Source organism: Natrinema sp. DC36, from assembly GCF_020405225.1.
Lineage (GTDB): Archaea > Halobacteriota > Halobacteria > Halobacteriales > Natrialbaceae > Natrinema.
This window is the reverse complement of record NZ_CP084474.1, coordinates 114,825-334,334: the sequence shown is the minus strand read 5'-3', so window position 1 is coordinate 334,334 and position 219,510 is coordinate 114,825. Positions and strand designations below refer to the sequence as shown.

The window sequence follows — 219,510 nt, the reverse complement described above, 5'->3', positions numbered from 1 at the left end:
GAGTCCTCTATTCAATGATTCAGGTACTCACTGATTCAGTGACTCAATGATTCTATGAGTTGATGAATCGACTCTCTCCACGGTGGCAAATGACACTATGGATCATGGATTCTTTGACTCATAACTTCCAGAAGTCAATACTTCATTGAATCTGTGACTCTGTGACTCATTGATTTAACCACCACCGAAGACAGACATCTAGAATGGCTTGACAGATGGGTTGATGTTACGTTCTCTCTCTGAAGGCTGCGTTAAGTTGGTCTCGCATGAACTCTCGTCGAGTTCGACGAGAACGCGAGTCAGACAGGTAATTTTGCATCACTACCTGAGGATCGCTACTGCCTTGCTCTGCAGCGATTTCGTCGACACCTTCGAGAACGCCCTCGAGGACTGCTGTATAGGTATCGTACCAGAATCGACGACAGAGCTGTGGACTTGGTCGTTCACCCTCGATCCGCTCGGGGAGATCTGCTTCCAAGGCAAGATTTTGGAACCAATTCCGGATTGTATCTCGGGTCACGTACGGCGTTTCTCCCTGAGAGGAGGGGAACAGGTATCCAGTCCACGTATCGTCTTCCGCTAGCTCGTCGATTCGGGAGTCGAGCACGTCCATTCCGTACAGGAGAGACACCTCACCGGGCCCGTTCTTGCGGCTCTCGAACGTGATGAAGGGGATGTCGTCTTCGGGAACGTCACGGTGGAACTGCGATACATGGAGTGCGGCGACCTCACTCGCACGAAGTCCCCAGCCAGCCAACGCCACCACGAGCAGCTGTTCTCGCGTTGTCTCCGACGCCTGCATCAGTTTCCGAATCTGATTCGCTGAAAGCGAAGGAGTGGGTGAATCTTTGACTTCCCACTTGAATTCGTCGTAGAGGCCGCTCGCAGGGTTCATCGAGGCGACCCGTCGACCGACCAGATGCTGATACCAGGCGTCGACGACGCGCCGTACACGCTGGAGAGTCTGGGCGCTGTATTCGCGTTTAGTTCCCTCATTCAACCAGTCGAATGCTGCATAGCACGCGTCAACGGCTACGTAGTCTGGATTCTCTTGATCTCGTTGAATCGGTGTAAGGAGGTCATCTGTCCCGTTTGCCTCTTGATAAGCACGGACGTAGAGATTCAGTCGCGTTCGGAGCGTGTCGACGGACGACGTCGCAAGGCTATATCGTGATTTCCGCCGGTTGAGGAACTGTTCAAGAGCGTCGATTGTTGCATCATCCGTTGTTGCCCATGTGTAGCCCTCTTCATCATCACCGAGCTCGAGGTCCTCGTTCCAGAACTCCCCGAATGGGCGGTCGTGATGCCGACGGAGAGCCGCGAGGAATGACCGCGCATCGTGATCCCGAAACCACTGGTGGGTCGGCTTCTCGTCTCTCGGATCAATACCCTCTGCTTCGAGACAGGGGGCAATCTCGTCCCAGTACAGGTCCATGAAGTCCTCGAGCGAGCACGAGGTCCATCGGACACCATCGAATGATGGCACCCGCTCAGCGTCGGTCTTGCCCTCCTGCTCGGCATCCGTTCGACTCATTGTAGCGATCTCTGGGGGACTTGATCGTCTGAAATTGGATTGGTGCAGAATTCGGTTAGAAGCCTAGTCACGGCCCAGTATGGCGATTCTAAGAGTGGCATATTCGAGTCGTTCAGCGTTTCAATCGGATTCCTTATCAGTTTGTGGGTTTAGCAGACTGAATTGGTCTGCTAAACCCATGGTAAGCATAACAGAAATATGCGCCAATGTAATGAACCGTATAGTGCTATATTATTTTCAAATCCCCGTCGAGCAAGTGATCTCTGAAATTGCGTGTTTTCATGTTTGTGTGCGAGTATTTGCCTGAGGCATGGGGAAGATATATTATTAAAACCCAAAACGACTCTCTAATGCCAGATTTTTGGATGTGAGTTGGCTACTTGAGAAACATGAACTTATTAGAGATATACCCAGCACCTCTTCTAAGTGTAGTCCAACGATACATATTTACAATTCACGTGAGCCCGGTAGACCGTGTCAATTACACGAGCGAAGTCTATCGAGTCTCTCTACGAAGAATGCAAGGATTTCGACCTTAGTGGAACAAGCGACGTGAGCTGGAACGTCTGACGCTCTTGCGTCCAAATTATGCAGACGCGGTGGGGAGTGACGAGGAGTCGTCTCAAACATCTCCGAGGAATTTATGCGGACGTGGTAGGGGGTGAGGGTCCTCTTCTTTCGATATCCGGCAACTGTTCTTCGGGAGATTATGCGGACACAGGGGGGTATCCCCCCTGCACGTTTCCTTCGTGCGCTTCTCTGACGAGATACGACGCATCGTTGTAGTGCATTCCAGCTTCGCCTGAACCTCAAGAGGATTTTCTCAACGTTTCGATTCGTCGTTCGCGTAGTGATGGATATTGTGTGGAAATGACCTCCTCAAGATGGTTGATTACTTAGTCTCGACAGCAGTGAACTCCGTCAGATCCAGTTCTCGGGTTTTGGCGAGTTTCCGACGACCTGCTTACGGGCGTAATCCCACTGGGGCAGGCGATGAAAGCGACCGGCGGGGCTGGTGTTATCGTCAAGGGACTCGTTTTAGCTGAGGTGGTTCTCTCACCGGTCGGCGTGCTGTTGCTCACGTCGCTGCTGACGGGCTCATTGCGAACGTCATCACGCCGGTGGTGACGATCGTTTTGATGATTCCGGTGGCTGTTTACGCTGCGCAATAACTCGGGGCCAACCAGTTCTCGTTTTGCTGGTCGTGATGTTCGCCTCGGGACCGTCGTTCATGATCCCCATCGGCTACCAGACGAACTTGGTGGTATACGGCCCTGGTGGCTACCGGTTCAGCGACTTCCTGAAGGTCGGCGCACCTCTGTAGATCCTGCTCGCGGTCGTCACGACGGTTGGTGTGACGGCTCTATGTGGCTGTAGCCCGATTCGAAATCGGTCGATTTACAGCAGGACGACGACAGCGAGTACGAACCTATTTTCCCGGCGAATCCAAACGGATACACGGAATGGCAGATGGCCCGTCTGCGAAGGATCTCGCCAACACCTCAGAGGACGAGGAACAGGCGACGCCATCTACTGTCGAGGATCTCTTTTCGGACTTGAGTGACCTGACGGCGGACATTTCAGACGCCGAAACACGCGACGAAGTGCGAGACATCCAGCAGTTATTGGTGGAAGCCCACGAGCGAGGGCTTATCGATTCAGGAGTACGGGACCTCGATGTGCGTGACGCCGCGGAAGCGTTCGTCGGGAGCGTTATCTTTGCGTCGCCGCTCCTCGTCGAGGATGGAATCTTCGATATTGCCGACTACCTCTTCGAGTTCACCAGCCACGGGGTTCCAGTGTTTCTGATAGCGAATACGCTGTTTGTCGTATTTATGACCTATGCGCTGCTCGAATGGACTGGCCGAAACAAAGAGGAGACACGGACGCTCTTTGGGGTCGTCCCGATACGCGTGTTCATGACCCTGGCCGTCTCGTTTTTCGTTGCTGTACTCCTGATGACGGTTTGGGGGCGCGTCGATGGGTGGGCATCACCGATCGAGGCGATTGCCCGAATCAACGTTATCTGGACCGTCGGATCGCTCGGAGCAGCACTCGGTGATATTCTTGCGGATAGTGATCCTGCACCTGTTGTCGTTGCTCAAAGTGAGACTACACAGGATGAGACCCGACAGGAAGATGTACGTACCATCGGTCTCGCTCCTGCTGAACAGCAGGACACGGTTCAGAACTTGAGTGATGGTGGCCTCGTAGAGGCACTTCACGAACAGTTCGACGACCTCGAAGCAGTCGTTGATGACTCCGCGGACCGAATCGAAATAAATCGAATCAGGGAGGAGACGATTAAGGCGACGCTCAATGACGTGGTCAGTGATAGAATTCAAAAGTATACCACGCGGGACATCGCTGAGGGGTTCGTGGGTAGTATCTTCTTCTCGATTCCGTTCTTGGTCGAGGACGGCGTCTTCGACATCGCGGACTTTTTCCTCTCCTTTCAGGTCGGCCTATTCCCAATCTACTTCCTCATCAACGCTATGTTCGTCCTGCTAATGATTTTGGCGCTCGTATACTGGGCAGGACCGCAGGACGTGCAGATGTCACGACCTATCTTCGGCTTCATCCCCCGACGACTGGTCGGGACTGCACTCGTGTCGTTTCTGACTGCAGCGGCGCTCATGACGATGTGGGGACGCGTCGACAACTGGGAAGATCCTGTCGTGGCGCTGGCTCGGATCAGCGTCGTCTGGACCGTCGCGTCCTTCGGGGCCGCGCTCGGTGACATCCTCCCCGGAGAGAGTTCCGGGGCCGACATCAACGACGACCTGGCGGCCCTCAGTGACTTCACCAGCGATGATGACGCTGAATCCTAATTGCTACCGCAGTAGCCAGCCGGTTACCCGCGAAGTGGGGACTGTCGAGGCACAGCTACATTACGGTTTTTACAAATTTGGCGAGCCTGCGTTCGAACCGCTGCAGGGGTCGGTAGCTTTTTGCGCTCCTTTGTCGTCTCGACCATCCACTGTTTGAACTCGTCGAACACGGGATCACCCGTGAGATCAGCGATTTCTTCGAGAATTATCTCGCACTCAGGTCGATACTGATCGAAGTTCTCGGTCGTTTGTGCATCCAATCGTTGCCGAGTTCGTCGTACTTGCCGGATCGCCACGCTGAGATTTGCTGTAATTCTGTTTGTTGTTCGCCCTCGAAAGCAGTTCGGTCTCAGAGCACGGACTGGGCCAGTCCGAGGAAGATGAAGAACCCGAGGACGTCAGTCGCAGTCGTGATAAATATCGTCGCCGATGTCGCCGGATCCTTGTCAATATGGTCCAGCACAAGTGGGATAATCGTCCCGAAGAACCCGGCGATGACGAGATTCAGCACCATCGAGACGCCGAGAACGAGGCCCAATAGTGGACTCTGATTGAACACCGTGGCGATGACTGCGACGAGCACACCAGTAATTGCCCCGTTCACGCCACCAGCGATAATCTCGTTGATCACGGCCCGACCCCCAGTCGACAGCGAAATCTGGCCGAACGCGAGCCCGCGTACGGTTACGGCCATCGATTGCGTGCCGGCGTTGCCTCCCATCCCGGCGACGACCGGCATGTAGACTGCCAGCAGCGTGAACGTTGCAATGGTGTCCTCGAAGAATCCGACTGCACCGGCGGCGAGAAAGGCTGTCCCAAGGTTGATGATGAGCCACTTGTACCGATAGCGCACCTTCGAGAACGGCCCGTCCAAGATACTCTCTTCCTCTCGGACGCCCGTGAACTCGTAGAGCGTCTCGCCGGCCTCTTCTTCGATCAGGCGAAGCAGGTCCTCGGCGTAAATGACGCCGAAGATATTCTTATCGTCATCGAGCACAGCAACTGTGCTCTCGGGATTCTCTCGGAACACCTCGATAACATCGGTATCAGGACTGTCAACTGCCACCGCCGGCGTTTCATGAATGTGTTCCCGGAGATCGACCGAATCCGGACCAGTCATCGCCAGCGTTTGCCCCGGTAACTCACCGACTAACCCCTCCTCGTCGTTCGTGACGAAGATGGTCGGGAACCGCCCGGTCCGTTCTTCGTGTCGCTGGACGCGATGCGCAATATCCTCGAGGCTCCGATCGATGTCGACAGTGACGTAATCGAGGTGCATCAACCCGCCGGCGCTTTCGGGGCTGAACTCGAGCAGAAACGCGGCTTTTTCCCGACGATCCTTGTCAAGTTGCCGGAGGATATCCTCTCGACTTTCTCTGTCGGTTAATCCGAGGACGTCTGCGACCTCGTCGGGATCGAGTCGGCGGACGAATTGTTGTACCTGCTCTCGACTCATGTCCTCGACGAGAGTCTGCTGGAGTGTCTCGGGAAGCTGAAAGAATACATCCCGTTGCCGACTGCGTGAAAGCTGCTGGAACTCCGATGCCGGCGTCGGCGAATTCGCAATCGTCTGTTGGAGGTCTATCAATGATTCGTCCATATCTATCACGAATCTGTCGACCTGAAAGGGGTTTCGTCACTCTCGAGACAGTCACTCCGCTTCTTCGCCATCACCTATCTATCGGAGGCCGAGCATCTGATAGCCGTCAAACTCTCCTCGTCGATTTCCGCTTCGATCTCTGCGTACGTCTCCGAGTTGATGCGTGCAATGTGTATCACCGTCAAGTGGCCTTTTTCGAAGTATGAACCTCGAAGAGACGGCTGACTACCTCGCTGAGGAATTAGATATTGAGCGGAGTGAACACATCCGCAATGTCGGTCAGGCAGTCGCGAGACTCCGCGACTGAGCGGATATCAAGCTGGTGTTCAGAATATATCTCGTCAGTACCTGGTTGAAATTCTGCGTGAGAAACTCGAACCTTTATATGGTGGACAAGAGAACTCCGCGATGGAATGTCTGACCTAATCGTCAAAGCAGCTGTGAAGGATGCACTCTCGGACCACAACGTCTCGGCCGATTTCTACGATGCCCTCAACGTGGAGGTCACCGAACTCCTCGACGACGCCGCCGAGCGTGCCGAATCAAACGATCGAAAGACGGTCCAGCCTCGCGACCTGTAGTCTTCCTCAAAATCCCTCCGACTTCTCTCGAGTTCCCAATAGGTCCTGTACAATCCCATGACTGAGAGTCACTAGTCAAAATTGGATGATGAAAACCGTAATATATGGGAGTCATCGGATGTAACGGGCGATATTTATGAGTAACCCTACGACAAATAAGCATGCCTACTATCGAGTCGTTGGATATCGATTATCAGTCCCATGAACGTGTAAAGAAGCTGGTTGACATCCTTAAGTTCTGCATCGAGGATATTAGTTTAGCTTTCGAGTCTTGGGGGGAACCGTATGTCACTGGCCCTGGGCTCTACTTTGCCATCGTCTCTGGTCACACGGTGCGAAACCACGCTGATCCAATGGGCGCGAATCGATGGCCAGTCTCTACTTCCCGTGATGTTCTTGATGATGTCGATCGTTTCTATGAAGCAACGACTGAGGTCGCTCGCACTCGTGATGGAGCTGTAGTTATCAGTGTGGACGGGATCATCCAGGAGCAGATGGTCCGATTCCATGATTATTCATCTGATCCAAATCAGTCAGATGAATCTCGCATTCAGTATGCCGATTGGATGGGGTCACGGCATATGAGTGCAGCTGACACGTCTGCACGGCCGGACGTTGTTACCACAATCACCCTTAGCGCTGAAACAGGGCGCGTAACGGTATTTGACGATGGGAAGTACTCAATGACACCTCGTGACGAAATCTTTCAAGAATGGCAGTGATCGAAACTCTCCGCCTACAATGGATGTCAAGGCGGGATGATACATACTTCTCCTTGAAAATAGTAGGAGTAGAAATTCAGCGGGGACTATGGGCCGGAAGAGGGTTTAACTTCGAGGATATCCGGATCGGCAGTCATCGAGCAGGCACAACTTTGACACAGATATGTGATAATTTTCGCCACACTCTGGAACTGGACGTCCATACATGCCTCTTCGTCTGATTCACAGCGGTTACACTTCATATGGGGAGAAAATTGACCGATATTAATAAGTTCGAAGAACCCCGTGGACGAACGTTGAGGACGAAGTTTTACTTAGTTGCTTGATTCATCTGTGGGTGGTTTTGTCCCCTCCTCATCGTATACTCGTTCCACCGGTTGTTGCGGAGGGGCTTCTTGTTCCGAATCGAGGAAGCTGATTTCCCGTTGCGGGAAGGGGATAACGATATCTGCGTCGTCGAATTCGTCATAGACTAGTCGATTAATCTGGTCAATCGCTCGCTGTTCGCTAAATGGATGGGCAACAAAGGCCCAGAGTTCGAAGACGAGCGCAGAATCGCCAAATTCGCGGAACATCACCCGCGGAGAGGGTGAGTCAAGGATAAGTTGTATTTCGTCGCAGACCCCAAGGAGAATCTCTTCGACATCTCGGTAGTCCGTTCCATATGCGGCTGTGATTGGAACACGGATTCGCTTTCGTCGTTGTGGTGCTGACTCGTTAACGACCGATGCGGAGTTCAACACCGCGTTCGGGACTGTAACCAGAATATTGTCGCGTGTGAGGACCGTCGTACTTCGGATACCGATGTCAGTGACTGTCCCTCGCTGGCCGTTCTCCAAGATGATTACATCTCCGGTTTTATAGGTATCGTCGAAATATAACGAAACGCCGCCGATCAAATTACCGATAGCTTCCTGTGCAGCCAACCCGAGGATAATCCCGATGATCCCTGCCGAAGCGAGAAACGGGGTAATATCAATCTCCCAAATAACGAGAAGGCTGATTCCAATTCCGAGTATGATGAGGATCGTCCAGAAGTTCTTGAAGATTGGCGAAAATTCATAGTCACTCTCAGTCGCATTCACGGTCTCGATCCACTGTCCCCCGAAGCGTTTTGCTGCTCGCATCCACAGCACGACGAGTACCGATAGGATGGTGCCGACGAGAAAGTAACTCGATTCGACGACCCCGAGAATGCTTAGACTAAGATAAATTCCACCGAGAGCCACCGAAATGTACAGGGGCATGTGTATCTCCTGGAAAAAAGCGCGGTTGATCGAGTTGTCGGGCCAGTGGTCAGATTGGTCTAGGAATTTCTGCCCGCTCCACTCGATAAGCCGTGAGAGAAGGTACGAGATGACGAGGATAGCGATGACGAGTAACCACGGCCGATCGCTGAGAGGGATATCGCTAGCGGTTTGGAGTAGAAATTCTGGGCTGTGGGAAATGTCGACCATTGTCAATGTACTGTCCATAGTTGATTCCGAATATAAGTGTGTAGTGAGTGGCTCTCGAACTCATTTCGGGCTTCCGATTTCCGCCAACGTTAGAAACGAAGTATTTCGCGTCGGAGGCGTGAGGTGAGCCGTACCAGGCGGGAGGGGAGATTTCGGTGCTCTTTAACCATCAGCACCGAGCTAGCTGATTGTCGCCCCACCTGTTCTGGAAGTGATCCGATAACAGAACGACCGAAGAGGTCTTCAGAAGTCGCCCCGAGAACAACGAGATCTACGTCCTCAGATTGATTGACTATTGTATCACCAACAGAGTCGCTCTCCACAATTTCCTGAGTAATCACTGGAACACCAGTGAATCCGGCGATAACACGCGCTAACATCGTTTGTTTCTTATCACGTGCTGTTGCTGTCTCGTTGGGTGAATTGACGACGATGACATGGACCTCCGCATCGTGAACGCGAGCGAGGGAGCCTGCTACGGTTGCTGCCAATTCGGTGTTCGGACCTCCAGCGACGGGAAGTAGAATTCGCTGTAGCTCCTCGTCGCCGTCCATTCGTTTAACGAGTACGTCACACGGTGCTTTTCGGAGCACTTGATCGAGATGGGATCCTAAGATGATGTCCCGTCGACGTGGACGCCCTCGCCATCCCATAAGAATTGTTTCAATGTCTTCTTCCTCTGCTATGCTGAGGATTCCGCTCGCTATCGAGCGAGCAAATCGAATGCGGCTCGTTACCTCGATAGCCTGATCGTTGACGATATCAGCAGCATAGTCGAGAACCTCACGCTCATCGTCGACGAGTCGCTCACCTTCAGAAAGCGGTACCTGTTCGGGAACTCTGATCACCGTCAGTAGTTCGAGTGGACGCCCGGTATCAGTCGCGATATCTGCAGCTGTCGAGATGAGTTGGTCAGCCGTCTCTGGATTCGCTATCGGGACGAGAATCGAGCCCCGCGTGGTCTGATTAGTCATTATGTATTGAATGTTCCACACCGGATTTAGGAGTTCGGCCCGAACGATATGTAATCGGAGTGAACGAGTTTACAGTGGTGTCGGATTGATTCGACTTCAATGTACGGCCCATCACTATCGAAATTCTAGGTCCTCGTGTAAGCGGCGTTTGTTCCGTGATCGCAACTCTTCGAGCGACGCGTCTTCGGTGAGTACCATTCGGATCTTTTCCAGGAGCTGTTCTGAGGCAAGGAAGTCGGGAACGATAACGTAATCTGCACCAGCTTCCAGCATTTCTCCTGCTTCATCGACGCGGTCCGATCGAAGGATCACATCCGCCTCCGTCTTTAACCCGAGAATTTGGCTAGAGACCTGTCGGTCGGATACTGTCGAGAGAATCAATTGCGCTTCATCGGCGTTCGCTCGCTCCCAAGTTTCGCTGCTAACTGCATCGCCGAAGATGTGATTCTCGTGGGTTGTAGCCAATTCGTGCCGGTCCGGATCGTGTTCGACCACGATAACGGGTTGATCTTCATCTTCACACGTCTGCGCAGCAAGCGTTCCGAGTCGGCCGTATCCGACGATAATGACGTGGTCTTTCAGGGATGAGTCGACGGAACTTCGACTATTCAGCTTGGAGTGTGTCGATTCAAGCGGGAGAACCCGCATCAGCACTCGGTATAGTGGCTCGCTGTACTGGCGAGTCGCGGTTGACGTGATCATCGTGAGTGCTGCAACGAGGATGATCGCCTCGAAGACGTCTGGTTGAATCCGCTCTAGGATCAACGCCTGGATCGCGATGATGAGTGCGAACTCGCTCACTTGGTCGAGCCCGAAGCTCGTCAATGATGCTGTTCTGGTTTCGTATCCCTGATAGAGAAGCGCGTAGATCGTCACCAGAGGCTTGAGTACGACGATTACGAACAATAGAACCCCCGCGAACAACAGTGCACGCGGTGTGGGAACCGTGATCAGACTGCCGACGGTGACAAAGAAGACGGCAGCGAAGAAATCATCGAACGACTCAAGGCCGGCTTCGAACGCCAATTTGTCCGGGAACTCCCGTGTGATCGCCAACCCGGCGGCGAATGCCCCGACGACGATCGAGATGCCGGTTAGCTCCGCGAGGCTGATGAATCCGAGGAGGAGAGCGACTCCGGTCAAAATGATGAGCTCGTCGGATTCTCCCGATAGTGAGACAAGAATATCGAAGAGGTACACTCGAACGAGCGCCGCAACGAGGAGAATGACAACGCCGTAACCAAGTTTGAGCGCGATACCATCAGGAGTGAAGAGGTCCGCGCTCAAAACGAGGATGAGCACGACTGCGAACAGGTCCTGTGCGAAATGAATCGACGAGATGAGGCGTCCCTGAATGAGATTTCGACGAATGTCATGTACGGCGAGTTCTCGTCCGACGAGTGAGGAACTGAGTGCAGCTGCACTCGCGAAGTAGATTGCGTTCAGCGTGTCGAGTTCGAATACGAGTCCTAGACCGAATACGAGACTTCCGATCAGCAGGACTTGTAGGGCAGCGACGTGCTCGCTGTCCCGTGCAACGGCCCGGAACCGCCCTGGTTCGACTTCAACACCGAAGGTAAACACGAGGAATGCGACTCCCCATTGTGCGAGCTCAAGGGTGGTCCCTTGCGGGATAAACGGCGCCAGTATCACTCCGACGATGATGTAGATTGGCACTGCGGGAATCCCCAGTCGCGTTGCAAACACGAGGAAAATGGCAGCGACAATGAAGATCGCGGCGAGGGGCGTCAGGAGCTCAACCATCGTACTCACCTCGGATCCAGTGGAGGTGGCCAATGTCGCTGTCTACCACCGACCAGAACTCCTCCGGTTCGTTGAAATACCGACGCAGGTGGTCGACCAGCTTTTCGCTCGTGAGGGCGGTACTGAGGATGACGTATTGGGCACCGCGGTCGTACAGGTCAGCTGCGTCTTCTGTTGACTCGGCCTCGGCGAAGACGACCGTCTCGTCCCCAACCTCATTGAGGAGGATTCGATTGATATCCGGTTCGACTGTTGAACTCAACACGAACGCGGCTCGCTTGAGTCCGGCACCGCTGCGGATTTCACCGTGTTTGAAATCGCCGTATATATACTCGTAATCAGCGGACTGATGGATCTCTGCATGGGTTGGATTCCGATCGACGACGACGACATCCCTGAAGTTCTCCTGGAGTAACGGTAACGCGGCACGAATAATCTCGTCGTACCCGACGACGACGGCGTGATCTCGATAGACATGGAGATCGACGTCTCGCTTTTTCTCACTTTCGAACCGAGCGAGGTAGGGTTTAACGCGGTCGTATATCTCGTAGTTGTAGTTGATGAGGTAAGTAGAGAGACTCATGGTCACGATTGCCATCAGACTGAGGTAGCCCAAAATTGATTCGTCGATGAATCCTCGTGTAACGGCGAGTGCACCGACGACGAGCGAGAACTCGCTGACCTGCGCCATATTGAGGCTGCCGATGAACGAGGTTTCTGGAGTGAATTGCTCCCGGTCGATTAAATAAAAGATAATCAGAAAGTTTCCGACCATCAGGCTAGCCGACGCGATCAGCGCCTCAACCCAGTAGGCAAGGAGGTTGTCCGCGGCCAGCTGGAGGCCGATACTCGTGAAGAACACGACCATGAAAAAATCGGTGATCGGCCGGATACGCTCGGTGAGTTCGCTCGTATATGGTACCTGTGCGAGGCTCAAACCGGCCAGAAAAGCACCGACTTCGAGTGAAAGGTTCAGTTGCTCGGTTCCAATGATGAAGACGAACGCCCATGCGATACCGACGATGAAAAATGCTCGCCGGTCATCGGCTACGGCTCGGAAGAGCGTCGGGAGCAAGTACCGAGCGGAAAGATAGGATACGATACCGATCCCCGTCATTAGTATGAGTATTGTTCCGATACTGACGGCGATTTCCTGTGGATTTGAGAGCGATTCGGCGCTCAGCACCGCCAAGAGAATGACGAGATATATGTCCTGAATGATGAGGACGCCGACGTCAATCTTGCCGGGGAGCGTCGCCAGTTCATCTTTATCTGACAGTAATTTTACAATGATTGGGGTCGCCCCGAAGACAGTCGCAAGAGCGATGATTGTGGTCTCTAGGAGTGTGAATCCGAGCACGTATGCGACGACGAAGGCGAGTGCTGTCTGGAGGACTGTCTGCCAGATAGCAATATTGACAATCGGACGTAAAATCTCGCGGATGTCGTCGATCCGCATTTTCATCCCGATGAGAAAAAGCAAGAACCCGAGACCGAGCTCACTCATTAGTACAACAAGTTCTGATTGTGTAACGACATCGAGGAAGACTGGACCGAGGACTAGGCCGGTAAAAATGTAGGCGACGATTGTCGGTTGACCGGTTAACCGAGCCAGATAGCTCAGAAGGACCGCGGTGATGATAATTATCGCAAAGTCCGTCGCAAACGGCAGGGAGCTTGTCTGGAGGAGTCCAATCACACACCGTAGGTTCTTCGCGAACTCCATGAGCATACTGATTTTGACGAAGGAATCACCTGCTTGCTGTTCCGTGTGTACTCTTATTGTTATCGTGGAGAAGAGATGCTACCTATGGGAAGACCACCGCGGTACTGGGCCATTCGTCTTGGACTCATCGGCCTTTGTGGGTTCTTGGCAGAACTGAGCGTCTGGATTTCTGTAGGACAAATCATATTTTCAGGTGTCGGTGTGATCGTTGTCCTTCTCCTGTTTGGTGTTTGGGGAATAGTTCAGCTTGAAAATATATAGTGTATGGAGTCACCAAGGTTTTCATTCCATTCCTTATCCTATTTATTAATGATCTCCCCTGCTTTCGTCTTCTACCTCAAGCAGTTGGGAAGTTGACCACATCATCCAGCTAAAGATGATCACCGAGGAAATAGCCAACACGAATCTGCTGACCGTGCTATCAGAGATTTCCGTGAGTATTCCGACAAAGAGAACATAGGCGAGAAGTACCGGGAAGATATCCGCAAATCCTGCCGGTTGCCGAAGCCGAGGCCGTTTCAATACCATACATCGGTGTACGGTGCTCAGCGGTAAAAGGTAGCCCCAATACCAACTCTAACATACTATCAACAAGACGTAAACTCGTCTCAGGCGAGATAATAAGAACATCATTGTCACGTGGCAGGTCTTGTCGATAGGGTATGAGAAGGCGCTGATCGTGTTCTCAGTCCCGCTGTCCTCGGTGCGAAGTTCCTTGCGCGTTCCGCGGTTGGTGGGTTCCGTTTGACTGACTATATTGGGGTAATAGATCAAATCAGTACCGGCGGTGGACGGTTGGGCGAAAATAATTGATTCGCCTGCAATAGATATGATTCCAACTCTCATGCTGCTCTGGGATCTCCTTATGATGTGCCATCTCACATCCTTAAGATAAAATAAAAACATAGTAGATATATAAATATTCTATTCGTTTGATCGTGTTAGGTTCATAGAGGACGTTATCCCGGTCGGAAGCGTGCAATTGACATGGACGAACCATCCGATCGTTTTGATACTCAAGATGAAGAAGTTGCGGCCGAAGCTGGCACTGATCCGGAGGAGTTCCTTTCGCTCCTCCCACACTTTTATCGAGGCAGTGTGAGTCAGTCGGTAAGCGCACAGGATCGGCTGGACCGAACAACCGACTGGGCAATTACCCTGATCGCCGCCTTGCTCTCGGTAGTGTTCGCAAGCGAGGATATGCCGGCATACCTCCTGCTGATCGGGTTGGTACTGCTGGGTATGTTCCTTCTTTTCGAAGTCCGGCGCTATCGGTTCTACGACGTGTGGCGATCTCGAGTCCGGTTCGTCCAGGAGAACATCTTCGCGAACGCCTTTGATCCCGCAGGCGTTGAACATCATCCGAACTGGAGAGAAGAGATCGGCGACGATCTTCGTCAGCCGACATTCAAGGTCTCGTACCTTGAAGCCTTGTCTCGTCGAGTCCGTCGGGTGTACGCGTTGCTCTTTGTCGTCATCGGGCTCGCTTGGGTCTCTAAGATCACCCTCTTTACCCCCGAAGCACAGTGGACCGAGGCTGCAGAACTCCCAGGGATCCCAGGCCTGATTGTCGCAACAGCGCTGGCGTTGTTCTATCTCACAGTCCTTTTAATTGCGTTCTGGCCGGGTAAACGCGAGGCGAAAGGAGAAATCCACGGCGTTAAGTCCGGTCATTGGAAGGACTGACGATGACCGTCACTAATCCATTCAGATCACGAACGCCGTAGAGAATGGTAGGCGCGTATCCCACTAATTATTGTAATTAAGTGATCCCGAATCAATCCGCACCGACTGGAGGTCTATGCCTGCGGGATCAACACGATGGTCTACATTCTCGAAACTGCGGTGCGCCGACTCGGCGTTCCCACGCGCCACGTTCACTGCGAGGGATACGGGTGACCCGCCGAACTCGGATCTGAGATCGGAGACAAATCCCGGAGGTTCAGGCACCGGTCAACCCGACAGGCGTTCGACGATTCCCTCGCGGACAGAGCGGTGTCGCCCGCTTCCGCTGCGGACCATCGACACCGCAGCCATGTCCGAAACGGGAACGAGCGAACCACCAAGCTCCTCGTAGTGAACGACGCCGGTGCTAACGACCATGACGATCACGTAGAGAATCGTCACGAGTACGACCGACAGCACCATCGTCAACGGGATTGTCCGCCCGGGATTCTTGATCTCTTCGGCGACCGTGGCGATGATCTCGAACCCGAGAAATGTGACGAAGACGATTCCTGTTGTCGCGACGATACCGCTGGCCCCGGTCGGGGCGAACGGGTCGAGATTGGCGGTGTCGATGTAGAACACCCCAATTGCGAGGTAGACGAGAATGACCGCCGTCTCATTGCCGATCATTACGTTCTGAAAAGTGCTCGACTCCTCCGTCCCGTAGTAGTTGACACCGACGAGAAAGAGGAGGCCCAGGAGCCCGGTGGCGACCACGAGTGGTCGGCCGTCAGCCCGGTCCACATTCCCCACCCGACGATGAATCCGAAGAAGTCCCCGAGCGCCCGGTGGACATAGGTGTAGCTGCCGCCGGCGACCGGCATTCCCGTCGCGAGTTCCGCGATCGAAAGTGCAGCAAGCAGGGCGACGATGCCGGCAATCGCGAAAGAAATCGAACTCGCCGGCCCCGCGTTCTCGGCGGCGACCCCGGGGAGAATGAAGATCCCTGCGCCGATCATCGTCCCGCCACCGAGGGTCATCGCCTCGACAAAGCCCAGATTGCGGGCCAATTCTCTCCCGTCACCAGCCATTGTTCTTATATTGGATGGTAAGTCTATTCACGTAAAAGATGCCCTTCGATCTGAATACACTTGTGATAGTCAGATCCGCAAATCACGCCGCGAAACGCGAGGGAACCGGCTACTTGTCGAAGCCCGATTCGACCTATTCAAATATTGTACCAACCCCTTTTACAGCTGGCTTCTCACCAGAGTAGCTGGTAATCAGTAGACCGTTTAGCGGGATCGCTGACGCTCAACTGCGTCTCGTCGAATGGTTTGTGAACTACAGATCCTGGCTAAGTCATGCATATACCTTATAGGACTATCACTACAACCCTAACACAGATAACCCTTACACTCACACTCTCTCAAAGTACGTCCAACAGGTCGTCCTCTCCTACTAGATTTTCAATCAATTAGAATGAGTGAGTATGAGATTGCGCTTATTATCGTTGCGTTCGGTCTCTTAGGCGCAACTATCTTACCGTCGTTGCTATCTGAGAAGCCGCTTACGCTACCGATGTTCTACGTCGGCCTAGGCGTCGTACTTTTCACGATAGTGCCTGGTGCACCCACACTCGATCCTATCCAACATTCAGTGATCACCGAACACCTCACCGAGATTGTCGTAATCATCGCTCTCATGGGTGCGGGGTTAAAAATTGATCGCCCCTTCGACTGGTCGGCTTGGGCAGCTGCATGGCGATTGCTCGGAATTACGATGCCGCTGACTATCGCCATCGTTGCACTTCTAGGCTGGATGTTACTTGGACTCCATCCAGCGACGGCGATTCTTCTGGGAGCGGTCCTCGCTCCAACTGACCCTGTTCTCGCTTCCGATGTCGAAGCAGGAGCCCCCCTCACCGAAATCGAAGAAGAACAAGCGCTCATACATCAGTGGGGCACTGTTCGATTTTCATTGACCTCTGAAGCAGGGCTCAACGATGGATTAGCCTTTCCGTTCACGTATCTTGCAATCGCCGCTGCTGCAGCCGATAATGTGGCTGGCTGGATGTGGATTATTGATTGGATGGCAGTAGACGTACTATACCGGGTTGGGGTGGGTCTTGTTCTTGGGTATGGAGTTGGACAGTTGATGGCTAGACTTATTTTTTCCACTCCATCACTCTCTCACCAGTCTGACATCATGGCCGGCGCAGAGGCGATAGTGACGACACTACTCACATATGGTATTACAGAACTCTTAGGTGGCTATGGATTTATTGCAGTGTTCGTTGCAGCACTCGGGCTTCGACGATACGAATGGGAACACGAATATCATCGAGAACTGCACGACTTTGCTGCAGTTGTCGAACGATTATTGATGGCGACGGTTTTGGTTTTGTTCGGAGCTGCGATTGCAGGTGGATTGCTCGCACCACTCACGTGGACTGACGCCCTCGTCGGCCTGGTAACTGTTATTCTTGTTCGACCGCTCGCTGGCCTTCTCGGATTCGTCGGTTCTGAAGCTCCGTGGAGCGATCGCGCAGCAGTCTCGTTTTTTGGCATTCGAGGAATCGGTTCCTTTTATTATCTCTCGTTTGCCCTCGCACACGTATCCTTCGCAGAACTCGAACTGGTGATTGCAGCCGAGCGACTATGGGCAATTGTCGGCTTTGTCGTCCTTACATCGATTCTCTTGCATGGGATGATGGCAAGCCCAATAATGAGTTCGTTGGACAAACGCCGAGATCGGGTGCTCGAGTCCCATGAAGCCACTAGTAGCGCGAACAACTAACCCGACTCACGATCAACTCATACATCTCAAAATTGACGTGACTAGACAGGGTCGTAAGAGTCATAGAAAATGTTTGTCCTAAACTCACTGAGTAAACTGATTTGGACATCTGACAATCCTCTGTGTGGTGGAAAGAAACTTTTCCCAGACGGCGCCATCACATCTATGAAGCGTACGCGACAATATTGGGGGATTCGTATCGGTATTCTCATCTTGTGTGGTCTATTAGTAGAAGTGACTGTTTGGGTTAGTCTGGGACAGGTAATATTCTTGGGTGTCGGAGTGGTTGCTATGATATTATTGATTTTCATATGGGGTGTTGCCCAATTTGAAAACATCTAATTCAGGCATCTATTGAGTGACATATGTTGTATAAACTGCTGGTCAAACATGGAGTAGTGTTAGTTCAATTTTCACATACCACTGTGATTTTAGTTGTTCGATGAGTGGAGTGCCCTATGGAATCCGATAATTCTGAACCGGAGCCCTTCCGATACGATGCAGAGGTTGATCCTGGTGAGAAACGCCACATCCGATATGAAGTGGGGGAGAACTACCTCGGCGACTCGGTTGAGATCCCAGTCACGATAATCAACGGAACGCACGATGGACCGACCATTTTTATGACCGCAGCGATTCACGGCGACGAACTCAATGGAGTGAAAGTCGTTCAGGAAATCGCGGACCGGTATCGACCAAGCGAACTCCATGGAACAATCGTCTGTCTCCACGTGGTGAACGTACCTGCATACCAGGCACAGCAGCGTTATATCCCGATATACGACCAAGACCTCAACAGAGCGTTCCCAGGACGTGAACGGAGTAATACCGCTGAGCGAATGGCTCATCAGATCTATAGCAGGTTTATCAGTAATTGCGACCTCGGAATCGATTTCCATACGTCGACGCGCAACCGAACCACAATGTTCCACGTACGAGCAGACCTCGACAACGAAGACGTCGAACCGCTCGCTCGGTCTTTTGGAGCGAACGTGATCCTGTATGGGGCAGGCGAATCGAAGTCGTTGCGGTCGGTCGCAACGTCGAGTGGAATTCCAACCATCACTGTCGAGATGGGGCGCGCACAGCGGTTCCAACCGGCGTTGATCGAGAAGGCGATAGACGGCGTCGAGAGTGTCTTAGCGCAGTACAGAGTCCTCCCAGATGTCCCGGTCCATTGGCCCGGCTGGTACAAGGTCACAGCGGCCGACAGTGAGAAGCAGTGGCTTCGAGCCGACACAGGTGGTCTCGTTGATATGGAATGGGGCCCGTATCCGCTTGTACACGAAGGTGATACGATTTGCACGATTACGGATCATTTCAAAACCGAGGAACACGTCGTAACCGCGCCCTTCACGGGATTGATTGTTGGCGTACTCGAGAATCCGATCGCATTACCGGGACACCCGCTCTGTCATCTCGTTCGACTTGATACTGAGACGCGTGATGAAATCGAGCGCGAGATCCGACGTGGCGAATTCGATGGATATCGCAAGTACAATGGTGATTTCAGCGTCGACGCGTAAAGATTGAGTACGGAGAGCCTGCGTGAAGGCGTCGGCCTGTCTTGATGTCTGCCTCCTACTATCATATCAGGGTAAGCCCCAGAAGAACGCGACGGTGAGCTACCCTACTCGCTCACGGCTGACGCCGTTCGCTCCTTGAGGGTAGGGCTTCCTGTTCCCACGACGCGCTTTGCAGATACGGACGTATCCACAGGGAGCGCAGTCTCCACAGACGTTGATTCGGAGTATCGAATCTTCGTGTGAGTGATTTGTTGTCAAAGACTGGTCCCTCGTGATATTGGTCGCTATTCTGATCGTACTGGAAACAGTGAACGAACAGTATGTCTATACTGTTCCAGTTACTGTAAGCAATATATGGTTCTGGCACCAATAACTGAGGGTATCTTTGGAATTTATCTTGGATTACTAGCAGCTATTTTCCCAGCATTCATCGCGTTTTCTATCGGATTCATATTTAAGTATTTCACCACAGTCACTATCCCGGGACTCGGCGTCGTTGCCCTGGGTGGCACGCTTGCGGGGGTATCAGGCGGATTGATGGGTTTGATGGATCCGACGCTTTCCGAGAGCTGGACAGGTATCAGCGCTGTCTTAGTAATCCTGATGGCCTGTCTATGGGCGCATAGTCAAGGGGACAAACTTGCGGTTGCCACCCCTCGGAGACTGACGTTGAAATCAATTCGAGAAACGAAACTCTCTGTAGATCTCACTGAGCGCGTCGATTCCTACGGTCAGGTTCGTATCCGCCCTATCGGAGAAATCCACGACATTGAGGGGTATCCACAGTTATCCGAAGACCTGCGAGAACAACTCAGCAACAGCTCTTGGAAGTTTCCCGCCGACCTCTCGTTACCTGAACTCGAATCGCGTCTTGAGGAGCGTCTGTCGACTGACTACGAACTCGCCGAAGTGAACGCTACCATCGACAAACAGGGGCGGGCCCAGATTGCTGCGGCACCGACCGCCGCGGGACTGTCTCGGCGCATCCCATCGGGGAAGCGGGCTGTTACAATTCAAACCGTCCTTCCAACCGGTGTCGCACGTGGCGACCACGTGACGCTCCAGTTCCCTGACGGAAACGTTACGGGTCCCGTGGTGAGCGCACGGACGACAGGAGTCGAGGCGAAGAGCGACCCCATCCCAGCGGAGGAGATAGACGGTGAGGAAGGCAGTGTGAAACAGGTCGTCCCGAAGATGACAACGACTGGTGGAGAGGGCGCTGTTACCATCGCTGTCTCACTTGACGACGGGAAGCGAATCGTCCGCGATAATTTCGCACCGATGACGGTCAACTCACGAGGGAAACAGCGAGAGTACGAAACGATTGCCGTTCTCAAACAACACGGCAACCGGTTCCGAAAACTGGTTGTGAACGAACGTGGTCCACTCGCGGGCACCACCATCGGTGCTTCACAGGTGCGTGACGCCTACGGGGTAGCGATTCTGGCGGTTCGGCGTGCATCGGAGTTAATCATCGCACCGCGAGGGACTACCGAACTCCTTGCCGGTGACGAACTAATCGTCGTCGGAAAACCCTCCCAACTCCGTGCGTTCGAGGAGGCGACAGCATGAGTTTGGTTTCGACAGTTCTCACGAATCCGTTTGTCGAAGGATTGGTCAGGATACTTGGTCTCTCGTTATTGGCGTTTACAGTAACGACAGTCGTCACGTTCGTGTTCCGGGTTCGGGTTCGCCAACAATTCCCGGAAGGAGCGACACTCATCGTCGGGCTGGGTGTCGTTGCAATCTACCTCAACTCTCGTTCAGCGCTCATCCAATTCATCAGTAACACGGGTGATCCCGTCACTGCAGAGGAAGCGATTCTCAATGTGTCAGCATTCGTCGTAGCTGGGCTCGTGTCGTATGCAGGCCGATACGTGGGCGATAGAGCGGGGGCATCAGAGCGAGTTCGATGGCGGAACACCGCGCCGGATTTCAGCCCGTTGGTTCGAGCTACTGGTCGATTCATCACAGTTACTTTGCCGGAAACTGTCGAGGATATTGACGGCTACGACGCCGTCGATGCGGAAACGAAGAAGATCGTTTCCGGAAAGACAATGGATTTCCCCCGCGGGTTAACAATCGAAGAACTGGAGTCTCAGATTACAGCCCGGTTGAAGGAAGAACACGATATCGGCTACGTCGATGCCGACCTTGACGCAGATGGGGTCGTCCAGTACCTCGCTATCGGTCAACGTGCGGCGGGGCTCGGACAGACGCTCCCGCAGAAATCTGCGGCTGTAGCAGTTCGTGCAGATCCCCCGTATAGTGCGACTGCGGGAGACACAGTGCAGGTGTGGCAGACAAACGACGATGATGTCGAAACACGTCTCGGGGCGGCAGAACTTCGGGGGAGTGTTGGGACGTTTGCGACGCTTGCGATGGACGCGACGTCAGCTACTGAAATCGATCCGACAGAGGAATATCGGCTGATGACGCTGTCCGCTGATTCGAATCCTGAGCGAGAGTTCGCTGCGATGCTCAGACGTGAAGACGAGACGATGAGTACCGTCGAAATCACAGCCGATAGCCCGCTTATCGGGTGCTCCATCGGAGCATTAGACGTGACAGTCATCGCTGTTCGGAGCAACGACGGAGAGCTCGAAACCATTCCCCAACGAGAGCACACCATTCAGCCGGGAGATCTCCTCTTTTCAATCGGCCGTCCGGAAGCGCTCCGGAAGTTAGAGTCCGAGATAGGCGCACGTATCACTCCCGTCGAAGACGTCCTCAAAGACACCGATCAACTGGAGACTTCAACCGTCGATAACAAGCCGTCTTGATTCACCGTTTCAAGGCGGAAGTTCGCTCCCTCTGCGAGCGAGCGGATCTAAAGACCTCCAAATGAAGTAGGGCAGGGACGTTTCCTTTTGACTGTCATACGTCATCACATCCTATATACGGGTCGTTTACTGAGAACTGCGTATGATTCCGTTCTACATTGGTGAGGTGATGCGAAAGCGATCTGAGGAACTCGAAAAAGAGCGAAAGGCTGCCAGAGCTATCGAAAAACTCGAAGACCCAGAAGTAGACCTCGTAGTCGTTACTGATCGTGGTGACCCAGTTGGAGTCTTTACCGACGCTGAAGTGGTTACTCTAATTGCCGAGAAAAGAGACGTGGCTGAGACCACTCTCGCTGAGTGTCAACTCTCACCTGTAGTGACGATTGACGAATCGGAAGAGGTTGAAACCGCAGCGATATTGATGAATAAACATGGGCTGCGCTATCTTCTCGTTACGAAAGCAAGCCAGATTGTTGGATACTTGATGGATAAGGATGTGAGAGGAGCAGTTACAAAAGACCCAAAATAAACCTCACTTAGATAATTCATTATACGCATATCACATATTCTGAACAATAAACACGAGAAGCAAAAGCAAGAATGAGAGTGTTCCATACTATTGGGAACCTGTCCCCCCAGAAGAACACCGTGATGAGTGTGATTACAATTACAAGTGGATTGAGGTTATACCTGATAAGACTTTTTAGCGTATCTCTCTCCGGCAGGGTAGTCAGGGATGAGCTCTGAGTTGGGTGCTTGAATACTCTACTCCTTTGTAACGGCGATCACTCTGTTCTGTTTTCAATTTCGGTGTCAGAGTGACTTTCGGCCGGTTTGTGAGCGGGTTCATCTACTTCCTCGCCGCAATAGGGGCAGTACTTCGGTCCCTGACGTCGACGGTTCAGTTCCTCCGCGAAGCCGGAGGCAATGATATCGGCCGGCAGCGCGAATAGCGCGATACCCAATAATGCGATCGTCGCTCCGAGTGCCCGCCCAAGCGGCGTGATTGGTACAACGTCCCCGCGCCCAACTGTCGTAAAAGTTATAATTCCCTACCAGAGAGCAGCCGGAATACTGGTGAACACCCCTGGTTGGGCGCCCCGTTCGACGTAGTACATGAGAATAGAAACAAAGACGAGCCAAATACTCATCACGAGAACGGTAATCAGCAACTCTTCGGCTTTCCGGCGAAACACGTTCGTAATCACCGTCAGCGAGCTCGAGTACCGCACGATCTTCAGCAAGCGGAACAGGCGGAAAATCCGGAGCACCCGTTCTGCGCCACTCTGCGCTCCCAGCAGTATCGGGAGGTAGAACGGAAAGATTGCGATCAAATCGATGAGCGCGTAGGGGGAGAGCATAAACCGAATACGACCACGAATCGGGCTCGAGTACGATGGACAGTCAACCGGTCCTCGGGGCACGATCACGCTGACGGCCGCCGTGGCGTTGTTCTCAGTCATAACGAGTATTGCGAACATCGGGGCCCAGTCCGGCGTCGGACCGCTCTCAGACATAATCCCCGTCCAGGTTCAGCGCACGGCTGGCTTCACTGGCGTGTTTTCCGGGCTGCCATCCCTAAATAGGTCATCGGAAGATGATATTTCTGAAGTTGTCCATAAGGGTTCCAGCGATGGTTTGATATCCTCCCTAACCGATACTAGCACACTAGACCACCCGTTTTAGACCCGATGAACCAGAATCGCAACAAGATTGTCAGGATAGCTACATTAATTGAGACGTATCTGGCACACTCTGTTCGGGTCGGATCAATCGGCACGTTCCTTGTCGGAAGTTTGTTTCTCGTCTACGTAGCGGGCGCCGTCGTCGTCAAGTATTTCGGTTGGTTGAATCCGCCCTACCCGGTTCTGTCACTTGGGGCCGATCCGGTGTTCTTGACCGGGGCCACAGCAAGTGGGCTGTTGATCGTCCAAAGCACCGGCTCACTGCTCCTGTATCATTTCCTAGTCGAGGTTGAAGACGAGCGTTCCCAGTTCGTTGTCCTCTGGGGATTCATCGGCCTCGGATTCGGCGGTGCACTACTCAAAATCACGCTCCCGAACGTTGTTCGATTACTATTTTGATCGAAGAGTGAGGACGCTGCCCCTCTCCCTACCCTTTTCCCTGTCCTGGAGAGGTGTCGACACTGCAGACACTGTCACGTCGGCGTTCGGCTTCTGTGTATTCCTGACAGAGGTACACCGTCAGTGCGGAGCCATTCTGGAATTGAACCTCCCGCCGCTCTGCTCCGTCTTCTCCACATCGTTTGCATTCCATACCCAGAGTACGCTGTTTGAGCCCATAACTCACGTGAGAGATGAAACACAGGGATGAACAGACAGCGAAGTTCGATTCATCTCCACGATTGGGGCGCTCGCATTCCATAGCTCAGTGCGCTTCATCGACGGTGTAAATAGACTAACGTGTAAAGGAACATGGCCGAGGCGAGACCGACGACGAAACTCAACAAAGAGGGGTACGGCGTGTTCAGTCCCCGTATGGGCAGTTCCGTGTTGTCCCATAACTCGCTCAATCGATGGCCCACGGTGGCCAACGGTTCAATACCGACATCCATTGGTTGGCCGCTTGCCGCAGGCCCTCCCGGCGGCGAGCGTCGACGACGGATCGTCGAGACGCCCCGAGCGTGACGCCATAGATGTCGCGTGCGCTCGCCGACGGGCGGCGGGGAAATGGCTGGTGGTCACTCCTTGGTCCTCGTCTCGGCAGACCCGCCGCTTTCACTTGCCATCGAGTCGGGGGTGACGCCCTCCTCATCGCTCGACCGTTCGGGTGGCCCCGAGCCGAGGAGGCGCTCCCGGAGGCTGCGCTCATGCCGTTTCTCCGCGAGGAGCACCGAGCACTCGACGTCCTCCAAGACGTTCAGGACGAGCGACCCGCCGACGAGCCGGGAGATGAGCCCTTGACGGGTCGCGCCGATGACCAGCAGCGTCGCGTCCTCTGCGGCCTCGGCGATGCGCGTCTGGATGTCGCCGGTCTCGACCTGGAGGTCGGCGTCCGGGAGGCCGTGCTCCGTGGCCCACGACTCCAGGAACACCTCGCCGCTGGCCCTGTCCTCGGAGACGTGCAGCAGCGTCACGGCCGAGTCATACTGCGCCCGGAGGGTGCGGGCGACGGCGGCCGCCAGGTCGGAGTCCGGGCCCCCGGCGGTCGGCAGCAGGATCCGCGAGGGGTCGAACCCGCGGTCGCGGAAGACCAGGAAGTCGCAGGGCAGCGAGTGGGCGAGCTCGTCGATGGCGGACTCCGCGCGGCCGGGTGCCCAGTGGGTATCCGGGCCCCAGCCCATGACGGTGACATCGACGCCGTAGCGGTCCGCCGAGTCGAAGATCTCCTCGAACTGCCGGTGGGACAGCACGACGTGGGTCTCGACGTCCACGCCGAAGGTCTCGGTGTCGTCGTGGGCTTGCTGGAGGATCCGGTTGGCGTCCTCGTGTTCCTGTCCGCGGGCGGTCTCCAGGGACGTCTGGTCCGGGACCTGGACGATGTTGACGGCGACGACCGTCCCGTCGTGCTGGTCGGCGATGGCCGAGGCGAGCGTGATGAGGTTCTTCTCGTGGGCGGGGTTGGCCAGCGGCACCATCACGCGGTAGTCGGCCTTGTCCGGCTGGACCGAGGTGGTCGCCGAGACGGCGAAGTCCGGGAGTTCCTCGGAGCGGTTGAGGACCAGCCCCATTAGCACACCGGACTCCGTCACCTTCGAGCGAGCGTACACGGCGTACCAGAGGACGCCGACACCGACGAAGCCGATCGAGAGGAGGATCTCGCTTCGTTCCATGAACGCGATGAGTCCGAACGAGGTTATTGCCCCGAGGATTGGGACGATGGGGTACAGCGGCACCTCAAAGTCGGGGTCGTAGTGCGGTAGGTCGGCCTCCCGCATCACGATGAGCGAGAGGTTCAGCAGGCCGTAGACGATGAGGTGGAGGACGCTCCCCGCCTTCGCCAGCGTCGCGACGTCCCCAACGACGATGAACAGGAGGATGAGGCCACCGGTGACTGCGATCGAGCGATACGGCGTGGCGAACTGCGGGTGGACCTCGTTGAGCTTCTCGCTAACGAGCTTGTCCCGGCCCATCGCGAAGTTGATGCGCGAGGACGCGAGTATCGAGGCGTTCGCGGACGACGCCGTCGCGAGGAGTCCAGCGAGGGTCAGCAGTGCGACCCCGAACGCGCCGAGGCCGAACGCCCCGAACGCGATGTCCGCGACGTCCAGGACGGGCGTGGGGCTGTTGCCCAGTTCACGCCAGTTGATGACGCCCATCAGGACGATCATCATGATGGCGTACATTACGGTGACGATGACGACGCTCCCGATGACGGCCAGCGGGAGGTTCCGGCCGGGGTTCTTCAACTCCTCGGCGACGGTCGTGATCTTCGCGAACCCGAGGTAGGAGACGAAGATGAGTCCCGTCGCGGGGAGAACCGCACTCGCGCCCCCCGTCTCCGGCGGGAAGAACGGCCGGAGCGTGGCGAAGTCGCCCTGCAGGAATCCCAGTATCGAGAACAGCGTCAGGATGGCGACGAGCAGGATCACAATGACGTTCTGGATACTGCCGGTTTCCTTCGCCCCGACGTAGTTGACGCCGACGAAGAGAGTGGCCCCGATGAGCGCGGTTATCTGGAACTCGGAGAGCGTGACCACGCCGAGCGACAGTGTCGGGACGGTGAGGAACGTGGAGAGGTACTCTCCGAACCCTAGCATGTAGAACGCGGAGGCAAAGGCCAGTCCCATCCAATTGCCCCAGCCGGCGATAGACCCGAACAGCGGCCCGAGCGCGTGGTTGACGTAGTAGTAGGAGCCGCCGGCCTTCGGCATCGCGGTGCCGAGTTCGCTCGCCGACATCGCGGTAAAGATGGAGATGACACCGCCGATGACGAACGACAGCGCTACCGCAGGGCCCGCCGCCGCTGCTGCCGGCCCCGGCAAGACGAAGATGCCGGCGCCGATCATCGTCCCGACGCCGATGGTCAGCGCGGCGAGCGGCCCAAGGTCCTTGGCGAGTTCCTCGTCAGCACTCACGGCGTTTCACTTCCTCGTTGACTCGATTATTCTCCAGTCGTCCATACCCACAGGACCTTTCATACGAAGGACTCGAAATGGCCCATCTCGAACGTCGTTACTTCGATGCGTCCTGTGATGAGAAGACACACTGACTAATTCTTTCTATCGCAAAAAGAAAGTTGTGTAATACGGCCAGACCATCTTGGGACCTATTGGCGACGAAACAGCTATCTTTGACAATTCTTTGGCGTGATCAGCAGGAGATGGAGAAGGCGGCCACTAATTCTATCATTCGCAACTGTACTCAGCATCGCGGAGATCAAATCCCTGGATAGCTCCGTATCGGGAAACCAATCACATGAGCATGTGCGTGGTCTCGGGCTTGAGCGACGCGAAGTCCCAGAAGGTGTCGTGGGCGGCGGAGGCCTGGGACATCCCGTCGTCGGGCTCGGGCTTGATAGCGTGGACGAGGTCGGGGAACTCCATGACGTCCTGGATGAAGAACGGCGGTATGTTGTTCGCGACAAGGTCCCAGTTGCCCTCCTCGGTGTAGAACTTCGTGGCGAAGCCGCGGACGTCCCGCACCGTGTCGGGAGAGCCACGTGACCCGACGACCGTCGAGAACCGTGATGCGAAAGCGAGCTGAGGAACTCGAAAAGAGCGAAAGGCTGCCACAGCTATCGAAAAACTCGAAGACCCAGAAGTAGACCTCGTAGCCGTTACTGATCGTGGTGATCCAGTTAGAGTCTTTACCGACGCTGAAGTGGTTACCCTAATTGCCGAGAAAAAAGACATGGCTGAAACCACCCTTACTGAGTGGCAACTCTCCCCTGCCGTGACAATTGATAAATCTGAGGATGTTGAAACTGCAGCGACATTAATGAATGAACATGGGTTGCGCTATCTTCTCGTTACGAAAGCAAATCAGATCATCGGACATTTGATGGATAAGGATGTGAGAGGCGCGGTTGCAACAGATCCGAAATAAATATCACTCGAATAGTTTCTTATAAGCATACCATACATTCTGAATAGTAAATACGAGAAGTAAAAGAAGGAATGAAAATGTTGCGTACCAGTGGGAACTAGTACCCCAAAAGACCACTGTGATGAGCAAGATTAGAATCACAAGTGGATTGATGTTATACCTGATAAGATCTTTCATCGTATCTTTCTCCGGCAGGTTAGTCATGTATGAGTTCTGAATTGGGTGTTTGAATACTCTACTCCTTTGCAACGGCCATCACTCTGTTCCAGTTTCGGTTTCAGTATCAGTATGGTTCTCGGGCGATCTGTTAGTAAGTTCATCTACCTCCCCGCCGCAATGGGGACAGTATTGCGGTCCCTGACGTCGACGGTCCAGTTCCTCCGCGAAGCCGGAGGCAATGATACCGGCCGGCAACGCGAACAACGCGATACCCAGCAACGCGATCATCGCCCCGAGCGCCCGCCCAAGCGGTGTGATTGGTACAACATCCCCGTACCCAACAGTTGTCAAGGTAACAATTCCCCACCAGAGAGCGGCTGGAATACTGGAGAACACCTCTGGTTGGGCGCCCCGTTCGGCGTAGTACATGAGACTAGAAACAAAAATGAGCCAAATACTCATCACAAGGACGGTAATCAGCAACTCTTCCGCTTTCCGGCGAAATACGTTCGTGATCAGCGTCAGCGAACTCGAGTAGCGCGCAATCTTCAGCAGACGGAACAAGCGGAAAATCCGGAGCACCCGTTCTGCACCACTCTGCGCTCCCAGCAGTATCGGGAGGTAGAACGGAAAGATTGCGATCAAATCGATGAGCGCATAAGGTGAGAGCATGAACCGAATGCGACCACGAACGGGACTCGAATATCGTTCGTCGACGGTACACGACCAGACACGGAGCACGTACTCGACGGTGAACACACTGACACAGAATACGTCGAAGGTGGCGAAGAGCTGTCCATACTGTGTACCGATCCATGGCACCGTTCCCGCGATATACGTCGCGACGTTGAGAACGATGAGTGCCATAATGAAGAGGTTCGTCCCGAAGGAGATCCAACTCTCTCTGTGTGATCCGTCAAGAAGAAAGTAGATGCGTTCTTTGAGGGACCGAGACGAGTCCATCGCCATTTGATGTTTACTCAGTCGAACGACGATATAAGAGCCCTGTTATAAGGTTATGCTGGGACGGAACACAATAGCTTCGCTGTAAGAGCGACCGAACAGTAATGACCCTGCCCAGTCCATTACGACTATGAAGGTTTTCGAGACACAGCTACCGGGCGTCGGACGGCGATACCAAGTCTCGTTCCCCGCCGGAGGAACGTTCTCGATCGTCATTCACAACGACGGATCACGGCAGGTATTCTGGCGAGACGATCCGGACAGTGACAGCGAGGAACTGTTCACGACAACCGAACGCGATGCACAGAAACTCGCAGAGATCTTCGAGGGAGCGTTCTTCGAATCCGTGTCTGACGACCTCGACAATGCACTCTCCGAGGCCCGTGTCAAATGGGTGGCTATTCCGGACGAATCATCGGTTGTCGGACAGACAATTGGCGAAGTGGGTATCCGGACGCAGACGGGAATCTCGATCCTCGCCATCGAACGCGGTGACCAAACAATAGCAAATCCGCTGCCGGATACACAGTTACAGGCAGATGATATCCTCGTCGTCGTCGGTGAAGACGACGCACATCAGGCACTCGATACCCTGCTCTCTCAACCCTGAAAGTCTGCAAAAATGAACACTCGAATCGAGTAGTGAGTCGTCCGAAATCACCGGTATCGAGAACTAACGGGGCGGATTCACATTCTGGAAGTGAATACCACAGGACTATTCCGATGAGAGCCACAATTATTCCAATCACCTCATTACCGAAAGCGGCCTGCTGAGCGCCACCAAAGAGCAATCCGAAGCCGAGTAACCCCGCGACTACTTGTATAACGCTATTTACCAGAGTATCTACGACTCCCATGAAAAACATCACTACTTTCAGTTATTTGTATATATCGGGCCAGGGGATCGAAACCGGAGTAGTCAGCCGGCCGTGTTGCAGTTGTCAAGCGCCCTCACGTCCACCAAGTCGTCGTACTCGAGACGCGATAGTCGCTCGAGAGCGTGAACCGCGCAGTAGTATTCCTCGTTTAGCGACCTGGTCTCGCGAAAGTACACGAGCATCCGTTTCGCGGCCAGTTTATGGCAGTTGTCATCTCTGTGTTCGCAGTAAAGCATTCGTGAAAGTCATTCGATCGGGCTACACTATACCTCTGCCCGCTGTCTAAGCGCATCCTCAATTTCAAGCCCGTGACTCGCAGCGATCCCGTCGGCCAACACCCACGCTCGAGCCGCCCGTTCGGGTTGGACGTCCATTCGCTTGGAGTGGTATTCGACGAGCGCCTCGACGATGAGCAAGTCCTCCTGTGGGGTTTGCATCGACGACGTTGGGCTCGGCTTCCGATAAAAAGAGTCGGGGGACTACACAACTGAGATGCGAAACTGTGAGAGTGAATAGAGAGTGCTGTTAATCCGACGAACATGAGTGTAGTTGCGAATAGAAACAGCGAGTGGTATGTCCGTCCCCAGTACCCATACGCAACGACATTCGCGGCGAGAGTCAGTAATACTAGCAGTAGTGGGACGAACGCAGCACCCAACAAGATCGTAGAATACGGTAGATGGACCTGAGAATTGACGCTATTCGCATCAGTGCTCGAGTAGATGTATTGTGAGTTGACGAACGGTTCATCGGTGTGTTGGCTGTGAACGAACCGAATTGAGACAGACATTACAGAGGCCATTACTGTCAGAAATTATAGTAGCTAGATCGATAGTTTCGGTATGGCCGATCACTCGCCACCTTCGAGCCACTCGTCCAGCTCGCCGAGCGCACTGTCGGCGACGCCTAGGTGATCGTACTCGTCGGGCCGGGCCAGTGATGACGTCTCCTGTCGCAGTGTCACGTAGAAATGCGTCTCGGTCAGTGGGATGGTCTCGTCAGTGACGGCACAGACGGCCGACCCGTCGTGGTTGGTCGTTCGGCGGGCCACTGTCGATACCTGCCAGCCGCTACGATCGAGCGGCGAGCGACCGCGGAACTGGTGGGTTCGGGGCGTGGGCATAGGGAGAGTCGGGACTCGAAAGGCGTAGTTCCATCGACGAAAGGGAGAACACGCGAGTACGGTGGTCCCTCTGTTGTCCCTGTCGGCCGATCGCCACAGCCAGCCGTGTGAGACGTCTCTGTCGTATAGTGTATCGCTTCGGACGTGACTCAATGGGTGAGAACCACACTATCCTTGTTCCATAACTACTGCACCGAACAGTATCTGCATAAGGAACAAGTTGTTCGGAACGAACGCAAGTAGATCCCAGGGAGATACGTCTACTATGTCGCAGTATCCGATAGCGTCGAGTAACAGTAGTGCTCCAGCGAGCGATGCAATAAACACGACGGCATTCGTTCTAGATGATATAATGACTCGATCATGGACGTGGTATTAACTCTGAGCGCTCTCCCCTAACGTATTCCCCCACAAAACTCCCCGAATTACGTCGCTCGAATGCTCAAGTGTACCGCCTGTCGAGATAATACCCATCCGAATAATATTCACATCTAGGAGGTTGAATTTGGGGTGCTCACACACACACACGAGACGGCCGGAATCGGGAATGCTAGAATAATTTACACCCATGTCTCCAAGGAGAACACTGACTTCAGCAGTATTACGGTTGATGAGCGATAGTACGTATCTATCGTTGCCGAAGCCGCATTGGGAGGCCGTTCTTTGTCTGCGTAGTGATCTCTGGTTCGATCGTGATCGTCGGGTCTGCACCAGCCCATTCGAGGGTCCACTGTTGACCGATCGTCGCCAACACGAGCGTCGCCTCGAGGCGAGCAAATTCCCGACCGATACACGTCCGACGACCACCACCGAACGGGATGAACGCGTGGTCATCGAGTTCCTCTTCGAAATTTTCTGTCCACCGATCGGGCCGGAATGACAGGGGATCGTCGTAGAACCGCTCATCACGATGAGTCGAGATAATGGATAGATGAACTTCCTCGTTGGCCGGGATCTGGTAGCCATCGATCTGAACATCTCGAGTCGTCTGCCGGGGGATCGTATGGATGGGCGGATACAGTCGGAGGGTCTCGGTGACGATACGGTTTGTGAGGTCGAGGTTTGCAATGTCTTCCGGTGTCGGTGGTTCATCCCCCAGAACAGCGTCGAGTTCGTCGTGGAACGCCTGCCGAATCTCGGGATTCATCGCCAGCGAGTACCAGGCGAATCCGAGCGCCGCAGCGGTGGTCTCGTACCCAGCAAAGATCATCGTGAGCATCTGGTCTTCGACTTCCTCCGTGCTAAGATGGTCTGGTCCACTTGCCTCGCGTGCGTCGTGGAGCTTCGATAAGAGCGTTTCTTGTTGGAGGTCGTTTGGCTGTGAGCTGACCTCTTGTTCCGAATCTGCACTATACTCCGCAAGCAGCTGTCGAACTTCCGTTCGGAGACGCTCTACTGAATTGCCGAACTCTCGTCGTGATGGTGTTGGAATCCAGTTCGGTAAGAGCCAGGATGTCGGCGCGAACCATTTATTGAGTCCATCCGATGCTGCACGGAGCTCGTCACCTTCCCCCGGAGGTAATTCGCGCCCAAAGAGCGTCGCAAAGAGGATCTCTATTGTGAGATCCTGCATCTCCGATTCTATATTTCGAGTCTCTCCTGGCTTCCACGTAGCAAGTCGTCGTTGCGTAGCGTCGACCATATACTCGCCATATCCCCCGATTCGATCTCGATGAAATAATGGTTGGAGGATTCCTCGCTGGCGACTCCACTGCTCTCCCTCTGTCGAAAGCAACCCATTGCCAAACACCCGCTGAAAGTCCTCGGTCTTTCCGAATGCGTCGATGTCAGTCACCAGCGCTTGTTTGAAATACTCCGGATGGGCTAAGACGTAAACGTCGACGCTAGGAAGCTCCATGCGATAGAGGTCTCCACACTCGTTCGTCGCGCGGTCAACGAACTCAAACGGACTTCGAGCAAAATCGAGCGTATGCCCGATCACTGGGTGTCCTGAGGGCGCGGGAGGGAGACGAGCGTTCGGATTCATAGTAATTCATCCATACAGAACACAAATAAATCCACTGTAGATCCATGCTCAATTGGTAGTTATTTATGTGGTGAGGATCCCATATTGAGCTTGGTTATATCGAGAACCAATAAAATTGAATAACTATTAGATTAAAGAGATAGATTAGAAACCCAATATGGGGGATACAATTGTGACTGGAAATACACACCGAGCAAAGAACCCCCTCACAGGCGAAAAACTCGTTGTCCGGAGCGTTATCAATGAAACAGTCGACTCGGCGCGTCTCAAAGTTTTACAGGCTATGGGTGACCTCTCGAGTCCCGTGGCACAGACTGATATTGCCCAACAAGCCGACATCTCCCGGCAGGCTGCCTCTAATCATCTTGCAGTTCTCCGAGACCGTGGGTTCGTCAATAATCACAACGCAGGAATTGAGCTAACTGCTGGTGGCCTCTTGCTCCTGGATGTCATCGAGAGCTGTCTTCAGACGGTCTCAGTTGAGGGGCTATCATTCCTGACTCGCTCCGACCATTCGATTGGTGTATTAAGGACACTTGAGAGACGACCATATCGTCCGAGTGAGCTAGAATCAGCAGTGAGCAGTTCCCCGTCACGGCCCACAATTGGGCGTATCCTCAAGGCCTTCGCAGAGTATGGCTGGATCCAAGATGACGGGGGACAACAGCAGATCACACCTGCCGGAACACGAGTTCTAAATGCCTATGTTGATTTGGCGACGGCAGTTGAGCAACTCATAGAGAAAGCGCCATGGTTACAGCGCCTCCCGACAGAAGATGCGACCTTTCCAATTCCAGAACTGGCCGACGCTGAGTTAATCATTTCTAACCCTACTCATCCCTCTTCGGTACTATGGACAGCTCTCAAGCTTTATGACCGACAAACCAGCCGCTTTCGAGGGTTCTGCTCTATCTTTAATCCAGTTCTGTTCCACGCCTACCGAGGGTTACTCGAACTCGGCATTGAATCCGAGGCTATCCTTGATTTGCCAACCTACGTCGAAGCTGCCGAAAACTCTCAAACCCAGTATGTGGTCCACAGTTCGGCATACAACAACTACCAGCCCTTAGTCCTCGATCGAGCACATACGCTCGGTATCGGGATCTACGATACTCGTAAGGTTGCTATTGCAGCATACAACGAATCCGGTAGTGGACAGCACATTGCGATGATTGTCAGTTCTAACGAACGGCTCGTCGAATGGGGAATCGACTTGTACGAGTCCTATCGCGCACAAGCTCGACCTGCCTCTGAACTGGAACCAACAACGACATAGAATTCATCAAACGTCTGTCTATCGATTATCCATAGGTCAGAGAGTCATCTGATAATTAAATAATAGTACGAATTACATACATATTGACGGTGTAAACGCCAGTGAAAATATAGTTGTTCTCCGTGAGCTTTCGCTTGGTGAGAACCAGTGGCAAAACATCCAATGGAGATAATTCAGGACCGACTCGATCAAGAAGTACCCTCACTCCTCTCCACTTGGCTCGTTGACGGTAGCGATGAACTCCTCCAGTTCAGCGCTCGAGTCACACGGTTACTGATTCATCGAGACTCTGATCGAAACGGTAACTCTGCGGTCAGAACCCCGCAGGATGAGGGCCTTCTCTCGAGCTTCCGCAGTCAGCGAGTGATCTGTGAGTAAAAGAATGGTGAAACGAACTACCACTACGACTATTTCGGTTATGCCCGCCGACGCCCTGTTCCTCAGTTGGGCGACCGGTATCAACGCATCGGGGCTATTCCGCGAGGCACTCGCCGAGCAGATGGCATACCGTGACATCGAGAGAGATAGGCTCGTCGCACTTATCGAAGAAGCGCTCCGCGACGACGATCGTGACCTCGACGACCTGATCGACCAGACCTCGTGCCTTGAGGATCTCGAAAACATCCTCGACACACCAAGCGTCAACTCAGTTTCCCATGAGTAATCGTTCATCCCCCACAGCGACTGAATCGTCCAGTGAACACCCCACTACCAACGAGGAGTCCTCTACGTCTCGTAAAACGAGACTGCGAGTGCAGTCGCTTTTCACCTCTGTTCCACCACAGCTTGTCTCACTCGCGACTGGACTCCTCTTGTTAATTGTTGCAGTAGGTCCAGCTACGGCTCAAAGTAATGTTGGAGACGTTTATTGCGGCACGGGCGTCGAGACTGGTATCGGTATTGTTTTTGGTGCTGTTGCTGGTCTCGGGCTCCCTGCAACTGGTTTCTATGTCGGTCGAGCTGGCCTCTCGTATATGCGTGCTGGTGGGAACCCTGAAAAGAAGAACCAAGCCAAAGAGAAGCTCGTAATGTCGGGTATCGGATTCGGCATCATCGTCCTCGCCCTCATCTCACCGGAACTTATCGACAAAGTCGGCAGTCAGATGGGATTCGGCTTCTCTGACTGCGTGAAACCGTTCTAATACAGCAGACAAACCGTTTCACCGAAATCCAATGACCATGTCACGTGTGATCGTCATCGCCGTCGCGTTCCTCGCCGTAAGCGGAGGCGTTGCGAGTCTGACTGCATGTGTCGCTGCAGCTGACCCAAACTCGAGTACGGCGATTCCTGCTGACGGACCGGATTACGGTGTAAACGAAACGCGGTTCCCGCTGTTGTGGTCGGAAGACATAGATAAGGGGGACCGCTCGAGTGAGGAATTTACGGATACCGTTTCTTCCGATGTGGAATTTTCCGCTCGGCTCGCAGAGTCGACGGATGTCCCGTTCGAAGAACCGGTTGAAGCCGTCGAAACCTGGAACAGCGGTGATATCCAGGACTTCACCCCCGGGAATGAGACGACGTCAGTTCATCCCGAGGGAGCACAGCTCGAGGACGGACTCTATATCAGAGATGCGTACGCGAGCATCTTTGCAGTCCAGCCGTCGACGGTGTTGCATTCAGGAAACAGCTCGACACAGTACATCGCTCCAGATGGTGAGATCCTCGCGATAACCGATTACCGAGTCCGTGTTCCAGATGACGATACCACTGGCTCGGTCCGCAGCCGGTGGTCGACTGCTGAGACTGATATTGACAGTGTCGAACTACGGGCAGACGGTCGGGTACTCGACTCAGACAACAATCATCGCTCTACTCTTGAGTATAGTGGGCTGTCAGGGACGCAGAACCTCTCCGTGGACGTTGCGATCTCCGTTCGCCTTCGCCATGAAATACGAACATGCGATGATTACGACAGTGAGGCAGATTCCTGTGATGAGTCGTGGGAGACTGAAACCGAGAATGTGAGTGAGCGGGTAACAGCAACCGAATCCCGTCAGACGGTCGTTACTCGGATCGACAATAGTGACGGGAAGCGCGTGACGTTCGAAAGCGACGAGAATCGCACTGGTGTCGTCATGCATCCGGGCACTGTGTGGGCAGCAATCGATGTTGACAGTACCGCTCGTCTTCGTGGAAATTGGCGGTTCTACTCTGTCGGAGCAGACGGCTGGCACACGATGGTTTCTCGAACGGAAAGCGACGCTATCCGGAAGAACTCATCCGTCCGCCCAGCGCAAATCCACGCCGTACCGACGCAGAAACGGCCAGATATGCCAAGCGAGGCGACGGATACTGCTGAGCCGCCGTTAGTTATCGAAGAAGCCTGGGGAAGTGAACGAGACGGTCCCTCCCTCCCGAACGAGATCGATATTGCGACTGTCGATCGCTATGTGAACGCAACGTCAGTCGCCGTCCAATCGGAGACGCTTCCAGCAGCGACCTTTGACGAGGTGACCGTTCACGGCATCGTCCGTGGTCAGTCGCAACCCGTCTCGATCGACGACGACGGAACCGTTCGCGAAACGAACCTTGAGTTGACGGTCCTCGAGGCGAACTCGTCAGGAGCCCTCGTTCAGGCAACTGTCACAGAGAAGGCGACCGACGATCCGATTACAACCGGCCGGGTCGAAGTTGGGAATCAGTCCACCACCGTCAACGCTAGTGGAATGGCCGTTCTCGAACTCGAGAGCCGGCCATCTGTAGTCGTTGATGGGGAGTACATTCCAACTGAGTGGTGGCGCGCGAATCAACTGTACTCTGCAGCGGAGGACCGGGTGAAGATCCCACCGAAATATCCCGGTTTCCAGAAGATCGTTCAGTTGATTCTCGTAACACTGCTCTGGTTTCTGCCGGTCGCTCTGGCCGTCTACGGTTTCGACTACCTGTCCGGAGGCACGTTCCTCGGACTTACAGATCAACAATGACAGAAAATTCCAATACGGATGGCAGTCGTATCGCTCGCAGGTCAGTCCTTGCTACTCTCGGCGTTAGTACAGCCACTCTTGCTGGCTGTGCGTCAGGGTCAGACCCCTCAAACAATAGTACAGATGGGAATGGAATCAGTGCTGGAGAAAGTGATGTCTTCGCGTCCGTCGAGATAGCGAAGGAGAACCTCGAGATCGAAGTTGCCGATGAGACATCGGTTGAGTTCATCAACCTCGTTGATCCGAGTGGAGAGCTGTACGATCAACAGCGTCTCGAGAACGGCGAGACCGAGACATCGTTCGAAATTCTTGGCCGATATGAAGATGACTTCTCCACAGGAAAATACGAGCTAGTCGCCCTTGATGGAGACGATCAGGTCGATACAACAACGCTCACGCTCGAGGCTAACTGTACGATCACAGATGTCCTGTGGGCGGCAGAGAATCCCGACATGGAGTGGGACAAAAACTCGCCTAATTGGGAGACATATGCGGCAGTCGTTATTGAGAACACGGGGACGATTCCATCGTTGCTCACTGAACTCGAGTGGGCAGGTGCTCCAGTTGCTCGACTGCAATCGAAGGAATCGCAGTCATACTTTCACGAGACACGCTTACCGCCAGGGGAGACTACAGTTCAATCAAAACGTCCTGTCTACCGAACCGGAAACGCAGTTAGATCACTTGACTGTGGAGAACTCGGCACAGAACCGATGACGGTGACGGCTGTCGTACAGGTAGGTGGAGATCCATCCTATACTCAGCAACTCCGCTATGATGGTGATCAGTCGTGTGAGCTTTCTATTGTAGAAGGCAGTCCAAATGAGTCAATATCTAATGGGGGTGAGAATTGAATGGGATGGCTTCAAAACGAAGTTGAGAATGCAATCGAGAACGTCATCGAGGATTTTACCGATGCACTTCTCGGCCTTGTCAATGACATTTATGAAGCGATCTTAGGTCCAATCGTCGGAGTTCCGACCCCAAAATCGGATTCGGGGTATATGGTTGTTGGAACCCCGGACAATGCGCCATGGGAGAGTTTGTACCAAGACGTATACCTCTCATACATCATGCCGCTGGCGATCATGCTGTCGGTTATCGCCTTTGCGTTTGTTGGACTCCGGGCAGGTTCGATGAGTGAGTACCGACGAAAACAGCTCCTGCGACGACTTGGTCTCGTATTTATGGGGACTTTTGTTTGGTTTCCACTTGTATCGATTCCGTTGCAGTTCATCGACGCAGTAGGTATGACGATTGCCCCAGTCGACGAGATGTCAGCAGGACTCGGTGGCCTCATCCAATCCTCGCTTGGAGGCATGTTCACCATTCTTGCGATGGTCGTCATATCGAACTTCTTCTTAGTTATTGCAGGATTTGTCGTCGCTCTCCGGTGGATCGCACTCTGCGTCTTGACGCCGATCATGCCGCTACTGGGCGTTCTCTGGTCGATGGAAGTCTGGCCATTTAGTCCCGCGGCAAACATGGCACGTCAGGCTTCAGGGATCTATCCAGGCTTAGTGCTCGCTGGGATTCCGCCAGCCATCCTCTTCCGAATCGGCTGGGAGGTCGGTGGTCTCGAAACCTCTGTTGATGGACTTTTTTCGTTGTTCATCGGGTTGACGCTGATTCCTGCGGCGATTATCACGATGATCATGACGGTGTACTGGAGCAGCCCGGCAATACGAACCGTCGCACAGAAAGGCGTCTCGGCAACGAATCCTGCAGCAGCCGCATCTGGGGCTGCAAAGGCAAAACGCACCTCTGGAAAGGCTGTCCGGGGTGCCCGAAACGTCCATCGAGGATACGCGAACAATCAGGTTGGCGCAGTAACGAAGAGTGGCCAGACGACGCTCGGAGGTGGCAACTCGAAAGCCTATCAGCTCGGTGCATCAGCCCGCTCGACGAAGGCTCACGCCGGTCGGTACAACAATCTGCGGAAGTCGAAGACGGGCCGTATGCGAGACAAAGCCGCCGATGACGCTCGTAAGGCGACACAGAAGACATCGACTCGAGCAAAGCGCGGGCTCAAGAACACGAAACAGAAGGTCTCTCGGTGGTAATTTCGTATGAGTACGAATACAGCTGATAGCGAGTATAGTACGAGAAAGATCCATCAATCACTAGGCGGCACTACGGCGTTCTTCCGAGGGTACACGATCGGCGAACTCATGCTGTTTCTCGCGGTGGCGTTCGTCACTGTCGTTGCAGCGACGTTCGTCCCTGCTGCACTGACGATTCCGGTACTGGGATTCGGGATTATGCTCACGATCCTCCTGTTCTTGCTCCACAAGGTAAAGCCCAGATACCTCTGGCTCACTGAGTGGCTCGCTGCCCGCTTCGGCTGGGCGATCAAGAACAAGGAGTATACCCACGGTGGTGAGGACAACAGCGAGGTTCGGTATCTGACTCGCTTACAACGAGTGTACCCCCACGCTGTCGAACGAACGGATGGTGCACTCGTCGGAGCGATGCAAGTCGAGCCAGCGAACATGGCCCTCGAGGACGACGACGCATGGGCGAAGGCTGTAAAGTCGCTTTCTGAGTTCGTTAACTCGACTGTGGACTTCCCGGTGAAGATCTATATCACCAGCCGAGAGGTCGACGACGACGATGTTGTCCGTGCACACCAGGACCGACTCGGTGACGCTGATGTTCGGTCACGGCCGGTCTTGAAGCGGCTTCTCGAGGAATACGTCACCGCGAACACGACCGAAAGCGGAGATATCGACTCAGAGACGACAACGATCCGCGAGTACTACCTCATCACTGCAGTGAACGATGACGATGTCGAACAGTTCGACAAGACGGGTGACAGCGTCCTCGCCTATCTCGCAGAGATGCCCATGTTAGGTCGATTCTTCGACCGGTTCCAGACCGATGAGCTGACTGACCCTGAACGTGAGCGACTCAAAGAAGAGCAACTCGAGTCACGACTCACCCAGCTCCGACGCGGCGGCTCGTCGCTCTACCGGTGTTCAGTTAGCCCTGTCGACGCATACGACCTCGCTCGGATCACGAAGGAGTACTGGTCGTGTCAGCCTGAGGAGTACGCTGATATCACGGATGCACTCGGCACGTTCCCGGTCGTCTCTCACGGGATTAGCGATGGTGTTCCAGCAACGCCCGATCCCGATGATGTCCTCGATGCAATGGACGAACGGACCAGTACGCCGGAACCGGGTTCGGACGATCGTACTGAAGAGAATACCGACGAAGATCTCTCGATTTCCTCCGGCGAGCGGTTGCCAGATACGTCGACGATGCACCAGTCGGTTATCGCTCCAGCGACGGTCGATTGGGAGACGACCTACGCCGTGATCAACGACGAGACGTACGTCCGTACGTTCTGGATCGAACAGTTCCCTGAAGAACCGTCGGATGGCCTCCTCGAGCGTCTATTGCTCGAGACCGACCTTCAGACGGATATCAGTATCCACCTCTACCCGTTCGACAGCCAGTCGGCCCAAGACATGATGGCGGACTGGATCTCGGATTTGAAGATCAATCAGCACGACGCAAACAGCCTCAAATCCGAGGATCTCCAGGACGATATCGAGCAGGCGAAATACATGCGGTCGCTCGTTCGGGCGAACAAAGCGTCGTTCTACCGCGGTGGCGTGTTCATTCGCCTTGCCGCTGACAGCGAGCAAGCGCTCGACAATCAGACGACTCGCTTGCGGTCGATCGTCAAGGATGCCCCGGCGAACTGTACGCTCAAGGTTGCCAGCCGGTGGCAGGAACGTGGCCTCGCAACGGTGTCACCGCTCGGGACGAACGAACTCGGTCGCGATCGGATGTCCACACTGACGAATCAGGCGATCGGCGCGATGTTCCCGTTCTCGTCGAACTACCAGATGATGGACGACGGCATCGAATACGGCTATCACGGTCACAACGGCTCCCCCATCCGAATCAACCCGTGGGAACTCGAGACGGGGCACAGCGAACTCGTTGTCGGAATGCCGGGTGCTGGGAAGACGTTCGGCGACATCATGCGCCACCTTCGAATGATGAAGCGGCACAACGACACGATGCTCGTCCTCGTCGATCCAGTCGGCGGCTTCCGTGGTATCGCGGACGCTTTGAACGCGAAAACGATCACCGTCGGGGGCGACACGAAGCTAAATCCCCTCGAAATCAGAGAGACGCCACAGCACGTCCTCGAGTCCAGCGATGGGGTCTCTCCCCTCTCGGCGAAGAAAGACGAGATCTACGCCGTTCTCGAGAACTTCCTCGACGCGCGTGATATCGAACTCGGGGCTGAGACAGGTGTCCTCTCGTATGTGATCGACGAAGCCTATCGACAGGCAGGGGTTGTTGAGGACGACGTCTCGACGCACACGTCAGAGAACTCGCCGACGATGCAGGACGTCCACCGGATCCTCTGTGATATCGCCGAGAATCCGGACGAGCACAACATCGCTGCATCCGAATCCGCTCGCGAACGGGCCGCACAGTATGCCGACGAACTCGCGATTGCCTTCCAGCCCTTCCGCGAGGGTGGCTCCTACGAAAACCTCTCTCATCGCTCGGAGATCGATATTCTCGAGGGTGATAACAAAGTCGTCTATATCGATCTCGGCCAGATCGAGGGGAGTGCCTCGGGGATCGATCGGCAGACGTTCCTTATGCAATTGCTGCTGTCGACGGTCTACCAGCAGGCGAAGAACACCCAACGGAACGTCGAACTCGCGATCGACGAGGCACACTACCTCTTCGAGGATCAGGCCAATCTCGACTTCCTCGAGACGGCGTTCCGTCACCAACGCCATGCCGGTCTCCGAATGGTCTTACTTTCTCAGACCGCTCAAGAGTTCTACGAGACCGAGCAGGCCGAGAAGATCATCGGGATGTGTCCGATCAAAGTCTTCCACAAACTCCCCGAACTCGACGACCGGACGGCGGACAAAATCGGGTTGACAAAAGAACAGCGCCAGTACGTCAGAGGTGCCGACGCCGGGAAAGCGGACCTCGGATACAGTCAGGCACTCGTTCGCGTTGAGGAACACGGCACCTATCCCTTGCACGTGGTCGCAGACGAGTTTGAGAAGCGGGTTATCGACTACGAGTCAGCGGATCAGACCTTCATCCAGCAGGTGATGAACGACGAGTCAGCGGAACTACTCGCGTTCGAGGAATTCGTCGAGAGCGAGGCACAGCAAAACGCGCTTGCGACCCGTCTCGACATTACCGCTGAGACGGCGAGCAAGCTTCTCGAGGAGGATCTCACCAAGACGGAGATCCTCGATGCAGTCGTCGAACAGGCTCTTGAGGCAGAGACAGACACCGAAGAGGCATCGATCCAGACCGATGGCGGAGCGTCAGCTCCCGAACAGCGCACAACCGAACCCGAATGTGACAACTAAGACTATGACTCCGCTCAATCGTTTCACGAAACTGCTCGGTTCGTCGCCCCAGTACGAGGCGACGCAACTCGAGTTTGGAGAGAAGGGATCGTTCATCCAGCAGCAAGCAGATACGCCAGGGCTACTCCTTCGAATCCGCCCCTATAAGGAGAACAACGGCGTCGTGGATGGGGCCGGCGTTCTGCAATCAGTCCACGATGTGACGACGAACTTCCGCGGGAAGAATACGAGTGATCACCATTCGTTCGAGGTCTGGTTCGATGAGGGCAAAATTTCGTTCTATATGCACGCTGCGACCGAGGCAGCCGCAGACAAGTTCCGACGGCGGGTCGGGAACAACTACGCGAACAGTGAGATCTTCCCTGTCGAGGAAGGCCATGCGTTTCCGGTCATCGATTCTAACCAGTACGTCGCCGGCGCGTGGCTCGAGATGGAGAAAATTCCGTACTACCCGATTCGCCATCACAACAGCGAAGGCTTCGAGACGGATCCCTACGGCGAGATCACCAGCGAAATGCTGTCACTCGACGAGAGTACAGTCGTCACACAGGTTATTTTCCGGCCTGCAAAGCAGTCGTGGACTGACGGCGACCGCTTCAAGCACAATAGCGTCGACGAACTCGCTCATGCACTTCGCCAAGGGACATCCGTAGGATGGCTGAATCCCCGAACCCGACCGGCGAGCGCGAAGGACAAGCAGGCCGCAAAGACGATCGAACAGCAGCGTGGGCAACAGGCGTTCCACGTGAATATTCGCGTATTGGCGGCCTCGAGTGAACAGGCCGAGGCTGAGGCTCGAGCCCGCGGCGTTGCGGGGATGTTCAGGAAGTACTACAACGCGGTTACGGAGCAGGGACTCGACGATACTCCGGTCTGGCATCGTAAAGAGCGGAAACGAGCCAAACGACTTCGACAATTCCTTTCTCGAATGCGCGACCGCGAGTGGATCGATCGCCGTATGATCATGACCGTCGACGAACTCGCCGGCGTCGCACATATTCCCAATGCGGAAATTGAGACGCCGAAGATCGACTGGCGATACACGCAGCGTGGTGACCGGCTTCCATCGGATGGGTCTCGATACGATGCTGAGGAGCCGCCGACTGGTGGGCAGACATCCGGTGCCCCCGACGAGGCAGCAGTTCCCGTTGATGGCCCTACTCACGATCAGGAGGGGTACGATGGTATTTGATCGGTTCTTCGGACACGGTGGGAAGACTTCGAGTGGCGACCAAAGCAGTGAGGCCGAATCAGCAGACGATGAATCCACGAATGCTGGCACTGGGTCGTCCACTGACCAGCGATCAATGTCTGGCGAGGAATATCATATCGTCGACCAAGACACGACCCGTGTCGGTGGCAAGCCGATCCTCACGGAAACGGCCGACGAAGGGACGGTTGCAGGCCCATTCGTCCGAGAAATGTTTGAAGCTGGGATGTACGACGCACCGTCTCCACTCTGGGTCGGCTACACAGAGGATCCCCAGACTGGCTTTCGTGAGGCTCCGCTCCGATTTGACTCGCTCTTCCGGCACAACTGGATTGCAGGGACGACCGGCTACGGAAAGACGACTCAACTCTTGAATATGATGGTGCAGTGGGCTTATTCGGGCTACGGCTTCACATACTTCGATCCGAAGGGTCGTGATTCTCGAGAACTCCTTCGGATGCTCCCCAAACATCGTCTCGAGGACGTCGTCTGGATCGAGCCCGGGTCGACCACCCACGAGAATACAGTGGGAATGAATTTCCTCGAGGTGCCCGACTGCGAGACGACTGAGGAACTCGAGAACGAGATTGAAAACCGGGTCGAGAACCTGAAAGCAGTCTTCGATACCTCCGACTACTGGGGCATCAACATGGAAGCGATCACTGAGTCGATGGCTCGAGCCATGATGAAATCGGAGCAGCCGTTTTCGGTCATCGATATGTATTTCATCTTGCTGAATGCCGATCGACGGGAGGATTTCGCACTTGATGTCGAGGATCCCTATATCCGAGAATTCTGTCTCGAGATCGCGAATATGGAAGAGGAGACGGTCCGCCCGCTCTTGAAACGGATTAAGTCCTGGGTCGAGAACTCGGTAATTCGCCGGATTATCGCCCATCGTGAGAGTACGATCAACTTCCACGATATCATTGAGAACGATCGAATCGTCATCGTTCGTACGCCGGTCGAGAACACGGACATCAAAAAGATGGTGACGCTGGGTGTGATGCGGAATCTGTGGTCAGCCATCCAGCGGCGGTCGTACGAACTCGATATCGATCCAGATCCCTACTTCGTTCTCTGTGACGAGTTCGACGATATTGCGAGCGACAATCTCGATATCGAGTCGATGCTAGCCCGTGCTCGGTCGATGCGGTTGTCGGTGACTTTGGCTTCGCAGTATCCCTCTCAGTTCGACGAGGACACGCTGAAAGCGATGCAGAACAACTGTGATAACCTGCTCACGTTCTCGGTCAACGACAGCGACGATGCCGAGTTGTTGATGAAACGCTTCCGCGACTACACGGCAGAGGACCTCATCACGACCGATCAGTTCAAAGTCTGGACGCGGATCCCGCTCTCGGGCGGGCGTTACTCTGAACCCGTCTTGATCCGGACGTTTCCGCCATACCCGCCCCTTCGGGAACCAGATGCTGTTGATCGAATCATCGAACAGAGCCTCGAGAGGTATGGGACTGATCCGCTGGCGGACGCTGAGATCCTGCAGGATCTCATCTATAGTGATTCAAATGAAGCAGCGAACCCCACGCAGATTCTCGAGGAAACGATGGCGGAAGCCGTTCGTGCAGTTCAGATTCGAGAAAGCGTACGAGCGGAAAACGGCTGGGTCGATGTCACTATCGTCGACGAGGAACTCGCGGCCCGTCTCGAGAATACCGAGCCTGAGATCGACGTTTCCCCTAAAGACTTGCCTGACGTTCGTGAAGAATCCCGATTACTCGAGGTTACGCTACAGAACGACGATATCGTAGCTCGGCTCACTGATGACGGAGAAACAGTGGTCGAACCCGAGACGGGCACTGTCAGATCTGCCGGTGGCTCTACACACGATGCAGTCCTCCTCGAGACGGAGACAGCGCTTACAGAGCGTGGATTCAGTGTCGAAATTCTCGAGCAGGACGGAAGCGAGCAACCGGACGCCATCGCGACGCATCCAGATCACGACGTCGTGTTCAACATCGAGGCTGAGACAACGACGCCGGATCGTCCCGTGAAGGTCTTGCAGAATCTCAAGCGAGCCCACGAAGCGGATCGAATTCCGGTCTTCGTCGTTCGACCTGGTGACTCCGAGACAGAATGGGCGTCTCGAGTTGAGAATATTCTCTCGCCACCGCTGCAAGAACGAGCCGATGGCACTGAACAATTCTACAACTGCGACGAGGTCGTGACCTTCGGTGGTGGTGCGACCGCTCACGGTGGCGTCACTGCCGTTCGGCCCAAGACGTCTGAGACGAACCGAACTGTTTGGACACGAGGGGACGGTGATATCGTTCTTTCAGACGGTAAAACAGAGTTTGCTCGCGTTCCAGATGTGGGCACCCTCTCGAAAGACAGTGTGCCAGCCTACTATAGCTATGATCGAGAAACCGGCCAATATACTGTCTATGAAGCTGGGGAAACCCATGTCCATGACTCGAGAGACGGTTTTGAGGAGGAGTGGACACCGATCAAACGGCCGTTTGTTCCTGATATCGAGTTACATGAGGCAGACATTTCGCGTGATAGCTATATTGTATTGATTCTCTCAGAAGACGGCAGTCCGATACTTTTCCATCGTGGGGAGATACATTCATTGCCGAAGGACTCTGGTGATCTGGAGTTCTGGGCCGGTAATCCGACTAAGGATTCAGTTCATTCTGAAAGGTCAACTTCGAATCAAGAGGTGGAGGAGACCCTACCGGATGAATTAGAATCAGAGGTATCGATGGATATCGATCCGAATAGCGATGGTGTAGAAGCGTTCGCAGCGATGTATGTGAAGGAAGTTGATGGAGCGCAAGTGCCGAAGAACGAACTCTTTGGGGCGTACTCCAACTGGGCCGATTTCCATGACCTGGACGGAACAAATATGGTCTGGTTCGGTCGGAAACTCGCGAACGCTGTTGACTATGATAGTGATCGCGTCAGAGATGGCGACGATAAAGTGAATGTCTATATCGGGATCGATCTGACAGCCGAAGGGAATCGACTACTCGACTAATGATAGCTGACAGATATAGTATGGTTGTTGGTCCCGATGCTACGCGATTCGATTCTACTTGTGGATCGATCAGCAATTCGACCGTATATAGCTATCTCTACCACAAACTCCCCTTCTTCTCAGTTCTTGTCCGGGGTAATTGTTTGTCCGGGGTAAACCGATCTACGGGTGTCCGGGGTAAGAACCACCAGACGGGAGTATTGTCCAGGGTAAAATCCGGCCAAAAACCAACTAGTATAGAACGGGTTGTACCCGTTGGACAGGGTAGCGAGCAGTCGACCAGATCATGGCGTGTTTATCAGCATACAGATAGGTGGTATGCGACCAGATGGACGCGCAGTACGAGGCGGATCGGTGATGTCTAAACGTCCGATCTCGGTACTCCCCGAGCAGTTACGTGAGCGCGACCAGTGGGTGTGCTGGCGAGAAGAATCTCGAGACGGGAAGCCGACCAAGATCCCGGTGACACCAGGCAGTGGTGAGTTTGCGTCCTCGACGGATCCCGAAACATGGGTGTCGGTCGAAACCGCGCTCGAGTACGCCGATTCGGGGGATGCGGATGGCGTCGGATTCGTGTTTACTGACGATGATCCTATCGTTGGTGTGGATCTCGATGACTGCCGAGACCCAGAGACTGAGACCGTCGACGACGTAGCGGAGGATATTATCGAGCGGCTTGATTCCTATACGGAAATCTCTCCGTCGGGAACTGGGTTCCATGTACTCATCGAGGGTGAACTCCCGGACGGACGGAATCGACGTGGAAGCATTGAACTGTACGATACAGCACGGTTTTTTACTGTGACTGGTGACACCCTCGAGGAGATGCCCGGTCGCGTTGCTCGTCGACAGGATGCACTCGAGGTGATTCATCGTGAACATGTCCAAGATAGTGAAAGCGAGCAGAAATCCGAATCAGGCCAACATGAGGTGACTGACGAGCAGCCTTTGACGGGCACAGCAGTCGATATCGACGTTGACCTCGAGGACGAGGAGTTGCTCGAGAAGGCCCGAAACGCGTCAAACGGGTCAAAGTTCGAGCGCCTCTGGAACGGGAACACTGCTGGATACGACAGCCAGTCGGAAGCTGATATGGCTCTGTGTTGTCTGCTGGCGTTCTGGGCTGGCGGCGACCAGACACGAATAGATCAACTCTTCCGCCAGTCTGGTCTTCTCCGGGAGAAGTGGGATGAGGTTCACTACGCTGATGGGTCGACATATGGGGAGAAGACTATCGAACGAGCGGTTGCGCATACCTCGGAGTTCTACGATCCGGATTCAGGCGACGAGTCCACGCAATTCCACGCCAGTTCAGGCACGTCGACTACTGATGCCGGACGTGACAAATCGGGTCATAGTCATGCGTATCTAACCGAGAAAAATCGGCTGTTGACTGACCATGTGAACGAACTCGAGGCTGCGCTCGAGCGGAAAAACGAGCGTATCGACACACTCGAGGCAGAAATCGAGCGGCTTACGGCAGAACTTGCAAGCCATGACCAAGAGACAGACCGAGCCCACGAAACGCATGCCATAGATGATAGTGCGGACGATGACGAGTCCGAGACAACGTCTGTGTGGGGCCGGGCGAAACGACTGTTCGGGAAAGGCTCAAAGTAACATCGAGATCGCGACGTAGCGTTTTTTGTCCCTGATAGGGATGCACCCGTCGACGAACTCGATACATTCGCGGTGAAGGCCCGCCATCAGTTGCAGTGCGAGATACGACTAAAGTGATTTCTTAACCAACATCTACCCCTTGGAGCGCCGAATGTTGGTTAACAACTGAGTAGCGCTATTTCTCTTCCTCGGCACCGCTCCTACCGAGGACCGCTCTACGTGGGGTTTATCAGTGCTATACGGACTGAGAACCACAGGTAAGCGTCCCCAGAACTGAATTACCAATTGGGTCAGACAGATACGACGATGCGTCTACAAGCACGAAGGCTTCGAGAACGAACTGGTATCCCAAGACGGTACACGAGATTTCAATAAGCATCTCATTGCAAACTCCCAGTCCAGATAGATCGACCCAAAGAAATTTTACTGGTTCCCTGTAAACTGTAAATGTCTAATCGTCCATGTCACGAACATCAAACCGAGTTAACGGAGACGTCATCCGTGACTTCCTCTCGGTCGCAGACCTCCTCAAGGAGTCACAGCTCGCTCAGCTGTACGCGTATATCACCCGAAAGGAAGAAGCGACCGTCCAAGAACTAATGGACGGCCTCGACCTCGCACAGGGTACAGCCTACGCCTATGTCAACCGATTGGTCGACGCTGGCGTCCTCAAGGTCACCGACGATGAACAGCCCCGGCGGTACGCCGCCCGCGAGATCGACCTAACCGTGACGATGGCCGCCGGCGACCGCGAATACACGATCACGCCGGCCCTGATCGACGCGGTCGGCCGCCGCGAGACGAACGCCGACATCGACACCTACATCGACCGCCACGACGTCGCCGGGCTCGCGACAGCGCTTACCTACGCGGTCGCCCGCGAACGCGGCAAGGTGACCCATCGGTTGATGGCTGAGGATCTCGATATCTCACCGCTGGCCGCGGAGATGATCCTGCAGGCACTCCGTCCCGTCGTCCACGAGCATTACGAAATCAGTGAAGACGTAAGCCACGATACCGAAGAAGGGGTCAACGTATGAGCATCGAAACGGGTGACCGGACACAAGTGATGCAATACTCAGTTTATCGATGTTCCATGGAGGAAACTGATGGAACTTAGTGACGACACGCTCACGGTTTCACGGGAGCTTTCAGAGCTCGACAAAGATGTACTCGAGTTCACACAGATCCTCGACACCTGCAATGTTGACTACGTCATCGTCAGTGGGTATGTCGCGATCCTCACTGGGCGATCTCGATCGACAGAAGACATCGATGTCATTCTGGAGTCGCTATCCGAAACGGAGACTGAGCAGTTAGTTACTGAACTCAAAAATCAAGAGTACTGGGGAATGGCGATGCCGCTTGATGAGATGTATTCGATGTTGAATCAGGGCAGCCGAATCCGAATTGCCGAGGAAGGTGAGATGTACCCGAACTTCGAGACGTGGTTCGTCTCAAACAACGTGGAACGCGAGGCACTCTCGAACCCCCTCACGGTTACATTCGGTGAGGGACAAATCGAGATCAGTCCGCTTGAGCTTCAAATTGCGTATAAACTCCGGCTCGCGCAAGCTGCAGACACCCTTAGCGGGAAGGATTTCGAAGATGCACTCCACCTGTACCTAACCTTCGAGGAACGATTTAACACGGAGCAGCTCGAAACGTACGTCAAAGAGCTTGGAGTTGAAGACTACTATGCTGAACTCACAGGAATTTGAGGACGATCAACGCCGGAACACGGAGCAACGGCGTGCGATGATCAAGCGCTGGGCTGAGTACGTTCGGACGCACGATGATAGTGAGTGGTCACGCCAGCAGAATCGCCTTATTGACTCCCAGCTCCAGTCGGCGAATGAGATGGCTGCGGCTGGCGACACGGATCCTGTTCAGTTTGCGGCTGCTCGAGATCGTCTGCGTGACCGGTAACAGCTCGCAGACGCTCTTACTGGGACGCTGCGCAAGAGATGATATCAAATGCTCTGCCAGCTGTACGAGCGGTATCAGGCGGCCGAGAGCGACGCCGAACGTCGCAAGATCGCCCTTGAGATGGGGAAGCTTGACGGACGCCGCCATGCGGAGATCTACGCAGCGCTCGAAGACGAGTGAGTGTCCTTCTTCCAGGCACCGTGTGCGAAGTCGTTCAGGACTAGCAACTAGCTGGTTTTCGATCTATCGTTGTCGCTAGCTGGGTTCAGTCAGCCGCAAGATCCCAAGCATCGAGTTCGCCAGCGAGATACTGTTTTCCCTGACGAGTGATGTCGTAGATGCCGTTGCCGAGATGGACGAGAAGGTCGTCGGATGGGAACGTAGAAATACAGCTCACGGTGGAAGGAATTTGACTTGCTGTGACGTCGGAGAACGCCGACGTCCTAATTGCAGAAAAGTCCTGCTCAACGGACATGCAGTAGAATTGCGGTCGATATCCGAGACCCTTCCTGAAAGCCTTCGGCCGCTCGACATCCTGTGACCCACGCTGCGTACCTCGTTCATGTGGTGCTTACGGGGTCGGGGGCTAGCCGAGACAGCTTCACCCTTTCTAAGCCCACCAGGGTAGCGGGTGGGAAGCCGGTCGATGTAGCCGGTGGATGGGTGTGTCTCTACGGCCCGTCCCGCTCGCCGCTGCCGCCCTCCGTATCGCTCGCGACCGACCATTCCGGGCTGCCTGCCTGCAGTCGCGGGCGGGCTGCCGGGCTAAAATGCATGTGCCCTCGGCGCCAGCACCAAGCGCGCTTTCGGTTGCGTCTCTCTCGCTCCTGACGTCGCTCGCTCGACGGACGCGAAACCGGCTTGTGTGCTGGCCGCTTGCTCCGGGCGGACGGCGCGCGGTACTGGTTGGAACACCTCATTCAGGCGCGCTCTCGCTCGCGCCCAGTAGGGCGCTCACGAAGGCGCGAGCGAGAGCGCGCAGAGGGATCTGTCAGTCGGTGTCGTTGGAAAACCACGATGTAGTAGCATCGCGGTGGCAGGCGCTGAGCGCCTTCGGAACTAGGTTGTGTTCCAATGTCTAGTAACAACTCGAGTAGCAAGGTCGTTACGGTCGATGAACAGGCACTCAAACAGGCGGACGAGCAGGAAGTCGATGAAAACAGCTTCCCGGTCGTCGACGAGGCGCCGGCATTCGAGGCAACGGTCGAGCAAGAGGTCCAAGCAAAGGTGGATGCGAACCACCCGGATGGCATCGTCAATACAAACGATGACCGGATTCACGGTGCGACCCTCGAGCAGGAGGAGAAGATTCAAGCTCGAGAAGCAGAACTCGAGCGGATCAGTACACAGGCCGAGTTCGGACAACAGCAGGGACGAGCGAAACGAGCGCGAAACATCGCTTCACGACGGAGTGCGGAGCGGCGTGAACGGTTCCAGAAGCAAGCAGCGAGCGTGGAGCCAATGGCGGATCCAGAGCGGCCGGATCCGCGGACGGACCTCACACGATCCGAACTGGCGGCCGTGAACGAACAGTCGATGCGGTTGGCCGAAAAGCTCGATGGATGGTCTCGAGCAGCGATCAGTCGGCGACTGGCCGAGGTGGTCGTTGACGGGCAGGATCTCACGAGTGCGGTTGTCAGTGTATTCGAGGAGTTGCAGACAGCGCCCGGACAGATCGTGCCGATCGGGAAACTCGAAGATGTGAGCCGACATAAGGTGAGCATCGAGGGGCGTGTCGAGACACTCTGGGATCCATCGCATCCAAGCATCGCTCAAGTCGGGCTCATCGCAGACGACAGTGGCCAGACTCGAGTGACGATCTGGGAGAAATCAGGAGCGCCATGGATCGACGAAGGCGGACGAGTGCGCATTCATGGGGCTGCACGGAACTGGTACGAAGGACGAGTCTCCTTGGCCGTCACCGGATGGTCGACCCTACATTTCCCTGAACGCGGTCGATGGTGGGAGTAGCTGGCTAACGCGGCCTTCTTTTTTGCGACGTGCCAGACCGACCCAGACCCCTCCTCCCCACCCTCCGCTCCGTGCTCGGTCGGGAAGACTCACTACGTTCGTCTTTCCAGTTCTCGTTCGCTCCGCTCACGAGACCGTCGCTGCGCGCGCAGCCACAACCTCAGAGAGGTCAGGCAAATACTGTCCTAGCAGATCATTCCGTACCTTGCAGTGTAGAACTCCGGAAATAGCGGGGAAGTTGTCGTGGACTCGCCGGGCGGGCAACTGTAAACCTCGGTCATGGTCAATCGAAGTACGGAGGAGGGATCAGAGCATGACCCGGTACTGCCCGCATTGCGGTGGTCGGATGATCACCGAGACCTCGGCCGTAGGCCTCCCCCGTCGCGTTTGTGAGAACGGACCACACGATCTACTGGAGGTGTCACGCAGCCGAGGAGCGCTTTCCCAAAATCCACTGATGGGGAGACTGTAGATTTCCTTGAGGAACGTGACAGCGACACCGAGTCATGGACTCGAGCGAACCCATGCGAGGCGCTGATCGAGCCGTTCGGTTGGTTCGTCTACAAGATCACGCTCAGAGACGGCGAGGACGTACACTACTGCGCGCTCGGGATCGAGAACGGCGAGTATATCGGTCGGTGTGACTGCAAGGGCTGGGAGTACCACGACGGGCCGTGCGCTCACCTCTGCACGCTCCGGAAGGCCGACTGACTTCCTCGGGCGGACCAGCGTCGAGGCGACCGATGGCAGCCCTGACGATGAACACGAGATGCACCACGTGACCGGCGAGACGTTCGAGGGAGAGCCACACGACGCCGCGATCGAGCAGACTCGAGACTACGAGGGGAGATAGAGGGTCACGCATGACGCGCATGCACACCCGCTCGATAGCCATCTCCGTAACGGTCCCCACCCCCCCTTGCATAGGAACTGCACTTCCCGACGCCGTCTGTGTATTCACGGGATCGATAAACACCGGTCTTCTTGAGTCGATTTTGCTAGGATCCTAGTTCTAGCACCGCTAGTATAACCTGTCCCGTCCCCTAGGGGACGGGACACCTTGGACATCGGTATTGTTCCGTCTTATCTCCTACTCAGCCACTACTAAGCGGATTTAGTCATAGAGGGCGAGGTTGAGCTGGGAAGTTTTATCTATAGCAATCCCACAGGCACTCACAGTACCCATGACTCTTCAAGAAGCTGTTCACGATGTCAGTGAACAGTACGATGTCCCGGACAACGAGCGTCTCCGGGAGCTGGCGCGATCGAACGCGCACCTCCGCGACTAATCCTTATTCCGGTTCAGAACTGCTGTTTTCGGTACGCAAGAAGTCGATGAATCCCTCTTCGGATAGTGCCGGCTCCTGAACGAGATTTCCTTCCCCGCCTCGAGTGGCCAGTTCCTCCGCGAACTCGATACAGTGTGCCTCGTGCAGCTCGGCGTATTCCTCCCACGCCTCGTAGTAGTCTGATCGAACTCACACATGAAGGCCTCGCTACCGAGTACCGATCGTCACATTTCTGGGGCACCAAACGCACACAGTAGACCGCAGAGAATCCTCGAGGAGAAGTCTTCTCGAAGCATTGCTACGATGCTCGAGTGGGTTGGCATACCGAGACACTTGGTCGCGAAGAACTTCGAACAGAGCTCGTGAACAAGTTGGCACGATCTCGTCCAGAGACATCAGATCCGGATCTCGATGCAACGTGTCGACGTGACCGTTTCGTGCTCAAACCGATCAGAAAACTTCCTCAGCGATAGAATACGAAATAATTCGGAGATATGCCAAACTATTGGTCTAAGGCGACTCTACAGGGACCAATGAGCGATCAATCACGTTCGTGGCCAGCGGAGATGGACGCTGCTGACCGCGTCAGGCATGTTGCGTTGACTCGAACGACGCCACAAAATGCTGGCTGGATTGCCGAAGAGGCGGATGTCTCGAGAGATACGGCTGCCAAATATCTCGATCGCACGGCCGATCAGGGCGACCTCGAGGTCGTCGAAACAGCTGACGGTACGTGCTACAAGCCAGACGATATCACGCAATTCCTGCGCAAAGTCCGCACCCTCGCTGAAGAACAGTCTGTAGACGTACTCACCAACGAATTGCGTGAAATCGGTGACGAAATCGACTCGTGGAAAGCAGCGTACGACGTCGAGTCACTCGAAGAACTTCGCCGGAGTATTGGACGTGAGGATCTGTTGTCAAGCGATCGACATGGTCGTCTCGAGACTATCGAGGAATGGGAATACAACATCCAGGTACGGGAAGCGCTTCAGCTTGCCATCAGCCTCCAAAGCTCCGTTAGGAAGCTCGAGTTGATCTCGTGAGAAGAGTCGGCAGTAGTCTAAAGCCATGGACTTCGAAAGGACGAAGAGACGCTCGAGCCAGCACTGCCTGTTGGCCAAACCCATGATCCGTTCTTCGAGAATCTGTTTCCGGATGTCCACGATCAGATGGTCTTCCTTCTCTTGATGAATAGATGGAACCCCAGAAGAGTCAGATTCCCACGAGTAAGGATGTTGAACGAACTGTGAAGATTTACTCACCGGTAGTTAGTAGTACTTGGATCTTGTAGTACAACATAATATGTCGAGTAGTACTCGGGACCCAGAGGTCGTACGCGTCTCGCAGAAGGGACAGGCAACGATCCCGAAGACGCTCCGAGAGAAGTTCGGGATCGACACCCCAGGAGAGGTGTTCATTTACGAGGAAGACGAACGGATCATCGTCGAACCAATCCCGTCACTCGAAGAGTTAGGCGGGATTCACGCTGACACCGACCGCGAGCGTGGCGACGTGCTCGACCGGGTTCGCGAACTGAAACACGAGGAACGCCGGCGTGAAGAGACCCGTGCTGACCGACTCCGACCGGCTGACTCGGAGGATGAATGAGCGACCGGTACGTCTTTGACACCGAAGCGATCATCGCATACCTCTACGACGAGCCAGGTCGGAGCGTCGTCGAAGAGTATCTTCGGGACGTTCGTGACGGGACTGACGAAGGGCTGCTGGCAGAAACCAACGCTGGTGAAGTACTGTATCTCGTTGCACGCTTCGAAGGAATTGACGACAAACCCACGACAGACTCACTTCGGACTGCCGATCGCGATCTCCGTGCGCTCGAGCGGTGGGGTATTCAAATCGAACGAGCTGACTGGCGGCTTGCCGCCGCCGAGGTGAAGGCGGATGGTCACATCTCGTTCGCGGACGCTCATGGCGTTGCACTCGCCTACGAGACGGATTCGACACTCATCGCCGGTGCTGATGACGACTTCAAGACGCTTCCAATTGACGTCGACGTAGTTCGATTTCGCGAGAATGGTGTCTAGGCCAGTCAATTGGAGACCCCTTCGATGTGACCAGCTTTTCGACTACTCGTTGCGTGGATCTGTCTTTTCTCGAGCCATTGACTAATCCGATCGGAAGGACGAGTTCTCGATGCAGGGCCTCTCATCAAATCAACCGCTGATACATGGCTTAAGATGCGGCTCGACGATATCGGCTACTACGTTCGAATACGCTGTTGAGCATGCCAACTGATTTTGATCTCCGGCCGGCCATACACATGCAGGAAATTCCTGCTGAGCAAGAAAATACGTCGATAGTTCTGAACAGAGAACAACGTGACTCGCTGAATAGAACAGAAATAATTCAGCTTGCGGTAGATATATGGCCGATCATATTGTAGTTGGATGTAGGTGAGCACTGATGGACTTAACTGATACTCCCGATGACATTCGCGATTCAGCTGAGAGTCCGCCTGACTTTACCGAATGGGACTCACCTGAGGAGGTCTTGAAGGGAGGCCCAACGCGAGAACGATTGCTCAGTGTTATTTTACAGCTACGGACTCCGACGAAAGTGTCCAAAATCGCAGAGAAAGCAGACTGCGATACTGAGACTGCAAGGGACTATCTGGAATGGTTCAGTTCGATGGGAATGACACGTGAGATCTCGGGACGACCTGTGAGATACGAACGCAACGAATCGTATCTCCAGTGGCGCAGAGTTGAGCAAATCCGAGACGAATATTCTGAGGCAGAGATCGTCAAAGAGCTCAAAGAGACGATAAAACGAATTGGGGAGTATCGTGCCCAGTTCGATGCTGACAGTCCGGAAGATGTGTCTCTCATGGATAGTACTGAGGAAGCGTCGGTCGAAGAGGTGTGGGAAGCACTGAGTGAGTGGAAAACGCTCAAACAACGTGCAGAGCTGTTAGATATAGCGCGTCAGAACGGCCATCCCTCGAGTGGCGGTGCCAAAGTCGATGCCTAAACGCCGGCCAGCTGGCGACGATACTGCCCCAGAGGTCGGTGGCATCGATACCGACATTCTCGAACAAATCGGACAACGTCTTGAACGAACCAACCGCTTTGCAGAGACTGTCTTTCAGCCGGAGTACGCACCCAGTTCAGTCATCGCAGAATACGACATGGGGTACTTTCCAACTGCTATCGAGCGTGCGTATCTTCAGGTCCGATGGTATGAGACAGACGATTTCAACATCCACTACTCTGAACAATACGACACTGGAGACCACTGGGAATGTCGGTGGGACCGCCATCCAAACGATCACAATACCCGCTCACATTTTCATCCACCTCCAGATGCAGCGACACCTGGGAACGATGTCGAGTACGCGGAAGACTGGCGAGATATACTCTCGGATGTACTCGGCGACTTAGACAATCGAATCGAAGCGTTTTGGGAATGAAAATCGCGAAGACCACTGTCGAGGCACAATTCGCCGACTCAACGTTAGCGAGTTTGCTTCCGATCAACATCTCAGAACTTTTTACTAAGCTTTGAGCTCAAGCAAGCCGCTCTAACTTCGATGTGAGAGGGATCTATCTGATCGACTGGCGCTGTTTATCGCCCCAGTAGCGGTGAAGGGGCTGATCAGTTGTCCTCTTCGGAGTTACTGATGGCAACGAGAGACATCTACACGACGTTTGGCGAAGGAGTTCAGACGACTACAACTAACTGTCGAGACTGTGGCGGCAGCGTTCGAACGATTGACCACGAGACGGTCTGTGAGGACTGTGGACGTATCCTCGAGGACACCAAACTAGACCAAGGACCGGACTGGGGTCGACATGACGAGCAGGGATCCAAGAGACGGACCGGTGCCCCGCTGACACCGACACGCCACGACCGAGGCCTCTCCACCGAGATCGGGTACAAGCAAGACGGACATGGAAACGCCCTCTCGAACACGAAGCTCCGACAATTGAACCGGCTGCGTCGCGAACAGTCCCGTGCCCAGTGGCAGTCGAAAGCCGAACGGAACCTCGCCTATGGACTCGGTGAAATCCGGCGGATCGTCACAAGTCTCGGCCTCGCACAGAGTATCCGGGATCAGGCGTGTTCGCTGTTTCGAACTGCACAGTCTGCACAGCTCTGTCGCGGACGATCGCTCGAGGCGGTGGCTGCAGCCAGCGTCTACGCAACCACTCGGTGTAACGGACTTGGACGATCACGGGCCGAAGTCGCAGCCTGTGCATGTTGTGATCAGCAGAGACTCACCAACGCCTACACCGCGATGAACGTCGAACTCGAGTTACCGACACAGCCGATTGCAGCAACAGATCGGATTCCACGGCTTGCGACAGAACTCGAGGTCCCAGATCAGGTTCGTCGACAAGCACTCGAACTCGCACAGAAGGCACGCGAACGCAGACTGACGATCGGCTGCCGGCCGAGTGGCGTCGCAGCGGGCTGTCTCTATCTCGCTGTCCAGCGAGTCGGATTCTGTCTCTCGCAACAACGGATCGCCGATATCGCAGGAACATCACCGAACACGCTCCGCAGTCGGCGAGACGAGTTACTCGAGATGGAAGCCGAAACCTGATCGTCGCAACCCGGATGAGACACTTGTAACGGAGCCGCTCGAGCGGTCCCTCGAGTGTGTTTTTCTTCCCCCAAAGGGGTGAGGGGCGTTCCAGAACGGAGCGTCCATCGTCAAGAACGATGACTACGAGCGACTGTTCGCAGGTGTCCTTCGATGATTCGGACACCAGACGTGACGAGATGCACAGTACGATGGAAGTCTGGGTCGAAGACCTCGTCGACGAGGTTGACAAAGCAGTCTCGAGTGAGCAATTCCAGGAGTGGGTCGGTGTCCAGAGCCGCTTTCACGATTACTCCTACCGAAATACGCTGCTAATCACTCGGCAGTGTCCGCACGCAACTCACGTCGCTGGCTATCGAACGTGGCAAAACGAGTTCGACCGGCATGTGAAAGAAGGCGAGAGTGCAATCTGGATCTGGGCACCGATCATCGCGAAGCAGTGCCCCGAGTGTGAGAACTCGCCGTCGTACCACGATCAAGGTGACTGCGAATACGACGAGACGTCACCAGCAGAGTGGTCGGAAGGTCTCGTCGGCTTTCGGCCAGCACCAGTCTTCGATATTTCACAAACCGAAGGGGAGCCACTGACCGAACTCGAGACCGAGGCGACCGGAGAGGCCGACGGACTGGTGCCAGCGCTCCTCGAGGGAGCTTCGATGCTTGACGTGGAAGCCGAGGTCGTTTCTCCAGCGGAGTGGTCTCACGGTGATGCTAGCGGCGTGTGTCAGTACCGCTCTCCCGCGCAGCGACCACTGATCGAGGTCCGCGATCGTGAGAACAGCGCCGACCTCGCCGTAACGACTGTCCACGAGTACGCCCACGCACTCTTGCACGGTGCTGTCGACGACGAAACCGAACGCTCGAAACGCGAACTCGAGGCGGAAGCCGTCGGCTACATCGTCGGTCGGTATTTCGGGCTGGATACGAGTGGGTCGGCGTTCTACCTCGCTGCATGGGAGGGCGAAGAGTCGGAGGTCATCCTCGACCGACTCAAGCGAATCAGTTCGACCGCTGCGGAGATTATCGATGTCGTCGACGAGGTGATCGCAGATGAGTGATCGGCAGCTCCTCTTCGAAATCGTCGACGCGCTCGAAACGGAGGGACTCGGTCGTGACGAGTACCAATTGCAACGGGTGATCGACGTCGAAGCACTTGAGCAACTCGTGGACTCGGCGAACGATGACCTCGAGATTAGATTCTCGGTCGGAGAGTTTCGTGTCCTCGTCACGCAGTCCGATGTACGGATCCTCACCAATCCGTAGATTAGCTCTGTTCACATTCTTATCCTTTGATAGTCTTCACACTACCAATCGTTCAGCACAGGCCAAGCACATACCGCTCAGTACAGGCCATAGAGGTATCCCTTGTGGGAAGAAATTTGTAGAAGTTTGATAACAATGTAAAGTATGAGAAGACTGCCAGTAACGCGGCGGCATATCCTTGGAACAGCCGGTATTTCGTTGACTACCGGCTGTATTGATCTTCCTTTATCCGATTCTGGAAGCGGTGTTCGTATCGGGAGTATATTTGTCGGGAATCGGTACGAAGAGACCCCCACTGTCCACTTACAGCTTTACCGTAATGATGAGATTGTTTACGACGAGATCATAGAAATTGATGGGGATAGTCGTGAGGTCATTGATCCCTCCTGGGATACAGAGCCAGCTGAATTCACGCTGCTGTATGCTACTGAAACGGAGTTGGAAAAAGTTGAATTCACCACGGACTACTCCGGGAAAATAGATGCTGAGGGTTGTAACCACCCGGCACTTACTTTCCCTCCATTGGGTGATTCCAGTGGGTCTGAAGTGGGACTTTGGTCACAGGATGATCCTTCGTGGGGAAGCTGTTGATCCTGATCAGTTCGTATCTGTAGTTGCCGCTCGGTACAGACAAAGGACTTATGGTCCTCAACGAGCAGAATATTGATCAGTTCGCCGTTGCTGTGGTTGGCCATTAATATCAAACTATTTAATTCATACAAATGTCTTCCGCTTAATCAACTAGTTGATCGACAAACGGAACCGTGAAGAAGAACGTCGACCCTTCCCCGGGTTCTGACTCCACCCAGATATCGCCACCGTGTCGCTCGACGATCCTTTTACAGAGTGCCAGGCCGATCCCTGTTCCGGAGTATTCCTGAGTGGTGTGGAGCCGATTGAATACCTCGAAGATCTGACCCGTGTACACCGGATCCATCCCAATACCGTTGTCGACGATTTTGAACAGGCACATCCCGTCAGATCGTGTAGCACTTATCTCGATCCGCGGCTTCTCATCATTCTGATACTTGATGGCGTTTGAGATGAGGTTCTGAAACACTTGTTTGAGCTGGTTATCGTCAGCTTCCACTGTCGGTAGTTCTCCAACGATGACGTCGGTACCGGTCTCTTCGACTTGAAGTTGGGGTTATTGAGGACATCGTCGACAACTGCCTCGGCATCCGTGGGCTCAAGGGGTCTGGCATCAGTATCAAGCCGGGAGTACGCCAAGAGATCCTGAATCATCTCCCGCATCCGCTCCGAGCCATCGACGGCGTACTCGATGAACTCATGAGATTCATCGTCAAGTTCGTCGGTATAACGATTTTCGAGTAGGTTGAGATAACTTGTGATCATTCGGAGGGGTTCTTGGAGGTCGTGAGATGCGACGTAGGCGAACTGCTCAAGCCGCTTATTCGAGGACTGTAGCTGTTGCTCAAACGTTTTGCGGTCAGTTATGTCGTGCGCCACGCCGATCATCCGTGTCAACCCGCTGCCGTCAGTTACCGGTTGACCGGGAGCTTCGATCCACCGAATCTCACCATTCCGGACAATACGGGCCTCCTCGTGCTTTGGCTCGCCGGTTTCGAGAGACTCATCGATTGCTTGTTGGACTGCGTCTCTGTCATCTGGATGGATTACGGCGACGAAGTCCTCCCAATTTTCGATGGTGGTGCCGAACAAGGACTCTTCAGAAGGATAGTACGACGCCTGGTCGTTTTCGGTATCCCACTCCCACACCACGGCGTCGGTGTTAGTCAATGCGAACTCCATCCGTTCTTGAACGCGCTGAAGTTCGACCTCACGTTCCTCCAACTCAATGTGTGCCTCTTGGAGTTCCTGGTTACGCTGTTCGAGATCGAACGCTCTGGTTTTTGACTTCGCTGCGGAAACTCCACCAACGAACGCCGGGACGACGACAAACCCCGTAATGATGAGAATCGTTTGGACGGGGTTGTCAATACTGGTATTTGGAGAGAGATGATACACCGCGAGCAAGCCACTCAACAATCCGATCGCACTTAGACACCAAATGGTCACCGTTCGGTAGAACTCCGGGTTGATGGAAGTCCGTGGCAGCCAGTATCCACCGATGAGGAGGATTCCCCCTGGAGCAAAGACGAAAAACGCGAGAAAGAGGGCGTTCGAAATGGGTGTGCCGCTTGTCACTTCTGCATTGTATACTCCGATAGTTGAGCTGATGTAGAGCCCACCGAGGACTAGAATGGCGGGCCTTCCGCCGAAGGTGTTCACGAGCGACTTCCAGCTGCTCATTATCGGATTGATGGGACGCAGACTCTATAATGGTGATTATATACAGAAAGGGCTGGAAACACTGGATCGGCGTCTGCAAATTACCGGGTGGCATCGAGACGAATTTACACAGATAGCCTAGAGTGGGTGGTCAGCGCTACTATCGCATTACCTGAATGGTTGTGACCCGACTTTTGACGGTGAAGCTATCGCTCGGCATCTGATCGCCTCGAAAAGACCTCAAAAGGCCGCCCGGATGGGCGCAGGGGGGTGGCCGCCGGGCGGCATGGAAACAACATCGGGGTAGGGTTGGATGCTGATTGGATCGTGTCACGCGGTGGGACACGCGACAATGAATAGTACTAGTCCTGGCCCATATTAACTTCGCTCCGATTCCAAGCACGTTGGAATCGTCCTACTGACCCATTGAAATCTCACTCACGTTCTCCGTTCGGCTGCTGATACTCCTCCGCGGCTTCAGGATAACATCGCCGATCGTCTTGGTGCTAGATACCTTCTATAGAATGGGGAAGAAGATGATGAGAGAGAATGGAAATCTACGACGTTCTATATCCAAGGATTAGTCGACCAATAGAACTAATAACCATTGGATATTATATTGGGCCGGCGAAGGAAGAGGAGAATCGATAGCGACTGAATCCTCTTCGAGACATCACTGATCCTTCGCTATCGCTTGGCTACATAGGGATACAGGGCAACTGCCCTCCGGCCAGCGTTTCTCGGGATACAATCTACTGCGGAGGCGGTCCTATCCTCAATATTCTATACAGACGTCAGGTCGCCATACTATGTCGTCCCCTACAAGCTCACCACCTCTACGAGCGGCTCAGACCGGCAACGACGGAGACGGTGGTAACTACTCCAGTGAGTGTGACGAAAAGGTGATGGTCACCCCTCAATTGAATAGACATCTTGACCAGGACCTATGAAGCGATTGTAAATGAGATTCAATTACTGAACAACCGAAAGATAATCTTACTTACCGTCGAAGGGCCTGATCACCGCCTAAGCCGATTCATGGAATTAGCGTCAAATCAAAAAGTAAAACGACTGAACGACCTGGCCAAGTCGCAGTTTGACGACTCAAGTCTCAAGGTTGAACGAGTTCCAGTCCAATACGATAACGGCTGGAAGATTGCGTAGGACGAGGTTGAGGATTGATTCTGTTACTGTCTCGTTGAGTTTTGCGCTTGTTCGCAGTTGCACCTCATCTGATTCCGGATTTTTAGATTCTCTCCTCACATAGATAAATCGATACGACATTCATCGTCATATTATAGTCAAAGTAAATTGAAAGTCGTTCACGATAGCACAAGTGTCGTTAACAAATTGGTAATAATACATAAGATTTACTGACAATAACATGCAATGATAGATAGCCATCGGAAATTGCAATCGGATGATAGTGAAGGTGGGACAACGCGACGTTCGTACGTTCAACTACTTGGTGCCCTCGGGATTGGCAGCGCCACCACCGGTGCTGCGATGAGTTCTCAGAGTACCAATGTTGCTGCAGCACAAAATCAGGGGTCGGGCAACGGAATAACCGTCAGCGACTCAGGGACGACTATCGACGATAGTACAAACCACATAGACTTCGGGGCGTCACTCTCGGCAAGCGAATCCAGCGAGGATACCGTCGAAATCCAGGAAAAGACAAACCCATACACCGTCAATGTTCGAACCGATCTTGGAGTCCAGCCCGAGCAGGACGACCTGTGGGGCGCGATCAAGGACCACTACACCTCGCGTCCACCTACGGAACGGAACCACCGCTACGAGATTCCCGCCGGGACGTGGTACGTCGAGACCGATAACATCCACTTCGACGCCCACGAGTTTCTGAGCATCGTTGGCGATCCGTACGCGACGCTCAAGGTCACTGATCAAGACGTCGACCGGCTGATGACTGTCGGACGGATCGACGATTCGCTCCCCCATGCGCAGAGTACGGTGATGAAGAATCTCGAGGTCGACATCCGCGGCGACTACGACGCCGGCATCTGTCGCTGGTACACCTATACGTACGGGCTGATCCAGAACGTCTCCATGCGCGGTCGACGTGACAGGCGTAACCCCAACTTCGGCGGCGATCGACACACGATCATGGTCGACGGCCGGCGGGTCACAACGACGAACATCATCAGGGGCTGCCACCTCAACAACGGCGACACCCACTACGATCGGGATACCCACGTCGGGCACGCGATTCCGTTCAGTTCGGAGATCTACAACCGTGGTACAAACATCTGGGACGGCTGCCAGGTGAGTGGCTACGTCGACAACGGGTTCTATGTGTCAAACAACTCTGGTCGGAATATCCTTCGTGGTTGCCACGCCCGCGACTGCTCCGGTGCGGGGTTCCGTATCGGCGCTAACGATTACATCGAGGACTGCCGCATTACGATGACCGAGCAGCCAGGATACCCCTGGTCCGGTCTCTGGCTCCAGTCCGGCGGTGGCCAGATGGTCAAAGGGCTTACCATCCGAAACGAGGTCGAAAAGAACACCGAGATAATTCGCCTAACACAGGATGGGCCGGCACACCTGACGGACGTCCACATCACCGACAAAGGGGGTGACGGGCGCGCAATTCGCGTTGCCGATAACGATGAGGCACAGACGGTGTTCGAAGGCTGTACGATCACCGATCACTCGAGCCCGAGTATCTCCGATTACGCGGTCTACATTAGTTCGTCGAACGTCGTCTTCAGAGACTGTGAGTACGATCTCAACTCTCAGACGGAGCAGGACCGCCACGGCTTCTTCGTCAGCAGACGGGGCACTAATGTAGATCAGCTTCGCATGCATAACACGCAGATTGAACCGGATGGTGCAAGTCTCCGATTCGGCGAGAGTGGCCGGGCTCACAACATCGAGAGTTCGAACTTCGACGGACTCGTGATGAGCGACCCCGGGACCACGCTCGAGGACGTGCTGTGGGTCGGCAACCGCCACCGCGGGACGACGGCCTTCCGAGGCGAACGGTCACAGTGGCAGGGTGACTTCAACTTCGGGTTCGATATCTAGCTGTGCGCTGAACAGCGGTCGGCACGCCAGTATCGGTTGATAAAAGTGAGGCAACTGGCTGTCGACCACTTGGAATCGAGTAGCGACTCGTATGCGAGCTCCAATTTAACACGCTCCCGATCGCCCTGATAGCCAGCGAACGACAATCGCTAGCCCCGGATCGGGTGTGTACCGGACTCGAAACTGGCCACTGCTGGCGCGTTGATCGTCATGGTCTGGGAGCTCTCACTCGAGTCCTCGAAGACGTTCTTCCTGTCCGGTACAGACGCTTTGACGATCGCATCAGGGAAGCCTGCGGAGTCGAGAATCGTCGTCGCCTGAAGTTGTCGACGATGACCAGGAGAGTCACATTCTTCGACTTTCACTGAGATATCGAACCAGATACTATGACAACTTCAGGGTTACTCAGTTGATGTTCAATTACTCTTTAAGTGTTATTTCTGGCTTATCATCAAAATCGATGATGACCATATAGTCATTGTATGGAAACTCAACTCGTCCCGATCGTTCTGTTTCATCCATTTTCGGTCTAAAGAGCCTGTTAAGTACATCTGGGTTGATCACATCGTATAACGTTTGGAGTTCTTCTGGATCTGTTTGTTCTCTTTTTGCAACCGTTTCAATTATTCTAGTGCAAAGACCATTGCTTTTCATCCCATTCCGTGTCATCGGCTAGAATATGGCGCTGAAATAGATAAATTCTGGGGGAGAGTTTCTTATAGTTATTGTAATTGGATAAGGGCAACCGCCATGGTTATACTTGAAGAACACCATTAATTATCATGGTTTCCGTCGAAAAGGTGCTGGATTTGCTTCATAATACACGTCGTCGATACACGTTGTATTATCTGAAGGAGCAATCAGAGGCGGTTCACGTTGATGATGTAGCGAAGGCGGTCGCAGAAATGGAAGTGGATCCAGCCACAACTGAGGTGTCTGATAAGAAAATAGAGCAAATTGAGTTGTCGTTGTATCACAACCACCTGCAAAAAGTGGATTCGACTGAGTTCATCAGCTATAATGCAGATGAGGAAACGATACAGCTAACCGACTCACCAACCAAATTCGACAGTATCCTTACTGTCGCAAAGGTGTTGGAAAACTCGAAATAAGATGCTTTGCGTTATTTTATAGGATACTGTATAATCGCTGCGTCGCCGGTCTTGAGTGGCGATGAACCAGTCAACGAGCAACCGACCTTCGATTACTTTTATTGGCCGGTAACAGTGCTGTTACCCCTCTACGTGGCCAATAGAGTTAATCATAACAGACTCCAGACAGTGATGACGAGAGAGGATTCAGTTGACGACTCAACACTGAACCACTCCGAGACAAACCCTCGTCACAACTGAGATTGGATTGCGTTCCGACGTCAAGTCAATAGCCAAATTGACAGACCATCAATCTCAGACCCGCCCCCGGCGACAGATCACCTATAGGGGATGGGCTCAAATGTTGGTCACTGGTCAGCGTTTCTGCGACGCCTGAGTTTGTATACTGAGCCGCGGCCAACATCGGCGATGTCTCTCACCGATCGACAAGAAGACCTCCTGATCGCCGTCGCACTGACCGAGTTCTCAGTCCACTATGAACGCGCCGATCCCGAACTCTCACGAGAAGCCCGGCAGCTCGCAGCGAGCCGCCTCGTCGATCACGACGTCGAGCCTGCTAAGGCCGTCGATGCACTTGAGATAGAATAAGTGTCACTCGATTTTTGTGAATGGCCCTTTCGAGAAGCTTCAGGGAACCCGGAGATCCGAGGGAAACGGCCACCGCCGGGTGGCTAGGACAATGTCAAACGAACCCATGATGAATTACTCAAGGACGACTAACACGAATCGTCTGCCCATTGCTTTATTGCAGCCCCTCTCGAATTGAAAAGCGTCCGTGAGGGCAGTAGGTGGTGGCTTCGAAACCTCACGGACTGTTAAAAAGAGAGTAGCGGATGGTATAAACGTGACCAAACGGAGAAAACGTTTTCAGGCTATTCGCTAACAGGTCACACTATTTTGATACGAGTGATAGAGATGAGACAGCCAAAAGGCAGCGAACTTCCTTTGCAATCATTTGGTGGTAACATCGTTGTTACCAACTTATCTGGCCAATAGAGTTATTCGAAAACGGACTCGAGATGATGATGACGAGGGGGAATGGGTTCAATTGTTGCCAACAGAATCCGTCCGACACGAGACATACAGCCCTTCGTCTTCCGAGATCGAATCACGTTTCGACGTGAAGTCAATAGCCATATTGTCAAACCCGATTTCGGACCCAGCCAAGTCGATACCCATTGACATTGGATGGGGGCTCAACGCTGGCCTCTGGCCGGCGTTTCTGAAACACAATATGGTTTTATGCCTACTCGAACAGTGATCCTATATCATGTTCTCTAGTCAGCAGCGTGATAATCTCTTGATCGCCGTTGCATTAGCCGAGTTTTCATACCGCCATCAGAAGGAGAGTCCCCGACTAGCTGCGAGATCGTGGCAACTCGCGGTTAGCCGTCTTGCGAAGTACGATATTGATCCCTACGAAGCAGTCGATGCGCTTAGGGCTCACGACAGACGAAAGGTCACTGCCGACCCCGATATCGAGCTTCTGAGACGGTAGACACAACAATTTCCGGGTATATTCTGGCTTTTATCATGGAAGCCGCGGCCAACGGTAGTGATGCCTCTGGACGATCGTCGCAAAGACCTCCTGGTCGCCGTCGCACTGACCGAGTTCTCAGTCCACTACGAACGCGCCGATCCCGAGCACGCGTGGCAGCTGGCAGCCGATCGCCTCGTCGATCACGACGTCGAACCGCGAGAGGCTGTCGACGCACTCGAGATCGGATAACTATCGCTCGGCATTTGATTGCCTCGAGAAAACCTCAAAAGGCCGCCCGGATGGGCGCAGGGGGATGGCCGCCGGGCGGTATGGAAACAACATCGGGGTGGGGTTGGATGCTGATTGGATGTCCATGTCGCGTGGGGAACGCGACAGTGAATATGTTCGTCCCAGCCTATATCAAACCTCGCTCCAATTCCGAGCACGTTGGAATCGTCCTGCTGGCCCTTTGAAATTCCGGACCTCCAGTTCTAATTCTTCAATCGCCTGTTCAACTTCCGATTCCGAATATGAGTGTTGTCCTGTGTCAACCATAGATATCGTGTTCGTCAGTCTGCCAGCGCCGAGTGGCCCATCGAGTCCTCGAGCGTCATCTAGTCTGGTTTCTCTCCGAGTGTCACTACGTCGTGATCAAACCGTTGTACAGCATCCGGTTTGGGTTTCAGTAACGGCGCGAGAACGTTGAGCCAGTCGTCGATCCACGGTCCAACCGCTCCCATGAGTGCGACCCGGTCTAACGGCTGTCCGAACGCGCTGATCAACTCGGGGTCGCCGAGATCATAGCCGAGTTCCTCGAGTGCATCGAACAGGACGCCGTCGACGGTCGTTGTATTGATCGATACCGACTCGTTCTCGTAGCCCGGCTTCGTCGCATCGATTTCGGGAACGTACCAGGGAGCGATCGCGACCGTCCACTTGCGCCCATCGACGCGCTGGAGGATATCGAAGGCCGCCAGCCGGTCGATGTGCTTGCCGTAGGTTACACCGGAACAGCCGACACGCTCGAGAATATCTGAGCGACCAATCGGCTCGTCGGCGGCGAGCACCGCTTTCAGGATCTTGCCCGGCGTCGGTGCGGAGAGTGACGGGAGCAGACGGTCGCCCGGCAACGCTGCAAGCGCGTGTCCCACGTCGGCGATCGTTAACATCGCCCGGTCGTTTCGAACGCGTCAGCGCCGTCAGCGCGTCCACAACGTCAAACGGCGATCCGATGTAGGCTTCGAACAGTCGGACCGTCCGGCGCATGGCCTTGGACTCTCGGCCCGGGCAGAGGTTCTTTTTCTCGAAAACCGTCTCGACAGCGTGACGCATCGACGAGTAATCGGAGACGCCGGTCACCGGAACCTCGAGTTCCACGGGATCGTAGTCGGTGCGGTCGTCGAGTCGGTGTTTGACTGCATTATAGACGACCCGAATGATCGGAAAGCAATTCACGAAGTCATGGATATCTTGGTCAACCAGTCGGCCGACTGCAGCCGCATAAAATATCCGAGTAAGAACACCATCCGTAATCGGGGACTGTTCCTGCCCTTCGAGGATTTCACCCACAATCTCCTCTGTGAGGTCTTCGACCGTCACGAGTCCCTCCGTCGTCCCGAACTCGTCGATGATCACCGCCATTTGCGTTCGCGACGTCTGCATCTCCGAGAAGTTCGTCGACGGACTTACTCTCAGGGACATACTGGGGTGGGTCAAGAAGTTTGAGGTCGCCAACGAACGTCTCTCCGGGCGTGTCACGCTGTTGTGCCCGGGCGAGTTCGTGTATGTCTGCAGTTCCGACGATGTTGTCGAGCGTTTCTGCGTAGACGGGGAGTCGCCTGTGGCCGCTTTCGAGACACTTGGTGATCGCATCGTGGAGCGTCTCCATCTTCTCGATTCCAGTGATGTCCAACCGTGGAGTCATGACCTCTTTGGCGATCGTGTTTCAGAAGCGGAAGATACGCTGAAACGGCTTTGTTGAATCGCTATAAGGCGGTGGATTTCACTATTTGATGGCACATTCGGAACCAATCCCTGAGACACTCGCCCTGTTTCATCAGCGGTTAAAGCGGATTTCGTCTCGCCCGCCTATACTCGAGATACCGTCCTAAAGTGTCACTGACTGTCGTTACGATTCTAAGAGTTCGGTCGCAGTCACGACCTTGACATCCTGTCCGTCGATATATTTAAGAACGCGTTCGAATGCCTGTTCGTTCATCCCATCTTCACCGCCGATGTAATCGAACTGTAACACTGCAAGTTGACCGTACTGTGCGGCATAATCGATATACGTTCTCGTCTCATCCCCAGCACTTCCGGAGAAGAAGCCAATGTTATGTGGATCCGTGAGCGGTAACCCATTTGGATTCCCACCGAATCGGAAGGCCTGTTTGTGGCGTTTCTTGACAAGATCACGAGCAGTTGGACTGAGTATATTCTTTGGTGTGACGAAGTGTTGTGCACCGTCTTCGAAGCCACGGCTTTCGAGAAATGCCTTTGTCCGCTCGATCATTCCCTGTTGCTCTTCGGGAGAATACTCGTGGAGAAATTGCGCACCAGTTCGCGGTCTGGCTGCCATATCCCAACCTGCGTCATTCATCTCTGTAAGTCGATCTATCGTAAGTCTACCGTCTCGGCCGATGGCTTCAGGCATGACTGCTTCGACACCCGCATAGCCGTAGGATTTCATCTGCTTGAACGCGTGTGCATAGTGTTCGTTGAGGGTCCCATCGAACAAGAGCATAACTTTTCCCGTCTCCGGACGGTTGACAGTTCGGAGGTCGTCGACTTGGCAGTTGATCGAACCGGACATATTACCACGGCGGCGAGCGGTCACCCGAATCTGCCGGACGTCCTCTAAATCGGGTTGTGTTTCAATCCGATCGGTACCAAAGTCGACGCGTACCCACCGATCGGCCGGCCCGACGAGCGTCCGATGTAACACGTGCACGTTACGTGAGTTCGGTGCGAACAGTTCAATCGTGAGTCGGAGCTGCTGACGTCCGGTAAATTTCACTGCGAGAGAGAGGTTTTTCCCGCTCAGATCCTGTCCGTCAAATATTTTGTAGATCGCTGCATATTCCGTGTCCTCGTTCGCTGTGAGGTGTGCCGACTGCGAGCCGCCATACGGATCATCTGTCCCAGCCTTGAGCGTACCAGCGTTGATCATTGCGTTCCATTCGTCGAGAGTCTCAAAGTTCTCGATCGATTCCCCGGGAAGCTTCGATAGTCCGTCAGTGCTATCAGATTTAGTAGAGTCTTCGTTCGACGTATTACCGTTTCCCCGCCACTCTCGCAGTTGTGAGAGACAGCCAGAGAGGCTAAGTGTTCCAGCCGCTGCAACGGTCGTTACGAACGATCGTCGATTTTGATCTGTCATCAACTGCATTGATAACCTGTTGACTCTTCCTTATCAATCTGTTAATCGAGGTTGTTCATCTCGACCAGTCGTACCTTCCAGTAGCGAGAAGTTCGTTAGTTGCTGTTGATGAGGAGGAATAAGGCATTGCTAAATTCAGTAAGAACCGCAGGAAAGAGGCGAGATAGAGAGGGTACTGCTGGCGGTATCAATATGGATCACAGTATTGACACGCTGTAGGCCGGTCAGTTTTCGGAGACCTAGTTTGCCTTCACCGAATGGCTGGATGGATCCGAGCACGTCTGCGTGTATTGTGACTAACCGTTCCAATTTTCGACAACTTTTACTGATCGTTGGGAAGCACGTAGCTGGCATGGTTGAGGTTACGCGCGTCACCGCCGACCAATATGTTAAGCTTTAGAAGGTTGGTACACCGTTTTTGAAGATACGAGAATGAGTCCAATTGTAGCGATGTTAACGGTATTAATGATCATGGTAGCCGTTACCATGTGTTTCGTGATAGGATGGGTCATTTCGGGCGGGTATTTGCCCGACTGATGTCTTCGGATCGTTGACTATCCCCGTATTCGTCCAGAAAGATGATTGAGCGTTCAACATAGGTCATAGACTTACTGCTTAGTGTTGTGCAGATATATCCCCGCTGTTCTGGAATCGCAAGCGTCAACACAACAGTCGAATCATCGAACTGCTCGAATACCAAACGCGGAAACTGATACGCCGCCAATTACGACCGGCATCCAGTAGATTGCACCGGGAAGAGAACGTCCATCATACATAGTCCCATAACAGAACTCGAGAACACATCGCTAATGGCTTTGCATCCTTGCAGTAAGCGGAGGTGTCTTTCTGTCCTAACTCCGTAGTGAACTAACCCCACCCTACCGCTCGCCTTTCGGCTCGCGCTTGAGGGTGGGGCTTCCTGTTTCCACGACGTGCTTTGCAGATACAGACGTATCCACAGGGAGCACAGTCTCCACAGACGTTGATTCGGAGCGTCCCGCTCCTAACCGCTTTTTGACACTGCGAGAAAGAATATTCCACGCTGCGTTCGCGTCTCTATCTGCTTTGAACCCACACACCGGGCAGGAGTGTTCGCGGATCCACAACGGCTTCTCCGTCGAAACCCCGCAGGACGCACACTCCTTGGTCGTTCCACGCGGATTCACAGCGACGAAGTGCGTCCCTCTCGCTTGCATTTGTATTCGAGCATCCGAAGGAACGTTCCCCACGCTGCTCCAGCACGATTCCGAGAGTTGCTGTCGAGTTCGACCAGACCTTTCGTGTCAAGGTCTTCGACCGCCACAAGGTCGTACTCACGGGCGTAGTAGTTCGACAACTTGTGGAGGAAGTCACGACGCGTCTGCTTGAGGTCAGCGTGACGTTCGGCCACGACCTTCCGCTGTTCCTCCCAATTTGCAGACCCGTGTTCTTTCCGCGAGAGGTCGCGTTGGACGCGTTCCAACCGCTCGCGTTCGTCGGACAGGTCGAGCAATTCGACGGCAGTCCCATCGGTATCGTGAGTGTACTTGAGAATCCCTACGTCGATGCCGACGCACCGCTCGGGATTCTCGGGCTTCGTGGGTGGGCCGTCCTGGGTTTCGACGCCGAGGATGGCGTACTACTTCCCGGTGGGTTCGCGTTTGACTGTGATGGTCTTTATCTCGGCCTCGTCGGGGAGGTCACGGTGGAAGGTGATGGGGATTTCTCCGAGTTTCGAGAGCCACAGTCGGATTCGGCCACTCGTGTTCTTGAGCTGGAAGCCGGATTGACTGTAGGTGAAACTTCGGTACTCGTCCGGTGCTTTCCACTTGAGGTCCCACGCGGTAGCCGTTGTCTTTGCGACCCCGGAGCGTCGAGAGATTGTCGTACAACCGCTGAACGACTTTCTGAAGAACCCTCGAGTGAACGCTTTTCAGGCCGTTCCACCACTTCTTGAGACTCGGCAAGAGTTTCTGTTCGCTGTATGCCGAGGTGTTGTCGGTTCCGGCTGAGTCGATGAAGGAAGTGGTTGTAGACCTGCCTACAGGTATCGACGGTCCACGCTAACCGCTCTGCGAGGGCGTCGGACGGTCGGAGTCGATACCTATAGTTGTAGTTCACGAGCGTTCTTCGATGAGTTCGTCAAGTTTCTCTTGGACGAACGAGGACAGACTCAAGTGGTTCTCCTGAATCCACTCCTCTTGGTCGTCGCGGATAGAGATTGTCTTGCGCGTTGCCACTCCATAATTTATGCAAACTGCGTGCTAAACAGTTACGATTGGGTTGGCCTGTGGGCCGAGCGTCGAACGTGTTTGAGAATCGTGTGGGCGCTGTATCCCCTCGCTTCGCTCGTTCGTTGAGGAAGAGGCCTTAGCGCCCCAATTCAGGTAAATCGTTCGTGCTTACCGGCCGGACGACTTCAAACGTTACCGTCAGGCGACACTGAGTGTCATTATTGACAGAAATACGTGAAAGAGAAGAGCTCATTAGCCAGTAGTGTGAGTGTCAGAACATGGCATCGTGGAAACGGGATTTTGCAAGTGGGATCGTCGTCCTCGGTCCCATTATTATCACGCTCTACGTTATCTATTGGCTCTATGGAATGGTCGCCGGTCTGATACCGGGGCTAATTCTTAACGCCGACATACTCGAGCCGCTCATTTCGGGCTCAAGCGCGTCGGCTGAGCAAATACGCGAGCAAATGGCCCAATTTCTCCGCGTAATCACCGCACTGACTGTATTTGCCATCCTGACGTTTTCGGTCGGGTATCTTATGCGGACGACTATCGGTGGGCTGGTCGAACGACTCGTCGACAACCTGGCGAATCAAGTGCCTGTGATCCGACTCATATACAACGCCTCGAAGATGGCCGCTGAGACGGCCTTCGGCGAGCAGGAATCGCTCCAGAAGCCAGTCAAGATCGAGACCTGGGAAGGGTTACGGATGACGGCCTTCAAGACCGGCAAAGTGACTGACGACGGCCGCGAGATGCTCTTCTTGCCCACCTCGCCGAACATCACGACGGGCTACGTTGTCGAAATCAAACCCAGCGAGATCACCGAGCTTGATGAGAACGTCGAAAACGCGCTGACGCGCGTTCTCAGCGGTGGGTTTGGTGACGCAAACCATCGCAGTATAGATGCCGACATCTCCATCGACGAGACGAAGTCGAGCAGGACCGACGACTAACAGCAGAAGTACGCTTCTCTTGGATCAGAGCGCGATGTGCGCCATATTGATCATTGTTCCGCTCGCTTAACAGTCTCATAGCCGTCTCCGTATGATGTTCATGGGTGCGCCTACATACCTGTTGATCTGAAACCCGACACCTTCGACGTTTGAAAGCTCCCGTACACTCCAGTGAGGGAGAGGACTACGATAAGGGCCCCGGCAATACCGTTGATCCTGATGACCAGTTCTCGAGTAACGCCGAGGACATGCGGTGCTACCGCGATCCAAATTCCAAGTAGGGTAGTAAGCCCCGCGACGATGATGCTTGGGGACTGTCGTTCGCTGACTAGATAAGCCTGCAACGATGCAAGGAACGCAACCACTGCGCCGACAAGAACATTCTGGATTCCCATAAAATTGGTAATCGTGAAAATAGCCGTCGATACCATGATGAACGTGCCGAGCACTGCTGCCAGCCCGGTTGTCCGTTCAACGAGTACTAATGAATTGTCCGCAGATCGTGCCTGACTCATATGTGAATGTATGTGCACTTCGTATTTCATAGTGGCGGACAGATATCTCTTGAGTGATCATGTCGAGACATACGTTCATACTCCTGTCCCATCCAGAGTATCCGGGTAAGTTTGCCAACCCACTGACCTACGCTGCACAGCTCGATGATGCCGGCCACGATGCCGAAGTGTACTTCGATGGGGAAGCGACGTACTGGTTCGACGATCTCGAGGAGCGGCCCCAACCCGCGCTGGATGCCTACGCCCGTGCGAAAGAACGTGACCTCATCGCGGGGGTCTGCGATCACTGTGCTTCGTTTAAGGGCGTTGTAGAAGCCGTCGAGAGCGAGGGATTCGAGATCGAAGGTACCGACCACGCACCTGACGTGGCAGAGTTAGTCGACGAGGGGTACGAAATTCACACGGTGTAGTAGTACTCCCCATTGCGCTTCTGTTTTCGGTCGAGCTGACTACCCGGTTTGTTGACCCGAGGCCGGCCGGTTTGCTCGTCGCGGCGGAACGTCACGTCCAGCGAGGAGAGGAAATCGTTCATCCCTTCGCGCATGGGTTGTGGCGCGGTTGCCTCCCCGTACGTCCCGGACTCGCCGTCGAAAACGACCAGTCGATCCGACACGCGATTGATCAGGAAGAGGTCGTGGTCGATCACGAGCAGTGGCCGGTCGCGTTGGCGGGCGAACCGACGGAGCTGGTCGGCAACAGCTACGCGGCGGTCGACGTCGAGAAACGCCGACGGCTCGTCCAGAAGGTAGATGTCGGCCTCGCGGGCGAGACACAGTGCCACCGCGACCCGCTGGAGTTCGCCGCCGGAGAGCTCCGAAAGCGGGCGATCGAACAGCGTCTCGAGGTCGAACGGCTTTGCGATCCGCGTCTCGAACGCCTGCGAACTGACGTCGGTAACCCGCACGAACCGTTCTCGAACCGTCTCGTCGTCCGGAACGATGTACTGCGGTTTGTACGAGACGGTCGCGTGGTCGGGGACGGTCCCATCGTCGGGTTCGATGCCTCCCGCGAGTAGTTTCGCGAACGTCGTCTTTCCGAGGGCGTTCGCCCCGACGATCCCGATCGATTCGCCCTTGTGGACGGCGCCGGCCTCGACGGTCAGCGAGAACTCCTCGAAGCTGACCTCGAGGTCCGGATACTCGAGGACTGCCTTCGTCTCGGGGACCGACCGCTCCCGTGGCCCCGGGAATGTGATCGACTTATCTCTGATCCGGACGTTTTCCTGTCGAAGCTGTCCCTTGAGGAACTGGTTGATACCCTCGCGGGATCCGAGACGTTGGGCAACGACACCGAAATCTCCCGGTTCCCCGTAGGCGACGTGGATCCCGTCGGCGAGAAGGTCGAGGGTCGCCAGGTCGTGTTCGACGACTACCGCCGCGGCCCCTGCCTCAGTGATCCGGTCGCGGATCGTTTGGGCGACGCTCAGTCGTCGTTCGACGTCCAGGAACGACGAAGGTTCGTCGAACAGGTAAAGGTCAGCGTCGGTCGCCAGCGTGGTCGCGATCGCGAGGCGCTGGTGTTCACCGCCCGAGAGATCGCCAATCGCCCGGTCGAGAAGCGGCGTCAGGTCGAGTTCGTCTACGAGGTCGTTCACCCTGTCTCGGGAACTGTTCGCTCCGTTCGAGTACGCGGCCAGCCTTGTTCGGACCGTCTCGTCTGCAGTCGCCTCGTCTACGGGTGCCTCGACTCGCTGGTGTTTGGTCGCTGTCTTCACGTCTTCGCTGCGGAGTCGCTCGAGGTGTGTTTGAAGTGTCGTACCGCGAAACGTGTCGATCGCGCGGTCCCAGTCGGGGTCGTCCTCGCGCCCAAAGTTTGGGATCGTTTCTCCAGCAAGGATCCGTAACGCCGTACTCTTCCCGATCCCGTTGCGTCCGAGCAGGCCGATCACGGTTCCGTCCTCGGGCATCGGAAGTTCGTAGAGTCGGAACCCGTTATCGCCGTACTGGTGAACGAGCTGGCCGGTTTCGGCGGGGAGCGGCACGATCCGAATCGCGTCGTTGGGGATTTTCTTTTCGATGAGCTTGTGTTCGCGCATTACGACGTCATCGTCGATGTGTAACTCCCCGTCGTCGGTGACGTGAAACCCCTCGCGCCCCGAGCGATTGAGTGGGTCGTATTTGACCGCGATGTCTCTGATCTCGTCGGTCACTTCGTCCTGATCGATGACCGCGACGTACGCTTGCTCCTGGATGTCGGTCGGATTCGTCATGGTGTGGATGGAAATCTCGTCTCTGTGTGCTGGCGTATACTGGGTGGTGTTCCGTGCGACCGACGGGGCGAACCGTGGTGCCTTGCCATCGACCCATTTCGCCCGCTCGAAGGAGAGCTATGCCGACTCCTGTTGTGCCAGCACGATGAGTGCGGTACTCGGCTCGAGGGCGTGCGGTGCAATGTCTTGGTCGCCGTCAAAACGGGCGATGTCGCCTGCGGTAATGTCGTAGGTGTCGCCGGCGAGTTCCAGTTTGATCTCGCCCTCAAGTAGGTGGAAGACGATGTCGCGACCCGGGTGTGAGTGGGGTTTGACCGCCTCGTCTGGAGCGAGTTTCAGCCGGATCGTTTTCGGCTCCTCGGTGGGGAAGACGTTCGCGTGTGGTGTGGCCTCCAGTTCTGAGAGGGATCGAATTGTGGGCATACGTGACTTACCTCGTAGCCGAGTACGAGTGTCGTCCCGACGGGATCGTCAGTACAGGTCACCGTCTCGGCGTCCGAACACGAACGACTACGGGTTCGACTCTCAAAAGTGGGCTGTCGAACACGTTTGTTCCTTGAATTATGCTGATGTCGACGTATCGTTCGACGATCGACTCATCGCAGCGGTACCGAGACCGATCCGCCCTTGTGCGTTCGGCTGGACGGTGACATACCAGTATGTCCGAAAACGACTACGGATTCGAAACTCTCGTCACTCGATTCGACGAGGACGGTTCCGGCGCGGCGGAGACCGGGGACGTCGTCGCACCGATCCATCTCACAACCACGCACGAGATGGATCAGCCGGGGGGTCTCCGATCACGGGTACAAGTACACGCGATTTGGAAACCCGACTCGAGACGTCCTCGAGAGCCGACTTGCGAAACTTGCCGGCGCGGAGCATGCGACTGCCTGTGCGTCCGGAACCGCAGCGATAGCGACAACGTGTCTCGCAGTCCTCGAGCCCGGCGATCACGTCGTCGCGTTCGACGGCATATATGGTGGGACGCGGCTCCTCTTCGAGGATCTCGTCGTAGATTCAATCGGAGCGACCGTCGAGTACGTGGACGCGACGGATACTGAAGCGGTCGCCGACGCCATTGCCGACGACACTGCGCTCGTCTGGATGGAGTCGCCGACGAATCCGCTGCTGCGGCTCTGTGATCTCGCCGCGATCGGTGAACTTGCTGCAGCTGTGGACGCCTCCTTTGTCGTCGACAATACGTTTTCGACGCCGTACCTCCAGCGACCGCTCGAGTTCGGTGCCGATGTCGTCGTTCATAGCACGACGAAGTACATTAACGGCCACAGTGACTCGATGGGCGGCGTCGTCCTCACGAACGACGATGTGATCGAAAGCGAGATCGATCACGTCCGGGCGTACGATCTCGGCGGAACACTGTCGCCGTTTGACTGTTATCTCACGCTCCGTGGGCTACGGACGCTTCCGCTTCGGATGGACCGACACGAGGCGAACGCATACCACATCGCCGAGTTCCTGTCCGATCACCCGGCCGTCCGTCGCGTCCGCTATCCCGGACACGAGGCACATCCACAACACGCCCTCGCCGAGGCGCAGATGGACGGGTTCGGTGGGATCGTCTCGTTCGAACTCGACGCTTCGGGAGCCGAAACGCGAGCTGTCCTCGAGGAGCTCGAGGTGTTCACCCTCGCCGTGAGCCTCGGCGGCACCGAATCGCTCGTCGACCATCCGGCGACGATGTCGGCGTCGTATCTTTCCCAAGCGGAGCGCGAGGCGGCCGGGATTTCAGAGTCGTTGGTTCGCATTCCCGTTGGGATCGAAAGGAGTGACGATCTCGTTGCCAATCTGCTGTAGCGCCACGGGTCTTCGGTGCGACGAACGAAGCAGAGCTACGAGTCAGTGATCGCGATGCCGACCCAGTCGTCAATCCTGATAATCTTGAGTTCGTGGTCCGCCGGTTTCTCGCCGATCGTCACGTCGCGCACGGTGTCGCGGATCATCTTTCGACATGCTCGTTCGATCTCGGACGCTGTGATCGCGTGATCAGGTTCGCGAGCGATCCGTACTCGCAGTTCGATGCTCCCACTGTCGGGTAGTGATGTCACCGCGTTCGCACATAGACTTTCGATCGCCTTGAGTTCCTCTCCGCTGACATCCGATATACAATGCTTGACTCGGACGACGCGTTCAATGTCGTTGATCCGACGGATTGCATCCAACGGCAGTTCGTAGTTCGAATCGATCAGGATGGTCCCTAGCGTGCCGTCGGAAGCGGATGAGGGGACGATCGATACCTCAGTGAACAGGTCCCCGTAGTACTTCTCGAGCGTCGAATCGACGTACGACTCGGTTCCTGGCTTCGTTTCGATGAGGTACGTGTCGATATTCGGTGTGGAACTGCTCATAGTGGAATTCGTACGAAGACCTCGATAGCGTTGTTTTCGATCGCGTTTCCACGACCTGTACGTGGAATGCAATCTTCCAAACGCTCTCAAGTTACACAGCTGTTTTCCTAATGGAAGAGCCACGTTCGTACGGAACCGCATTAGGAAGAAGCGGTCGCCGTGGGCAGTCAGTTCGAGTTCCCAGTGCCATCTCGTCTCTCACGGTCCGTACAGACCCCCTCGGGAACCGGACGATTCCCGAGATGTTCAGTCGGGTGCGCCATCTCGACACCAGAGCACGGTCACTGGACGACCGCTCCCGACCGACGAGGCTCACTCTTATGTGATTCACAGACGATTACCGAACAATGGCAAGTGGCCTCGAGTATCCGTGGTGGCTCCGAATCACGCACTGGTTTAACTTCTTCTTCATCATTCTGTTATTCCGAAGCGGTTATGAGATTCTCATGAGCCACCCTAAACTCTACTGGAGCGACGACGCGGAACCGAGCGATGCGTGGCTTCGAGTCGGCGATGAGGAGCGGGACACTGACTTCGACAAGGAGATCATCGACGGCGAAGACCTCTGGGCGGCCGAGGACGAGATCGATCCGCCGTCGGCGCTCATCTCGTTGCCCGGTCGCGACGCCATCGGGATGGGCCGCCATTGGCACTTCTGGGGGGCGATCGGGTGGACCGTCTGCGGTGTTCTCTACGTCGGAGCGCTACTCATCTCGGGCGAGTGGACGCGATTCGTACCGACGTCGTTCGAAATTTTCCCACAGGCGTGGAATGCGCTTATATCGTACGCACAACTTCAGGTCCCCCACGCTGCGGGATACAACGCCCTCCAACAGCTCACGTATTTTAGCGTCATCTTCATCCTGTCGCCAGTAATGATCATCACCGGTCTCCTCCAGGCGCCGGCGTTCCGCGCGCACTGGCCGGAGTGGTTCGGGTGGAACCGACAACTCAACCGGAGCATTCACTTCATTGGCTTCATCGCATTCAACGTCTTTCTGTTCGTCCACGTCGCCCTCGTCGCGGCCCACGGATTCTGGTCCGAGATGGGGAAGATCGTTCTCGGGAGCGCAAATGCGTCTACTGATTTGACGATCGCACTCACCGTGTTGGGCGTCGCAATCGTCTTCGGGTTTGCCGCTCTCGCTACGTGGATCTCCCTGAAACGACCGTATTTCACTCAGAACCTCCTCGAAATCGGCGTTGACCCGCTGTTGAAAGGGCTGTTCCACCACGTCTCGTTCTACGACGGCGACGATCGGCCCGAGGAGTCGGACTTCGCTCGAGTCAACGGCAAGCCGCCGCGAAACGACGAGTACCGCGCCCACTTCGAGAGCAACTTCGAGGACTGGACGATCACGGTCGACGGCCTCGTCGAAAACGAACTCGAACTGACCAACGACGAGATACGTGAGATGGACAAACAAGAACACGTCACCCGCCACGACTGTATCCAGGGTTGGACGTATTATGCGAAGTGGGGTGGCATCCCACTGTCGGCCATCATGGACCGGTGTGAGCCCCACGAGGACGCGGAGTGGCTCGTCTTCTGGACGCTCGACGAGAAGTGGGAGTATTCCGAGGACGGCCCCTTCGAAGAGAAGGGGGTGGAGGACGACATTCCAGAGTTCTATTACGAGGCCATCCGGATGGACAAGGCCCAGGAGCCGCGTTCGATCCTCGCCTACGAGATGAACGATGGCGATCTCCCCGTGGCCCACGGTGCCCCCTACCGGCTCCGTATCGAGAGTCAGCTCGGCTACAAGATGTCCAAGTGGGTCACTCGCATCGAGTTCGTCGAAGACTTCGACGATATCGGCAAGGGTTACGGCGGGTGGCGTGACGATGTCCTCCACTACTACCCCAGCAGCGCCGACATCTGAAACGACGATGCTGTCTCTGCTTTCGCGACGGCATCGGGCGATCTAAGCGTTCGATGACCACCGACCAAGACCCTGACGAACTTGGTGAGTTGCCAGTTGGCAGTGCCGGCCGCGCTGGCAACGTACTCAAGTTTCTCGAGTATTGGGATCCGCTCTACTTCGCGCTGGTCATGGCGACCGGAATCGTCTCCATCGGTGCGTCCCTCACTGGATTCGAGCGGATCGGCAAGTTGCTGTTCGTGGTCAACATTGTCGCGTACGTCGGTATCGGTGTCCTCACGGTGGCACGGATCGGCCGCGCCCTCGGATCGACGCTTCACGACCTCGTCTCGCCGGACCGGGCAGTGGGGTCGTTCACTGCCGTCGCAGCGACCTGCATCCTCGGGAGTCAATTCGTCGTCTTCGAACAGTCGATTCTGGCCGCGACGGCGTTACTGGTGTTCGCCGGCGGTCTCTGGTTCGTTCTCACGTACACCGTGTTCGTGGGATTGACGATCCGGGACGTCGACGATCCCATCGAAGAGACGCTCGACGGCGGCTGGTTTCTCGCCGTGGTCGCAACACAGTCCGTGGCCGTGCTCACCGCGTTACTCGCTCCACAATATCCGTCGGTGCTCGAGAGCGTCGGCCTAGTGGCACTCGTCCTGTACCTGATCGGCGGTGGATTCTACCTGGTGTTGTTCACACTGGTGTTCTACCGGATGACGTTTTTCGCGTTTCGACCATCGTCCGCGACGCCGCCGTACTGGATCAACATGGGTGCCGTCGCAATCACAACGCTGGCGGGCGCGTTGCTCCTCCAACTCGGACCGTCGTGGCCGTTCATCACCGAGATACGCCCGTTCCTCCTCGGGTTCACGTTCTTCTTCTGGGCGACGGCCACGTGGTGGATCCCATTGCTCGTCGCGCTCGGCGTCTGGCGGCACACCGTCGGCGGAATCGCACTGCCCCATCGCCCAGAGGGGTACGGCCCGCGATACTGGGGGATGGTCTTCCCGCTGGGGATGTACACAGTGAGTACATCCCGCCTCGCGAGCGGAGTGGGGATCGGAATACTTCACGTCGTTCCGCGAGTGTTCGTGTTTATCGCATTCGGAGCGTGGGCAGTCGTGAGCGTTGGGTTGGTCCGCCGCACGGTGCAGTGGACGCAGACGCACCTCGGATAAGACCGTCGTGCATCGGCTGTATCGGATTACCCCTTACCGTTCGCGCGATTCCATAGTACCACCTATTACGTTCCGGAGAACGTACGGCATCCCTCTCCAGATCTGGAGTACACAAACTCCGGACTGTTTTTGGACGAGCGACCGGTGGATTCGAGTACTCATATGGCCGATTCGAAGTACCACCTCGAAACTCTAGCTACCCGGTTCGATCGGGCCGGCACCAGTGTCGGCGACACCGGTGATGTCGTCCCACCGATTCACCTCTCAACCACGCACGAGATGCACAGTCTTGGGGAACCGGAGCACGGATATAAGTACAGTCGGTTCGGTAATCCCACACGTGATATCCTCGAGGAGAAATTCACCGAACTCTGCGGTGCCGAACGCGCTATCGCCTGTTCCTCTGGGACCGCTGCGATTGCAGCGACCTGCCTGTCGGTCGTCGAAGCGGGCGACCACGTGGTCGCCTTCGACGGCATCTACGGTGGCACGCGTTTACTCTTCGAGGACCTGCTCGTCAATTCGCTGGGCGCCACCGTCGAGTATGTCGACGCGACCGACGTGGACACCGTTGACGCGGCAATCACCGACGAAACTGCCTTGGTGTGGATGGAGTCGCCGACGAACCCGTTGCTCCGGCTCTGTGATCTCGCCGCCGTGGGTGAGATTGCGACGGCGGCAGACGCGACGTACGTCGTCGATAATACGTTCGCGACGCCGTACTACCAGCGGCCGCTCAAACGGGGAGCCGACGTCGTCGTTCACAGTACGACGAAGTACCTGAACGGACACAGCGATTCGATGGGTGGGGCCGTTCTCACCGACGACCATTCCCTGGCCGATGCCGTGGAACACACCCAGTCCTACGATCTGGGTGGCACACTTGCTCCGTTTGATTCGTATCTCACCCTCCGAGGTCTCCGGACGTTTCCGCTCTGAATGGACCGTCACGAGGTAAACGCCGGCGAACTCGCGCGGTATCTAGACGACCATCCGTCGGTACCTCACGTCAACTATCCCGGATTGGGCCACCACCCACAACACGACCTCGCTCGCGAGCAGATGGACGGATTCGGTGGCATCGTCTCGTTCGAACTCGACGCAACCGCTGCGGAAACGCGGGCTGTGTTTGAAGTGCTTGACGTATTCACGCTGGCAGGGAGTCTCGGTGGGACCGAATCGCTCGTTGACCACCCTGCCACGATGTCTGCGTCCTACCTCGCGGACGCCGAACGGGAAACCGCCGGAATCTCGGATTCACTCGTCCGGATCGCCGTCGGCGTCGAGCACTCAGACGATCTACTCACCGACCTCGATCAAGCCCTCGAGCATCTGTGAGTCAGTTCCTGAGGGCAATAACCGTGAGTAGAAACCGGGAATCGTTCTGCTTGCAGCTGAAAACTACGCTGCTTTGACCGCCTCGATCAGTTCGTCGTAGTCGGGTTCGTTCGTCGGATCATCGGCGACCCAGTCATAGGTGATCGTTCCGTCCTCGTCGACGACGAACACCGCCCGATTCGCGACGCCGTAGAGCCCTAGCGGTTCGATGTCGATCTCGAGGTCGTATGCCCGGATAGCGTCGCCGGCCATGTCGCTTACGAGGTCGAATTCGACTCGGTGTTCCTCGCGGAACGCACCCTGAGAGAACGGTGAATCGGCGCTTACGCCGAAGACGGTTGCGCCAGCCTCCTCGAACTCGTCGATTCGCTCCTGGAGTGCGACCATCTCATTCGTACACGGTGGTGTGAATGCCCCTGGGAAGAAGGCGAGAATGACTAGATCTGTACCGACGTGATCCTCGAAGTTGAACGGTTCGTGGCCGCTCGTGCCGAGCGTTGCAGTAAACCTCGGTGCGGAATCTCCTTGGGAAGCCATCGAGATTCGCTTCGAGGCGTCGGTTGAAAAGTATCTACCCGAATATACTCTATACGAGTTCCTCCTAGGTTGTACATCTGATGCTAGCATGGTGACCGAAAAAGTAGTTTTCTGGTGGTGAGCGTTAGGCCGTCTGGCGGGGTTCAGTTTGGCTTGATTCGTTTCCGCGCTCGAACGACTTGACGATCCGTTCTTCGGCGCGGTGCAGGATCTCCGAACACGTCGATTTCGCCATATCCAGTGACGCCGCGAGTTCCTCCTGCGTACACTGTCGTGGAGAGTCATAGTATCCCCGTCTCAGGGCAGCTTCGATCAGTCGTTGCTGCTTATCGGTCAGGATTCGGTCGAACTCGGGTTTTGCATGGATATGCTCGACGACGTATCCGACCTCCGACTCATCTAGCGCCGACCCAAGCGTCGATAACCTGTTTCGAGTTGTGGTCAGCTCCCAATCGACCTGGCCGTTCTGGATCTCGAAGGGCATCTCCACCGGGACGCCCGCTCTGTCGAGAACGTCCAGCAGAATCGGTTTGTCCGCCTCGATCTGAAGGAGGGCCCGGTTCGGCTCTTGATGGAACACCTCAACAGTGTGGACAGGGTCGAACGACCGGATCGACTCGATGATCTCCGTTGGCTTCTCCGCCAGTAACTCGACGAATCCAACGCCGAGACCGTCCGCAGACTGGGCAGATCGGACACGAAACGTCGCTACCGGATGGTCTCGTGAGACGGTACCAATCCAGGTTCGCTTCGGGATCGTCAGGGTCAGTGAAGCACACACCATTTTAGGTGAACCTAAACACGGCCGACTATTAAAGGCGTCTCCGAACACGTACGGGTGGCCGTGCGGCCAAACGTGGTTGGTACAAAGTATCTCCCGGGGGATTCCGCTGAACGAACGCTACTAACGCCAGATCACAGTAACGACCTGCCCGTCGCCTTCGATTGTCTCGTACGTGAAGCCCCGGTCGTCCAGTTGCGGATAGAGGTGTTGGGGTGCGCGGTCGTTCCGCTGGACGAGTACCACCTCGTCGTCGAGGTCAGCAAGCCGTTCGAGCGTGTTCTTCAGTGGTTGTGGTGGCGGTAGTTCTCTGGCATCGAGAGTTTCGACCGGTCGGTCAGTGGGTGCTCCGACTTCCTCGACGTATGAGTCAATTTCTGCCATATCTCCTGGTCGGGGCGAGACGGACAAACACATTCACCCGAATCTGTTCAAGGCGATAGATAGACGATGAATGATCACGTCTTGGTCTTGACACGCGGGAATCGGCCTGGTACTTATCGCATCTGCTCCCGTATATCTGAATGGAAATAATGTATAGCACCCACGACGACCACGACGCAAAACCCGTCACTGACCGGATCCACGACAACTCGTGGTCAGCGAATCTCGAAAAGCCGGAACACGCCGACGACCGCCAGCTGGTGGTCGACCAGGCTCTCTCGGCGATCGACCACACCGCTTCAGGCAACCACGTCAACCTCGTCACACACGCCAACCACGGTCATCCGGAGAGCTACCTCTACGACGTATTAGAGAGCGAGGGAGGTGACGATGTTGATTGGGAATACATCGAACAGTGTGGTTGCGGGGGGCACGTCGTCAGAGCTCACGTTCCGTAGCATTCGTAAGCAGCGATTTTTCGATCGGCTCAATTTCTCCGTATACGAAAGCCGAGTTACTTTCGACTTCCTCACCGAATCTACACTCGCTTGGCACTATTGAAATCCTCTTAGTCAGATACGAACTGTGATGAAACAGCCGGTAAGTGGGTCTGCTTATTGTTCGCTCGACTGGCCCGATATTTCCTCAATTTGAAGCTCCCACCCTTGAATGTCCTGCATCGGTTCAGCCTCAGAGAACAAGCTTGGGTACCATGCATTGTCCTCAATTGCATCAACCACGTCAGTCCATTCATCCTGAGCAACCTGTCGAAGAGGCCCCGTTGCAATGACGCTTTGCCAGTTGTGCTTTGAAACTACGTTATAGGTGGTGAAACTGGCTTTCCCGGTTTTCTTTGCGAATTTCTCCTTTTTGCTCTGTTCACCAACGCGTAGAAACACGAAGAACAGTCGGGACTCCCCATCATAGCCGAATGAAACTGGGACTCCGTATGCTTCCTCCCCGTTGGTTAGTGAAAGAACTCCAAACCCTTGGTTACGCAAGAACTCGTCAATTTCCTGCTCATCCATCTGAATTCCCTGGAGTTCGGCAAGGCTTTCTGGTGGCATCTCTCCTATAGGATACCACGCCAGTGCATGAATCGCTTGGGGCAGAATACACTGACCACCAGCGATATACACACGCCCTATACCTAGCGAATCGGGCACTATTCCTGTTAGCTGTTGAGAATTTCAACAAAGCCACTCACTTGAATATATTCGGAGAACTAACCACGCCACTCGAGACCGTACGATATTCTATGCCCGGTTTCCCATCTCCGTTCGGAGGCGAGGACGACGAGCTCTTCGATCCCTACGACGAATTCGTCTCTGATAACGTTCCGAGGTCAGGGCCGTTTCTAGAAGGACACAACATCCTAGCTGGGTCGGATCACGTCATCTTCCATAGATTGACGCGTGAACTATTCGAGGAGCGGAAGGTGTACGACATGACGTTCAACTACAATCTCGCACGGTTGAACCTCGATACGCGTCATCCCGGCGCAGGGTATCGGTATGCGGTGGAATCATCCGATGCCGATGATGCAATCGGTGCGGACGACATCGATACCGTCTTGCGAGCCGAATTCACCCCGACGACGCCATTCTGTCCGCAGACGCACACGCTGACGATCGGCTCATTCAGGGCTTGGAACGGCCTGTCGGACCGTCACGAGTACGACCTCGTTCGTGTTCGGGCGGCGCCGATGCACCACCAGAGTGAAGCGATCAACGAACAGCTCGCAGAACTGGAAACGAAGTACCTCGATAAAGGTGACGAACACGTCGTGCCGACCGAGTCACACGAGGTGGGTTCGAACCCTATGGAGCGCTCGATGAAAGAGGAGGGGACGAGTCGAGGTCCCCAGGCGCCGTTTTGAAGTAAATTCGATCACTTGGTTGCCACTCCGGTTCCGGTTGGTTGGATATGTTCGTGTTGAGACTGACCTCTCCGCATCACCAATGAACCAACATGGCAGTGACGAAAACGCTCCCCAAGGGATGGAAACTTCGGAACAAACAGCAGTATCGCGATTCGTTCATTGAGCGCGACTACACCCGGATCGCGTATTCGGACGGCGATCGGACCATCTACATCAACGACATTCAAGAACCCAATTCGTTCGAAGGCTGGCGGTTTCTGGTTCGGGTCCAGGGTACCGTCAACCGGCAACTCGGTATTGCCGAGGATCTCTCGGAGGCCGAGAGAATCGCTCGTGAGTATATGATGCAGTGAACGAATGCGACACCATTTCCCGAACGCAACGACGATGTAGATAGCGATAACAGGCGACGACTAGTAGAATGCTTGCCGCCAGCGAAGCTACGGCTGACGATGCTCCTTACGACCGGTGGTCCTCAGCTGTGACTGAATATATTCGGAGGCATCGACTCACAGTTCCATCACGAACGCATAGACGATGAGTGTCGTTCCTGGGAACCTGGAGACGGAGAAGCAGCCCCCAATGACTGTCCCGTTACGACACTTCGTCGTGGCTATCGGGTTCTTGTTTCTCGGGGGAGTTGTCGGCCTAGCAAACGCCTTCGGAATAGGATCGGGGCTCCTCCCGCTCGCTCACATTCACCTTCTGCTGGCGGGGTGGGTCTGTATCACGATTATGGGTGCGATGACCCAGTTCGTGCCCGTTTGGTCCGGCATCACGCTCCACAGTCGCCGGCTTGCGACCGTCCAACTGTGGATTGTCGGTATCGGACTGGTTGGTTTTGCGGTCGCACTGGCCGGTGGCTGGCTTCGACTCACACCGATCTTCGGTACCCTGATGGCCATCGGTTTCTGGGTGTTCGTCTACAACATCGCCCGGACACTCATCACCGTCAAGGGTCGGTATGACGTGACCGAACGACACTTCGCGTTCGCTCTCGCGTTCTTCGTTGCGCTCACGTTGCTCGGCGTCGCACTCGCAGTCGATTTCGTCCGACCGGTGTTCACCCCAGTCGGACTCTCTCGCGTCGATGTTGTCTCGGCCCACGCCACCCTCGCCATCTACGGTGCCGTCCTGACGACGGTCCTCGGCGCGCTCTATCAGTTAGGAACGATGTTCACCCAGACCGACCTTCACGGAATCGACACGTACCTCCAGCGCTTCGAGGAGGTCGGCTACCCGATTGGCGTGGTCGCCCTGGCGACTGGTCGGCTGGTCGGTCACGTCGTGCTCGCCCGCGTGGGTGGGCTCCTAATCCTCGGCGGTATCGGGTGTATGAGTATCGTCCTTGCCCGTCGACTCTACGAAACCCAGGTTCCGTGGACGCCGATGCTCTCACGGTACACTGTCGCGGCAGTGGCGATGGCTGCATGGGTCCTCGCGACTGTTCCCGTGTGGATCGGCGACCCGGTCGCGCCGGTAACTCGATTCGGCGCACCGGGAGCCGCACACCTGCTCGGGCTCGGCGTGATCGGCTTCGTCGTCCTCGGAACGATCTATCACATCGTTCCCTTCATCGTGTGGGTCCACCACTACAGCGATCGCCTCGGCGATGAGGCTGTGCCGATGATCGACGACCTCTACGACGACAGGCTGGCAGCCCTTGACCTCGGGCTGTTCACGCTCGGCGGCCTTGCGCTCGTTGTCGCGGACTGGACGCCCCTCTCGTCACTCCTCGCAGGGTTTGGCGGACTCTTGATCGTTGCTGGTATTCTTGTGTTTAGTTGGAACATGGGTTCCGTGATTCGAACCCACAGTCCGAACGGGCTCGTGGGTGTACTCGTTCCTGGCGTGTCGCGGGGCTCGCCGACCGACACCACCTCGGAGGACCCGCGGTGAGTGACCCGAAGATTCTTCGGACTACATCGATGCATTTGGCTGAGACTCGTACTTACCCGGATGGAGTGATCGAAAGTGTTCAGCGAATTGTACCGTTCATCATAGCTAACATCCAGCTTCATCCGAAGGCAAGGACCAAGCAGTTTGTTTAGCACTTATACTGAATATCTTGGATATGGACCACTTTCCAGTAATCTCGATGAAGCCTCTTTTGTGATTGGCTTCACTCCAACAGGTGGCCTGAGACGATAGCGTTTAGCTGGCTGAAATAGAGTTCATTGTCGTGCCAGAACGGTTGAGTCCTACTTAGGTCTTCCTCGGCATCCTTCCGAATCATTTCTCTGGCCTCCATAGCTCGCGGTTCGGGCGTCTGTGCGTTGGATATCCAGTTCTCGACGTTTTGTACCACCGAGTCCGTCTCTAGATGATCTATTTCTATTCCCTGTTCAGAGAATAAGTGTATCAATTCACTAATCGAAAGGGCCTGGACGTGTGAGGGATCGCGGAGACGCTCGAAGGTATTTTGATATTCAGCCCGGTCCGAATGTTCGCTGACAACCAGATCTCCGATAGCGAGAGTTCCATTCGGTCGACAGACACGAGCCATCTCCTGGACGACATGATCGGGATGTTCAACGTGATGGAGCGCCAATCGGCAAACAACAACGTCAAACGAGTTATCAGGACACGGGATAGCCTCAGCATCACCCCTGATGAAGCCGACGTTCTCTGTTTCGCTCTCTCGCTTCCTCTTTTGAGCGATCTCGAGTGGAGCTTTTGTTAAATCTAATCCAACCACCTCTGCACAGTGATCACTGAAGCTGAATGCTACGTGACCGGGGCCGGTGGCAACTTCGAGCACGCGATCACTCGAGTCAGCTCCAGTTGCTTCGACTAATCGAGCAATCCGCTCTGGATCAGTTACGGACGAGTTCGTCGCGTATGCATCAGCTTGTTTCGTGAACGCGCGACGAACAGTACGCTTATGCTCGGATGGGTTGGGCATCTTGATTCACCGTCACTGGTTCTAGAGATAGTTGGGACGCTATAATAACCAATACAGTAGTAGATGTCAGACATATATGAGACGTATGAGGGAATCGGTTACTCCCTTTCAGCTGGCGTGGATGCCAGCAAGTCGTCTCGTCAGTACGTAGGCGAAGACACTCGTCCCCAGGATACCGAGCGTGGCACCGACGTCTCCTACCACTGGTGCACCGAGTAGTGGCCCTACCGCTCGCAGTACGACTCCGAACCCGAGTATTCCGATCGTCGCGAGGCCGACGCGCTCGCTCGCACCGGTGAACTGGCCCGTTCCGATTGGGAAGAACTCGTATGCATAGCCAATGATCGTCAGCAGGAGAAAGCCGTCGAGTACGAGTGGGACGTATGCTTCGATCAACCAGGCTGCACCGCCATCGATTACAACCGTCGCGGCGACGAGTACACCCCCTGCCCCTGCGAATGCGCCCGCCAGAACGCCGACGAGACCAATGCGTCGGCGGTCGGTCCGGACCGCGACGATAGCTATCATCCCGAGATAGCACAGCATGCCGAACGCTAGAACGCCTGCACCCATCTGGAACAGTGGCCGCGTCCAGAGGCTGCCGGCGATGAGGTCGGGAGCGACGACACCACCACCGAGCGCGCCCCACGTGAGCGGCCGTGGCGGGACGACGTGGAAGAAGCCGACGAGAAGTCGCGCGCCCAGGCTGATGATTAACAGTGCCGCGAAGCCAACGGCGTAGAAGTGCACAATGCCAGGAATAGTTGTGCCGGGAACCACCTGAACGCTGGTCATCCTCGTGAGGAGTACGATGGTACCGACGGCTAAGTATAGAATCGCGAGCGGGACCACCGCGGTGGCGACACGTGTCGATCGTTGTGGGTGGTCTCTGCCGCGGATCACCACGCTCGGATCCGCCCGAAGGACAGGAACGATTGTTGCACCCAGTGCGGCCAGGAAACAAGCGACACCGAGACTCCAGAGGGTAGCACCCACTGTGACGAGTGGTCGGGGAAGCGTCGTCAGTTGTCCGGCAACGAGCACGGCAGCACCGGCGTACGAGACGACGAGGTGGACGCCGGGGAGCCGGGGTGTCGCGAGGGTCGTTCCGACGTACGCCGGGAGCAACAGGTACGCCATGCCGAAGGTCATCGGCAAGACGGCCCCCAGCAGCCCGAACAACCCGATCGCTCGAATTGACCAATCGAGCAGATACGTCGTCTGGAGGCCGACCATCCCGAGGGCGCTGGCGACGGCAAACGCGTGCGTCCAGCGACTGATGCCACCAGCTCGATTCACGAGCGTTGCCGACGAGGCCGATTACAATAAGCTACGTGCGCCGACGCGCCGGTGCGACCGCTGTGCGCCGCCCTCGTTCGAGACGGGACACTTCTGACGGAGTCAGAAGCCATAGCAACTCATGTCCGATCCATCTCGGTAGGGAATCCGAACTGACCGATCCACGAGAGATGGCGATCAGGGATCTCGAACTCCGACACCGTCTGGTAATTTCGTCTCCGCTTCGACAAAGAGAACGTTGTTCTCCTTGTGGACGTGTTCGTGCGTGTCTCGCTCGAGAGTATCGAGACGCTCGATCATACTCTCGTAGCTCGGACACGCGTCGGCTGGGGCGGTGTATCCGTCCGTCAGTTCCGCGATGCGCTCTAGCAGTTCTGCCGTATCCTCGTGGTCCGCTTCCATCTCCTCGATTTCCTCCCAGAGTTGTCGGCGTTCCCCATCGGAGAGCGACTCTCCACGGTCGAGCTTCTCGATGATCGGGAACACCTCCTCTTCTTCCTCCCGAATGTGTTCCTTCATTGCTGGCGCGAGGTCGAGATACGCTGCTTGGAGCGCCTCCAGTTCGGGATGATTCTCTCCGTGGACGCGAGCGACCTTTCTGACGAGTCCCTCCAGTGCCGGTAGTTCCTCACGCAGGTACTGATGGTGGGTTTCGACGACGTCGTCGATCAGTTCTGCGAGGTCGTCCCAGTCAGTCGCCTGAGCGTCGTCCGTCTGGACGTCGGCGAGCTGTTTGCGCACATCGTCCAGATTGACTCCTGCCTGTTCACACGCCATCTCGAGGGAGGTGTCCCCTCCACAGCAGTAATCGATATCCGCTGCCTCGAAAACACGGGTGTAGGACGGTACCTCACGGGCGAGTTCCCCTACCGGTCGCTGGGGATCGATGGTCGCGTTAGACATCTCGGATCTACGTGATGATCGCGTCCGTAGGTCCTTGAGGATAAAGCCGAACATTGCCGGAGTACGAGCCACCAGCGGTCGTGGGACGTTTATGGATACGGGGGCGGCAAGCTGTTTCTCGAAAATGTGAGCAAGCACCTCGATCAATCTACCCGCGATTCGAGGTACTCACGCAGGGCGACGGAATTGTTCTGCTCCCGGTCAGCAGCAGCGTACAGCAACGTCAGCCGTTCGTCCTTGGCGACATCGAGAACACGCTCGACGGCGTCGTCCTTCTCCTTGAACTCCGAGACGTACCGCTCCTTGAACCTCGTCCATCGGTCAGGGTTGTGATCGTACCACGTCCGGAGCTCGTCCGACGGCGCAACCTCCTTGATCCACGCATCGAGTTGTGCCTCCTCCTTCGAAACGCCTCGAGGCCAAAGCCTGTCGACGAGCACCCGCGCTCCATCGTCGTCGGGGGTATCGTAGATCCGTTTCGTAGTGATCTTCATAGAAAGCTCCTCATCGGCATGGGACTTGATGGTCACGTCTATTCGAACGTCTTCAGGGAGATGGCGCGATATCACGTGAACGAATTCGGGAGAGAGACTTCATCGTCGGAGAGTCGACGGAAACGTATGGCAACCGAAATCACCTCGACAGCCTCCGGACTTGTCGGGGCGACCGTCGGTCGGCGTACGGGGCAGTATCTGTTGGAAATTGATTGGCTGTCCGAGGACACCGACCGAGTGGCGCCTGGTGAGATTGCGACCCGTCTGGACGTTAGCGGAGCGAGCGTCACGGAGATGGGTTCGAAGTTAGAGGATGCAGGACTGGTGACCGTGAAGAAATACACCGGCGTGAAGCTGACCGAGAAAGGCAGCGAGGTCGCCCGTGAACTCACCTGGCGACTCTGCGTCGTCGAGAATTTTTTCGGGGAGGAACTCTCCGCGGATCTCGACGATGACCAGTCCTACGAGATCGGCTATACCCTTCCTCCTGAGGCTATCAAGCGATTGCGTGATCTGGTCGACCATCCCTGCATCGATCGCTGCCCCCAGACGAGACAAGACTACGATGGGTGTCGCATCGCGTAGCGCGTTCGCTCGAACATAGTCGGGGTCATGTATTGGACGACTCTTCACCAATCTGGTTCCATGAGTGCCAACCTGGACACTGACGCGGACGAAGTACTCGATGTCCGAAGGATAGACGGTCAGCCGTTCGATCCGATTATGACCGCCCTTGGAGAACTTCCCGAGGGAGAGACGCTGTTGCTCGTCAACAGTTTCGAACCTGAACCGCTGTATGATGTCCTGACAGAGCGAGGCTTCCAATACGAATCTGAGCAGCGTGGTCCGGCCCAGTGGCACGTCCGTATTGAACACGCTTGAGGGAACGACCAGACTCTTGCAGAATACGGTTCTATGGTGTCGCTCAACGGGCGGTAACGACGAGGTGGTCGTCATAGGTTCGTCCAATATCCGGGACTGACTTTCGACGTGGGTCGAAGGCCGTATACGCAAACGCCTGCCAGAGGACCCTCTCGGGACACGGACGCTCTTCGAGACTGATGCCCAGATCGGTAGCGAGAGCGACATGATCGAGCTCTCCATTCTGGAGGGGGACGGCGAGTGGGTTCGCCAGCGACGTGAGATCGAGGTCGAACGAGGGGAACAACCGGTCGGAAGCGTTCGAAGCTGGATGGTGTATCTCGCGGCGGCCAGGATAGCGAACCGACAGTTCGGGCGTGATCTCCTCGGGTTCGTCTTCACCGATCAGCTCCACGGCGCGCGGTGACAGTTCGATCCGTCGTCGGCCACCTGCTGCCACCTCAAAGTCGTCACCGTCTACCGCGAGACGGATCGAGTCGGGAGTCACGTCGACGATACGGAGATTAGGAGTTTCGTAATCCTGAACATGTGCCATACTCGCATCGCCACCCGCTGTCCCGTCGACCACGATTGCGACGCCGGTCGCTAGTTCCGTCGTAAGACCTCGGATTCCGACAGCAGTTTCGGAACGACCGACGAGGTCGTGAGTGGTCGCGTACACGAACGACCAGTCGGTAGCTGGCGGCGACGAGTCACGGAGGGCAGGCCGCCAGTAGAAGACTCGATCTCTCGAACCGTCGGTATACGGAACGGCGTCGGGGAAGAAATCTGCGTTAAATGTCGTCGGATCCAAGTCAGGGTGTTCGAGTACGAACTCGGCATAAGGAACCGTTCGAACGATCGGTTTCCGATCGTCGACATCCGGATGACGCCGCCAGCGGACCGAAGTCGTCGCCGTTCCAGCTTCTCCCTTCATGTATGTGTCTTCGCACTCCGAACAGGAAAACTTCGCCACGGATGTATTCGCTTGGTGGGAACACGAAGCGTCTCCGGATCAAATCGTTCGGCACTGTTGAAACCCTTGCTGACAAACATGACTGGTGAGTAGCTGGAGGAAGATGGATGCTCTCCCGAAGTCACGACTCCTTCGATTCGTTGAACGGGCTATGATGCTGGCTCGCCGTGCTGTGGCACGATTCTCGACTCGCTATTCACGAAAGCGGTTCACGCTCCGCCAGCACGTCGTCCTGCTTTGTCTCAAAGTGAAGAAGACGACCACGTACCGTGACCTCGTTGACGAACTCATCGAGATGCCTCGCATTCGTGACGCCCTCGATCTCGATTCGATTCCTGCACCCTCGACACTCTGCAAGGCGTTCGACCGCTTGGAGATGGCCGTCTGGCGGGTTCTCCTGAACGTCTCGCTCGCGGACTTGTCACTGAACGGTGTCACCGGTATCGATGCCTCCGGGTTTGAGCGAGCACATGCATCAACACACTACACGAAGCGAACGAACCTCACTACCCGGCAGTTGAAGACAACACTGTTGGTCGATACAGCGACCAATGCCGTTCTCGACATCCACGTAACGACGATACGAAAACACGATACACAGATTGTACCGCAGGTAGTGAAACGGAACGTAGCGTCGATTACGGTCTTGATCGGTGACAAGGGATATGACGACCAGAAGCTCCGGCGACTCGCCCGTGACCACGATATTCGGCCACTCATCAAGCACCGCGAGTTCACATCCCTCCACAAGGCGTGGAATGCTCGGCTGAATAGCGACCTCTACCATCGACGGAACATGAACGAGACAGTCAACGCCACGATCAAACAGAAATTCGGTGCATTCGTTCGGTCACGCCTCCGGTGGAAACAGTTCCGTGAGCTCGTCATCAAGTGCATCGTTCACAATCTGGAGCGAAGCCTCGCCATTTCGCACGAGGGGGGCAAATGTCCGTGATTCCGAGAGGAACGGACTGCTGAATATAGAGGATGAGTTCAGCACGATGGCTTCGTTTGTGTCATACTGAAGCCAGCGAATCAGTCGCTCAGTAGACGTGCACAATCGTCCGAAACTCCTGACTCTAATGGCGAACATATTCCTGTGTTTCCCATATGGCGGGAACTGCCTGTACCGCTATTCGAAGGGAGTTCATATGCTCATATATGAATAGCAGGACACCCGAACCAGGCATTTCGCGCCGGAGGCTCCTCTTAGCCACCGGTGTTACCGGCATCTCGGCGTTTGCGGGCTGTTTCACGGATGGAGATCCATCTAATACCACATCAGAAACGACAAAACCAACGACAGTAAGAGATCACTCGTCGCCAGATCTCGAAACGTGGGTTGATGAAGTACCTCGCCCGAGCGTCGCGGAACCAACAGAGACGAAGGACGGACACCCCTATTACGAGATCGAAATGCGCGAGGTCGAACAAAAACTCCATCGCGATCTCCCGCCAACGACCGTCTTTGGGTATGACGGTCAGTTTCCCGGACCGACGATCGAAGCTGAACAGGGCAAGCCGATCTACGTTCAGTGGCAGAACGACCTGCCGGACGATCACCTCTTACCCGTTGACACGACAGTACACGATGAGTTGGTTCCGTACGACATCCCGGGGGTACGTACCGTGACGCACCTTCACGGTGGGAACGTCGAAGCTGCAAGCGACGGTAAAGCCCGAGGATGGTTCACCCGTGACTTCGCGGAGACGGGCCCCAACTTCGAGAAAAAAGACTACTACTACGTCAACGACCAGCCGCCAGCAACCCTGTGGTATCACGACCACGCGGTCGGTATTACGCGGCTAAACGTGTACGCCGGTCTTGCGGGTTTCTATCTCCTTCGGAACGACCAAGAGCGGGAACTTGGGCTGCCCGAAGACGAGTATGAAATCCCACTCGTACTCCAGGACCGGAGCTTCAACGAGGACGGCTCACTCTTTTACCCGTCGGCCGTTTCGGAGGAGCGAGGCGGCGATAATTCGTATCCCGAGACGAGCATCGTTCCGGAATTCTACGGGGACACGCCAGTCGTCAACGGGAAAGCCTGGCCTCGGCTCTCCGTCGAACCGAGGGACTATCGGTTCCGGCTTCTCAACGGATCCAACAGCCGATATTACGACCTCAAACTACTTGAGTACGATGAAGCGTCGAGCGAGACTGGTGGCGATGGACCGTCGTTCGTCCAGATCGGAAACGACGGCGGATTACTTTCGGAACCGGTCAATATAGATGGCCGTCTCGAAATCGGTCCAAGTCAGCGTGCTGATGTCGTTGTCGACTTCAGCGACTATGCGGGAGAAACGCTACTCCTTCACAACGGCGCGCCGTCGCTGTATCGTGGCTCTCGAGAGGACAGCGACGAGACGAAGCCGCTTCCGGAGATCATGCTCGTCGATGTCACGGACTCGACGACTGTCGAAGGTCCAGGAACGGTGCCTGACCGATTGACGGAAGTTCCTGACCTCTCTACCGAGACGGTCGATCAACACAGACACCTTTGGCTCAGCATGCAGAGCGACGAGTACGGGCGGCCAAAACATCTCCTTGGGAATCAAGAGCAGGTAATGGGCTATGCGCTTGATGATCCCATCACTGAGGAGCCAGAACTCGGTACTACCGAGATCTGGAGCATCGCCAACAACACCGCAATGTCCCATCCGATGCATCTCCACCTTGTCCACTTCCAAGTCCTGGGACGACAGTCGCTGACCGACTACGATGCATCTGAGGATGGTGTCGATCCGGACTCGCTTACGTCGCCCCAACCGTATGAACGTGGTTGGAACGACGTGGTCACTGTCGATCCTGCAGAAGTAGTTCACGTGATCGCTCACTTCGGGGAGTACGAGGGACTGTTCAACGATCAGACGGGCACGTACATGTGGCACTGCCACATGATTGAGCACGAAGATTACGACATGATGCGCCCATTTAGAGTCCTCCCAAAGGCTGACGATGATACTGAGGACGAGTGACCTACTGAGAATGAAGAACTGGCTATAAATTTCCCCTCCGAATAATTGCAGAAACCCCGCCTCAGAGTTCAGCAGGCAGATCGCTAGCCGTTTTGGTAACTATGTTGCCTGTACTAACCGATCACTGCCCTTCGCAAAGTGACTCTCAGCCCATGCCACACTCGCGCTGTGTATTCAGCAGGACTGCCGAAACATATCACATAGTGAGGGTTTCAACAAGGCCAATCGTTCGAATTCAGTCTTGCGGTATTGTGCTGGACCCATGTCGAATATATCCGGACGCAGGTTTAGTTTCGACAGGCCTAATATCAAACACGAGGTGGCCCCACGATGTCAAACCCCACTCAATCCGCGCCTAGTCCCACCACGGAGGCACTCTTTGACCGGTATCTCCTTCCGAAGGTCGCACTCACGATCATCGTAGCTGCGTCCTTACTCGGCAGTTGGGTCTCTACCACGTTGGTCGGCGACAGTGGCATCGTCTCTGCAGTCGCGACGTGGGCGTTTCTCGTCGCACTGGGGACGCTCGTGGGCGGACTGCTCTGGAAGCATCTGTTCGTTCGTCCGGCGGACCTCGGGACCGGTGCTCGTGAGTACTGTGTGGCGATGTACGAGCGGTTCGATCGTATCGCCAGCCTTGCGGTGATCGTCACAGTTCTCGCGGGGGGCGTCGTATTTTGGCGGTACGTCGAGCGATTTGGAACGACCGTCGGAGTTGCTGCCCTCGCCATGCTCGTCTTGACTACGGTTGGAATCGTCGCCTGGACTATCCTCGCGGATCGGACGGTCGAATCCCAGTTCAGAAGTCGAGCGGGATTGCTCGCGCTGACGTTCGGCCTGTTCACACTGCTCGCGACGGCTATTGGCGAAGTCGCGATGCATGGTCTTGAACCGGCTGGTATTGCAGTTCGAATGTTCCATCTACTCGCCTTTGCCGTCTGGATCGGTGGGGCGGTCTGGAATATTTTCGTGGCAGTCCCGTCGGGACAGGAGCGTCCGCGGGTCGACGTCGTCGCCGCTGCCGCCGAGCAACTGGAACGCTTTCGGTGGGCCGTCCGCTTCGTCATTCCGACGATCTTCCTTACTGGAGCGTATCAGGCAGTCGACGCCATCGGCCTGAACGTCTCGGTGTACGTTACGTCGACGATCGGTCTCGCGATTCTCGCGAAGGCCGGATTCATCGGCGTGCTCGTCGTCATCTTCAAACTGTGTCCCATGTGGCGTGCCTGTTCACCCATCGAGGGTGTTTGTGACCTCGAGGAGCTTGGAGCGTCGCGGGTGGAGACTGACACGGATGTGTCTATCGATGACTGAAATTACGGATACTGCGACGGCCCCGGACATCGCTCCCGACATGGTCGTAGACAATCGGGGACGTGGCTGTGCAAGCGGCATCGTACGCGTCCAAAAAGCGCTCGAAGACCTCGACGACGGGTCGATCCTTGTCGTGAAAAGCACGGACAAACGTGCCCGAACGGAGTATCCTCAGTTGGCTGAACAGACGCCCCACGAATTGATCGCAATCACGAAAGATCGAACCGGACTGCTCAGAACTGAGTACACCACATATCTTCGCATCCGCAAGCCGTGACCGGCTCTCCCGGCCGGTCCTACACGTCGATGTGGTCGAAATCCACGGTTGCGATCAGTCGCTCGACCGTTCAGCGAGGACGATCAGTGCGACGCTCGGTTCGATTGCCCGTGGGGAGACTTCCCGGCGCCCGTCGAAACGAACGATGTCGCCCGCACTCAGGTCGTGTTCCTCGTCGTCGAGGGTGAGTTCGATCGCTCCCTCAATCAGGTAGAGGACGATCTCGCGGTCCGGGTGGTCGTGGGCCGCTACCGCTTCGCCCGCATCCAGCGTCAATCTGATCGTCTTCGGTTCGGCGTCGGGAAAGACGTTTGCGTGGGGGGTTCCCTCGAGATCCCCGATGGATACGATTTCGGCCATTGTCACGCACTCCTCGGGTCGAATTTTTCTCGTTTGATCCCCTCGCGAACGGGGTCGTGTTCGGCGTCCGTCGGCGGCGGGGCAGTAACCAGAAATGCTTCGAGCCGACTATCCTCATCAGCCTTGATCCCGCGGTCGGTGCCGGCTTCGACGACGACTACGTCGCCGGGTTCGATGGCGTGTTCGTCGTCGCCGCCGCGGACGAGTCCGGTCCCCGAGTGAACGTGAATCGCGACGTCGCTCGATGGAGCGTGTACGGGGATGAACTGGCCGGGCTCGAAGTACCCACAGACAACCTTCATTCGCTCGCTTTTGAAGACCTCCACGGCGTTGAACTTCCGGTCGTCGTAGGCCCGTTCGGCGTCGAAGTTCGTCGCGGTCACAACGACCACCTCAGCGGTCTCTCTGTTCGTCTCCCAATCGAGCGAGATGAGACTGTATCGCGCATACGACTGGTGGTTGGCGTGTACGGAGGAAGAGCTTTGGTCCGAATGTTTCCGACCGGCGACTCGTGGAGGCAGCGATCGACTGGATATGTTCGCCTCCACACCCACGGAATTGGCCATCCAACATTGATGCGTCTATGGCAAAACACGCCTTCCTGCTCCTGTCCTCACCGGAGACGCCGGGGAAATTCGCCAATCCGCTTACCTACGCACGTCAGCTCGACGAAGCGGGCCACCAGGTTGCCGTGTACTTCGACGGCGCGGCGACCTACTGGTTTGACGGGATCGAGGACCACCCGGAACCGGCGGTTCGGGCCTACGAGGACGCCAAGGAGCTGGGACTGATTGCTAGCGTCTGTGATCACTGTGCGACGTTCAAAGGGGTCGCTGACGTCGTCGAGGCCGAGGGCTTTGAGATCCAAGGGACCGAGCATGCTCCGGACGTTGCGCGGCTCGTCGACGACGGCTACGAGCTTCACATCGTTTGAGCGACGACGGTCTGGGTATCGATCGATGTACTGCTCATCGAACCTCCCGACTCGCGGCGAAACGAGGCTGTTGTATTGGGCATGTCACCGTTCATCAAGGTACGGAACACAGTGATTGAGACACCTCGAGCAATGTAATTCGTGAGCCCAGCGTATATGTTCGAACCAACCATCACGAGATTTCGGTGCTATCGACGACTATGTGGATATCTAGAGCGATTCCAGCTGTGTTGACCGCGCTTCCATCCCATCCAGGGGTGAGGTCATACTGATGTCGGTGAACTGCCTCGGGGTCAAGCCCCGAGGCTTCCCGTGGATTAGTCGGACACTCCCACTCGACCATCGGCCTGATAGCCTCGGGCAGTCGGGTGGATCACGGTCACTCCAGGAGATGATCGCATGGAAGGCCGCCGAGTACGGCATCCATGTCGAAGACGTGAACCCTGCATTCTCCTCGCAAACGTGCTCGAAGTGCGGCCACCAGTCGAGCACGAACCGCGATTCGGACGGCTGGTTCGTGTGCAACGAGTGCGGCTACGAACTCGACGGCGACTACAACGCGGCGAAGAACATCGGCAAGCGGCTGATAACTGTACCCGAGGGCAAACGTCCCTCGGGGTTGGGCGACGGTCAACTCGCCCTGAAGTCCGGGACGCTGAACCTGAGCGACGGACTCTCGTCCGCTGAGTTTCGGCCAGAAGGGGAGTCCACGGACAAGCCCCGCCCTCAGACGTGAGCGTAAGCGAGCGTTAGGGCGGGGTAGTTGACTCGGGTGCGTATCCCCACGTCTCGACGATTTCGTGTAACTCTTCGTCGTTAGTAGTCTCGGGATCGTACTCGATCGCCAAGGTCCGATTATCCGTCTCAATGGTCACTCCATCGACCCCAGGGGTTCCTTCCAAGACGGTGATGATCGTGTTCTCACAGTTGTCGCACTCGAAGACAGTATCGGTGACCGATACGGTGGCAATTGAGTCCATATCGTTTTACTAGTCGACGTCGAATGGTGGTAACGATTCACACGAATTTGTTCCGAGTATCAGTGACCGTCGTAGAGATCCACTTAGTTTATCGGAGAGCATTCAGCGCCCACTGCGGGTCTATGGCCTGTCGCACAGTCAGATAGATCGGGCGGTTACTGGGTTCCGGCAGGCAGCTGGTCCACTGTCTCGACCTCCCCAATGCGCTCGATCGCCTCGATTGGGATTTCAGTAACAGCCGTGATGATGAGACCGTCCTTACCTCCTTGTGAGCCTTTCTCCACGTCGATTAGCAACTCCTCGTAGTACTTCCGAATTATGACAACGACGTACTCGTCCCGACCCGGTCTTGTTCGAATCAGATACGAATACTGCTCCACGTCTTCTGTATCTCCCATTTCACTCAAGCTATCGATGGTCAATCGTCCCCAAATTACTGCTGCTCTGGATCTTGTCTGAGGCAATAACGAGTCTATCCCGTAGCTCCGACCGATCGAACTCTGTCATTGGGTCCAGGGGCCCCTGACCGTCAGGAGGAGACTTTGAATCGCCTTCCCGACAAAAAATCCCACGATGGCGCCGAGTAGTACTGAATCGATTCCTTGGACGGCGACGACGGTGAGTGCACCGAGGATCGCGAACCCGACTCCGAACGTCCACTCCCGTCTCATCACGTCCATAGGTCGGATGATGTCGTCGAATCGATCCGACGCGGTATTGTAGCGATCATTGGGTGGGGGACGCGTCCACACTGGCGAACCCTGCCGACGAACGACCGTTTGGGTACGCGCTCCACGATGGGTAACACGGAACTGTCACTCCTCACTGACGTGTACTGGTGATTCTGTCGTCGATCGATCGACGGCGACCTCGTGAATCTCGACGGTATTCCCGTTCTTGAAGGCACGTTCCGCGGACGCCTCCTGGTGTGCTGACTCGAAGGCGGTACTTTCTCGCCACGCTTCGTAGTCTTCTCTCGTCTCCCAGAATGTCATGGTGATGTGGCCCTCCGCGTTGACGGGTGCGAGGACTGTCATCCCGTGGAACCCCGACCTTTCCTCAATCCCGTAACTCGTTCGAAGGCGCTCTTCGAATGTTTCTACCCGTTCATCCGGAATGGTAACCCGGTTAGAAACGACGATCATTCCTGGGAGACCGTTAGTGCCGCCGTCTCCTAAATTCCCGCTCGGATATGTTCGCGCCGAGGACGTTCGTTCGTGTGTTTATGGTTATAGCCGTGGTAGTTTCGACAATGGCCGACACCAGCAGCGATCACGAGAACCACGGGACCGAACCGGTCACCGATCCCGTCCACGGGAGCGCGTGGGCAGCAGACCTTGAGCGACCCGAACACGCGGCAGATCGAGAGCTACTGGTCGAGGAGGCGATCACAGCGATCGAGAATACCGTCGAGGGGTCTCTCGTCCAACTCGTCACTCACGAGGCACACGGACACCCATCAGAGTATCTCTACGAACCACTCGATGAAACATTCGGCGACGGGGTCCGCTGGGAGTACGTCTGTCAGTGCAACTGTGGGGGTCACATCGTCCGCGTCGAGGTATGAGTGTGCGAACGACCAGCCGTGACTTGACACCCGAAAGATGACGACTACCGTCAGTGACCTTCGGCTCGCTGCCGAGCGTTTGCGGAACGCACTCGCAGACTATGAGTCGTTTCTCAATGGTTGGCAGGACGCGAACGAGCCACCCTCGAACGACGACTACGCTACACCGGCAGAACGGGACACGACGATGCAAGAAGTAACTCAGGAGTCAGGCGCCGAGTTGGCAAACGACGTCCTTGATCGCTACCACGTAGCCAGCGACGCGGTGGCGAGGTACGTTCAGCGAGTTCGAGGTCGGACGCATTCTGACTGGTCCGAAGTCGTCGCCGCAACCGAACCGGTACGGAAGGCGACACTTGCGGTTCATGCAGCCGGGTATGGCACCCACCCTGAGACGGGTGAACGCGACTACCTGCTGCCAGCCGAGCTGTGTCCCGCCCGTCGGATGTCGATGAACGCCGGTTCGTGGCCAGTCACCTTCGCAGACAGAATCTCCCAGTACCGAGCCGTCGCCAACCGGTTCGGTATCGAGGCCGATGTCGTGTACTACCCTGGGTCGGGCCACGACGTGAGCCCATCGGTCGCGTTTCCCGAGGCCGAGGTTACGTACGTCGACGTCGACGTGGCGGCGATGGACGACCTGGCAGCAGCGGGGTATGCGGCCCGTTGGGGCGACGCTACAAATTATTCCGTGGCTGGCGGCACCGACGTGATCATCCTTCGAAATTCGGGGCTCGTCGAGGAGGCAATCGTAGAGCGGAACTTGCGAGCGGGCGGTTGGGTGCTCGCCAATGACCACCTCGAATCCGCTCACCACGTGGCAGGGATGGATCGAGTTGAACTCGTGGGGGTCGTTCCGGACGATTGGCTAGGCGACACACCACGGATTGAGACTACGGACCTAGACCCACCGTACAACGAAAGAGGGGGTAAGGTGTCCGCACAGTCCGGTCCCACCGACCGGACAGGGTCACCGCTTGACCTCCACGTGTTTCGCGAGAGGACCCGTCGAGGACACGCCATATCAAACAATAAAGAGCCACCGTGACGAGTCGTCGGACTGCTGACCTGAACCGGAAAACGAACTGTATAGTGGACGCTGCGAAGTGTCAGTGGAAGTGTTCGCCCCAGTGCCTATCCACCCTGGCCCTAAAGTCGATAGTATGGGTACGGAGATTGACCTGACTGGTGCGTCTCGTGACGCTATTCGAGATCGCCTTTACGAGCAGTTTGACGGTGGCGAAGTGGGGGATACGTTTCATCTGATCGCAGATCAGGTGCCCGGCTTCACGTTGCTGCGGTATCAAATTGAATGTAACATCCAGCTCTCGTGGGACGTGACGAGGGATGCAGACGGGGTTCGGATGGCGGTCGTGGTGGAGGGCGACCTCGCCGCCGCCGCGCTCCCGGACTTCGACGTCCGCGTCATGCCACCACAGCGACGCCACGAGGTGTTGCTCGAGGGATTCGACGAACTTGCCCCTGGGGAGGGGTTCGTGCTGGTCAACGACCACGACCCGAAGCCGCTATACCACGAGCTCCGATCGACGCGCGGTGAGACCTTCGAGTGGGAGTATCTCGACGAAGGGGGACGTGAGTGGCGTGTCGCTATCGAAAAGACCGAGGAGTCCACTGCGCCGGACGACGACGTCATCACCCGGTACGACGTCCGTCAGATTCCCAAACCCGAGCGGCATCCGTCGATACACCATCGGTACGGAATGATCCCGGAAGGCGAAGCGATGGAGATCGTTGCTCCCCACGAACCCCGGCCGTTGAAACAGGAGTTCCAGCAGCGATACGGCGACGCCTTCGAGTGGCGGATCGTCGAGCAGGAACCGGGCCGCGTCGCCGTCCAGATCACGAAGCGCGTGGACGTCGATGGTGAAGACGCCGAAGCGAGCTCCTGTGCCGGTGAGAATGCCCATCACGAGGGTCATACTCATCACGCCGGCGAGGAGGTCGATGGAGACGGGGAAGCAGCGTCCGGGACCGACAAGGACCTCGACGTCGAAGTCAGCCAGGAACTCGACGTCAGGGAGTATCCGCCTGTTCGTCGCCACGAGCTGATCTTCCAGGCGTACGACGACCTCGAACAGGGTGAAGCGTTCGTCCTCGTCAACGACCACGACCCAAAGCCGCTGTACCATCAGTTCACTGCCGAGGAAGGGCCGGAATTCCACTGGCAGTATCGACAGAAGGAATCCGGGGAGTTCCGAGTACTCGTCGGAAAAGTCGCCGAAGGCGAAGAGGCAGCATTAGATCCTGCAGAAGAGGGCGCCCCATTCTGAACGGCGTAATAGGCTACCGAGTTCAAGCTGAGCCTGACCATCTATTGGATACACGCCGGCGCGGTGGCGCTCAATCGGTCGAGAACGTGGTCTGGGGTTGACTCCGGTGATCGAGTGAACCTAGGCTCACCGCTCACGATTTGAGTTGCCGGAAACAACCCTACGACAGCGGCTAAAGAACGCCCGAACAGACGGTTCAGATAATCTATGATAGAGCCCGAACGCGGACGGAAGCAAGAATACGTCGCAATCATCGACCAGGACAAGGTCACCGACGAAGTGCGCAACATCGCCGTCAAGTACGACCCACTGAACCGATCCGGACACGAGGGTTTCCACGTCACTGAGAGCGGTGAGCTCCACATCGACGACGCCAACGTGCTGGCCGAGCACAGGCTCATCGAAAAGAAGATTCCTAACGACGCGATTCAAATCGTCCCGCTTCCAGCGGAAACCGGGCACCTCGTTCACCAGTATGGCGAGAACGGGTTCCGCTTGTACAATCTCCCGATCCCGGACGACGGTTCCGTTATCGGTCTCCTCGGCCGCAACGGTATCGGGAAGAGTACTGCGTTGGACATTTTGGCTGGCAACCGAGTACCAAATTTTGGCGGTGCCGATGAAGAGTTAAACTGGGATCGGGCGATAAAGTCATTTCGGGGGACGACTCTGCAGACCCATCTCGAACGGCTCCGAGACGAGTCGGTCGTCACCGCATACAAGAACCAGCGGGTCGATACCCTCCACGAGACCGACGCGGAAACGGTACGCGAACTGCTCGCTCTCCGTTCGGACGAACCGGACCGATTCGTCGATACACTCGATATCCGCTCGATTCTCGATCGGCCACTGTCTTATCTGTCCGGCGGTGAACGACAACGGGTTGCTATCGGTGCGACCCTCTCGACGACGGCGGATCTCTATCTGTTCGACGAACCATCGTCGTTTCTGGACATCAAACAGCGGTTGTCAGTGGCACGGACGATCCGCAGTCACGTGCAGGAAACCGATGTCGCGGCTGTTGTCGTAGAACACGACCTTGCGACGCTCGACCTACTCTCTGACGCGATCCACGTCCTGTACGGTGAACCGGGGGGATTCGGCATCGTTGCCCAGCGGTCGGCAGTCCGGGCGGGCATCAACCAGTTCTTGGAGGGAAAACTATCGGAAGAAAACGTTCAAATTCGGCGTCACTCGATTGACTTCCCGTCAGCTGGCTCTCGCGACAGCGGAAACAACGAACCAGCCCTTGTATATCCGCAGCTTGAAAAATCGGTCGCGGACTTTTCTCTCATCGTCGGACCGGGACAGATTCACGCCGGTGAATCGGTGGGTATCGTCGGAGAGAACGCGCTGGGCAAAACGGCGTTCGTAAAAATGCTCGCCGGGAGTGTAACTCCCGATAGTGGACGGGTTCCGGACGATGTCCTCGTCTCGTACAAACCCCAGTATATCACGCCGGATAGCGACGTTATAGTCCGTGAACGCTTTGCATCGGTCACCGATATCCACGCCCAATCATTCAAAACACGAATCCAGAATCCCTTCGACCTCGAATTGTTGTACGCTCGCTCACTTGACTCGCTTTCGGGCGGGGAGTTACAGCGTGTCGGGATTGCACTATGTCTCGCTCGTGATGCAGATCTCTATCTCCTGGACGAACCCTCGGCGTTCCTCGACGTGAACCGTCGAGTGGTACTCGCTGACCGGATTCACCAGTTTAGCAAACGAACGAACCGACCCGTGCTCGTCGTGGATCACGACCTCTTCGTCATCGACCGAGTTGCCGATCGGTTGATCGTCTTCGAGGGCGAACCGAGTCAGAGTGGCTATGCAAATTCTCCGCAATCGATGCGGGATGGCATGAATGCGTTTCTATCTACCCTCGGAATCACGTTTCGACGGGACGAATGAACCGGCAGGCCACGAGTGAATAAGCCGGGCAGTCAACTTGACCGGAAACAAAAGTCGAGCGGCGAATACTACTACCGGTACTGATCACCCAATTGAATGGAAGTGGGAACGACACACCGACAGGAAATTATTAGAGCTTGATGCAAGTGGTGTCCTTCACGTTAAAGTGAATGTGCGATCGTACGTGGTCCGCCGATTTGGATTATGATCCCTTCCCCGACCACTCGGAAATAAACAGATCATTAAGGGTCTACTCTCGGAAACGGTTAGGGGATGTTTCTCGACATCTTCGTGGAAAAGTCGTCGCGATATGTGGAAGTAGCGGGGTAGTCTTATTGGGTAACAGAGAGAAGTATGGACAGAATGTACGACCGAATTCTACTCGCCACTGATGGAACCGTCTCATCGCAGAATGCCGAAAGGCACGCAATCGATCTTGCCAAGGAACACGCTGCAAACCTACACGTACTCTTTGTCGTCGATGAGAGTATCTACACGGCCTACAGCGGAGATGAGTACGTGAACGAAGCAGAAGGACCGGAACATGGACTCGAAGAACTCGGTGAAGAAACGATTGAGCAGGTCCGGTCGAGTGCGATGGATTCCGATGTGGAAACCAAGGAAGCGCTCAAACACGGCCACCCAGTTGAAACGATCCTCGATTATGGAGATCGCAACGATGTCGATATGGTTGTCCTCGGGACGAAACATCGACCAGCGGAATACCGGGCGATACTCGGAAGTGTAACAGAGCGCGTTCTCAGGCTTACCACTCGACCGACAATCGTTATAAAAACGGAAGTCGACGAATAAACAGATCCTTGAGAACCGGAGTAGAACTGCAATTAGTGAGGATATTAAGGGAAACAAGAAAAAAGTTATCACATCAGGGACTGTTTAATTCGGCCCATATATTCAGCATATCAATACAGATGGGGGAATATCAGAGGGAACCATCAGTAGATAGTTCACAACCAGTATTATCCATCCAGAGACCGTAATCACTGATATGGCTTCTGACGATTCACATCCACCCCGGGATTCCGATGACTGGGCCAATCCAGATCTCTGTGCGTTCTGTGGCGAGAATTTACGGGATGGTGGCGCTGGATTCATGGAACACATCGAGACAGCCGAAACCTGTAAGGCGAGGTTCGAAGATTGGCTGGAGAACATCAGCGATGACATGGGGAGTACTTGGACCGGCTGAAACGAGATCCACATGAGCCCGGATCAGCGGTGTTGAGTCGTAAAATGAAAATCGATTAGAAGACCACGACCAGGCTGTTCGTCTCTTCTTTGCCCCAGATGCAGTCTCCGAGTGTGGATCGGACGAGACCGTGTCCCTCCGTTGACGAGAGTGCCCACGAATGTCATCTATCCATCCACCATCATGAGTTGACCGGCCGGTGTGCCGTCCAGACCCATAACAATTCGAACGCCGTCACGCCGAGATGGTATTCTAAATATGCTCTTGAAAATAGTACGCTGCAAGTTCGACTCTACGACTAGGTCGGTGAAACTCAATTCCAACCAACCACTGCAAATCGCGCCATACAGATGGATATAGCTACCGGCACAACAGTCCATCATCTAAAAATCCGGCTCGATGGCGAGCCCGCTTTCGCTCAGCATCGGTCAATCGGTACGCTGGTAACTCATCTGCGAGTGACCCCAATTGCCTTCGTCGTTCTTGATGGCGTTCGAGGAAGTCGGCTATGTTTTCTGTTGCGATTTCCTTGAGTTCACCACTCAACAACGATCCATCACGATAGTCCTGGGCGAGTCCTTCCAGCCGCTCGTCATCCGCTTCGAAGAAATATGAGAGAAACTGGAACGACGTGTCTCTCTCCGGATCTCCACCCTGTTCTCGATGTTCGTCGATGGTGGACTGACCACCGGAATATGCGTGGGCCTGGATCTTCTCGAACACGGTCTCTCTGTCGTCGGAGAGAAGAATGCTGGGAGCGTCGTCTGAAGAGCTCATTTTGCCTGGCCCCGCGAGGCTCGGGAGGAATTTCGAGAGTAATGCGCTCGGTTTATTGACGTCGTATCGCTTTTTATCCGCAATATCTCGACAGATGCGGATATGGGGGTCTTGATCGACTGCGATCGGAACGAGCGTCGGATGACGTTCCTCAACGAGTTGCGGCAAGAGGAGGTGTGTCGCCTGCACCGCGGGATAGAATGACAAGCCGATGTTCGAAGGTTCTCCGTACGTCGCCTCGACAGTCGATTGGGTTACCGCCTTTGCGAATGCGGTTGCGAGGGGATACACCACGTCTCCATCCGCAGTGTCTACGATGATACGCGTCCGATCTGGATCAAATCCTACTGCGAGCAGTTCGAGTATATTCTCACGAGTGTGTTCGCCAATTGCTTCGAGGGACATGTCTTTGAGGAAGTATTTCTCGTCGTCGGATATTGGAATGTAGACGAGAGCGTTTGTCTGCTCTTGCAGGTGCTTGGCAAAGTAGAACGGGACGGCGTGACCAATATGCATTGGCCCTGATGGGCCGCGGCCCGTAACAATAGAGTGGGGTTTCCCTGCGTTGACAGCGGAGAGGAACCTGTTTATGTCGCGTTCTGCGTAGAATACGTTTCGATGGACTAGCGGATGGACTGGGTCGGGGAAGGCTGTGATCTGGTCGTCTGAGAGCTGGTCAGCCCCGAACTGTTCGAGGAGTTTCTCGTAGTCGATTTCTCCGTCGACGCTGTAGGGCGTGACGGTGAATTCGCTTTCTGGTGTCATTAGTGGGTGCGCGTTTGGAGGTCATGATGAGGGCGATGCGATCGAGAAAGCGAGTGAGCATCGTGGATGGGCCAATCGAGTGAGATCGACTGGCCGTACTCCGCGATACTGTCCACTTCCGGACCCTAACTACCGCCAGCGCCGTTCGTCGGTTTCGAGGGAAGTGGACACTACGTATAGGAGTGGGTGCGGAGCGGGTATATGTGTTGCTGCTCTCCTCAATCCATTGAATACGAAGTACCGGCGTACTGTACCTTCGAATTCTGATTAACCCTGCAACTCAGCAGAGATTCGACGTTCCGATTTTCAAAGTATATGCTTGGTCGATGAGGTAGTTTCGTGTGATTCCTCGGAGACAGCTATTTGGATGTCCCCCCGTTACCTTTTCACATGGGACTCCGCTACCCTCCTGAGCGAATTTCAGTACTTTACCCAAGAATATGAGCTCCCAACAAACACCCTCAGAGACAGAAGAAAAATCCAACACTGGCTCTTCATCACAGCAGCAGCGTCTCGATAAGAAACATGAACGAGCAAAAGAGCGAGAGGCACAAGCGGCCGCTGAAGCACAGTCTCCCGCCGATGAGGAGACAACTCTCCTGAAGGTCTTCCGGTACGATCCTGAAGTCGAAGCCAAGCAAGAACCCCGATTCGATGACTTCCATGTTCCCTACGAAAAGGGGATGACAGTCTTGGACGCACTCATCTACGCTCGTGACCACTTCGACTCTAGTCTCACATTCCGTCACTCGTGCCGGATGGCGGTGTGTGGAAGTGACGGACTATTCATCAACGGGAGCCAACGACTCGGCTGTCAAACGCAAATCTCCGATCTCGATGAGCCAGTTCGCGTCGAACCGCTCCCTCACGAACCAGTAATCAAGGACTTGGTAGTGGATATGGACCACTTCTTTGAGCGAATGGAGTCCGTTGAACCATATTTTCAGCCCGAGGATCTCCCAGACGGTGAACTCGAAGAACAGCATCAATCTCCCGAGAACCGAGAGAAGATCAAGATGGCCTCACGGTGTATTCAGTGTGGCTGTTGTACGTCGTCGTGTAATCCCTCACAGTTCGACGACGAGTACATCGGCCCCGCTGCCATCGTCAAGGGGTATCGGTTCTATATGGACGAACGCGAAGAGGAAGACGCGAAGGAACATCGGTTGGATCTACTCGATAAAGAACACGGGGTCTGGCAGTGTCATACGCAATTTTCGTGTACAGCTGTCTGTCCAAAGGACATCCCGATCACAGAAGAAATCCAGGAGATGAAGCGTGAATCAGTCAAACAGAACCTCAAATTCTGGTGATCGAGAACACTGGATTGCGGGGCTACTACACAGCGTAGTGGTCAAATCTTTCACTCACACTACCTGAAACGACAGCCCAGAACAAACTATGGAACCAATTGTTTCCCCTCCTCGTCGTAGATCGTGATTGCGTCTACCGGACAAACACGAGCGGCCATTTTCGCATCGAACTCCTCTCCCTTGGGAACGCCTCGTCTGTAGTGATCAGTCTCGAACTCATCACTTCCGACAAGCGTTGCTTTCCCCGCATCGCGATCTTCGACGAACTTCTCCCACTCGTGAACGCAGTTGAAGATTCCTGTGCAGGTATCGCGGTCGAATTCGACTTCCATTGTGTGGATATTGGTATGTTGTGCTTTGAATCGTCTGTTCCAGCGACTCGCTCTGTTCACCGGGGATATTGACTGTGGTCTTCTTGGTAGTTGCTTCCGGATCACCGTAGTAGTTTGCTCCTAGGTTGTTGTAGTACTGAATCTGGCTCTGATGGAATATTGGTAATTCGACACGTTCGGAGTTGGAATCTCCTCCCTCAGGGATAGTCACTATCTGTTAGAAGGATCCAGATCCTCTGTATCTAATAGCGTGAGATTTGTCCTGCTCTTTTTAAGCGTCCATCGAATACAGTAGATTGACAGAATATCAACAAGCATGACAGACAAAAATCCAGAGATAGCGGTCACGTTCAATCCACAGAAATGGGTCGATGGACCGTACCATCTAAATGACGGGGCAGATAAACAATTGAATCCTGCCGAAGATCGAGACCCAGTGACGTTCGTAGTGCCGTGGGAGGACGGGACTGACGAGGAGGGAACCGTTTTTCCTGACGAATCGTATGAAGCAAATCAGCTGCGGTCTCATCCTGCAGCCCCCAACTGGGTCCAAGACTGGGAAGGACCGTACTATGTCCGGACGAAACTGGTTGACGACGAGTAATTGACCCCAGACAATGGAGGCCGAGTGGATATAGATTTGCTGGCAGAGACGAAAAAATGCTTCGCCATTCCTGAATTGGGTGGATTCCGAACGACTATCTCTATTGACGTCTTGGGTTAATCATCTCCGCGGCGCATACACGTTCTATACTCGATTACGCACACCTGACCCTTTTGAAAACTAAAGATCAGTCGGTAGACGGATACTCCCGTATGAATCGTGTATTGATGAGATTCCTCTTTTCACGTTTGCTGAAGTCGGTGTTCGCGTTCGATGTCCCGCAATTGCGGGATCAATTCGGAATCTTCTGTTACGTGGATGATATAGCGGGGAACGTCCCTCGTTGTTCGTGCCATAAAGGGTTCTCCCCAGAAACTCAAGAGTGCGTCAGTCTGCTCGTTTTTCGTCCCGCGAAGAATGAACGAGACGTTCTCATCGAGTTCGCGCCAAACGGGTTCCTGTACCGTCTCAGCACCCCGACACTCCTTTACTTTGGGTTTGACCTGAGTATTCCAGCGCTTCCGCTCACTCTCGTCGAGGACGAACTGAATCGAGGACACATTTGGATTCTCGATCGGTGGACGAAGCAACGCATCGAATAAATTCTGGGGAACGAACATGAGGAGACAGACGTTGAACCAGATCATTTCTCCACGGGCACCCTGACCGAACTGCGTACTCCGAGATCTGAGCTCTCCTGGGCCGATGAGTTCGAGATCGGAGGCATCCATACCGGCGCGGATGTCTTCGACAGTGCGTTCGGTGTGGGCGAGGGACTCAGAGAGATTCTCCGTTTCCGATTCACGCCTGAGATGACTGATAAACAAGAACGCCATGAGAACGAGCGTGATCTGAAGAAGCACGGCTTCGTCCACGATGTGCAAGAAATGGAGTACCAGTGCGAGAACCGCTGCTAAGATACCCGCGACAGCTTCCCATTCGATTTCCTTAATTTGCCATCTCATAACGATAGTATCCCTGAAACAGGATTCTGGTTATAGGCATATTACTCTATTTAGTCTAGTGGCGAAGTCCACAGATACTCTCCGGTGCTTCAAACGAAATGTTCTAGTCTCACAGAAATTATGTACTCGGGTACTGGTCTACACTTCGGGCTCAACGCTCTGATCGTCAGCCATATACACGAGTTCGCCGGCCCGCTCGAGCCAGTCGACACCAAGTTTCACAGTCACGGGGACGAGTGCCGTCGTGAAGATTGCCATGAACACGAGAATCGAGAAGAGCTGTTGGGAGATGATTCCCATCGAAAGCCTGATCGAGACGATGATGATTTCAACCGTCCCTCGGCCGTTCATTCCGAGGACGATGACCAGTACCTCTTTGCTCGTCAGTTTCGTCGGGAGCGCGAACGCCCAAGACGATCTTCCCGAAGAATGCGAGGACCAGGACGAGCAACAAGAGACCGAGTTCTTTCGTGAACACGCCCAGCGTGAGTTCGAAGCCAACAGTGACGAAGAAAATCGGCGCGAACACGCCCATCGCGAGGTCGTACATGACCGTGTGCATATGCTCGTATATCTCCTTGTCGAGCCGTGCCTGCCGAAGGAACATCCCGACGACGAAGCCGCCGATAATCATGTGGAGGTCCGCTAGAGCTGCCAGATACGCGAATATTAATGCTACGATGAGTGCGACACTGAACGCGGAGGTTTTGTCGATGAATCCGTACCGGCGCATCAATCCTTCGAGCCGTTCCCAAACGACTGGGAGCACGCGGTCGCCGATGACGAGCGCAACCGCGAAGAACGCGAGCGCGCAGAGCATCACGGTGCCGATGCTCCAGGGGGTGACCTCGCCGCTCCCGATGAATCCGGTGACGCCCGCGAATACGACGAGAACACCCAGGCGAGGGACAACACGAGCAGCAGATTGATAATGTCGATGCCGGTGGCTTCGACCATGTGATTTTGAAATGGGTGAGCACGCCTTTGTATTCTCTTTTTATTTTGCACAAACCTTCTACCAACCGGTGAATCAACCATATATAATCCATACTATTAAATTCTGTATTTGAATTTAGAGTGAGAAAGTTCGATGTTACTCACCACTATTTTTAGAGCGGGTTTCGGAATTGCCCGAACCATGTTCGAGCCCGGTACGGATCACCGGTCCGTTGTTTGAGCGCAAAGAAGAGAGCTTCAACACTGACTGCCAGTGATTGATGTCATCGTCATGGCGAGCTCCGTGCGTTATATCAAGCTTGTCCGATTTGTATAGTGACGCCTAGCCAAATGGCGGTCAAGGCTAATCGTATCAATAGCCTGTACGTCTCAGGATCGTGAGGCATATCGAGGAGTCGCCGGTCTGGCAGATCGAGATATTCGCGGAGACCGTTGATCGCTACAATTACCCAGTCAGCGTAGCCGCCGTATCCCTTCTTGGCCGCTGGTGTAGGATCTCCAGAGATAGCGCATTGAATCAGAGTTATAAGGTGATCTGTGAAGCGCGTAAAAGGAAGGGCATACTATTTAGACAGACTCAGAGGTCAGTTCGTTCACCAGAGCGACTCGTTCTCTACAATATTTAACTTCTACTATGGGTTTCTTGATTGGCTTTTGGCTCAGCTTCAGATGCGTCTGCCCGCCACGAGAGAACGACGACAGTTAGATATAACCCGCCCAACAACCGCGCTGCTGGTTTGATCCACGGCTTCATTTCGAGATCTTCAGTGTTCTCGTAGACAAATTCTTGGCTAAGCTGGATAATTGGACGTGGCACGAGTGCAAGCAGAATCCCAGCGACGGCGAGTAATCCACTGACAATTGTTGAGCCGCTCTCACCCCGGCCGCGGACGAGCAGCCAGACGAATTCATTCCCTCGAGACGAGCTCCCCAGAGCGCCCATGGACGCAATTGTGCCTCATCGGAATTCTCGAGGCCGATCCATTCGCACATGTCGATGATCGGTTTCGGTTTTGCGATCTCGAACAGGCCGAACGCGATCAATAGTTTGCGAAGCATAGTCGTGATACGACTTCAGTTGACAAAAAGACTGACTCCGCTGTTGAAAGTTATCTTATTAGTGTACAGACGTTGAAGCTCAGACACAGACAGATACCAAGGATCGATTTGTACGTTCATTGAAAGGTATTATCAGATCATCACGGGGTAGGATGCTACCCAGAGCTTCAGCCATCAGATCTTCGGGAGCAGAATCAATCAGGTGCTCGGGGTCTGCAAACTGTCGACAAGCGACTGAACGGCCGCTGGTCGCCCATTATGGTCTTCCGGCCGCGGTCCGACCTTCTCTCAACCGTAACTGTCGTTGAATGTGTCACTGACCGTTTTCCGTCCCACCAGTCTAACTCCCGATCCGATGACGCAGATCGCAACGATTGTCCACATGTATCGACTCGCGCCGCGGGTCAAGGGATTCCGTCTCCGAGCCCCTGGCACCGAACTCGAATTCGATCCCGGATAACACACTACAGTCCGGTTCGAGGCCGATGTCAAGGAGGTTGTCCGCCCTACAGCCCAACGACTCTTCCCGGCACCGACGAGTTCGCACTGGCAATCAAGTGGTACGACGACGGCCTCGCATCCTCGTACATGCACACCCGCTCGCCGGGCGACGAGATCGAAATCGGCGAATACGAGGAAGGCATCTCCCTCAAGGATCCAGACTGCGATATCGTCCTGGTCGCGAGTGGCACCGGTCTCACGCCACTGCTTGCAATTTTCAGGCAGTATGCAGGGTTCGGAAGTGGTGACGCCATCTTGTCTTCGGCGAGCGGACAACCGACTCAATCTTCCATCGGAAGCACGCTCGAGAAACTGGCAGCCATGCACGACAACGTCGAGGTGACCTTCACGCTGTTTGACCCCGAGTGGGACTGATTCGGCCGAACCGGCTACGTTCAGGAGTACCCTGAGTTTCTCTTCGAGGTACGGGACTTCTACGTCTGCGGCATCCCGGGAATGGTCGTCGAGACGGAAGACGAACTCCGCGACCTCGGCGTACCCGAGGAGTAGATCTACAGCGAAGGGTGGGAGGACGACGCGGTCACTGATAAGTCGTGAACTGGATGGCTCAGACTGCTACACTCCGTTTAACGACCGGTGTCGGTCGTCTCGCTCAAGTCCGTTCCGGGGATCGCCGAACGAATAGCACCGTCGGTTGCGATTTCATCCCATAGATAAACGGAACCAGATCGAAAACGGCCGAACATGGGCGAGGAAAACTTCGGCCTCACGGAAGCCGTCTCGATGGCGCTCGGCGGCATGATCGGGGGCGGGATCTACGCCGTCCTCGGCGTCGTGACCCAGATCACGCGGGCCGCAACGTGGTTCGCGTTCCTGCTGGCCGGAGTCTTCGCAATTTGTTCGGCGTACTCCTACATCAAGTTGAACGAACTGGCCGTCGGCGACGACGCTGCCAACAACGCCGGCGGCTCGGTGACGTTCGTCCAGTCGTTCACCGGTAACTCGACGCTCGCTGGAATGATCGGCTGGACGCTGCTGTTCGGATACGTCGGATCAATGGCGATGTACGCTTTCGCGTTCGCGGAGTTCTCCATCTCGCTTCCCGGAGTTCCTCCGTCGGTCGGCGGATTTCCGCTGCGACCGATCATCTCCGTCCTCGTGGTCGCCGGGTTTGTGGGCCTGAACCTGCTCGGCGCCCAAGCGACCGGGTCGGCGGAGAACGTCCTCACCTCAGCGAAGGTCCTCGTTCTCGTCGTCTTCGGCCTCGCGGGGATCGCCTACGCCCTCTCGGTCTCGTCCGAGCCGATCGCGGTCGGCACGTCCGAACTCGCGTCGTTTGATCCCGTCATGGCGGCCGCCGTCTCGTTCGTCGCCTTCCAGGGATGGCAGTTACTGTTCTACGATCAGGAGAGCATCACCGACCCGCTTGAGACGATCCCGAAGGCAATCTACGTCTCGGTCCCGGTGGCGGTGTCGATTTACATGCTCGTGGCGGTGGTGACGTACAATCTCGCACCACAAGCCGTTCGAAACAGTCCCCACACTGCGCTGGTTGAGGCTGCCTCGGCAATCGGCGGCGCAGCCGGGCTTGCGAGCGCTGCAGCGATCGTTATCTCGTTGTCGGCGCTATTCTCGACAGGGAGCGCGATCAACGCGACGTTGTTCTCGACGGGCTACTTCGCCAAGGGAATGTTGTCCGACGATCTGCTACCCGACCGGACGGGCGACTCGAGCGAGAGTGGAGTGCCCGAACGTACCCTACTGATTCTTGGGGTCGTGACGGCGGCGTTCACCGCCTACGGGAGCCTCTCTGCGATCACCGCGTTCGCGTCACTTTCGTTCATCGTAGTCTTCGGCACGATGAGCGCACTTGCCTTCACCCAGCGCGATGCCGAGCGGATAACTGCGACGTGGCCGGCTGTCGGCGTGATCGGCGGCGGACTCTCGTTCGTCCTCATGTTCTATCACCTCTACACCGCCGAACGCGGGACGTTCTACGCCGTCCTTCTCCTCGCCCTCGCGATATTCGCCGTGGAGTTGCTCTACTTCGAGCGTGACGTCATCGAGGAGGAGATCCCGTACGTCACCCGCGATTCCGAAACGACTGCCGATTGACCGTGACTCAGAGAGCGCGCCGCATCAGAGATAGGCGAGTGTTCGCTCGAGATCGACAATGAGGTCGTCAACGTACTCGATACCGACAGGAATACAGACGAGTGAATCAGGAATCCCGGCCACTTCTCGCTCTGCATCGGAAAGATACGGGGCGGACATCGTCGCCGGATGGTCAACGACCGATTCGGTTCCGCCGAGACTCACGGCAAGCGTGAGCGTCTCCAGTTCCTTGAGGACGGCCCGCGTCTCGGTACCCCTCGCGTCTAACTTGAACGAGACAATCCCGCCGAATCGGTCCATCTGCTCGCGAGCGAGGTCGTGTTAGGGATGGTGCTCCAACCCGGAATAGTTGACCTGTGCCGTCGCAGAATGATCGTCGGGCTACTGCGCAATTTTGGCAGCGTTCGACGCGTGACGATCTCGTGTTCAAACGGGCGTTGGAAGTACGGCGTCACGAACGTGTATCGACGACGTACGTCGCGTCGACGGTCGCTGTAATCTCGCCCACAGCAGTGAGGTCGTAGAGTTACAGTAACGGATTCGTCGGCGATTCCATATAGATCAGAGACGTCTCGTCAGTGACCGCCGCTTCGACGGTTGCGGTCTCTGTTGCGTCCACGTACTCGACGGTGACGTCGAGTGAATCGACGAGGAGATCCTCGAAGAGCAACCGCGTTCCACCATAGATCCCATCGAAAGCGACGACGTGGTCACGGGCCTCGACGACTGACAGGCAGGTCGCTGCCATCGCGGCCCATTCGGATCTGGAGCAAGAGCAGTTGCGAATATATCAGTGAGTATTGGAGCAGCCTTCATGTAATGGTGAGGCTGGAGTAGGCAAATATCCCTGGGAATGAGGTCTGAGAGTACGTGGTCAAGTTGGCTATAATACTGTACAGTCTAGGTCTATAATTCCTCCTCAATGATGTGGTAGCGATACGATCCACTATACCCTCGGGACCACTTTTCCAAATATGGGCGACTTTCGCAGAACATCCCGAACAACTCGAGCGTGAACCGTTCATCAATATCGGGTTTGACACCTCTGTAGAGATCCCGTGACTTAACATACGGTCCGCGGGTCGGATGGTCGAGGTACTCGCCATGTAAGTGAGATCTGACAATCTTGTCAGTAGCATCGAGATTGAAATTCCGCAGTATGGCCGGTATTTCGCACATTTTCTATGCATTCACGCTTAATCGAGCAGGTTTTTCTCCTCTGACCGCCAGAATATTCCGTCATTGGAATGTAGAATCTGTGTGATATTGAGAACCAGTACAAAGCCCGCCACTAGCACCAAGCCAAGCCGTAGGAAGAAAATGGTGGCTCTTGTCTGCCAGTTAGTGACTCTCCATTGAGGAACTCAATGACTCTCATCATCTAACCAAATGTATTGTTTGCTGATTGAGACTGAGGATGGTTCCCAAATGGCAGGAAACACCCTCAAGCTGAAGGTTTCATCACCCGATATAGAACGGGGTGTTCTACAGTGAGCTTTTGTGGCTGGCATAACAAGATGGAAGTATGCCTCACGACCAGGATGTCGAAGGCGATACGGCGGAAATACCCTCCAAGTTCGAGTGCCTGCAATGTGGGAATCTCGTTACAGCCGAAACCCACCCCGGAGAATGTCCTAACTGTGGCGGTGAGTTCCAGAACCGGGCAAAATCCCTCGAGTAACTGGACTATCGATGCTATTTGAGAAGGGTGGTACAAAGTGGCCATCCTTTTGGTAGAATAATTACGATTCGCGCCTCTCGTAGCAGGCCAGAGGCTTTCCAATGGTACGGGGCATGCAGACGTGTTGTTTAGCTGAATTGAGGCGCTAAGCCCCCTTCCTCAGCGAGCGCCGAAGGCGCGAGCAGGGAGGGGATACAGCGCCGCTCGTGTTTCTTGGACTGTTCTACAGCAGGCTCACAGGCCCACGTAATCGGTAATGTTTTACATATAGCGTGCATTGCGTGCATACGGTGAAACGGAAGACTATCACCATTCGGGAGGACCAAGACGAGTGGATCGAGGAGCAGCACCTCAACCTCTCGTCGTTCGTCCAAGAGAAACTCGACGAACTCATCGAGGAACGTGAGAACTGATGTACTACGCCTACAAGTATCGCCTCGAGCCGTCCGATGCCCAACGCGAGGAGTTGGACCGCCACCGTGATATCTGTAGGCAACTGTACAATCACACCCGCTACCGCCTCAACAAATACCGAGAGAACCACGGTGAACTGCCGTCCATGACCACGCTTCGGTCGGAGCTTCCCGATCTCAAGCAGTGGTGGGATGGTCTCTCGGACGTGTACTCAAAGGTTCTCCAGACCGTCGTCGAACGGCTGTTCGACAACCTCAGTAGTCTTTCTGCGCTCAAGCAGAACGGCTACGGCGTCGGCCAACTCAAGTGGAAGCCGCCGCGCGAGTTCCGCAGTTTCACATACAATCAGTCTGGCTTCAAGTTTGACAAGAAGGGCGGTCAGACTGTGCTATCACTCTCGAAACTCGCGGACATTCCGATCCGAGTCCACCGGGAGATCCCCGACGACGCCGCACTCAAGCAGGTCACACTCAAGAAGGAACCGACGGGCGAGTGGCTCGCCACGTTCGGTGTCGAAGTCGACCGAGAGCCACCGCAAAAGCCCGACCGGCCGAAGAACGTCGTCGGTATCGACGTGGGCATCCTGAAGTACGCCCACGACACCGACGGCCACGCGATCGAATCGGCTGACCTCTCGGACGAGTGCGAACGGGTCGAGCGAGAGCAACGGAAGCTCTCGCGGAAGCAACACGGGTCGAACAACTACGAGAAGCAACGCCGTCGAGTGGCCGGGTGTCACGCCGACCTGAAGAACAAGCGCCGCGACTTCCTTCACAAACTCTCGAACTACTACGCTCGAGAGTACGATCTCGTCGCGGTCGAAGACCTTGACGCGAAAGGTCTTGTCGAACTCGACGGCAACTCTCGGAACCGCGCCGGAGCAGCGTGGGGAACGTTCCTTCGAATGCTCGAGTACAAGTGCGAACGCGAAGGCACGCACTTCGTGGCTGTCGATCCGGCCGGAACGACCAAAGAGTGTGCAGCGTGCGGTGTCTCGACCGACAAACCGTTGTGGGTCCGCGAACACTCCTGTCCCTCCTGTGGCTTCACCGCTGACAGGGACTGGAACGCAGCGTGGAACATTCTTTCTCGCGGTATCAAGCAGTTAGGAGCGGGATGCTCCGAATCAACGCCTGTGGAGACTGCGCTCCCTACGGGAACCACTTCGGTTCCTGCAAAGCGCGTCGTTGAAGCAGGAAGCCCCACCCTCAAGCGCGAGCCGTCAGGCAAGCGGTAGGGTGGGGGAGTTCACTGACTGTTACATTTCGGGATCGGACGAGAGAGACAGAACCGCTCAAGCGTCTGGATTGTATCGATAAACTCGCCTAGATCGGCCAGCTTCGTCAGATAGGCATTGGCGTGGAGATCGTACAATTGACCCTGCGGTCCGTTTCGAGCGCAATCAATTCGTCCAATCCGGCTTGGAACTCGTCCGTGAGCTCATAGTTAGTGGTGCGGAACGAATCGTTGTTCCACGCTGCGTTCGGGGATTTGACTGTCTCGGTGTCCCTGTACCTGCCTAGGTCAGCGAGGTATTCGTGCGAAATATCGCGTTCCGGAAGCCGTTCCACCAATCGGTCGCGGTTAAACTGTGGATTAGTCCGCGAGCAAGGAAAACTTCGGACGTCGCTGAGGAGTGCGATTCCGTATTACTCAAGTCCGTTAGGAGTTCGTCGAACGATCTCGTCGAGTGACCGAGAGTGAAATCGTGACATGGGCGTGGTACCGTTTCAGGGATAACAGGTGTAGTGAGGCGACGTGATTCTCGGCTCAAGCGGTCACCGTTACGCTCGACATTCGAGTGAGTGAGCTCGTGTCGTTCCGAATCATGCTTTCATCGTGCAAGCGAATGTGTAGTGATGCTAAGCGGTGACCGGGATTCTCCGCAGTTGAATTCGGACCACTTCGTCGGCCGACGGCCAGCGGCAGGTAAAGCGATTACGAGGGTGAACTCCTCCCGACCGTCCAGAACGTACTCTGGATTGCCTTTCCGAGGAAGTACCCGACGAAGGACCATAACACACCGCCCTCCGCTCCGTGAATCGCGAAACCGATAACGATACCGAGGATACAGAGTCCGTACGGAAGATAGCGTATTGTGCCCGATACCGATAGCATACTCTCTCCGAGCACGTACGGCGAAGAAAGCATTTGTCCGAACATCTTCACCCGGCAGTTCACACTCGGTACTGTCGTTTTCTCGGTCCGTTTTTAGGCAAGTATCTAGACGAGTACTACAGGGATGATTCGAACGCTCACTTCGAGACCGACGACTCATCGGTGACCGCGTCGTCTTCCCACCCTTCGCTGTGGATCCGGTCCTCGGGTGCGCCGATGTCGCGGAGTTCGTCTTTCGTCTCGACGACCATTCCCGGGACGCCGCAGACGTAGAAGTCCCGCGCCTCGACCACCAATGCCAATCAGAACAGAGCACACCTGCACCGACTGTACCGAGACGTTCGAAACTCGCGATAACTACCTCGCCCGGAACGACATTTGTTCGGACTGCTTCGAGTTTCCCGACATGCTCCACGACGAGACGCTCAATGAGGTGGCAACGGTCTACTTCGCTGCGTCAATTGATGTCGGGATGCACGAAGACTATCACGCGGCGTACTTCCGCGTAGCCGCCTACTCCGAAGCTGACGCCCGGTTTTTCGTCCGTACCTACCAGCTACTCGAGGGCAACACACTTGTCAGTCAGGACCATCGGCCGACAGTGGCACTGACGGCACTCCCACCGACGGATCCATACAACGGTTACGCCGTCACGAAACTCGATTCGAGAAACGCTGATGACGATTATATCGAGCAAACCCACGGCGACTGTCCGACCACGATGGGCAAACTCCCTCAATCGGTATGAACGAGTTTGATCCAACCACATACACGGACTCGTCCCAACTCGACTTCCTCTGCGTATTCCCTCAGCGTTCACGGCAGCAGTGGCGTGGGATCTCTTCGGGGACATGTCGAGTAATACCGTCTTCGTCGCAATCGGCACTCTCGCTGTCGGACTCAAGTCAATGATAATTATCGCAACGCTATCCAACATATACCACAGTCGACATTCTGACAATAGAGGGGCAGGATGAGGGACGCACTCATCTCACCGACTCCCGAAACGGTCGCCCACAAACTCGAGGACGAGATTCCCACCCATCACGACTACTGCTTCTGGGAGGTCCGGGAACACCACGACAGACCGAACCCGGGCAGTCCGTGTTGTTCGCCGATGCTGGCCGGGTTCATGCTCAAGGTGAGATTCTCGATTTCGTCGACGGCGAGATTCGCTTTTCACCACTTGAACGAGTCGACGAGGATCCACCAGACGACCCACCACCGCACGGGATCACATACGTGGAGTAGACTGTCAGTAGACGGTGGAACGAGGCCTACAACAGTCGAAACTTCGAACTTCCACAGGCACACCCACCCCGCGATCCAATCGGCACGACAGCCCCATCCTCGGAGTGGAATACCGCGACCGCCTTTCCGCAGTTCTCGCAGATGTCGGCCGCTTTCTGTGTTGCCGTTGCCATAGCCATTGAGAGGACGCAGATCATATAAGCGAGGTCGAACTTCGGAGAGAGTATCACGCCTGTTTCAACGGCCGTAACAACTGCACCCAGTAGCAGACACGAATCCCTCGAAACCGCCTTCTACGTGCCGTCGCTGTCGGAACACTCACCTACTACGCCCACGGCCGCCTTGCCACCACAGAGAACCTCGTCGCCGCGGCCGTTATAGACTCATGACGTGCTTCTCACGGCCGCGGCCGAGCGTACAAGCGCGGGGGAAATTCGCGCTTGTACTCGCCACAGCCGGGGATGTTGCGGTCCCAAGGGCCTGGATTCTCAGTGGTTCAGTGCAGGCACTCGCTATGAGAGACGTGTGCCGTGTCGGTTCGCTGTGTGATCTGTCCCTAGATGTTCTCGAGTGGGACGCGAGTACCAGTAGGGCAGATCGTGTGAATGTGAGATAGTGCCACAGATAGCTATTGGGCCGTCCGTTGCAGGGGATCAATGCTGTGTGATACTCAGCGGCCCAAAGCACGTCTGGCTAACAGGAACGAACCCATTAGAAACGTAAACACGATCAAGAGCATCACGAGCTTGCCTCCTAAAATCCCTGTCACAATGGCACTGAGCACGAGAAAAACTAGTAGAACGAAGCCGCGGAGGATCCTTCGCTTGACCTCCTTAGGTGCACCTCGAGTCATTCGTCGTTGAACACCGCCGTATTGTCTTCGCCCAGCTCGCTCGCTTCGATGTGCGAGTACATTTCACTCGTCGTTTTCGGATCGGCGTGCCGGAGCGTCCGCTGTGCTCGCTGTGCGCCGTGTTCCTTATACAGCGTCTCGCCGACACCACGACGCGCCCCGTGGAGGGTCAGATACTCGTTCTCCTCGAGATCCAACCCCGGCACCTCCGCCTCTTTCGAGAGTCGCTTCAACAGCGTGCGAGTGCCGGAGGTACTCATCGACGGCGGTTCGATGCCGGTCTCGAGGACGTATTCCCAGGGGTCGCCGTCGGGTTTCTCGTGTCCCGCGTCGGCGATTCGCTTGTACAATGACGGCGGGTGCCGGGAGGGAAAGACCGGCCACGATTCGGCGGGCGGATCGACGAGCGTTCGCAGCCGTCGCAGCGGTTCGAGTGTCTGACCGGTGAGTCCGACTTCCTCTCGGTCCTGGCTCTTTCCGAAGGCTTCGATCATACCGTTCTCGAGGTAGACGTCCGACCACCGAAGCCCGTTGCGCCGGTCGACGCGCCGATCGGCCAGTACCTCCGCACCACGAACGCCCGTGTAGGCGAGTACGTAGACCAGTGCCCGGTCGCGGACTTCCTCGAAAGCGCCGGTACCCTCTTTGTCGATCGCCGCTCGAGCGCGTTCATCGACGAAGTCGGTGATCGTTCGGCGTTGTTCGGGTTCCCAGAACTGTTGTTCGCTACTGCTCGTTGTACCGGTCGGAAGTGGGTCTTTCGCTCGCTCTTTCTCCGCCGGGTTCTCTGGTAGTTTCTCGACTTTCACGGCCCACGAGAGAAACGCCGAGACGTAGTTATAATACGTGCGAGCAGAGGACTCCGCGATGCCGGTGTCGCCCCGCGACCGTCGCTCGAGGTAGTTCGCGTAGTGGCGCATCGTCAACGGCGTCACATCGGCCAGCGTCTCCTCGTCGCGCTTGTCAATCCAGTCGTCGAGCCATTTCTCGAGGTTGTATTTGAGGTTGCTACTGTAGTTTCCCTTCTGTTCTCGTAGGAACTCGTCTTTCGCGGCTTTGAGGGGGATTTGGGCGGGTGAACCCCCGGAGTTTCGGTTTGAGGTCATGGATTGTGCGTGATCGTGAACGCCGATTCACCGACCGGCCCAGGAGCTTCGCTGCCTTCCTCTTCGGCCCGAGCCGTCTCTTCGATATTGTGGTCGTAATACTGAACGGTGTACTCTCCAGCGACTAACTTCGGTTGCAGCGGGTATCCTCTCTCACTAGTTGCGGGGAGATCTCTGGCAACGTCCACGAACGGGTCGTGGTCGTCGTGGTGGATCTCCAGATACACCGTATCTGTCTCGAAGGAATCCCGAACCGTCAACTTGAGTTTGATCTCGCCAGTAGTCGGGAATCCGTGCCCGACCAGATCGATGCTGTTCAGATATTCTTTCCCGTCCGTGACCTGGACGTAGAAATTTGTCGGGTCGTACTCGTCAGTGCGGTGCTTGTGGTACAGGAATCCAAGAAACCCGCCAGTCGCCGGAACCCCTACCGCTGCGGATAGCAGCAGTTGTCGTCGGGAGGGTTTGGTGGCGTCTTCCCCGTCTGAACCCCCAGAATTGTTCTTTGCCATCGACTCGGCTTAGTAGAGAGCGCGGACTCTCAAAATAGTACTGTACATTATTGGTCTAATGTGCTGTGTACTGTTGGTGTTGCTTCGATTGTGGTTACAGACTGTGAGTGTACTGATATCTGGAGAATTGGGGTGTTTTGAGACTGTCATAAATCGTATGGCAATATACAAAACACCATCCGTGGAGTTGCGAATGCCGGACAAAACGTTCACAAGAAAACGGGAATCACCGCCGAAAGCAGCATTCTACAGGTAAAAACCACTCATTCAACCCGCTAAATATCTGATAGTACTGCAAACCGACACAATCAGGTCGAAAATCGGCACTGCTGGCTACAGATGGGTCTCAGGAGACGCTCCCTCGGGATGAAAATTAAATGAGTGTGACCAGCTCCTTATCGAGCCAGTTGAGAAATCGTGACAACGAGATCCGCGGTTTCTTCCGCGTCTCAATTACACCGATACGATCCTGGGTGAGGAAGTCCACCAAGAGCCACATATTATAGATCACACACCCAAACGCAAAGTGGAACCACCGCACTTCGATCTCTTTCGATGTCGTCCACGCTGCCGCTTGCTTAATCGATGAGTACGAATTCTCAATCGCCCCACGGTCACTGTACTGCTCAATTTCCTTGCGCGCCAATCGGCGGTCCAACGCGATTTCATCGCTGACATCGAGATTCGTCAGGAACGGTTGTGGTGATCCTCTCGGGTTTGCATCATCGTCTTCATCCGGCGGGAGAATCACAACAGTCGTGTAGACCTTTGTGTTTGAGACCTCCCCCTTCACTGGTCCATGAATCGGGAAGTCCTCCTTGACGTACAGCGGCGTATCACCCGGTTCATCGTATCCACGTTTCACCTGATCGTATTGCTCACACATGGGACCGATCCGATGCTGGTCTTTCACCGATGGAATCACATATTTCAAATTCTTGGCTTCAAGTGTGTGAATTACATCTGCTGAGTGGAACTCCCGGTCGGCATACACCGTTCGAATGTCGACGTACCCTTCAGCAATCGAAAGCAGTCGTCGAGCAACATCACCAATATAGTATGAATTGTCTTTCCCGGGGTATGCATGCGTGTCAGCGTACTCAGTACTGCCGAGCGGACAGACACCAACGACGTAGTGTGTGTTTTTCCCGACAATCACGACGGTAGCGAATTTGTGACACCAGTCATACTCTTTGTCAGCAGGAGCGCCCTGTACCCACACCATCTCATCACGATCGCCGTAGTACCCGACATACGTGATATCCAGCGCAATCTTCGCTCGCACGCCGAACCGCGATCCATTATCATTTTCAAACTCTTGGAGTCGGGGTTTCGCTCGCGTGTACGTCTTTTGTAACGCAAAATTCATCACTGTTGAAATCTCATCGACCGTCATCTGCTTCATGGCCTCTACCAGCGTTTCACCTGACGGGCCATCCTCATAGAACGGATCATCTATCTCTGGCTCAGGGTTTTTGAGATCACCTAGTTCCTTTCCGGCACCATTAGCTGCCGAACGGCGGATCGCCGCGATGGCCTCCAACACAAGTAGCTCTTCTTTGTCGTATATCGCATCCTCCGGTCGAGGAAGCTGCATCGATGGAATTGCCACCGTCTTCATCTCGTCAAGGACTTGCTTTCCTTTCTTCCGGAGAAGACGGTCGATGGACCGTTCTGAGAGCGTAGCCTCCTCGTCATCGCCGGTCTGCTCCTCATTGGATGCGAGGTCAAACCCGATCGGGGCACCGCGTTCAGCCGCAATAGTACGAATCTGGTCTGCCTCTTTCTTCACAACCCGTTCCAAATTCTCAAACCGGTCTTCGAGTCGAACCGGCTTGAACGAACTTTCAGAGGGAAGATCATTCGGATCGAATCCAAAAACGCGAGCGAGTTCAGATTGCTCCTTGAGTCGATTTGGAATCCCCGTAGGTGACTGCTTCTCAACCGTCGCCCAGAGGTAGGATAGAAACATGGGGCGGAACGGCGTCGATGTATGCCACTCTGGATAGCCATCCCGATACCGATAAGAATCAACTTCCAGCTGATCTGCTAGGTCAACCCACGTTGTATCCTCTCCAATTACTTCGCTCGCTTTCTGGGATAACTTTGTGTCTCGGTTGTTTTTGGCCATCTGACTACCCAGACCGAAGCTGATGGAGATTGCTACATTGAGTGACTGAGATTGGGATCATCACTTGATAGTGAATAGGTTCATTATGAACTCTACTTCTGGATATCACTTCTGGATTACCCATCTCATTGAACCCATATAATGAGATCATGCGAACTGGGATTCGAGATATATCGCAGTGTAGCGTGAATTTGAGTTCATTGTGAATTTAGATATGGAATGAACTGAAGTTCAAAGAAGATAGCTCAGTAGGCGTTGATACCAGATAATGCCCAGAGATATCGAGCAGGATCTCCCTCAGTTTGACGAAATAGACTACGCTGAAATATCCCAATTCTTCACCCGAACAGGAGCTGTTGAACTCATATCGTTGCTCGACAACGCCGGATACCGATTTGATGAGATAGATGAAGAACTGGATGTGAGCCGAGCAGTTCTAAACGATCGACGAGCGGAAGCTTACGGGTTAGGGCTAATTCGACCAGCTCAGACTCTGCAGGATGGAAAGGTTCGTCGGGTCCATACGCTGACTACGTTAGGTAGTCAGATTAAGCGGGAAATGCGTGCTATAGGCCTTGTGCAGACTCACGAACGGCTGCGAGGTATTCGGAAAGAATACGGAAAACAAAAAGAAGAGTTCAGGGATTGGGTGGATGATCCAGGTGAATTACAACACGATGTAGAAGAATCTCTCAAAGGAAGTGCTCCTCCGGAGCTATTTGAAGACGATGATGAGAAAGAGTGAAAGACTGATACCATGTTGGCGACTGTAGATCGTTAATTACGACAGTTCCTAGTGAAACAACCCTATTTACACAATATGATCGTGAAACTACTGTTCACTACAGATGATAGACGTATTTCTCAGTGCAGAGCGTATGTATTACGCACTCGTTCTCTCACCGGTCAGAAGCGTCCAGACCAGCAGCCCGCCCATTGTGAGTGTCGCAGTCCACCACGCACCTGCGGAGAGAGTGTTTCCGTTGGTGGCGAGGTCCGCAGAAAACATGAGGAGGGCCAGCATGACGGCATAGAAGAAGGCCGACCCGAAACAGTCATTCATAAAATTATGTGTTGAATCGGCGCTGGGTTCGTCGTCATCCCCATCGAGCGGGTCATTCATAAAACAAGTATGTGTTAACTAAATAAGTGGTTGTCGGCGATACACACGCACATCTACGTAACGATTCGATCGCCTCATATTCAGAATCAGGAGGCTCTGTTGAAATCCTATTGTCTCGATAACTGCCCTCTTGGAACAGCCGTTCGATAGGTGACGGACTGACCGCTGTTCTTCTATTAGCTGTCAGTGATGAGGACAAAGCCGGCTGAATACACAGCATGTGTCTTGCACACTGCTTCGATCGGAGCAAGTTTGTAGAATCGGTCAGTACAAAAGCTATATCGCATTAGTCAACGAAAGAGAACTATGGTGAGAGACGGGCAAACGAGGCGGACAGTCCTGGGATGTCTCGCAAGCGGAACGCTCGCTAGCATAGGTGGCTGTCTGCAGGTGTTCTCGGAGAACGGAACCAGCCCTAAATCCGAAGGCGAAAGCTGGAAGACTGTCTCGCCAAAGCCGTTCACCGCGGTTTCCAAATCTCGCTCTCCGGTAGCCACACTCGGCGGCTCCGATCGACCGGAGTCTTTCGGGCAGGTAGTCGCTACGACGGGCGATACTGTCTTCGTCGGTGTGCCCCAAGCTGCTCCCGATGGCGTCAAAAAAGCCGGAACTGTGGCCGTCTTTAATGAATTGGAGAGTGGATGGGAGCAGACAGCGACGCTGACTGGTCAGAAACATAAATACGACTATTTCGGAGGACAGATCGCAGCCAGCGGGTCGACGCTGCTGGTCGGCAACGAGTACAACTACTCGGGGACGTCGCGAATCCCCGTATCGGTGTTCGAGCGATCGAACGGTGACGGCTGGCAACTGACGACGGAGCTAACCGAGCGCGTCTACATCGAATCGATGACGGTGGACGGTGATACGGCCGTCCTGCAGACATCAGACAGCGACGGGCTCGTAGATGTCTTCGAGCGCGAAAGCGGGGAATGGGGACAGCGACAGACGCTGTCCGTTGATAATCGAGAAGACGGACGGGTCGTCAGATCAGTCGCGACTGATGGCCAGACGATACTGGTTGGAGCGCCACCGAAGTCAGGGCCGAAGCGTCGACGCGCCAGATCTGGCGTCGTTCACGTCTTCAGCCGATCGAGCGGTACCTGGAGGCATCGGACGACCCTCTCCGGAGCGACAGGGAGGGATCATTTCGGCTGGTCGGTCTCGGTGGCCGATGGGAGGGCATTGATCGGCGATTACATCAATGATACAACGTACGTATTCGACCTCTCAGATGGACGATGGTCTCGCGAGCAGATGTATACTGCGACCAATGGTGATTCGCATCAGTACTTCGGTAACACAGTCGCGGTGGATGGCGGTACGTTGCTGGTCGGCGCACCGTACGCCCAGTTTGGCGACTCGGTCGGTGCGGTTTACAAACTGGATCAGCCGTCTAGTACAAACGACCCGCGAGGAACATATTTCACAGCGCCCGATACGTCCGAACAGTTCGGCGACGCGATAGCGGCCACGAACGGAACGACAATCGTCGCAGGCAGGTATTCTGAGCGAGGACTCGTCTACATCTACGAGTAGTGACCCCCGGTCGCTTCCAGAACGTGAATCTTCTATATTCAGCAAGCGACATTTGACATATTCCAGAGGAGTCGACAGTCTCTCCGGTAACTGCTTGACCTGTACTTAGCGATCGATGTTTCGGGAAGTGATTGCTAAGTAGGTTTGCGCTACCTATCACCGATCCGTCGCACGATCTGGCGAGTACCGCCTTCCACGACCACTGCAGTACCTAACTATGCCAACATCTTATAAGCCCCATGAGAAAAATTCGATAATGAACGAATATCCCGCCATCTCCGCGGACGGCCTGACGAAACGGTATGGGGATACTGTCGCTGTCAGTGACCTCGATCTGGCCATTCCGAGCGGGTCGATTTACGGGTTTCTCGGTCCGAATGGTGCGGGGAAGACGACGACGATGCAGATGCTGACGACGCTCACTCAACCGACCAGCGGGAGCGCGTCCATCAATGGGACACCGATTACCGACCGGACGGCAATGACACGCCAAATTGGCTACCTTCCCGAAGCACGACAGCTCTACTATCATCTCACGGCGTTCGAACAACTTGACCTCGCGGCTGGCCTACGCGACCTCCCGGAATCACAGGTAACTGCCCGCATTGAAGCGCTCCTTGATCGTCTGGATCTCCGCGAGGATGCAGACACCCGTATTTCGGACTATTCGAAGGGTATGCGGCAGAAAACCGCATTTATCCAGGCAATCCTTCATGAGCCCGCGGTCGTGTTCCTTGACGAACCGACCGCGGGCCTTGATCCACGGGCCGCACGCACACTCCGTGAGATGATCGCCGAACTCGCAGACGGAGGCACGACAGTGTTTCTCTCCACCCACATCTTACCGATTGTCGAGGACGTTGCTGACACGGTCGGCGTGCTGTACGAGGGCGAGCTCGTAGCGGAAGGCACACCAACAGACCTCACGAACCGCGCAGAGGCCGGAGACCATCAGACACTCGAAGAGGTGTTCCTTGACCTGACGAGCGACGAATCCGACCACGTGGAGGCGGATGAGCATGACTGAGAAGAATTGGGCGCGCCACAGCGTACAACTGGGGATTGTCGGCGTCCGACGGACGATCCGTAAGCTTCGGCGGAACCCGTACCGGATCCGTCTCCTCGCCTTCTCTGCTATCTGCCTCGGAATCTGCCTCGGCGGAATGGGTGTGCTCTATGCGCTCCTCTTACGATCACTTACGGGTCCATTCTCGATTCCCGGGTCAGTTCGAGTGGGAGTAACTGCCCTGTGGGTGTTCGGTGTCTGGTTTCTCGTCCAGCGCTCCCTCCTCTACTGGCGAACGCCGAAGGCGAAATCATTCGTCCTCACAACCGTCTCCACAAGGACGGCCGCCGTTGGAATGCTCCTCGCCGAGTTCCTCGCCGCATGTTTATTTCTCGTGGCACCAACGGTGTTGCTGGTCGGCGTCGTCGGGTACGCGTTCCTCTCACCACTGACCCTGCTGATGATTCCCGTGGCTGTTGGGCTGTTCGCAGCGACTGCGATTGTCGTCGGATATGGTCTCGGCTTTGCCTACCTGTTCGTGACTACTCGTTCCCGCGGCTTCACCAACCAACAGGGACAGGTACTCGTACAACTCGTGTTCCTCGCTGTGGTGGTGTATCTCGTTGCGCAGTTCCTTGGTGCAGTACCAGCCGTCTGGGAGGTGACGACGCTCACGTGGCTCCCGCCCAGCTGGCTCGTTGATCTAGCCGTACTCGGAACGCCCGTTACAGCGTCACTCGGTCGGGCACTCGCTGGCGTACTTGGGTGTGTCGTCGTTCTCGGTGGTGGAAGTCTCGTTATCGAGCGCCTCGCGGGGGTCTACTGGGTGACCGATCCCGGCAGTGCGGCCTCCGAAAGCGAGGGTACTGCTACCGGCTCTCGGTCTCACAACGGCGGGACGTTGGCCGCGGGCATTTCGCCGCTCGTCATCCCCGGGTTCGTTGGGCGACCGACCCAACGCATTGCACAAGTCGTTCTGCTCCGGCTCCGACGAGCACCACGCCGACTACTATTTCTCGTCACACTTGTCGTCTCACTCGGGATTTACCTCGGTGTGCTCTACGCGCAACTCGATGAACCGTTATCACTTGTACCGGTCGTGTGTGCGTTGTTCTTCCCGTGGCTTGCGGGGGCCGCGTTCGGGTTGAATCCGCTCGGCGACGAAGGAGCGGTCTTACCGGTCACGCTCACCTCATCCGCTTCCGGCCGGCAGTATGTGCGTGGGTTCATGCTCCCGGGCCTCCTGTACGGTCTACCGGTCACCGTGTTGTGTACGCTCGTTGGGAGCGTTGTGAGCCCGTATCCACTGGGTGTGCAGGCTGGGTTCGTAGTCATTGGTGTTGTTCTGCACGTGGTTGCGGTCGTCCTCGCGCCAGCTGCCGGGATGCGCTTTCCTCGATTCAGTTCGATTTCGGTCAGTCAGAGTGGCGGGATCGTGCCGCCGAGCATGACCGCGATTCTTGTGTACTCGCTGGCCGTCGGGCTTCTCGGCGGGGGCATCCTTTTTGTCCTGCTCGCACCGGTAAGCATCTACAATGTAGTCACGAGCGGAATGGTACCGGTCAGATGGATGCGTTTGACCGGCGTTGTGGGTGGGTTGGGTGGTGCTGTGGTAGTGGCACGATGGGGATATATCGCCGCAACTCGCCGGTTCGAAGAGTACACGATTTCCTGAGGTGGCTCTGTTGAAACTCTCAATAGGTGACGAATTTTGACTCGGCTGCGGTCAAGACAGGTGAAGCACGTATCGTTCAGTACAGGGCAAACACGTACCGCTCCGGCCAAATTGATAATTGATTAATAGTTACATGAGAAGGAACCATTGCATGAAACGACGCACCTTCGTTTCGGCCATAAGTGTATCCGCTCTTCCTCTTTCAGGATGTTTGCAGAACGAAAATCAGCCAGTTGGAACGATTGTCGTCTCCAATGACCACTCATTTCCTCATATAGTGACACTCGAGATCACGATGTATACCTCCGGTCAAGAACTTGAACATGAAACCGTTAGTCGTATTTCGATTGACCCAGAATCAGAAAGAGTCTACGAAGGTGCATTTAACCCCCAGACCGGCTATCTTGTAACTGTTGAACTCCCTGGTTCAGAAACGGCAGAGGTTCCCTACGGGCGCGAAGGAATCTCCATCGAAGAGAACAACTTTTTCATTCGAATCGGGGAAGATGGTCACCTCAATGCCGGTGTTTCGTCTCGGTAAGTATGCAGACGAACTTACCATTCAGTGCAGACAAGACACTTAACAGTTTACGTGAAACGATAACACATCAGTATATAGTAGCACGATTTCTTTATTCAGATATAGCCTTGAAACTGAATCGGACCGTTCGGTAACTACGTGTGCGTATACAACATTGGGACCATCAGCAGTATAACTCTCACTAGCAGAAAATATTTATACTCAAGTTGTAGATAAATCTCTAGATGGTCCCAGCTTCCTCCCGCCGGACTATGTTCTTGGTTTGTTGTGTTCTAGTCGGTCTTCTGGTGGCTTTTGTGTGGCCAGCGAGTCCACTGTCTCTGACTACTGATGAACCAGAGCCAGCAAGTCTTCATGTCGAAGAGTTCAACATAATCAACAGTGGTTGTGCAGACAACGTCTCTGACTATTCGATGGGACGAACAGGAGGCGGTGGCTACGAGAGCGTTACGTTCATAGAGACGGGGACGAGATCACCAAATCTCTCCGTGAGAACTGAACGAACCTCGTCACAAGGTGCCGATCTGGAGTCGTTTCGCGTCTATATCGACTCCCATGGAGAGCCACAGGAAAACGCGTCCTGCACGCTGGGCGCGCAGTATCGGGTCGAACTGGACTATGATCCAAGTAAACCAGACGCCAAGGGGACACGTGTACTCTATGTTGAAAATGGAGAGTATGCTGGGTGTTCCTCATCGACTTCAGGGTCGATTGAGAGTGAGTGCCATCGCTTCACGTATGATCACCAGCACTCTAACCGAACGTGGGCTAATGAAACCGCTGAGTGAAACGAGTTTGCTACTCACATCAACTAGAGGGCCTGCTCAGTAGTTTACCTGTACTTATCGTGAGTTTCGTACTGAACTCTAAATAAAGAAACCGTACTACCAACTACTGATATGAAACGACGATGTCTCCTTGGCCTTCTCGGTGTCTCCGCGTTTTCGATGTCGGGCTGTCTCGGCTCTGGAATGCCAGCCGACGCAGTTGTCAGAGCCGTTCCCGATTCTCAACCGAATACTGACGAACCTGTTCAGTATAGTACTCTCCTCGAGAGTGAGCAAAAGATCGCTCAAACAGCCGTCGAAGATGCGTTCTATCATACGTGTCCTGAACTCCCGGACGCTGTCCACTCATTCGCCAATCGATTCGAAGATCGGGAAACTGCCTATCTAACATATCAGGACACAACCTATGCACTGTGGATTCGGATTACCGATATGGTTTTTACAACAACCGCATCACCTCCGGAAAATGAACCCTCCTGTGGCCTTCTCTGACTACACCCCTCGGGCAAGTACCGGTCAATCCGCATACGCAGTTGCCGTTCAGTACAGATACCACAGTGATTGAGCGTTGACTATCACTTTCCCATGAGATAGCTCCTTCGATCGGCTTTGCCAGTCGTTCCATTCCACTACCTGAACAGTCTTTGGTCAGAGGAAGCCAGTTGTAGATATTCTATGACGGACTAAGTTGACTTTGAAGATAGGAGATACCCACCGATACCGAACGAGATAACTGCAAGGAGGGTAGCTGCAAGGCGTAGCAGTTGCGGAGTCGCGCCAAGCGGTGGTGGCCCCTTTGAAATCGCCATCAAATCGTAGCGCTGTACTTGTTCGCGGTGCTGCTCATACTCTTCATCATTTTCGCTTGGGCCTCGATTGAACGGCTCATCCGCTGGCGGGAGATTGGCATTATCCGGTCGTTCAATCGCAATAACCCCGGGTCGGTGTTCCGGATTTTCACCCTGAAGTTGTGCATGTTCTGCGCTAGTCATGTAGTCAAATTCAGGGGCTCCCTGTTCTGTCGAGACGCGATACTCGCCGCCATTTTCGAGGGCTTGGACGTATAATTCTTGCCCTCTCTCGGAGAGGTTATCGTAGTTGACGATCTCGATACCTTGTTCTTCAAGCTGTTCTTGTCCATCAAAGGTTGAATCCCTCGTGTCATGAGTGAGCATCGCCTGCACCGGGAAGAGAGCCGGCACAGTAAACAGGACGATTGCAAGGACAACAAGCGCCGTACCGAGTTTATTGCGTGTCTCCATATGAATCACTCTAAGTCGGCTCGTTTGAACGCCCAGAACCCGACGAGAAGCGGGACAACAAGCCAGAACGCTAAAATGACAAGCGAGAACTCATCAGTCAGGTATACCGGCAGGTTAAGGTCGACGTTGGTTGCCCGCATAGGTGTGTCTCCGCCCAGATTCGTAGCGCTGTCACGGAACAATTGCTGTTCTAACCGATCGGGCACCACGAGATTGATCGCTTTCTGATATGCGAGGAACGGACTCGTGTACTGGACAGCGTTATAGAGATCTGGATTGCTCTCCATTCCCAGTATCGACGTGTGAATTCCTCGAACCAAGGTTTTGACCTGGATCACAGGGAACACGTAGAGAATGACCAAGACAAAATATGCAGCAAGTGCATTGGCGATAGCGCGGCTTCGAGAGGCTGCGGCTGCTGATACTGCGACAGCAATACTGACAAACACTGACCCATAGAGAATCGTCAGTAGGAGGGTTCCGGCGATAACGCCGATAGGGAACACACCGTGTTTCGTCAGTGAAACGCTACTAGCAGCGATATACATGAAGACAACTCCTGATGCAACGATGGCTAGTCGGCTTAAAAGCTTTCCAGTGAAGACGTCCCGTCGGGTGTTTGGTAGGGAAAGTAAGAACTTGATCCCGCCACCCTCACGTTCCCCAGCGATGGCCATGTACGTCGCAGTCAACGCAATGATAGGCAGCAGGACTGCCAGTATCTGTGTCAACGTTCGGAACATGCCTTGGACAGCCTCTACCTCGGTTTGCCTGTAGGCTTGGTTGACGTAGGCCAGTAACACGCCAATCAGTCCAAGTAGGACGGCAGCAGCCCAGAGTGACTGGGATCGCCGTGCTCCCTTAAAGTCCTTTTTTGCGACAGTGAGCCAGGTCATACTGGCACCTCATTGGACTCAGTGTCCGCCTCTTCCTGAGCCATTCCGTCACGACCCCCGCTAGTATACTGGTTGAATAGGTCTTCAAGCGACGTCTCATCGATAGAGATGTCCACGACATCGGCCTGGTCGTCAACCTGTCTGACTACATCGGCCTTGACCGCTGGATCAGCACAGTACGCGGTCAGCGTTGTTCCCTCAATGAGTACCTCACTGACGTCGGTAAGATCGTCGACAGCATCTGTCGTCGGCTGCGTTGCACACTCCAGTTCGATGCTCTCACGGCCGCCTGCCTTCTTTCGGAGTTCTCCTATCGTGTCCATCGCTACAAGTTTCCCTTCACTCATGACGCCAACTCGATCGCAGACCGCTTGGACCTCCGAGAGAAGATGGCTCGAAAAGAACACGGTTGTTCCGTTATCAGCCCGCTCACGAATCAATGAGCGCATGCGTTGGATTCCATTGGGGTCCAGTCCTGCGGAGGGTTCATCGAGGATGAGGAGATCGGGATCGTTGACCAGGGCCATTCCGAAGGCAAGACGCTGTTGCATTCCCGTGGAATAACTGGAAGCTTTTCGGGCTGCGTCGTCACGGATACCGACAGTATCGAGTATCTCGTCAGGATCATCATCAGCTGCTTTCGTCTCGATCGTCCACTCGATGTATTCACGGCCAGTCAGGTAATTGTCAAACTCGTACCCTTCCGGAAGGACACCGATGCGTTCGCGGATCGCGGCAGTTTCTTTTTGGGCGTCCATTCCGAGGATCTGTGCAGATCCTTCTGTTGGCCGGATAAAGTCGAGTAACATGTTGATCGTTGTTGATTTTCCAGCTCCGTTAGGACCGAGAAAACCGAATATCTCTCCTTTCTCAATAGAAAGGGTGAGATCATCAACAGCGACCGTGCTATCGCCGAATTGTTTCGTTAATCCGTTCGTCTGGATGGAGGGCATATTTCGCTCTCTACTGAACCATTATAGTGACTAAATCCTTTCTATTTCAAGTGAATTTCATGTGTGCCTGTTTTTGAACGCTAAGATGGCGAAGAGAATCTCCCAGTAAGTTCGCACACATACTGAACGCGGTTTTCACTCCTAACCCTGAATGATGAAATCATATTACTAATCACTCATGTGTATAAAACCAGATAAAATCAAATGGCTCACGATACAGTCTTATAGAGTCTGCCTCGGTTTTGACCATCGTGTTCAGATAAGCTGATTCCATGCGAAGCTGAACACGATGAGGGCAGGAGTCTCAAGCTTTATTAGTTAGACAACATGATATGAGTATATGGACGAACTACTCGACGTCTTAGACCTCCTCGGAGACTCTGGACTCGAAGACGTACTTACCTGGGTGTTCCGCATTATCGGTGTACTCGCTATTCTCGCCGGCCTCGGTGTCTGGCTGTTCACCGACCTCACCTTCTCCATTCCCGCTATTCTCATCGTCGGTGGGCTCCTTTTCGTCGCCATCCCCAGCCTCCTCCTCGAACTTACTGAACTCGCTGGATAATCACAATTATATGATGGCACTGTCTAATTCAGTACCTCCTCGACTGATGTTTTCCGTCGAGAACTTGATGCGGTCTTTGGTGGTTGTAGATGAACTACTTACCGGTCATTGGTCAATTTTAACTGCATGAGTAACCACAACCCAAGTGGAAATGGACTGGATTGATCTATCCGCATCAGTACTAGTTTTAGTCCTAGTAGCAGTCTTTCTGCTTGGAACTATCGTGGCCGGTACGACCGCTGGCTTCTGGTGAGTATCTACCGAACACTACACGCAAAGCTGGTTTCTTACTTTGATCATAGAAAGCTAGCCGGTAAGTAGGCACATCTACAGAGTAGTTCGCAGTTTCTCTTTGGATAGCTGGGCAGAGCTATAGGTTGCGTTCAATGTAGTGATTGATCGCTCGCACACGGTTTTCGTCGTATGTCCAGACACCATCCCACGTTCCGGGTTCTTGTTGGATAGCGACGAGCGCAGCGTAGCGGAGTGACTTGTCGTCAGGGATATGCATAACAAACCATACATTGCGAAAATCGGTGTTCCGCCCACTATGTATCGTGAAATTTACCTCCGATGGTGGGTTCCAGTCGGGTATTCCGTAGATATGTACGTTCGTGGAAGAATTAGCTAACCGCTCATAGACGGTTTTGGTGCCCTGTTCGTCGTTGATGCGTGAGAGGTATTGGAATGATGCCCGGTGTTTCCCACCATCCTGTTCCAGCGCGAGTCGCTCGATGTACCGAGAGATCGTGATGAGCAAAAGTTTCTCCAGATCCGACTCGGGATACCCTCACAGCCGGAAATGAACGTCCGTAAGACCGTCAATGACGGCTGGTGGATCAACTTCATCTACCGTTCGTGAACCGGTGATATAGATATCAGAGTTCACCAGAAGGATTGCGTCGGCCACCGCATGTAATGGTGAGCAAGCGATCACCTCGTCGCCATCTATGAGATAGACCATATCCTGCATCTCGTCATCCCGTGTGATCTCTTCGACAGCGACCGACTGCCGGTCAAACATTTTCTCTAGTAGTTGTTGGAGCGGTTTCGGCGAGTCACGGTTAACCACGGCAAGTGACAACTCCGTCTCGTCAGTCTCGGCAATAAAACGCATGAAACCAGTCATATCTATCCATCACTTCCTGTGGTTAGAATTCACAGTGTCTTATTCGATTTGGCCAGATCTATCTCCAAATCTTCTTCTGACCCCATATATTTTGTCAAAATTATAATCAAATAGCCAATACAGGCCAGCGACTCACCGACCAGTACGAACGATGGATAGCTTGAAATCGTCGAATTTCCGTATCACGTCAAGGAATTCGCGGGGTCAACCGGTTTTTCGATGACTGCATCCTCGTCTGCATCGTGGTCGATGTCACGTGATTCGACGAGTTTTTCGTCCACCCCAGACAGAACAACGACGGGAACATCGTCGAATTCTGGATGGTGTTTGATCTCGTGAAGAACGTGAGATCCGATGTACTCTTGAATTTTGGTCGCTGGATCTCCTCGAAGGATCTGTCACGTCGTTCCTACCCCTGCCGATGCTGCCTGTACTGCAACTGTGTCAGTTGCTTCGCGCCCGAATTCTCGTACCGTATCGAGATATGCCGGTACCCGAGAGATCGTGTCATCGACGACGTACACGGCGTGAACTCGTGTCGAATATGCAGTGGATAGCTCGATCCCATGTGTAATCGCTGCCGATGTACCAGGCCGTCCGTTCGTTGGAATCAGAATCCCGTGAAACGCTGATCGAACGTTCGTGACGTTCTTGCTGACGGTGAGAACAGGCAGAGTTGCTTCCCGAACAACGCTCGTCGTAACGCTGCCGAGAACGAATTTGCGGAGACCAGTCCGGCCTTATGTTCCGAGCACAGTAGATCGATCTCGTGTTGGTCAGTATATGCAAGAATCCATTCGTTGGCGAGCTGGACGCTTAGGCTCCCTTGATGAAATGGGTTGCGCCGATGGTTTCAGCGAGAATCCACACGACGAACAGTCCGTATGCAAAGAGCAACATGTAGGCCTCCACATCAGTGATCAAGAGATCAGTACGCAGGATTGTGAACAAGAGGACGGTTGCAAGGGTTAGCACGCCAAGCATTGGGACAGCTACTGCAAAGTCAATGGTGACGCTACCGACAATGAGCACGCCAATTGGAATGGCGACCAAGAGATCGAATGTGTTCGATCCGAGGACATTACCGAGGCTTGTAATGCCCTTGTCAGCCTTTGCTGCCCGTACACTTACTATCATATCAGGAAGGCTTGTTGCCGCCGCAATGATGGTGACACCGGCAAGGAATTCAGGAATTCCAAACGTGTGGCTAAGCGATTCGACACTGCCAACGAGCTGTTCGACAGCGATAAGGATAACAATCAAGCTGGCGGAGAGTTGTCCCCACTTGCGGCTGATGGAAATCTCGTTGGTGGCATCCGCAGCCTCGTGGTCGCTGACATCTTGCCACTGGATGAAAATGTAGAGTCCATACAGGAGGAGTGGAAGGAGCGCCAAAGGACGGGTGAGGCGGCCAGCGAGGGCGGGGCCATCGGGAACAGGAACATAGATGACTGCCAGTGCGAACGTGACAATCAGTGCGGAGACCGCAATCATGTAGAATTGTGCCTCTTTGTAGACGATGGTACGGTTCGTCTCTAAGTGGCCATCAGAGGAGATACCAGAGAGCGCAGGGATGACGAGAATGTTGAAGATAGCAGAGCCGACGATTGCGCCAACACCCATATTGAATGTGCCGGCAAGTGCCGTGAACACGACGCTCGATAACTCAGGAAAACTTGACCCAACGGCGACGACAACTGATCCTTGGACGACTGCTGGCAGCCCGTAGTATGCAGAGAGGTGTTCGGCTGATTCTTCAAGCCACCCACTCCCGAGCCAGATAAAGCCTGTTGCGACGACGATAACAAGAACATTGACGACTGGGATATCTGGGAGGATTTCACCGACGATCATTGTGTGGAGCAACGGACGGGGGTAGTTTAATTGTGATTATCCTTCGAGTCCGTTAAATTCCAGCAGTAAGTAAGGAATAAATATAAGTGTAACACAGAAACGATATATATATATCAGGGACTGGATTTTGAACTGGTATACCCAGTTATATATGCAGATTGACCATCTTCAATCAGTTCTGTATGTTTAACAGCTTCCCATCCGAACGTTCGAAATATGGGTTCCCATCACTGGCTGTATTTCGGTGGATTCGTGATAACTGGTATTTTGTTGATTGGTGTCGGCTTGGTGGGGATACTGGACGCTCTATCGGTGCTATCCGAAGGAGTGTCTTATAGCGAAGAATTCGTTTTATTGGCGATGCTTGGGGAAGCAGCTGAATGGATCGTGGTCGGGCTTATCCTTGGACTGTTTGCAGTGACGTTTCTCGCTGCGGCTATTATCTCTATCCTTCGGAGAGCGTCACTCCCTCGTGACGATCGGCTAGTCTCTCTTGTTGAGTGGCTCGAGCGAAAGTACCCCCTCCTGCGTCAATTCGATGTCACAGAAAAACTCGAGCCGACGACTGAAGACCGGAGACAACAGCTCAAAGAACAGTACGTTGCGGGCGAGATTAGCGAAGAAGCGTTTGAACGTGAGATGGCTCAGTTGATGGATACCACCTTCAATTCAAAATCACAGTCTAAAAACGAGACCACCATCGAGATAGAGGACGAGTCGTAATACAATAGCGTACACTGTGTAGTGACTATATTTTCTGTACTGATCGATGTACGCTTCACCTGTACTTACCGCTGATTCCTGATCTTTTGTCCGACCCTGGCGAACTTCTCGGACACAGTGCTTTCGGTAACTACGTCTACTTGTTGACCGATAGGTATATGATATCACTCAAACAAGAATTTTCTATGTACTCGTCTCGATTCGTCACTCTCTGTTTCATTTATAGTGGTGTGCTGATAGTGGCAATGCAAGTCGTGGTATATAGCCCTGACCTGCTGGTGGCTACCATCGGAAACGCCGGTGCCGGTCTCTGTATCTTGTTCACAGGAGTTCATAGGCTGTATTCGGGAGAGGCAGAGAGGAGCCCTGAAGAGTACGGCCTATTTGTCTATGGAATGGCATCTCTCTCAGTTCTGATTACGCTCTTATTTCTGGGTAGCCTATTTCTGCTCTGATAACAAATACAATGTATGGTCAATTGATGACCTGTACTGACCGCAGACGGTTCCATACCTATCATGCTCTAAGGGTTTCAACAGAGCCAAGCGTTCTATTCCGGGTGAACCGACGGGACTAACCGTAATATCAAGCAGATGTTCGGCAACGAGTAAGGAATACCTGCGTCCTTCTTCGTTATTTTCGGTTCCCGAGACCCATCTATTTCGTTCTGATCGCCTCCGATGTCAGGGGTGGTCAGGGTGACCGCCCGGAAGTTCCTGCGGTTCCAGTGCCACGAATTTGACGGCCACTTCCATCTCGTTCGGGATGGGCTGAAGCCGTACTATGCGCTCACGGACGTCCGAAAGAGCCACGACTGGACCAACGAAGGTAAGCCGTCCGGCACTTTCGAGGCCGGCGGCGAAACCTGGAGGGTCTGCCTCGACTATGACGAGCAGCCGATCCTCCCGTGGGACGATCCATCCTACAAGCTCGAAACGGCGTATCTGTACCAGCTCTATTTCGTCTGTGAAGACGAGACGTATGACGGCGAACGAGCTGATCAGAGCCAACGGGTAAAGGGCGGGACGATAACTTTTCGTCCTCGGTGGCCCGATATGAAACGCCGAGAGAAAGCCGACACCGACGACGATGGCCAATGGACCGGTCCCGTCAAGGAGGTCAACGGCTACATGGACCTCGGCGTACCGTACGTCGATGCACAGGTGCAGGGATCGAACATCGAGTTCGATCGCTACCCCGACTTACTCGCAGAGGCGGTGGCGACGTTTGGGATCCCACGACGGTACTTCGACCAGTTCTACCAGACGAGCAACATCGTCGATGCGGCGGTGTACGTTCGGCTCAAGCGATCGAAGTCGGGTCCAATCTATGCGGCAGATGGTCCGATCGCTCGAATGCATTCGCTCCTCGAGTCCGATCGATCCGGATACCGAAAGCACGTCGAAGACAATCGTGACCGTCCCGGTGACTACGTAACGAGTGTCGTCGACGATAAGCGAGCCGGGAAGATCATTCGTGGACACGGGATCGGGAAAGAGGTCAAGCACTACTATATGAAAGATCCCGATAACTACGACCCTAACGAGTTCGGGTGGCATCCTAAGCTCGGGGTCGGATACCAAACGAGTGCTACCGACCGAACCGTCTACTGGGAGCGGGATGATGGCGAACTCGACCGCGACGATCTCTGTCGTGAACTCGAGGAGCAACTCGTAAATCTCCTTGATTGGGCTGGGTTCGATGAGACTGGTGGTGGCGGGGATAATGGGTCGTACCAGAAAGACGCGTACTTCGACCCCGATGATCGCGAGCGTCGGTCACTGAAGTTGGTCGACTGTCCGCTGCCAGAGATCGAGAGCCAGCAGGAAGCCGCGGTGATGCGACTCTGGGGAGACATGAATCCGTCCGACGAGGCGCTCGTCGATACCCTACTCACCGATGGTGGAAAGGTCTCGCCTCAGGACGCAGTCGACGAGACCGGCTACTGCTACGATACGATCCTCCGAGCTGTCGACCGCCTCGAGGGATTCGTCGAACACACCTATGGGGAGTTGGCGATCGAGAGCGACTACGCGGCTCAGGCGATGCTCAAGCGCGTGCGCTCTGCCGAGGAGCAGTTCCGGCGGTCGATCGGGTCGACAGTCATGCAAGTCGCGGACGATGCTCAGAACGTCGAGACGGACGCATTCGATGCGTTCGTACGGAACTACGACGTTAGGGTCGACGAAACCCGCAACGACTGTCGTGCCCTGCTAAAGCCGTACTATGAGGCCGCAGATAAAGCCGATGCGAAGAATCTCGCTCGAGAGGCCCACGTGGCCCTTCTCGAGAGACACGGAACCTCGTGCGGGTTCCAAATGCGTGTAGAACTCGCCGACGGAACGATCAAACGCTTCCGTGACCTCGAGCAGGGGTGGGCTGGTTCCGACTGGGACCACGAAGCGGCTCGCCGAAAACACGAACGCCAACTCGAGCAGCAAGCGGATGTCGACACCCACGATATCGATCCCGAGGAGATCGACCTCGAGGAGGCGTGGGAACAATTCGCCGATCTCGACGAGCGGGTCGAACAGGCACTAAAGCGTGCGGCTCTCTGGGACGAAGTCAGTGATCAGCTCGAGAAGAGCGCGCTCGGCCTCTCAGGCGGACAGCAACAACGCCTGTGTATCGCTCGGGCAATCGCCGTCGATCCCGACGTCCTCCTGATGGACGAGCCAGCATCGGCACTGGACCCGATTGCGACCTCGAAAATCGAAGATCTCATCGAGGAACTCGCCGAGGAGTACACCGTCATTATCGTCACCCACAACATGCAGCAGGCGGCGCGTATCTCGAACCGAACGGCGGTCTTCCTCACTGGGGGGAACTCGTCGAATACGACGATACCGAGACAATCTTCGAGAATCCCGAACACGACCGCGTCGAGGACTACATCACCGGCAAGTTCGGGTGATAGTATGCCACGTCGTGAGTACCAAGAGTCCCTCGAGGAACTCCGGACGGACGTCCAAGAGATGGGGGAACTAGTATTGTCCAGATTCGAACGGAGTATGTACGCCCTCGAACACACGGACACCGACGTTGCCAGAGCCGTTATCGACGGTGATGACGAGATCAATCAGCGCTATCTCGATCTCGAATCGGAGTGTATCGACCTCTTTGCTCTCCAGCAACCGGTCGCGAGTGACCTGCGGTTTGTCGCGGCCTCGTTCAAGATTCTCACCGATCTCGTGCGCATCAGGGATCTGGCGACGAACCTGGGGCACTATACGCTGGCAGCGGACCACCAGTACGACACGGACATCGATCTGTCCGATATCGGTGCGGATGCCCACACGCTGGTCGCCGACGCGGTCGAAGCGTACGTCGCGGAGGATGCGGCTGCGTGTTATCGAATCGCCGAACATGACGACGAGATTGATGCGCTCTGTCACAGTGCGAGCGAACGCGTCGTTCGCGACCTCATCGAACAGCAGGCATCCGACGGGGAGGGGAGTCCCTGGGATGTCGAACTGGTGATGGACGACGTGTCACGATTACTGCTCACGATTCGAGACCTCGAACGTGCCGCCGACCATGGAGTAAATATCGCCGCGAGAACCCTCTATCTGGTCGAAAGTAACCCGGAACTCATCTACTGAAAATGGAGACGCGCAAAGTACAGAAAGTTAGCAGTAGCACATACACAGTGTCAATTCCCGGCGAGTGGGCAGCTGAAAACGATATCGAGGCGGGCAATACCGTCTACCTCTATACGCACCTCGATGGGTCTCTGGTCGTACGGCGTCGTGAAAAAGAGCAAAGTGAACTAGCGGACATCGAAGCTAAGCTTGATAATCACGATACTTCGGCAATGAGACGAACGTTTCATGCGGCGTACACTGCCGGATTTGATCGCATAACGCTCCAGGCCTCGGATCAACTCACCAAGGATCAGCAGCGAGCCATCACTGCGGGTGCGAGAGAGCTAACTGGCGTTGAAATAGTTGAACAAACAGAGACATCCATAACCGCACAGGTACTATTAAGCTCTCGAGATATTTCTGTTCGACAATCTCTTCTCCGTCTTCGTTCTATTGCTCTTTCGATGCACGAGGCAGCGATGGCTGCCTTCGCGGGAGAAACAGATGAAGTCGAGCATATATTCCAGCGAGATGACGAAGCGGGTCGCGTGTTTCAGTTGATAATGCGTCATTTCAATCGGTCACTGCAGGATTTTGAGGACCTCGACCAGCTTGATATCACCCGTCCGCAACTATTTAGATATTTTTTCATTGCTCAACAACTGGAGCGAGTCGCTGATCACGCTGCCAAGATTGCTGATCTTGTAATCCAGATGGAGACGCCGATTGAAGACGAACTTTTAGCAGAGGTTGTTGCACTAGGAGAGGATGCTCGTCAGGTTGTTCACTCCGCATCAGACGCAGTAATTAATACTTCCTCGACTGAATCGGCCCATTCTGCCCTCAATCTACGTGATCGCGTCATTGAACGAGCGACCGATATTGATCACGCTCTCCTAGACCAAACTCCAGACGAAGCCTATATAATAACGCAGATTCTCGATAGTTTGAAGCGGACTGCAAAGTGTGGCGGCAACATTGCAGAGGTAGCTCTTCAGAATTCAATAGCACCCACTGTAGAACAGACCCATTCTACGAGACAGATCTGAGATCACTGTCTTCGGTACGATCGACCTCGAAATAGGCCAAACCGTAATAGTACACGGTTTTTCATAGTGTCGTGCTGAGTGTCACAGTCTCATGCAAGTAGGTCCTACTTGCTCTCGAATCCGACCACGTTGTGCTGGTCGAAGGCCAGAAGCACCCACCAACACCCACCCCGTGTTCATGGTAAGAGCGCGACCGGCGACAAGACGCAGCGAATGACAGTCCCGCACAACACCGCTCGCTTCGATCGGCCACCGGGAGGGGTATTCCCTTCCGGTGTCGTTCATGGTTGCCTAGGCGTTGACCTTGACTCGAGAGGCCAAGCAAATCGTGATTATGCTACTATTCCGGTTTCGGCTTCTTCGAGGTAGCGGTCTCGCCGATCGTAGATTCCGCGGGCGGTTGATCGGTTCACACCCGTTTCGTCAGCAATTTTTCTCCATGAACGGCCAGTTTCTCGAAGTCGGATCACTTCGAGGGCGGTCGCGAACTCCCCACTCTCGCGATCGGGGATCCACCGTCTGCCGTCCTCGTCGTAGCAGAGGCCGAAGGGCGGACGTCCGTGGTCGTCCCCACGCTGTTCACGGGCATCCATCGCGGCCTGGGATTTCTTTATCTCCCGGCGTTTGACGTCGCTCTCGACGGCTCTCTGGACTCGAAAGGTGAGTTCGTCCACCGGTGGGTCCTCGACAAACTCGAACAGACAGTCGCCGAGGACAGCCGCCCGTTTTAGTTCCCAGTAGAATTGGTCACGGGCCAGGCGCGTATCGTCCCATGCGACGAGGTAGTCGTATTCACCGCCGCAGAGTGCCTCGAGTAATGTCTTTATTTCCGGGTTCGCGTCGATCCGTTCCTCGTTGGCGGCTTTCATATGTACGCTGAATCCGGTATGAATGCCGAGGTCGATCACGTCGATCTCGTCGGCCAACTGCTCCGCGAACTCCGGGACACGTTCGCGCTGCAACTCAAGGGAGACGTCATCGTCACTCCCTTGCGACTTGCGGATGAACGCGGCGGCTCTACTCATCAGCTTTCTCGAGAGCGAGTTTCGTCGACGAGACGATATCCCATTCGACGTCCTCGCCAGCAAGGTCGAGGGCGTCGCCCATCGCCTTTGGGATCGTCACTTGGTACTGGCCGTTACTGTTCTGGGAGACCCTCGTCGTGGTTCGCTTCGGCATTGCTCACACCAACGTTAGCTTGCTTGTTAGTTCTAACGTTAATCGAGGGTGTGTCTGAAAGGGGGGGGGTTCCCAGACAGTTCCATAGAAGACAACGACTCTCGTAAATTCCGCACGCTGTTGAGCAAATTCAGAATATAAAGGGAGTTCAAAAGGGCCCCAGAAGCCCCTCTGAGTTCAATTATTCATCGAGGGGGGTATCCATCAGATCAGACTCACACTACGTTTTTTGCCGTTCGTCCAGTAGTAAATTGGCGTGTACCGTAACATCCTGATCCCGACGGATGGATCTGCTGCGAGCGAAACAGCATTGGATCACGGAATGGAGATTGCATCGAGTATGGGAGCTACGGCGCATATCCTATACGTAGTGGATGTCGGAACGGAGATGTCCGCATCCGGTGTTGGGGATATTGCGGATGATCTCAGCGAAACACTCGATGAGGAAGCGAAAGAGGCACTCGATCAGTCCGAAAAGATGGCTGATAAAGCCGGCGTTACGTCCGAACGAGCCGTTCTCGAAGGATTTCCGGAAGACGCAATACGCCAGTATAGCGCTGATAATGAGATTGACCTTATCGTAGTCGGGGAAAGCGAGGATTCGACCCTCACCGAACAACTCTTCGGTAGCACGACAGAGGACGTTCTCGAATCGGTAACGACCTCCGTTTTGGTCGCTCGGGCATGAGTTCTATCCGTTGAAACCACCGTATTATATCAGACTTCTGCACTTAATTCTAACTCGAGTTCGTCGTTCGACTCTTATTGATCGGTCGGCCGTGTCGTTCCGCTACGGGCCCGTTCGAACAGCGAGACAGCGATGGGTTCGATCTGGTTCGAGTATTGCATGAGCGACGTTCCAAGAATACTCATAACGAGAACATAACCGACCGTAAAGGCGTAGATCGTCTGCGCGGTCTCTGCTGCCATGCTGCTCCCAGCCCCAGAGAGAGCAAGACTCGCGATGATCAGTGAGAACTCGCCGCGGGTGGCCATGCCGAAGCCGACTCGGAGCGATCGGCGGTCGTCGAGGCCGTACAGCCGCCCACCGAGGTAGCCGCTCACGATCTTCGTCGGCGTCGTGACGATCACGGCGGCGACGATCATCCCGAGAATCGAGAGCGTGAACAGCCCAGGATCGGTGACGAGCCCGATCCAGAAGAAGAAGATTGCTGCGAACGCGTCTCGCAGGGGCTCGAGCAGCCGCTCGAGGTCGTGGACGTGATCGGTCGAGGAGAAGGCCATCCCGACGAAGAAGGCGGCGACGGCCTCGCTGACCCCCAGCGCGTACGCGATGCCGGCTACGAGGATCGTGACCCCGAGTGCGCGGACGACCAGGAACTCGTTGCTGTCGACGTCGAGAAACACCTGGAAGAAGCCGGTGCCGTAGGTGACCAGCGCGAGCAGTGCGACGATGACCGCGACCGCGATTCCGATCTGTCCCGCCGCTTCCCCGATGTCACCGCCGCCCAGTACCAGTGCGGACGCGATCGCCAGATAGACCGCGATGAACAGGTCCTCGAAGACGAGCGTGCCGAGCATCGGTTCGGACTCGTCGTTGGCGATCCAGCCCAGATCGAGCAGTGATTTCGTGATGATCGCGCTCGAGGAGATGTAGACAATTCCCGCTGTCAGGAAAGCCGCGAGGAGGCTCCCGAAGATGAGATACCCGAAGACCAATCCGATACCGAAGTTTATGACGAGATCGACAGACCCCGCTTTGCCAATCCGGTCCTTACTCGCGATCAACCGGTTTAAATTGAACTCGAGACCAAGGAAGAACAGGAGGAGGACGATCCCGATCTCCGCGCCGACGACGATGAAGTCGGTTTCACCGAGTGCGAGTCCACCGACTGCGCCCAGGAGATCGATGCCCCCAACCGTCACCTCGGGAACAGTGACGGCAACCCCACCGATCCCGACCTCGCTGCCGGCGAGCGCGGGGAGTTCCCCCAGTACGTTCGATCCCACCAAGACGCCGACGATGATATAAAAGGGGATAACCGACTGATTGATTCGACCCGAGAGGACGCCAGCGAGAGCGACTGCAGTAAAGAGAATTCCAACGTCGACGAGCGCCGTCTCAGTTGCCATTAGCTCTCACCCTTGGAAGGAACGTTCGTCACGATCATTCTTTGAGTCCAGCTCCGAGCAGTTCCTCGAACTGGGCGCAGTCCTCGCGGTCGCCGATGACGACCAGTGTGTCACCGACCTCGAGGACCGTCTCCGGCGTCGGCGGCGAGATCAACTCCTCGCCGCGCTGAATGGCGACGACAGAGACGCCTGTCCTATCGCGGATGTCCGCTTCGGCGAGAGTCTGGCCGGCCACTTCGGCGGTTTCGGAGACGCCGTACCACTCGAGGTAGGTATCGTCAGAGAGCATTGTCTCCACCTGTTCGGCCTGCACCGGCTGGAAGTATGCCCCTTCTAGAATTGTACCGATTTTTCGCGCGAGCCGATCTGAGGCATCGAATACCCTCTCGCTGTCCGCGTCCGCGTCCGCTTTCAAATACACCTCCCGCTTCCCTGTGTTATGAGTCACAATGACAAGCCGCTCGCCGTCGTCGAGTTCGACCTCAAACTTCTTCCCGACGCCGGGGAGATCGCTTTCATAAACAGTCATACGTCACAAAAGCAAAGACATGCTCATAAATGGCATGTCTCGTTGTTCATAGTCTCTCAAACCGATCCATATATGGATTGTATCGCTGGCCACAGTTGTCGCAGTAATAATGAGAAATTCGCCACCCACCACCAGTTGTGAAGAAGGATTGATGTGAATTGCGAACACCGCATCGGGGACACAGAGTCGGCTTAACTCTCATAAAATTCAAAGCAGAATCGGTTCTATTTGTCTCTCTCCTCTGTACTGACTTCGAGTATCGATAATATCGCCCAACCTGCCCAACCAAGCATGGTGAATGCTCCAAGTACATAGATGCGACGAGCGTGTATATTATCGAATGCTTGGATGGCAATCCAAAGTAGAGCAATAAATCCGAGGAGGATTAGGAATATGTCTCCAAATCCTTTTGGACTGCGAAGGGTGGGATATCTCATTACAATTGTTAGATGAGTTGGAGAAGTCTTTATATTTGGGGGAAGAGGATGCCTTTTATCAAATATTAGAAGATAGTGCACAGATGTACCTATCTAAAACAGGGCCTGTTCCACAACTACGGAAAATGTGAGAGCGGCCCCTAGTAATAACAGATAATCAGAAAATTGAACACCAAGTACTGAAATTTGAAGACCGACGACCATGATCATAATTTTAGCGGTCTGTTGATCAGGGTAAACTGTTTGGCTCATATCCATATCTCACGTACGAATGATATAGGGCTATCCGAATAAATCCGGTTCAGATTTGTAGGTGGAACTGTAACAGCCTTATAATTAACCTCGAGAGTCCGACCGGTCAGTTGATTGCAGAACTCAACGGAGAGCTAAACGCAATTGGGGCCGGACCTGCTAATCCAACCGATTCAGAAGAAGAGTAATAGAAAAACGTGGTTGCGTCAACGGGGATTGAGCAGGAACTTCATCCCGAACAGTTGGGGGAGAAGTCTCAGAGGTATTGAAATCCTTCAGAAGTGGCATTGGGGAGAGCGACTCTTTTCACTGGTTTTCGCGGATCCGATTGGAACCGGGCTTCTTGGCAAATCGTGAGGCGTGAAGAGGATTTCAACAGACCTGGATGATCTTGTTTGGCAAACTAGTTATCTTTCTTTAATTTTCATTCATTGGTGTGATTGGCATCGTTGGTCTCAACATCACGTCGGCAGGTCATTAATCAGTTACAATATTTCGGAGTGGAATTCCGTACCCTCACTATAGAAGTGTAGATGATCTGTAGCTTTTCTCTATCAAATCCACTTCTTAACTGCCATGACTGTGGAGGGATTTCGACTGTCGTACCATAACTATGAATAATATACCAACTAAGTATTTGGTGTAACTCCAGCCACTCATCAACGTGTCTTATTAAATAAGTGGTGGAATTTATCACGGTTGTCAAATATAACAACAATGGTCGTATCACTGGCTGAAACGCAATTCAGGAATACTTCACGAGAAAGACCTGATGGAGCTGAGTCGAAATCCATTACCACTTGGAGTAGATAGTTTGACCAGTACCACTTGCTAATTATATAGGTATGGATCCTTTCTCACTCCTTGGCATTGATGTGCTATTATTTCTCGCGATCGGTATCCTCGCTGGAGCACACTGTATCGGAATGTGTGGCCCACTCGTCACCATTTATGCAAGCCAGATGGATGACGGCACATCAAACATCGGTCGAAAAAGCCATCTCACAACCTATGAAGTGCGTCAACATGCACTGTTCAATATCGGGCGAACGTTGAGTTACACTCTTCTTGGCGCAGTGTTTGGCGCACTCGGCAGTACGTTGTTCGTGACGACCGCCTCGTTCTCGTCTCTTGTTGAGTTCGTCCGCGGCGGTGTCGGTTTAGTCATTGGTGGCCTCGTCATGATCATTGGAATATATTATTTACTGGGCAGAACAACCGGTGGTATTCACTTGCCTGGACTTGAGCGCATATCGAGCTGGCTTGCGACACGCGTTGATCGTCTTGCGAACAGTCCGGGTATTGTCGGACTCGGTGCAGTTCATGGACTGCTACCATGCCCAATCCTTTATCCAGCGTTTCTGTACGCGTTTGCAATTGGCTCACCTGCCGGCGGCGCACTTGCACTTGGCGCACTTGGACTCGGAACAATTCCTGCCGTCTTCGCATATGGAACTGTCATCGACGCCGTCGACGTGGTTCACCGCCAACGAGTGCATCGACTGCTTGGAGTTGCGTTCGTCGTCCTCGGATATGTCCTGCTTGCCCATGGGTTGATGAGCCTAGGTATTCACCTGCCACACCCTGGATTACCGTTTTACGACGGACTTGAGATAGCAAGTGTGAATGCCAACTCGAACACATAATAGACTAAAATGACCAACAATAGTACGACCGAAACCGGCTGCAAACTCTGCGACCTCCCCGTAGAAGGGAGCGATATTGTCGATGATGGGAACCCATTTTGTTGTCTCGGTTGTCGCGATGTCTATAACGCACTCGGCGACATTGACGATATCGAGGCAGAAGATGTTCGTCGTACTCGAGACGAATCACAGTCTAATCGGGAAACCCCGCCAGACCATGAAGCAACGTTTCTGGAAGTCGACGGGATGCATTGTGCAACCTGCGAGGCGTTCATCGAGTCAGCTGCAACCGCAGTTGAGGGTGTCAGTGATGCGAAGTCGAGTTATATCACCGATACAGTTCGAATCGATCATGATCCAAATATTGTCTCAGAAGCAGATCTTCAAGACGAGATAAGTGGACTCGGCTATAGTGCATACTCCCGCGACGATGCATTCAGTCGCCGAAGGGCAAACGATTGGGAGATGGGGCGAGTTGCTGTCGGCGTCCTTATGGGCATGTCGGTGATGCTACAGTATCTTGTTATTATTTATCCGACATATTTTGGCGGACTATTTTATGATGATCGTACCGCAGAGTTCTTCGAAACAGCTCTCGCGAGTTCCGTTGCCACGCCGTTTTACGTCGTTATCGCGGCACTCACGACAATTATTCTGGCTATAACGGGAAAGCCGATCCTGCAGGGGGCATACGTTAGCGTTCGGACGCGGTCTCCGAATATGGATCTGCTCATCGCGATTGCAGCCATGAGCGCGTACGTTTACAGTACGCTCTCAATCGTATTTGGCGGTGAACACATTTATTATGATGTTACAGTCGCTATTATCGTCATTGTCACGGCAGGAAATTATTATGAGTCGACAATCAAGCAACAGGCAACTGAGCGCCTCTCTGATCTCACATCCATCCAAGTCGATGAAGTCCGTCGAATTTGTGAGGATGGTGAATACGAAGATGTCACAGTCGATGAACTCGAGGTTAGTGACCGTGTGCTTGTCCGGCCTGGAGAACGAATCCCCGTCGATGGTGAAGTTATCAATAGCGACGCAGCTGTCGACGAAGCAATTGTTACTGGCGAATCCCTTCCTGTACAGAAAACTAATGGCGATACCGTAGTCGGCGGCTCAATGGTGACCAATGGTGCGGTAACCGTCCGTGTCGGAGAGAACGCAACGAACAGCCTCGATCGGATCGCCGAACTCGTCTGGGACCTCCAGAGTGGCTCCCATGGTATTCAGAAACTCGCGGACAAACTGGCGACGATTTTCGTGCCGGTTGTTCTCGTCCTTGCAGTTATCGTCACAGGTGTGTATCTCCTGCTCGGTAACGGAGTCTCTGCCCTTCTTGTCGGCCTCACGGTGTTAATCGTTTCCTGTCCCTGTGCACTCGGATTGGCGACACCGCTCGCAGTTGCCGCGGGGATCCGTGACGCGCTAGAGCGCTCAATTGTCGTCTTCGACGACAGCGTGTTCGAGCGAATCCGCGACGCGGACACTGTCATTTTCGACAAGACAGGCACACTGACGACGGGTGAGATGACTGTCGCCAACACCGACCTGAAGGCGGACTTATTCGAAAAGGCTGCGCTCCTCGAGGGGAGGTCGTCACATCCAGTTGGGGAAGCGATTGCCGCCGAACGGACGGTCTCTGACGGCGGCACAGCCGAATCCGTCTCGAACACCAGTTCGGCAGACGACCGCGTCGAATCCTTTGACAGTCACCGGACCGGCGTTACGGGTGTCGTAGACGGAGACAAGATCCTCGTCGGCCACCCAAATCTCTTCCGTGATCACGGCTGGGACGTTCCCGCGGGCGTTGCCGAGTATATTGCCGACAGCCGCGAAACGGGTCGGGTTCCGGTTGCTGTCGGTCGCGACGGGACTGCCAAGGGTGTTATCGTCGTCGGTGACGAACTGCGAGCGAATTGGGATGAGACGCTGACCGCGATTTCGAGTGGCGAAAGGGAGGTCATTGTACTCACCGGAGACGACGCTCGAGCGGCGGAGAGTTTTCGTGAGCATGCTGCCGTCGACGAGGTGTTTGCAGGCGTCCCTCCGGAAGGAAAAGCTGAGACTGTCAAACGGTTCAACAGGGCTGGGCGAACAGTCATGATCGGTGATGGCACCAACGACGCACCGGCGTTAGCCGCCGCTGATCTCGGCATCGCGCTCGGTGGTGGTACCGCGATGGCCGCCGATGCCGCGGACGTCGCCCTCGTCGACGATGATCTCTCGTCTGTCGAAACCGTCTTCGATCTCGCTCAAGCGACGAACCGACGCGTAAAAGGGAATATTGGGTGGGCATTCTGTTACAACGCCATCGCAATTCCTTTAGCCGTGCTTGGCCTCTTGAATCCGCTCTTCGCCGCACTTGCGATGGGTACGAGCAGCTTGCTGGTCGTCACTAATTCGACCCGGGCGCTGCTCCCAGAGGATGAATGAGGAACCTGCGGCTCTATTGACATTCTATTTTCCAGATATAGCATAGTATGAAACAGCCGCTCACTGAAGGTGCGAACGTACTATCGTCGAAACAGTAATGGGGTAGGTCGTGATATTAATAATATGGAGTCACTGTCTAGTTCTGCACCTTCTCAACCGGCGTTTTTCCTCCGAGAGATTGATGCGGTCTCTGGTGATTGTAGTAATGCACGAATTGTTCAAGCCACTCTCGAACGCTCGTCCGACTGCCTACCCATGAATTATGGAAGCGGTCGATCCGCATTTTGAGGGTGTGAAACCACTTTTCGATCAGGTTTCGCTCGGTATAGTTGGTCCGACCGCTTAATCCTAATCGAGAGAGGGCAGTCCGATAGCCGAATTGATCGACGAGAAACTCAGCATCTGAGAGATCGTGTTTCTCGCGGAGTCCATGCAGAAACGCAGCTGCCGGATCGGTACCGTGCCGACCAAATAACGCGACATCGAGAATCAACTTTGTCTCGATGTCTATTGCAGCGTACAGCCAAGACCATTCGCCGTTAATCTTGACAGCAGTCTCGTCAACAGCGACCCGCGACGGCGATGCCGTCGGCGGGTCGCGTCCGCTGTCAGCCAGTCGATGTACCCAGTTCCAAACCGCACCGTGAGAGCGTTCAACGCCTAATTCAGCGAGAATCGTTGTTGTCTCTCGAAGCGAACAACCGGTCTGATGGAGGCGGACGGCGAACGCCCTGACGGGCGTCGCCGTCCGCTCGTTCTCCCAAGATTCTTCTAAATCCGCCTCGTAGCTCTCGCTGAGCAGGTCTGCGAGCATCAACCAACTCAACAGTACGACCTGCTCACTTCTCAAACTGGCTCAACTAGACAGTGCCAATATGGACAATCGTTGGCTTCTCTTGGGATACGGCCTGCTCTTTACGGGGGTAACGATCGGGGCCATCTACCAAGGAAAGGCCCTAATAGCCGCCATCGCAGTCGTTCAGACCGTCTTCGGTCTCAGTGGCTTCTGGTGGAACTCAACTCACGAAAATACGATTGAAACGAGATTTTCACGGTCTGGCTAACGTGATACTCTGACTGTCTGTACTTACCGCAGAGGGGGCCAACCTATCATATTCTAAGCTTTTCAACAGAGCCGACGACTTCAAACGTCTCTGTCAGACGGAACTGAGTGTTACTATTGACGGAAATACGAGAAAGAGAAGGGCTCATTAGCCAGTAGTGTGAGTTTCAGGACATGGCATCGTGGAAACGGGATTTTGCAAGTGGGATCGTCGTCCTCGGTCCCATTCTCATCACGCTCTACGTTATCTATTGGCTCTATGGACTGGCCGCCGGTCTGACACCGGGGCTAATTCTTAACGCCGACACACTCGAGACGCTCATTTCGGGCTCAAGCGCGTCGGCTGAGCAAACACGCGAGCAAATGGCCCGATTTCTCCGCGTAATCACCGCGCTGACTGTGTTTGCCATCCTGATATTTTCGACCGGGTATCTTATGCGGACGACCATCGGTGGGCTGGTCGAACGACTCGTCGACAACCTGGCGAATCAGGTGCCCGTGATCCGACTCGTCTACAACGCCTCGAAGATGGTCGCTGAGACGGCCTTCGGCGAGCAGGAATCGCTCCAGAAGCCGGTCAAGATCGAGACCTGGGAAGGGCTACGGATGACGGCCTTCAAGACCGGCAAGGTGACTGACGACGGCCGTGAAGTCTTATTCTTGCCCACCTCGCCGAACATCACGACGGGCTACGTCGTCGAAGTCGAACCCAGCGAGATCGTCGACCTTGATGAAAATGTCGAAGACGCACTGACGCGCGTGCTCAGCGGTGGGTTCGGTGACGCAAACCATCGCGGTATGGATGCCGACATCTCCACCGACGAAGCGAAGCCGAGCAGGACCAACGACTAACAACGAAAGTACGCTTCTCTCGGATCAGAACGCGATGTGCGCGCCATATCAATCATCGTCCCGTTCGCTTAGCGGTCTTATGGCCGTCCCCGTATGATGTTCACGGGTGCTACATGCCTGTTGATATGATATTCGACACCTTCGACGTCTGAAAGCTTCCGTTCACTCCAGTTAGAGAGAGGACCACGATAAGGGCCCCCGGCAATACTGTTGGTCCCGATGACCAGTTCTCGAGTAACACCGAGGACATACGGTGCTACCCCGATCCAAATTTCAAGTAGGGTAGTGAGCCCCGCGACGATGATGGTTGGGGACCGTCGTTCGCTGACCAGATAAGCCTGCAACGATCCGAGAGTGCGAGAACATGACTGTCTACGAAGTTTCCCCACAATGATTCGCCTACATTGAGCAGCATTCCCCTTTATCTCCTGTCATATTACGTGAGACAATACACTCTCAAAAGCAAGTAGAGATCCATCGAAATGAGAAATCAAAACGAGGATTCCCGGCGCAATCTGCCCACTCCACGATTGGATGCAATCAAACCATTCAAGTTTCTAAGTGATCCGTATCTATTATGAGCGAGCGAGACCGACACGCAGTTCTTATCGGTGCTCTCGGAGCGCTCGCAGTCTTTACTATCCTGTTATTTGTAGTGGGAGCACAGAACGTTATTGACTCGTTGTTGTCGGCGGATCTGTCGCTGGTCACCGTGACCTTCCTACTCGCGCTCTGCTGGCTGGCTGCCTGGAGTCTGATGTTACGCACTGTTCTCGCCACTCTTGGCGTCGACATCACGGCTGGCACGTCGTTCTTCGTCTACGCCGGTGCCGTCTTTGCGAACAACGTCACCCCGTTTGGGCAGGCGGGCGGCGAACCGGTCGCGGCACTACTCATTTCGAAAGTCTCCGATTCCCGCTACGAAACCGGTCTCGTCGGCATTGCGACCGTCGACGTTCTCAACGTTGTTCCGTCCATTTCACTTATTTTCGTCGGCGTCAGCTACTACGCGACTACCACCGCACTTGGTGACCGCCTCGCAACGGCCGTCGGCTCGGCAGTCGCGCTAATCGCGGTGATTGTTATCGTCATGGTGCTGGTGTGGCGGTACCACCAAACGATCATCGACCGGCTTCCCGGCATCATCGCACCCCGACTCAGTAAGCTCAGGCTCGAGCGCTTCGAGTCCGAGACCCTCGAGGAAGACATCGCCGACCGGATGGGGCGGTTCTTCGAGAACATCGAACGCGTGGCGACGGATCGGTGGCGACTTGCCACCGTCGTCGGCCTGTCGCTGTGTGGCTGGCTCTTTCAGACGGCGGCGCTCATGGCCGCGTTCGCCGCGCTTGGCTACAGCGTGCCACCGTATGTACTCTTGTTCGTGATTCCATTGGCGAACCTTGCCGGGTCAACTCCGCTTCCAGGTGGGCTCGCGGCTATTGAGGCTGCGTTCGTGGCGTTACTCGTCCCAATTACCGGCATTGAGGCGTCGGCGATCACCGCGGCTGTGCTCATTTTCCGCGGTGCAATCTACTGGATGCCGGTCGTAATTGGCGGCGTATCAGTGTCAGCGTTTGGTATTCGAGCGTTTCGATGATCCGACTGTTATGTTGACGCCTGCAATTCCAGAACAACTGAGATATCTCTGCCCCACACTGAGTAGTAAGCCTACGGCCTATACTTAGCACGAATTTCCAAGTGAACCGCCTCGGGGTCAAGCCCCGAGGCTTCCCGTGGATTAGTCGGATACTCCCGCGACACCATCGGTCTGATAGCCTCAAACGGCGTCGTGGGTCACGGTCGGGGCGTCCACGGCCCCCGATGCTTGCCGTCGCACCTTCCGAACTTGGGGAAGGCTGTTGAGATTCGAAATGGTCTCGGCAGTACTACGGTTTACGATCTCGGAGAAGGTGCAATCCCTCCGAGGCACTCTTGTATACTGGCTTGCCAGCTATCCTCATCACGTACTGCACGGCTCAAATTTACACTCCATCTGTCTTTCCCGGACAGATATTTGGCTTTGAAAAGCAACTTCTGTTCGTCAGTGGAGCGGTATCAATCGCACTTACTCCATTTGTACTGCTTATCTCCTACGTATTCCGGCTGGCAGCGTTGTCACGGTCAACGCTCTTCATAGGTCCCTTTGACGCGCGACATCCGGATGACGATCAGGGAGAAACATTTAATCACAGTCGATAACTTTAGTCCTATCTGTATAAATTATGATTGCGGTGAATTTCTACACTGTCATCACCACACCCACAATGACCATCAAGCGGACAGGATACGCTACGTTATGTTCACAAGTGTAATGGTGAGATATTTTTATATCACGGCAGATGGGTGAAATAGAGTCATTCGCCACTTCACAAGACAAGAGGTTCTTAGAGATCAATGTACTGTTCTTCCCATTCACGGCGGTCCTCAATCTCCTCTTGTCCAGCATCCGTAATAGCGTAGTAATTTGTCCGCCGGTCCAGCTGCCCTTTTTCGACTAACTCTTGGTTGACAAGTGTGTCGAGGTTAGGATAGAGCCGGCCATGGTTAATTTCGCTGTTATAGTACTGCTCTACCTCATCTTTCACGTCTTGGCCTGAGGGCTCGTCACTCCCAGCGATCACGTACAGGAGATCGCGTTGGAAGCCGGTCAGATTGTCCATACGTCATTCCCACTTACCAGACTAATTGTTATCACCCTTGTACATGCTTTTCCCGGGTCTTACAGTACAGAAAAGGTTCCAAAATCCGTTCTGTTGTCTCCGCATTTTAGGATTCTAGAATTTCTCATCATCCTACTGTTTTTCCGACAAGAAAGCTTATACGGAGATACTCGAGTTGTCGGGGTATGACACGCGATACTCAAGCAGAAAACGAAAGCAGTTCAGCAGATGATAGACAACTACCGAACCTTGTAACGATTGTTGGTCGTGGTGTACCCTCGAATTTTGAGATCGCAGTTGCTGATAAGATCGAAATGATGGCTGATAATCCACTTGAGGAAGCTACGATTGTCACGGATTCAGCAGTAGAGGGTTCAATTGATTCTAATGTGCAGCGGTTCCGGTTCTCTGGTGAGTTAGCAAACATTCACCTTGTAGATTGGAATGGTGTGGAGGCACCGGAGTCACCGAGTACGCCGACCGTTCACGTCGATTACGGAGTCCCTGAACGGTAAAGAGCAGACTGGCTCATAGAGATTCTGTTACTCTCCATCTGACCAGTTACACCTTCGGGTGTCCCGGTCACGAAATTATCAGTTGGTAATTCGAGTTCTTATTCAGAATCAGATACGGAGCTGAAACGCCCGATTTGGGGACTGCATCTGTCTATTGAGCGGACCCATGAAGCCGCTTAGGAACAATTAGCTGCTCGACAAGTAATGCGACTGCAAAGCCCACGATACTGCCGAGTGCACCAGCATCAATAAAAAGCATCAGGTTATCAAAGATAAGTCCAAGGCCAAGTATGACTGGAGCGCAGAGTAGTGCGATGGCAGCTGCGATATAAACAAGATTCTCACGGCGCTCCTCAGGAAGCCGATTCCGGGCAGTCCATGAAACAGGTCCAACGAGTAGAGCAGTTCCGATAGCAAATACCGCGACCAATTTCCACGGAACTGAGTCATACTGAATGAGACGTATTGCACTGAGGAAAGCCATTGTAGCAAGCGATACAAAGAAGATTAATTGCCCCATTTGGCTTGACTGAACCGTTTTCATACTATGGTGATAGGTGTCTGTCAAGGAATAACTTTCGGGGATTCGGGGCTGTGAGTACTTACGATGCTGCTCTGTTCGCGAATCTAACACGACACGGTGTCAGAATGTTTATGGCCAACCATGCCAAATTCCGACCCAAGATGGTGTCTCTGGAAAGTCTTGGTGCTGGTCTTCTTGTAGCGGCTCTTGGCGTCCCATTTCTGTTATTTCCAGAGACCTTAGCTCGAATACGGAATTTTCACGCTAGCGACCCGACCCCCACGAAAGGAGGCGTCTGGTCCATGCGGTTCGTTGGTGTGATGTTAGTTATATTCGGGTTCGTAGCGGTGTTTGCGTATTGAAATAGTGGTGGAATCACGTTCTGTACTGAGCGGTAACTACAGATGCGAACTTATCAGTTATTTTGGAGGTAGATTCGGTAATAGAGTAGCATTGACGCAAAGAAAACACACCCTCCGACCACAAATCCGATAGCTGTTGCAAGATACGTCTCGGGACCGATGAACATATAGACGCCGTTTGCGAGCATCACGGCACCAATTAACGTGAGTATTAGGTAGGCGAGATTCCCCAGTTCTGTCGTTTCAGCAGTAGCCATACTACTATTAGAGTTTCTACATATAAAGCTTTTCTGAGAGTAGATCATCTGACAGAACAATATGTACACCTCCTATACTTGCCGCGGGTTTCGCGAGCATTTTTGAAGAAAGAAATCACGCCATCTACTGGACCCTACTTTCAAGTATAACCCGCTGACAGTATGCATGAGTCGTCCATAAAACGACCCTTTATTTCCATGAAACTAGATGGGTTTTCAAAATCTAATGCCCCGATGGAAGGAGGAGAGGGATTCCAGAAAGAAAACAAGCGGCTTCTAGACATCCCTCTTGATGGAGAGGTGATGATCAAAGCCGGCTCAATGATCGCATATACTGGCGACGTTACCTTCACGGGGAAGTCGTCGCCCGAAGGCGGTATCACCGGTTTCGTAAAAGATGCAGTAAGCAGTGAAGGGACACCGGTCATGGAGGCCGAGGGAAGCGGTCATCTCTACATCGCTGAGCAGGGCAAGAAAATCCAGGTCCTTGAACTTGATGAGGATGAGTCGATCTCGGTCAATGGGAACGACGTCCTTGCGTTTGAGTCCACCATCGACTACGAAATTAACACGATTGGCAGTCTCTTGGGAGTGCCCGCGGGCGGGCTGACGAACGTCTCCCTCACTGGCCCTGGCGAGATAGCGATCTCGACTCACGGGGATCCATTGGTGGTGACACCACCCGTCTTCACCGATCCGGATGCAACCGTTGCATGGAGCACCAACCTTTCGCCATCGGTCACCGCAAACAAGACATTTGAAATCGGCCAGACATCCGGGGAAGCAATACAGATGGAGTTTACTGGCTCAGATGGATTCGTGGTCGTCCAGCCTCACGAGGAGGGTGCCCGAAATCAGGGTCAATAATCGACGAGAGGACCACCGTTTTCGAATGACGATTATTCGTGGTTGTCGTACCGCTTAATGACTTCTCCGAAGGCGACGTTGTCACGGATGTTTTTGATTTTGATTGTTACCCGTTCGCTTGGTTCGGTGCCTGGGACGATGATAACATAGCCACGTTCGACCCGAGTAATCCCATCACCTTGATCACCGAGATCCTCGATGACAACAGTTCGCTGCTCACCTTCCTCAACAGGTGGCTTAGGTTCGCTTTCATCTTGTACCCGGCTCTGCTGGTGAGATCGATCTTCCGTCTTTGAGGTCTGGGTCTGGATTACCGCTACACGATGGATTTGGCCAGGTTCCACTTGACCTTTAGAAATCTCTCGAGCTGGTACTTCGATGATATAATTACCGTCCTCTTCCTTCAGTTGGGTGCTGAACAGGCACAGTAGTTGGTCTGGTACTTCCATCAGAGAGAACCTCTTTCCAGTAGAAAGTGTGGAAGAACCTCTTGGTTCTACCGGTGAGCCTCTCCTCGGAGATGAGTTTTAAAAGCAGGTTTTGAAAATTATACTATAGAGTTTCTTGAGTCACCAAGAGGATGATAAACCGATTAACTACATCAACAAGAACGGGAAGGATTACCGAATCACAGAACACGTAAAACTCCGCTGGACTATGCGGATCCAACTTTCTGAGGATCGAAAGAAGAAACACATCGATAACAGTGTCCGAATCAACCTCTCTGGAGGCTACAACCGAGAACTCTGGAACCAAGAAACCAGTGCTGTCTTTCTTGTCTCAGATAATGACTCAATCACCACCGTCATCCCAGAAGAGGATATAGGCCTCGAGGAAGAACTGGATCAATGCCAGAACTGTGATGCAGTAACCATGAGTGACTGCCGCCTAGACAACTGCTACTGGTGCGGAGAAACAGACTACGAAGAACCAGTTACCTCACTTGAGGCTGGATCCGGATCTCCCCAATAGAGAAATTCGGCTCTGTTGAAATCCTATTCTTCAGACACATTTTTGTCTGAAACAGCCGGTCACGAAAACTGCGTACACACCGAAATCATAACACAGCTCGATACTGTTGTGCCGATATGGATCGCACTGAATTGCTCCTAGCTCTGATTGCGTTTCTGTTAGCTGCGCTTGTTTACGAAACAGGGGATGGGAATACACCTGTGTTCATCGTGATTCCTGTTCTGATGATTCTGTTCATGCTCCCTGTCTACGTCGCAGGAACCGCCATTATCGAGAACATCGTTAGTGAATAGCTCTCTTGTATTGACCGTTCAGAGTGATCGATCTACGTTATGAGTAAGACAGGCGATAGTGAGTTCACGAAACTGTTTCCACCAGCGTCGTGACCGGACGAACGCACCGTACTTTCGCTTGAGTGTCGAGTTGACGGTCTCGGACTGACTCCGCTGGCCATAGAGATCAGTGTCTAAGCGAGTGTTCCATGCCTTGTGGAGCGATGTGAACTCACGATGCTTGACCAGTGGGCGAATCTCGTGATGATGGGCAAGTCGTCTAATTTTCTGATCGTCGTAGCCTTTGTCATCAAGCAGAATATCGATACTCTCGGGATTGCGCTTGATCAACGACGGGGCGATCTGGCTATCGTGTTTTCGTGTCGTCGTCACATGGAGATCGAGAATTGCATTCACCTTCGCATCGACCAGTAGTGTCACTTTGAGCTGTTGAATCGTGAGTTCAGCGCGTTTCGTATAGTGTTTCGAAGCGTGACTGCGGTCGAACCCTGACGCATCAATCCCAACAACGCCGCTCGTCGGAAGTAACGTCGCTGAGAGAGTCAACATGACACGCCAGACAGCCATGTCAAGTCGATTGAACGCCTTACAGAGCGTTGATGGCGTAGGAAGTTCAGCTAGTCCGATAACACGACGGATACGTGGCATCTCGATCAGCTCATCAAGCAGGCCACGATAGGTTGTGTTCTTTCGAACTTTGAGACACAGCAGAACAACGTGCTGAGGAAGTGTGTAGCGGTGTTTGGAAAATTTCGAGGAGTATCGAGAGACCGCTCGACGCGCCAGATGGATCGCCTTCTCAGTAAACCGGAGAATCTGCGACTTCGGGAGGGCCTTCATCTCGTAGGATTACACGGCGAACATGTAACTCTCTGAGGATTTCAACAGAGCCAGAAATTCATAACCCCTGAAACCCTTCGAAGGCAAACTTGACAAGGCCTTCATCTCGAACCAACTACGAGAAGCAACGCCGTCGGGTCGCGGAGTGCCACGCCGACCTGTAACGAAAGCGTCAGGGCTTCCTTCACAAGCTCTCGGCATACTACGTCGGGAGTACGACCTCGTGGCGGTCGAAGACCTGAACGTGAAGGAAATGCTCGAATCTCCGTCGAACAGTCGAAACACGGCGTCCGCCGCGTGACGAACGTTCCTCTCTCTACTCGAATACAAGTGGGAGTGGAACGGGACGCACTTCGTCGCCGTCGAACCGGCGGGAACGACGAAGGAATGCGCGTCGTGCGGCGTTTCGACCGATAAGCCGTTGTGCGCGAGCACTCCTGTCCCGCCTGTGGTTTCACGGCGGATAGGGACGCGAATGCTGCATGGAATACCCTTTCTCGCGGTATCACGAAAGTAGGAGTGGGACACTCCGAATCAACGCCTGTGGAGACTGCGCTCCCTGTGGATACGTCCGTCTCTGCAAAGCGCGTCGTGGAAGCAGGAAGCCAACCCCTCAAGCGCGAGCCGTCAGGCGAACGATAGGGTAGGGTAGTTCACTCTCTCAGTGCTGATTGAGGAGGGGAAGCGGGTCAGGCCGGAACGCCGAATACGTCCCCTTCGGGGTCGTCGTGGGAACGATTTCACCGGGTGCCGTATCATCGAAGTCCTCTCGCTCCATCAGCGGTATCCGCACAAATACACAGGAGACTATTGGTATTTCCGGTCCTAAATCAAAATAGTGGGGCAGCAGATTGCACCAACACAACTACTCCGAGAGAGCACAGAGTCGGCTCGATTGCAGACAAGTCATTCTACGAGCGATCCACTATTCCGTAGTGCACTCGCTGCTACCTCTGTGAGCATGGTTTAGTCCGTCTGCTGAATAACCCTCTTATATGCCCTTCAACGCCAGTTGGCACACGCTTCTCCAAGAACTCCCCGAGGGAGCGACGTTCTCGTTTACTCTCCCTGCGAGGGTGTCATAGAACAGTTCACCACCTTCTCTATGACTACCCGCGAACGGTAAGTGCAGATGATAGAAGTGGCGAATCACAACACCACGTCTCCCTCATACCACCTCAACAGGTCACGTATACACCAGCAGGTGTATAGTAGCGAGAGGGGAACAAGGAGATAGAACGGGTCCACACCGGCTATAATCAGATTCAGTGAATGGGTTCCCGGCGGGACGTACAGAACAGTGGCAAGAAGGACAGCGGGACCAAGGATGACGTTGGATAGATGCCAGAACCACCCATCAGCACGTATGAGGGGATCTTCGGTATCCATACGATAGATTACTGTTTTCCTGTGTATAGTTTCCTTCGATAGATAACCGTTCTGTTGCCGACGAGCCATTCACACATACAGTGAACGGATAGTTCAGTCCAAATGGGGCGAAAAAGAAGGCCTTGTGAATTATTCTATGACCCCTTCTCCCTGCCGCATGAGCCTCCTGTTTTTGGCCAGAAATTTCACAGGAATGCAGGGAGAAAGCCCATGACTTCAGTCACGGGATTGATCCGGCACTATATGCCAATTCATTGACGTGATGGATGATGCAGCGAGGAAACACACTCTCGCTTGAGGAAGGTAGTTCCCTTACGTAATCCAAGACCGTATCAGATCATCTCTCGAGAGCATAGGTCCGATACTGGCGAACGGCATACACATATGCACCAAGTGCCGTTCCCAATAGGATGAGGAGGATAACTCCGATTACGCCTAGCACTAGTCCACCAACTGATCCTCTATGATTGAGGAGAATCCCCGTCAGCACGAGGCTGATAAGACTAAGAAGACCGACCACTGCATTGTGGCCGAAGAGGACGAGAAACGACGGTACTACGGTCTCAACGCCGTACATTGTCCTTGACTCGTATCGTGGAAACATCGTCCCGAGTCCGATCGCCCATGTCGCACTGACTACAGCGATTACGAGACCCACAATTATGAACACAGTTGTATCTATGATGGATTGGGGACCAAGCACTGCGATAACGACTGGGATGACGATGGCAAACGGGAGACACAGAGTAAGCCCTGCGACGAGCCGCCCACGAACAAACTGCTTCGGGAGCGTTGCAGTCAGTAACAGCAACGGAAGTACACGTTGTTCGTCACCGAAAGGATTCAACCCGAACGCTGAGCCTGCGAGCAGCGCTCCAAAGATGATGCTGCCCCCAAGCGCGAAGAGAGAGACTAAATCTGGTGACTCGAGGAGTGATGTGATAATTGGGGCGAATGCGAACAGAAGAAACGCCATATGGATAAACTGCTGTGGTGACCGCAGGCCCGAGCGGAGATAGTGCCATGCGATACGTCCGGACTCCCACCACGCAAACGGGCGTGGAACATTCGTCGGTGTCACTTTGGCTGGGTTGTCCGATGAGGTAATGCGATTGCTCGTGTTGGTCGTCCAGAAGCGCGTTGCGAGACGGCCAGAAACGGTGAATCCAGCTGGAATACTCACGAGGAGTACACCGAGGACCACAACAGTAGTGAGCGAAAGTGGTCGAGCAACTGGGGTGCCGAGAAGGAAGATATCTGCGTAGGAAGCGAAGGGTGACTGCAGTAGCGCTTGTCCTATCGGCGCGAGCGAGAATGGGAGATCTCCGTCGAACGCCAGCCGTGGCACTACCTGTGACCCGACGATAACTATTACGAAGCCGAGCGGATACAGAATCGTCTTAAGCGACGAGGACAGGGGAACATATCGGCCGCCATACAGCGTACTGATCCCGAGAAAATATCCAGTAACTGCTGCAAATGCAAGCACTGGTGCGATCCCAAGAGGGACAGTGACAGCTATCACTGGAGTCTGTGCACCAATGGCGAATACTGCCACCACCAGGAGTGTAGGGAGGCCAAGCCAGAGCAGGAGCCGTATTGATTCTGCGGTCAACAGCCCGACTACGACCGCCCGGGGAGTAGTCGTCGTCAGCATGAGGTCTTCGCCGTCGATGTGCGCGAGGCGTTCGATCGTCCGGAAGGCGAATAACACTATTACTCCTCCTATCAGGACCGTCATCTGCTGCCGAAGCGCCGTCAGCAGCGGAAATTGGTGTTCGATCCGAACGGTCGTCCCAAGTGCATACGCTGCAGGAACAACGCCGAAGAGGAATATGGACCCGAAGACGAGTAACAACAGTGCAAGGCTGATTTTTGCCCGTGGTTGCTGGAAGTACCAGCGGATACTCCGCCGGACTTCAACACGTGCGATTCGCCAACCATCTCGAAAATCATCCCGAAGCCCAGTCATCAATCGAACCCGTGTCGGGGGCTGCTCGTTACATCAAGAAATACGTCCTCGAGTGTGTTTTGGCTCTCGGATTCTGCGCGATCTTTCAGCCCGTTAGGAGTCCCTTCGGCGACAAGCCGCCCGTCATTGAGCACGCCCACGATGTCCGCGAGTTCGTCGACGACTGGCAGAATGTGTGTTGAGAGGAACACCGTTGTTCCGTCGTCGGTGAGCTGGCGGATATGGTCTCGGAGAATTCTCGCTGCACGTGGGTCGAGTCCGCTGGTCGGTTCGTCGAGAAACACGACATCTGGGTTGTGAAGGATCGTTTGGATATACGCGAGTTTCTGGCGCATTCCCTTCGAGTAGCCGTCAATTCGTCTCGCAGCATCGCTTGCAAGGTCGAACGTGTCGAGATGAGTGTCGATTTTGTCGGCCGCTTGTTTCTCCGAGATGTTGCGGAGGTCAGCGACGTAATCGAGTTGCTCTCGACCAGTGAGCTCGTCGTAGAGCGGTGGTGTTTCTGGCAGGTACCCAATGTATTGGACAAGTGCGCGTCGATCGTGGATCGATTGTTCCATAATCGTCCCGTTCCCACTTGTCGGCTGAAGAAGCCCAGTCAGCATTCGCATTGTCGTGGTCTTTCCTGCTCCGTTTGGACCGAGAAAGCCGTAAACGGAGCCTTCAGGGACTGCAAGATTGAGTTGAGATACGGCGGTTTGATTTCTGAAGTGCTTCGTGAGATCGGTTGCTGTGATTGCAGCCATGTATTATTGGATTTGCAGCTATTATATCCAGTGAACTACCCCATAGTTAGAGATCAACACGATCGAAGCGCAGAAGGCCAAGGATGAGTGGAACGAATGCCCACAGTGCAAGCATCACAAACCCAAACCAAGGCTCTGTGGCAATCGTAGATATTCCATCCATCATTCCCCCTGTCCCGAAAGAACCGCTAAGCGGGTTTCCACCAAGGACGACGCTAGTGGCCAACCCGTATGCGGCTCCTGGTGGGAGCGAGACAAAGGTAATGTACCAGCCAGGAATCTGGTCAACCATGATTGAGCCAGTCGTAGCATACAATGCTATTTGACCAATAAATCCCCAAAGCAGCCAGAATAATCCGAGGAGTCCGAACCCGCCAATTGCCGCTCGAGTCGTTGAACGCGTCATCGCAGAGATCCCCACACCAATACAGACGTAGACGAACCCAAACAAGATTGTCACTGCCATAAACGCAATGTAATCGACCGGAGACACCGATCCGGTGAATGCAAAGATAGCGATCATACCAACGGCAAATCCAATCATGATCGAGACAGCTACGACGGCTGTTCGTCCAAGGACTTTCCCGAAGACGACATCCCGTCGGGTGTGAGGCAATCCAAGGAGGAACTTGAGACTCCCACTCTCTCGCTCACGAGCGATCGCACCATAGCCGATCAAGAGAGCGATAATCGGTACGATAAAGCTCGCTGGCGTTTGGAGTGCAAGGAGGAGATCAAGTGTTGTTTGTTCATCACCGACCTCAAGTATTTCACCCGCCCATGAGGAAAGGAATGCGCCACCTCCAGTAAGGAGGGCAAATATTCCAGTAATGACGATTAGTGCCCGCGATCGGATCGCATCTTGAAAGTCTTTCTTCGCAACAGCGAGCGTACTCATAGGGATGCCTCCGTTGTATAGGACATGAACAGGTCTTCAAGCGAGGATTCGTCAGTTTCGAAGTTCTCGACGGCTACGCCCTGATCTTCGATTGTTCGCAGGACGGTAGTCTTTGCGCGATCGTCACAGGAAACGGTAAGCGTCGTACCCTGTGCTGAAACCGACGAAACGCCGTCTATCGATTCGATAGCTGTTCGAGCTGCCGATGGATCTGAGGGAGTCTGATCAAGCGTTATGCGAAGTTGCGTTTGTGACGAGGTAGAGTCACGAAGTCCTTCTACTGTATCTTCTGCAACCATCTGCCCATCTCGAAGAATCCCAACACGATCGCAGACTGCTTCTACCTGGCCAAGGATATGTGATGAGAAGAATATCGTTGCACCGCGGTCACGTTCATCGCGGATAATCTCGCGCATGTCGTGAGCCCCAGCGGGGTCAAGACCTGTTGACGGCTCATCCAAAATCAATAATTCTGGATTTCCAACCAATGCGGCAGCAAGTGCCAACCGTTGAGCCATCCCTTTCGAGTACCCACCAACTTTCTGAGTGGCTGCATCTGCAATACCAACGCGCTCCAAAAGCGCGTCGGGATCATCGTCAGCTCGTTTTGATTCAATAGCGAACTCGAGGTGTTGACGGCCAGTCAAACGATCATACAGTTCGACCCCTTCGGGAAGGATACCACTTCGGTTACGGATTTCGAGACTGTTGGTCCGAGCATCCAGATCAAATACCCGAACATCACCTGTTGTCGGGCGAATAAAATCAAGAAGGAGATTGATTGTTGTAGACTTGCCTGCACCGTTCGGTCCAAGAAAGCCATAAATTTCGCCTTGTTCAACGGTGAGACCGACTCCATCCAGAGCCGTGTCGTTACCGTATCGTTTCGTCACGTTTGATAACTCAATTGCGGGCACAGTTTTGATCAGTCCGTCCTTGTGGAACTAGATACATATACCTTGTCAATTTTAATCGCGAATTGACAAGAAATAGCACTATCCAGATGTATAATAGACCTTGATAAGCTACCCAACGATATAATTATACGTCACTACAAACTAGTCGTAAGAGATGCGACCGTTAGTGTCGTGGATGACGAAGGTTGATGATGCAATACTGGAGTGGCTTGGTGAGACTGATGTTGCCGCCCCGCCAAAAGTTATCCATGCAAATCTTGACACGCCAGTCTCGTACTCACAAGTGAAACGCCGTGTGCGAGTATTAAACAGTAATGGACTAATTCACAAAGATGAGGATCGGAGTGACTATTACGCCATTTCAACGCTTGGGAACTGGTACTTAGAAGGAAAAATCAAGAGTAGTAAACTCGAGGAACTGAATACTGAAACAAGTGATCCGTCGGATCTTTTCGGTACTGGCACCGATAGTGGGGTCTGAGCGATTCCTAATTAGATGAAGATAGTTGCAACGGTGGAATTTCTGGAATCGCTGTTCAGTACAGGGTGAGTAGTTATCGCTTGGTACTGTCCAACCAGAGACCAAATCCCAGCTATAACGCCGACTACGGCCATAGCTACTGTAAACCACAGGCTCTGTTGAAATCCTCAAAGAGTTACATATTCGTCCTGTAATTACACGAGATGAAGGCCCTCCCGAAGTCGCAGATTCTCCGGTTTACTGAGAAGGCGCTCCATCTGGCACGCCGCGTCGTCTCTCGATACTCCTCGAAGTTCTCCAAACACCGCTATACGCTCCCGCAGCACGTTGTTCTGCTGTGTCTCAAAGTTCGAAAGAACACAACCGACCGTGGCCTACTTGACGAACTGATCGAAATGCCACGTATCCGTCGTGTTCTCGGGTTAGCCGAGCTTCCTATGCCATCAACGCTCTGTAAGGCGTTCAATCGACTTGACATGGTTGTGTGGCGTATCTTATTGACTCTCTCAGCGACGTTACTTCCGACAGCCGGCGTTGTTGGGATTGATGCGTCAGGATTCGACCGCAGTCACGTCTCGAAACACTACACGAAACGGGCTGAGCTCACGATTCAGCAGCTCAAAGTGACGCTGCTGGTCGATACGAAAGTGAACGCGATCCTCGACCTACACGTGACGACGACACGAAAACACGATAGCCAGATCGCCCCGTCGTTGATCAAGCGCAATCCCGAGAGTATCGATATTCTGCTTGATGACAAAGGCTACGACGATCAGAAAATCAGGCGACTTGCCCGTCAATACGAGGTTCGTCCACTGATCAAACATCGTGAGTTCGCGTCACTTCATCGGGCATGGAACGCACGCTTAGACGCTAATCTCTACGGACAACGAAGTCAATCTGAGGCAGTCAACTCAACGCTCAAGCGGAAGTACGGTGCATTCGTTCGCTCACGACGCTGGTGGAAGCAGTTCCGTGAACTCACTATCGCTTGTCTCAGTCACAACATCGACCGATCACTCTAAGCAGTCAATATAGAACATACACTCACCACTTAATACAGTAAGGATCCTCCTGGTGATGTCTCGATAGAAGTGGTGACTACCGCCGATCAAACTAGGCGGAGATATAGACCGAGATATTTTATTGGGAGCCGTTGTAGGTCCGGTATGCCAAACGACAAAGAAGAATCCGAGACCGAAGCGGAATCGGAAGATGATGAGACGGAGCATGAAGGAGAGCGGGTGATGAGTCGGACAGAGGGTGCGGGGATTCTCCGTGAAGTTGCTGATGGTGTCGAGAATGGGACAATCGACATCGAAGGAGAGAACGGCTTCACGGTGGCGGTTCCAGAGCACTTCGAACTGGAGGTCGAGTACGAGGTCACCGACGACGAGGCCGAGTTAGAAGTTGAACTCGAATGGCATATGAAAGACGGCGAACCGGTATCGGCGGACGAATGACGCGGTTGACGGTTTCTATTGAAGCAAATCGTGGAAGAATCGCATCCATTCATTCAGCGACATGAGTGTTTGACAGACTGAATAACTGCTCATCAGAGAACACCAGACTCGGTCAACAGAGAGTTCAACTCTGTCATATGCACCGATGGTCTTATTTATTATACATCAGGAGGAGTAAAACTGTCCCTTGTTGAGACAACCTGCTAACGGACCAATGCAGAGGTTATAGTCATCGTGATTTGTCATCGGTTTCGATTGTTGTCTCGGTTCCGGACTGTGACTCCTCCGTTGATGCGGCGTCGTTCATCAGCTGCTCCATCTCCCGTTCAAATTCGGCATCATTGATCTCACCGGAGATATACTGGTCTTTGAGTTGCTGTCGTCGATCCTCGGTTGTCGGGCTGACCTTTTCCGTGACATCGAATCGACGGAGGACCGGGTACCTCTGTTCAACCCATTCGACGATTGAGACCAGTCTATCGTCGCGGGGAAGAGACGCGGTTCGGAGGACAGAGATAACTGTCGCAGCGAGAAAGACCATTGCGACTAACCCGAGGACAAGGACGATCATCACCCATTCAGCGGCTGCCCCGAGCATTGCTATCAGAATGAACTCCTCACTAGTGGGTACACTACCTGAGAGGGCTGATAGACTGTCCACGATTCCCATCAGAGTAGCACCGATCAGCAGGATTCCAGTGATTACGAATCCACCGAAATACAGCCAGTGGCGGGAAACCATAGCTCAAATATTAGCGCGGAATAGGATAAAACGTACCGAACACGGAGCAATGTTCAGTTCGCACACCTACTGAGCGGCTGTTTCACTCGGAACCCGCTGGTGAGAACTCCCCTCGATGTGGTGATCGCTTCGGTAAGTACAGGGTAGTAGTCTATCGGCGCTTCAGTAGCACAGAAATGAGCATAAGCGCCGCAAAGACGATTGCGAAGCCCATCACTCCGACTCCGAAAACGTAGTACGGGTTCGTAAAATCGGGACTGTTGAGGAACAGAAAGAGGCTAAAACTCGAACCCATCAAGACAATCACCGCAGACTGAATACTCGGATTATACCAGTCTTCAAGCGAATCCCGAACAGTTCCATACATATCAGAATAATAACTTCTATACCGGTATAACGTTTGCGGTCGGTGAAAATCCGATAAGTTCGCATACCTCCCTAACGGCTGTTTCACTCCAAATCGGCTGGTGAGAGCTCCCCTTGATGTGGTGAGTCGCTTCGGTAATTACAGACGGTCAGAATCGCACGTTAGTCAGACAGTGAAAATCTCGTTTCAATCGTGTTTTCGTGAGTTGTGTTCCACCAAAAGCCACCGAGACCGAATATTGTGAAAACGACCGCGATTAGAGCTTGGACTGAATTTCCCTGATAGATATGCACGATAAGCAAGGCTCCAAATAGCAGGCCGAAACCCAATAGGAGCCATCGACTTTCCATATGAAAGAGGGGCCAGATGTGAAAATAAATGTTTTGCCGATTGGCAATTCGCAGTCTTCAGCGAAACGCTATTTTAGAGGAGAATATATCTAAAGAAGAGATTTCAACAGAGCCGATAGTCATAAAGTTACAATTCATCGATAGACGATTCTGTAACAGGGAGCCGAAGTCTAATGTCTGACCTCGTTGTCTTGCTGCTGGTTCTCGTCACCTCTCTACAACTGTCCGCCTGGCCGCTCGTGCGATACGACGCCAAGCGGCTCAGCCTCAAACAGCCCCTTAAGTACGAACCTGGAATCATCGTGCCGACAGCCGGTTTTGTCGTATTGTTGTACTCCCTTGCTAATCGTCGTGATTTACCGAAAGTGGGACCGAATTCTCCTCCTGAATAGTAGTTGTCGAACCAACCCGAGCCTCTCCACACTAGGTGGTTTCGAAGATACTATATTTCACTGAAATAGAAAATACCAGTATGCCCCCCGAATATGAGCCCTCAACATCCGAATCCGAGAGTCGAAGCCGACGCGCGGTACTGCTGAGCATCGGTGCGGGGTCAGTTGCACTTGCTGGCTGTCTCAACGCGGCTGACGGCGGCGACGACAGTGAAGTAGACGACGGACCCACAACGGACGAGACAACGGATGATGTGGAGTCACTCCCCGCGTATGCGGACTGGCTTCTGGACGACGACTCTGTACTATTTTCGTACGCCAGCCTCGACACAAGCAGCGAAGTGGGCGGGGGAGGTTTCTCTCTGGACGACTCGATCGACGATCCGCTGATGACGTTTCCGTCCGAGGTCGGTGGTTCAGCTGTCGGCCTGTCTGTGCTTTCGCTAGCGAGTACCAACCTGTCTGCTGTTGTCGATCCGGAAACGGCGACGCAGTCGGAGGCTGACGAACTGCTCGCTGTCAACGAAGCCGTTGTGCTTACAGGAGCGTTTGACGTCGAGGAGTTAAACGAACGACTTACCGACGATTCAACCCCATTTGCGGCCACCTACGAACAATCCGGCACCGTCCACGGGTTCGATCGCTACGAACCGACCGACGTTCCTGAGCAGGTTGAAGACACCCTAGTAGTGGCGATCAGCGAAACAACAGTGTTGGCTGCGCCCGACGACGATCAACTGGAACGAATAGCCGAAACTGACGATAATGACCGGCCCCAGATCACCGAAGAACACGAAACTGCTACGTGGCTACTCGAACAGGCCGGTGAGGGCGACATTATCTTTGGAACGATTGGTCCGGTTCATGAAGGTGAATATACTCTTGACGATGTCACAGCTTTCACCGGCGACGAGCTACAGTTCGAACCAGCAGTAGGCGAAGACGTTGTAACTGCTATTGAGGTCGACGCGGAGACAGCAACCATCGACTCTCGGTTTGCTCTGACTGCCGACGAACTCAGCGAAGACAGGCAAACAACTGTTGAGACGACGTTCGGATCGGCGGCAGTCGATGCCACAGTGGATGTCGATGACGATCGCGCCATCGCACACGGGACGTACGACGTAGAAGAGATCGGGACCATGAGTGACGGAGCTGGTAGCGACGAGCGGGAAGAAATTACACCCGAAGAAGCGCGGGAGCTTGTTCCACTCGATGCGCTTGAATACTGGTACCAGCCGGCGACCGGGCAACGTCTCCCGCAGCTCTGGGTGCAAGTCACAGAAGACACGGACGCAACAGGGCTCCGTGTCGAAGCCGGGTCTTGGGGGGAAAACGAAGTTACCAGGACGAACAGCACGATTAGCGCTGGGGACGGTGTCCCTGTCCAAGTCGATCCCGACGAAGACGACGAAGTGACTGTGTTTGCAGTTACCGACGATGATGCGATCGGCCAACTCGATACCGTTGGAGTTCCCAGTGACGAACTGACCGACGAAGTGGTCGTTCCGGAAGACGCACTCTCCTTCGAGTACGAACCGCCAAATGCTGGCGACTTTGGAAGCCTCTCTGTCGAGATTGTTGAAGAGACGATGGCAGAAGTCCTCGTTGTACAACCGACTGAGGCCCCTGGATCGTTTGCCGACTACGCTGGGTCGATTGGTGCCGCCGAGGCTGTGTCAGCAGAGACAACACTCCAGACGGCCGTCGATTCAGACGGCGATGAAGTAATTATTTTTGCAACTCTTAACGGCGCAACAGGCGAGGTGGCTCGCTGGCAGGGTCCAGACCAATAACGACTGTATATTCGAATTCCAGTTTGACAACGTGATGGAGGACATCCGGCGGGTCGCGGCGGACGATCGAGAGATGAACAGATAACTCCCTGAGGATTTTAATGGAGCAGCTCTGTTGAAATCCTTAACAAGTGATAGATTTCGGGTTGCTATGGTCAGTACAGAGAACCCACGGATCGTTCAGTACAGGCCACTCACACACCGTCTTTATCAAACATCCGATTCCAAACCATATCGGCCCCGACGAAGGCGACGATGAGCAGGACCGTGTTTATGAGAAAGTCAATAACAAGTGGCACCAGAGTAGTTATTTCACCAGTATAGAGGTTGTAAGCGGCGATTGCGATTGAGGCTACCACTGCTATAGGGAGCTGAGCAGAGACCAATTTGCGAAGTTCCATAACCTTATTAGTCTGTTTCAAGTGAAATAACTGCCGTTCGACAGGAACAGTTCAGAGTCCTATTTCGGCCAGTTCGCACACGTAGTTACCGTCAGTAGAGGTGACGACCTATCGTTCAGTATAGGGGACTCACGGATCGCTCAGTACAGGTGAAGCATGCACCGATCAATATTGCAGATCCGCCAGGATCTAATTATCAGTGAGTTCGGCCTGTTCATTATCACTCATCTTCCGAAGCCGTGTACTTCTTCCCACTCCGAGTCATCAATTTGTCTATGGGACAATACGATATCCAGGGACTTAACCTGTCGTCCGATCATTACACCGTCGAACAGAGCTTGGTACGAAACAAGTACACAGCGAAGGACGACAGCGGCAATACGGTCCTTCAGGGGAAGCAAGAGACGTTCAAACTCAAAGAGGAGTTCCCATTCTTCGACCAGAACGGCGAAGATGTGTTCACGGTAAACGCTCAGCAGATCCGAGACTACGAGGGCCAGTACGTCCTGACGGAGGCCCGAAGCGGTGAGGACATCGTCGTCCTCGATCACGAGTACTCCATTCTCGAACAGATTAAGGGTGCAAGTTGGACGATCCGCGATCCCGAGACCGATGCTGAACTGGCGGAGATTTCCTCTCGTAAGTTTGTGGGCCTATTCCGCAGGGGACTATTGGGTAATCTGATCCCACACCACTACGAGATTACCGACGCCGACGGCGGGCACGTGGGAACGATCTCCGGCCAACTCTCGATGAAAGACCGGTACGACGTCAATATCGAAGATACCAGTTCTGTCCCACGGGAACCGATAGTGGCTGCCGCGATGGTTATCGACGCAATCGAAGGAAACTAGCCTGCACGATTGATTGGAAACTGACTCCAATTGGTGTTCCCAATTGAGAGATTGGTAGTTTTCAGATATGTCTATTCAGTATGCATCTGTAGTTACCGCTCAGCACAGGGAAACTACGTAACACTCAAGGATGCTAAATCCTAAACATCGAAACGAACAAATCAATATGCCTGAATGTTCCAACTGTGGAAGTCACGTTACCTCAACGTTCGTCCGTGTCTTTGCCGTTGATGAGAATAACATCCACGGATGTCCCTCCTGTATGACCTACGCCGAGATTTCAGATGGCGAGTCAGCAGGAGAGCCGTGACAATTCTCATTGTAGGCTCCTATGACCAGAAGTAGTCTCTCCAAGAAACAATCCTATGGTATCTGAATTCGTTCTTCCAGCTCACGGCCTTGAACACGGTCACATCCCCGCTCCTGCTGGACATGCACCACGATTGGCAGTGGCGTTTACTCAAGCGGGGCTCTGTGTTCATGAAGAAGGAAATCCAGACGCATATCTACTGGCAGAAGATCCAGTCGAGATTCAGTGCTGATCGCGGAAGATCGTCGATAGAGTCTCACTCTAAACGAGCAGTTTTATTCTTGTGAGCGAGAAATTCACACCCATGCATGATCTAACAGCCTTCCAACGCGACTTGCTGTACGTCATTGCTGGCCATAAAGAGCCTCATGGCTTGGCGATAAAAGATGAACTCCAAAACTACTACGAAACAAAGATTAACCACGGACGGCTCTACCCAAATCTCGATACGCTCGTCGAAAAAGGGCTGGTTGAGAAAGGCTCACTCGACAAACGGACGAATTCATATACGATCACTGATCGGGGATATAGAGAACTTAAGGCCCGCCATGAGTGGGAGAGTCAGTACATCGAAGACGTATAGGCAGATTTGATTGGCTCATTCTCATTTCTCACAATAACAGTAGTTGGTAGTACAGTTTCTTTATTCAGAGTTAGGTGTGAAACTCGCGGCAAGTACAGACGAAGTAGGTAACGGAGCCGAAATTGATCCCACCGATAGCTGTCAAGAACGACCGGTTGTATCCAGAGCGTGAGATCAGCACGAACGATTCCCTCGGGATGAACTGACGGTACCACGAAACATCGAATATGTCTACCGTTCTCCCGACCGCTCGACGAGTCGATTACCAACCAGCGGTGCACCAACGACACCGCCGACGGCGATAGTAGCGCCGAAAAACGTGACCAGCAACGACGGTTTGAGGGTGTACAAGAGCGCGAAGAAGCCGCCAGCGAGTCCGAAGATGGCGAGACTGGCAACAACCTCTGGGCGATTCGATGGGTGAGCTGGCGTCAAATCACCGACGGCACGCCAAGCGATCCACGCACCAACAACGCTCCCGGCTGCAGCTACGCTATCAAAGGTCACTCCCTGAATCAATCCCAGAATTCCGATACCCACGGCGAACACGAGTACTCGGCCAGGGGCAGTACCGTGATCAGTGACCTTGTAGAGTGCTCCCAGAACTACGATTCCGATACCGACTCCGACTACGACGTCAACAAGGTAGTGAACCCCCAAGATGACTCTCGAAAGCGAGACGATGATTATTACGACGCTTGCAAGGGCGAGCCACGCACGCGAAAGTTTCTCTTTTCCGACAACGAGCGCGAATCCACCCCACACCAGCGTACTTCCGAGGGCGTGGCCGCTCGGAAACCCATATCCATCTCCCGTCGAAATACTAGCGAACACCCCTTGAAGTGCAGACGGAATCCATTGAATGTCCGGTGGAGTACCTGCTCCCGGCGGTCGCGGGACCATGAAAGTCTGCTTGAGCACTCCGACGAGAGCAACGTAGGTCAGTAAGAGTCCGAGAACGAACAGACCACGTCGCCGGTCGATCCCCCACTTCAGGAACTTGTCGCCGACGATATAGTGTACGCCGCCCAGCAAAAAGAGAAACCAGACATCAGCGATCTGGGTCAACAGCGAAAAGAAAACGAGAACCGGGTCATGTGCCAACCCGTGAAGTGCCTCGCTAATTCCGACTCCACGGTCATCGCTGAGCATTTCTATGCGAAAATGTTCGGCTCCGATTGTTGTTAGCATTTCGCCTTGTATCTTCACTTGGTGTCGATACCAGTTCGATGCGGAAGAGGGGTTTAGGCACATTCTCTTCTTCCGCTTCGCTCACACCTGTGAGCTTCGCCTATCCCGTTTCCATCTGCGGATTCAACAGAGCCGTCTTCCCTGAACGGTTCTGTAGCCGAATCAGTCAGACAGAATAGGCGGCTTTGTTGAAATCCTCCGTTGGTGACTGTTCTCAGTGCCTCTGCGGTATCCAACGCGCGTACCTCGCACAGGGTCATCTGCAAATGCGACCAAGTTAGATCGCTCAGTACAGGGTATGCATATATCGTGGTTAGCTTTTAATTCTCAGAGATGTGGTACAAACCGCGTGTAAGATACAGAGCATCTAGTCAGCAGATTGGGCTCTACACGTGCCTGTTCCGAGTGCGTTTCGGATACAGCATGATGCCATACCTTTCGCCTCCGAGAGCAACGTAGGATCGCCAGCGGATGACGAAGAAGAAGTATAACTTGGGAGATCAGCGACGTGATTGGTTGCTCGTTTGTAAGTCAGAACGGCGTGTGCTCCCGCAGGTGACCTACTAGATCTCGTATCGCTTCACGTTTATAGTAACCGATGGCGGAGGTGACGATCAGGCACCCGATAATCACCCCCCCTTCGAGGAAATTGCCGCTTGCTAGTTCGCCGCCAGCGTAGACGGTAAGAATGTACGCTGGGAGGCGTCCGATAGTGATAGCGACCATGAACGTCCGGAGCTGCCACTTAGTGAGTCCAGCGAGAAAGCAAACAGCGTCGTCCGGGATCCCGGGGATGACGACGAACGTGAGGAGGCCCAGAAATCCGACCCGGTCGACGAACTCGTCGAAGCGAACAACAACATCCTCGTGGAGTACCTCTTCGACAAACGTACGACCGTACCGGTTTGCGAGCATGAACGCGACTGCGCTCCCTATGAGAACACCAGTGATGCTGTAGACCGTGCCGGCCACCGAACCGAAGAGGTAGCCGCTGGCGAGCGCGACGACCTGCCCCGGAATCGGCGCGACGATGACCTGCACGATCTGGACGAGCACGAAGACGGCTGGCGCGAGAATGCCGAACTGATCTATCCACACGCGGAGTTCATCGGGATGAAAGACGAACGGTGCGTATCGTCGAAGCGATAGGTAGAGGAAGACGAATGTGGCCGAGACGAGAACGATAGCGAGAACTCCACGTTTCTGAGCATCAGCCGACGAGAATACCTTCATCCCGTTTCGAATGTAGGTCTTTAGTGCCTTGAGCTTTCTCCAGTTCGGCCCCGAAGCAATGATGCCTCAACCCGTTTGACTAAGATGATGATAGTTGACAGAAGGGTCTGCGTTAGGTTCGCACACCTACTGAGCGACTGTTGCACATCAAATCAGTTGGTGAGAACCCCTCTCGATGTGGTGAGTAGCTTCGGTAAGTACAGGGGGCACAAAGATCGTTCATAGTCGGAGAATCAAATCCTGATACAGAGAGACGGTGGAGCAGGCACCACACCTTTTCCGGCTAACCGACGAAGTACCAATCAACGAATGGACGACCGATTCAGTCGATGGTTGCTCCTCTCAGGGGATCGGTTCAGAGTCGCCACTGGGATACTCTTCACCATGGCTGTGGTGGTGCTTATCCCTCTCTTCTCCCGGTTCGCCATCCGCAATCTCACGCCGTTGATCTATATCGCGAGCGCATTGATCGGGGGGAATATCACGCTCATCACCCTTGTGGTCGCGATCAATCAGGTGATTCTCTCCCAGGAACTGGAGTCGCCGGGGTCGCTCCGAGACGAGATCGACCAATCAGACGACTATCGGCAGGCAGCACTTGACCAGCCGGCACCACCGACCGATCCAGCCGACTTCCTGCAACAGCTCCTTCAGCAGACCCAAGAACGCGCCGGTTCGCTCGCGGAATTTCTTCCCGACTCGAGCAGTGAACCGGATACCCACCTTGTCGATGAGCTACCGGAGGAATGTGCCCAGATTAGCGAGGAACTCGGGACGGGATCGGATAAGCTCTCTTCGGTGATCGTTCCCCTCCTCGGTATCGAATACGCGACCCACATTCATGAATGTCATCAGCTTGAATCGGCTTACGAGGGGGATGAGCATGAACAGTTACTCTCTACGCTCGATGGCTTGAGCGCGGATTTGAAGAATCTCGATATTGCTCGACAGTACTTTACAACCGCGTTCATGAAGGAGGAACTCGCGAAGCTCTCTCGCTCGCTTCTGTACGTCGGTGTGCTGGCTATCTCTCTCCCAGTCGCGTTACTCATCCAGCTCGCTACCTTTCCCACGGCGGCTGCCCCTATGCCAACGGTATTCGTTTCCATGTTCCTGACGGTTGTGATCGGCCTCATCCCTCTTGCGCTCCTGATAGCGTTTGTCCTCCGGGTAGCAACAGTGGCCCAGAATATCGCGTCAATCACCCCATTCATGACGTAGTAACAACCGCGACTGGGATTGATTTCGTCGCCATACGAGAGGACAAGTTAGTTGTATCACGCTTACCAAGAGAGAAGACATCAGTTGGGTAATAACACGGATTTCGACCAGTAAGCACGTGTAGTGAACGGACAGTTCAGTGCGAATGGGGTGAAAGAAACGCTATAAGAATCGTTCTCTGATACCCCCGAAGCAGCTTGAGAACGAGAAGTACATCGTTTATCTCACGAAAGATACTTTCTACAGTGCCCGATTTCCATGTCTTTCGTATCGAAATCGGAGCCTCCGTCGACGGAGTGGAGCCATTCCCTGACGATCATCTTGTGTCGAACAGCCATGGGAAAGCCAGTGAACGAATGAGTTGGTAGATCGTTTTTCAACGCCCATCCAGATGGGTTCGAGGCCGAGTTCATGGACAAGCCCCACCCTCAACGAGCGAACCCGTCATGGTGAGCGAAGTAGGATGGGGTAGTTGACTCGAGTCCGCTGTAATTGCTTAAAACAATGAAGACTATAAACACAGACACAACAGGGAAGACGTATGGGTTTCGGGATTCGATCAAAGATCGCGCTACAACGACCATGGGGTCAGCTCCGAAAGGGCTGGGTGTACACTCGTCATAGTCTCCGCTTTGAGGTCGTCCATCCTGTCATACTCTGTCTCACATTATTGCAAATTGGACTTTCAATAGGGTTGTTTGCAGGAATATTCGCTATTGCATTCTTGGTCACACCCTCCACAAACGAATCAGTATTTATGGCAATAATTATTCTTTCTTACTTTTTCATGTCCGTCACGACAATTTTGTTGAACGGAACGATCGCTGGCTATGTACTCGCTACTGAACTTGGCGTTCTCCACCCGCTTTCCCAAGCAATTGAACAAGTTCGTAATCGTCTGGTCTCGTTAGTCAGTTACGCCATCGTCTGGGCGAGTATAATCACTATCTTTGTAGTTCTTGATTGGGTTACGAGACTTGGTGCTTTCACAGAATCCGTGAACGTAATAATTCAATTCATTACGTTTGTGATGAACATCATTTGGGCTGCTGGAACTATTTTTGTTGTCCCAATTCTTATCTTCGAACCAACAACCTCACTACGTAGTGCGATTCAGAGAAGTGCTGCTTTTCTCAAAGAGTCAGTACTTTGTCTTCTTGTATTCTGGTTTGTTGGTGTCGCAATGTTCGCCACTATTGTTGGTGGTGCCATTGTCCTTCTCTTTGTCGCTGCCAGCCCCCTCGCGCTTGTTACCTCGATGAGTGTTGTTTTTGCCGGATTTATTGCCTATTATACATTAAGTACAATTTTTAATTCGTTACTCTATGGTGAGGTTGCTGGGCCACTTGATCTCAGTAAGTCACAGAATTAGAAGTAATATTTTAATTGCCACCATGGAACTATTAAGCGTCCTAATGCGCCTATTCGGACCCATATTATATTAATAATGTGACTTGAACCAGAAGGTATTTATCATTCTGACTTGATATTCGAGTACAGCTACTGCACATGGAAGACAGCAAATCACGTAATGCCAAGCAGATTGGTACGGTAGACAACAATGTTCCGCTGCACAATCAACTAGCGATCCAGATCAGGTGGTCGTAGTGTTCCAATTATTATCATCACTTACCGTACTCCAAACAGAGACAAGTGACGAGTTGCCCTTTGACGAGGGGACGTTCGTAATGATTTCTCTCGTCTCTTCAATAGTCCTCCTAATCATCGGGATCGCTATTGCCTACTGGGTGTACAAGGACGCGTCGAAGCGGGAAAACAGCGAACTCGCATGGGCACTCAGTATTGGTGGGATGATGTTTCTGTTCTTCCCAATAGGAATTGTCCTTTTGATTGCGTACTTCGTAATCCGGGGAGATGAGACGACGTCGGACCCTGTCCACGAACAGCCTACAGGAGAGGAGTGGTAGCAGTCGTTTATAGCCAACTCAACCGTTGTCCTAGTCATTCTATCCAGACGGTATTCATGATGGTGATGCCATTGGAGCGATTATATTAGAGCAGAGTATGAAACACGAGTACTATGTATTACCAGTAACCATACTCGAAAGATCGCAATCTAAATACACAACATGAGAGCATTAGATGAGTGTTCGTAAGGAACTTCAGTTGGGGCTGCAGATTTCACGAGCAGAGTGGACACGCCATCATCGTGAGTTCGGGAATCCGGTAACGGGACGACCCGTCTTACTGGGTGTGGTCGTCGTGATCACACTTGTCCTCGGATGGCTCGCTCACTCACTAGGACGTGACCTCACCTCCGGGAAGCACCTTCCGTACGCTACGCTCAGTCTCCTCGTGAGTGGCGCATTTGCTTGGATGGTGTGGCGAAGCTCACAGTACACACATGCTCGATTTGAGCAGTTGGATCCTGATCTACTGCTGACGACGGTTCGTCCAAGAGCGGCTGCCCTTGGACTCCTCGGATTCGTCTATACTCGACTGATTCTCACGCTCACCCTGCCAACGCTTGGACTCGCGGTCGGAACTGCTGTTGGGCTCCGGTCACCTACAGTCGCGCTCACAATTATCATAGCGATATCCTCCATGGCGGCTCTCGCCGTTGCTCTCGGGATGACAGGTAGACTCGCGGCTCGACTAGTTGCACTGCGACTCGTACGAGCACGCTTCTACAGGGATTTGCTGATTGTGTTCGGTTGGATTCCACTCGTCCTTGGTGCAATGGTTCTCCAAGAAGTATCGATATCGGTTGCCCCGCTGATCGCCGTATTTGGAGCGTTACCACTGGCATGGTTCGTCGATCTGGCGCTCATAGGTGGCGGTGATGTGGCATATGGATCGATACGTCACGCAGTGGGCGCACTCGGTATCCTTGTTCCTGTGCTTCCACTCCTTGTAGCTGGGGCGACTATACTTGCGTGTCGAGTTTGGGAAAGCGAACCCGTGAGTTCATCGAGAACCCACGGTTCTCATTCTCTCGTCAATGAGGGATGGATGGAGCGTCTTCTTGGGGACCATCTCTCGAAGCCTGTCCTCACCGTTGCTAGGGAGCGTTGGCTCATGGAACGACGTGTTCTACGCGGTCTACTAATGACTGGGTACGTATTGGTGTTCTTCGGTGTAGTGGGATTTCCGTTACTCCTCTTCGGAGGCCCGAACGGTTTCCTGTTGGCCATTGCAATTTCGCTCGGTATGGCAGCCGGTATCGCCTTTGCTTCTGACCCAGTTGGAACGGAGTACCGAACGTTTCCGATGCTGCTCACGACAGTTAGTGGGCGGAACTTCGTCGCTGGGTTGTTCCTCTCTGCAATTCTTGGTGGTGCTCCACTCGTTGTACTCGTAACTGCTCCGATCGGCTTGGTGAGCGTTGTCGGGACCGTGCAGACAATCTTGATTACCGTCGTCGGCGTTGTCTCGTGTGCGTGTACCACATCAGTTGCACTCGTCATTGGGTTGGGGGTTCAACGCTCTGACTTAGTTTCCACCCCGTTTTTCTTCACTGACGTTCCGATTTATGCTGAGTACGGGCGGAATGGATTCTTGCGGATTGGTGTGATCTTTCTTATCGTATTGCTCCCAATCACACCGGCCTTCCTCGGCAACTCTCCGTTCGTGTACGAGCCCATCGCAACACTCGGAGTGCCACCACTCATCGTCCAGATCAGTTCCCTTCTTCTCACGCTGCTTCTCGCCGCTGCGGTTACAAAAGTCGTCTTCCAAATAGCTGTTAAGCGATTCGACGGCTATCAACTCCGGTGATTCCAGAACTATGAGTGACAACATACCTGAGACAGAGATGACAAACGAACAAACAACCGAGTCCAGACCTGCTGATCAATTAGCGATCGTCACCGATGATCTGACGAAAGAGTACGGTACAACGAGGGCAGTCAACGGGCTCGATCTCACAGTCGAACGCGGGACGGTGTATGGCTTTCTCGGTCCGAACGGCGCGGGGAAGACGACCACGATCCGGATGTTAACAGCGTTACTGCCGCCAACGAGTGGCTCTGGGCGCGTCGCCGGTGCGTCGATCACTAACCGTGAAGCACTCATCCAGCACATCGGGTATTTGCCAGAATCACCGCCGATACACGAGGAGTTCACAGCTCGTGAGCAACTCGAATACCACGGTGGATTACGAGGGATGGATCCGACCACCATTGAAGATCGGATCACGACACTACTCGACCGCTTTGAATTGACTGACGCTGCCGACGAACGGATCGTCACGTACTCGAAAGGGATGCGTCAGAAAACAGGCCTGATCCAAGCGATTATGCACGAACCCGACGTCGCATTTCTTGACGAGCCGACGTCAGGGCTTGATCCGCGTGCCGCCCGCACAGTCCGTGAGACGATAACTGCACTGGCGTCTAATGGCACTACCATATTCCTCTCAACGCACATCCTCCCCGTCGTAGAACAGATCGCTACTACTGTCGGTATCCTTTACGACGGCGAACTCGTAGCAGAAGGCCCACCCACAGAACTCAAAGACCGCATGGAAACCGGTGCAGAGAGCACTCTCGAAGATGTCTTTCTGGAGGTCACGACCGAGGCTACTGACGAGAGTTCGTAAAACGAGTTCTTTATTCCAGAACGAAGTCTGAAGCTGGAGGAGCCAATTCGATAAGTACAGGGAAACTACGTAACACTCAAGGATTCTGAATCCTAAACATCGAAACTAACCAATCAATATGCCTGAATGTTCCAACTGTGGAAGTCACGTTACCTCAACCTTCGTCCGTGTCTTCGCCGTCGATGAGAATAACGTCCACGGATGTCCCACCTGTATGACCTACGCCGAGATCTCAGACGGCGAGTCAGCAGAAGAGACGTGACAATTCTCATTGTAGGCTCCTCTGACCAGGAGTAGTCTCTCCAAGAAATGATCCAATGAAATCTGAATTCGTTCTTCCAGCTCACGGCCTTGAACACGGTCACATTCCAGCCCCTGCTGGCCATGCGCCACGATTGGCGGTAGCGTTTACTCGAGCGGGGCTCTGTGTCCATGAAGAAGGAAATCCAGACGCATATCTATTGGCGAAAGATCCAGTCGAGATCCAGCGCTGATCACGGAAGATCGTCGACAGAACCCCACTATAAACGGACAGTTTTATTCTTGTGAGCGAGAAATTCATTCTCATGTACGATCTAACTGCCTTCCAACGCGACTTGCTGTACGTCATTGCTGGCCATGAAGAGCCTCATGGCTTGGCGATAAAAGATGAACTCCAAAACTACTACGAAGCAGAAATCAACCACGGACGACTCTACCCCAATCTCGATACGCTCGTCGAGAAAGGGCTGGTTGAGAAAGGCTCACTCGACAAACGGACGAATTCATATACGATCACTGATCGGGGGTATCGAGAACTTGAAACTCGCCGTGAGTGGGAGAGTCAGTACGTCGAAGAGGTATAGCAGTAGATAGTAGCACGGTTTCTTTATTCAGAACTATGATTGAAACTGAACCGGACGATTCAGTAACTACGTATGCATATTGACCAGTGGATATCTATCAAGCTCAATTGATCCGGTTTGCACGAACCAAACGGTTATGTGCGACCACCATGTCAGTAGGACCATGAGCCAAGGACGCGATGACGCGGGCCGATTTGAGGAATCTGTTACCGAACAAGATATCCTCAAAGTATTCGACTACGAGGATGATCCAGTCCTCACAGCGCCGGAAGTTGCTGACGGTCTTCGGCGGTTTGGAAAGCAAATCACCCCTGAAGGAGTCCGAAATCGGCTCGAGGAGATGGACGAGAAGGGGCTCGTAAGCCGTAAAAAGCTCGGTGCGAGAGCTGTGGGATGGTGGGCAAAGGTCGCCCCTGAACTGGATTCTAGTACTGCCGAAACTGTTGACTCAAGGAAGGAGTCTACCGAGTGGGAGGAATTGTAGCAATATATGGCGACGGTGTTGTTGCATCCTGATGTGGAGAAGGAACTGCAATCTCTTCCAAACGATATCGAGGATCGAATTCGATCGAAGTTGACTGAGGCCAGAGAGAATCCAGACCGTCATCTCAAACCGCTCAAGGGACGAGATGAGTATTCGCTCCGCATTGGGAAACGACGAGCAATTATCGATTGGGTCACAGAACAGAACGAACTTCGAGTACTGGAGCTCGATACTCGAGACACAGTCTATCAGTAGTACATCCAAATGAACCTTGATGTGGTCACTACACGTGCGTACTGAACCATCGTGTTCAGATAAGCTGATTCCATGCGAAGCTGAACGATCTCAGCCAATCGTCGGCTGTCTCTGCTTCGGCGTTGCTAAAACAGTTTGAGAAACAGATAGTTCGCCGTTTTATTTCTCTAAAGACACGTTCGACAGCATTCCGATTTCCATGTTTTTCGTATCTGAAATCGAAGCCATGTCGATGACACGCATTTTGTAATGAATGTGAGCCATCGACGAGAAACACGGCGTCATCAACGTCGTGTTTCTCGCTGAGTTCGGTGAGAAACGAATGAGCGAGTACCTTCGTTGTGGTAGGTCTCAGCTTTGTATGCAGTAGCTTGTTGGTCTGTGGATCGACAGCGGCATACAGCCAATACTGCTCATCATTGAGCTGGATCACAGTCTCATCGACCGCAACGTGATCCGGTGACCGCCCATCTTCGGGCTGTAAATCAGCCTTGTGAACCCAATTATGTACGGTTGATCGAGCCCGTTCGACACCGAATATCTCAAGAACAGAGACAGTATTCGAAAGTGATAGCCCTGCCAGATGCAATTGAATACTCAGCTTCATCAGCAGTCGCGGTGTCGCTTCTCGCTCCACAAAATCTAAGTCGAGTTGGTCGATACTACCGTTGAGGCTAGCGTTTTCGGGCATAGATCACTCAGAAAACGCTACGCCTCACTCTTCAATCCTTATCTGAACACCGCGTGGCGAACCGGGAGAAGAGAGATATAAGCACCACCACAACCATGGTGAAGAGTATCCCAGTGGCGACGCTGAACCGATCTCCTGAGAGGAGCAGCCATCGACTGAATCGGTCGTCCATTCGTTGATTGGTACTTCGCTGGTCAGCCGGAAAAGTGTATTATCTCTCCACTTCCTCTCTGCATCAGAATTTGACTCTCCGATTACAAACGATCTTTGTGCCCCCTGTACTTACCGCAGAGGGTGCCAAACCGATCATGTTCTAAGGATTTCAACAGAGCCTCTCAATTGTATTACTTGGGTTCTCTGTAGCCCTCTGTGCTTCCGACGCGATCAACCGTGGTGTTGCTCATCCCCTCAGAGGGGTGGAGGGAGCGTGTACAAGCAATACGCGCTCTCCAAGACTGATCATCATGCCACTCCTAGACGTATACGAACACACATTCGACGAAGACGTCCCCCTCTCTCGACAGCCGCCCGTCGGAGACGGGGATAGCGAGGAACAGATACTGCCCTACGACGGACTCAGCGCAGACAGCAACACCGAGGAGGATTGATCCTCCCCATGACGATCGAGATTTAGAACACGATGGCGTGGGTGGCGGCGAGCGTGGGGTCGAAGACGGTTGGGGTGCACGGCGAGTGCCTATGACTTTGAGCGATATATTTTTCCCAGAGGAAGAAATATGTGTGCCAACCCCGTTAGTAGGAGTATGACAGACGATGTCCGTCACGACGGCCCGCCCCCGTTCGATAGACCGTTCGAAGGCGAGGACACAAAGCAGCGCGTGTACGGTGCGGTGTTACACGCTCGAGAGCCGATGACGGCCGCCGAGATCGCCAAGCGAGCAGACTGCTCGGGGGAGTCGGCACGGACACACCTGTCCTTCTACGCCGACCTCGGTATTGTTATTCGGCATGAGGGCCGGCCGGTCAGGTACGAGCGCAACAACGACTATTTCGAGTGGCGGCGAGTCAACAAGCTGGCGCGGGAGAACACTGTCGACGAGTTGCAGGCCCGCGTGTCGGAGTTGACCGACCGGATCGAGGAGTACCGCGGCGAATATGGGGTCGACTCGCCCGCCGAGGTCGATGTCCTCGAGTTCGACGCGGAGCGGATTGACGATGTGTACGTGGAACTCGGTGATTGGGCCACTATCATTGAGGAGCGTCGCCTACACGAACGCGCCAGGAGAAAGGCCGCCGGCTCGACGGCCCCATCGCATAGCTGAGATGGTGCCAGCGGATGACGGTGCGAGTCCCGCACCGATAGACCGGTCGATGTTAGAGCGAATGCGTTCCCGATTCGTTGGGCGTCGCATGTTCGAGTCGGCGGAGATCGTCAAGGAGGGGAAGCTGCACCTCGGCGTCGAGCTGTCAGGCGACTACTATCCGAACGAGGCGTCTGCTCGCTTTGAGATTCGCTGGTATCGCAACGACGACTTCAACTTTCACTACCAGGAGGAGCGACGGGACGGGGCGTGGAAGTGTCGATGGGATCGGCACCCAAACGCACACAACTCACGGGATCACTTCCATCCACCACCGGCCGCTAGCCGCACCGACGCGGAGAACGCTCAGTGGCCGGACGACCACCGCGACGTGAGCCGCCTCGTCCTTGACCACATCGAGGAGCGCATCGAGATGTTGTGGGAGTAGCAGTAGGTGGAGGCATTGCCGAACGCGTTGAGGGGCTCCGTTCGAGAAGTGCGACTGTTACTTCTGTCAGGAAGAGACGCTGAGATTCGATTGACTCGATTTCCGGAGTGGACAGCACTTCGAAAGAGCGCTGTTCGACCCTCAGAGAGGATGTAGGGACTGTTGAGTTAGAGACGAGCGATTGCCGGCCAAGACGAACCACATGGCTTTGCAATCAAGGACGAACTCGAGAAGTATTACGCGACAGAGATCCACCACGGCCGGTTGTATCTCAACCTTGACGAAGTCGTCAACAAGGGTCTCGTCGAGAAAGGCCAATTTGACCGGCGAACGAATTACTACACAATCACCGCTCGTGGCCAGCGCAAGCTCGAGGCCCGGCAAAAGTGGGAAGATCAATACGCCGATGGATTCGATTCAAGTACGATTTAAACCGCTGAAATAGCGGCGGAAACGCGAAAATTTAGCTGTTTCAGCGGTTGGTTCGGGTATCGGGGTTGTCGGGTACCCCTACGGTAGGTGCCCCTAAGGGGGCAGGACAATTGTGCGGCGCGCAGAGCGCGCGCCGCGCTATCGAAAAGTCAGGTTGGCCGATTTGAGACAGCACAACGGTGCTGCTCCATTAGTAGGAGAGGATGGAACCTCGATAATGAGTGTTGTCGAGTCTGCTTAGAAGGGAAGAGATTAGATTATGGTCGAACGGTAAGTACAGTGCGCGCATCGATCACTCACCAGTCATCGACCGGCGATATCCCAGAGCGATTGATCGAGCGAGTGTACCGGCAAAATATTCCGAGATATGTGCTCGAGGGGTTGTACCGTAATAACAGGATATACTAGCCAACTCTTCGTTTGCCAGTACACGTATGGCAAGTGGTGCAGGTGATGGCCTCGGGGGGGCTATCTCCGGAAACATTCTAAAATATTACATATATAAGTCGACAAAGGCGGTCGAGTTCTATCGCCCATCATGTACCTCTTTTTTCTGGCACAGGGACTTTCGTTCACACAGATTGCGATTCTGGAGGCGCTCTACAACCTGACAACGTTGTTCGGGGAGATACCGACGGGCTACGTTGGTGATCGCGTTGGCCGACGTAATAGTCACCTCATCGGGACATCACTCATATCTCTGACCCTCCTCGGTATCGGTTTGTCGAACTCGTTTCTCCCGCTGGCGGGCCTTTACGTCTGCTGGTCACTGGGCTATAATTTCCGGTCCGGGAGCGAAGACGCATGGCTCTACGATACTCTCACCGACGACCTTTCAGAAGATGAATTCGCTCGCGTTCGAGGACACGGAGAGTCGGCGGCATTGGCCGTCGGTGCCGTTGCGGCGATTCTTGGTGGGTATCTTGGAAGCATTGATCTCTCGTATCCGTGGTTCATCGCCGCGGGCGTGACGAGTCTCGGGGTTGTAGTACTGCTCACGCTCGACGAACCAGAGACGTACAAGGAAGCGGCTACCGAAGAGTTGAGTCTCCGCCAAACAGTTCGTATCGTGAAGGAGGTCCTCGCTCGCCGTCGTCTGCGAGCGTTCTTGCTCTACTACTACGTTCTATACGCCGCGGTCACGTACCTCGTGTTCGTCTTTCTCCAGCCGATTTTCGAGACGGTGGTTCTCGACCTCGGCATCCCGCAATCGCAAGTCGAAGCCTTGCTGGGATGGTTCTATGCAGCGTATAGTCTCGTCGGCGCAGTCCTCAACTACTATACGGGGACAATCAGAGAGACGATCGGACTGCGAATGTGGTTTGTCGTCCTCCCGTTCGCTGTTGGTGGCGCGTTGATCGGAATGTACCTTCTGCCGATGCTCGCCCTTCCGACTTTCCTCCTGATCCGAGGAGTCTCGGACGTCACACGATCGTTCGCCGGACAGTACATCAACGATCACGTAGAGACGCTCGGTCGCGCCACCGTTCTGAGCGCGATGGCGATGGTCAGCGGCCTCGCCGTTGTCCCATTTCAACTCGGGAGTGGCGTCATATCCGATGTCGTCTCTCCGCTATTCGCACTGGGTGTCGGTGGTGTTGTTCTCGTCGTCGGGGCGGCGACCATCCTCCTCTGGGAGCCCCTATCGATGACGAACCAGCTTAACACTGATTTCCGCAATAGTCAGTTCACTACATCAGGCATCTAACAAACGGTTCACTCAGAACGCTACGGAGCTAAGCCAGTTTAGATACTAAACTCACAAATCATCCGACTGGTAGCTATGCGATATTCATAGCCGTATTAAAATTGGCTGCCCCATCTCGAATGGCGATACTGGTAGCATCGTTTTACCCGTTGTCCCTTGTTTCCTTAACTAATGTGGCCTCTTGGACATGCAGCGATCGGGTATTTGCTCTATCGGTATTCAACGCAGGCACGTCTCGACGATTCGCCTGCGGTTCTCCCGCTCTGTTTCCTCGCCGTCGGAACTCAGTTTCCAGACCTCGTGGATAAACCTCTTGCGTGGGTACTAGATATCATCCATTCAGGAAGGGGCTTAACACACTCTATTGTTATTCTTGGACTCATCATAATCGGATTCTTCCTCGTTGCTCGCCATCACAGGCGCGACGAATACGCCATCGCCTTCGGCATCGGCGCACTCGCTCACGCATTGACCGATGCAACGGAAGTTCTCTGGGACCCGAATGCGAGCGCACATTCTCTCCTGTGGCCACTCTTCTCAGTTAATTTTCCAACTGTACTAGACCATCTGTTTAATCCCATCTCTGAGTTGTACTTCGTGGCGGAGTTCGTGCTTGCTGGATTAGCATTTGTCTACTGGCAGCGCGATGGCTACCCAGCCCTTGAAGCAATCCGTGACAAATTCGATCAGCACCGGTCTCAATTCTCCTAATAGGTTTTCACTTTACCTATATAGTGACAACCGTGCCCAGTCTCCGACACGGCAGCTAACCCAAGAAGGGCACCGAGATATTTCGTTCAGTTCGCACATGTAGTTACTGGCGTGTTCAGCCAATTTTTGAGTGAATGGCTCTGTTGAAACCTCTTCACGTCTGGCGATTTGCTGAGAGGCTAGTTTCTAACCGGATCGACGAAATCCGGAGGGGAGAGTAGCTCTTCTCAATGTCAACGCTGAAGTATTTCAACAGAGCCGAGTGAATAGAAGACGGTGAAGCACCGTTTCGATCCAACTGCCTGGTTCCACGTCGACAAATCCCGTTCCCCAAATATGCACACGAACTGCGACTCGTCGTGTGCATATCTCGAGTCGATCCGTTGTTCGAGCCGCCGTTCGTATCTGGATAGCCGATACGTTCCGATGTTTGGACCGAAATAGGTTGTTCAGTGAGCCAAAAAGCTAGGATTTCGGGGGTCGTGTGTACGAGTATGCGAATCAGGACTGAGACTACGCATATCAACGAGACGCAATCGAACGTGCAGCTGACTTCTACGACTGCAACAAGACGAAAGCGGTGGTGAGTGCCTGCGACGACATTCCGAAGTTCGTCCAAGTGTCCCGCCAAGTCCTTGAGCACGACGACCTCTCACTCGAGCAATGCCGGGAGATCGCCGAGACGCGGTCGACGTGAGCGGTGACCTTCAAGGCCAGTACCGAGGTCGTCACCGAAACCGCGTGAGTGTTTCCCTCAGTACTGGTTGCTGGCTGTGAGTAAGCGTACCGCTGGGGGTCCGATCTCTCGAGAAACGCCGGCCAGAGACCGGCGTTAGAGCCCCTCCCCTCGCATAGTGTGTCAATTGGGGGAAGCCGCCTGAAATTTGGCACCGATACCACGGACCCTTCTACTGGACTCTAGAATCAACTAGTGGTGTTTATCGCCCCAGTAGCGGTGAAGGGGCAGATCAGTTGTCCTCTTCGGAGTTATCGATGGCAACGAGAGACATCTACACGACGACGTTTGACGACAGCGTTCAGACGACTACAACTAGCTGTCCAGATTGTGGCGGCAGCGTTCGAACGACTGACCGCGAAACGATCTGTGAGGACTGTGGACTCATCCTTGAGGACACCAAACTAGACCGAGGACCAGACTGGGGCCGACATGACGAACAGGGATCCAAGAGACGGACCGGTGCCCCGCTGACACCGACACGCCACGATCGAGGCCTTTCCACCGAGATCGGGTACACGCAAGACGGACATGGAAACACCCTCTCGAGCACGAAGCGTCGACAATTGAACCGGTTGCGTCGCGAACAGTCCCGTGCCCAGTGGCAGTCGAAAGCTGAACGGAACCTCGCCTATGGACTCGGTGAAATCCGTCGAATCGTCGCAAGTCTCGGCCTCGCACAGAGTATCCGGGATCAGGCGTGTTCGCTGTTCCGAACTGCACAGTCTGAACAGCTCTGTCGCGGACGATCGCTCGAGGCAGTGGCTGCAGCCAGTGTCTACGCAACAGCTCGGTGTAACGGACTCGGACGATCACGGGCAGAAGTCACAGCCTGTGCGCGCTGTGATCAGCAGAGACTCACCAACGCCTACAATGCGATGAACGTCGAACTCGAGTTACCAACACAGCCGATTGCAACAATAGATCGCATTCCGAGGCTTGCGACAGAACTCGAGGTCCCAGATCAGGTTCGTCGACGAGCACTCGAGCTCGCACAGACGGCACGCGAACGCGGAATGACGATCGGCTGCCGGCCGAGTGGCGTCGCAGCGGGTTGTCTCTATCTCGCTGCCCAGCGAGTCGGATTCTGTCTCTCGCAACAACGGATCGCCGATATCGCAGGAACATCACCGAACACGCTCCGCAGTCGGCGAGACGACTTAGTCGAGATTGAAGCTGAAACCTGATCGTCACAACCTGGATGAGACACCTGTAACGGAGCTGATCGGGCGCTCCCTCGAGTGTGTTTTTCTTCCCCCAAAGGGGTGAGGGGCGTTCCAGAACGGAGCGTCCATCGCCAAGAACGATGACTACGAGCGACTGTTCGCAGGTGTCCTTCGATGATTCGGACACCAGACGTGACGAGATGCACAGTACAATGGAAGCCTGGGTTGACGACCTCGTCGACGAGGTTGATGACGCAGTCTCGAGTGAGCAGTTCCAGGAGTGGCTCGATGTGCAGAGTCACTTCCATGACTACTCCTACCGAAACACGCTGCTGATCACACGCCAGTGTCCGCACGCAACTCACGTTGCCGGCTATCGAACGTGGCAAAACGAATTCGACCGGTATGTGGAAGAGGGCGAGAGTGCTATCTGGATCTGGGCACCGATCATCGCAAAGCAGTGCCCCGAGTGCGAAAACTCGCCGTCGTACCACGAACGAAGCGACTGTGAGTACAACGAGACATCACCCGAAGACTGGTCGAAAGGACTTGTCGGCTTTCGGCCAGCGCCAGTCTTCGACATTTCTCAGACAGAGGGAGAGCCACTGCCCGAACTCGAGACGGAGGCGACCGGAGAAGCTGACGAACTGGTGCCAGCGCTTCTTGGGGGGCTTCGATGCTTGAAGTGGAAGCCGAGGTCGTTTCTCCAGCGGAGTGGCCTCACGGAGATGCCAAAGGCGTGTGTCAGTACCGCTCTCCTGCAGAGCAACCACTAATCGAGGTCCAGGATCGTGAGAACACCGCCGACCTTGCCGTAACGACCGTCCACGAGTACGCCCACGCACTCTTACACGGTGACATCGACGACGAGACCGAACGCTCGAAACGCGAACTCGAGGCGGAAGCGGTCGGCTACATCGTTGGTCGGTATTTCGGGCTGGACACGAGTGGGTCGGCATTCTACCTCGCTGCATGGGAGGGCGAAGAGTCAGAGGTCATTCTCGATCGACTCGAGCGGATCAGTTCGACCGCTGCGGAGATTATCGATGTCGTCGACGAGGTGATCATAGATGAGTAATCGGCACCTCCTCTTCGAAATCGTCGATGCGCTCGAAACGGAGGGACTCGGTCGTGACGAGTATCAACTGCAACGGGTGATCGACGTCGAAGCACTCAAGCAACTCGTGAACTCGGCGAACGATGACCTCGAGATTAGATTCTCGGTCGGAGAATTTCGTGTCCTCGTCACACGGTCCGACGTACGGATCCTCACGAATCTGTAGACTAGACCTGTTGAAATTTATTTTCCTTTGATGGTTTTTATACCACTAATCGCTCAGTATAGGTAATAGTGTTACCAAGAGGCTAACGATATCGCAGTTAGTTTATCTGGCATCAAGTAATTTAAATCGCACACATATTCCACCCACAAAAACTCCACATTTTCTATTGGGGTTGGGAAAGCTATATCCATAAAGAAGACACAGTTAAATGGTGATGGTCCTCATAGGGAGGGTGGAAATAAGTCCTCCGCTGGGGCAAGTTTCTCTAGAAAGTGTTCCAGATATGGAGCTTCTTTTTGAGGATATCCGTTCGGCAGGGGATGAACCGTGGAAGATAATTGTATGGGCAATGGGCGACGACTTTGAAAAATATGAAAGTACACTCACTATAGATCCAACGATTGATACCTATGATTGTCTAACAAAATTGCCAGAGAAACGTTTGTATGGGCTAAGGCTATCAGATGAGGGGCAACACCAAACAATCCATACGGTTTCTGTAGAACACGATATAACGATTATTCGTCTTACTGCGACGGCTAACAAGGAAGAACTTTTAGCTCGATTTCCGTCACGCGATGCAGTTGCTCATTTGCGAAAGGCTTGTCTTGAACGGAATCGACGATTTGAATTGCTTAACCTCTATAAAGAAAAATCGGTAAAGAAGGATGGGGGCCTTGAAAGCCGATACGGTATTACGACCGGGCAAAAGGAGGCTCTTCTTACTGCTCTTGAAAAAGGCTATTTCAATGTACCGAGGGAAACAACAATGGATGAGATCGCTGAGGAACTCTGCATCTCTACATCCGCTCTGTCAACTCGGCTTCGGCGTGGACAGCAAGCACTGCTTCTCAATACATTAGCCTAAGGGAGACCATATAAACCCCGGAGAGGGTGAGGCCGATGAAATACAGACACCGACGTTCGACTATCAAGTGATGACACCGAACTTGATACAGAACAAACCACCAGTAAACGCAGTAACCGAAGCCGTAGCAGAAGCAACCGACAGTAACCCACTGGACCTTCCTCCGCTATACGACGCTATAGACCCAGACGCATTGAATACACTATTCAATGAATCCGAAACGAACATCCAAGTGCTATTCCAATATGCAGGTTTCGAGATAGTAATACAAGATGGGGAGGTTGAGGTAGAATCACTTCAGGGAGAGTTCTGATTTTGAGGCTTCAGCACAGAAATGGAGGAGTTTATTGACATTTTTTCTGACTGAATAGTCCTGTTGCTCACTTTTCTGATCATATTCAAGAACGTTAATAGACCATAATCCGCGTTAACCAAATATGAGTTCGTGCTGAATTCGCGCCTTTTACTTATCACGCTTCCGTGGAAATAGCTTGGGTTTGATAGAATCCTCGTTGCTCGATAAGCACACGTAGTTGCCGTTCACTAGAGACCGTACTGATAACACACGTGACAGGCCGTGGATCGAGACGGGACCGGAGTCTCGGAGGACTCAAGGGACTCGTTCTCATAGGAGCGACCAATGGGGCAGGACCTACTCGGAGTATTGGTCGGCGATCCGTTCGCGGTGATGAATACGATCGGCTTACTCGCGTTCGCTCTCGTCGGATCATCGAAGGCGATCCGTGAGGAATTCGACCTGCTCGGAATTACTGTCGTCGGGCTGGCGATGGCATTCGCTGGCGGAGTGACGCGCGATCTCCTCGTGGCGCGAGTTCCGTTAGCGCTTCAGTCCCCGATCGAAATCACTCTAGGACTGCTCGGAGTCGGCTTAGCGATCGCACTGAGTGTCGTCCTTACGTCTCCAGATACGCATCCGATCACGCTCGTCGCGGACGCTATCGGGCTCGCCGCGTTTACGACGACCGGTGCCATCGTCGCCACCGAAGCGGGCGTTTCAGTATTTAGTATCGTCGCTATTGCAACGATTAATGCAGTCGGTGGTGGTGCGTTTGCCGATATCCTTCTGGATCAATCCCCGTTTATCCTCTTCGATGATTTCTACGCGAGTTGTGCGGTGCTGGGCGGAAGCACATACTTTCTAGCGGGGGTCGGCGGCGTCTCTGGGAGTACCGCTGCCGGAATATGCGCGGTCGTTACCGTGCTAACGCGGTTAGCTGCGGTCACTCGTGACTGGAACCTTCCGACAGTACAGGGATTAGGACTCGTTGAACAGTAAATCGGCATCCGATTTGAGACGAACTCGTCACGAGGGTAACGACTCCAACCACAGCGCTGACCAACGTGCCCTATTTTCATCCGGATCGAAGAAGACTCTCGCGTTCAGTTCGCACATGTATTGAGCAGATCGTTCTATAACACCCTCGCGGGAGGGTAGTACATTGGTACGTTGGGGGAGAGACGAAGACGATATTGCGGGAGTGGAGAGAGACGTGTGAATTGCTCGGATTCCGTAGGACAGAGTGTGGTTAACATGGAGGTGACGCTCAAGGAGAGGAGGACGAGGAGGAAGAGGAACGTAGAATGAGACTTAAACACGTAGACACTGACTACGGAGACTCACACGTGTGGAGTGGTCAATAGGAAATAGATGTCAAGCACAGATTCCCCTGTCAAATATACGTGTAGTGAGGATGACCCTGTCAGCCAAACAGTCATAGCTGCTGTTGCAGAGGCAGCAAATCGTGATCCGATTGAGTTGGATCCGCTCTATGAATATATCGACCTTGATGCCCTGAACAGTCTCTTTCATCCCCACTCCAGTGATGAGGCGGATCAAGACGACGTGTATCTGGAATTCACCTATACAACGTATCGCGTCGCAGTGACCGCCAACTACGTTCACGTATCTCAGGTAGAAGGATCGGAGAGCAGCAGTACAGTCGACCTGTAACACACGTCATGGCGGATAACCAGTCAATTGACGATAGTGAATCGCTTCGTTCCGCTCTCCAAGCGATCTTAGAAGAAGCAGAAACTAACGATGTCGAGATAGAAGGCAGCCTACGGATCCAATCGACAACTGACCATCCGAATTGGGAAATTCAGATTTGGCAACTCGAATGAGCGATAATTCTAAATATTCATTCAAATAGGGATAAATATGATTGGATCTATACAGGAATGCAAGCAGTGTCTGAACTGTGGCACGGTGGACTGCGAGACCTGTGCGACACCTCTCGTCGAGTCGTACAATTGTGGCGAACCGCAAGATTAAGCAAACGACTGTTTACAGCGATCAATACGCAGGTGTAGTGAACAGGTGAGTCTCGAACCGGACCACGAGTCAGTCTTCCGGCATCGTTACACGAAGCTCGCCGTCAACCTCATAGAAGTATCCTCGCTCGAGCAACCGAGTAAGTGCATGGCTCGCATCCACGGGTTCGAGGGCCAGTTCATCGCTCTTGTGGAGAACCTCGAGCGCTTGCTCTCGAGGGATCGACTGGACGTTTTCATGCTTAGCGGAGTTGAGACTGTGAGTACAAAGAACATCGTATGCATTCACTATCCACTCTGGAAGCGGTGGCCGTGGATCAGAGAGACCGTTCATCGCAACTTCGTATTTCCAATCTTTGTTATCGTCCTGCTTAAGGATATCCCTCAGCGGGGGACAGGACTGATTCCGCGAGGTAATGAACGGTCACGGGGTGCTACTTCGAACAAATTGGAACTGAGATCTCTATACAGAAAATCTCTCCACCACCGAGTACCTGATCTGAAATCTGAGTTGTTTTTTCGCGCCTGACGGGTAAGACGCGACGACATGTGCCTCGAGAGTATCCATGAGTACAGATCGACCGATCCAGCGCGAGCAACACTAGGACCACCACCATGACTGCAATGACACCAGTGGCCAAGAGCAGAGGTATTCCGGTGACATTGCTTGACTGAATGGACACGAACTGATCGCGATCGATGAGTGGCTTCCAAGTAAGGAACCGACACCATACGAAATTAATCTTACCGACGGCCACGAGTACCGGACACGATACTGGCGCTGCCGAAACTGTGGCCAGGAGCGAAATCGTCGTGATGCGTTCAACGATCAGTGCGAGTCACCAGCAGCACCGACTCCACTCGAGGAAGGTGGCTACTCGATCGATGGCCCTCGAACAGTGCGAGCACGTACGAGGTCGACGACGCGCAGGCCAGCGAGGAACTCAGGAGTGGCTCGACGTCCAGAGTTGCTTCCACGACTATTCCTCTCAAAATTCGCTCCTGATCAAACTCCACTTGGCGGAACGATTTCGATCGGTACGTCCAGAAAGGTGAACAGGCCATCTGGATCTGGGCCCTAATCATCGTGAAACAGTGCCCGAAGTGCGAACATTTGTCGAGTTACCACAACCAAAGCGACTGTAACTACGACGAGACACCGCCCAAAGAGTGGTCAAAAGGCCTCGTCGGGTCAAGCCCGCCCCGGTGTTCGACATCTCGCAGACCGACGGTGAGCCCGGCTGTTTTCTGTTCGTAGGCTGTAGATTAACTTTCTACATCCAATTATGAATCGTTGATCGCGCTTGTTCGACACCAGATATTTCTAATACAGAAATAGTATCTAAAAACGATAATTAGGGTTATACTCCGTCAGAGTCGATCGAGAATGCTCGCTGCCGTGCTCTTATTCCCTTGTTTCTCTGATTCCGAGGGGGACTCTGACTTTGTCTCGTCGTGTTTAGTGTCGTTCCAGGTCGTTTCTGGTCGACTCTGGAGGATATACAGCTGTGTCTCGTCACCAGTTTCTCTGATCGCCCACTCGATGTCCTGTGGCTCACCGTAATGTCGTTCGATCGCTTTCGCAACATCCGTAAGATCAATGATTTCGTTAGCGGTAAGAGACGGGACGTCCTTCCGATCTTCATCGACGGAAATCTCTTCAATGCCAGTATCAGTCGGAACCGTCATGACGCTTTTCTTGGTGATGTTCCGGTCAACGATCTTGTAAACCGGCTTGTCGACGAGAAAGCTGTCTGGCGTTACTTTCCCGCTCACGACTGACTCGCCGAGTCCCCAGTTGGATTCGATCCGAACTTTCGATCGGTCTCCGTTCGCGGGGTTGACCGTAAACATCACGCCGGACGACCGCGCTTCGACCATCTTCTGAATGCCAACGCTGATCAAGACTTCGTCGTGATCGAACCTGTTCTCCTCTCGGTACGAGATTGCACGAGCGGTGAACAGGCTCGCCATGCACTCTTTCGTGCGTCGCTTTACTTGGCCGAGTTCGCGAACGTTGAGGTACGTGTCCTGTTGCCCGGCGAACGAGGCATCGGGGAGATCCTCCGCCGTCGCCGACGAGCGAACGGCGACCTCAAGCTCGTTCGACCGATTTCGTTCCTGTAACTGCTCCCACGCGGACGCTAACGCCTCGTCGAGAGCGGGCGGAAACGACGCCTCCTCGATACACGCTCGGATATCCTCGCTGGCTGCTGCAACGGACGTATCGTCGTCGAAGTCAACGTCCGCAAGTCGCTCGGGGATGTATTTGTCAAGATTGCGTTCGTCGATGAACGTTTCGTAAAACTCCGTCGTTACAGCGAAGCCAGGCGGCACCTGTACAGACTCATCTACCTCCATTAGCTCACCGAGTGATGCGTTCTTACCCCCGACGAGCGGGACGCTGTCCTTGTTGCATGCCGGCTCCTCGAAATACAGAATGTACGTTGAATCAGTCATTGGTTACTCGTATGTTAGTGTCCTGTTCACGTTGCTTTCTCGAGAATCTCGACCTCGCCGCTTTCTCCGTCGAGGCGGACCAGATCACCGGTATCGATCGCCGACGTCGCGTGTCCAGTGCCAGTTACAGCGGGCAGTCCGTACTCGCGACAGACGATCGCAGCGTGGCTCGTAATTCCGCCGTCGTCAGTGACCGCACCCTTCGCTCGCGGGAACACTGGTGCCCACGCGGGATCCGTGAGGGACGCGACGAGAATCTCGTCTTCTTCTAACTTGCTGATGTCTTTCGCGTCGCTGACGACGCGAGCCCTGCCTTCGACTTGCCCGGACGAAGAGCCGAACCCGTTGAGTTCGGAACCATCTCCGTCGTCGGACTCGACGTCGAGCCAGTCGTTGACCTTCTCGGTCGTGATTCCCCACAGCATCTGCATGAGCGGATCAGTAACGGTTTCAGGTGGGTTTCCGAGCGCGGGCGACGGATCCCAGTCCTGAGCCCCCTCGAAAATCTCGCGCCGCTCCTCGACCCGGGACTGCCATCGCTCAGAGACGAAGGCTCCGCGTCCGAGCGCCCACGTGTTGCACGTCTCTTCGAGAAGCTCTGCGACTTCGAATCGGTCGAAGAGGAAGATGTCGTCAGCGTCGGCCAGCAGTCCATGGTTGACGGCCAGCTGACCGAACTCACGCATCTTGCCGAAGACGATTGTGTGGAGCCAGTTCTCGATCCAGAACTGGTGGTTTTCGGCGTACTCGTAGATCGACATACAGGTCTCGTACGCATGATCAAACTGTTCCTGCTCGCTCGAGTCGAGGTACTGGCGGTACTCGTCGACGATCTCGTCGCGCTCTGCCTGTAGTTTATCGAAGTCGCGTCCGAGCGGTTCGCCGTCCTCGAGCCGTTCGACCTTCGTCTTGAGATGGTTGAACGGGGCTTCGAGGTCGTCGATCCACGATCCCTTGTGACTGTGGAAGCCATCGCCGTAGGTCATGTAGAACCAGGGATCTTTGGCGTCCTCAAACAATTCCATGAACGCCTGTCCGTCCTCGCTCTCCCGTAATCGGTCGATTTTCTCGTCGGGCTCCGCATCCGATTTGACGATTTCGGGAACGTCACCGCCCAGATCGACTGCGTTTTGGGCGAGCTTGTCGAGTTCCTGATCCGGCCGGAAAACGTCCGCCTCGACTGCGGAGACCATCTTCCCGATCGCATCGTCGGAGATGTTCGGGAAGAGCTCGCGACAGGTCTCCGTGAACTGCATGTACGCCAAGTATGCGAGGTAGAGAAACTCGAAGTGTCGCTGCCAGCCTTCGAGCACGAGTTCAGTCAGCCGGTTGTAATTCTCCAGTATCTGCAGAGTCCGGGTGCTCTGTCCCTTTGCCTCGGTGATGACGTCTTCAGGAACGTACTCTGGGAGTTCCTCGGGGACCTCGAGCGACTGGATTTTGCTCCCGATCTCTTTGACCGCTGGCAACCATGTGCCGTTGTAGAGCGCCTCGTAGTTCTCGTAGTAGTATTCGCTTCGTTCCGTGAAGATCTCAGCGCGGTCCTCGAGGAGTTCCTCGTCTTCGACCTGAATGCCGCTGAAGTACACGTAGCCAGCGATCACACGAATGTCGACCGCCATTGACGGCGGAATCGCGAACACGCGGCTCGTGTTCTGCGCCATCGCAATCTGCCATGCCTGGGCACTGATCGTCATATCCCACGGCAGAATCGGATCCGTCGAGTCTTTCTTGTCCCAGAACCAGAACTGATCGCGCTCGTAGTCCGTCCGGTCGTCCGTCAGTTCGAAGCAGAAGTACTCTGGGTACATCTTCTCCCAGCCGTTCAGTTCGGCCGGCAGCTCTACCTCCCCGGCGTACGGGAACCGCTCACGCGCACTGTTTGCTCGATTCATGTCGACTGTTGACGATTCACTATTGTCCGTACCCATGGTAACACCCTTCGTGCTGAGGGATATTATAACTACCGGGATGAAACGTTATTCGTAAGAAATAGCAGCGTCATCATACCATAGTGTATCCTAATAACTGGGGTAGACAGTACAACTCACTATACTAGAGTAACTTTGAAAACGGTACACGTCGAACGGAGGGTATGAGGATTGGACTCATTAGCGACGTTCACGGTAACATGCCAGCGCTCGCGGCCGTGCTCGAAGACATGCCTGACGTCAACGAGTACGTCCACGCGGGGGATATAGTTGGCTACGGTCCGGACCCCGAGGCCGTGATCGAGACGTTTCATGAATACGACATCACGTCGATTCAGGGAAATCACGATCGAGCGGTCCTAGGTGAGTTCCATGACAACTTCCACGACATTCCGAAAACCGCCGCTCTCTGGACGACCGATCGTCTCGGAACTGATGCACTGGCGTATCTCGAGGAGTTGTCGACCGAACTCGAACTCTACGACGGGCGCGTCCGCGTTGCACACGGTGCACCGGACAAGCCGAACGAGTACACGTATCCGGAGGAGTTCTCCGCATCGCTGCTCTCGGACGAATCGGTCCTGGTGCTCGGACATACGCACATGCAAGCAATATCCAAATTCGACGACGGCATCGTCGTCAATCCAGGAAGCATCGGGCTTCCGCGGGACGGGGACTGGCGGGCGGGGTACGCCGTGCTCGATCTCAACACCAATCGCGTCGACCTCCACCGGGTAGAATATCCCAAAGACAAGGTACAGCGCCGCATCGAGGAGTACGACCTGCCGTCGGAACTCGCCGACGGGATCGAACACGGCGAGCTCGTCTTCGGTCGCACGAAGCGGTCCGTTCAGGACTCGGTCGAATAGCGGCTCTCGAACGAAGCACCCCGGACGTTTGATTCGCTAGCGAGTGTGAACCGAGAGGTTGGCCCTCAGAAGGAGTAGGTCCGCGGCTCGTGCTGAATCGAGGTCCACTTCGGTTCGGTGAACTCATCAATGATCCACTCACCGTTGTACCGACCCATTCCGGAAGCCTTGGTCCCGCCGAACGGAACGTGTGGCTCGTTGTTAATCGGCTGATCGTTGATGTGGACCATTCCGGCCTCGATTTCGTCGGCAACGGTTCGCGCCCGTGAAATATCCGTCGAGTGGACCGATGCCGCCAGCCCGTACTTAGTTGCGTTCGCCAATTCAATGGCCGCCTCGTCGGTTTCGAACGGAATAATCGGTGCGACCGGTCCGAAGTGCTCGTTACACGCTGCAGCCATGTCGTTTCGCATGTCCGACAGCACCGTCGGCTCGACGAACAGTCCGTCGGCGGTCCCACCGAGCTCGAGCGTTGCACCGTCCTCAACCGACTGCTCGACGTACTCAAGGATCGTATCGCGCTCGGATTCGCTGATAATCGGCCCGACGATCGTCTCGTTGTCAAGCGGATCACCGACCGGGAGCTCCGCTGCCCGTTGGACGAACCGCTCGACGTAGTCGTCGTAAAGCGACCCGTGGACCAGGTGGCGATTGATCGAGATACAGATCTGGCCCTGATGCATGAACGAGCCGAAGATCCCCGCGTCGACCGCCTGCTCGAGGTCGGCGTCGTCTAGGACGACATGCGGATTATTCCCGCCGAGCTCCATCGCCGGCAGCGCGAGTTGCTCGGCAGCGTTTTTCGCAACGCGCTGTCCGACGTGTGTCGACCCGGTAAAGGCAACGGCCGACAGATCGGGGTGCGACGCGACGTGATCGCCGATCTCCGAGCCGTGGCCAGTGACGACGTTCAGGACGCCGTCCGGTAGGCCGGCTTCCTCGAAGAGCCGAGCGATGAGGAGGCCGCCGCTGATCGGCGTCTCGGTCGCGGGCTTGAGTACGACTGAGTTACCCAAGGCGATCGCTGGCGCGACGGCGCGCAGCGAGAGCTGGAACGGGAAGTTCCAGGGCGAAATGACGGTCACCACGCCGATCGGCTCGCGTTTAACGATGTTCTCCTTGTGGGCGATCTTCGACTGGCTGTGATCGCCCGTCATCCGGAACGGGTAGGTCACGACGTCGCGCATCATTTCGCCCGTCGACGTGAACTCGCGGGACGCCTTCGGACGCGCACTGCCCGACTCGATCGCTAGCAGTTCGGTAAGTTCCTCGTGGTTGTCCTCGATGAGCCGCTGTACCTCTTCGATGATCTCGCCGCGTTCCTGCGGGAGGTCATTTCGCCACTCCTCCTGTGCGTCGACTGCCGCCGCGTACGCGTCGTCGACGTCGTCGTCAGTCGCCGCTGGGACTTCGCTGACTACCTCTCGAGTTGCCGGGTTCTCGACCTCGATGGTCTCCCGGTCGCTCGAAGAGCGCCATTCGCCGCCGACATACATATCGTTCCAGTCCGCATCGATCGTGAATTCGGTCTCGGTATCGTGTTCTACGCTCATGTGTACTGATGGGGTATCGTTGATCGTGTTCAGTGGGCGTGGCCATCCGGTCCGTGTGGCGTCTTCAGAAATGCCGAGAAGATGTCGTAGTCTTGCTCGGCCAGCGCTTCGAGACACGTCGCGTCCGCCTGAAGGTTAAATTGCTTCTTCGGTGCCTCGATGACGCATCGATCGCCGTCGGGCGTCTCGAGAACGCGAACGACGACGTCGGCATACTCGTTGCTGATGACGAACTCGGCGACGACCTCGGCGTCTGCCGCCGAACTGACCGTAAACTCGTACTCGTATCCGAGGAACTTGTCGAACACCTCTTGGTCCTGCCACGAGAGGCTCTCGAGTCCCATCGCGTCGATCCGAATGTCGTCGGTCGCCGACCGGACCTCCAGTCGCTCCCCTTTCGGCGTCTTGATGTGGCGAACGGTGATATCCGTTTCACCGTCACGCAACACCGTCTCGTCGGCGATCTCGACGTACTGACTGTCCGCTGTCCGGTCACTCATAGGAAGATAGAGATATTGTCCGTACTGAGGATCGTTTGGTTGAGCAGTATCTTCCTGTCGACGATCTCGAAGGAGTCGCCGTCCCGTCGGAGCGTGTCCTCTCGCTTGGCCGAGTAGAAGTCGTGTTCCTCGCTGTCACCGCGACTCACGTAGACGAGGAGATTGCTTTCGACGTCGATCACCTCGTCATCGTAGTCGGTGACGACGACGTTCGTCACGTACCGTTCGGTCCGCGTCGGCGGACGCTCTGCCCAGGCGTACTCCGAGTCGAATCGCATCACACGGGCCTTTAGCGAGCCGTAGCTTTCGTCGAAGTAGTAGCTATCGCCGCTAAAGACGTCCGCCGTGTTCTCCCGCATCAGCCGACGCGGCATGTGGTAGGTGATATTCTCGGCGATGAGGTCGAACCACTCGTGGAGTTCCCTCGTGTCGAGTAACTCCGCTTCGTGGTTGAGGAACTTCCGGACGTCCCGTTCGACGAGGAGTTCTTCGATTTCGTCCTCTCGGTCGCTGAGTTTCATCGTTCCACCCCCACGTTCATCGGCGTGCCGAGGGCGTCTTCCCGGTCGTTACCGGCGAGCATCTCATACCACTGCTCGTGGAACAGGCGCATGCCGCCTTCTTCTAAGTTCTCCGAATAGGCGAACCCGGGACCGTCCCAGTCCTCGTCTAGTGCCATCTCGCTCATCCATTCCAGCCCCATCTGGTAGTTCAGCTGGAGATTCTGGCTCCGGGCGAACTGCCCGCCGGCCGCTTCGGTGATGCTCTTCCAAATCGGGACGTCGTCCTGTTCGAAGTTCCCGGTCGGGCCGAAGTTCGAGGTGTACATCTTGTACATTCGCTCTTTGAACGATTCCGGCGCGTTCTTCGGAACGAGGCCCCAGCTCCAGAGCTCCATCTGATCGGGACCCAGGGGCCGCCACTTCCGAATCGTGAAGAACGGTGCGACGTCCTTGTTCGGATCGTCCGTCGTATCTCCGAAGTGGAGGAAGCCGAAGTTAGGGAAGATCGCACCAGTAAACGAGAGTGCCTGTCGAGCGACCTGCCACTGTTCCTCGGAGAGATCGTCACCAGAGAACAGCTCATCGACGATTTCGTCCGGATACGTCAGGAAGACGTCTTCGTCCTCGAAGCCGCGGATACTCGTTGTGTGGCCGTCACAATGGATATGGTGGTCGATGCTATCGCCGGTCCCGGCGTGGCCGACCGTCTCTTCGCCGCCGAGTTCAAGGTCGACGACTGACCCGTGTGCCCACGCGGTATGGTAGCTATCGCCGTTGAAATTGTCCGCGATGGTTTTCCAGTTGGCATCGACGACCCATCGATGAGGTTCGCCGACGACTTCCATACCACCGTCGGGGAGTTTCAACTGGATATCCAAGTACCACTTGTAGTCACCTAGCCACTCCTCAAGCGACGGGACGTCTTCGTTAATCGACGCGAACACGAGCCCTTCGTAGGATTCGAGTCGTGGAACATGGGCGAGACCGTGCTCTTCTCGGTCGAGTTCTTGGAAGGCTTTGGTCTTCTGTGGGATTCCGGCGGCCTCACCGTTATTTTTGTAGGTCCATCCGTGGTACGGACATCTAAAGTGGGACGTGTTACCCTGTTCGGCTCGGCACACCTGTGTTCCGCGGTGTCGGCAACTGTCGAACAGGAGGTTGATCTCTCCACTCTCGTCACGAACGAAAATGAATGGATCGTCACCAATGTATCGGCGAGCGTAGTCACCCGGTTCGGGAATTTCAGATTCGTGTCCGATGAATACCCACGATTGACCGAAGAGCCGCTGGACTTCAAGAGCGTGCAGGTCGTCGTCTTGAAACAGTTGAAGTGGGAAGCGACCCTCATCTAATGTTTCTCTGGCCTCTCGGAGAACCTGTGCCGTCTCCGGTGGAGTGTCATCTGTCACCATATACACTGTTGTTCGGGTGAGAGGTATTTAACTGTTGGGGGGTCTAAACACACTTGTAATCTATATACCCATGATTTACCCATATGTATCCTCCAGTGCCAAGATATATTACACTGGGCCTGCAAGCAAAGGTGTGAGATCGGTTACCAACCCAGAATTGACCGCTCGCTACAGTAAACGGTGGTAGTACATGCATGAAATAACCGCTGCGGTAACTCACGAACCGGGAACACATACGGTTGAAAGCGTCACGCTCAAGGATCCGAAGCCGAACGAAGTCCTGATCGACGTACGCGCAACCGGCGTCTGCCACACCGATTATCACGCGTACACGAGCGATCGAACCGAATTTCCCGTCGTTCTCGGTCACGAAGGTGCTGGCGTCGTCGATGCCGTCGGAAGCAACGTGACGACGGTCGACTCAGGTGATCACGTCGTCCTCTGGGTGCTCCCGTCGTGTGGCGACTGTCAGCACTGCCAGCGCGGCCAATCCTACCTCTGCCAGGCGCGCAAAGACACTCGCGGCCGCATGATGGACGGAACTCGCCGTCTCAGTCGATCGGATACGCCAGTCAATCACTTTTATGCGCAGTCATCGTTTGCCAGCATGGCCGTTGTCCCCGAGCGACAGGTGGTGCCAGTCGACGAGACGCTGCCATTCGAGATCAGCGCCTTACTCGGGTGTGGCGTAACGACGGGCCTCGGTGCGGTTACAAACATCGCAGAGGTCGAAAGTGGCGAAACTGTCGCCGTCTTCGGATGCGGTGGCGTTGGCGCAGGAGCGATTCTCGCGGCGAGTGCGGTGAGTGCCGGCGAAATCATCGCCGTCGATCTGGACGCGGAGACGCTAGCGACAATGCGAGAGATCGGCGCGACGAAGACGATCGACGCGTCCGCGACGGATCCCGTCACCGCTATCGACGATTACGTTGGCTCCGTCGACTACGCGTTCGAGTGTATCGGCTCCCCACCAACCGTTACACAATCGATCGAAGTGATCGGACCGGGCGGAACAGCCGTCATCACCGGTACGAGCGACTCCGATCCGATCGAACTCGACCTCGGACTCTTCACCAGCGGCATCGACGTAATCGGAAACATCGTCGGATTCACGCAACCCCACGTAGATATCCCGAAATACGTGACGATGTATCAGAACGGAGATCTCGATCTGGACGCAATACTCACTGACTTATACGAGATCGACGAACTCGACGACGCGTTCGAGGCGCTCGAGTCGGGAGAGGGAATTCGAAGTGTCGTTCGCTTCGATCCTGGTCCGTGACTTGCTGTTGGAACAGTATCAATTAATGATCTTCGATGAAATCCGAGTAATATAGAAGTGCGACTGCAGTCTTCATATCGGTTATCGTCCCATCTCGAACCCACGTTCGAAGTGTTTCAAGTGACTCCGTTTGCATTCGAATTCGCTCGTCTTCGTCTGGATTCGGTTCCCCGACCTTTTGACAGTTTGTAGCAACAAAGAAGTGAATTGTCGTGTTGAGAAGGCTGTTGAGAGGATCAAATGACTGCATTGGAACTAGACGGTCGGTCTCATATCCCGTCTCTTCGCGGAGTTCACGCTGGGCTGCTGCTTCTAGTGTCTCATCAGTTGGCTCGAGTTGGCCGCCTGGCAGCCCAATATCGAATCGTTTGACACTCTGTCGCCACTCTTCGACGACGATGATCCGATCGTCCGGCGTCATCGCAATAACGACGACCGCATTGGCGGTATCGAGATACTCGATCTCGAGTTGATCGTGAGCCCCGGAAACCACATCTCGACGGACATCGAACTGCTCTCCCGAGTATGGAATCTCCGTGTCTTGCTGTTCTGGCAGTGAAATTTCGTCGCTCATGTGCTTGATTCCATCTCTGAGATGGTACGTCGGTGCCGAATAAAAGTCCTCATACTGAATCGTCGTTGCACGAAATCTGGTACTGTTCCGTTACCGTGACACGAGAAGACAGGATACTAGTGATATTTTTACCTACCCAGCAAATATATCGGAACAAGGATGCCTGACCAATCCAATGACATAAAACCGCGCGATATTGCTCTACTACAGGCTCGAGTTGCGAACCCGACAGCATCCAGTCGAGAGCTTAGCAAATTCCTTAACAAGGAATACGACATTCACCTCTCACACAACCATGTCAACACACTCCTTCGAGAGATGCAATCAGAGGATCTGTTCCGAAAAACGGTCATTCCGCGCCGAACACTCTTTAACCACTATATTTTCCGTATCGGTTTCCATTACCCGAACTTTAAGGATAATTGGGAAGAATGTAGAGAAATACTAATTGAGGACCCTCATGTATTAATGTTTTTCAACGCCGATAGTAAATACCGTTGGCAGTTAATCACTCAGTTCCGAAGAAACAAACAAATGGACGAATGGGTGACGGCGTTCTTTGAAGAGCACGGCGAGATGATCGACGAATTCGATACGACATCCGTTCATAATCTCCACAAATTCAATACCGATGCCGAAATATTCGATGATATGCTAATTGAGAGCGAAGAGGGACAAGGATATCTGGCGAATCGGACCGACTTGGATACGGACGACCAATCGACCAGAGGGGAAGTTAACCAAGAAGAAGTGGACAGTACGAGTTAAAGTGAATGATGCTAAGTACCATTCATCTGAATCCCACTCGATGCACAAAATATGGCACCGTCTAGTTCTACACCTCCTCAATCGGCGTCTTTCCACCGAGAGCACGGTGCGATCTCTGACGGTTGTAGTAGTGCATAAACTGTTCAAGCACTCGCGGACGCTCGACCGACTGCCCACCCACGAGTTATGGAAGCAGTCGATCCGAACTTTGAGGGTGTGAAACCACTTTTCGATCAGGTTTCACTCGGTGTAGTTGACCTGATCGCTCAGTCCTGATCGAGAGAGAAAGAGAGAGCAGTCCGATAGCCGAATTGATCGACGAGAAAATTAGCCTCCGAGAGATCGTGTTTCTCCTTAAGTTGATGCAGAAACGCAGCCGCCGGATCGGTGCCGTGCCGACCAAACAGCGCGACGTCGAGAATCAACCTTGTCTCGATGTCTATTGCATCGTACAACCAAGACCACTCGCCGTTAATTTTGACAGCGGTCTCGTCAACCGCGACCCTTGACGGCTTCGCAGTCGGCGGGTCGCAACCGCTGTTAGCCAGCCGATGTACCCAATTCCAGACCGCCCCATGTGAGCGTTCAACGCCTAATTTGGCTAAAATCGTTATTGTCTCTCGAAGAGAACAACCAGTTTCGTGAAGGCGGACGGCGGACGCCCATCAGGGCGTCCGCCGTCCGCTCGTTCTCCCAAGATTCTTCTAAATCCGCTACATAGCTCTCACTGAGCAGGTCTGAGACCATCTCTCCAAGAAATTTAACAATCTACTCACTTATCAAACTGACTCAAGTAGACAGTGCCTGTATTTTACCTTCTTTTATCTATGAATCGTATTTATTTCCTATTAGTGAACGGAGCCGCCAGGTGGGAACGAATCGACGCAGCTCGAATGTGATTCGACCAGACCGATAAGTTCGGCTGATGAAGTTTGTCATCAATCGACAATGGTTTTTCGTCCATCCGAAGGCTTGTACGCCGCTTTTGGCTATTGGTCCGATCCCTCGACGATCCGTCGACCGGGGAGACCGATTCGCGGACCGTGAATGCATTCGCCGGATTCGCAGCGTCATCCGGGCGATAACTGGTCAGCGTTTCCTGATAGCGGACGTACTGTCGAACTTGTTCAGTAGGCCACTCAGCGCGTCTTAGCCCGCCGTTCCGTGATCGCCCGCGAATCGAACAGCTGACGTCGTGCCAGACGCCGGTGTGATACCGATAGAGCGTGATCATGGTAAGGATGAACATATCTCCGACTAGCAAGACTGCTAGTACACGTCCGCGAATGCGAGCCCGGTGATCGCCGGCGACCCTGCGACCAGTCCAACTATCGCGACACTAGCGGCCTGCTTTGATATCTGCGTCAGCCCGAGACAATGCGCGGCCACGCGAGACCGATCGTCGCCTATAAGCCGTCCCTGCTCGATGACGTTCGCCCGCTCTAAGAGCTTCGCAAGCGTGCCGACGAGGCTCTGAAAAACCGTATTATCATCCATCGATCCCCCACGAAAACGCGTAATAACTATTTGCACACCGAGTCGAAACAGTCTAGTCGGGCCGGAGGTGGACACTGAGACAGAGACGGCGCCCGACCGCTGGATCGCTGCGGCCCCATGGCCATCGCGGACCGAAGACAGATGTGGATATCTCAATAGATTTAACCCCAAATTACGTGACCGTACTTACGAAACGATGGATAGCCAGTCAGTACTTGAGACGCTCAGAACCCCTCGAATAGCATTCGCCGTCGCGATACTAGTCGCCGCGGCGGTCTGGGTCGGTCTCTCCGGCGGGAGTGGCGGTGACGTCGCATGGATGCTCTCGATCACAGTTTTCTGTATCGTGCTGTGGATCCTGACGCCGATCCCGCCTGCGTATACGGGACTGATCGGCATCGGACTGATCGCCGTGACGTTCTCGACCGAACGGGCGCTGACCGGCTTCCAGAAGCCAGCGACGTGGCTCATCGGCTTCGGCCTACTGATGGGCGAGGCGACGCGCCGGAGCGGACTCGCGAACTGGGCCGGGACCCACATCACCGCTCGAACGGTCTCCGAATCGGCCGGGACACAACCGGTACGGACATACCGGCGTCTCCTGCTTTCGCTCTCCATTGGCGCACACGCGCTGGCGTTTCTCATCCCCTCGTCGCTCGTCCGGATCCTCATCATCGCACCGATTCTCACGGAGACCGGCGAACTCTTCGACGACCGTTCGGCGCGTGTTGGCCTCTTCCTCGGCCCGGCATTCGCGACCTTCTACGGTTCAGCCGGCATTCTCACCGCTGACCTTCCGAACATCATGCTCACCGGGTTCGGCGACTCGATCGCGGACCATCCCGTCTCTTGGACGGAGTGGCTGTACCACATGTACCCGGTCATGGGACTGACACGCGTGTTGCTGGTCTATGCCGTCGTCTACTACCTCTTCCATCCAGATCCGTCCGCGAGCGTCGACGTTCCGGCGGATACGGGCGGCGATACGTCGCGAACCGAACGCCGCATGCTGGCGGCCCTCCTCGTCGGGGCGGCGATCTGGGCGACCGACTTCGTCCACGGCTTTCACCCGGTCGTCGGTGCGGTCGCTGTCGTCGTGCTCGCCTTCCTGCCCCGCGTCGGCGTCACCGACTTCGAGAGCGTCGCCGAAACCGATTTTTCGATCCTCTTTTTCATCGCCGCCGTCTTCGCGATCGGCGACGGGTTGGTCTACACCGGCTTCACCGAGGACGCGGCCGACTACCTGCTCGCGTTGGTCCCAGCCGATGCGTCGCTCGCGGTCGTCCTCGCAGTCATCTTCGGGATTACTTTCCTACTGACCTTCCTAATGGAGGGGCTGGCCGTCGCGAGTGTCCTCACGCCAGTGCTCATCCCCTACGCGGAGGCCGCGGGGCTGCCGCTGACGCCCGTGTTGATGTCGGAGACGCTGGCGCTGAGCTCGTACTTCTTCCCCTATCAGTCGGCGGTCCTTGTGGTGATCCTGGCCGAAGGTACGGCCGACACCGGCGACGTCATCCGCACCACGGTGGCCTGCTCGGTTGCGACGATTGTCCTCCTGCTCCCGCTGCAGTTGGCCGTCTTCACGCTGCTGTACTAACCGCTCGCCCGCGGAACCGCCATCGCCGCGCCCCGCCACGAGAGCGGCCTTCAGCGCCGTGAACTTGAGTCCGCGATCGGTCGGACGCGACCGTCCCTATCGATCGTGCCGTTCGATAGCAGAGAACAATACTGACGAGCGGTCAGACCGCCTCGTCCATCGGCCCATGCGTCTGCGCGTCTTTGCGTCTATGCGTCATCGGGGATCGAGTCAATCAACGCCGCAACCACGTTGGACCCACGCTCCGGCGCTTGGAAGGTCGGAATCCCGGCCGCCTCCATCTGCAACCGTTCCTTTTCGAAACTGTCTGGGCCGGCGACCGTGAAGAGGATCGGCTTCTCGAGTTCGTCGGCGAGCGTCTCCAGTTCCTCGATCGGATAGCCCAACGAGTCCTCGTAGATCTCGTAGACGATGACGATGTCAACGTTGTCGTCGCGGGCAACAGCATCGATTATCTGTCCGAACTCGGGCAACGGTCGACCTGTGTCGACCGGGTTCTCCGTGTAGGTGATCCCCTGCAAAAGGTCGTCGACGCGCTCCTGAGTCTCGTCTTCGAGGTCGGGGAACTCGGCGCCCCGCTCGTCGAGTTCATCGGCGATGATGATCCCCGGACCGGCCTGAGCCGTGACGAGACCGACATTCCGCCCAGCCGGGTTCGGCGTGTCCGCGATCGCGCGGCTGGCATCGATGAGTTCGGTCACCGACGAGACGAAGACGACGCCCTCGCCGGTGAGGGCGTCTTCGTAGCGCTCCCGAGACTGGTTTGGCGCGCCAGTGTGCGACGCGACGAAGTCACTTAGTGACTTGCTCCCGGCCTTGTAGGCGACGATCGGTGTCTTCGCCTCGCGGCAGGCCTCGAGGAACGCGTCGACGTCTTTGGTGCCCTCTATGTGAAGCGCGATCACGTCAGTCCGCGGATCGTCGTCGAGGACCGGAATGAGTTCGGCGAACCCGGTGTTCGCCCGATTCCCAAGCCCAAACATCGCCGACACGCCGTACTCCTCGCGGTCCAGTTGGAACGCAGAGGTAATTCCGACGCCGCCGCTCTGGGCGAGGAGGGCGACGTTCCCCATCTCGACGTCACGGATTTCCGGGACGAACGACCCGTAGAGGTCCAGATGCGGGATGCAATAGCCCGCCGTGTTCGGCCCGAGAATGGTCATGTCGTACTCCTCTCCGATACGAACGATCTCGTCCTCGCGCTCTCGTCCGTCCTCGTTGACCTCCGCGAAGCCGCCGGCGAAGATCACCGCAGCGCCGACACCCGCTTCGCCGCACTCTTCTAAGACCTCCGGAACGACGGGGCTAGGCACACAACACAGTGCCAGATCGGCGTCAACGTCGCGGACCGAGTCGACGAACTCGTAGCCGTAGACGCTCCCATCGCTGGAGGGGTTGACTGGATAGACCTCGCCGTTGTAGGTCCGAATATTGGTCATCGTGTCGTTCCCAAGTTTTCCAGGCGTTTTCGATGCGCCGATGACGGCGATTCCGTCCGGATCGAAGAAGTCGGTTACTCCCATATCCCACCATTGTCGAACATTGTAATATAAATTCCGGGGAAACGGACCTGGGCCTGTGAAATACCCCGGAATTGAGGAATTTGTAATTCGTTTACTCGCTGTGGTCGAGATACTCCTGTCCTTCTTCCGTCTCTGCGAGGATGTCGTCGAAGACTGCCGACTCCGTTTGGAATTTGTGGACGCTATGGAGCATCGTGTTGTGGAAATCGGAAATCAGTTCGCCGTGATCACTGAAGAAATCGTGTACCCAACTTTCCATCCGGTCGTCTGTCCGGAACTGGGCGATGGCGTGCCACTGGTAGTCAGTGTCCGCAGTGAAGAACATCAAGACGTGTGGGTCGTTCTGAAGCGCCTCGTAGCAGTCCCGCCAGTGGTCCTCGAAGTTCGGGAAGTTGAAGGAGACCCGGAATAGGTAGTGGCGAAAGATTTCCCGGTTCGGGAGGACCATCTCGCGAAACACTTCCTCTTCGGACATCGTCCGAAGAATCTCATTGATCCGATTATGAGATAGTGATATTCCGTACTCCTCCTCAAGGATTCGGCTGAGTTCGCGCGTCGACGAGGTCGGGTTATCTACTCGTGCTTTCAGTATGGCGATGTCACGGGGAGAGACGTCGAAGGATTCGGTATCGTTCATTGTAATCGCCTGTGAGAGATACGTCGTAAAAAGTTTACCTGATATCTTATGGATGTGACGGTATCTCACTGCATGCGAAACCCGACGGTTGACGAATCTTGTGACGGACCCGCTCGTCGGAACGCCAGACCGTTACTCGGTACCCGGACAACCGACTTCCGGTTTTCACAGTGCTATCCCAGTTCACTCGAGGATATATCACGCTAGAAATCCCAATGTCCTCCCTGTTAACCTGGAGGTGAGAAACCGACTCGAGATTTCTCACCTGCTCACGGTCCGACGAGAGACGTGGATACCACCTATTGCTCAGACGATCGGTACCGAATCGCCGCGAACTACCGTCAGTGGGAACGACCGGAGCGGTACGTCTGCACCGTTATCGCGAGAGCGCGTACGCCAGTAGTTCGACCGGCGTCGGCGGCTCCTCGCCGTCGAGCTCGCTGTCGGCGAGCGAACTCTCCGAGGGAGTCGGATCGAGACGCTTGTCGCCGAGTTGGGTGCGACAGGAGGTCCCTGGTGCGGTAACGACGGTCGCGTCGCTGTCGTCGATCTGGTCGACTAAGATGTCACCGATCGATTGGCTCAGCGAGTAGTGCTCGGCCTCGTAGCCAAAGCTGCCGGCCATACCACAGCAGCCCGAGTCAAGCGGATCGACGGCGTAGCCCGCGCGGCGGAGGATACCGACGGCGTGGTGGTCCTTCTTCGTCGCCTTCTGGTGACAGTGGCCGTGGTAGGCCACCGACTCCGACGGGGCCGCCCAGTCGACGTTCTCGTCAAGGCGGAACGCGTCGAGATACTCGCAGACGCCGTAGGCGTTAGCCGCGACGGACTCGACGCCAGTCCCGCCGAGCAGATCGAGCGCGTCGGATTGGAACATCACCGCGTCCGACGGCTCCGCGAGAACGACGTCCCAGCCCTCGTCGACGCGGGGCGCGAGTTCGGCGACGTTCGCCCGCATCGTCTCGCGAGACTTATCGACGAAACCCTTCGACAGCGCCGGGCGCCCGCTGTCGGTTCGCTTGGCGACGTTGACGTGAACTCCGGCGGCCTCGAGGACGCGGACCGTTGCCTTCCCGACTGCGGGATGGCTGTAGTTAGTGTAAGTGTCCGCGAAGAAGACGGCCTTTCGCTCGGCCTCGGACTCGGGAATGTGGGAGCCGCCACGCGACTCGAACCAGCCTTGAACTGTCTCGCGGTGGAACTCAGGCAGCGACCGCTCGTGAGCGATGCCGACGGTCTTCTCGGTGATCGTTCCGGCTCCCGGGAGCGATTGCACGAGATTCGAGAGGGGGGCCAGCGCGCTGCCCAGCGGTGCCAACCGGTCGAAATTGGCGAAGAGCTTGTCCCGAAGGCTCGAGCCATGTTCCTGATGGCGGGCGTGCATGATCTCTGTTTTGAGCTTCGCCATGTCGACCTCGCTCGGACAGTCCCGTGCACAGCCCTTACAGCCGATACAGAGGTCGAGTACCTCTTCGGCGAATTCGTCGTCGGTGGGATCGCCGGGGAGGTCGCCGCTCATGGCCTGCCGAAGGAGGTTTGCGCGGCCCCGCGTGGCCGTGATCTCCTCGTCGGCGGCGCGGTAGGTCGGACACATCACACCGCCCGTGGTCTCCTGTTCGCCCCGACAGCCGCCACAGCCGTGACAGAGCTCGACCATCCCCTGCATGCCGTTTTCGTTGTCCCAGTTCAGCGACGGCTCAAATCCGGCGTCGTACGCGTATTCGTCGTCGTACCGGAGGTTTTCCGTCATGTCGTGGTCACCACAGATGTTCCCAGGGTTCAGTAGCCAATCGGGATCAAATGCCGTCTTCAGATCGCGGAATGTCTGCCAGAGCTCCTCGCCATAGAGCTTCCTGTTCCACTGGGTCCGGGCGCGTCCGTCACCGTGCTCGCCGGAGACGGAACCGCCGAATTCGACGACCATGTCCGTTACTTCGTCGGCGATCTCGACCATGTCTTCGCGGTCCTCGGTGGCCTTCGTGTTTACCAGCGGGCGAACATGGAGGACGCCCGGCCCGGCGTGCGCGTAGAAGGCCGCGTCGACGTCGCGGTCCTTCTCGACGAGCAGCGACTGGAACCGCTCGACGAACTCGGGGAGGTGTTCCGGCGGGATGGCACAGTCCTCCATGAAGCTGATGTGCTTCTCGTCGGAGGTCCGCGAGAGCAGGATCGGCAGCCCCGCCTTGCGGAGCTTCCAGAACTTCTCGCGTTCGGCGTCCGCATGCGCCTCGAGTCCCTCGAAGGCGTGGGCCTCGTCGACGGCGGGGTGCTTGGTGGACGGCGTCGCCTCGCTGTCGCTGCCGGGCACGCGATCGGCGAGGAGCCCGGCGGTCCGTTCCCGGCCGTGATCGTCGTCATCGGCGTAGAACTCGACGAGCAGCGCCGCCTGTGCATTATTGGGAACCAGCGCCGCGATCTCCTCGAACTCCGCGGTCTCGCGGGCCAGTCCGATGAGCACGTCGTCGATGAGTTCGACCGCCGCGGGGTCGTACTCTAAGACGTGTTGGACGTCCGTGACGGCCTCGAGGACGCTCTCGTAGAACAGCAGGGAGACCGCTTTCGTCTCGGGAACGGGCTCGAGGGAGACCTCAGCCTCCGTCACGACGGCTAGGGTCCCTTCGCTGCCGGCCAGCAACCGGCCGAGATTGACGGTTCCGGTCTCAGCCTCTTCGACGAGCATATCGAGGTTGTACCCGGAGACGTTGCGCTTCAGGTCAGGGAACCGCTCGCGGACTTCGTCGGCTTTCTCGTCGATGATTCGGACGACCTTGTGGGAGATGCGCTCGAGGAGGTCGCCCTTCGGATCCGCCCGTTCGCGTAGTTCATCGATGTCGACCTTGCCGAGAGTTGCGACGGTGCCGTCGGCCAGTACGACCTCGCATTCCTCGATATAGGCGTCAGTCTTCCCGTACTTCAGCGAATGGGCACCCGTCGAGTTGTTCCCGATCGCGCCGCCGATAACACTGCGATTGCCGGCGGCGGGGTCCGGCGCAAACTTCAGCCCGTGGGGGGCCAGCGCGTCGTTGAGTTCCTCGAGGATGACGCCCGATTGGACGTGGGCACGTCGGGCGTCGGCGTCGACGGAGACGATCCCGTCCATGTGACGGCTGAAGTCGAGAACGACGGCCTCGTTGACCGCCTGGCCGGCGAGGCTCGTCCCGCCGCCCCGCGGGAGGACCGGAAT

The 219,510-nt window shown here is 54.6% G+C and carries 207 protein-coding genes and 21 pseudogenes (1 of these 228 cut by a window edge); 128 read left to right on the top strand and 100 right to left on the bottom strand.

The genetic code is table 11. The annotated features are described in order from the left end of the window. Window positions 1–226: 226 nt before the first annotated feature. Window positions 227–1,534 (bottom strand): site-specific integrase, encoded by a 1,308-nt coding sequence (locus LDH74_RS24255; RefSeq protein ID WP_226043014.1) that lies wholly within the window; start codon window positions 1,532–1,534, stop codon window positions 227–229. A gap of 960 nt (window positions 1,535–2,494) precedes the next feature. Between LDH74_RS24255 and LDH74_RS24250 the strand changes: the two are divergent. Beyond that, a pseudogene (locus LDH74_RS24250) lies at window positions 2,495–2,858 on the top strand (SLC13 family permease); the annotation flags it as partial. 139 nt (window positions 2,859–2,997) lie between these two features. Next, window positions 2,998–4,365 (top strand): hypothetical protein, encoded by a 1,368-nt coding sequence (locus tag LDH74_RS24245; protein ID WP_226043013.1) that lies wholly within the window; start codon window positions 2,998–3,000, stop codon window positions 4,363–4,365. Between the two features lie 349 nt (window positions 4,366–4,714). On the opposite strand, the gene LDH74_RS24240 is transcribed toward LDH74_RS24245, so the two are convergent. Further along, complete coding sequence (locus LDH74_RS24240) at window positions 4,715–5,965, bottom strand: magnesium transporter (RefSeq protein ID WP_226043012.1); 1,251 nt, start codon at window positions 5,963–5,965, stop codon at window positions 4,715–4,717. A gap of 413 nt (window positions 5,966–6,378) precedes the next feature. Between LDH74_RS24240 and LDH74_RS24235 the strand changes: the two genes are divergently transcribed. Next, window positions 6,379–6,546, top strand: coding sequence for a DUF1931 domain-containing protein (locus LDH74_RS24235; protein ID WP_226043011.1), 168 nt, complete (start codon window positions 6,379–6,381; stop codon window positions 6,544–6,546). A 161-nt stretch (window positions 6,547–6,707) separates the two neighbouring features. Then, complete coding sequence (locus tag LDH74_RS24230; RefSeq protein WP_226043010.1) at window positions 6,708–7,268, top strand: diadenylate cyclase; 561 nt, start codon at window positions 6,708–6,710, stop codon at window positions 7,266–7,268. A 314-nt stretch (window positions 7,269–7,582) separates the two neighbouring features. Here LDH74_RS24230 and LDH74_RS24225 read toward each other — a convergent pair whose 3' ends face one another. The 4 genes from LDH74_RS24225 to LDH74_RS24210 all read right to left on the bottom strand — a co-directional run bounded on the left by LDH74_RS24225 (window position 7,583) and on the right by LDH74_RS24210 (window position 13,162). Then, complete coding sequence (locus LDH74_RS24225; RefSeq protein ID WP_226043009.1) at window positions 7,583–8,725, bottom strand: mechanosensitive ion channel family protein; 1,143 nt, start codon at window positions 8,723–8,725, stop codon at window positions 7,583–7,585. Window positions 8,726–8,814: 89 nt separating this feature from the next. Continuing rightward, window positions 8,815–9,699, bottom strand: coding sequence for a universal stress protein (locus LDH74_RS24220; RefSeq protein WP_226043008.1), 885 nt, complete (start codon window positions 9,697–9,699; stop codon window positions 8,815–8,817). Window positions 9,700–9,813: 114 nt separating this feature from the next. After that, entirely contained in the window at window positions 9,814–11,463 is a 1,650-nt protein-coding gene (locus tag LDH74_RS24215; protein ID WP_226043007.1) for a cation:proton antiporter, read from the bottom strand. Beyond that, on the bottom strand, window positions 11,456–13,162 hold the full coding sequence (locus tag LDH74_RS24210) for a cation:proton antiporter (protein WP_226043006.1): 1,707 nt from the start codon (window positions 13,160–13,162) through the stop codon (window positions 11,456–11,458). The genes LDH74_RS24215 and LDH74_RS24210 overlap by 8 nt, the downstream gene beginning before the upstream one ends. Before the next feature lie 1,014 nt (window positions 13,163–14,176). Between LDH74_RS24210 and LDH74_RS24205 the strand changes: the two genes are divergently transcribed. After that, on the top strand, window positions 14,177–14,875 hold the full coding sequence (locus LDH74_RS24205; RefSeq protein WP_226043005.1) for a DUF2270 domain-containing protein: 699 nt from the start codon (window positions 14,177–14,179) through the stop codon (window positions 14,873–14,875). Between the two features lie 333 nt (window positions 14,876–15,208). On the opposite strand, the pseudogene LDH74_RS24200 reads toward LDH74_RS24205, so the two are convergent. After that, window positions 15,209–15,948, bottom strand: a pseudogene (locus LDH74_RS24200) (amino acid permease); the annotation flags it as partial. Between the two features lie 391 nt (window positions 15,949–16,339). On the opposite strand from LDH74_RS24200, the gene LDH74_RS24195 reads away from it, so the two are divergent. Both LDH74_RS24195 and LDH74_RS24190 read left to right on the top strand, forming a co-directional pair. Then, complete coding sequence (locus tag LDH74_RS24195) at window positions 16,340–17,656, top strand: cation:proton antiporter (RefSeq protein ID WP_226043004.1); 1,317 nt, start codon at window positions 16,340–16,342, stop codon at window positions 17,654–17,656. Between the two features lie 458 nt (window positions 17,657–18,114). Beyond that, the gene (locus LDH74_RS24190; protein WP_226043003.1) at window positions 18,115–19,182 is read left to right on the top strand and encodes a succinylglutamate desuccinylase/aspartoacylase family protein; all 1,068 of its coding nucleotides are present in this window, start codon (window positions 18,115–18,117) and stop codon (window positions 19,180–19,182) included. A gap of 104 nt (window positions 19,183–19,286) precedes the next feature. Here the strand turns inward: LDH74_RS24190 and LDH74_RS24185 are convergent. Further along, window positions 19,287–19,415 (bottom strand): annotated as a pseudogene (locus LDH74_RS24185) (RNA-guided endonuclease TnpB family protein); the annotation flags it as partial. Window positions 19,416–19,536: 121 nt separating this feature from the next. Between LDH74_RS24185 and LDH74_RS24180 the strand changes: the two are divergent. From LDH74_RS24180 to LDH74_RS24170, 3 genes are all read left to right on the top strand, one after another. Next, window positions 19,537–20,754, top strand: a complete 1,218-nt coding sequence (locus tag LDH74_RS24180) for a TrkA C-terminal domain-containing protein (protein WP_226043002.1) — start codon at window positions 19,537–19,539, stop codon at window positions 20,752–20,754. Continuing rightward, window positions 20,751–21,965 (top strand): TrkA C-terminal domain-containing protein, encoded by a 1,215-nt coding sequence (locus tag LDH74_RS24175; protein ID WP_226043001.1) that lies wholly within the window; start codon window positions 20,751–20,753, stop codon window positions 21,963–21,965. The genes LDH74_RS24180 and LDH74_RS24175 overlap by 4 nt, the downstream gene beginning before the upstream one ends. A 142-nt stretch (window positions 21,966–22,107) precedes the next feature. Then, entirely contained in the window at window positions 22,108–22,494 is a 387-nt protein-coding gene (locus tag LDH74_RS24170; RefSeq protein WP_226043000.1) for a CBS domain-containing protein, read from the top strand. 523 nt (window positions 22,495–23,017) lie between these two features. On the opposite strand, the gene LDH74_RS24160 is transcribed toward LDH74_RS24170, so the two are convergent. After that, a complete protein-coding gene (locus LDH74_RS24160) occupies window positions 23,018–23,482 on the bottom strand; it encodes an ion transporter (protein WP_226042999.1) in 465 nt (154 codons plus the stop codon). Window positions 23,483–23,656: 174 nt separating this feature from the next. On the opposite strand from LDH74_RS24160, the gene LDH74_RS24155 reads away from it, so the two are divergent. Further along, window positions 23,657–24,049: a hypothetical protein gene (locus LDH74_RS24155; protein ID WP_226042998.1), complete on the top strand. Its 393-nt coding sequence runs from the start codon at window positions 23,657–23,659 to the stop codon at window positions 24,047–24,049. 617 nt (window positions 24,050–24,666) lie between these two features. On the opposite strand, the gene LDH74_RS24150 is transcribed toward LDH74_RS24155, so the two are convergent. Together LDH74_RS24150 and LDH74_RS24145 are read right to left on the bottom strand one after the other, a co-directional pair. Continuing rightward, window positions 24,667–27,003: an amino acid permease gene (locus LDH74_RS24150; RefSeq protein ID WP_226042997.1), complete on the bottom strand. Its 2,337-nt coding sequence runs from the start codon at window positions 27,001–27,003 to the stop codon at window positions 24,667–24,669. Between the two features lie 339 nt (window positions 27,004–27,342). Next, window positions 27,343–27,615 (bottom strand): annotated as a pseudogene (locus LDH74_RS24145) (catalase); the annotation flags it as partial. Between the two features lie 163 nt (window positions 27,616–27,778). Between LDH74_RS24145 and LDH74_RS24140 the strand changes: the two are divergent. Beyond that, entirely contained in the window at window positions 27,779–27,973 is a 195-nt protein-coding gene (locus tag LDH74_RS24140) for a CBS domain-containing protein (RefSeq protein WP_226042996.1), read from the top strand. 255 nt (window positions 27,974–28,228) lie between these two features. Here LDH74_RS24140 and LDH74_RS24135 read toward each other — a convergent pair whose 3' ends face one another. Then, window positions 28,229–29,095 (bottom strand): ion transporter, encoded by an 867-nt coding sequence (locus LDH74_RS24135; protein ID WP_345778581.1) that lies wholly within the window; start codon window positions 29,093–29,095, stop codon window positions 28,229–28,231. A 130-nt stretch (window positions 29,096–29,225) separates the two neighbouring features. Here LDH74_RS24135 and LDH74_RS24130 point away from each other — a divergent pair, with 130 nt between their 5' ends. Beyond that, entirely contained in the window at window positions 29,226–29,705 is a 480-nt protein-coding gene (locus tag LDH74_RS24130) for a TrkA C-terminal domain-containing protein (RefSeq protein ID WP_226042994.1), read from the top strand. A 531-nt stretch (window positions 29,706–30,236) separates the two neighbouring features. Here LDH74_RS24130 and LDH74_RS24125 read toward each other — a convergent pair. From LDH74_RS24125 to LDH74_RS24115, 3 genes are all read right to left on the bottom strand, one after another. Further along, window positions 30,237–30,410: a hypothetical protein gene (locus tag LDH74_RS24125; protein WP_226042993.1), complete on the bottom strand. Its 174-nt coding sequence runs from the start codon at window positions 30,408–30,410 to the stop codon at window positions 30,237–30,239. Between the two features lie 413 nt (window positions 30,411–30,823). Continuing rightward, on the bottom strand, window positions 30,824–31,096 hold the full coding sequence (locus LDH74_RS24120) for a hypothetical protein (RefSeq protein WP_226042992.1): 273 nt from the start codon (window positions 31,094–31,096) through the stop codon (window positions 30,824–30,826). Window positions 31,097–31,724: 628 nt separating this feature from the next. Further along, on the bottom strand, window positions 31,725–33,083 hold the full coding sequence (locus LDH74_RS24115) for a cytochrome P450 (RefSeq protein WP_226042991.1): 1,359 nt from the start codon (window positions 33,081–33,083) through the stop codon (window positions 31,725–31,727). A gap of 157 nt (window positions 33,084–33,240) precedes the next feature. Between LDH74_RS24115 and LDH74_RS24110 the strand changes: the two genes are divergently transcribed. The 13 genes from LDH74_RS24110 to LDH74_RS26590 all read left to right on the top strand — a co-directional run bounded on the left by LDH74_RS24110 (window position 33,241) and on the right by LDH74_RS26590 (window position 50,596). Then, window positions 33,241–34,359, top strand: coding sequence for an ArsR family transcriptional regulator (locus LDH74_RS24110; RefSeq protein ID WP_226042990.1), 1,119 nt, complete (start codon window positions 33,241–33,243; stop codon window positions 34,357–34,359). Window positions 34,360–34,777: 418 nt separating this feature from the next. Beyond that, window positions 34,778–35,023 carry a hypothetical protein gene (locus LDH74_RS24105; RefSeq protein ID WP_226042989.1) on the top strand — a complete coding sequence of 82 codons (246 nt, stop codon included), beginning with the start codon at window positions 34,778–34,780 and terminating at the stop codon, window positions 35,021–35,023. Then, window positions 35,016–35,501, top strand: a complete 486-nt coding sequence (locus LDH74_RS24100) for a pilin (protein WP_226042988.1) — start codon at window positions 35,016–35,018, stop codon at window positions 35,499–35,501. The genes LDH74_RS24105 and LDH74_RS24100 overlap by 8 nt, the downstream gene beginning before the upstream one ends. Before the next feature lie 1,132 nt (window positions 35,502–36,633). Beyond that, window positions 36,634–37,287, top strand: a complete 654-nt coding sequence (locus LDH74_RS26725) for a hypothetical protein (protein ID WP_345778578.1) — start codon at window positions 36,634–36,636, stop codon at window positions 37,285–37,287. After that, the gene (locus tag LDH74_RS24090; protein WP_226042986.1) at window positions 37,284–38,141 is read left to right on the top strand and encodes a hypothetical protein; all 858 of its coding nucleotides are present in this window, start codon (window positions 37,284–37,286) and stop codon (window positions 38,139–38,141) included. The genes LDH74_RS26725 and LDH74_RS24090 overlap by 4 nt, the downstream gene beginning before the upstream one ends. After that, window positions 38,142–39,350 (top strand): hypothetical protein, encoded by a 1,209-nt coding sequence (locus LDH74_RS24085; RefSeq protein ID WP_226042985.1) that lies wholly within the window; start codon window positions 38,142–38,144, stop codon window positions 39,348–39,350. It abuts the gene before it with no gap. 6 nt (window positions 39,351–39,356) lie between these two features. Continuing rightward, a complete protein-coding gene (locus LDH74_RS24080) occupies window positions 39,357–42,656 on the top strand; it encodes a conjugal transfer protein (protein WP_226042984.1) in 3,300 nt (1,099 codons plus the stop codon). A 4-nt stretch (window positions 42,657–42,660) separates the two neighbouring features. After that, window positions 42,661–43,848 carry a hypothetical protein gene (locus tag LDH74_RS24075; RefSeq protein WP_226042983.1) on the top strand — a complete coding sequence of 396 codons (1,188 nt, stop codon included), beginning with the start codon at window positions 42,661–42,663 and terminating at the stop codon, window positions 43,846–43,848. Beyond that, entirely contained in the window at window positions 43,838–46,867 is a 3,030-nt protein-coding gene (locus LDH74_RS24070; protein ID WP_226043166.1) for a TraM recognition domain-containing protein, read from the top strand. Before LDH74_RS24075 ends, LDH74_RS24070 begins: the two co-directional genes overlap by 11 nt. Window positions 46,868–47,224: 357 nt before the next feature. Next, complete coding sequence (locus LDH74_RS24065; RefSeq protein WP_226043165.1) at window positions 47,225–48,487, top strand: hypothetical protein; 1,263 nt, start codon at window positions 47,225–47,227, stop codon at window positions 48,485–48,487. Window positions 48,488–48,948: 461 nt separating this feature from the next. Beyond that, window positions 48,949–49,527, top strand: a complete 579-nt coding sequence (locus tag LDH74_RS24060; protein ID WP_226042982.1) for a helix-turn-helix domain-containing protein — start codon at window positions 48,949–48,951, stop codon at window positions 49,525–49,527. Window positions 49,528–49,596: 69 nt separating this feature from the next. Beyond that, entirely contained in the window at window positions 49,597–50,208 is a 612-nt protein-coding gene (locus LDH74_RS24055) for a hypothetical protein (RefSeq protein WP_226042981.1), read from the top strand. Window positions 50,209–50,464: 256 nt separating this feature from the next. Beyond that, window positions 50,465–50,596, top strand: a complete 132-nt coding sequence (locus LDH74_RS26590) for a hypothetical protein (protein WP_255681050.1) — start codon at window positions 50,465–50,467, stop codon at window positions 50,594–50,596. 85 nt (window positions 50,597–50,681) lie between these two features. Here the strand turns inward: LDH74_RS26590 and LDH74_RS24050 are convergent, their stop codons facing one another. After that, on the bottom strand, window positions 50,682–50,891 hold the full coding sequence (locus LDH74_RS24050) for a hypothetical protein (protein WP_226042980.1): 210 nt from the start codon (window positions 50,889–50,891) through the stop codon (window positions 50,682–50,684). Between the two features lie 599 nt (window positions 50,892–51,490). Between LDH74_RS24050 and LDH74_RS24045 the strand changes: the two genes are divergently transcribed. The 11 genes from LDH74_RS24045 (at window position 51,491) to LDH74_RS23995 (ending at window position 60,100) form a co-directional block, all read left to right on the top strand. Then, window positions 51,491–52,387 (top strand): DNA-binding protein, encoded by an 897-nt coding sequence (locus LDH74_RS24045; RefSeq protein ID WP_226042979.1) that lies wholly within the window; start codon window positions 51,491–51,493, stop codon window positions 52,385–52,387. Between the two features lie 640 nt (window positions 52,388–53,027). After that, window positions 53,028–53,240 (top strand): hypothetical protein, encoded by a 213-nt coding sequence (locus LDH74_RS24040; protein WP_226042978.1) that lies wholly within the window; start codon window positions 53,028–53,030, stop codon window positions 53,238–53,240. A gap of 1,002 nt (window positions 53,241–54,242) precedes the next feature. Continuing rightward, the gene (locus tag LDH74_RS24035; RefSeq protein WP_226042977.1) at window positions 54,243–54,722 is read left to right on the top strand and encodes a DUF4208 domain-containing protein; all 480 of its coding nucleotides are present in this window, start codon (window positions 54,243–54,245) and stop codon (window positions 54,720–54,722) included. A gap of 259 nt (window positions 54,723–54,981) precedes the next feature. Next, complete coding sequence (locus LDH74_RS24030; protein WP_204749464.1) at window positions 54,982–55,287, top strand: AbrB/MazE/SpoVT family DNA-binding domain-containing protein; 306 nt, start codon at window positions 54,982–54,984, stop codon at window positions 55,285–55,287. Next, window positions 55,284–55,724 (top strand): PIN domain-containing protein, encoded by a 441-nt coding sequence (locus LDH74_RS24025; protein ID WP_226042976.1) that lies wholly within the window; start codon window positions 55,284–55,286, stop codon window positions 55,722–55,724. The genes LDH74_RS24030 and LDH74_RS24025 overlap by 4 nt, the downstream gene beginning before the upstream one ends. 379 nt (window positions 55,725–56,103) lie before the next feature. Beyond that, complete coding sequence (locus LDH74_RS24020) at window positions 56,104–56,670, top strand: hypothetical protein (RefSeq protein ID WP_226042975.1); 567 nt, start codon at window positions 56,104–56,106, stop codon at window positions 56,668–56,670. Beyond that, window positions 56,663–57,109, top strand: coding sequence for a hypothetical protein (locus LDH74_RS24015; RefSeq protein WP_226042974.1), 447 nt, complete (start codon window positions 56,663–56,665; stop codon window positions 57,107–57,109). The genes LDH74_RS24020 and LDH74_RS24015 overlap by 8 nt, the downstream gene beginning before the upstream one ends. Before the next feature lie 210 nt (window positions 57,110–57,319). Then, window positions 57,320–58,246, top strand: a complete 927-nt coding sequence (locus LDH74_RS24010) for a transcription initiation factor IIB family protein (RefSeq protein WP_226042973.1) — start codon at window positions 57,320–57,322, stop codon at window positions 58,244–58,246. 119 nt (window positions 58,247–58,365) lie between these two features. Further along, window positions 58,366–59,304, top strand: coding sequence for a DUF955 domain-containing protein (locus LDH74_RS24005; protein WP_226042972.1), 939 nt, complete (start codon window positions 58,366–58,368; stop codon window positions 59,302–59,304). Beyond that, a complete protein-coding gene (locus tag LDH74_RS24000) occupies window positions 59,297–59,509 on the top strand; it encodes a HalOD1 output domain-containing protein (RefSeq protein WP_226042971.1) in 213 nt (70 codons plus the stop codon). Before LDH74_RS24005 ends, LDH74_RS24000 begins: the two co-directional genes overlap by 8 nt. A gap of 144 nt (window positions 59,510–59,653) precedes the next feature. After that, window positions 59,654–60,100: a hypothetical protein gene (locus LDH74_RS23995; RefSeq protein ID WP_226042970.1), complete on the top strand. Its 447-nt coding sequence runs from the start codon at window positions 59,654–59,656 to the stop codon at window positions 60,098–60,100. Between the two features lie 142 nt (window positions 60,101–60,242). Here LDH74_RS23995 and LDH74_RS23990 read toward each other — a convergent pair whose 3' ends face one another. After that, entirely contained in the window at window positions 60,243–60,569 is a 327-nt protein-coding gene (locus LDH74_RS23990; protein WP_255681144.1) for an ATP-binding protein, read from the bottom strand. Then, a complete protein-coding gene (locus tag LDH74_RS23985) occupies window positions 60,503–61,783 on the bottom strand; it encodes a histidine kinase dimerization/phospho-acceptor domain-containing protein (RefSeq protein WP_226042968.1) in 1,281 nt (426 codons plus the stop codon). The genes LDH74_RS23990 and LDH74_RS23985 overlap by 67 nt, the downstream gene beginning before the upstream one ends. A gap of 1,485 nt (window positions 61,784–63,268) precedes the next feature. Here LDH74_RS23985 and LDH74_RS23980 point away from each other — a divergent pair. Next, window positions 63,269–64,813: a right-handed parallel beta-helix repeat-containing protein gene (locus LDH74_RS23980; RefSeq protein ID WP_226042967.1), complete on the top strand. Its 1,545-nt coding sequence runs from the start codon at window positions 63,269–63,271 to the stop codon at window positions 64,811–64,813. Window positions 64,814–65,233: 420 nt separating this feature from the next. Here LDH74_RS23980 and LDH74_RS23975 read toward each other — a convergent pair whose 3' ends face one another. After that, complete coding sequence (locus LDH74_RS23975; RefSeq protein WP_226042966.1) at window positions 65,234–65,482, bottom strand: HalOD1 output domain-containing protein; 249 nt, start codon at window positions 65,480–65,482, stop codon at window positions 65,234–65,236. A gap of 113 nt (window positions 65,483–65,595) precedes the next feature. On the opposite strand from LDH74_RS23975, the gene LDH74_RS23970 reads away from it, so the two are divergent. From LDH74_RS23970 to LDH74_RS23960, 3 genes are all read left to right on the top strand, one after another. Then, complete coding sequence (locus LDH74_RS23970; protein ID WP_226042965.1) at window positions 65,596–65,925, top strand: hypothetical protein; 330 nt, start codon at window positions 65,596–65,598, stop codon at window positions 65,923–65,925. Between the two features lie 408 nt (window positions 65,926–66,333). Then, entirely contained in the window at window positions 66,334–66,513 is a 180-nt protein-coding gene (locus LDH74_RS23965) for a hypothetical protein (RefSeq protein WP_226042964.1), read from the top strand. 970 nt (window positions 66,514–67,483) lie between these two features. Then, window positions 67,484–67,654 carry a hypothetical protein gene (locus tag LDH74_RS23960; RefSeq protein ID WP_226042963.1) on the top strand — a complete coding sequence of 57 codons (171 nt, stop codon included), beginning with the start codon at window positions 67,484–67,486 and terminating at the stop codon, window positions 67,652–67,654. A 365-nt stretch (window positions 67,655–68,019) separates the two neighbouring features. Here the strand turns inward: LDH74_RS23960 and LDH74_RS23955 are convergent, their stop codons facing one another. The 5 genes and pseudogenes from LDH74_RS23955 to LDH74_RS26585 all read right to left on the bottom strand — a co-directional run bounded on the left by LDH74_RS23955 (window position 68,020) and on the right by LDH74_RS26585 (window position 73,003). Continuing rightward, window positions 68,020–68,574 carry a hypothetical protein gene (locus tag LDH74_RS23955; protein ID WP_226042962.1) on the bottom strand — a complete coding sequence of 185 codons (555 nt, stop codon included), beginning with the start codon at window positions 68,572–68,574 and terminating at the stop codon, window positions 68,020–68,022. Between the two features lie 392 nt (window positions 68,575–68,966). Continuing rightward, window positions 68,967–69,293: a hypothetical protein gene (locus LDH74_RS23950; protein WP_345778577.1), complete on the bottom strand. Its 327-nt coding sequence runs from the start codon at window positions 69,291–69,293 to the stop codon at window positions 68,967–68,969. A 240-nt stretch (window positions 69,294–69,533) separates the two neighbouring features. Next, complete coding sequence (locus LDH74_RS23945) at window positions 69,534–70,784, bottom strand: hypothetical protein (protein WP_226042961.1); 1,251 nt, start codon at window positions 70,782–70,784, stop codon at window positions 69,534–69,536. An 878-nt stretch (window positions 70,785–71,662) separates the two neighbouring features. After that, window positions 71,663–72,884, bottom strand: a pseudogene (locus tag LDH74_RS23940) (transposase). Next, window positions 72,881–73,003 carry a hypothetical protein gene (locus tag LDH74_RS26585; RefSeq protein WP_255594979.1) on the bottom strand — a complete coding sequence of 41 codons (123 nt, stop codon included), beginning with the start codon at window positions 73,001–73,003 and terminating at the stop codon, window positions 72,881–72,883. The pseudogene LDH74_RS23940 and the gene LDH74_RS26585 overlap by 4 nt, the downstream one beginning before the upstream one ends. A 272-nt stretch (window positions 73,004–73,275) precedes the next feature. Between LDH74_RS26585 and LDH74_RS23935 the strand changes: the two genes are divergently transcribed. Next, complete coding sequence (locus tag LDH74_RS23935) at window positions 73,276–73,953, top strand: DUF502 domain-containing protein (RefSeq protein ID WP_226042960.1); 678 nt, start codon at window positions 73,276–73,278, stop codon at window positions 73,951–73,953. Between the two features lie 110 nt (window positions 73,954–74,063). Here LDH74_RS23935 and LDH74_RS23930 read toward each other — a convergent pair whose 3' ends face one another. After that, window positions 74,064–74,468: a hypothetical protein gene (locus tag LDH74_RS23930; RefSeq protein WP_226042959.1), complete on the bottom strand. Its 405-nt coding sequence runs from the start codon at window positions 74,466–74,468 to the stop codon at window positions 74,064–74,066. A 59-nt stretch (window positions 74,469–74,527) separates the two neighbouring features. Between LDH74_RS23930 and LDH74_RS23925 the strand changes: the two genes are divergently transcribed. Further along, on the top strand, window positions 74,528–74,878 hold the full coding sequence (locus LDH74_RS23925) for a hypothetical protein (RefSeq protein WP_226042958.1): 351 nt from the start codon (window positions 74,528–74,530) through the stop codon (window positions 74,876–74,878). Here the strand turns inward: LDH74_RS23925 and LDH74_RS23920 are convergent. After that, on the bottom strand, window positions 74,866–76,677 hold the full coding sequence (locus LDH74_RS23920) for a ribosome biogenesis/translation initiation ATPase RLI (protein WP_226042957.1): 1,812 nt from the start codon (window positions 76,675–76,677) through the stop codon (window positions 74,866–74,868). The genes LDH74_RS23925 and LDH74_RS23920 overlap by 13 nt on opposite strands. Window positions 76,678–76,794: 117 nt before the next feature. After that, window positions 76,795–77,100: a cupin domain-containing protein gene (locus tag LDH74_RS23915; protein WP_226042956.1), complete on the bottom strand. Its 306-nt coding sequence runs from the start codon at window positions 77,098–77,100 to the stop codon at window positions 76,795–76,797. 204 nt (window positions 77,101–77,304) lie between these two features. Between LDH74_RS23915 and LDH74_RS23910 the strand changes: the two genes are divergently transcribed. After that, a complete protein-coding gene (locus LDH74_RS23910; protein ID WP_226042955.1) occupies window positions 77,305–78,495 on the top strand; it encodes an aminotransferase class I/II-fold pyridoxal phosphate-dependent enzyme in 1,191 nt (396 codons plus the stop codon). A 35-nt stretch (window positions 78,496–78,530) separates the two neighbouring features. Here the strand turns inward: LDH74_RS23910 and LDH74_RS23905 are convergent, their stop codons facing one another. Beyond that, window positions 78,531–79,046: a hypothetical protein gene (locus LDH74_RS23905; protein ID WP_226042954.1), complete on the bottom strand. Its 516-nt coding sequence runs from the start codon at window positions 79,044–79,046 to the stop codon at window positions 78,531–78,533. Between the two features lie 347 nt (window positions 79,047–79,393). Here LDH74_RS23905 and LDH74_RS23900 point away from each other — a divergent pair, with 347 nt between their 5' ends. The 3 genes and pseudogenes from LDH74_RS23900 (at window position 79,394) to LDH74_RS23890 (ending at window position 83,433) form a co-directional block, all read left to right on the top strand. Beyond that, on the top strand, window positions 79,394–80,929 hold the full coding sequence (locus LDH74_RS23900) for a molybdopterin-dependent oxidoreductase (protein WP_226042953.1): 1,536 nt from the start codon (window positions 79,394–79,396) through the stop codon (window positions 80,927–80,929). Between the two features lie 53 nt (window positions 80,930–80,982). Continuing rightward, window positions 80,983–82,095: a tellurite resistance/C4-dicarboxylate transporter family protein gene (locus tag LDH74_RS23895; protein ID WP_226042952.1), complete on the top strand. Its 1,113-nt coding sequence runs from the start codon at window positions 80,983–80,985 to the stop codon at window positions 82,093–82,095. 162 nt (window positions 82,096–82,257) lie between these two features. Next, a pseudogene (locus LDH74_RS23890) lies at window positions 82,258–83,433 on the top strand (PLP-dependent aspartate aminotransferase family protein). A gap of 63 nt (window positions 83,434–83,496) precedes the next feature. Here LDH74_RS23890 and LDH74_RS23885 read toward each other — a convergent pair. The 3 genes from LDH74_RS23885 to LDH74_RS23875 form a co-directional block, all read right to left on the bottom strand. After that, the gene (locus tag LDH74_RS23885; protein ID WP_226042951.1) at window positions 83,497–83,970 is read right to left on the bottom strand and encodes a redoxin domain-containing protein; all 474 of its coding nucleotides are present in this window, start codon (window positions 83,968–83,970) and stop codon (window positions 83,497–83,499) included. 124 nt (window positions 83,971–84,094) lie between these two features. Continuing rightward, window positions 84,095–84,754, bottom strand: coding sequence for a helix-turn-helix domain-containing protein (locus tag LDH74_RS23880; RefSeq protein ID WP_226042950.1), 660 nt, complete (start codon window positions 84,752–84,754; stop codon window positions 84,095–84,097). A 120-nt stretch (window positions 84,755–84,874) separates the two neighbouring features. Next, a complete protein-coding gene (locus LDH74_RS23875) occupies window positions 84,875–85,135 on the bottom strand; it encodes a DUF2249 domain-containing protein (protein WP_226042949.1) in 261 nt (86 codons plus the stop codon). Window positions 85,136–85,275: 140 nt separating this feature from the next. Here LDH74_RS23875 and LDH74_RS23870 point away from each other — a divergent pair, with 140 nt between their 5' ends. After that, window positions 85,276–85,593: a CGCGG family rSAM-modified RiPP protein gene (locus tag LDH74_RS23870; protein WP_226042948.1), complete on the top strand. Its 318-nt coding sequence runs from the start codon at window positions 85,276–85,278 to the stop codon at window positions 85,591–85,593. A gap of 156 nt (window positions 85,594–85,749) precedes the next feature. Here the strand turns inward: LDH74_RS23870 and LDH74_RS23865 are convergent, their stop codons facing one another. Further along, the gene (locus LDH74_RS23865; RefSeq protein WP_226042947.1) at window positions 85,750–86,202 is read right to left on the bottom strand and encodes a pyridoxamine 5'-phosphate oxidase family protein; all 453 of its coding nucleotides are present in this window, start codon (window positions 86,200–86,202) and stop codon (window positions 85,750–85,752) included. 191 nt (window positions 86,203–86,393) lie between these two features. Here LDH74_RS23865 and LDH74_RS23860 point away from each other — a divergent pair, with 191 nt between their 5' ends. From LDH74_RS23860 to LDH74_RS23850, 3 genes are all read left to right on the top strand, one after another. Further along, window positions 86,394–87,014: a hypothetical protein gene (locus LDH74_RS23860; protein WP_226043164.1), complete on the top strand. Its 621-nt coding sequence runs from the start codon at window positions 86,394–86,396 to the stop codon at window positions 87,012–87,014. A 92-nt stretch (window positions 87,015–87,106) separates the two neighbouring features. Then, entirely contained in the window at window positions 87,107–87,370 is a 264-nt protein-coding gene (locus LDH74_RS23855; protein WP_226042946.1) for a hypothetical protein, read from the top strand. Window positions 87,371–87,599: 229 nt separating this feature from the next. Continuing rightward, window positions 87,600–88,916, top strand: a complete 1,317-nt coding sequence (locus LDH74_RS23850; protein ID WP_345778576.1) for a hypothetical protein — start codon at window positions 87,600–87,602, stop codon at window positions 88,914–88,916. 223 nt (window positions 88,917–89,139) lie between these two features. Here the strand turns inward: LDH74_RS23850 and LDH74_RS23845 are convergent, their stop codons facing one another. From LDH74_RS23845 to LDH74_RS23830, 4 genes are all read right to left on the bottom strand, one after another. Continuing rightward, the gene (locus tag LDH74_RS23845; RefSeq protein WP_226042944.1) at window positions 89,140–89,922 is read right to left on the bottom strand and encodes a methyltransferase domain-containing protein; all 783 of its coding nucleotides are present in this window, start codon (window positions 89,920–89,922) and stop codon (window positions 89,140–89,142) included. A 108-nt stretch (window positions 89,923–90,030) separates the two neighbouring features. Further along, window positions 90,031–91,221: a hypothetical protein gene (locus tag LDH74_RS23840; RefSeq protein ID WP_226042943.1), complete on the bottom strand. Its 1,191-nt coding sequence runs from the start codon at window positions 91,219–91,221 to the stop codon at window positions 90,031–90,033. A 177-nt stretch (window positions 91,222–91,398) separates the two neighbouring features. Further along, window positions 91,399–92,124 carry an iron-sulfur cluster repair di-iron protein gene (gene ric, locus LDH74_RS23835; RefSeq protein WP_226042942.1) on the bottom strand — a complete coding sequence of 242 codons (726 nt, stop codon included), beginning with the start codon at window positions 92,122–92,124 and terminating at the stop codon, window positions 91,399–91,401. A 143-nt stretch (window positions 92,125–92,267) separates the two neighbouring features. Further along, window positions 92,268–92,618, bottom strand: a complete 351-nt coding sequence (locus tag LDH74_RS23830) for a DUF488 family protein (RefSeq protein WP_226042941.1) — start codon at window positions 92,616–92,618, stop codon at window positions 92,268–92,270. Window positions 92,619–92,744: 126 nt separating this feature from the next. Between LDH74_RS23830 and LDH74_RS23825 the strand changes: the two genes are divergently transcribed. Both LDH74_RS23825 and LDH74_RS23820 read left to right on the top strand, forming a co-directional pair. Further along, window positions 92,745–93,203, top strand: coding sequence for a metal-dependent transcriptional regulator (locus LDH74_RS23825; RefSeq protein WP_226042940.1), 459 nt, complete (start codon window positions 92,745–92,747; stop codon window positions 93,201–93,203). A 60-nt stretch (window positions 93,204–93,263) separates the two neighbouring features. After that, a complete protein-coding gene (locus LDH74_RS23820; protein WP_226042939.1) occupies window positions 93,264–93,500 on the top strand; it encodes a DUF2249 domain-containing protein in 237 nt (78 codons plus the stop codon). 43 nt (window positions 93,501–93,543) lie between these two features. On the opposite strand, the gene LDH74_RS23815 is transcribed toward LDH74_RS23820, so the two are convergent. After that, the gene (locus LDH74_RS23815) at window positions 93,544–94,035 is read right to left on the bottom strand and encodes a hypothetical protein (protein WP_226042938.1); all 492 of its coding nucleotides are present in this window, start codon (window positions 94,033–94,035) and stop codon (window positions 93,544–93,546) included. Between the two features lie 523 nt (window positions 94,036–94,558). On the opposite strand from LDH74_RS23815, the gene LDH74_RS23810 reads away from it, so the two are divergent. From LDH74_RS23810 to LDH74_RS23795, 4 genes are all read left to right on the top strand, one after another. Next, entirely contained in the window at window positions 94,559–95,410 is an 852-nt protein-coding gene (locus LDH74_RS23810) for an IS5 family transposase (protein ID WP_226043163.1), read from the top strand. 206 nt (window positions 95,411–95,616) lie between these two features. Then, window positions 95,617–97,434: a multicopper oxidase gene (locus LDH74_RS23805; RefSeq protein WP_226042937.1), complete on the top strand. Its 1,818-nt coding sequence runs from the start codon at window positions 95,617–95,619 to the stop codon at window positions 97,432–97,434. Between the two features lie 459 nt (window positions 97,435–97,893). Then, window positions 97,894–98,748 carry a hypothetical protein gene (locus LDH74_RS23800; protein WP_226042936.1) on the top strand — a complete coding sequence of 285 codons (855 nt, stop codon included), beginning with the start codon at window positions 97,894–97,896 and terminating at the stop codon, window positions 98,746–98,748. Next, window positions 98,741–99,025, top strand: coding sequence for a sulfurtransferase TusA family protein (locus LDH74_RS23795; RefSeq protein WP_226042935.1), 285 nt, complete (start codon window positions 98,741–98,743; stop codon window positions 99,023–99,025). Before LDH74_RS23800 ends, LDH74_RS23795 begins: the two co-directional genes overlap by 8 nt. A 54-nt stretch (window positions 99,026–99,079) precedes the next feature. Here the strand turns inward: LDH74_RS23795 and LDH74_RS23790 are convergent, their stop codons facing one another. Next, window positions 99,080–99,385 (bottom strand): cupin domain-containing protein, encoded by a 306-nt coding sequence (locus LDH74_RS23790; protein WP_226042934.1) that lies wholly within the window; start codon window positions 99,383–99,385, stop codon window positions 99,080–99,082. Window positions 99,386–99,387: 2 nt separating this feature from the next. Beyond that, on the bottom strand, window positions 99,388–99,768 hold the full coding sequence (locus LDH74_RS23785; RefSeq protein WP_226042933.1) for a cupin domain-containing protein: 381 nt from the start codon (window positions 99,766–99,768) through the stop codon (window positions 99,388–99,390). Window positions 99,769–99,968: 200 nt separating this feature from the next. On the opposite strand from LDH74_RS23785, the gene LDH74_RS23780 reads away from it, so the two are divergent. Together LDH74_RS23780 and LDH74_RS23775 are read left to right on the top strand one after the other, a co-directional pair. Then, complete coding sequence (locus tag LDH74_RS23780; protein WP_226042932.1) at window positions 99,969–100,319, top strand: DsrE family protein; 351 nt, start codon at window positions 99,969–99,971, stop codon at window positions 100,317–100,319. Between the two features lie 271 nt (window positions 100,320–100,590). Next, on the top strand, window positions 100,591–101,055 hold the full coding sequence (locus tag LDH74_RS23775) for a transposase (protein ID WP_226042931.1): 465 nt from the start codon (window positions 100,591–100,593) through the stop codon (window positions 101,053–101,055). 13 nt (window positions 101,056–101,068) lie between these two features. Here LDH74_RS23775 and LDH74_RS23770 read toward each other — a convergent pair whose 3' ends face one another. From LDH74_RS23770 to LDH74_RS23760, 3 genes are all read right to left on the bottom strand, one after another. Beyond that, a complete protein-coding gene (locus LDH74_RS23770; protein ID WP_226042930.1) occupies window positions 101,069–101,299 on the bottom strand; it encodes a heavy-metal-associated domain-containing protein in 231 nt (76 codons plus the stop codon). Window positions 101,300–101,454: 155 nt separating this feature from the next. Further along, entirely contained in the window at window positions 101,455–101,706 is a 252-nt protein-coding gene (locus tag LDH74_RS23765) for a hypothetical protein (RefSeq protein ID WP_226042929.1), read from the bottom strand. 408 nt (window positions 101,707–102,114) lie between these two features. Next, the gene (locus LDH74_RS23760) at window positions 102,115–102,444 is read right to left on the bottom strand and encodes an antibiotic biosynthesis monooxygenase (RefSeq protein WP_226042928.1); all 330 of its coding nucleotides are present in this window, start codon (window positions 102,442–102,444) and stop codon (window positions 102,115–102,117) included. A gap of 107 nt (window positions 102,445–102,551) precedes the next feature. Between LDH74_RS23760 and LDH74_RS23755 the strand changes: the two genes are divergently transcribed. The 6 genes from LDH74_RS23755 to LDH74_RS23730 all read left to right on the top strand — a co-directional run bounded on the left by LDH74_RS23755 (window position 102,552) and on the right by LDH74_RS23730 (window position 108,281). Then, window positions 102,552–102,866: a CGCGG family rSAM-modified RiPP protein gene (locus LDH74_RS23755; protein WP_226042927.1), complete on the top strand. Its 315-nt coding sequence runs from the start codon at window positions 102,552–102,554 to the stop codon at window positions 102,864–102,866. A gap of 37 nt (window positions 102,867–102,903) precedes the next feature. Beyond that, window positions 102,904–103,914 (top strand): hypothetical protein, encoded by a 1,011-nt coding sequence (locus LDH74_RS23750; RefSeq protein WP_226042926.1) that lies wholly within the window; start codon window positions 102,904–102,906, stop codon window positions 103,912–103,914. Between the two features lie 115 nt (window positions 103,915–104,029). After that, on the top strand, window positions 104,030–105,157 hold the full coding sequence (locus tag LDH74_RS23745) for a DUF2249 domain-containing protein (protein WP_226042925.1): 1,128 nt from the start codon (window positions 104,030–104,032) through the stop codon (window positions 105,155–105,157). A gap of 207 nt (window positions 105,158–105,364) precedes the next feature. Then, window positions 105,365–107,071: a ribosome biogenesis/translation initiation ATPase RLI gene (locus tag LDH74_RS23740; RefSeq protein ID WP_226042924.1), complete on the top strand. Its 1,707-nt coding sequence runs from the start codon at window positions 105,365–105,367 to the stop codon at window positions 107,069–107,071. 363 nt (window positions 107,072–107,434) lie between these two features. Further along, window positions 107,435–107,884: a universal stress protein gene (locus tag LDH74_RS23735; RefSeq protein WP_226042923.1), complete on the top strand. Its 450-nt coding sequence runs from the start codon at window positions 107,435–107,437 to the stop codon at window positions 107,882–107,884. Between the two features lie 196 nt (window positions 107,885–108,080). Further along, window positions 108,081–108,281: a hypothetical protein gene (locus LDH74_RS23730; protein ID WP_226042922.1), complete on the top strand. Its 201-nt coding sequence runs from the start codon at window positions 108,081–108,083 to the stop codon at window positions 108,279–108,281. Between the two features lie 360 nt (window positions 108,282–108,641). On the opposite strand, the gene LDH74_RS23725 is transcribed toward LDH74_RS23730, so the two are convergent. Further along, window positions 108,642–109,823 carry a tryptophan--tRNA ligase gene (locus tag LDH74_RS23725; RefSeq protein ID WP_226042921.1) on the bottom strand — a complete coding sequence of 394 codons (1,182 nt, stop codon included), beginning with the start codon at window positions 109,821–109,823 and terminating at the stop codon, window positions 108,642–108,644. Window positions 109,824–110,263: 440 nt separating this feature from the next. On the opposite strand from LDH74_RS23725, the gene LDH74_RS23720 reads away from it, so the two are divergent. Further along, a complete protein-coding gene (locus tag LDH74_RS23720) occupies window positions 110,264–111,136 on the top strand; it encodes a succinate dehydrogenase/fumarate reductase iron-sulfur subunit (RefSeq protein WP_226042920.1) in 873 nt (290 codons plus the stop codon). Window positions 111,137–111,222: 86 nt separating this feature from the next. Here LDH74_RS23720 and LDH74_RS23715 read toward each other — a convergent pair whose 3' ends face one another. Continuing rightward, a complete protein-coding gene (locus tag LDH74_RS23715; protein WP_226042919.1) occupies window positions 111,223–111,468 on the bottom strand; it encodes a ferredoxin in 246 nt (81 codons plus the stop codon). Between the two features lie 316 nt (window positions 111,469–111,784). On the opposite strand from LDH74_RS23715, the gene LDH74_RS23710 reads away from it, so the two are divergent. Continuing rightward, window positions 111,785–112,072 carry a hypothetical protein gene (locus tag LDH74_RS23710; RefSeq protein ID WP_226042918.1) on the top strand — a complete coding sequence of 96 codons (288 nt, stop codon included), beginning with the start codon at window positions 111,785–111,787 and terminating at the stop codon, window positions 112,070–112,072. A gap of 242 nt (window positions 112,073–112,314) precedes the next feature. Here the strand turns inward: LDH74_RS23710 and LDH74_RS23705 are convergent, their stop codons facing one another. From LDH74_RS23705 to LDH74_RS23690, 5 genes and pseudogenes are all read right to left on the bottom strand, one after another. After that, window positions 112,315–112,947: a hypothetical protein gene (locus LDH74_RS23705; protein ID WP_226042917.1), complete on the bottom strand. Its 633-nt coding sequence runs from the start codon at window positions 112,945–112,947 to the stop codon at window positions 112,315–112,317. Between the two features lie 228 nt (window positions 112,948–113,175). Then, window positions 113,176–113,388 carry a hypothetical protein gene (locus LDH74_RS26580; protein ID WP_345778575.1) on the bottom strand — a complete coding sequence of 71 codons (213 nt, stop codon included), beginning with the start codon at window positions 113,386–113,388 and terminating at the stop codon, window positions 113,176–113,178. Continuing rightward, entirely contained in the window at window positions 113,366–113,899 is a 534-nt protein-coding gene (locus LDH74_RS23700; RefSeq protein ID WP_345778580.1) for a cation:proton antiporter, read from the bottom strand. The genes LDH74_RS26580 and LDH74_RS23700 overlap by 23 nt, the downstream gene beginning before the upstream one ends. A 481-nt stretch (window positions 113,900–114,380) precedes the next feature. Beyond that, window positions 114,381–114,521 (bottom strand): annotated as a pseudogene (locus tag LDH74_RS23695) (IS5/IS1182 family transposase); the annotation flags it as partial. 95 nt (window positions 114,522–114,616) lie between these two features. Then, window positions 114,617–115,053 (bottom strand): annotated as a pseudogene (locus LDH74_RS23690) (hypothetical protein). 588 nt (window positions 115,054–115,641) lie between these two features. On the opposite strand from LDH74_RS23690, the gene LDH74_RS23685 reads away from it, so the two are divergent. After that, complete coding sequence (locus LDH74_RS23685) at window positions 115,642–115,929, top strand: hypothetical protein (RefSeq protein ID WP_226042916.1); 288 nt, start codon at window positions 115,642–115,644, stop codon at window positions 115,927–115,929. Window positions 115,930–116,259: 330 nt separating this feature from the next. Beyond that, window positions 116,260–117,630: an APC family permease gene (locus LDH74_RS23680; RefSeq protein ID WP_226042915.1), complete on the top strand. Its 1,371-nt coding sequence runs from the start codon at window positions 116,260–116,262 to the stop codon at window positions 117,628–117,630. 24 nt (window positions 117,631–117,654) lie between these two features. Here the strand turns inward: LDH74_RS23680 and LDH74_RS23675 are convergent. Together LDH74_RS23675 and LDH74_RS23670 are read right to left on the bottom strand one after the other, a co-directional pair. Then, window positions 117,655–117,939 (bottom strand): annotated as a pseudogene (locus LDH74_RS23675) (PLP-dependent transferase); the annotation flags it as partial. A gap of 217 nt (window positions 117,940–118,156) precedes the next feature. After that, window positions 118,157–118,417, bottom strand: coding sequence for a PLP-dependent transferase (locus LDH74_RS23670; RefSeq protein ID WP_226043162.1), 261 nt, complete (start codon window positions 118,415–118,417; stop codon window positions 118,157–118,159). Window positions 118,418–119,155: 738 nt separating this feature from the next. Between LDH74_RS23670 and LDH74_RS23665 the strand changes: the two genes are divergently transcribed. The 3 genes from LDH74_RS23665 (at window position 119,156) to LDH74_RS23660 (ending at window position 120,962) form a co-directional block, all read left to right on the top strand. Beyond that, window positions 119,156–119,311, top strand: coding sequence for a rubrerythrin-like domain-containing protein (locus tag LDH74_RS23665; protein WP_226042913.1), 156 nt, complete (start codon window positions 119,156–119,158; stop codon window positions 119,309–119,311). A 290-nt stretch (window positions 119,312–119,601) separates the two neighbouring features. Beyond that, complete coding sequence (locus LDH74_RS26575) at window positions 119,602–119,724, top strand: hypothetical protein (protein ID WP_255681021.1); 123 nt, start codon at window positions 119,602–119,604, stop codon at window positions 119,722–119,724. Then, a complete protein-coding gene (locus LDH74_RS23660; RefSeq protein WP_226042912.1) occupies window positions 119,724–120,962 on the top strand; it encodes a transposase in 1,239 nt (412 codons plus the stop codon). Before LDH74_RS26575 ends, LDH74_RS23660 begins: the two co-directional genes overlap by 1 nt. Window positions 120,963–121,980: 1,018 nt before the next feature. On the opposite strand, the gene LDH74_RS23650 is transcribed toward LDH74_RS23660, so the two are convergent. Further along, window positions 121,981–122,136, bottom strand: coding sequence for a hypothetical protein (locus tag LDH74_RS23650; protein WP_226042911.1), 156 nt, complete (start codon window positions 122,134–122,136; stop codon window positions 121,981–121,983). 2 nt (window positions 122,137–122,138) lie between these two features. Between LDH74_RS23650 and LDH74_RS23645 the strand changes: the two genes are divergently transcribed. Then, window positions 122,139–122,591: a hypothetical protein gene (locus LDH74_RS23645; protein WP_226042910.1), complete on the top strand. Its 453-nt coding sequence runs from the start codon at window positions 122,139–122,141 to the stop codon at window positions 122,589–122,591. 1,352 nt (window positions 122,592–123,943) lie between these two features. On the opposite strand, the gene LDH74_RS23640 is transcribed toward LDH74_RS23645, so the two are convergent. The 3 genes from LDH74_RS23640 to LDH74_RS23630 form a co-directional block, all read right to left on the bottom strand. Beyond that, window positions 123,944–125,053 (bottom strand): tyrosine-type recombinase/integrase, encoded by a 1,110-nt coding sequence (locus LDH74_RS23640; RefSeq protein WP_226042909.1) that lies wholly within the window; start codon window positions 125,051–125,053, stop codon window positions 123,944–123,946. Beyond that, on the bottom strand, window positions 125,050–125,565 hold the full coding sequence (locus LDH74_RS23635) for a hypothetical protein (RefSeq protein WP_226042908.1): 516 nt from the start codon (window positions 125,563–125,565) through the stop codon (window positions 125,050–125,052). Before LDH74_RS23635 ends, LDH74_RS23640 begins: the two co-directional genes overlap by 4 nt. 373 nt (window positions 125,566–125,938) lie before the next feature. Beyond that, window positions 125,939–127,696 carry a transposase gene (locus tag LDH74_RS23630; RefSeq protein ID WP_226042907.1) on the bottom strand — a complete coding sequence of 586 codons (1,758 nt, stop codon included), beginning with the start codon at window positions 127,694–127,696 and terminating at the stop codon, window positions 125,939–125,941. Window positions 127,697–127,964: 268 nt separating this feature from the next. Here LDH74_RS23630 and LDH74_RS23625 point away from each other — a divergent pair, with 268 nt between their 5' ends. Then, a complete protein-coding gene (locus LDH74_RS23625) occupies window positions 127,965–128,441 on the top strand; it encodes a hypothetical protein (RefSeq protein WP_226042906.1) in 477 nt (158 codons plus the stop codon). Between the two features lie 138 nt (window positions 128,442–128,579). Here LDH74_RS23625 and LDH74_RS23620 read toward each other — a convergent pair whose 3' ends face one another. After that, window positions 128,580–128,819, bottom strand: a complete 240-nt coding sequence (locus LDH74_RS23620) for a hypothetical protein (protein WP_226042905.1) — start codon at window positions 128,817–128,819, stop codon at window positions 128,580–128,582. A 306-nt stretch (window positions 128,820–129,125) separates the two neighbouring features. On the opposite strand from LDH74_RS23620, the gene LDH74_RS23615 reads away from it, so the two are divergent. The 4 genes from LDH74_RS23615 to LDH74_RS23600 all read left to right on the top strand — a co-directional run bounded on the left by LDH74_RS23615 (window position 129,126) and on the right by LDH74_RS23600 (window position 133,580). Further along, a complete protein-coding gene (locus tag LDH74_RS23615) occupies window positions 129,126–130,358 on the top strand; it encodes an FG-GAP repeat protein (protein WP_226042904.1) in 1,233 nt (410 codons plus the stop codon). 256 nt (window positions 130,359–130,614) lie between these two features. Beyond that, the gene (locus LDH74_RS23610) at window positions 130,615–131,385 is read left to right on the top strand and encodes an ABC transporter ATP-binding protein (protein WP_226042903.1); all 771 of its coding nucleotides are present in this window, start codon (window positions 130,615–130,617) and stop codon (window positions 131,383–131,385) included. After that, window positions 131,378–133,039, top strand: a complete 1,662-nt coding sequence (locus tag LDH74_RS23605; protein WP_226042902.1) for a hypothetical protein — start codon at window positions 131,378–131,380, stop codon at window positions 133,037–133,039. The genes LDH74_RS23610 and LDH74_RS23605 overlap by 8 nt, the downstream gene beginning before the upstream one ends. 151 nt (window positions 133,040–133,190) lie before the next feature. Beyond that, window positions 133,191–133,580: a hypothetical protein gene (locus LDH74_RS23600; protein ID WP_226042901.1), complete on the top strand. Its 390-nt coding sequence runs from the start codon at window positions 133,191–133,193 to the stop codon at window positions 133,578–133,580. A 1,471-nt stretch (window positions 133,581–135,051) separates the two neighbouring features. Here LDH74_RS23600 and LDH74_RS23595 read toward each other — a convergent pair. Genes LDH74_RS23595 through LDH74_RS23585 form a run of 3 tightly spaced genes read right to left on the bottom strand, consistent with a single transcriptional unit; the run spans window position 135,052 to window position 137,479 of the window. Next, the gene (locus LDH74_RS23595) at window positions 135,052–135,630 is read right to left on the bottom strand and encodes a hypothetical protein (RefSeq protein WP_226042900.1); all 579 of its coding nucleotides are present in this window, start codon (window positions 135,628–135,630) and stop codon (window positions 135,052–135,054) included. 5 nt (window positions 135,631–135,635) lie between these two features. Continuing rightward, window positions 135,636–136,526 carry an ABC transporter permease subunit gene (locus LDH74_RS23590; protein WP_226042899.1) on the bottom strand — a complete coding sequence of 297 codons (891 nt, stop codon included), beginning with the start codon at window positions 136,524–136,526 and terminating at the stop codon, window positions 135,636–135,638. Beyond that, window positions 136,523–137,479: an ABC transporter ATP-binding protein gene (locus LDH74_RS23585; protein WP_226042898.1), complete on the bottom strand. Its 957-nt coding sequence runs from the start codon at window positions 137,477–137,479 to the stop codon at window positions 136,523–136,525. Before LDH74_RS23585 ends, LDH74_RS23590 begins: the two co-directional genes overlap by 4 nt. A 340-nt stretch (window positions 137,480–137,819) precedes the next feature. Between LDH74_RS23585 and LDH74_RS23580 the strand changes: the two genes are divergently transcribed. Further along, the gene (locus LDH74_RS23580; RefSeq protein ID WP_226042897.1) at window positions 137,820–138,044 is read left to right on the top strand and encodes a hypothetical protein; all 225 of its coding nucleotides are present in this window, start codon (window positions 137,820–137,822) and stop codon (window positions 138,042–138,044) included. Between the two features lie 370 nt (window positions 138,045–138,414). Here the strand turns inward: LDH74_RS23580 and LDH74_RS26720 are convergent, their stop codons facing one another. From LDH74_RS26720 to LDH74_RS23570, 4 genes and pseudogenes are all read right to left on the bottom strand, one after another. Continuing rightward, on the bottom strand, window positions 138,415–138,804 hold the full coding sequence (locus LDH74_RS26720; protein ID WP_345778574.1) for a DICT sensory domain-containing protein: 390 nt from the start codon (window positions 138,802–138,804) through the stop codon (window positions 138,415–138,417). 30 nt (window positions 138,805–138,834) lie between these two features. Beyond that, window positions 138,835–139,173, bottom strand: coding sequence for a hypothetical protein (locus tag LDH74_RS23575; protein ID WP_226042896.1), 339 nt, complete (start codon window positions 139,171–139,173; stop codon window positions 138,835–138,837). Window positions 139,174–139,571: 398 nt separating this feature from the next. After that, window positions 139,572–139,874: pseudogene (locus tag LDH74_RS26715) on the bottom strand (universal stress protein); the annotation flags it as partial. 115 nt (window positions 139,875–139,989) lie between these two features. Beyond that, a complete protein-coding gene (locus LDH74_RS23570; protein WP_226042895.1) occupies window positions 139,990–141,027 on the bottom strand; it encodes a sodium:calcium antiporter in 1,038 nt (345 codons plus the stop codon). Window positions 141,028–141,243: 216 nt separating this feature from the next. On the opposite strand from LDH74_RS23570, the gene LDH74_RS23565 reads away from it, so the two are divergent. The 5 genes and pseudogenes from LDH74_RS23565 (at window position 141,244) to LDH74_RS23545 (ending at window position 146,383) form a co-directional block, all read left to right on the top strand. Then, window positions 141,244–141,750: an SHOCT domain-containing protein gene (locus LDH74_RS23565; protein ID WP_226042894.1), complete on the top strand. Its 507-nt coding sequence runs from the start codon at window positions 141,244–141,246 to the stop codon at window positions 141,748–141,750. Window positions 141,751–141,995: 245 nt separating this feature from the next. Beyond that, window positions 141,996–142,205 (top strand): hypothetical protein, encoded by a 210-nt coding sequence (locus tag LDH74_RS23560; protein WP_226043160.1) that lies wholly within the window; start codon window positions 141,996–141,998, stop codon window positions 142,203–142,205. 225 nt (window positions 142,206–142,430) lie between these two features. After that, window positions 142,431–144,664: pseudogene (locus tag LDH74_RS26710) on the top strand (ATP-binding cassette domain-containing protein). A gap of 4 nt (window positions 144,665–144,668) precedes the next feature. After that, on the top strand, window positions 144,669–145,352 hold the full coding sequence (phoU, locus tag LDH74_RS23550; RefSeq protein ID WP_226042893.1) for a phosphate signaling complex protein PhoU: 684 nt from the start codon (window positions 144,669–144,671) through the stop codon (window positions 145,350–145,352). A gap of 47 nt (window positions 145,353–145,399) precedes the next feature. Next, complete coding sequence (locus LDH74_RS23545) at window positions 145,400–146,383, top strand: phosphate uptake regulator PhoU (protein WP_226042892.1); 984 nt, start codon at window positions 145,400–145,402, stop codon at window positions 146,381–146,383. Between the two features lie 332 nt (window positions 146,384–146,715). On the opposite strand, the gene LDH74_RS23540 is transcribed toward LDH74_RS23545, so the two are convergent. Together LDH74_RS23540 and LDH74_RS23535 are read right to left on the bottom strand one after the other, a co-directional pair. Further along, entirely contained in the window at window positions 146,716–147,408 is a 693-nt protein-coding gene (locus LDH74_RS23540) for a recombinase family protein (protein ID WP_226042891.1), read from the bottom strand. Further along, on the bottom strand, window positions 147,401–147,562 hold the full coding sequence (locus tag LDH74_RS23535; RefSeq protein WP_222914010.1) for a hypothetical protein: 162 nt from the start codon (window positions 147,560–147,562) through the stop codon (window positions 147,401–147,403). The genes LDH74_RS23540 and LDH74_RS23535 overlap by 8 nt, the downstream gene beginning before the upstream one ends. 256 nt (window positions 147,563–147,818) lie before the next feature. Here LDH74_RS23535 and LDH74_RS23530 point away from each other — a divergent pair, with 256 nt between their 5' ends. Then, window positions 147,819–148,250: a universal stress protein gene (locus LDH74_RS23530; protein WP_226042890.1), complete on the top strand. Its 432-nt coding sequence runs from the start codon at window positions 147,819–147,821 to the stop codon at window positions 148,248–148,250. Window positions 148,251–148,324: 74 nt separating this feature from the next. On the opposite strand, the gene LDH74_RS23525 is transcribed toward LDH74_RS23530, so the two are convergent. After that, window positions 148,325–149,656, bottom strand: a complete 1,332-nt coding sequence (locus tag LDH74_RS23525) for a cation:proton antiporter (RefSeq protein WP_226042889.1) — start codon at window positions 149,654–149,656, stop codon at window positions 148,325–148,327. Between the two features lie 34 nt (window positions 149,657–149,690). Beyond that, the gene (locus LDH74_RS23520; protein ID WP_226042888.1) at window positions 149,691–150,185 is read right to left on the bottom strand and encodes a TrkA C-terminal domain-containing protein; all 495 of its coding nucleotides are present in this window, start codon (window positions 150,183–150,185) and stop codon (window positions 149,691–149,693) included. Window positions 150,186–151,719: 1,534 nt separating this feature from the next. Here LDH74_RS23520 and LDH74_RS23515 point away from each other — a divergent pair. Further along, entirely contained in the window at window positions 151,720–152,520 is an 801-nt protein-coding gene (locus LDH74_RS23515; RefSeq protein ID WP_226042887.1) for a sulfite exporter TauE/SafE family protein, read from the top strand. 9 nt (window positions 152,521–152,529) lie between these two features. Beyond that, window positions 152,530–154,962 (top strand): cation-translocating P-type ATPase, encoded by a 2,433-nt coding sequence (locus LDH74_RS23510; protein ID WP_226042886.1) that lies wholly within the window; start codon window positions 152,530–152,532, stop codon window positions 154,960–154,962. 136 nt (window positions 154,963–155,098) lie between these two features. On the opposite strand, the gene LDH74_RS23505 is transcribed toward LDH74_RS23510, so the two are convergent. Continuing rightward, entirely contained in the window at window positions 155,099–155,779 is a 681-nt protein-coding gene (locus LDH74_RS23505; protein ID WP_226043159.1) for an IS6 family transposase, read from the bottom strand. A 420-nt stretch (window positions 155,780–156,199) separates the two neighbouring features. On the opposite strand from LDH74_RS23505, the gene LDH74_RS23500 reads away from it, so the two are divergent. Continuing rightward, window positions 156,200–156,877, top strand: coding sequence for a DUF502 domain-containing protein (locus LDH74_RS23500; RefSeq protein WP_226042885.1), 678 nt, complete (start codon window positions 156,200–156,202; stop codon window positions 156,875–156,877). 577 nt (window positions 156,878–157,454) lie between these two features. Beyond that, the gene (locus tag LDH74_RS23495) at window positions 157,455–158,474 is read left to right on the top strand and encodes a lysylphosphatidylglycerol synthase transmembrane domain-containing protein (RefSeq protein WP_226042884.1); all 1,020 of its coding nucleotides are present in this window, start codon (window positions 157,455–157,457) and stop codon (window positions 158,472–158,474) included. A 180-nt stretch (window positions 158,475–158,654) separates the two neighbouring features. Here LDH74_RS23495 and LDH74_RS23490 read toward each other — a convergent pair. Both LDH74_RS23490 and LDH74_RS23485 read right to left on the bottom strand, forming a co-directional pair. Beyond that, window positions 158,655–158,741: pseudogene (locus LDH74_RS23490) on the bottom strand (radical SAM protein); the annotation flags it as partial. A 520-nt stretch (window positions 158,742–159,261) separates the two neighbouring features. Beyond that, window positions 159,262–159,537 carry a PadR family transcriptional regulator gene (locus LDH74_RS23485; protein WP_226042883.1) on the bottom strand — a complete coding sequence of 92 codons (276 nt, stop codon included), beginning with the start codon at window positions 159,535–159,537 and terminating at the stop codon, window positions 159,262–159,264. 185 nt (window positions 159,538–159,722) lie between these two features. On the opposite strand from LDH74_RS23485, the gene LDH74_RS23480 reads away from it, so the two are divergent. Then, window positions 159,723–160,052 carry a hypothetical protein gene (locus LDH74_RS23480; protein WP_226042882.1) on the top strand — a complete coding sequence of 110 codons (330 nt, stop codon included), beginning with the start codon at window positions 159,723–159,725 and terminating at the stop codon, window positions 160,050–160,052. Between the two features lie 151 nt (window positions 160,053–160,203). On the opposite strand, the gene LDH74_RS23475 is transcribed toward LDH74_RS23480, so the two are convergent. Next, the gene (locus LDH74_RS23475) at window positions 160,204–160,596 is read right to left on the bottom strand and encodes a hypothetical protein (protein ID WP_226042881.1); all 393 of its coding nucleotides are present in this window, start codon (window positions 160,594–160,596) and stop codon (window positions 160,204–160,206) included. Window positions 160,597–160,990: 394 nt separating this feature from the next. Further along, a complete protein-coding gene (locus LDH74_RS23470; RefSeq protein WP_226042880.1) occupies window positions 160,991–161,194 on the bottom strand; it encodes a hypothetical protein in 204 nt (67 codons plus the stop codon). A 198-nt stretch (window positions 161,195–161,392) separates the two neighbouring features. Here LDH74_RS23470 and LDH74_RS23465 point away from each other — a divergent pair, with 198 nt between their 5' ends. Beyond that, entirely contained in the window at window positions 161,393–162,061 is a 669-nt protein-coding gene (locus LDH74_RS23465; RefSeq protein WP_226043158.1) for an AIM24 family protein, read from the top strand. Window positions 162,062–162,093: 32 nt separating this feature from the next. Here LDH74_RS23465 and LDH74_RS23460 read toward each other — a convergent pair whose 3' ends face one another. After that, window positions 162,094–162,510: a TRAM domain-containing protein gene (locus LDH74_RS23460; protein ID WP_226042879.1), complete on the bottom strand. Its 417-nt coding sequence runs from the start codon at window positions 162,508–162,510 to the stop codon at window positions 162,094–162,096. 115 nt (window positions 162,511–162,625) lie between these two features. On the opposite strand from LDH74_RS23460, the gene LDH74_RS23455 reads away from it, so the two are divergent. Together LDH74_RS23455 and LDH74_RS23450 are read left to right on the top strand one after the other, a co-directional pair. Beyond that, complete coding sequence (locus LDH74_RS23455) at window positions 162,626–163,033, top strand: hypothetical protein (protein WP_226042878.1); 408 nt, start codon at window positions 162,626–162,628, stop codon at window positions 163,031–163,033. A gap of 116 nt (window positions 163,034–163,149) precedes the next feature. Further along, entirely contained in the window at window positions 163,150–163,326 is a 177-nt protein-coding gene (locus LDH74_RS23450) for a hypothetical protein (RefSeq protein WP_226042877.1), read from the top strand. Window positions 163,327–163,344: 18 nt separating this feature from the next. Here LDH74_RS23450 and LDH74_RS23445 read toward each other — a convergent pair whose 3' ends face one another. Continuing rightward, window positions 163,345–164,166, bottom strand: a complete 822-nt coding sequence (locus LDH74_RS23445) for an IS5 family transposase (protein ID WP_226042876.1) — start codon at window positions 164,164–164,166, stop codon at window positions 163,345–163,347. Between the two features lie 113 nt (window positions 164,167–164,279). On the opposite strand from LDH74_RS23445, the pseudogene LDH74_RS23440 reads away from it, so the two are divergent. Further along, window positions 164,280–164,808, top strand: a pseudogene (locus LDH74_RS23440) (transposase); the annotation flags it as partial. Between the two features lie 507 nt (window positions 164,809–165,315). Here LDH74_RS23440 and LDH74_RS23435 read toward each other — a convergent pair. The 5 genes from LDH74_RS23435 to LDH74_RS23415 all read right to left on the bottom strand — a co-directional run bounded on the left by LDH74_RS23435 (window position 165,316) and on the right by LDH74_RS23415 (window position 170,088). Continuing rightward, a complete protein-coding gene (locus LDH74_RS23435) occupies window positions 165,316–165,555 on the bottom strand; it encodes a hypothetical protein (protein ID WP_226042875.1) in 240 nt (79 codons plus the stop codon). A gap of 337 nt (window positions 165,556–165,892) precedes the next feature. Further along, on the bottom strand, window positions 165,893–167,527 hold the full coding sequence (locus tag LDH74_RS23430; protein ID WP_226043150.1) for a hypothetical protein: 1,635 nt from the start codon (window positions 167,525–167,527) through the stop codon (window positions 165,893–165,895). After that, window positions 167,527–168,273 carry an ABC transporter ATP-binding protein gene (locus LDH74_RS23425; protein WP_226043149.1) on the bottom strand — a complete coding sequence of 249 codons (747 nt, stop codon included), beginning with the start codon at window positions 168,271–168,273 and terminating at the stop codon, window positions 167,527–167,529. The genes LDH74_RS23430 and LDH74_RS23425 overlap by 1 nt, the downstream gene beginning before the upstream one ends. A gap of 46 nt (window positions 168,274–168,319) precedes the next feature. Next, entirely contained in the window at window positions 168,320–169,171 is an 852-nt protein-coding gene (locus LDH74_RS23420; protein WP_226043148.1) for an ABC transporter permease, read from the bottom strand. Further along, window positions 169,168–170,088 carry an ABC transporter ATP-binding protein gene (locus tag LDH74_RS23415; RefSeq protein WP_226043147.1) on the bottom strand — a complete coding sequence of 307 codons (921 nt, stop codon included), beginning with the start codon at window positions 170,086–170,088 and terminating at the stop codon, window positions 169,168–169,170. Before LDH74_RS23415 ends, LDH74_RS23420 begins: the two co-directional genes overlap by 4 nt. A 175-nt stretch (window positions 170,089–170,263) precedes the next feature. On the opposite strand from LDH74_RS23415, the gene LDH74_RS23410 reads away from it, so the two are divergent. From LDH74_RS23410 to LDH74_RS23400, 3 genes are all read left to right on the top strand, one after another. Beyond that, a complete protein-coding gene (locus LDH74_RS23410; RefSeq protein ID WP_226043146.1) occupies window positions 170,264–170,569 on the top strand; it encodes an ArsR family transcriptional regulator in 306 nt (101 codons plus the stop codon). A gap of 203 nt (window positions 170,570–170,772) precedes the next feature. Further along, on the top strand, window positions 170,773–171,594 hold the full coding sequence (locus LDH74_RS23405; protein WP_226043145.1) for an IS5 family transposase: 822 nt from the start codon (window positions 170,773–170,775) through the stop codon (window positions 171,592–171,594). A gap of 144 nt (window positions 171,595–171,738) precedes the next feature. Then, entirely contained in the window at window positions 171,739–172,032 is a 294-nt protein-coding gene (locus LDH74_RS23400; RefSeq protein ID WP_226043144.1) for an amphi-Trp domain-containing protein, read from the top strand. 229 nt (window positions 172,033–172,261) lie between these two features. Here LDH74_RS23400 and LDH74_RS23395 read toward each other — a convergent pair whose 3' ends face one another. After that, a complete protein-coding gene (locus LDH74_RS23395; RefSeq protein WP_226043143.1) occupies window positions 172,262–172,774 on the bottom strand; it encodes an SHOCT domain-containing protein in 513 nt (170 codons plus the stop codon). Window positions 172,775–173,664: 890 nt separating this feature from the next. Here LDH74_RS23395 and LDH74_RS23390 point away from each other — a divergent pair. Both LDH74_RS23390 and LDH74_RS23385 read left to right on the top strand, forming a co-directional pair. Further along, window positions 173,665–173,883 (top strand): hypothetical protein, encoded by a 219-nt coding sequence (locus LDH74_RS23390; RefSeq protein ID WP_226043142.1) that lies wholly within the window; start codon window positions 173,665–173,667, stop codon window positions 173,881–173,883. Between the two features lie 80 nt (window positions 173,884–173,963). Continuing rightward, window positions 173,964–175,679, top strand: a complete 1,716-nt coding sequence (locus LDH74_RS23385) for a hypothetical protein (protein WP_226043141.1) — start codon at window positions 173,964–173,966, stop codon at window positions 175,677–175,679. Between the two features lie 194 nt (window positions 175,680–175,873). Here LDH74_RS23385 and LDH74_RS23380 read toward each other — a convergent pair whose 3' ends face one another. Further along, window positions 175,874–176,080 (bottom strand): hypothetical protein, encoded by a 207-nt coding sequence (locus LDH74_RS23380; protein WP_226043140.1) that lies wholly within the window; start codon window positions 176,078–176,080, stop codon window positions 175,874–175,876. Between the two features lie 275 nt (window positions 176,081–176,355). On the opposite strand from LDH74_RS23380, the gene LDH74_RS23375 reads away from it, so the two are divergent. Both LDH74_RS23375 and LDH74_RS23370 read left to right on the top strand, forming a co-directional pair. After that, window positions 176,356–176,934 (top strand): hypothetical protein, encoded by a 579-nt coding sequence (locus tag LDH74_RS23375; RefSeq protein WP_226043157.1) that lies wholly within the window; start codon window positions 176,356–176,358, stop codon window positions 176,932–176,934. 614 nt (window positions 176,935–177,548) lie between these two features. Beyond that, window positions 177,549–177,827 carry a PadR family transcriptional regulator gene (locus LDH74_RS23370; RefSeq protein ID WP_226043139.1) on the top strand — a complete coding sequence of 93 codons (279 nt, stop codon included), beginning with the start codon at window positions 177,549–177,551 and terminating at the stop codon, window positions 177,825–177,827. 231 nt (window positions 177,828–178,058) lie between these two features. Here the strand turns inward: LDH74_RS23370 and LDH74_RS23365 are convergent, their stop codons facing one another. Together LDH74_RS23365 and LDH74_RS23360 are read right to left on the bottom strand one after the other, a co-directional pair. Continuing rightward, window positions 178,059–178,979, bottom strand: a complete 921-nt coding sequence (locus LDH74_RS23365) for a phosphatase PAP2 family protein (RefSeq protein WP_226043138.1) — start codon at window positions 178,977–178,979, stop codon at window positions 178,059–178,061. Between the two features lie 570 nt (window positions 178,980–179,549). After that, entirely contained in the window at window positions 179,550–180,251 is a 702-nt protein-coding gene (locus LDH74_RS23360; RefSeq protein ID WP_226043137.1) for a TVP38/TMEM64 family protein, read from the bottom strand. A 309-nt stretch (window positions 180,252–180,560) separates the two neighbouring features. Here LDH74_RS23360 and LDH74_RS23355 point away from each other — a divergent pair, with 309 nt between their 5' ends. From LDH74_RS23355 to LDH74_RS23320, 8 genes and pseudogenes are all read left to right on the top strand, one after another. Further along, window positions 180,561–181,472: a hypothetical protein gene (locus tag LDH74_RS23355; protein ID WP_226043136.1), complete on the top strand. Its 912-nt coding sequence runs from the start codon at window positions 180,561–180,563 to the stop codon at window positions 181,470–181,472. Between the two features lie 375 nt (window positions 181,473–181,847). Further along, window positions 181,848–181,925: pseudogene (locus LDH74_RS23350) on the top strand (transposase); the annotation flags it as partial. 334 nt (window positions 181,926–182,259) lie between these two features. Continuing rightward, window positions 182,260–182,844 carry a hypothetical protein gene (locus tag LDH74_RS23345; protein WP_226043135.1) on the top strand — a complete coding sequence of 195 codons (585 nt, stop codon included), beginning with the start codon at window positions 182,260–182,262 and terminating at the stop codon, window positions 182,842–182,844. Window positions 182,845–183,160: 316 nt separating this feature from the next. After that, window positions 183,161–183,400, top strand: coding sequence for a hypothetical protein (locus LDH74_RS23340; RefSeq protein WP_226043134.1), 240 nt, complete (start codon window positions 183,161–183,163; stop codon window positions 183,398–183,400). Window positions 183,401–183,854: 454 nt separating this feature from the next. Next, window positions 183,855–185,210, top strand: a complete 1,356-nt coding sequence (locus LDH74_RS23335; RefSeq protein WP_226043133.1) for a hypothetical protein — start codon at window positions 183,855–183,857, stop codon at window positions 185,208–185,210. A gap of 37 nt (window positions 185,211–185,247) precedes the next feature. Continuing rightward, a complete protein-coding gene (locus LDH74_RS23330; RefSeq protein WP_226043156.1) occupies window positions 185,248–186,033 on the top strand; it encodes an ABC transporter ATP-binding protein in 786 nt (261 codons plus the stop codon). 566 nt (window positions 186,034–186,599) lie between these two features. Beyond that, window positions 186,600–186,878, top strand: coding sequence for a PadR family transcriptional regulator (locus tag LDH74_RS23325; RefSeq protein ID WP_226043132.1), 279 nt, complete (start codon window positions 186,600–186,602; stop codon window positions 186,876–186,878). Window positions 186,879–187,041: 163 nt separating this feature from the next. After that, window positions 187,042–187,362: a winged-helix domain-containing protein gene (locus LDH74_RS23320; protein ID WP_226043131.1), complete on the top strand. Its 321-nt coding sequence runs from the start codon at window positions 187,042–187,044 to the stop codon at window positions 187,360–187,362. 310 nt (window positions 187,363–187,672) lie between these two features. Here the strand turns inward: LDH74_RS23320 and LDH74_RS23315 are convergent, their stop codons facing one another. After that, window positions 187,673–188,308 carry an IS6 family transposase gene (locus tag LDH74_RS23315; RefSeq protein ID WP_226043130.1) on the bottom strand — a complete coding sequence of 212 codons (636 nt, stop codon included), beginning with the start codon at window positions 188,306–188,308 and terminating at the stop codon, window positions 187,673–187,675. A 31-nt stretch (window positions 188,309–188,339) separates the two neighbouring features. Then, window positions 188,340–188,480 carry a hypothetical protein gene (locus LDH74_RS23310; RefSeq protein ID WP_226043129.1) on the bottom strand — a complete coding sequence of 47 codons (141 nt, stop codon included), beginning with the start codon at window positions 188,478–188,480 and terminating at the stop codon, window positions 188,340–188,342. A gap of 292 nt (window positions 188,481–188,772) precedes the next feature. On the opposite strand from LDH74_RS23310, the gene LDH74_RS23305 reads away from it, so the two are divergent. From LDH74_RS23305 to LDH74_RS23245, 13 genes and pseudogenes are all read left to right on the top strand, one after another. Further along, window positions 188,773–188,916: a hypothetical protein gene (locus tag LDH74_RS23305; protein ID WP_226043128.1), complete on the top strand. Its 144-nt coding sequence runs from the start codon at window positions 188,773–188,775 to the stop codon at window positions 188,914–188,916. 156 nt (window positions 188,917–189,072) lie between these two features. Then, window positions 189,073–189,591 (top strand): transcriptional regulator, encoded by a 519-nt coding sequence (locus LDH74_RS23300; RefSeq protein WP_226043127.1) that lies wholly within the window; start codon window positions 189,073–189,075, stop codon window positions 189,589–189,591. Between the two features lie 88 nt (window positions 189,592–189,679). Then, window positions 189,680–190,018: a hypothetical protein gene (locus tag LDH74_RS23295; RefSeq protein ID WP_226043126.1), complete on the top strand. Its 339-nt coding sequence runs from the start codon at window positions 189,680–189,682 to the stop codon at window positions 190,016–190,018. A gap of 180 nt (window positions 190,019–190,198) precedes the next feature. Beyond that, a complete protein-coding gene (locus LDH74_RS23290; RefSeq protein WP_226043155.1) occupies window positions 190,199–190,450 on the top strand; it encodes a helix-turn-helix transcriptional regulator in 252 nt (83 codons plus the stop codon). Window positions 190,451–190,884: 434 nt separating this feature from the next. Next, window positions 190,885–192,158 (top strand): annotated as a pseudogene (locus tag LDH74_RS23285) (MFS transporter). A gap of 171 nt (window positions 192,159–192,329) precedes the next feature. Further along, window positions 192,330–192,869 (top strand): metal-dependent hydrolase, encoded by a 540-nt coding sequence (locus tag LDH74_RS23280; protein ID WP_226043124.1) that lies wholly within the window; start codon window positions 192,330–192,332, stop codon window positions 192,867–192,869. A 993-nt stretch (window positions 192,870–193,862) separates the two neighbouring features. Continuing rightward, window positions 193,863–194,792 carry a transcription initiation factor IIB family protein gene (locus LDH74_RS23275; protein ID WP_226043123.1) on the top strand — a complete coding sequence of 310 codons (930 nt, stop codon included), beginning with the start codon at window positions 193,863–193,865 and terminating at the stop codon, window positions 194,790–194,792. 119 nt (window positions 194,793–194,911) lie between these two features. Further along, a pseudogene (locus LDH74_RS23270) lies at window positions 194,912–195,849 on the top strand (DUF955 domain-containing protein). After that, on the top strand, window positions 195,842–196,054 hold the full coding sequence (locus tag LDH74_RS23265; protein ID WP_226043122.1) for a HalOD1 output domain-containing protein: 213 nt from the start codon (window positions 195,842–195,844) through the stop codon (window positions 196,052–196,054). The pseudogene LDH74_RS23270 and the gene LDH74_RS23265 overlap by 8 nt, the downstream one beginning before the upstream one ends. Window positions 196,055–196,286: 232 nt before the next feature. Further along, on the top strand, window positions 196,287–196,922 hold the full coding sequence (locus tag LDH74_RS23260; RefSeq protein ID WP_226043121.1) for a helix-turn-helix domain-containing protein: 636 nt from the start codon (window positions 196,287–196,289) through the stop codon (window positions 196,920–196,922). A gap of 70 nt (window positions 196,923–196,992) precedes the next feature. Then, the gene (locus LDH74_RS23255; RefSeq protein ID WP_226043120.1) at window positions 196,993–197,235 is read left to right on the top strand and encodes a HalOD1 output domain-containing protein; all 243 of its coding nucleotides are present in this window, start codon (window positions 196,993–196,995) and stop codon (window positions 197,233–197,235) included. A 327-nt stretch (window positions 197,236–197,562) separates the two neighbouring features. Continuing rightward, window positions 197,563–198,219, top strand: coding sequence for a TRIC cation channel family protein (locus LDH74_RS23250; RefSeq protein ID WP_226043119.1), 657 nt, complete (start codon window positions 197,563–197,565; stop codon window positions 198,217–198,219). Between the two features lie 372 nt (window positions 198,220–198,591). After that, window positions 198,592–198,894: a HalOD1 output domain-containing protein gene (locus LDH74_RS23245; protein WP_226043118.1), complete on the top strand. Its 303-nt coding sequence runs from the start codon at window positions 198,592–198,594 to the stop codon at window positions 198,892–198,894. 393 nt (window positions 198,895–199,287) lie between these two features. On the opposite strand, the gene LDH74_RS23240 is transcribed toward LDH74_RS23245, so the two are convergent. Next, entirely contained in the window at window positions 199,288–199,551 is a 264-nt protein-coding gene (locus LDH74_RS23240; protein WP_226043117.1) for a hypothetical protein, read from the bottom strand. A 232-nt stretch (window positions 199,552–199,783) separates the two neighbouring features. Here LDH74_RS23240 and LDH74_RS23235 point away from each other — a divergent pair. Beyond that, a pseudogene (locus LDH74_RS23235) lies at window positions 199,784–200,125 on the top strand (hypothetical protein); the annotation flags it as partial. An 8-nt stretch (window positions 200,126–200,133) separates the two neighbouring features. Beyond that, window positions 200,134–200,456 (top strand): annotated as a pseudogene (locus tag LDH74_RS23230) (DUF955 domain-containing protein); the annotation flags it as partial. A 38-nt stretch (window positions 200,457–200,494) separates the two neighbouring features. Here the strand turns inward: LDH74_RS23230 and LDH74_RS23225 are convergent. The 3 genes and pseudogenes from LDH74_RS23225 to LDH74_RS23215 form a co-directional block, all read right to left on the bottom strand. Continuing rightward, window positions 200,495–200,572, bottom strand: a pseudogene (locus LDH74_RS23225) (IS6 family transposase); the annotation flags it as partial. 16 nt (window positions 200,573–200,588) lie between these two features. Beyond that, complete coding sequence (locus tag LDH74_RS23220) at window positions 200,589–201,677, bottom strand: PEP/pyruvate-binding domain-containing protein (protein ID WP_226043116.1); 1,089 nt, start codon at window positions 201,675–201,677, stop codon at window positions 200,589–200,591. A 26-nt stretch (window positions 201,678–201,703) separates the two neighbouring features. Continuing rightward, on the bottom strand, window positions 201,704–203,572 hold the full coding sequence (locus tag LDH74_RS23215) for a PEP-utilizing enzyme (protein ID WP_226043115.1): 1,869 nt from the start codon (window positions 203,570–203,572) through the stop codon (window positions 201,704–201,706). A 200-nt stretch (window positions 203,573–203,772) separates the two neighbouring features. Here LDH74_RS23215 and LDH74_RS23210 point away from each other — a divergent pair, with 200 nt between their 5' ends. Continuing rightward, window positions 203,773–204,477, top strand: coding sequence for a metallophosphoesterase family protein (locus LDH74_RS23210; protein WP_226043114.1), 705 nt, complete (start codon window positions 203,773–203,775; stop codon window positions 204,475–204,477). A gap of 65 nt (window positions 204,478–204,542) precedes the next feature. Here the strand turns inward: LDH74_RS23210 and LDH74_RS23205 are convergent, their stop codons facing one another. From LDH74_RS23205 to LDH74_RS23185, 5 genes and pseudogenes are all read right to left on the bottom strand, one after another. Beyond that, entirely contained in the window at window positions 204,543–206,030 is a 1,488-nt protein-coding gene (locus LDH74_RS23205; RefSeq protein ID WP_226043113.1) for an aldehyde dehydrogenase family protein, read from the bottom strand. 29 nt (window positions 206,031–206,059) lie between these two features. Beyond that, window positions 206,060–206,530 (bottom strand): hypothetical protein, encoded by a 471-nt coding sequence (locus tag LDH74_RS23200; protein ID WP_226043112.1) that lies wholly within the window; start codon window positions 206,528–206,530, stop codon window positions 206,060–206,062. Then, complete coding sequence (locus tag LDH74_RS23195; RefSeq protein WP_226043111.1) at window positions 206,527–207,051, bottom strand: 3-phenylpropionate/cinnamic acid dioxygenase subunit beta; 525 nt, start codon at window positions 207,049–207,051, stop codon at window positions 206,527–206,529. Before LDH74_RS23195 ends, LDH74_RS23200 begins: the two co-directional genes overlap by 4 nt. Further along, a complete protein-coding gene (locus LDH74_RS23190) occupies window positions 207,048–207,977 on the bottom strand; it encodes an SRPBCC family protein (RefSeq protein WP_226043154.1) in 930 nt (309 codons plus the stop codon). The genes LDH74_RS23195 and LDH74_RS23190 overlap by 4 nt, the downstream gene beginning before the upstream one ends. A gap of 132 nt (window positions 207,978–208,109) precedes the next feature. Then, window positions 208,110–208,445: pseudogene (locus LDH74_RS23185) on the bottom strand (Rieske 2Fe-2S domain-containing protein); the annotation flags it as partial. 190 nt (window positions 208,446–208,635) lie between these two features. Here LDH74_RS23185 and LDH74_RS23180 point away from each other — a divergent pair. Beyond that, window positions 208,636–209,730: an alcohol dehydrogenase catalytic domain-containing protein gene (locus tag LDH74_RS23180; RefSeq protein ID WP_226043110.1), complete on the top strand. Its 1,095-nt coding sequence runs from the start codon at window positions 208,636–208,638 to the stop codon at window positions 209,728–209,730. A gap of 22 nt (window positions 209,731–209,752) precedes the next feature. Here the strand turns inward: LDH74_RS23180 and LDH74_RS23175 are convergent, their stop codons facing one another. Then, window positions 209,753–210,304 carry an NUDIX hydrolase gene (locus tag LDH74_RS23175; RefSeq protein ID WP_226043109.1) on the bottom strand — a complete coding sequence of 184 codons (552 nt, stop codon included), beginning with the start codon at window positions 210,302–210,304 and terminating at the stop codon, window positions 209,753–209,755. A 159-nt stretch (window positions 210,305–210,463) separates the two neighbouring features. Here LDH74_RS23175 and LDH74_RS23170 point away from each other — a divergent pair, with 159 nt between their 5' ends. Beyond that, a complete protein-coding gene (locus LDH74_RS23170) occupies window positions 210,464–211,072 on the top strand; it encodes a helix-turn-helix domain-containing protein (protein ID WP_226043108.1) in 609 nt (202 codons plus the stop codon). Window positions 211,073–211,139: 67 nt separating this feature from the next. Here LDH74_RS23170 and LDH74_RS23165 read toward each other — a convergent pair. Together LDH74_RS23165 and LDH74_RS23160 are read right to left on the bottom strand one after the other, a co-directional pair. Continuing rightward, window positions 211,140–211,819, bottom strand: a pseudogene (locus LDH74_RS23165) (IS6 family transposase). Window positions 211,820–212,341: 522 nt separating this feature from the next. Then, window positions 212,342–212,569, bottom strand: coding sequence for a hypothetical protein (locus LDH74_RS23160; protein ID WP_226043107.1), 228 nt, complete (start codon window positions 212,567–212,569; stop codon window positions 212,342–212,344). 196 nt (window positions 212,570–212,765) lie between these two features. Between LDH74_RS23160 and LDH74_RS23155 the strand changes: the two genes are divergently transcribed. Continuing rightward, entirely contained in the window at window positions 212,766–214,166 is a 1,401-nt protein-coding gene (locus LDH74_RS23155; protein ID WP_226043106.1) for an SLC13 family permease, read from the top strand. 188 nt (window positions 214,167–214,354) lie between these two features. Here LDH74_RS23155 and LDH74_RS23150 read toward each other — a convergent pair whose 3' ends face one another. The 3 genes from LDH74_RS23150 to LDH74_RS23140 form a co-directional block, all read right to left on the bottom strand. Beyond that, window positions 214,355–215,689 carry a CoA-binding protein gene (locus LDH74_RS23150; RefSeq protein ID WP_226043105.1) on the bottom strand — a complete coding sequence of 445 codons (1,335 nt, stop codon included), beginning with the start codon at window positions 215,687–215,689 and terminating at the stop codon, window positions 214,355–214,357. Window positions 215,690–215,780: 91 nt separating this feature from the next. Further along, on the bottom strand, window positions 215,781–216,326 hold the full coding sequence (locus LDH74_RS23145) for a helix-turn-helix domain-containing protein (protein WP_226043104.1): 546 nt from the start codon (window positions 216,324–216,326) through the stop codon (window positions 215,781–215,783). A gap of 376 nt (window positions 216,327–216,702) precedes the next feature. Next, window positions 216,703–219,510 carry the 3' portion of an FAD-binding and (Fe-S)-binding domain-containing protein gene (locus tag LDH74_RS23140; RefSeq protein WP_226043103.1) on the bottom strand. It continues 270 nt past the right edge of the window, so 2,808 of the gene's 3,078 nt are visible here — the last part of the coding sequence; its start codon lies off the right edge, out of view — the gene reads right to left on this strand; its stop codon occupies window positions 216,703–216,705.

Excerpts from the sequence above, each read along its gene's own strand:
- LDH74_RS24255 (WP_226043014.1), bottom strand. The coding sequence starts at position 1,534 with ATGAGTCGAACGGATGCCGAGCAGGAGGGCAAGACCGACGCTGAGCGG.
- LDH74_RS24245 (WP_226043013.1), top strand. The coding sequence starts at position 2,998 with ATGGCAGATGGCCCGTCTGCGAAGGATCTCGCCAACACCTCAGAGGAC.
- LDH74_RS24240 (WP_226043012.1), bottom strand. The coding sequence starts at position 5,965 with ATGGACGAATCATTGATAGACCTCCAACAGACGATTGCGAATTCGCCG.
- LDH74_RS24235 (WP_226043011.1), top strand. The coding sequence starts at position 6,379 with ATGTCTGACCTAATCGTCAAAGCAGCTGTGAAGGATGCACTCTCGGAC.
- LDH74_RS24230 (WP_226043010.1), top strand. The coding sequence starts at position 6,708 with ATGCCTACTATCGAGTCGTTGGATATCGATTATCAGTCCCATGAACGT.
- LDH74_RS24225 (WP_226043009.1), bottom strand. The coding sequence starts at position 8,725 with ATGGTCGACATTTCCCACAGCCCAGAATTTCTACTCCAAACCGCTAGC.
- LDH74_RS24220 (WP_226043008.1), bottom strand. The coding sequence starts at position 9,699 with ATGACTAATCAGACCACGCGGGGCTCGATTCTCGTCCCGATAGCGAAT.
- LDH74_RS24215 (WP_226043007.1), bottom strand. The coding sequence starts at position 11,463 with ATGGTTGAGCTCCTGACGCCCCTCGCCGCGATCTTCATTGTCGCTGCC.
- LDH74_RS24205 (WP_226043005.1), top strand. The coding sequence starts at position 14,177 with ATGGACGAACCATCCGATCGTTTTGATACTCAAGATGAAGAAGTTGCG.
- LDH74_RS24195 (WP_226043004.1), top strand. The coding sequence starts at position 16,340 with ATGAGTGAGTATGAGATTGCGCTTATTATCGTTGCGTTCGGTCTCTTA.
- LDH74_RS24190 (WP_226043003.1), top strand. The coding sequence starts at position 18,115 with ATGGAATCCGATAATTCTGAACCGGAGCCCTTCCGATACGATGCAGAG.
- LDH74_RS24180 (WP_226043002.1), top strand. The coding sequence starts at position 19,537 with ATGGTTCTGGCACCAATAACTGAGGGTATCTTTGGAATTTATCTTGGA.
- LDH74_RS24175 (WP_226043001.1), top strand. The coding sequence starts at position 20,751 with ATGAGTTTGGTTTCGACAGTTCTCACGAATCCGTTTGTCGAAGGATTG.
- LDH74_RS24170 (WP_226043000.1), top strand. The coding sequence starts at position 22,108 with ATGATTCCGTTCTACATTGGTGAGGTGATGCGAAAGCGATCTGAGGAA.
- LDH74_RS24160 (WP_226042999.1), bottom strand. The coding sequence starts at position 23,482 with ATGTCTGAGAGCGGTCCGACGCCGGACTGGGCCCCGATGTTCGCAATA.
- LDH74_RS24155 (WP_226042998.1), top strand. The coding sequence starts at position 23,657 with ATGAACCAGAATCGCAACAAGATTGTCAGGATAGCTACATTAATTGAG.
- LDH74_RS24140 (WP_226042996.1), top strand. The coding sequence starts at position 27,779 with ATGGCTGAAACCACCCTTACTGAGTGGCAACTCTCCCCTGCCGTGACA.
- LDH74_RS24135 (WP_345778581.1), bottom strand. The coding sequence starts at position 29,095 with ATGGACTCGTCTCGGTCCCTCAAAGAACGCATCTACTTTCTTCTTGAC.
- LDH74_RS24130 (WP_226042994.1), top strand. The coding sequence starts at position 29,226 with ATGAAGGTTTTCGAGACACAGCTACCGGGCGTCGGACGGCGATACCAA.
- LDH74_RS24125 (WP_226042993.1), bottom strand. The coding sequence starts at position 30,410 with ATGCAAACCCCACAGGAGGACTTGCTCATCGTCGAGGCGCTCGTCGAA.
- LDH74_RS24120 (WP_226042992.1), bottom strand. The coding sequence starts at position 31,096 with ATGCCCACGCCCCGAACCCACCAGTTCCGCGGTCGCTCGCCGCTCGAT.
- LDH74_RS24115 (WP_226042991.1), bottom strand. The coding sequence starts at position 33,083 with ATGAATCCGAACGCTCGTCTCCCTCCCGCGCCCTCAGGACACCCAGTG.
- LDH74_RS24110 (WP_226042990.1), top strand. The coding sequence starts at position 33,241 with ATGGGGGATACAATTGTGACTGGAAATACACACCGAGCAAAGAACCCC.
- LDH74_RS24105 (WP_226042989.1), top strand. The coding sequence starts at position 34,778 with ATGCCCGCCGACGCCCTGTTCCTCAGTTGGGCGACCGGTATCAACGCA.
- LDH74_RS24100 (WP_226042988.1), top strand. The coding sequence starts at position 35,016 with ATGAGTAATCGTTCATCCCCCACAGCGACTGAATCGTCCAGTGAACAC.
- LDH74_RS26725 (WP_345778578.1), top strand. The coding sequence starts at position 36,634 with ATGCCAAGCGAGGCGACGGATACTGCTGAGCCGCCGTTAGTTATCGAA.
- LDH74_RS24090 (WP_226042986.1), top strand. The coding sequence starts at position 37,284 with ATGACAGAAAATTCCAATACGGATGGCAGTCGTATCGCTCGCAGGTCA.
- LDH74_RS24085 (WP_226042985.1), top strand. The coding sequence starts at position 38,142 with ATGGGATGGCTTCAAAACGAAGTTGAGAATGCAATCGAGAACGTCATC.
- LDH74_RS24080 (WP_226042984.1), top strand. The coding sequence starts at position 39,357 with ATGAGTACGAATACAGCTGATAGCGAGTATAGTACGAGAAAGATCCAT.
- LDH74_RS24075 (WP_226042983.1), top strand. The coding sequence starts at position 42,661 with ATGACTCCGCTCAATCGTTTCACGAAACTGCTCGGTTCGTCGCCCCAG.
- LDH74_RS24070 (WP_226043166.1), top strand. The coding sequence starts at position 43,838 with ATGGTATTTGATCGGTTCTTCGGACACGGTGGGAAGACTTCGAGTGGC.
- LDH74_RS24065 (WP_226043165.1), top strand. The coding sequence starts at position 47,225 with ATGTCTAAACGTCCGATCTCGGTACTCCCCGAGCAGTTACGTGAGCGC.
- LDH74_RS24060 (WP_226042982.1), top strand. The coding sequence starts at position 48,949 with ATGTCACGAACATCAAACCGAGTTAACGGAGACGTCATCCGTGACTTC.
- LDH74_RS24055 (WP_226042981.1), top strand. The coding sequence starts at position 49,597 with ATGGAACTTAGTGACGACACGCTCACGGTTTCACGGGAGCTTTCAGAG.
- LDH74_RS26590 (WP_255681050.1), top strand. The coding sequence starts at position 50,465 with ATGCTCTGCCAGCTGTACGAGCGGTATCAGGCGGCCGAGAGCGACGCC.
- LDH74_RS24050 (WP_226042980.1), bottom strand. The coding sequence starts at position 50,891 with ATGTCCGTTGAGCAGGACTTTTCTGCAATTAGGACGTCGGCGTTCTCC.
- LDH74_RS24045 (WP_226042979.1), top strand. The coding sequence starts at position 51,491 with ATGTCTAGTAACAACTCGAGTAGCAAGGTCGTTACGGTCGATGAACAG.
- LDH74_RS24035 (WP_226042977.1), top strand. The coding sequence starts at position 54,243 with ATGGACGCTGCTGACCGCGTCAGGCATGTTGCGTTGACTCGAACGACG.
- LDH74_RS24030 (WP_204749464.1), top strand. The coding sequence starts at position 54,982 with ATGTCGAGTAGTACTCGGGACCCAGAGGTCGTACGCGTCTCGCAGAAG.
- LDH74_RS24025 (WP_226042976.1), top strand. The coding sequence starts at position 55,284 with ATGAGCGACCGGTACGTCTTTGACACCGAAGCGATCATCGCATACCTC.
- LDH74_RS24020 (WP_226042975.1), top strand. The coding sequence starts at position 56,104 with ATGGACTTAACTGATACTCCCGATGACATTCGCGATTCAGCTGAGAGT.
- LDH74_RS24015 (WP_226042974.1), top strand. The coding sequence starts at position 56,663 with ATGCCTAAACGCCGGCCAGCTGGCGACGATACTGCCCCAGAGGTCGGT.
- LDH74_RS24010 (WP_226042973.1), top strand. The coding sequence starts at position 57,320 with ATGGCAACGAGAGACATCTACACGACGTTTGGCGAAGGAGTTCAGACG.
- LDH74_RS24005 (WP_226042972.1), top strand. The coding sequence starts at position 58,366 with ATGACTACGAGCGACTGTTCGCAGGTGTCCTTCGATGATTCGGACACC.
- LDH74_RS24000 (WP_226042971.1), top strand. The coding sequence starts at position 59,297 with ATGAGTGATCGGCAGCTCCTCTTCGAAATCGTCGACGCGCTCGAAACG.
- LDH74_RS23995 (WP_226042970.1), top strand. The coding sequence starts at position 59,654 with ATGAGAAGACTGCCAGTAACGCGGCGGCATATCCTTGGAACAGCCGGT.
- LDH74_RS23985 (WP_226042968.1), bottom strand. The coding sequence starts at position 61,783 with ATGAGCAGCTGGAAGTCGCTCGTGAACACCTTCGGCGGAAGGCCCGCC.
- LDH74_RS23980 (WP_226042967.1), top strand. The coding sequence starts at position 63,269 with ATGAGTTCTCAGAGTACCAATGTTGCTGCAGCACAAAATCAGGGGTCG.
- LDH74_RS23975 (WP_226042966.1), bottom strand. The coding sequence starts at position 65,482 with ATGACACGGAATGGGATGAAAAGCAATGGTCTTTGCACTAGAATAATT.
- LDH74_RS23970 (WP_226042965.1), top strand. The coding sequence starts at position 65,596 with ATGGTTTCCGTCGAAAAGGTGCTGGATTTGCTTCATAATACACGTCGT.
- LDH74_RS23965 (WP_226042964.1), top strand. The coding sequence starts at position 66,334 with ATGTCTCTCACCGATCGACAAGAAGACCTCCTGATCGCCGTCGCACTG.
- LDH74_RS23960 (WP_226042963.1), top strand. The coding sequence starts at position 67,484 with ATGCCTCTGGACGATCGTCGCAAAGACCTCCTGGTCGCCGTCGCACTG.
- LDH74_RS23955 (WP_226042962.1), bottom strand. The coding sequence starts at position 68,574 with ATGTTAACGATCGCCGACGTGGGACACGCGCTTGCAGCGTTGCCGGGC.
- LDH74_RS23950 (WP_345778577.1), bottom strand. The coding sequence starts at position 69,293 with ATGGAGACGCTCCACGATGCGATCACCAAGTGTCTCGAAAGCGGCCAC.
- LDH74_RS23945 (WP_226042961.1), bottom strand. The coding sequence starts at position 70,784 with ATGACAGATCAAAATCGACGATCGTTCGTAACGACCGTTGCAGCGGCT.
- LDH74_RS23935 (WP_226042960.1), top strand. The coding sequence starts at position 73,276 with ATGGCATCGTGGAAACGGGATTTTGCAAGTGGGATCGTCGTCCTCGGT.
- LDH74_RS23930 (WP_226042959.1), bottom strand. The coding sequence starts at position 74,468 with ATGAGTCAGGCACGATCTGCGGACAATTCATTAGTACTCGTTGAACGG.
- LDH74_RS23925 (WP_226042958.1), top strand. The coding sequence starts at position 74,528 with ATGTCGAGACATACGTTCATACTCCTGTCCCATCCAGAGTATCCGGGT.
- LDH74_RS23920 (WP_226042957.1), bottom strand. The coding sequence starts at position 76,677 with ATGACGAATCCGACCGACATCCAGGAGCAAGCGTACGTCGCGGTCATC.
- LDH74_RS23915 (WP_226042956.1), bottom strand. The coding sequence starts at position 77,100 with ATGCCCACAATTCGATCCCTCTCAGAACTGGAGGCCACACCACACGCG.
- LDH74_RS23905 (WP_226042954.1), bottom strand. The coding sequence starts at position 79,046 with ATGAGCAGTTCCACACCGAATATCGACACGTACCTCATCGAAACGAAG.
- LDH74_RS23900 (WP_226042953.1), top strand. The coding sequence starts at position 79,394 with ATGGCAAGTGGCCTCGAGTATCCGTGGTGGCTCCGAATCACGCACTGG.
- LDH74_RS23895 (WP_226042952.1), top strand. The coding sequence starts at position 80,983 with ATGACCACCGACCAAGACCCTGACGAACTTGGTGAGTTGCCAGTTGGC.
- LDH74_RS23885 (WP_226042951.1), bottom strand. The coding sequence starts at position 83,970 with ATGGCTTCCCAAGGAGATTCCGCACCGAGGTTTACTGCAACGCTCGGC.
- LDH74_RS23880 (WP_226042950.1), bottom strand. The coding sequence starts at position 84,754 with ATGGTGTGTGCTTCACTGACCCTGACGATCCCGAAGCGAACCTGGATT.
- LDH74_RS23875 (WP_226042949.1), bottom strand. The coding sequence starts at position 85,135 with ATGGCAGAAATTGACTCATACGTCGAGGAAGTCGGAGCACCCACTGAC.
- LDH74_RS23870 (WP_226042948.1), top strand. The coding sequence starts at position 85,276 with ATGGAAATAATGTATAGCACCCACGACGACCACGACGCAAAACCCGTC.
- LDH74_RS23865 (WP_226042947.1), bottom strand. The coding sequence starts at position 86,202 with ATGCCACCAGAAAGCCTTGCCGAACTCCAGGGAATTCAGATGGATGAG.
- LDH74_RS23860 (WP_226043164.1), top strand. The coding sequence starts at position 86,394 with ATGCCCGGTTTCCCATCTCCGTTCGGAGGCGAGGACGACGAGCTCTTC.
- LDH74_RS23855 (WP_226042946.1), top strand. The coding sequence starts at position 87,107 with ATGGCAGTGACGAAAACGCTCCCCAAGGGATGGAAACTTCGGAACAAA.
- LDH74_RS23850 (WP_345778576.1), top strand. The coding sequence starts at position 87,600 with ATGACTGTCCCGTTACGACACTTCGTCGTGGCTATCGGGTTCTTGTTT.
- LDH74_RS23845 (WP_226042944.1), bottom strand. The coding sequence starts at position 89,922 with ATGCCCAACCCATCCGAGCATAAGCGTACTGTTCGTCGCGCGTTCACG.
- ric (WP_226042942.1), bottom strand. The coding sequence starts at position 92,124 with ATGTCTAACGCGACCATCGATCCCCAGCGACCGGTAGGGGAACTCGCC.
- LDH74_RS23830 (WP_226042941.1), bottom strand. The coding sequence starts at position 92,618 with ATGAAGATCACTACGAAACGGATCTACGATACCCCCGACGACGATGGA.
- LDH74_RS23825 (WP_226042940.1), top strand. The coding sequence starts at position 92,745 with ATGGCAACCGAAATCACCTCGACAGCCTCCGGACTTGTCGGGGCGACC.
- LDH74_RS23820 (WP_226042939.1), top strand. The coding sequence starts at position 93,264 with ATGAGTGCCAACCTGGACACTGACGCGGACGAAGTACTCGATGTCCGA.
- LDH74_RS23815 (WP_226042938.1), bottom strand. The coding sequence starts at position 94,035 with ATGGCACATGTTCAGGATTACGAAACTCCTAATCTCCGTATCGTCGAC.
- LDH74_RS23810 (WP_226043163.1), top strand. The coding sequence starts at position 94,559 with ATGGATGCTCTCCCGAAGTCACGACTCCTTCGATTCGTTGAACGGGCT.
- LDH74_RS23805 (WP_226042937.1), top strand. The coding sequence starts at position 95,617 with ATGAATAGCAGGACACCCGAACCAGGCATTTCGCGCCGGAGGCTCCTC.
- LDH74_RS23795 (WP_226042935.1), top strand. The coding sequence starts at position 98,741 with ATGACTGAAATTACGGATACTGCGACGGCCCCGGACATCGCTCCCGAC.
- LDH74_RS23790 (WP_226042934.1), bottom strand. The coding sequence starts at position 99,385 with ATGGCCGAAATCGTATCCATCGGGGATCTCGAGGGAACCCCCCACGCA.
- LDH74_RS23780 (WP_226042932.1), top strand. The coding sequence starts at position 99,969 with ATGGCAAAACACGCCTTCCTGCTCCTGTCCTCACCGGAGACGCCGGGG.
- LDH74_RS23775 (WP_226042931.1), top strand. The coding sequence starts at position 100,591 with ATGTCGGTGAACTGCCTCGGGGTCAAGCCCCGAGGCTTCCCGTGGATT.
- LDH74_RS23770 (WP_226042930.1), bottom strand. The coding sequence starts at position 101,299 with ATGGACTCAATTGCCACCGTATCGGTCACCGATACTGTCTTCGAGTGC.
- LDH74_RS23760 (WP_226042928.1), bottom strand. The coding sequence starts at position 102,444 with ATGATCGTCGTTTCTAACCGGGTTACCATTCCGGATGAACGGGTAGAA.
- LDH74_RS23755 (WP_226042927.1), top strand. The coding sequence starts at position 102,552 with ATGGCCGACACCAGCAGCGATCACGAGAACCACGGGACCGAACCGGTC.
- LDH74_RS23750 (WP_226042926.1), top strand. The coding sequence starts at position 102,904 with ATGACGACTACCGTCAGTGACCTTCGGCTCGCTGCCGAGCGTTTGCGG.
- LDH74_RS23745 (WP_226042925.1), top strand. The coding sequence starts at position 104,030 with ATGGGTACGGAGATTGACCTGACTGGTGCGTCTCGTGACGCTATTCGA.
- LDH74_RS23740 (WP_226042924.1), top strand. The coding sequence starts at position 105,365 with ATGATAGAGCCCGAACGCGGACGGAAGCAAGAATACGTCGCAATCATC.
- LDH74_RS23735 (WP_226042923.1), top strand. The coding sequence starts at position 107,435 with ATGTACGACCGAATTCTACTCGCCACTGATGGAACCGTCTCATCGCAG.
- LDH74_RS23730 (WP_226042922.1), top strand. The coding sequence starts at position 108,081 with ATGGCTTCTGACGATTCACATCCACCCCGGGATTCCGATGACTGGGCC.
- LDH74_RS23725 (WP_226042921.1), bottom strand. The coding sequence starts at position 109,823 with ATGACACCAGAAAGCGAATTCACCGTCACGCCCTACAGCGTCGACGGA.
- LDH74_RS23720 (WP_226042920.1), top strand. The coding sequence starts at position 110,264 with ATGAGCTCCCAACAAACACCCTCAGAGACAGAAGAAAAATCCAACACT.
- LDH74_RS23715 (WP_226042919.1), bottom strand. The coding sequence starts at position 111,468 with ATGGAAGTCGAATTCGACCGCGATACCTGCACAGGAATCTTCAACTGC.
- LDH74_RS23710 (WP_226042918.1), top strand. The coding sequence starts at position 111,785 with ATGACAGACAAAAATCCAGAGATAGCGGTCACGTTCAATCCACAGAAA.
- LDH74_RS26580 (WP_345778575.1), bottom strand. The coding sequence starts at position 113,388 with ATGAACGGCCGAGGGACGGTTGAAATCATCATCGTCTCGATCAGGCTT.
- LDH74_RS23685 (WP_226042916.1), top strand. The coding sequence starts at position 115,642 with ATGCACACCCGCTCGCCGGGCGACGAGATCGAAATCGGCGAATACGAG.
- LDH74_RS23680 (WP_226042915.1), top strand. The coding sequence starts at position 116,260 with ATGGGCGAGGAAAACTTCGGCCTCACGGAAGCCGTCTCGATGGCGCTC.
- LDH74_RS23665 (WP_226042913.1), top strand. The coding sequence starts at position 119,156 with ATGCCTCACGACCAGGATGTCGAAGGCGATACGGCGGAAATACCCTCC.
- LDH74_RS23660 (WP_226042912.1), top strand. The coding sequence starts at position 119,724 with ATGTACTACGCCTACAAGTATCGCCTCGAGCCGTCCGATGCCCAACGC.
- LDH74_RS23645 (WP_226042910.1), top strand. The coding sequence starts at position 122,139 with ATGCCAATCAGAACAGAGCACACCTGCACCGACTGTACCGAGACGTTC.
- LDH74_RS23640 (WP_226042909.1), bottom strand. The coding sequence starts at position 125,053 with ATGACCTCAAACCGAAACTCCGGGGGTTCACCCGCCCAAATCCCCCTC.
- LDH74_RS23635 (WP_226042908.1), bottom strand. The coding sequence starts at position 125,565 with ATGGCAAAGAACAATTCTGGGGGTTCAGACGGGGAAGACGCCACCAAA.
- LDH74_RS23630 (WP_226042907.1), bottom strand. The coding sequence starts at position 127,696 with ATGGCCAAAAACAACCGAGACACAAAGTTATCCCAGAAAGCGAGCGAA.
- LDH74_RS23625 (WP_226042906.1), top strand. The coding sequence starts at position 127,965 with ATGCCCAGAGATATCGAGCAGGATCTCCCTCAGTTTGACGAAATAGAC.
- LDH74_RS23620 (WP_226042905.1), bottom strand. The coding sequence starts at position 128,819 with ATGAATGACCCGCTCGATGGGGATGACGACGAACCCAGCGCCGATTCA.
- LDH74_RS23615 (WP_226042904.1), top strand. The coding sequence starts at position 129,126 with ATGGTGAGAGACGGGCAAACGAGGCGGACAGTCCTGGGATGTCTCGCA.
- LDH74_RS23610 (WP_226042903.1), top strand. The coding sequence starts at position 130,615 with ATGAACGAATATCCCGCCATCTCCGCGGACGGCCTGACGAAACGGTAT.
- LDH74_RS23605 (WP_226042902.1), top strand. The coding sequence starts at position 131,378 with ATGACTGAGAAGAATTGGGCGCGCCACAGCGTACAACTGGGGATTGTC.
- LDH74_RS23600 (WP_226042901.1), top strand. The coding sequence starts at position 133,191 with ATGAAACGACGCACCTTCGTTTCGGCCATAAGTGTATCCGCTCTTCCT.
- LDH74_RS23595 (WP_226042900.1), bottom strand. The coding sequence starts at position 135,630 with ATGGAGACACGCAATAAACTCGGTACGGCGCTTGTTGTCCTTGCAATC.
- LDH74_RS23590 (WP_226042899.1), bottom strand. The coding sequence starts at position 136,526 with ATGACCTGGCTCACTGTCGCAAAAAAGGACTTTAAGGGAGCACGGCGA.
- LDH74_RS23585 (WP_226042898.1), bottom strand. The coding sequence starts at position 137,479 with ATGCCCTCCATCCAGACGAACGGATTAACGAAACAATTCGGCGATAGC.
- LDH74_RS23580 (WP_226042897.1), top strand. The coding sequence starts at position 137,820 with ATGGACGAACTACTCGACGTCTTAGACCTCCTCGGAGACTCTGGACTC.
- LDH74_RS23575 (WP_226042896.1), bottom strand. The coding sequence starts at position 139,173 with ATGACTGGTTTCATGCGTTTTATTGCCGAGACTGACGAGACGGAGTTG.
- LDH74_RS23570 (WP_226042895.1), bottom strand. The coding sequence starts at position 141,027 with ATGATCGTCGGTGAAATCCTCCCAGATATCCCAGTCGTCAATGTTCTT.
- LDH74_RS23565 (WP_226042894.1), top strand. The coding sequence starts at position 141,244 with ATGGGTTCCCATCACTGGCTGTATTTCGGTGGATTCGTGATAACTGGT.
- LDH74_RS23560 (WP_226043160.1), top strand. The coding sequence starts at position 141,996 with ATGCAAGTCGTGGTATATAGCCCTGACCTGCTGGTGGCTACCATCGGA.
- phoU (WP_226042893.1), top strand. The coding sequence starts at position 144,669 with ATGCCACGTCGTGAGTACCAAGAGTCCCTCGAGGAACTCCGGACGGAC.
- LDH74_RS23540 (WP_226042891.1), bottom strand. The coding sequence starts at position 147,408 with ATGAGTAGAGCCGCCGCGTTCATCCGCAAGTCGCAAGGGAGTGACGAT.
- LDH74_RS23535 (WP_222914010.1), bottom strand. The coding sequence starts at position 147,562 with ATGCCGAAGCGAACCACGACGAGGGTCTCCCAGAACAGTAACGGCCAG.
- LDH74_RS23525 (WP_226042889.1), bottom strand. The coding sequence starts at position 149,656 with ATGGCAACTGAGACGGCGCTCGTCGACGTTGGAATTCTCTTTACTGCA.
- LDH74_RS23520 (WP_226042888.1), bottom strand. The coding sequence starts at position 150,185 with ATGACTGTTTATGAAAGCGATCTCCCCGGCGTCGGGAAGAAGTTTGAG.
- LDH74_RS23515 (WP_226042887.1), top strand. The coding sequence starts at position 151,720 with ATGGATCCTTTCTCACTCCTTGGCATTGATGTGCTATTATTTCTCGCG.
- LDH74_RS23510 (WP_226042886.1), top strand. The coding sequence starts at position 152,530 with ATGACCAACAATAGTACGACCGAAACCGGCTGCAAACTCTGCGACCTC.
- LDH74_RS23500 (WP_226042885.1), top strand. The coding sequence starts at position 156,200 with ATGGCATCGTGGAAACGGGATTTTGCAAGTGGGATCGTCGTCCTCGGT.
- LDH74_RS23495 (WP_226042884.1), top strand. The coding sequence starts at position 157,455 with ATGAGCGAGCGAGACCGACACGCAGTTCTTATCGGTGCTCTCGGAGCG.
- LDH74_RS23485 (WP_226042883.1), bottom strand. The coding sequence starts at position 159,537 with ATGGACAATCTGACCGGCTTCCAACGCGATCTCCTGTACGTGATCGCT.
- LDH74_RS23480 (WP_226042882.1), top strand. The coding sequence starts at position 159,723 with ATGACACGCGATACTCAAGCAGAAAACGAAAGCAGTTCAGCAGATGAT.
- LDH74_RS23475 (WP_226042881.1), bottom strand. The coding sequence starts at position 160,596 with ATGAAAACGGTTCAGTCAAGCCAAATGGGGCAATTAATCTTCTTTGTA.
- LDH74_RS23470 (WP_226042880.1), bottom strand. The coding sequence starts at position 161,194 with ATGGCTACTGCTGAAACGACAGAACTGGGGAATCTCGCCTACCTAATA.
- LDH74_RS23465 (WP_226043158.1), top strand. The coding sequence starts at position 161,393 with ATGAAACTAGATGGGTTTTCAAAATCTAATGCCCCGATGGAAGGAGGA.
- LDH74_RS23460 (WP_226042879.1), bottom strand. The coding sequence starts at position 162,510 with ATGGAAGTACCAGACCAACTACTGTGCCTGTTCAGCACCCAACTGAAG.
- LDH74_RS23450 (WP_226042877.1), top strand. The coding sequence starts at position 163,150 with ATGGATCGCACTGAATTGCTCCTAGCTCTGATTGCGTTTCTGTTAGCT.
- LDH74_RS23445 (WP_226042876.1), bottom strand. The coding sequence starts at position 164,166 with ATGAAGGCCCTCCCGAAGTCGCAGATTCTCCGGTTTACTGAGAAGGCG.
- LDH74_RS23435 (WP_226042875.1), bottom strand. The coding sequence starts at position 165,555 with ATGGATACCGAAGATCCCCTCATACGTGCTGATGGGTGGTTCTGGCAT.
- LDH74_RS23430 (WP_226043150.1), bottom strand. The coding sequence starts at position 167,527 with ATGACTGGGCTTCGGGATGATTTTCGAGATGGTTGGCGAATCGCACGT.
- LDH74_RS23425 (WP_226043149.1), bottom strand. The coding sequence starts at position 168,273 with ATGGCTGCAATCACAGCAACCGATCTCACGAAGCACTTCAGAAATCAA.
- LDH74_RS23420 (WP_226043148.1), bottom strand. The coding sequence starts at position 169,171 with ATGAGTACGCTCGCTGTTGCGAAGAAAGACTTTCAAGATGCGATCCGA.
- LDH74_RS23410 (WP_226043146.1), top strand. The coding sequence starts at position 170,264 with ATGACGAAGGTTGATGATGCAATACTGGAGTGGCTTGGTGAGACTGAT.
- LDH74_RS23405 (WP_226043145.1), top strand. The coding sequence starts at position 170,773 with ATGAAGGCCCTCCCGAAGTCGCAGATTCTCCGGTTTACTGAGAAGGCG.
- LDH74_RS23400 (WP_226043144.1), top strand. The coding sequence starts at position 171,739 with ATGCCAAACGACAAAGAAGAATCCGAGACCGAAGCGGAATCGGAAGAT.
- LDH74_RS23395 (WP_226043143.1), bottom strand. The coding sequence starts at position 172,774 with ATGGTTTCCCGCCACTGGCTGTATTTCGGTGGATTCGTAATCACTGGA.
- LDH74_RS23390 (WP_226043142.1), top strand. The coding sequence starts at position 173,665 with ATGTCTGACCTCGTTGTCTTGCTGCTGGTTCTCGTCACCTCTCTACAA.
- LDH74_RS23385 (WP_226043141.1), top strand. The coding sequence starts at position 173,964 with ATGCCCCCCGAATATGAGCCCTCAACATCCGAATCCGAGAGTCGAAGC.
- LDH74_RS23380 (WP_226043140.1), bottom strand. The coding sequence starts at position 176,080 with ATGGAACTTCGCAAATTGGTCTCTGCTCAGCTCCCTATAGCAGTGGTA.
- LDH74_RS23375 (WP_226043157.1), top strand. The coding sequence starts at position 176,356 with ATGGGACAATACGATATCCAGGGACTTAACCTGTCGTCCGATCATTAC.
- LDH74_RS23370 (WP_226043139.1), top strand. The coding sequence starts at position 177,549 with ATGCATGATCTAACAGCCTTCCAACGCGACTTGCTGTACGTCATTGCT.
- LDH74_RS23365 (WP_226043138.1), bottom strand. The coding sequence starts at position 178,979 with ATGCTCAGCGATGACCGTGGAGTCGGAATTAGCGAGGCACTTCACGGG.
- LDH74_RS23360 (WP_226043137.1), bottom strand. The coding sequence starts at position 180,251 with ATGAAGGTATTCTCGTCGGCTGATGCTCAGAAACGTGGAGTTCTCGCT.
- LDH74_RS23355 (WP_226043136.1), top strand. The coding sequence starts at position 180,561 with ATGGACGACCGATTCAGTCGATGGTTGCTCCTCTCAGGGGATCGGTTC.
- LDH74_RS23345 (WP_226043135.1), top strand. The coding sequence starts at position 182,260 with ATGTCCGTCACGACAATTTTGTTGAACGGAACGATCGCTGGCTATGTA.
- LDH74_RS23340 (WP_226043134.1), top strand. The coding sequence starts at position 183,161 with ATGATTTCTCTCGTCTCTTCAATAGTCCTCCTAATCATCGGGATCGCT.
- LDH74_RS23330 (WP_226043156.1), top strand. The coding sequence starts at position 185,248 with ATGACAAACGAACAAACAACCGAGTCCAGACCTGCTGATCAATTAGCG.
- LDH74_RS23325 (WP_226043132.1), top strand. The coding sequence starts at position 186,600 with ATGTACGATCTAACTGCCTTCCAACGCGACTTGCTGTACGTCATTGCT.
- LDH74_RS23320 (WP_226043131.1), top strand. The coding sequence starts at position 187,042 with ATGAGCCAAGGACGCGATGACGCGGGCCGATTTGAGGAATCTGTTACC.
- LDH74_RS23315 (WP_226043130.1), bottom strand. The coding sequence starts at position 188,308 with ATGCCCGAAAACGCTAGCCTCAACGGTAGTATCGACCAACTCGACTTA.
- LDH74_RS23310 (WP_226043129.1), bottom strand. The coding sequence starts at position 188,480 with ATGGACGACCGATTCAGTCGATGGCTGCTCCTCTCAGGAGATCGGTTC.
- LDH74_RS23305 (WP_226043128.1), top strand. The coding sequence starts at position 188,773 with ATGCCACTCCTAGACGTATACGAACACACATTCGACGAAGACGTCCCC.
- LDH74_RS23300 (WP_226043127.1), top strand. The coding sequence starts at position 189,073 with ATGACAGACGATGTCCGTCACGACGGCCCGCCCCCGTTCGATAGACCG.
- LDH74_RS23295 (WP_226043126.1), top strand. The coding sequence starts at position 189,680 with ATGTTCGAGTCGGCGGAGATCGTCAAGGAGGGGAAGCTGCACCTCGGC.
- LDH74_RS23280 (WP_226043124.1), top strand. The coding sequence starts at position 192,330 with ATGTGGCCTCTTGGACATGCAGCGATCGGGTATTTGCTCTATCGGTAT.
- LDH74_RS23275 (WP_226043123.1), top strand. The coding sequence starts at position 193,863 with ATGGCAACGAGAGACATCTACACGACGACGTTTGACGACAGCGTTCAG.
- LDH74_RS23265 (WP_226043122.1), top strand. The coding sequence starts at position 195,842 with ATGAGTAATCGGCACCTCCTCTTCGAAATCGTCGATGCGCTCGAAACG.
- LDH74_RS23255 (WP_226043120.1), top strand. The coding sequence starts at position 196,993 with ATGACACCGAACTTGATACAGAACAAACCACCAGTAAACGCAGTAACC.
- LDH74_RS23250 (WP_226043119.1), top strand. The coding sequence starts at position 197,563 with ATGGGGCAGGACCTACTCGGAGTATTGGTCGGCGATCCGTTCGCGGTG.
- LDH74_RS23245 (WP_226043118.1), top strand. The coding sequence starts at position 198,592 with ATGTCAAGCACAGATTCCCCTGTCAAATATACGTGTAGTGAGGATGAC.
- LDH74_RS23240 (WP_226043117.1), bottom strand. The coding sequence starts at position 199,551 with ATGAACGGTCTCTCTGATCCACGGCCACCGCTTCCAGAGTGGATAGTG.
- LDH74_RS23220 (WP_226043116.1), bottom strand. The coding sequence starts at position 201,677 with ATGACTGATTCAACGTACATTCTGTATTTCGAGGAGCCGGCATGCAAC.
- LDH74_RS23215 (WP_226043115.1), bottom strand. The coding sequence starts at position 203,572 with ATGAATCGAGCAAACAGTGCGCGTGAGCGGTTCCCGTACGCCGGGGAG.
- LDH74_RS23210 (WP_226043114.1), top strand. The coding sequence starts at position 203,773 with ATGAGGATTGGACTCATTAGCGACGTTCACGGTAACATGCCAGCGCTC.
- LDH74_RS23205 (WP_226043113.1), bottom strand. The coding sequence starts at position 206,030 with ATGAGCGTAGAACACGATACCGAGACCGAATTCACGATCGATGCGGAC.
- LDH74_RS23200 (WP_226043112.1), bottom strand. The coding sequence starts at position 206,530 with ATGAGTGACCGGACAGCGGACAGTCAGTACGTCGAGATCGCCGACGAG.
- LDH74_RS23195 (WP_226043111.1), bottom strand. The coding sequence starts at position 207,051 with ATGAAACTCAGCGACCGAGAGGACGAAATCGAAGAACTCCTCGTCGAA.
- LDH74_RS23180 (WP_226043110.1), top strand. The coding sequence starts at position 208,636 with ATGCATGAAATAACCGCTGCGGTAACTCACGAACCGGGAACACATACG.
- LDH74_RS23175 (WP_226043109.1), bottom strand. The coding sequence starts at position 210,304 with ATGAGCGACGAAATTTCACTGCCAGAACAGCAAGACACGGAGATTCCA.
- LDH74_RS23170 (WP_226043108.1), top strand. The coding sequence starts at position 210,464 with ATGCCTGACCAATCCAATGACATAAAACCGCGCGATATTGCTCTACTA.
- LDH74_RS23160 (WP_226043107.1), bottom strand. The coding sequence starts at position 212,569 with ATGGATGATAATACGGTTTTTCAGAGCCTCGTCGGCACGCTTGCGAAG.
- LDH74_RS23155 (WP_226043106.1), top strand. The coding sequence starts at position 212,766 with ATGGATAGCCAGTCAGTACTTGAGACGCTCAGAACCCCTCGAATAGCA.
- LDH74_RS23150 (WP_226043105.1), bottom strand. The coding sequence starts at position 215,689 with ATGGGAGTAACCGACTTCTTCGATCCGGACGGAATCGCCGTCATCGGC.
- LDH74_RS23145 (WP_226043104.1), bottom strand. The coding sequence starts at position 216,326 with ATGAACGATACCGAATCCTTCGACGTCTCTCCCCGTGACATCGCCATA.